Source organism: Nonomuraea guangzhouensis (assembly GCF_019396345.1).
In the GTDB taxonomy this organism is placed as follows: Bacteria; Actinomycetota; Actinomycetes; order Streptosporangiales; family Streptosporangiaceae; genus Nonomuraea; species Nonomuraea guangzhouensis.
Genome location: NZ_JAHKRM010000006.1, coordinates 281995 through 453716, shown reverse-complemented (window position 1 = coordinate 453716; position 171722 = coordinate 281995). Strand labels below are relative to the sequence as shown.

The 171722-nt window shown below is 69.0% G+C and carries 191 protein-coding genes, 3 tRNA genes and 1 pseudogene (1 of these 195 running past the window's edge); 93 read left to right on the top strand and 102 right to left on the bottom strand.

The genetic code is table 11. The annotated features are described in order from the left end of the window. From KME78_RS15190 to KME78_RS15180, 3 genes are all read left to right on the top strand, one after another. A partial coding sequence (locus tag KME78_RS15190) for a hypothetical protein (protein ID WP_219529503.1) occupies positions 1-435 on the top strand: 435 nt, incomplete at its 5' end. Between the two features lie 271 nt (positions 436-706). Continuing rightward, positions 707-1132 carry a hypothetical protein gene (locus KME78_RS15185; RefSeq protein WP_219529502.1) on the top strand — a complete coding sequence of 142 codons (426 nt, stop codon included), beginning with the start codon at positions 707-709 and terminating at the stop codon, positions 1130-1132. 319 nt (positions 1133-1451) lie between these two features. After that, positions 1452-2090, top strand: coding sequence for a maleylpyruvate isomerase N-terminal domain-containing protein (locus tag KME78_RS15180; RefSeq protein ID WP_219529501.1), 639 nt, complete (start codon positions 1452-1454; stop codon positions 2088-2090). A 356-nt stretch (positions 2091-2446) separates the two neighbouring features. On the opposite strand, the gene KME78_RS15175 is transcribed toward KME78_RS15180, so the two are convergent. Then, positions 2447-2803, bottom strand: a complete 357-nt coding sequence (locus KME78_RS15175) for a nuclear transport factor 2 family protein (RefSeq protein WP_219529500.1) — start codon at positions 2801-2803, stop codon at positions 2447-2449. Positions 2804-3058: 255 nt separating this feature from the next. Here KME78_RS15175 and KME78_RS15170 point away from each other — a divergent pair, with 255 nt between their 5' ends. Beyond that, a complete protein-coding gene (locus tag KME78_RS15170) occupies positions 3059-4138 on the top strand; it encodes a hypothetical protein (RefSeq protein WP_246651050.1) in 1080 nt (359 codons plus the stop codon). After that, a complete protein-coding gene (locus KME78_RS15165) occupies positions 4116-4958 on the top strand; it encodes a hypothetical protein (RefSeq protein WP_219529499.1) in 843 nt (280 codons plus the stop codon). The genes KME78_RS15170 and KME78_RS15165 overlap by 23 nt, the downstream gene beginning before the upstream one ends. A 394-nt stretch (positions 4959-5352) precedes the next feature. Here the strand turns inward: KME78_RS15165 and KME78_RS15160 are convergent, their stop codons facing one another. Beyond that, positions 5353-6342: a LacI family DNA-binding transcriptional regulator gene (locus KME78_RS15160; RefSeq protein WP_308126954.1), complete on the bottom strand. Its 990-nt coding sequence runs from the start codon at positions 6340-6342 to the stop codon at positions 5353-5355. Positions 6343-6510: 168 nt separating this feature from the next. On the opposite strand from KME78_RS15160, the gene KME78_RS15155 reads away from it, so the two are divergent. The 7 genes from KME78_RS15155 to KME78_RS15125 are packed head-to-tail and all read left to right on the top strand — an operon-like array spanning position 6511 to position 13340. Next, positions 6511-7809, top strand: coding sequence for an ABC transporter substrate-binding protein (locus KME78_RS15155; RefSeq protein ID WP_246651049.1), 1299 nt, complete (start codon positions 6511-6513; stop codon positions 7807-7809). Further along, a complete protein-coding gene (locus KME78_RS15150; RefSeq protein WP_219529497.1) occupies positions 7806-8687 on the top strand; it encodes a carbohydrate ABC transporter permease in 882 nt (293 codons plus the stop codon). Before KME78_RS15155 ends, KME78_RS15150 begins: the two co-directional genes overlap by 4 nt. Continuing rightward, positions 8687-9544, top strand: a complete 858-nt coding sequence (locus KME78_RS15145) for a carbohydrate ABC transporter permease (RefSeq protein ID WP_219529496.1) — start codon at positions 8687-8689, stop codon at positions 9542-9544. The genes KME78_RS15150 and KME78_RS15145 overlap by 1 nt, the downstream gene beginning before the upstream one ends. 25 nt (positions 9545-9569) lie before the next feature. Further along, a complete protein-coding gene (locus tag KME78_RS15140) occupies positions 9570-11525 on the top strand; it encodes a beta-galactosidase (RefSeq protein ID WP_219529495.1) in 1956 nt (651 codons plus the stop codon). A 44-nt stretch (positions 11526-11569) separates the two neighbouring features. Further along, the gene (locus KME78_RS15135; protein WP_219529494.1) at positions 11570-11935 is read left to right on the top strand and encodes a hypothetical protein; all 366 of its coding nucleotides are present in this window, start codon (positions 11570-11572) and stop codon (positions 11933-11935) included. Between the two features lie 41 nt (positions 11936-11976). After that, positions 11977-12735, top strand: a complete 759-nt coding sequence (locus tag KME78_RS15130) for a MerR family transcriptional regulator (RefSeq protein WP_219529493.1) — start codon at positions 11977-11979, stop codon at positions 12733-12735. Further along, positions 12732-13340, top strand: coding sequence for a hypothetical protein (locus tag KME78_RS15125; RefSeq protein WP_219529492.1), 609 nt, complete (start codon positions 12732-12734; stop codon positions 13338-13340). The genes KME78_RS15130 and KME78_RS15125 overlap by 4 nt, the downstream gene beginning before the upstream one ends. A 10-nt stretch (positions 13341-13350) precedes the next feature. Here the strand turns inward: KME78_RS15125 and KME78_RS15120 are convergent, their stop codons facing one another. From KME78_RS15120 to KME78_RS15110, 3 genes are read right to left on the bottom strand one after another with little or no spacing between them, the layout of a single operon-like run. Then, entirely contained in the window at positions 13351-14295 is a 945-nt protein-coding gene (locus tag KME78_RS15120; RefSeq protein ID WP_308126953.1) for a DNA polymerase domain-containing protein, read from the bottom strand. Further along, positions 14282-14980 carry a response regulator gene (locus KME78_RS15115; RefSeq protein ID WP_219529491.1) on the bottom strand — a complete coding sequence of 233 codons (699 nt, stop codon included), beginning with the start codon at positions 14978-14980 and terminating at the stop codon, positions 14282-14284. Before KME78_RS15115 ends, KME78_RS15120 begins: the two co-directional genes overlap by 14 nt. A 57-nt stretch (positions 14981-15037) precedes the next feature. Beyond that, positions 15038-16171 carry a sensor histidine kinase gene (locus KME78_RS15110; RefSeq protein WP_308126952.1) on the bottom strand — a complete coding sequence of 378 codons (1134 nt, stop codon included), beginning with the start codon at positions 16169-16171 and terminating at the stop codon, positions 15038-15040. Between the two features lie 119 nt (positions 16172-16290). On the opposite strand from KME78_RS15110, the gene KME78_RS15105 reads away from it, so the two are divergent. From KME78_RS15105 to KME78_RS15095, 3 genes are read left to right on the top strand one after another with little or no spacing between them, the layout of a single operon-like run. After that, a complete protein-coding gene (locus KME78_RS15105) occupies positions 16291-17355 on the top strand; it encodes a DUF418 domain-containing protein (protein WP_219529490.1) in 1065 nt (354 codons plus the stop codon). A 28-nt stretch (positions 17356-17383) separates the two neighbouring features. After that, positions 17384-17701, top strand: a complete 318-nt coding sequence (locus KME78_RS15100; protein ID WP_219529489.1) for a PadR family transcriptional regulator — start codon at positions 17384-17386, stop codon at positions 17699-17701. Continuing rightward, the gene (locus KME78_RS15095; RefSeq protein ID WP_219529488.1) at positions 17698-18438 is read left to right on the top strand and encodes an HD domain-containing protein; all 741 of its coding nucleotides are present in this window, start codon (positions 17698-17700) and stop codon (positions 18436-18438) included. Before KME78_RS15100 ends, KME78_RS15095 begins: the two co-directional genes overlap by 4 nt. Before the next feature lie 2 nt (positions 18439-18440). Here KME78_RS15095 and KME78_RS15090 read toward each other — a convergent pair whose 3' ends face one another. The 4 genes from KME78_RS15090 to KME78_RS15075 all read right to left on the bottom strand — a co-directional run bounded on the left by KME78_RS15090 (position 18441) and on the right by KME78_RS15075 (position 22804). Next, complete coding sequence (locus KME78_RS15090; RefSeq protein WP_219529487.1) at positions 18441-19277, bottom strand: SDR family oxidoreductase; 837 nt, start codon at positions 19275-19277, stop codon at positions 18441-18443. A 121-nt stretch (positions 19278-19398) separates the two neighbouring features. Continuing rightward, positions 19399-20628 carry a hypothetical protein gene (locus KME78_RS15085; RefSeq protein WP_219529486.1) on the bottom strand — a complete coding sequence of 410 codons (1230 nt, stop codon included), beginning with the start codon at positions 20626-20628 and terminating at the stop codon, positions 19399-19401. Between the two features lie 50 nt (positions 20629-20678). Next, entirely contained in the window at positions 20679-22124 is a 1446-nt protein-coding gene (locus KME78_RS15080; RefSeq protein ID WP_219529485.1) for a sensor histidine kinase, read from the bottom strand. Then, positions 22121-22804, bottom strand: coding sequence for a response regulator transcription factor (locus KME78_RS15075; protein WP_219529484.1), 684 nt, complete (start codon positions 22802-22804; stop codon positions 22121-22123). Before KME78_RS15075 ends, KME78_RS15080 begins: the two co-directional genes overlap by 4 nt. Before the next feature lie 73 nt (positions 22805-22877). On the opposite strand from KME78_RS15075, the gene KME78_RS15070 reads away from it, so the two are divergent. Continuing rightward, entirely contained in the window at positions 22878-23432 is a 555-nt protein-coding gene (locus KME78_RS15070) for a GNAT family N-acetyltransferase (protein WP_219529483.1), read from the top strand. A 2-nt stretch (positions 23433-23434) separates the two neighbouring features. Here KME78_RS15070 and KME78_RS15065 read toward each other — a convergent pair whose 3' ends face one another. Both KME78_RS15065 and KME78_RS15060 read right to left on the bottom strand, forming a co-directional pair. Continuing rightward, entirely contained in the window at positions 23435-24046 is a 612-nt protein-coding gene (locus tag KME78_RS15065; RefSeq protein WP_308126951.1) for a GNAT family N-acetyltransferase, read from the bottom strand. Between the two features lie 138 nt (positions 24047-24184). Continuing rightward, a complete protein-coding gene (locus KME78_RS15060; protein WP_219529482.1) occupies positions 24185-24418 on the bottom strand; it encodes a hypothetical protein in 234 nt (77 codons plus the stop codon). A 180-nt stretch (positions 24419-24598) separates the two neighbouring features. Here KME78_RS15060 and KME78_RS15055 point away from each other — a divergent pair, with 180 nt between their 5' ends. Next, positions 24599-24835 carry a hypothetical protein gene (locus tag KME78_RS15055; RefSeq protein ID WP_219529481.1) on the top strand — a complete coding sequence of 79 codons (237 nt, stop codon included), beginning with the start codon at positions 24599-24601 and terminating at the stop codon, positions 24833-24835. Between the two features lie 21 nt (positions 24836-24856). On the opposite strand, the gene KME78_RS15050 is transcribed toward KME78_RS15055, so the two are convergent. The 9 genes from KME78_RS15050 to KME78_RS15015 form a co-directional block, all read right to left on the bottom strand. Further along, on the bottom strand, positions 24857-27952 hold the full coding sequence (locus KME78_RS15050) for an AfsR/SARP family transcriptional regulator (protein WP_219529480.1): 3096 nt from the start codon (positions 27950-27952) through the stop codon (positions 24857-24859). Between the two features lie 68 nt (positions 27953-28020). Beyond that, on the bottom strand, positions 28021-28788 hold the full coding sequence (locus KME78_RS15045; protein ID WP_219529479.1) for a class I SAM-dependent methyltransferase: 768 nt from the start codon (positions 28786-28788) through the stop codon (positions 28021-28023). Between the two features lie 59 nt (positions 28789-28847). Beyond that, positions 28848-28982 carry a hypothetical protein gene (locus KME78_RS66140; protein ID WP_281428726.1) on the bottom strand — a complete coding sequence of 45 codons (135 nt, stop codon included), beginning with the start codon at positions 28980-28982 and terminating at the stop codon, positions 28848-28850. Between the two features lie 24 nt (positions 28983-29006). After that, positions 29007-29294: a YciI family protein gene (locus KME78_RS15040; RefSeq protein WP_219529478.1), complete on the bottom strand. Its 288-nt coding sequence runs from the start codon at positions 29292-29294 to the stop codon at positions 29007-29009. A gap of 78 nt (positions 29295-29372) precedes the next feature. Continuing rightward, positions 29373-29759, bottom strand: coding sequence for a VOC family protein (locus tag KME78_RS15035; RefSeq protein WP_219529477.1), 387 nt, complete (start codon positions 29757-29759; stop codon positions 29373-29375). A gap of 125 nt (positions 29760-29884) precedes the next feature. Then, the gene (locus KME78_RS15030) at positions 29885-30208 is read right to left on the bottom strand and encodes a hypothetical protein (RefSeq protein WP_219529476.1); all 324 of its coding nucleotides are present in this window, start codon (positions 30206-30208) and stop codon (positions 29885-29887) included. A gap of 170 nt (positions 30209-30378) precedes the next feature. Next, entirely contained in the window at positions 30379-30705 is a 327-nt protein-coding gene (locus KME78_RS15025; protein WP_219529475.1) for a hypothetical protein, read from the bottom strand. Between the two features lie 94 nt (positions 30706-30799). Continuing rightward, entirely contained in the window at positions 30800-31912 is a 1113-nt protein-coding gene (locus KME78_RS15020) for a CU044_5270 family protein (protein ID WP_219529474.1), read from the bottom strand. Next, positions 31912-32424, bottom strand: a complete 513-nt coding sequence (locus KME78_RS15015) for an RNA polymerase sigma factor (protein ID WP_219529473.1) — start codon at positions 32422-32424, stop codon at positions 31912-31914. The genes KME78_RS15020 and KME78_RS15015 overlap by 1 nt, the downstream gene beginning before the upstream one ends. Positions 32425-32613: 189 nt before the next feature. Between KME78_RS15015 and KME78_RS15010 the strand changes: the two genes are divergently transcribed. Beyond that, complete coding sequence (locus tag KME78_RS15010) at positions 32614-33087, top strand: carboxymuconolactone decarboxylase family protein (RefSeq protein WP_219529471.1); 474 nt, start codon at positions 32614-32616, stop codon at positions 33085-33087. Positions 33088-33184: 97 nt separating this feature from the next. Here the strand turns inward: KME78_RS15010 and KME78_RS15005 are convergent, their stop codons facing one another. The 3 genes from KME78_RS15005 to KME78_RS14995 form a co-directional block, all read right to left on the bottom strand. Beyond that, on the bottom strand, positions 33185-33847 hold the full coding sequence (locus KME78_RS15005; protein ID WP_219529469.1) for a phosphotransferase: 663 nt from the start codon (positions 33845-33847) through the stop codon (positions 33185-33187). A 65-nt stretch (positions 33848-33912) separates the two neighbouring features. Beyond that, positions 33913-34377 carry an SRPBCC family protein gene (locus KME78_RS15000; protein WP_219529468.1) on the bottom strand — a complete coding sequence of 155 codons (465 nt, stop codon included), beginning with the start codon at positions 34375-34377 and terminating at the stop codon, positions 33913-33915. After that, entirely contained in the window at positions 34374-34904 is a 531-nt protein-coding gene (locus KME78_RS14995; RefSeq protein WP_219529466.1) for an RNA polymerase sigma factor, read from the bottom strand. The genes KME78_RS15000 and KME78_RS14995 overlap by 4 nt, the downstream gene beginning before the upstream one ends. Before the next feature lie 228 nt (positions 34905-35132). On the opposite strand from KME78_RS14995, the gene KME78_RS14990 reads away from it, so the two are divergent. The 3 genes from KME78_RS14990 to KME78_RS14980 are packed head-to-tail and all read left to right on the top strand — an operon-like array spanning position 35133 to position 37108. Then, positions 35133-36140, top strand: coding sequence for an alpha/beta fold hydrolase (locus tag KME78_RS14990; protein WP_219529465.1), 1008 nt, complete (start codon positions 35133-35135; stop codon positions 36138-36140). 25 nt (positions 36141-36165) lie between these two features. Next, the gene (locus KME78_RS14985) at positions 36166-36627 is read left to right on the top strand and encodes an NUDIX hydrolase (RefSeq protein WP_219529464.1); all 462 of its coding nucleotides are present in this window, start codon (positions 36166-36168) and stop codon (positions 36625-36627) included. A gap of 55 nt (positions 36628-36682) precedes the next feature. Continuing rightward, positions 36683-37108 (top strand): bleomycin resistance protein, encoded by a 426-nt coding sequence (locus KME78_RS14980; RefSeq protein ID WP_219529463.1) that lies wholly within the window; start codon positions 36683-36685, stop codon positions 37106-37108. Positions 37109-37138: 30 nt separating this feature from the next. Here the strand turns inward: KME78_RS14980 and KME78_RS14975 are convergent, their stop codons facing one another. The 3 genes from KME78_RS14975 to KME78_RS14965 all read right to left on the bottom strand — a co-directional run bounded on the left by KME78_RS14975 (position 37139) and on the right by KME78_RS14965 (position 40215). Beyond that, positions 37139-37987: an aminoglycoside phosphotransferase family protein gene (locus tag KME78_RS14975; RefSeq protein WP_308126960.1), complete on the bottom strand. Its 849-nt coding sequence runs from the start codon at positions 37985-37987 to the stop codon at positions 37139-37141. A 377-nt stretch (positions 37988-38364) separates the two neighbouring features. Next, on the bottom strand, positions 38365-39291 hold the full coding sequence (locus KME78_RS14970; protein WP_219529460.1) for an aminoglycoside phosphotransferase family protein: 927 nt from the start codon (positions 39289-39291) through the stop codon (positions 38365-38367). 384 nt (positions 39292-39675) lie between these two features. Next, positions 39676-40215 (bottom strand): TetR/AcrR family transcriptional regulator, encoded by a 540-nt coding sequence (locus KME78_RS14965; protein ID WP_219529459.1) that lies wholly within the window; start codon positions 40213-40215, stop codon positions 39676-39678. Between the two features lie 128 nt (positions 40216-40343). Here KME78_RS14965 and KME78_RS14960 point away from each other — a divergent pair, with 128 nt between their 5' ends. The 3 genes from KME78_RS14960 to KME78_RS14950 are packed head-to-tail and all read left to right on the top strand — an operon-like array spanning position 40344 to position 42575. Beyond that, a complete protein-coding gene (locus KME78_RS14960) occupies positions 40344-40562 on the top strand; it encodes an SDR family oxidoreductase (RefSeq protein WP_219529458.1) in 219 nt (72 codons plus the stop codon). Further along, on the top strand, positions 40559-41077 hold the full coding sequence (locus KME78_RS14955) for an SDR family NAD(P)-dependent oxidoreductase (RefSeq protein WP_219529457.1): 519 nt from the start codon (positions 40559-40561) through the stop codon (positions 41075-41077). Before KME78_RS14960 ends, KME78_RS14955 begins: the two co-directional genes overlap by 4 nt. A 49-nt stretch (positions 41078-41126) precedes the next feature. Further along, positions 41127-42575 (top strand): aldehyde dehydrogenase, encoded by a 1449-nt coding sequence (locus KME78_RS14950; RefSeq protein WP_219529456.1) that lies wholly within the window; start codon positions 41127-41129, stop codon positions 42573-42575. On the opposite strand, the gene KME78_RS14945 is transcribed toward KME78_RS14950, so the two are convergent. Then, the gene (locus tag KME78_RS14945; protein ID WP_219529455.1) at positions 42559-43176 is read right to left on the bottom strand and encodes a GNAT family N-acetyltransferase; all 618 of its coding nucleotides are present in this window, start codon (positions 43174-43176) and stop codon (positions 42559-42561) included. The genes KME78_RS14950 and KME78_RS14945 overlap by 17 nt on opposite strands. A 451-nt stretch (positions 43177-43627) precedes the next feature. Next, on the bottom strand, positions 43628-44443 hold the full coding sequence (locus KME78_RS14940; protein ID WP_219529454.1) for a class I SAM-dependent methyltransferase: 816 nt from the start codon (positions 44441-44443) through the stop codon (positions 43628-43630). A 286-nt stretch (positions 44444-44729) separates the two neighbouring features. On the opposite strand from KME78_RS14940, the gene KME78_RS14935 reads away from it, so the two are divergent. Next, positions 44730-45221: a DUF2975 domain-containing protein gene (locus KME78_RS14935; RefSeq protein WP_219529453.1), complete on the top strand. Its 492-nt coding sequence runs from the start codon at positions 44730-44732 to the stop codon at positions 45219-45221. Continuing rightward, entirely contained in the window at positions 45221-45442 is a 222-nt protein-coding gene (locus KME78_RS14930; protein WP_219529452.1) for a helix-turn-helix domain-containing protein, read from the top strand. Before KME78_RS14935 ends, KME78_RS14930 begins: the two co-directional genes overlap by 1 nt. Before the next feature lie 109 nt (positions 45443-45551). On the opposite strand, the gene KME78_RS14925 is transcribed toward KME78_RS14930, so the two are convergent. Then, complete coding sequence (locus tag KME78_RS14925; protein WP_219529451.1) at positions 45552-46541, bottom strand: ArsR/SmtB family transcription factor; 990 nt, start codon at positions 46539-46541, stop codon at positions 45552-45554. Between the two features lie 121 nt (positions 46542-46662). Between KME78_RS14925 and KME78_RS14920 the strand changes: the two genes are divergently transcribed. Next, positions 46663-47517 (top strand): isocitrate lyase/PEP mutase family protein, encoded by an 855-nt coding sequence (locus tag KME78_RS14920; RefSeq protein ID WP_308126950.1) that lies wholly within the window; start codon positions 46663-46665, stop codon positions 47515-47517. A 303-nt stretch (positions 47518-47820) separates the two neighbouring features. Here the strand turns inward: KME78_RS14920 and KME78_RS14915 are convergent, their stop codons facing one another. Further along, positions 47821-48063, bottom strand: a complete 243-nt coding sequence (locus tag KME78_RS14915; protein WP_219529449.1) for a hypothetical protein — start codon at positions 48061-48063, stop codon at positions 47821-47823. Positions 48064-48342: 279 nt separating this feature from the next. Between KME78_RS14915 and KME78_RS68425 the strand changes: the two are divergent. From KME78_RS68425 to KME78_RS14905, 3 genes and pseudogenes are all read left to right on the top strand, one after another. After that, positions 48343-48514, top strand: a pseudogene (locus tag KME78_RS68425) (IS256 family transposase); the annotation flags it as partial. Between the two features lie 5 nt (positions 48515-48519). Then, a complete protein-coding gene (locus KME78_RS14910; RefSeq protein ID WP_219529448.1) occupies positions 48520-48792 on the top strand; it encodes a G-protein coupled receptor in 273 nt (90 codons plus the stop codon). 370 nt (positions 48793-49162) lie between these two features. Beyond that, on the top strand, positions 49163-50248 hold the full coding sequence (locus tag KME78_RS14905) for a WD40 repeat domain-containing protein (RefSeq protein WP_219529447.1): 1086 nt from the start codon (positions 49163-49165) through the stop codon (positions 50246-50248). 186 nt (positions 50249-50434) lie between these two features. Here the strand turns inward: KME78_RS14905 and KME78_RS14900 are convergent, their stop codons facing one another. Beyond that, positions 50435-50920 (bottom strand): HAD domain-containing protein, encoded by a 486-nt coding sequence (locus KME78_RS14900; RefSeq protein ID WP_219529446.1) that lies wholly within the window; start codon positions 50918-50920, stop codon positions 50435-50437. Between the two features lie 125 nt (positions 50921-51045). Here KME78_RS14900 and KME78_RS14895 point away from each other — a divergent pair, with 125 nt between their 5' ends. After that, a complete protein-coding gene (locus tag KME78_RS14895) occupies positions 51046-52011 on the top strand; it encodes a hypothetical protein (protein WP_219529445.1) in 966 nt (321 codons plus the stop codon). 468 nt (positions 52012-52479) lie between these two features. Continuing rightward, entirely contained in the window at positions 52480-53106 is a 627-nt protein-coding gene (locus KME78_RS14890) for a hypothetical protein (protein ID WP_219529444.1), read from the top strand. A gap of 374 nt (positions 53107-53480) precedes the next feature. On the opposite strand, the gene KME78_RS14885 is transcribed toward KME78_RS14890, so the two are convergent. Next, a complete protein-coding gene (locus tag KME78_RS14885; RefSeq protein ID WP_219529443.1) occupies positions 53481-54044 on the bottom strand; it encodes a DUF4303 domain-containing protein in 564 nt (187 codons plus the stop codon). 466 nt (positions 54045-54510) lie between these two features. Here KME78_RS14885 and KME78_RS14880 point away from each other — a divergent pair, with 466 nt between their 5' ends. Both KME78_RS14880 and KME78_RS14875 read left to right on the top strand, forming a co-directional pair. Then, the gene (locus tag KME78_RS14880) at positions 54511-55161 is read left to right on the top strand and encodes a hypothetical protein (RefSeq protein WP_219529442.1); all 651 of its coding nucleotides are present in this window, start codon (positions 54511-54513) and stop codon (positions 55159-55161) included. Positions 55162-55826: 665 nt separating this feature from the next. Then, entirely contained in the window at positions 55827-56390 is a 564-nt protein-coding gene (locus tag KME78_RS14875; protein ID WP_219529441.1) for a DinB family protein, read from the top strand. Positions 56391-56765: 375 nt separating this feature from the next. Here KME78_RS14875 and KME78_RS14870 read toward each other — a convergent pair whose 3' ends face one another. Further along, positions 56766-57134 carry an Mth938-like domain-containing protein gene (locus KME78_RS14870; RefSeq protein ID WP_219529440.1) on the bottom strand — a complete coding sequence of 123 codons (369 nt, stop codon included), beginning with the start codon at positions 57132-57134 and terminating at the stop codon, positions 56766-56768. A 718-nt stretch (positions 57135-57852) separates the two neighbouring features. Between KME78_RS14870 and KME78_RS14865 the strand changes: the two genes are divergently transcribed. From KME78_RS14865 to KME78_RS14855, 3 genes are all read left to right on the top strand, one after another. Continuing rightward, on the top strand, positions 57853-58233 hold the full coding sequence (locus KME78_RS14865) for a type II toxin-antitoxin system RelE/ParE family toxin (RefSeq protein ID WP_219529439.1): 381 nt from the start codon (positions 57853-57855) through the stop codon (positions 58231-58233). Continuing rightward, on the top strand, positions 58230-58562 hold the full coding sequence (locus tag KME78_RS14860) for a helix-turn-helix domain-containing protein (protein ID WP_219529438.1): 333 nt from the start codon (positions 58230-58232) through the stop codon (positions 58560-58562). Before KME78_RS14865 ends, KME78_RS14860 begins: the two co-directional genes overlap by 4 nt. Positions 58563-58913: 351 nt before the next feature. Next, complete coding sequence (locus KME78_RS14855; protein ID WP_219529437.1) at positions 58914-59465, top strand: SMI1/KNR4 family protein; 552 nt, start codon at positions 58914-58916, stop codon at positions 59463-59465. Positions 59466-59612: 147 nt separating this feature from the next. Here the strand turns inward: KME78_RS14855 and KME78_RS14850 are convergent, their stop codons facing one another. Then, a complete protein-coding gene (locus tag KME78_RS14850; protein WP_308126949.1) occupies positions 59613-60218 on the bottom strand; it encodes a helix-turn-helix domain-containing protein in 606 nt (201 codons plus the stop codon). Positions 60219-60279: 61 nt separating this feature from the next. Here KME78_RS14850 and KME78_RS14845 point away from each other — a divergent pair, with 61 nt between their 5' ends. Then, entirely contained in the window at positions 60280-60807 is a 528-nt protein-coding gene (locus KME78_RS14845) for an SRPBCC family protein (protein ID WP_219529435.1), read from the top strand. A 31-nt stretch (positions 60808-60838) separates the two neighbouring features. On the opposite strand, the gene KME78_RS14840 is transcribed toward KME78_RS14845, so the two are convergent. Next, positions 60839-61129, bottom strand: coding sequence for a hypothetical protein (locus KME78_RS14840; RefSeq protein ID WP_219529434.1), 291 nt, complete (start codon positions 61127-61129; stop codon positions 60839-60841). A 113-nt stretch (positions 61130-61242) separates the two neighbouring features. On the opposite strand from KME78_RS14840, the gene KME78_RS67940 reads away from it, so the two are divergent. Beyond that, positions 61243-61794 (top strand): tetratricopeptide repeat protein, encoded by a 552-nt coding sequence (locus tag KME78_RS67940; protein WP_372454911.1) that lies wholly within the window; start codon positions 61243-61245, stop codon positions 61792-61794. Here the strand turns inward: KME78_RS67940 and KME78_RS14830 are convergent. Together KME78_RS14830 and KME78_RS14825 are read right to left on the bottom strand one after the other, a co-directional pair. Continuing rightward, positions 61702-61998, bottom strand: a complete 297-nt coding sequence (locus KME78_RS14830) for a putative quinol monooxygenase (protein ID WP_219529432.1) — start codon at positions 61996-61998, stop codon at positions 61702-61704. The two genes, KME78_RS67940 and KME78_RS14830, sit on opposite strands and share 93 nt — an antisense overlap. Positions 61999-62030: 32 nt before the next feature. Next, a complete protein-coding gene (locus KME78_RS14825; protein WP_246651047.1) occupies positions 62031-62837 on the bottom strand; it encodes an aldo/keto reductase in 807 nt (268 codons plus the stop codon). Here KME78_RS14825 and KME78_RS14820 point away from each other — a divergent pair. Beyond that, positions 62756-63331 (top strand): MmyB family transcriptional regulator, encoded by a 576-nt coding sequence (locus KME78_RS14820; protein WP_219529431.1) that lies wholly within the window; start codon positions 62756-62758, stop codon positions 63329-63331. The genes KME78_RS14825 and KME78_RS14820 overlap by 82 nt on opposite strands. Here the strand turns inward: KME78_RS14820 and KME78_RS14815 are convergent. Together KME78_RS14815 and KME78_RS14810 are read right to left on the bottom strand one after the other, a co-directional pair. Then, positions 63328-64098, bottom strand: coding sequence for an alpha/beta fold hydrolase (locus tag KME78_RS14815; RefSeq protein ID WP_219529430.1), 771 nt, complete (start codon positions 64096-64098; stop codon positions 63328-63330). The two genes, KME78_RS14820 and KME78_RS14815, sit on opposite strands and share 4 nt — an antisense overlap. A gap of 25 nt (positions 64099-64123) precedes the next feature. Then, positions 64124-64687 (bottom strand): permease, encoded by a 564-nt coding sequence (locus KME78_RS14810; RefSeq protein WP_219529429.1) that lies wholly within the window; start codon positions 64685-64687, stop codon positions 64124-64126. 211 nt (positions 64688-64898) lie between these two features. Here KME78_RS14810 and KME78_RS14805 point away from each other — a divergent pair, with 211 nt between their 5' ends. After that, positions 64899-67604 (top strand): helix-turn-helix transcriptional regulator, encoded by a 2706-nt coding sequence (locus KME78_RS14805; protein WP_246651045.1) that lies wholly within the window; start codon positions 64899-64901, stop codon positions 67602-67604. A gap of 105 nt (positions 67605-67709) precedes the next feature. Here the strand turns inward: KME78_RS14805 and KME78_RS64280 are convergent, their stop codons facing one another. Both KME78_RS64280 and KME78_RS14800 read right to left on the bottom strand, forming a co-directional pair. Next, on the bottom strand, positions 67710-67820 hold the full coding sequence (locus KME78_RS64280; RefSeq protein WP_308126959.1) for a tyrosine-type recombinase/integrase: 111 nt from the start codon (positions 67818-67820) through the stop codon (positions 67710-67712). Then, the gene (locus KME78_RS14800; protein WP_246651140.1) at positions 67784-68065 is read right to left on the bottom strand and encodes a hypothetical protein; all 282 of its coding nucleotides are present in this window, start codon (positions 68063-68065) and stop codon (positions 67784-67786) included. The genes KME78_RS64280 and KME78_RS14800 overlap by 37 nt, the downstream gene beginning before the upstream one ends. Positions 68066-68455: 390 nt before the next feature. Here KME78_RS14800 and KME78_RS14795 point away from each other — a divergent pair, with 390 nt between their 5' ends. After that, positions 68456-68668: a hypothetical protein gene (locus KME78_RS14795; protein WP_219529428.1), complete on the top strand. Its 213-nt coding sequence runs from the start codon at positions 68456-68458 to the stop codon at positions 68666-68668. Next, positions 68661-69110, top strand: coding sequence for a type II toxin-antitoxin system VapC family toxin (locus KME78_RS14790; protein ID WP_219529427.1), 450 nt, complete (start codon positions 68661-68663; stop codon positions 69108-69110). Before KME78_RS14795 ends, KME78_RS14790 begins: the two co-directional genes overlap by 8 nt. A 198-nt stretch (positions 69111-69308) precedes the next feature. Here KME78_RS14790 and KME78_RS14785 read toward each other — a convergent pair whose 3' ends face one another. The 3 genes from KME78_RS14785 to KME78_RS14775 form a co-directional block, all read right to left on the bottom strand. Beyond that, a complete protein-coding gene (locus KME78_RS14785) occupies positions 69309-69677 on the bottom strand; it encodes a DUF5615 family PIN-like protein (protein WP_219529426.1) in 369 nt (122 codons plus the stop codon). Then, entirely contained in the window at positions 69674-69904 is a 231-nt protein-coding gene (locus KME78_RS14780) for a DUF433 domain-containing protein (protein ID WP_219529425.1), read from the bottom strand. Before KME78_RS14780 ends, KME78_RS14785 begins: the two co-directional genes overlap by 4 nt. 129 nt (positions 69905-70033) lie before the next feature. Further along, positions 70034-70107, bottom strand: a tRNA-Gly gene (locus KME78_RS14775). 98 nt (positions 70108-70205) lie between these two features. Here KME78_RS14775 and dcd point away from each other — a divergent pair. The 3 genes from dcd to KME78_RS14760 all read left to right on the top strand — a co-directional run bounded on the left by dcd (position 70206) and on the right by KME78_RS14760 (position 73123). Next, complete coding sequence (gene dcd / locus KME78_RS14770; RefSeq protein ID WP_219529424.1) at positions 70206-70781, top strand: dCTP deaminase; 576 nt, start codon at positions 70206-70208, stop codon at positions 70779-70781. A 714-nt stretch (positions 70782-71495) separates the two neighbouring features. Beyond that, on the top strand, positions 71496-72113 hold the full coding sequence (locus tag KME78_RS14765; protein ID WP_132627671.1) for a DUF47 domain-containing protein: 618 nt from the start codon (positions 71496-71498) through the stop codon (positions 72111-72113). 5 nt (positions 72114-72118) lie between these two features. Continuing rightward, positions 72119-73123, top strand: coding sequence for an inorganic phosphate transporter (locus KME78_RS14760; protein ID WP_219529423.1), 1005 nt, complete (start codon positions 72119-72121; stop codon positions 73121-73123). On the opposite strand, the gene mshD is transcribed toward KME78_RS14760, so the two are convergent. Next, positions 73056-74021 carry a mycothiol synthase gene (gene mshD / locus KME78_RS14755; RefSeq protein WP_308126948.1) on the bottom strand — a complete coding sequence of 322 codons (966 nt, stop codon included), beginning with the start codon at positions 74019-74021 and terminating at the stop codon, positions 73056-73058. The genes KME78_RS14760 and mshD overlap by 68 nt on opposite strands. A gap of 108 nt (positions 74022-74129) precedes the next feature. Here mshD and KME78_RS14750 point away from each other — a divergent pair, with 108 nt between their 5' ends. Both KME78_RS14750 and KME78_RS14745 read left to right on the top strand, forming a co-directional pair. Then, positions 74130-75914, top strand: a complete 1785-nt coding sequence (locus KME78_RS14750; RefSeq protein WP_219529421.1) for a bifunctional metallophosphatase/5'-nucleotidase — start codon at positions 74130-74132, stop codon at positions 75912-75914. 220 nt (positions 75915-76134) lie between these two features. Beyond that, a complete protein-coding gene (locus KME78_RS14745; protein WP_219529420.1) occupies positions 76135-77115 on the top strand; it encodes a 2-hydroxyacid dehydrogenase in 981 nt (326 codons plus the stop codon). Here KME78_RS14745 and KME78_RS14740 read toward each other — a convergent pair. Continuing rightward, complete coding sequence (locus tag KME78_RS14740) at positions 77072-78418, bottom strand: sensor histidine kinase (protein ID WP_219529419.1); 1347 nt, start codon at positions 78416-78418, stop codon at positions 77072-77074. The genes KME78_RS14745 and KME78_RS14740 overlap by 44 nt on opposite strands. Before the next feature lie 241 nt (positions 78419-78659). Between KME78_RS14740 and KME78_RS14735 the strand changes: the two genes are divergently transcribed. Beyond that, entirely contained in the window at positions 78660-79649 is a 990-nt protein-coding gene (locus KME78_RS14735; protein ID WP_219529418.1) for an NAD-dependent epimerase/dehydratase family protein, read from the top strand. Positions 79650-79814: 165 nt separating this feature from the next. After that, positions 79815-81212, top strand: coding sequence for a purine-cytosine permease family protein (locus KME78_RS14730; protein ID WP_246651043.1), 1398 nt, complete (start codon positions 79815-79817; stop codon positions 81210-81212). On the opposite strand, the gene KME78_RS14725 is transcribed toward KME78_RS14730, so the two are convergent. Continuing rightward, positions 81209-82978: an alkyl/aryl-sulfatase gene (locus KME78_RS14725; RefSeq protein ID WP_219529416.1), complete on the bottom strand. Its 1770-nt coding sequence runs from the start codon at positions 82976-82978 to the stop codon at positions 81209-81211. The two genes, KME78_RS14730 and KME78_RS14725, sit on opposite strands and share 4 nt — an antisense overlap. A gap of 99 nt (positions 82979-83077) precedes the next feature. Between KME78_RS14725 and KME78_RS14720 the strand changes: the two genes are divergently transcribed. From KME78_RS14720 to KME78_RS14710, 3 genes are read left to right on the top strand one after another with little or no spacing between them, the layout of a single operon-like run. After that, positions 83078-83707: an HAD family hydrolase gene (locus KME78_RS14720; RefSeq protein ID WP_219529415.1), complete on the top strand. Its 630-nt coding sequence runs from the start codon at positions 83078-83080 to the stop codon at positions 83705-83707. After that, on the top strand, positions 83704-84177 hold the full coding sequence (locus tag KME78_RS14715; RefSeq protein WP_219529414.1) for a GNAT family N-acetyltransferase: 474 nt from the start codon (positions 83704-83706) through the stop codon (positions 84175-84177). The genes KME78_RS14720 and KME78_RS14715 overlap by 4 nt, the downstream gene beginning before the upstream one ends. An 18-nt stretch (positions 84178-84195) precedes the next feature. After that, the gene (locus tag KME78_RS14710; protein WP_219529413.1) at positions 84196-85134 is read left to right on the top strand and encodes a ribose-phosphate diphosphokinase; all 939 of its coding nucleotides are present in this window, start codon (positions 84196-84198) and stop codon (positions 85132-85134) included. Positions 85135-85152: 18 nt separating this feature from the next. Here KME78_RS14710 and KME78_RS14705 read toward each other — a convergent pair whose 3' ends face one another. Continuing rightward, positions 85153-85971 carry an SDR family oxidoreductase gene (locus tag KME78_RS14705; protein ID WP_219529412.1) on the bottom strand — a complete coding sequence of 273 codons (819 nt, stop codon included), beginning with the start codon at positions 85969-85971 and terminating at the stop codon, positions 85153-85155. A 14-nt stretch (positions 85972-85985) separates the two neighbouring features. Here KME78_RS14705 and KME78_RS14700 point away from each other — a divergent pair, with 14 nt between their 5' ends. After that, a complete protein-coding gene (locus KME78_RS14700) occupies positions 85986-86756 on the top strand; it encodes an SDR family NAD(P)-dependent oxidoreductase (RefSeq protein WP_219529411.1) in 771 nt (256 codons plus the stop codon). Here the strand turns inward: KME78_RS14700 and KME78_RS14695 are convergent. Then, the gene (locus KME78_RS14695; RefSeq protein WP_246651042.1) at positions 86753-87511 is read right to left on the bottom strand and encodes an SDR family oxidoreductase; all 759 of its coding nucleotides are present in this window, start codon (positions 87509-87511) and stop codon (positions 86753-86755) included. The two genes, KME78_RS14700 and KME78_RS14695, sit on opposite strands and share 4 nt — an antisense overlap. 10 nt (positions 87512-87521) lie before the next feature. Between KME78_RS14695 and KME78_RS14690 the strand changes: the two genes are divergently transcribed. Further along, entirely contained in the window at positions 87522-88250 is a 729-nt protein-coding gene (locus KME78_RS14690; RefSeq protein WP_246651041.1) for a nucleotidyltransferase domain-containing protein, read from the top strand. Positions 88251-88278: 28 nt separating this feature from the next. After that, complete coding sequence (locus tag KME78_RS14685; RefSeq protein WP_308126947.1) at positions 88279-88968, top strand: maleylpyruvate isomerase N-terminal domain-containing protein; 690 nt, start codon at positions 88279-88281, stop codon at positions 88966-88968. Positions 88969-88984: 16 nt separating this feature from the next. Here the strand turns inward: KME78_RS14685 and KME78_RS14680 are convergent, their stop codons facing one another. Beyond that, positions 88985-89557: a TetR/AcrR family transcriptional regulator gene (locus KME78_RS14680; RefSeq protein WP_219529410.1), complete on the bottom strand. Its 573-nt coding sequence runs from the start codon at positions 89555-89557 to the stop codon at positions 88985-88987. Positions 89558-89617: 60 nt separating this feature from the next. On the opposite strand from KME78_RS14680, the gene KME78_RS14675 reads away from it, so the two are divergent. Both KME78_RS14675 and KME78_RS14670 read left to right on the top strand, forming a co-directional pair. Then, the gene (locus tag KME78_RS14675) at positions 89618-90793 is read left to right on the top strand and encodes an FAD-dependent monooxygenase (protein WP_219529409.1); all 1176 of its coding nucleotides are present in this window, start codon (positions 89618-89620) and stop codon (positions 90791-90793) included. Between the two features lie 59 nt (positions 90794-90852). Next, positions 90853-91677 carry an NAD(P)H-binding protein gene (locus KME78_RS14670; protein ID WP_219529408.1) on the top strand — a complete coding sequence of 275 codons (825 nt, stop codon included), beginning with the start codon at positions 90853-90855 and terminating at the stop codon, positions 91675-91677. Positions 91678-91726: 49 nt separating this feature from the next. Here KME78_RS14670 and KME78_RS14665 read toward each other — a convergent pair whose 3' ends face one another. The 6 genes from KME78_RS14665 to KME78_RS14640 form a co-directional block, all read right to left on the bottom strand. Beyond that, positions 91727-92731 (bottom strand): ABC transporter ATP-binding protein, encoded by a 1005-nt coding sequence (locus KME78_RS14665; RefSeq protein ID WP_219529407.1) that lies wholly within the window; start codon positions 92729-92731, stop codon positions 91727-91729. Next, on the bottom strand, positions 92728-93702 hold the full coding sequence (locus KME78_RS14660; RefSeq protein WP_219529406.1) for an ABC transporter ATP-binding protein: 975 nt from the start codon (positions 93700-93702) through the stop codon (positions 92728-92730). The genes KME78_RS14665 and KME78_RS14660 overlap by 4 nt, the downstream gene beginning before the upstream one ends. Then, positions 93699-94583 carry an ABC transporter permease gene (locus KME78_RS14655; RefSeq protein WP_219529405.1) on the bottom strand — a complete coding sequence of 295 codons (885 nt, stop codon included), beginning with the start codon at positions 94581-94583 and terminating at the stop codon, positions 93699-93701. The genes KME78_RS14660 and KME78_RS14655 overlap by 4 nt, the downstream gene beginning before the upstream one ends. Next, positions 94580-95632, bottom strand: a complete 1053-nt coding sequence (locus KME78_RS14650) for an ABC transporter permease (RefSeq protein WP_219529404.1) — start codon at positions 95630-95632, stop codon at positions 94580-94582. Before KME78_RS14650 ends, KME78_RS14655 begins: the two co-directional genes overlap by 4 nt. Next, a complete protein-coding gene (locus tag KME78_RS14645) occupies positions 95629-97440 on the bottom strand; it encodes an ABC transporter substrate-binding protein (RefSeq protein WP_219529403.1) in 1812 nt (603 codons plus the stop codon). Before KME78_RS14645 ends, KME78_RS14650 begins: the two co-directional genes overlap by 4 nt. A 118-nt stretch (positions 97441-97558) precedes the next feature. After that, positions 97559-99187, bottom strand: coding sequence for an ABC-F family ATP-binding cassette domain-containing protein (locus KME78_RS14640; RefSeq protein WP_219529402.1), 1629 nt, complete (start codon positions 99185-99187; stop codon positions 97559-97561). Between the two features lie 28 nt (positions 99188-99215). On the opposite strand from KME78_RS14640, the gene KME78_RS14635 reads away from it, so the two are divergent. Both KME78_RS14635 and KME78_RS14630 read left to right on the top strand, forming a co-directional pair. Continuing rightward, on the top strand, positions 99216-99557 hold the full coding sequence (locus tag KME78_RS14635) for a ribosomal maturation YjgA family protein (RefSeq protein ID WP_246651125.1): 342 nt from the start codon (positions 99216-99218) through the stop codon (positions 99555-99557). A gap of 122 nt (positions 99558-99679) precedes the next feature. Continuing rightward, positions 99680-101209, top strand: coding sequence for an amino acid permease (locus tag KME78_RS14630; protein ID WP_219529400.1), 1530 nt, complete (start codon positions 99680-99682; stop codon positions 101207-101209). Here the strand turns inward: KME78_RS14630 and lipB are convergent. The 4 genes from lipB to KME78_RS14610 are packed head-to-tail and all read right to left on the bottom strand — an operon-like array spanning position 101206 to position 103525. Continuing rightward, positions 101206-101841, bottom strand: coding sequence for a lipoyl(octanoyl) transferase LipB (gene lipB, locus KME78_RS14625; RefSeq protein ID WP_219529399.1), 636 nt, complete (start codon positions 101839-101841; stop codon positions 101206-101208). The genes KME78_RS14630 and lipB overlap by 4 nt on opposite strands. A gap of 20 nt (positions 101842-101861) precedes the next feature. Continuing rightward, the gene (locus tag KME78_RS14620; protein WP_219529398.1) at positions 101862-102044 is read right to left on the bottom strand and encodes a PspC domain-containing protein; all 183 of its coding nucleotides are present in this window, start codon (positions 102042-102044) and stop codon (positions 101862-101864) included. A 60-nt stretch (positions 102045-102104) separates the two neighbouring features. Then, positions 102105-102611, bottom strand: a complete 507-nt coding sequence (locus KME78_RS14615; RefSeq protein ID WP_219529397.1) for an HAD domain-containing protein — start codon at positions 102609-102611, stop codon at positions 102105-102107. After that, positions 102608-103525, bottom strand: a complete 918-nt coding sequence (locus KME78_RS14610) for an AraC family transcriptional regulator (RefSeq protein WP_219529396.1) — start codon at positions 103523-103525, stop codon at positions 102608-102610. The genes KME78_RS14615 and KME78_RS14610 overlap by 4 nt, the downstream gene beginning before the upstream one ends. A 74-nt stretch (positions 103526-103599) precedes the next feature. Between KME78_RS14610 and KME78_RS14605 the strand changes: the two genes are divergently transcribed. Then, entirely contained in the window at positions 103600-104412 is an 813-nt protein-coding gene (locus KME78_RS14605) for an NmrA family NAD(P)-binding protein (protein ID WP_219529395.1), read from the top strand. A 48-nt stretch (positions 104413-104460) separates the two neighbouring features. On the opposite strand, the gene KME78_RS14600 is transcribed toward KME78_RS14605, so the two are convergent. Genes KME78_RS14600 through KME78_RS14575 form a run of 6 tightly spaced genes read right to left on the bottom strand, consistent with a single transcriptional unit; the run spans position 104461 to position 110654 of the window. Beyond that, a complete protein-coding gene (locus tag KME78_RS14600; protein WP_219529394.1) occupies positions 104461-105222 on the bottom strand; it encodes an ABC transporter ATP-binding protein in 762 nt (253 codons plus the stop codon). Beyond that, on the bottom strand, positions 105222-106163 hold the full coding sequence (locus KME78_RS14595) for an ABC transporter ATP-binding protein (protein WP_219529393.1): 942 nt from the start codon (positions 106161-106163) through the stop codon (positions 105222-105224). Before KME78_RS14595 ends, KME78_RS14600 begins: the two co-directional genes overlap by 1 nt. Beyond that, positions 106163-107002 carry an ABC transporter permease gene (locus KME78_RS14590; protein ID WP_219529392.1) on the bottom strand — a complete coding sequence of 280 codons (840 nt, stop codon included), beginning with the start codon at positions 107000-107002 and terminating at the stop codon, positions 106163-106165. The genes KME78_RS14595 and KME78_RS14590 overlap by 1 nt, the downstream gene beginning before the upstream one ends. Continuing rightward, entirely contained in the window at positions 106999-107913 is a 915-nt protein-coding gene (locus KME78_RS14585) for an ABC transporter permease (protein WP_219529391.1), read from the bottom strand. Before KME78_RS14585 ends, KME78_RS14590 begins: the two co-directional genes overlap by 4 nt. Before the next feature lie 3 nt (positions 107914-107916). After that, on the bottom strand, positions 107917-109524 hold the full coding sequence (locus KME78_RS14580) for an ABC transporter substrate-binding protein (protein WP_219529390.1): 1608 nt from the start codon (positions 109522-109524) through the stop codon (positions 107917-107919). Next, positions 109521-110654 carry a C45 family autoproteolytic acyltransferase/hydrolase gene (locus KME78_RS14575; RefSeq protein WP_246651040.1) on the bottom strand — a complete coding sequence of 378 codons (1134 nt, stop codon included), beginning with the start codon at positions 110652-110654 and terminating at the stop codon, positions 109521-109523. Before KME78_RS14575 ends, KME78_RS14580 begins: the two co-directional genes overlap by 4 nt. Positions 110655-110769: 115 nt before the next feature. On the opposite strand from KME78_RS14575, the gene KME78_RS14570 reads away from it, so the two are divergent. Continuing rightward, positions 110770-111651 (top strand): MurR/RpiR family transcriptional regulator, encoded by an 882-nt coding sequence (locus tag KME78_RS14570; RefSeq protein ID WP_219529388.1) that lies wholly within the window; start codon positions 110770-110772, stop codon positions 111649-111651. Between the two features lie 41 nt (positions 111652-111692). Next, a complete protein-coding gene (locus tag KME78_RS14565) occupies positions 111693-112523 on the top strand; it encodes an undecaprenyl-diphosphate phosphatase (RefSeq protein ID WP_219529387.1) in 831 nt (276 codons plus the stop codon). Here the strand turns inward: KME78_RS14565 and KME78_RS14560 are convergent. Further along, positions 112492-113655, bottom strand: coding sequence for an MFS transporter (locus tag KME78_RS14560; RefSeq protein WP_219529386.1), 1164 nt, complete (start codon positions 113653-113655; stop codon positions 112492-112494). The genes KME78_RS14565 and KME78_RS14560 overlap by 32 nt on opposite strands. A gap of 83 nt (positions 113656-113738) precedes the next feature. Here KME78_RS14560 and KME78_RS14555 point away from each other — a divergent pair, with 83 nt between their 5' ends. From KME78_RS14555 to KME78_RS14545, 3 genes are read left to right on the top strand one after another with little or no spacing between them, the layout of a single operon-like run. After that, positions 113739-114056, top strand: coding sequence for an ArsR/SmtB family transcription factor (locus tag KME78_RS14555; protein WP_219529385.1), 318 nt, complete (start codon positions 113739-113741; stop codon positions 114054-114056). Beyond that, positions 114043-116487, top strand: coding sequence for an ATP-dependent helicase HrpB (hrpB, locus tag KME78_RS14550; protein WP_219529384.1), 2445 nt, complete (start codon positions 114043-114045; stop codon positions 116485-116487). Before KME78_RS14555 ends, hrpB begins: the two co-directional genes overlap by 14 nt. 39 nt (positions 116488-116526) lie before the next feature. Further along, the gene (locus KME78_RS14545; protein ID WP_219529383.1) at positions 116527-117231 is read left to right on the top strand and encodes a hypothetical protein; all 705 of its coding nucleotides are present in this window, start codon (positions 116527-116529) and stop codon (positions 117229-117231) included. Positions 117232-117307: 76 nt separating this feature from the next. Here the strand turns inward: KME78_RS14545 and KME78_RS14540 are convergent, their stop codons facing one another. Then, positions 117308-118483 carry a threonine synthase gene (locus KME78_RS14540; RefSeq protein WP_219529382.1) on the bottom strand — a complete coding sequence of 392 codons (1176 nt, stop codon included), beginning with the start codon at positions 118481-118483 and terminating at the stop codon, positions 117308-117310. A gap of 58 nt (positions 118484-118541) precedes the next feature. Here KME78_RS14540 and KME78_RS14535 point away from each other — a divergent pair, with 58 nt between their 5' ends. From KME78_RS14535 to KME78_RS14525, 3 genes are read left to right on the top strand one after another with little or no spacing between them, the layout of a single operon-like run. Beyond that, positions 118542-119372, top strand: coding sequence for an SPFH domain-containing protein (locus tag KME78_RS14535; protein ID WP_219529381.1), 831 nt, complete (start codon positions 118542-118544; stop codon positions 119370-119372). Then, on the top strand, positions 119365-119526 hold the full coding sequence (locus KME78_RS14530; RefSeq protein WP_219529380.1) for a type II toxin-antitoxin system antitoxin: 162 nt from the start codon (positions 119365-119367) through the stop codon (positions 119524-119526). The genes KME78_RS14535 and KME78_RS14530 overlap by 8 nt, the downstream gene beginning before the upstream one ends. Positions 119527-119545: 19 nt before the next feature. Continuing rightward, complete coding sequence (locus tag KME78_RS14525) at positions 119546-120988, top strand: amidase (protein ID WP_219529379.1); 1443 nt, start codon at positions 119546-119548, stop codon at positions 120986-120988. Positions 120989-121001: 13 nt separating this feature from the next. Here KME78_RS14525 and KME78_RS14520 read toward each other — a convergent pair whose 3' ends face one another. Continuing rightward, entirely contained in the window at positions 121002-121964 is a 963-nt protein-coding gene (locus KME78_RS14520) for a LysR family transcriptional regulator (protein ID WP_219529378.1), read from the bottom strand. A gap of 70 nt (positions 121965-122034) precedes the next feature. Between KME78_RS14520 and KME78_RS14515 the strand changes: the two genes are divergently transcribed. Continuing rightward, positions 122035-123351, top strand: coding sequence for an FAD-binding oxidoreductase (locus tag KME78_RS14515; RefSeq protein ID WP_219529377.1), 1317 nt, complete (start codon positions 122035-122037; stop codon positions 123349-123351). A gap of 3 nt (positions 123352-123354) precedes the next feature. On the opposite strand, the gene KME78_RS14510 is transcribed toward KME78_RS14515, so the two are convergent. The 4 genes from KME78_RS14510 to deoC are packed head-to-tail and all read right to left on the bottom strand — an operon-like array spanning position 123355 to position 126742. Beyond that, complete coding sequence (locus tag KME78_RS14510) at positions 123355-124200, bottom strand: aldehyde dehydrogenase family protein (protein WP_219529376.1); 846 nt, start codon at positions 124198-124200, stop codon at positions 123355-123357. Further along, positions 124193-124387, bottom strand: a complete 195-nt coding sequence (locus tag KME78_RS14505; protein WP_219529375.1) for a hypothetical protein — start codon at positions 124385-124387, stop codon at positions 124193-124195. The genes KME78_RS14510 and KME78_RS14505 overlap by 8 nt, the downstream gene beginning before the upstream one ends. Continuing rightward, complete coding sequence (locus tag KME78_RS14500) at positions 124380-125813, bottom strand: aldehyde dehydrogenase family protein (protein WP_219529374.1); 1434 nt, start codon at positions 125811-125813, stop codon at positions 124380-124382. The genes KME78_RS14505 and KME78_RS14500 overlap by 8 nt, the downstream gene beginning before the upstream one ends. Then, positions 125813-126742: a deoxyribose-phosphate aldolase gene (gene deoC / locus KME78_RS14495; RefSeq protein ID WP_219529373.1), complete on the bottom strand. Its 930-nt coding sequence runs from the start codon at positions 126740-126742 to the stop codon at positions 125813-125815. The genes KME78_RS14500 and deoC overlap by 1 nt, the downstream gene beginning before the upstream one ends. A gap of 189 nt (positions 126743-126931) precedes the next feature. On the opposite strand from deoC, the gene KME78_RS14490 reads away from it, so the two are divergent. Both KME78_RS14490 and KME78_RS66135 read left to right on the top strand, forming a co-directional pair. Next, positions 126932-127078: a hypothetical protein gene (locus tag KME78_RS14490; RefSeq protein ID WP_214640428.1), complete on the top strand. Its 147-nt coding sequence runs from the start codon at positions 126932-126934 to the stop codon at positions 127076-127078. A gap of 101 nt (positions 127079-127179) precedes the next feature. After that, positions 127180-130035 (top strand): ATP-binding protein, encoded by a 2856-nt coding sequence (locus tag KME78_RS66135; protein ID WP_281428723.1) that lies wholly within the window; start codon positions 127180-127182, stop codon positions 130033-130035. Here the strand turns inward: KME78_RS66135 and KME78_RS67935 are convergent. Next, positions 130032-132293 carry an ATP-binding cassette domain-containing protein gene (locus KME78_RS67935; RefSeq protein ID WP_417629450.1) on the bottom strand — a complete coding sequence of 754 codons (2262 nt, stop codon included), beginning with the start codon at positions 132291-132293 and terminating at the stop codon, positions 130032-130034. The two genes, KME78_RS66135 and KME78_RS67935, sit on opposite strands and share 4 nt — an antisense overlap. A 73-nt stretch (positions 132294-132366) precedes the next feature. Here KME78_RS67935 and KME78_RS14475 point away from each other — a divergent pair, with 73 nt between their 5' ends. Continuing rightward, positions 132367-133143, top strand: a complete 777-nt coding sequence (locus KME78_RS14475; protein WP_219529370.1) for a TetR/AcrR family transcriptional regulator — start codon at positions 132367-132369, stop codon at positions 133141-133143. Here the strand turns inward: KME78_RS14475 and KME78_RS14470 are convergent, their stop codons facing one another. From KME78_RS14470 to KME78_RS14420, 11 genes are all read right to left on the bottom strand, one after another. Next, the gene (locus tag KME78_RS14470) at positions 133144-133710 is read right to left on the bottom strand and encodes a TMEM165/GDT1 family protein (protein WP_219529369.1); all 567 of its coding nucleotides are present in this window, start codon (positions 133708-133710) and stop codon (positions 133144-133146) included. 223 nt (positions 133711-133933) lie between these two features. Further along, positions 133934-134971 (bottom strand): UDP-N-acetylmuramate dehydrogenase, encoded by a 1038-nt coding sequence (locus tag KME78_RS14465; RefSeq protein ID WP_219529368.1) that lies wholly within the window; start codon positions 134969-134971, stop codon positions 133934-133936. A gap of 11 nt (positions 134972-134982) precedes the next feature. Beyond that, a complete protein-coding gene (locus KME78_RS14460) occupies positions 134983-136248 on the bottom strand; it encodes a hypothetical protein (protein WP_219529367.1) in 1266 nt (421 codons plus the stop codon). An 83-nt stretch (positions 136249-136331) separates the two neighbouring features. Continuing rightward, positions 136332-136760, bottom strand: a complete 429-nt coding sequence (locus tag KME78_RS14455) for a MaoC family dehydratase (RefSeq protein WP_219529366.1) — start codon at positions 136758-136760, stop codon at positions 136332-136334. Between the two features lies 1 nt (position 136761). Next, positions 136762-137211: a MaoC family dehydratase N-terminal domain-containing protein gene (locus KME78_RS14450; protein WP_219529365.1), complete on the bottom strand. Its 450-nt coding sequence runs from the start codon at positions 137209-137211 to the stop codon at positions 136762-136764. 186 nt (positions 137212-137397) lie between these two features. Then, on the bottom strand, positions 137398-137562 hold the full coding sequence (gene rpmG, locus KME78_RS14445) for a 50S ribosomal protein L33 (RefSeq protein WP_019632658.1): 165 nt from the start codon (positions 137560-137562) through the stop codon (positions 137398-137400). A gap of 70 nt (positions 137563-137632) precedes the next feature. Further along, positions 137633-137706, bottom strand: a tRNA-Met gene (locus KME78_RS14440). Between the two features lie 157 nt (positions 137707-137863). After that, entirely contained in the window at positions 137864-138253 is a 390-nt protein-coding gene (locus tag KME78_RS14435) for a hypothetical protein (RefSeq protein ID WP_219529364.1), read from the bottom strand. Between the two features lie 96 nt (positions 138254-138349). Further along, positions 138350-138721 carry a hypothetical protein gene (locus tag KME78_RS14430; protein ID WP_219529363.1) on the bottom strand — a complete coding sequence of 124 codons (372 nt, stop codon included), beginning with the start codon at positions 138719-138721 and terminating at the stop codon, positions 138350-138352. A 466-nt stretch (positions 138722-139187) separates the two neighbouring features. Next, positions 139188-139260: transfer RNA gene (locus KME78_RS14425), tRNA-Thr, on the bottom strand. 68 nt (positions 139261-139328) lie between these two features. Further along, the gene (locus tag KME78_RS14420) at positions 139329-139532 is read right to left on the bottom strand and encodes a transposase (RefSeq protein ID WP_219529362.1); all 204 of its coding nucleotides are present in this window, start codon (positions 139530-139532) and stop codon (positions 139329-139331) included. Between the two features lie 145 nt (positions 139533-139677). Between KME78_RS14420 and KME78_RS14415 the strand changes: the two genes are divergently transcribed. Then, positions 139678-142920, top strand: coding sequence for an ATP-binding protein (locus KME78_RS14415; protein WP_219529361.1), 3243 nt, complete (start codon positions 139678-139680; stop codon positions 142918-142920). On the opposite strand, the gene KME78_RS14410 is transcribed toward KME78_RS14415, so the two are convergent. Beyond that, positions 142905-143606 (bottom strand): hemerythrin domain-containing protein, encoded by a 702-nt coding sequence (locus KME78_RS14410; protein WP_219529360.1) that lies wholly within the window; start codon positions 143604-143606, stop codon positions 142905-142907. The genes KME78_RS14415 and KME78_RS14410 overlap by 16 nt on opposite strands. A gap of 115 nt (positions 143607-143721) precedes the next feature. Between KME78_RS14410 and KME78_RS14405 the strand changes: the two genes are divergently transcribed. Next, entirely contained in the window at positions 143722-144669 is a 948-nt protein-coding gene (locus KME78_RS14405) for a pyridoxamine 5'-phosphate oxidase family protein (protein ID WP_219529359.1), read from the top strand. A 4-nt stretch (positions 144670-144673) separates the two neighbouring features. Here KME78_RS14405 and KME78_RS67155 read toward each other — a convergent pair whose 3' ends face one another. The 3 genes from KME78_RS67155 to KME78_RS14390 form a co-directional block, all read right to left on the bottom strand. Next, positions 144674-145516, bottom strand: coding sequence for a GNAT family N-acetyltransferase (locus KME78_RS67155; protein WP_219529358.1), 843 nt, complete (start codon positions 145514-145516; stop codon positions 144674-144676). A 50-nt stretch (positions 145517-145566) separates the two neighbouring features. Beyond that, positions 145567-146073: a C40 family peptidase gene (locus KME78_RS14395; protein WP_308126946.1), complete on the bottom strand. Its 507-nt coding sequence runs from the start codon at positions 146071-146073 to the stop codon at positions 145567-145569. 108 nt (positions 146074-146181) lie between these two features. Further along, a complete protein-coding gene (locus KME78_RS14390; protein WP_219529356.1) occupies positions 146182-147183 on the bottom strand; it encodes a lysozyme in 1002 nt (333 codons plus the stop codon). A 249-nt stretch (positions 147184-147432) separates the two neighbouring features. On the opposite strand from KME78_RS14390, the gene KME78_RS14385 reads away from it, so the two are divergent. Together KME78_RS14385 and KME78_RS14380 are read left to right on the top strand one after the other, a co-directional pair. Continuing rightward, positions 147433-148377, top strand: coding sequence for an ATP-binding cassette domain-containing protein (locus KME78_RS14385; protein WP_219529355.1), 945 nt, complete (start codon positions 147433-147435; stop codon positions 148375-148377). Then, a complete protein-coding gene (locus KME78_RS14380; RefSeq protein ID WP_219529354.1) occupies positions 148358-149101 on the top strand; it encodes an ABC transporter permease in 744 nt (247 codons plus the stop codon). The genes KME78_RS14385 and KME78_RS14380 overlap by 20 nt, the downstream gene beginning before the upstream one ends. Here KME78_RS14380 and KME78_RS14375 read toward each other — a convergent pair. Then, positions 149098-149280 (bottom strand): hypothetical protein, encoded by a 183-nt coding sequence (locus tag KME78_RS14375; RefSeq protein WP_219529353.1) that lies wholly within the window; start codon positions 149278-149280, stop codon positions 149098-149100. The two genes, KME78_RS14380 and KME78_RS14375, sit on opposite strands and share 4 nt — an antisense overlap. Positions 149281-149613: 333 nt before the next feature. Beyond that, positions 149614-150204: a calcium:cation antiporter family protein gene (locus KME78_RS14370; RefSeq protein WP_219529352.1), complete on the bottom strand. Its 591-nt coding sequence runs from the start codon at positions 150202-150204 to the stop codon at positions 149614-149616. Between the two features lie 73 nt (positions 150205-150277). On the opposite strand from KME78_RS14370, the gene KME78_RS14365 reads away from it, so the two are divergent. The 11 genes from KME78_RS14365 to KME78_RS14315 all read left to right on the top strand — a co-directional run bounded on the left by KME78_RS14365 (position 150278) and on the right by KME78_RS14315 (position 159787). Next, positions 150278-150784, top strand: coding sequence for an NUDIX hydrolase (locus tag KME78_RS14365; RefSeq protein ID WP_219529351.1), 507 nt, complete (start codon positions 150278-150280; stop codon positions 150782-150784). Between the two features lie 39 nt (positions 150785-150823). Further along, complete coding sequence (locus KME78_RS14360) at positions 150824-151174, top strand: PadR family transcriptional regulator (protein ID WP_219529350.1); 351 nt, start codon at positions 150824-150826, stop codon at positions 151172-151174. Next, the gene (locus tag KME78_RS14355; protein ID WP_219529349.1) at positions 151171-152055 is read left to right on the top strand and encodes a hypothetical protein; all 885 of its coding nucleotides are present in this window, start codon (positions 151171-151173) and stop codon (positions 152053-152055) included. Before KME78_RS14360 ends, KME78_RS14355 begins: the two co-directional genes overlap by 4 nt. A 34-nt stretch (positions 152056-152089) precedes the next feature. Then, entirely contained in the window at positions 152090-152992 is a 903-nt protein-coding gene (locus KME78_RS14350; protein ID WP_219529348.1) for a hypothetical protein, read from the top strand. A gap of 6 nt (positions 152993-152998) precedes the next feature. Then, on the top strand, positions 152999-154717 hold the full coding sequence (locus KME78_RS14345) for a peptidoglycan-binding protein (RefSeq protein WP_308126945.1): 1719 nt from the start codon (positions 152999-153001) through the stop codon (positions 154715-154717). Beyond that, a complete protein-coding gene (locus tag KME78_RS14340; protein ID WP_219529347.1) occupies positions 154710-155387 on the top strand; it encodes an ABC transporter ATP-binding protein in 678 nt (225 codons plus the stop codon). The genes KME78_RS14345 and KME78_RS14340 overlap by 8 nt, the downstream gene beginning before the upstream one ends. Further along, positions 155387-156565 (top strand): ABC transporter permease, encoded by a 1179-nt coding sequence (locus KME78_RS14335; RefSeq protein WP_219529346.1) that lies wholly within the window; start codon positions 155387-155389, stop codon positions 156563-156565. Before KME78_RS14340 ends, KME78_RS14335 begins: the two co-directional genes overlap by 1 nt. A 10-nt stretch (positions 156566-156575) precedes the next feature. Next, complete coding sequence (locus tag KME78_RS14330; protein WP_219529345.1) at positions 156576-156974, top strand: GNAT family N-acetyltransferase; 399 nt, start codon at positions 156576-156578, stop codon at positions 156972-156974. Positions 156975-157091: 117 nt separating this feature from the next. Further along, the gene (locus KME78_RS14325; protein ID WP_219529344.1) at positions 157092-157484 is read left to right on the top strand and encodes a VOC family protein; all 393 of its coding nucleotides are present in this window, start codon (positions 157092-157094) and stop codon (positions 157482-157484) included. A gap of 72 nt (positions 157485-157556) precedes the next feature. Continuing rightward, positions 157557-159269: a GMC oxidoreductase gene (locus KME78_RS14320; RefSeq protein ID WP_219529343.1), complete on the top strand. Its 1713-nt coding sequence runs from the start codon at positions 157557-157559 to the stop codon at positions 159267-159269. A gap of 74 nt (positions 159270-159343) precedes the next feature. Next, entirely contained in the window at positions 159344-159787 is a 444-nt protein-coding gene (locus tag KME78_RS14315) for a YbaB/EbfC family nucleoid-associated protein (RefSeq protein ID WP_219529342.1), read from the top strand. Positions 159788-159820: 33 nt separating this feature from the next. Here the strand turns inward: KME78_RS14315 and KME78_RS14310 are convergent, their stop codons facing one another. Next, a complete protein-coding gene (locus tag KME78_RS14310) occupies positions 159821-160390 on the bottom strand; it encodes a hypothetical protein (protein WP_219529341.1) in 570 nt (189 codons plus the stop codon). 64 nt (positions 160391-160454) lie between these two features. Beyond that, the gene (locus KME78_RS14305; protein ID WP_219529340.1) at positions 160455-160796 is read right to left on the bottom strand and encodes a hypothetical protein; all 342 of its coding nucleotides are present in this window, start codon (positions 160794-160796) and stop codon (positions 160455-160457) included. Between the two features lie 158 nt (positions 160797-160954). Here KME78_RS14305 and KME78_RS14300 point away from each other — a divergent pair, with 158 nt between their 5' ends. After that, positions 160955-161461, top strand: a complete 507-nt coding sequence (locus KME78_RS14300; RefSeq protein ID WP_219529339.1) for a hypothetical protein — start codon at positions 160955-160957, stop codon at positions 161459-161461. Then, positions 161458-163728: a bifunctional polysaccharide deacetylase/glycosyltransferase family 2 protein gene (locus KME78_RS14295; RefSeq protein WP_308126944.1), complete on the top strand. Its 2271-nt coding sequence runs from the start codon at positions 161458-161460 to the stop codon at positions 163726-163728. Before KME78_RS14300 ends, KME78_RS14295 begins: the two co-directional genes overlap by 4 nt. On the opposite strand, the gene KME78_RS14290 is transcribed toward KME78_RS14295, so the two are convergent. After that, positions 163694-164527: a hypothetical protein gene (locus KME78_RS14290; RefSeq protein ID WP_219529338.1), complete on the bottom strand. Its 834-nt coding sequence runs from the start codon at positions 164525-164527 to the stop codon at positions 163694-163696. The genes KME78_RS14295 and KME78_RS14290 overlap by 35 nt on opposite strands. Positions 164528-164607: 80 nt before the next feature. Between KME78_RS14290 and KME78_RS14285 the strand changes: the two genes are divergently transcribed. Continuing rightward, positions 164608-165213 carry a VC0807 family protein gene (locus KME78_RS14285; protein WP_219529337.1) on the top strand — a complete coding sequence of 202 codons (606 nt, stop codon included), beginning with the start codon at positions 164608-164610 and terminating at the stop codon, positions 165211-165213. Between the two features lie 20 nt (positions 165214-165233). Here the strand turns inward: KME78_RS14285 and argG are convergent, their stop codons facing one another. Then, positions 165234-166682, bottom strand: a complete 1449-nt coding sequence (gene argG / locus KME78_RS14280) for an argininosuccinate synthase (protein WP_219529336.1) — start codon at positions 166680-166682, stop codon at positions 165234-165236. 15 nt (positions 166683-166697) lie between these two features. On the opposite strand from argG, the gene KME78_RS14275 reads away from it, so the two are divergent. Further along, positions 166698-167066, top strand: coding sequence for a hypothetical protein (locus KME78_RS14275; RefSeq protein ID WP_219529335.1), 369 nt, complete (start codon positions 166698-166700; stop codon positions 167064-167066). Between the two features lie 148 nt (positions 167067-167214). Here KME78_RS14275 and KME78_RS14270 read toward each other — a convergent pair whose 3' ends face one another. Next, positions 167215-167676 carry a VOC family protein gene (locus KME78_RS14270; RefSeq protein WP_219529334.1) on the bottom strand — a complete coding sequence of 154 codons (462 nt, stop codon included), beginning with the start codon at positions 167674-167676 and terminating at the stop codon, positions 167215-167217. Further along, complete coding sequence (locus tag KME78_RS14265) at positions 167673-168248, bottom strand: DinB family protein (protein WP_219529333.1); 576 nt, start codon at positions 168246-168248, stop codon at positions 167673-167675. The genes KME78_RS14270 and KME78_RS14265 overlap by 4 nt, the downstream gene beginning before the upstream one ends. 62 nt (positions 168249-168310) lie before the next feature. On the opposite strand from KME78_RS14265, the gene KME78_RS14260 reads away from it, so the two are divergent. Continuing rightward, positions 168311-169300, top strand: coding sequence for a helix-turn-helix transcriptional regulator (locus tag KME78_RS14260; protein ID WP_219529332.1), 990 nt, complete (start codon positions 168311-168313; stop codon positions 169298-169300). 11 nt (positions 169301-169311) lie between these two features. On the opposite strand, the gene KME78_RS14255 is transcribed toward KME78_RS14260, so the two are convergent. The 5 genes in view from KME78_RS14255 to sigJ are tightly spaced (at most 56 nt apart) and all read right to left on the bottom strand, a layout consistent with a single transcriptional unit that may run on beyond the window. After that, positions 169312-169764: a pyridoxamine 5'-phosphate oxidase family protein gene (locus KME78_RS14255; protein WP_219529331.1), complete on the bottom strand. Its 453-nt coding sequence runs from the start codon at positions 169762-169764 to the stop codon at positions 169312-169314. Next, complete coding sequence (locus tag KME78_RS14250; protein WP_219529330.1) at positions 169761-170171, bottom strand: hypothetical protein; 411 nt, start codon at positions 170169-170171, stop codon at positions 169761-169763. Before KME78_RS14250 ends, KME78_RS14255 begins: the two co-directional genes overlap by 4 nt. A 5-nt stretch (positions 170172-170176) precedes the next feature. Next, entirely contained in the window at positions 170177-170641 is a 465-nt protein-coding gene (locus tag KME78_RS14245) for a helix-turn-helix transcriptional regulator (RefSeq protein ID WP_219529329.1), read from the bottom strand. A 28-nt stretch (positions 170642-170669) separates the two neighbouring features. Further along, a complete protein-coding gene (locus KME78_RS14240) occupies positions 170670-171080 on the bottom strand; it encodes a VOC family protein (protein ID WP_219529328.1) in 411 nt (136 codons plus the stop codon). Positions 171081-171136: 56 nt separating this feature from the next. Next, positions 171137-171722: the 3' portion of an RNA polymerase sigma factor SigJ gene (gene sigJ / locus KME78_RS14235; RefSeq protein ID WP_219529327.1), read on the bottom strand. 338 nt of this gene lie beyond the right edge of the window; 586 of the gene's 924 nt are visible here — the last part of the coding sequence; its start codon lies off the right edge, out of view; its stop codon occupies positions 171137-171139.

Below are 171722 nucleotides of genomic sequence, written 5' to 3'. Positions count from 1 at the left end.
ATGGTCGAGGGGCTCTGGAAGGCCAGGCAGATGCCGTTCCGTGACGGGCTGTACCGGCCGGACGACACTGGCTTGGAGTTGCATGTTGACGGTCCGGGGGCGTACCACCCCGATGCTGGGCAGCCGATTCCCTTCCGTATCGGAGGACCGTTCGATGTGGCCCAGGCCATTGAGGAGCACGGCATCAACGAAGTCGACACAAATTTCGAGAGCCCGCTACCGGACGGAGCAGGATGGATGTCCGGTGGGGGCGGCGGGATGGGGAACATCGGCTACCTCGCCCGTCTCAACGCCGACCGCTCGTTGCAGTGGGTTGCCGTGATGTTCCACTCCAACCCGTTCGTCGGAGTGCACTACCAGGGCATGAATGCCGTCTTCACCAACGATTGGAGGAATCGGCTGGTGCTCGACCTTATGAACCCTGCTCTTGGCTGACCCCGCCCGTGCCCAAGATGGTAGGTCTACCTTTCACGATGATCGGCCGGAGAGACTTGGACACCCTCCCGTCGCCCCGGGCCACAACTCGACCGGACTTCGGAACTACTCGTCTAGTGCTGATCACCTGGCATCGAAGGCGTCTTGGATCTTTCAGCTCGGGCACGGGATTGCACCACTCGACGGAACGCAATCTGAGCAAAAACGCCAACGGGAACGCTGCATCCTGCGTCCTCTCACAGACAGGTTCGGCCGATAGCCTGAGGAAGACATGACGCACTGGATGACATTCTGGAAGCTGATCGACGTGGGCCTGCGCGATCCTGACGAACTCGCCCGCCGGATTGACGGCATGTCCGAGCACGATCTCGTGGAGTTCTATTGGACCTACGAGGAGTGCGCAGCCGACCTGAAGGACGAGGAGTTCCTCAGGTACGTGTCGCCGCCCCGCACCGAGGATTACGTCGATGACCTCGCCCAGTGGATCGTCGCTCAGGGGCTGGACTACTACGAAGACATCATGCTGCAGCCAACGAAGATGCCTCCTGAGCTTCCCTCCGGCGCCACCGTTCCACCGTGGACCGGCCTCGTGAGCCGCGTCTACCGTCAGCGCTATGACACGCCGGTCCGTTTCCGGGAAGACCCTCCACCCGGACAGTCCTTCGACGATCATCCATCCTTCCACTCGGCTCCGTGACGATGGCGTCTCGCAGTGCGGTGTAATTCTTCAGTCCAATGAACCCGATTCGTCCTGTTAGAAGCCTCATGGCGAGATCGTGGAAGTCCATTTGGTCCCGCTCCGCCTAGCCGACTCGGCGAAGCGTGCCTGGAAGGCGGTCCGAGCGGAGCGAGGTCCTTCAGAGGGCGGGCGTCAGCCCGCCTGGGAGGACGTCCGGAGCGAAGCGGAAGCCCATTTTGGGCGGGTGGGCGTCAAACGGCCAACCGCCGAATCGGGCAACGGGCGGCCGGCACCGGGCGGCCTAGGGTCCACGGAGGCCGTTGTTACGCTCCTTCGCATGCACAGACCAGACAGCGCCATCGACGGAGAGGACGTACGTCGGGTCGTCGCTCTGGCCATCGACGCGCTTAGGGGCGCGGATCCCCAGGCGTGGGAGGCCAAGGCGGGAACGCTCGAGTGGACGTGTTGGGAGACGCTCGAGCATCTGGCCGATGACCTGTTCACTTATGCCGCGAGGTTCGGGCTCGCGAAGCCACCGATGTCCGCGCTGTTGCCGTTCCGGACGAGCAGTGACCGAAGCGGTGGGCCGGAGAGCGTCATCTTCGTCGACCGGGACTCGGGCCCTGAGGGCCTGCTGACCATCCTGGAGGCTTGCGGTGGCCTGCTCGCGTCCGTCCTACGCACGGCCCCCTCGACCACCGTCGCCTACCACGTCTTCGGGCCCTCGGATCCAGAGGGCTTCGCCGCAATGGCCGTCGTTGAGGCCCTCGTGCACATGCATGACATCGCTCAAGGGCTGAATGTGGAGTGGTCGCCGCCACGGGAGCTGTGCGAACAGGTCCTGAAGCGGCTCTTTCCCCATGTCGCCATCGATTCTGACGCCTGGGAGACCCTGCTGTGGGCGACCGGACGCACCGCTCTCCCTGATCGTCCACGACTCACCGAGTGGCGTTGGTACGGTACGCGGGGCACATGAACAGCTCGACGAGCGCGGCGGACCGCCCTGACTGGCCAGGGCCGAAGCGTGCTCATGTCGTAGGACCGAGTAGCTGGAGGCCGTTGGCGGGGTGGCTGCGGTAGTGGTCGGTGGCGGCTGTGACGTGCTCCAGGTGGGCGAGCACGTCGATCGGGGATGATGGCACGCGAACGCGGCCCCTGTTCTTGATCGACTGGCTTGGACAACCGACGATCACCGGGGTCGCGTTTGTGGTCTGCGCGCTCGGTGCCGCTCAGCCCGACATTCCGCTCCTATTCACGCGCGTCTCATCAGCAGGAGAACGCTGCAGCCCTGCGCCGGAAGTGCTCCAGTCGGAGGCTGAGACCTGAGCCTGTTCAGCGCTGGGTGTTCTCGTAGTAGGCACGGACTCGGGTGGCGAGGTGGTGTTCGTCCAGTTCGACGACGTCTAGGACGCGGTTGCCGTTGTCGCGCTGGTAGAGGAGGGCGTATCCGCTGGGATTGGTCAGGAGTGCTATCTCGATCAAGCTGAGGTTGGGGGCGAGTTCCAGACCGCGGGCAAAGTGACGGCGCAGTTCCTCCTTGCCGTGCAGACAGCCGTCCGGTCGTCCCCAGCGGGTGACCACGGTGGATGCGCTGAAGTCCACGTCGTCGGTGTAGCAGGCCATGATCGCGTCGAGGTCGTGGCTGTTCCACGCGGTGAGCCAGTGGTCGGCGTGAATGCGGGCGTTCATAACACCAAGCGTGGCGAAGGTGCTCAGCAGAGCGCGCGGTCGGGCCTCGCCGGCACGGCCCCCGAGTGCTGTCCAAACTGACCGGTAAGCGCTGCTGGCAGCACTCTTCTCAGGCAACAACTCCCCGCGCAGGCAACCAGGGCTTCAGGGGCGCCACGCCAGCAACCATCTCCGGCTGATGTTCGGGAAATCCCAGCCTTCCGCTTTCAACGGAGTTAGGATTTTTCCCGAACGCCGAGGGACTGGAGAGCACCAATGGAGGCGAGACCACAGCCTCAGAACGAGGTTGAAGTTCTGCGAGCCGGAATGGCTGTGCTACGCGACCGGCTGCCGGCCGGGTGGGACATCCAGCCGCTGAGCCGCGGACTGCCCGATGCTCGCTTCGACGCTCTCTGGAAGGTGACAGCACCGGACGGAACCTCGGTCGTGCTGGTAGTGGAAGCCAAGCGCGTGGTGGAGAGGCGTGACACCGCTACGCTGCTCCAGCAGTTGAATGCCGCAACGGACGAGCATCCAGGCAGCCGTGGGGTTGTCGTCTCTCGGTACCTGTCGCCGCCCGTGCGTAAGCGGCTATCGGAGGCTGGCCTGTCCTACATAGACGCGACAGGGAACATCACCCTGAACGTCTCTCAACCCGGTCTATACGTTGCAGATCGAGGGGCCGACCATGATCCGTGGCGCGGCCCTGGAAGACCGCGCGGAACGTTGAAGGGCGCTCCTGCGGCGAAGATCGTGCGTGCGCTGTTGGACCACGAAAGATCATGGGCGATCCGTGAGCTGATCGGCGTCGCTGACGTATCTACTGGGTCGACCTACCGGGTGATCGAGTTTCTCGAGAGCGAGAACCTAGCAACACGGACCAGCTCGGGTGCAGTCGTAGTTCCCGACTGGGTCGCGCTACTGAGGCGTTGGAGCGAGGACTACGGGTTCGTACGAAGCAGTCGCGTCACACGGTGGATAGCACCGAGAGGCCTACCTAACCTCATGCGTCGGGCGGCTGATAATCCCACCCAGTACGCCATGACCGGGACTTTGGCCGCAGCCAACTGGGCCCCCTATGCTCCAGCCCGCTCCGCCATGATCTACACGACGGACGCTGAGCACACCGCCCAACTCTGGGATCTTCGCCCTGCCGACGCCGGAGCGAATGTGATGTTGGCCGAGCCGGAAAGCGACGTCGTCTTCATCCGTACCCTTAGCGACGCTTCCGGTCTCACGATCGCAGCACCACCCCAAGTCGCCGTCGATTTGATGACAGGCCCTGGACGCAGCCCCTCTGAAGCCGAAGAACTCATTGAATGGATGGCGCGACATGAATCCTCCTGGCGTAAGTAGTAGCGACATCCTCGTCCGATCTCGGTCCGCGCTTCTCGATGCATTGGCCGCGTTGGATGCCCATCGCGACGCTGTGATCGTGATCGGAGCACAGGCCGTCTACCTGCGCACTGCAGGAAGTCCTGTCGCACTCGCCGAGACGACGAAGGACAGCGATCTCGCACTCGACCCGAGGGTCCTGGAGGATGATCCGCTTCTGGAGCAATCCATGGGCCGCGCGGGGTTCTATCGTGACCCCGCTGGCGGACAACCCGGAGCGTGGCTGAACCTCGTAGGCATTCCCGTCGATCTGATGGTGCCCGAGGCTCTTGCAGGAGTTGGTACGAGGAACACGCGGGGCGCCCGCATCCCACCGCATGATCGCCGTGCCACCCGGCGCGCTCGAGGTCTCGAAGCCGCTGTCATCGACAACACGATCATGGACGTGACTGCCCTTGACCCAGCCGATGCCCGCGTATATCGAGTCAGAGTCGCCGGGCCCGCAGCCTTGCTGGTGGCCAAGCTCCACAAGATCGCCGAACGGGTTTCGGTGCCCCACCGGCTGAATGACAAGGACGCACACGACATGTACCGCGTCCTTATCGACGCCGACACCGCTGAACTGGCCACCACGTTCAGGCTCCTTGTTCGTGACCCAATCAGCCGCGACGTCACCGAGCAGGCGGTGGAACATCTGGCGACGCTGTTCGCGGCAGGACCAGACGCGCTTGGCTCAACGATGGCCGGACGCGCGGAAGAGGGCATTGGCGAGCCCGAGACGGTTAGTTTGGCAACGTCTCTGCTGGCTGCTGATCTCGTGCAGGCCTTGGAACGTATCTGAGCTCTCCGACAACTTCGCAGAGGGCTCGACCTCAACTTCCAGGCCTGGCCCTCTGCGATGACGAGGCCTGATTCCACCTAAGGGACTGAGCTACTCACCTGCCAGCACTATGCCCACGGGGCAGGAAACGCCGGTGCCGCCGATGCCGCAGTACCCATTGGGCACTTTGTACAGATATTGCGGGTACTCCGTTCCGACCGGCCAACCCGGCGAAGCGTGCTTGGAAGGGGGTCCGAGCGGAGCGAGGTCCTTCAGGGGGCGGGCGTCAGCCCGCCTGGGATGACGTCCGGAGCGAAGCGGAGGTCCTTTGTGGGCGGGTGGGCATCAAACGGCCAACCACCGAATCGGGTAACGGGTGGGGAGAAGAACGTCCGGAGCGAAGCGAAGGCCCTTTTTAGGCCGAGTCGCGGACGATCAAGCTGGTAGGCAGGGCGATCGAGTCGACTCGTTCCGCCCCGTCGATGAGCGCCAGCAGCAGCCGTACCGTCTCCCGAGCCACATCCCCCAGCGGCTGCCGCACCGTGGTCAGCGGCGGATGGGTGGAGATCGCCACCGACGAGTCGTCGAAGCCGCCCACCGCCACGTCCTCCGGCACCCGCCGCCCCGCCGCCCGCAGCGTGTGCAGGGCGCCCGAAGCCATCACGTCCGAGGCCGCGAAGACCGCGTCCAGGTCGGGTACGCGTTCCAGCAGCCGGGCCATGGCCGTCTCGCCGCTGGCGTGGGTCCAGTCGCCGTGTTCGATCAGTTTCTTGGATGCCTTCCGGCCGAGGACGTCGGCGAAGCCTTCGAGGCGTTGGATGCCGCCCGGCGTGTCCATCGGGCCGGTGATCATGGCGATCTTCTTGCGGCCGCGGGAGACCAGGTATTCGGCCATCTGGCGGGCGCCGCCCCGTTCGTCGCAGGCCGCGTACGGAATCACCGTCTCCCTGCCGATGACGGCGCCGCAGGAGACCACCGGGATGCCGGCGCCGTGGAGGGTGTCGACCATGGGGTCGCCGGCGTGGGTGGACAGGAGGAAGACACCGTCGGCGTGGCCGCCGCGTACGTAGCGGAGCACCTGTTCGCGCTCCCTGTCGTCACCCGCGATCATCATGACCAGCGAGAGGTCGCGTTCGCCGAGGCGGCGGATCGCGTTGCGGATGGTGGTGGTGTAGTTGGGGTCCTCGAAGGGGGGTTCGGACAGGACCATGACCACCGATCCGGCGCGCTGTCTGACCAGGTTGCGGGCGTTGCGGTTGACGACGTAACCGGTTTCGGCGATGGCGCGTTCGATGGCGATCCGGGCCGCGGGGCTCACATAACGGTCGCCGTTCAGGACCCGCGAGACGGTGCCGCGCGAGATCCCGGCCGCCGCGGCCACGTCATGGATGGTCGGCCTTTTCACGGGTTCAGCATCTCACGACCCGCAGGACCCGAAGCCCAAACACTGTGAACGTGCACACACCTTTTAGCCCGTTTAACGACCCCGTAACGAGGGGTTGACAGCGCAGAGTGCTCAGCCACACGCTGTGAACGTTCACAGACTTCCCCCAAAGTCGAGGTACCCATGCAGATGAACAGGCTTGCCGCCGTAGCCGCAGCCGTCACCCTCGTGGCCGGCTGTTCCAGTGGTGGCGCGCAGCAGAGCGCCGCCCCGTCGAGCTCGAGCCCCGCCGCGCAGAAGGTCGCCCTGACCTACTGGAACTGGGTGCCCGGCATGGACAAGATCGTCGCGGTCTGGAACACGGCGCATCCCGACATCCAGGTCACCTCCAGCACCCAGGCGGGCGGCGACGACTCGGCCACCAAGTTCCTCACCGCCGCCAAGGCCGGGAACCCGCCGGACCTCGTCCAGGCGGAGTATCAGGCCCTGCCGTCGTTCGTGGCCGCCGAGGCGGTGGCGGACATCAAGCCGGCGGCGGATCCGGTAAAAGCGCAGTTCAGCGAGGGTATCTGGGGGCTGGTCACGCTCGGCACCGACGCGGTCTACGGCATCCCGCAGGACAGCGGCCCGATGCTGCTCTACTACCGGGCCGACCTGTTCAAGAAGTACGGCATAGCCGTACCGAAGACCTGGCAGGAGTACGCCGACGCGGCCAGGACCGTGCACGCGAAGGACTCCAAGGTGTACCTCGGCACGTTCTCCAGCAAGGACCCGGGCTCCTTCGCGGGCCTCGCCCAGCAGGCGGGCGGGCAGTGGTGGTCGATCAGCGGCGAGGCGTGGAAGGTCGCCATCAACGACGAGCCCACCAAGAAGCTCGCCGACTACTGGGGCGGCCTGGTCAAGGAGGGCGTCATCGACAGCATGCCCTACTTCACCCCCGAGTGGAACAAGGCCCTGAACGACGGCAAGCTGCTGACCTGGCCGTCGGCCATCTGGGCGCCCGGCCCGCTGTCGACCAACGCGCCCAAGGCCAAGGGCAAGTGGGCGATCGCGCAGCTGCCGCAGTGGAACGCCGGCGAGAGCTTCAGCGGCTTCTGGGGCGGCTCGGCCGTCTCCGTGTCGGCGGGCTCCAAGAACAAGGAGGCCGCGGCCAAGTTCGCCACCTGGCTCAACAGCGACCCTGAGGCGCTCGCCCTGCTGGTGAAGGAGGGCTCCATCTACCCCGCCGCGACCAAGGGCGCCGACCTGCTCTCCGAGCCGCCCGCGTACTTCTCGAACGTGCCCGACTTCTGGAAGCAGGCGGCCGGGTTCGGCGCGGGCGCGCGCGGCTTCACCTTCGGCCCGAACGTCAACGTGGCCTACAACGCCTTCAAGGACGCCTTCGACAAGGCCGCGCTGAACAAGACCTCCTTCAGCGACGCCCTCCAGAGCGTCCAGGACGGCACGGTCGCGGACATGACGAAGTCCGGCTTCAAGCTCGCCCAATGACAAAACGGAAGAGCTTGGCCCCGTACCTGTTCCTGACCCCGGCCGTGACGCTGTTCGCCCTGTTCCTGGCCCTGCCGATCGGCTACACCGTCTATCTCAGCCTGCGCCGGACCAAGGTGTCGGGGCTCGGGCTCGGCAAGGGGTCGAAGCGGGAGATCTTCGTGGGGCTCGACAACTACGTCGCCGCCATCGGCGACGGCGAGTTGTGGGCCGGCTGGCTGCGGGTGGTCGGCTACGCCGCGCTGGTCCTGGTCGTGATGCTGGGGCTCGCGCTGGTGTTCGCGCTGATGCTGGACGCCGCGCGGGTACGGCTGGCCCGCTTCTCCCGGATCGCGATCTTCCTGCCGTACGCGGTGCCGGGCGTGGCCGCCAGCCTGATGTGGGGTTTCCTCTATCTGCCGAGCGTCAGCCCGATCAGTGAGCTGTTCGGGGTGGCGCCGCTGAGTCAGAGCGCGATCGTGTACTCGATGGCCAACGTGGCGGTGTGGGGCGGCACGGGCTTCAACATGCTGGTGCTCTACACGAACCTGCGGGCCATCCCCCAGGAGCTGTATCAGGCGGCCCGCATCGACGGCGCGTCGGAGCTGCAGATCGCGTTGCGGATCAAGATCCCGATCCTGGCTCCGGCGATCATCCTGGTCACCGTCTTCTCGATCATCGCCACGATCCAGGTGTTCACCGAGCCGACCACGCTCCGGCCGCTCACCAACACCATCAGCTCGACCTGGAGTCCCTTGATGAAGATCTACCGGGACGCCTTCGTGACCGGTGACCTGTACTCGGCGGCGGCGACGGCCGTGGTGATCGCCGGGATCTCGCTGGTGCTGTCGTTCGGGTTCCTGCGCGTGGTGAAGAACCGCGCGTTCGGGGAGGCGTGATGGCCCGCGCCCGCGCCCGCGCCGCGTACGCGCCGCTCGGCCTGGCCCCGACCGGGATCCTGCTGATCGGCTCGGTGTACTGCCTGTTCCCGGTGAGCTGGGTGGTGATCGCCGCCACCAAGACGTCCGGCGAGCTGTTCTCGACCTCGGCCTTCTCGCCCGGCACCGGGTTCTTCCAGAACCTCGCCGATCTCGCCGCCTATCGCGACGGGGTGTACTGGCTGTGGATGCTCAACACCCTGCTGTACGCGGGCGGCGGGGCGCTGCTGTCGACCGCCGTGTCCGCGGTGTCGGGCTACACGCTGGCCAAGTACCGCTTCGCCGGCCGGAACCTTATCTTCAACATCCTCATCGGCGGCATCCTGGTGCCCGCGGTGGTGCTGGCGATCCCGCAGTATCTGCTGTTCGCGAAGGTCGGGCTGGCGGACACGTACTGGTCGGTTCTGCTGCCGCAGATCCTGCATCCGTACAGCATCTATCTCGCCCGCGTGTACGCCGGCGCGGCCATCCCCGACTCGCTGCTCGAAGCCGGGCGCATCGACGGGGCCTCGCACTGGACGCTGCTGACCCGGGTGGCGCTGCCGCTGATGGGGCCGGGGATGGTGACCATCTTCCTGTTTCAGTTCGTGGCCATCTGGAACAACTTCCTGCTGCCGTTCATCATGCTCGGCGACGACGGCAAGTTCCCGCTGACGGTCGGGCTCTACACGATGCTGGCCGCCGGGGCGAACCACCCGAGCCTTTACAACCTCATCCTCATCGGGACGTTCCTGGCGTTGATTCCGCTGATCGCGCTCTTTCTCACGATGCAGCGGTTCTGGCGCACCGACCTCAGCAGCGGCGCCGTCAAAGCCTGACAAATTATCAAATAGGGGGACTTATATGCCTGAGGGCATCGCGTTCGGCGGGGACTACAACCCCGAGCAGTGGCCGCTGGAGGTACAGGAAGAGGACGTGCGGCTGATGCGGCAGGCCGGGGTGAACCTGGTCAGCCTGGGCATCTTCGCGTGGGTGCTGATGGAGCCCGCCGAGGGGGTGTACGAGTTCGGCTGGCTCGACACCATCATCGACCGCCTGCACAACGCGGACATCTCGGTGAACCTGGGCACCCCGACCACGGTGCCGCCCGCCTGGTTCGCCAGAAAGTATCCCGACGCCTCCCCCGTGACCCGCGAGGGCCTGCGCGTCGGCGCGGGCGCGCGCGAGACCGCCTGCTCCAGCCACCCGGCGTTCCGCGCGGCCAGCGCGCGGCTGGCCGAACGGCTGGTGGCCCGCTACGGCGAGCATCCCGCCGTGGTGATGTGGCATGTGCACAACGAGTACGGGGCGCCGCTCGGCGAGTGCTACTGCGAGTCGAGCGTCTCCGCCTGGCGCGACTGGCTCCGGCACCGGTACGAGAGCCTCGACGCGCTCAACACCTCCTGGGGCACCGCCTTCTGGGGCCAGCACTACGGCGAATGGGACGAGATCGACGCGCCCCGGTGGAGTCATACCGTGGTCAACCCGGCGCAGCGCCTCGACTACGCCCGTTTCGCCAACGAGGAGCACCTGTCGCACTACCGGCTGCAGCGCGACATCCTGCGCCAGAGCGGCAAACCGGTCACCACCAACTTCGCGGGCACGGTCAACTGCAAGTCGATGGACCTGTGGCGCTGGGCCCCCGAGCTGGACGTCATCGCCAACGACCACTACCTGAACGGCGAGCAGCCCGACAACCACATCCAGCTCGCCATGTCGGCCGACCTGAGCCGCTCCCTGGCCGGCGGCGGGCCGTGGCTGCTCATGGAGCACTCGACGAGCGCGATCAGCTGGCAGCCGCGCGGCATCGCCAAGCGTCCCGGCGAGATGCGCCGCAACAGCCTCGCCCACGTGGCCAGGGGCTCGGACTCGGTGCTGTTCTTCCAGTGGCGGGCCTCGCGGTACGGCGCCGAGAAGTGGCACTCGGCGATGATCCCGCACGCGGGGACCGACTCGCAGATCTGGCGCGACGTCGTCTCGCTCGGCGCCGACGTGCGCCGGCTGGCCCCGGTCAAGGACGGGCGCGTCACGAGCGAGGTGGCGGTGGTCTGGGACTGGGAGTCGTACTGGGCGCTGGAGCTGGAGTGGCGCCCCTCGGGCGATCTGCGCTTCCGCGAGCGGGTGGACGCCTTCTACGAGGCCCTCTGGCGGGAGCACGTCACGGTGGACTTCGTCCACCCTTCCGCCGATATTTCGGGATACAGGCTGGTTGTCGTGCCGAGCTCGTACCTGCTCGCCGAAGGCTCAGCCAAGAACTTGCAGAGGTACGTCGAGTCGGGCGGCCACCTGCTCGTGTCGTATTTTTCCGGCATCGTTGATGAGAACGACACCGTCCACGCGGGCGCCTACCCCGGCGCGCTGCGCGAGGTGCTCGGGCTGTCGGTCGAGGAGTTCCACCCGCTGCGCGAGTTGGAGACCGTGACGCTCACCGGCGGGGCCACCGGCCGGATCTGGTCCGAGCGGGTCCGCCTCGAACGCGCGGTGGCCATGCGGCACTTCACCGACGGCCCCGACGCCGGCCATCCCGCCGTGACCGCCAACGCGTTCGGCGGCGGCACCGCGAGCTACCTGGCCGCCGCGCTCGGCGGCGACGACCTGCGCGCCCTGCTCGGCGAGGTGCTCGACCGCGCGGGCGTCTCCCGGCCGCGCGACCTGCCCGACACCCTGGAGCTCGTACGGCGGGGCGCCTTCACCTTCCTCATCAACCACGGCGACGCGCCCGTCACGGTGACCGGCATGACGACGGGCACGGACCTGCTCACCGGCGCCCCCTTCACGGGCGAGGTCCCCGCGGGCGGGGTGGCCGTGGTCCCAGGTTGATCAAAGGCGGCCCCGTCAGCGTTGATCACCATTAGAGTCCTGCCGTGATCGCCCCCTCTCCCCCTGCTGACCGGACGACCTCGCCGAGCGGTACCTCCGTCGTGTTGACCTCCGTCCTCGCCGTCGTCATCTGGCTGGCGGGCTTCATCGCCTGGATGGGCGTGTCGATCCTCGGTGAGAAGGCGTGCGCGCTGAACTCGTACCAGATCGAGGACTGCGACGCGGTCAGCACGTGGGGCACGGTCACCCTGTCGACCTGGCTGCTCGCGCCGATCGGCTGCGCGGTGCTGCTGGCCCTGCTCTCGGCCGTCCCGGAGCGGCACGCGGGGGCTCGCCTGGCGGCCCTGTACGCCGTGCCGCTCGTGCCGCTGCTGGTAATCGTGGAAGCGGCACTTGCCTACGCTCTGTGATGGATTGACCTTGACGTAAGGTCAACGTGTGTAATGAGGGCATGCGGATCGGCGAGCTTGCCGCGCTGGTCGGGGTGTCCACCCGGACCGTGCGCCACTACCATCACCTGGGCCTGATGCCCGAGCCGGCGCGGCTGGCCAACGGCTACCGTGAGTATCGGCTGCGCGATGCGGTGGCCCTCGCCCGCATCCGGCAGTTGGCCGAGCTGGGCCTGTCACTCGACGAGCTCCGCGACGTCCTGGCCGACGACGAGGGGCGCGAGCTGCGCGAGGTGCTCCAGGAGCTCGACGCCGACCTGGCCAGGCAGCAGGCGGCCATCGACGCCAAGCGGGACCGGCTGGCCGCGCTCCTGGAGGCGGCCGACCTCCACTCCGGCTCGCTGATGTCACCCGAGCTGGCGGAGGTGCTGCGCGAGCTGCCCGCGGCGGGTTCGCCGTTCGCCGAGCTCGATCGCGAGCTGCTGACCGTGGTGAACACCGTGGCCGACCCGGCCGCCCAGACGCGGATGCTCGACCTGATGCGCCCGCTCGCCGAGCCCGGCGCGCTCGCGCGGGGGCACGCCCTCTACCGGCGGCTCGACGAGCTCGCTCACGCGGATCCCGGCGACCCCCGCCTCGCCGAGCTCGCCACCGACCTCGCCGAGCACCTGCCGGACGAGATGGCGCGGCAGATGATCGCGCACCTGCCGGACGGCTCCGCCGGGGACGGCGGGTGGGTGGAGGCGATGTTCTCCGAGTTCACCCCCGCCCAGTCCGAGGTGTTCCGGCTGCTCATGATCGTGCTCAAGGAGAGGTTGTGATGGTGGGCAAGGGGCTTCGGTTACTCCGGATCGAGCTGCTGAGCGTGGTCAGCCTCCTCCTGTGGATCGCGCGGCGACGCCACGGCGTGCCGGCCGGCGCCACCGCCGTGCCGTACGCGAGAGAGCAGGCGCCGATCCTGCTCGTCTTCCTGTTCGTGATGACCGTGGAGACGGTCGGCATCGACTTGCTCCTGCGGGCGATCGACTGTCCGGAGTGGCTGCGCGCGGTGGTGCTGATCGGCGACGTGTACGGCATCCTCTACTGCCTGGCGCTCGGCGCGGCCTGCGTCACCCGGCCGCACGTCGTGACGCCCGGCGAGCTGCGCGTCCGCTTCGGCGTGTACTTCTACCTGCGCGTTCCCCGCGAGCTCATCTCTTCGGTACGGCTGTCGCGCACCTACAACGAGAGCAGGATGGTCTCCGTGGCGGACGGGCGGCTCAGTGTGGCGGTCTCCTCCCAGACCAACGTGATCGTCCAGCTGGCCGAGCCGATCGCCGTGGTACGCCCGCTCGGCGGCCGGGCCGAGGCCACCACGATCCGCTTCTTCGCCGACGACCCGGACGCCGTCCTGCGCGCACTCAGGCAGGCCGCCCCGGCCCGCTGATCACTCGGGGTCACTCGCCTCTCCTGGCCTTCGCCCGCCGCTTGCCCTCGTGCATCGCCTGGACGCGGGCGATCGGGATCGTGTGCCCCTCCTCGACCAGGTCGGCGGGCAGCGCCTGCGGCTCGGGCATGAGCTCCGCCCACGGGTCGGCGTCGCCGAGCAGCCGCGCCGCGGTGTGGATGGTGAAGTCGGACGGCGTGACCCGGTCGAGGTCCTCCCAGGCCAGGGGGAACGAGACCGGCGCGCCCGGCCGGATGCGCGGGCTGTAGGCGGCCACCACCGTCGCGCCGCCCGCGCGGGTGGAGTCGAGGAACACCTTGCCCTCACGGTCCTCCCGGATGAACGCCGTGGTGGCGAGCGCCGGGTCGACGCGTTCGGCGCGGGCGGCCAGGGCGCGGGTGGCCGCGGCCAGGTCGTCCATCGCGGTCCCCGCCACCACGGGCACGAACACGTGCAGCCCCTTCGCCCCGCTGGTCTTCACCGCCCCGGCCAGCCCCGCGTCGTCGAGGGCCTGGCGTACCAGCCAAGCCGCCCCTACGGCCAGCGGGAACGCGTCGTCGACGGGCGGATCGAGGTCGAGCACGAGATGGGTGGGATGCTCACCGCGGAACAGCGCCGGGTGGTATTCGACCGCCCGCTGGTTGGCGAACCACAGCAGGGTCCTGCGGTCGTCGCACAGCGCGTAGGACACCTGCCGGTGCGACGCCTCGGCCCAGACGGAGACCGTACGGATCCAGTCGGGGGCGTACTTGGGCACGTTCTTCTGCATGAACGGCGCCTGGCCTGGCCGTACGCGGATCACCGACAGCGCGCGGTCCCGCAGGACGGGGATGATGCGGTCGCGGACGGCGTCCAGGTAGTCGACCAGATCTCGTTTCGTCGCGTTCGATCCGTCGAACAGCGGCTGGTCGAGATTGGTCAGCGACACTCCGTCACGCGTTTCATCGCTGGTCACCCGGTTCACGATGCCGAGGTGCGGGCGCGGGGTCAACATCCACGATGCGGTTCTCCCAGGCCCAGGCGACGATTTCGACCCGGTTGCGCATGCCTAGTTTGGCAAGGATGCCGGATATGTGGCCTTTGACGGTGCTGAGCGAGATGAACAGCTCGGCGGCGATCTCCTGGTTGGTGCGGCCGCGGGCGACGGCCCGGACGACCTCGGCCTCCCGTTCGGACAGCGGCTGGGCGGATCCGCGGGCGGGCGGTGCACCGGTGGCCGTGAGGTGGCGGAGGAGCCGCAGGGTGATCGACGGCGAGATCAAGGCGTCCCCGGCGTTCGCGGCGCGGACGGCCTCGACGAGCAGGGTGGGGCCGGCGTCTTTCAGGACGAAGCCGACCGCCCCGCCGCGCAGCGCGCCGTAGACGTACTCGTCGAGGTCGAAGGTGGTGACCACGATGACCCGCAGCGGGTCGGGGACGCCGGGGCCGGCCAGGGCGTGGGTGACCTCGATGCCGTTGAGGCGGGGCATCTGGATGTCCACCAGGCACACGTCCGGCCGCAGGCTCCGGGCCAGGGCGACCGCCTCGGCGCCGTCCGCGGCCTCGGCCACCACGGTGATGTCGGGCTGGTCCTCCAGGATGAGCCGCAGGCAGCCGCGGATCATCGCCTGGTCGTCGGCCAGCAGGACCCTGATGGTCATCGGCGTCTCCGCGCGGGCACGGGCAGGGTGGTCATCGGCGTCTCCGCGCGGGGACGGTCATGGGCGCTTCCGCACGGAGACCGGCAAGGTGGCGCGTACGGACCAGCCGGTCCCGTGGCGCGGGCCGGCGGACAGCCGGCCGCCGAGGGCCTCGACGCGTTCGCGCATCCCGACCAGGCCGTAGCCGCCGCGGTGGGAGTGGCGGGCCGGGCCCGGCGGGGCGTCGTCGGCGACCTCGACGGTGACGGCGTCCCGCTCGCGGGCGACGCTGACCGTCACCGAGCGGGCGTGCGGGGCGTGGCGGGAGATGTTGGTCAGCGACTCCTGCACGACCCGGTAGACGGTGCTGGACACCTCGGGCGGCCACCCCGATCCGTCCTCGGGCAGGCTCAGATGTACTGCGGGGCCGTGGCCGCCGAAGCGTTCGACCAGTTCGCTGAGTTGTTCGGGGCCGGGCGTGGCGGGGGCCGCGTCGTCGGCGTCGCGCAGCAGGCCGACGACGCGGCGCGTCGCGGCCAGCGCGTCGGAGCCGGCGGCCTCGATGCTCGCGAGGGAGTCTTCCGTCTTCTCCGGGTGCTTGCGGGTGACGAGCTGGGCGGCCTGGGCCTGGAGTACGACGGAGGTGATGTGGTGGGCGACGACGTCGTGGAGTTCCCTGGCCAGCACCAGGCGCTCGTTGCGGCGTACTCGCTCGGCGATGGTTCTCCGGCGGGCGGCGAGCAGCCGCGGGCCCAGCCCAAGCGCGAGGGCGGCGAGCCATCCCGCGCCGTTCAGCACCACGACGGGCGGAACGCCGGTGGAAGGGGTGCGGGTGGCGAGCAGGCCGCCCGCGACCACCGCGAATCCACCGGCCGCGACCGCGCAGGCCGAGGCGGCAGGGAGCGCTCTGATCGCGGAGCCGACGAGCACGGACAGCGCCAGGGCCATGGCCAGGCCGGGCTCGCTGGGGAGATGGACGAAGCGGGTGGCGAGAATGGCGGCCGCCGCGACGGCCAGGCCCGCCACCGCCGCCCATACCCGGTGGCGCCGGCGTACCAGTGCCGTCACGCACACCACCGCTCCGGCGACGCAGTCGAACTGCCAGTAGCCGTCACCCCAGCTGTTCGCGACCCGGTACGCCTGGAAGGCGAGCGCCGCCGCGAACACGGCGCCGAGCCCGGCGTCGGCCGCGATCTCGGCCCGCACATTCACACGGTTCAGGCTAGGAGATGTGCACCGCGCACCGAACCGGCCGAAAGTACCGTCGTGCATGGTGTAACCCTGCTTTCGCCCGATGCCCGGCATCGGGCCGGGCTCGCAGGATGAGCCTCATGCGACATCAAGATCCCTATTCGCCGCCGGAAACCGCCCGTGTCTCCTCCAGGCGACCGCGTATCGCCGCGCTCGACGTAGTACGCGGGTTCGCGCTCTGCGGAATCCTGGTGGCCAACGTCCAGCCGATAGCCCACGTCGGCAGCGCCGCCGTGGACCGTGCCCCGATGCCTGGAGAGGAATGGATGGGGCTGCTGGTCGATCAGCGCTTCTTCCCGATCTTCTCCCTGCTGTTCGGCGTCGGGTTCTCGCTGCTGCTGAACTCCGCCACCGACCGCGCCGCTCACCCGCGGCTGCTCCTGCTGCGCCGGCTCCTGGTGCTGCTCGCGATGGGTCTGGTGCACCACTTCCTGCTCTGGGAGGGCGACATCCTGGCCATCTACGCCGTCGTCGGCCTGGTGGTGCTGCTGCCCTCGACCTGGCTGCCGCGGTGGGCCGTGGCCGGCCTCGCCGCCGCGCTCCTCGTGGCGCCATTGGTCGTCGGCTTCGGCTTTCTCGGGCTGGTCCCGGGGCTGTTCCTGCTGGGCTCGGCGCTGACCCGGTACGGGGTGATCGCCCGGATCGAGCGGTTCACCCGCGGCCCTGCCGTGCTGGGCCTGGTCCTCGCGGTGGGGGCCGCGCCCGCCCTGTGGTGGCAGACTCACTCCGCCGGCGGATCGGGCTTCAGCGGCTCATTCGCCTTGGCCGGGCTGCTGATCGCGGGGGTGTACGTGTGCGCCCTGCTGGTCCTGCTCAGGACGCCGGTCCGACCGGCGCTGCAGGCGGTCTTCGTACCGCTGGGGCGGATGGCGCTGACCAACTACCTGACCGCCACGATCCTCGTCCTGGCGATCAGCCGCGTCCTCGGCGGCCAGTCGGACGACTGGGCTTTCACGACGGTGCTGCTGATCGCCGGTGCCGTCCTCGCCGTGCAGTGGCTGTGGTCCACCCTCTGGCTGCGCCGGTATCAGCAGGGTCCTCTTGAGTGGCTCTGGCGCTGGGCCACCTGGGCCCGCCGCCCACCTCTGCGCCGCGACATCGCTGTCACCTCCGAGAGACATGGCGGGCCATCTCTATCTAGCTAGATTAAGCGGCATGGCAGGCAGTCCGCGAATGACGCCGCAGACCATCTCGGTCTTGCGGGAGCTGCTGAATGACCCCTTGGCCGAGCACTACGGGCTGGGGTTGTGTAAAGCCACCGGGATCGCTGGTGGCACCCTTTATCCCATTCTGATCAGGCTGGAAGAGTACGGCTGGGTGGAGAGCCGCTGGGATGACCCGGCCGCCCACCAGGGTCGCCCGCCGCGCCGGCACTACAGAATCACCGAAGACGGTCTCGAAAGCGGCCGTGAGGCCATCGCTCGGGCGGGCGAAAAGCGCAGGCGGGCCGCCGGAAGCCGGCGTCCCGGGATCGCCGGAGGCACGGCATGAGCATCCTGGAAGACGCCTTGCCCGATTACCTGACAGCGGATCAGGCGCGGCTGGTCGAGCGTGCGTACACGGTGGCCGCCTATTGGCACCGCGACCAGACACGGAGGAGCGGGGAGCCGTACATCACCCACCCGCTCGCGGTCGCCGCCATCCTGGCCGGGCTCGGCGCTGACCACGAGTTGCTCTGCGCGGCGCTCCTTCACGACGTCCTGGAAGACACCGCGTGTCCCGAGACGGAGCTGGCGGCGGAGTTCGGCGAGACGATCGTGCGTCTGGTGACGGACCTGCGGCCGCTCGATGACCCGGCGTTGCTGGCTGAAGGTCGGGCGGCCGGCACCGACGAGCGGGTGCTGACCTTGAAGCTGGCCGATCGCCTGCACAACCAGCGGACGATGCGATTCCTCCCGCCGGAGAAACAACTTCGGAAAGCGCGTGAGACCCTCGACGTCTTCGTGCCGATCGCCGGCTGGCTGGGCATGAACGAGATCGCCCGCGAACTCGAAGGTCTCGCACAGGCGAGGCTCGACGTGTCGGGTGACGCCGGAACGCAGGCGTTTCTCCGGGTGATCACCGCGGGGGCGATCATCCTTCCGCATGCTGTCCGGGCTCGCTGGATCGCGGAGTGGCTCGGAGAGCTCCACGCCCTGCCCGACCGGCGCGCCCGCAGGCGCTTCACCGCGGAGTTGCTCATCGGCATGCCACGGCTGGCGGTCATGCTGCGCCGGCGAAGGCCCTAGGGTCAGCGGAAGTCGGCAGCGTGCTCTCGTGCCCACTGCGCGAACGGTACGGCGGGTCGCCTGAGCACCTGTTCCACCGTTCCGGTCGCCGGTGATCCTCCGTTCGCCGCCGCCTTGATGAACTCGAGGATCGCGTCGACGATGTACGGCTTCTCGAACTGACCGAAACGGTCACGTGCCGCTGATTCCGACAACTCCTCGATCTGGAGGTTCTTGTCGATCGCCGCGCCGATCAACTCGACCTGACGCCGCTGGGACAGCAGCTCGGAACCGGTCAGCAAGGCGCCGGCTTCTTCACCGGCCTCCCCCACCAGGGCCGCGACCGCGACGGCGGCGATGTCGCGTTCATGGATGGGGGCCATCACCGCCTCGGGATGGACCAGCCGGACGATGCCTTCGGTGCGGATCGAGTGGGCCCAGTTCAGCGCGTTGTTCGCCAGAACCAACGGGCGGATCGGCGTCCAGGGCAGACCCGAACCATCCAGTGCCCGCTCGACCGACCGATGCTCTTCGGCTATCGCGTTTCCCGCCGCGTACGGCAGCAAGACGCTTCCCGAGGACAGCAGCACGATGCGTTCGAGATCAGCCTCCCGAGCGGCACCGATGAAAGCACCGGTGCCTCCGACGGGCGCGTACAGGAACACCTTCCGGACCCCGTCCAACGCGGCCTTCAGCGTGTCGGGCCGGGTGAGGTCCGCGACGACAACGGACACCTCTGCGGGCAGGTCCGCCGACGCCAGGTCGCGCACCGACGCGCGCACCGATTCCCCGGCGGCCAGCAGTTGATCGACGACATGGCGCCCGACGCTGCCGCGGGCTCCGATCACCAAGGTGGACACAGCGCTCCTCTGCGTTTGCAGCAACTAGCCTGAGCGCGCCCTGGGAGCCACAGCCGTGACACACGAAGCGTTCCGACGCGGCACCTCGTGCGCCGTCACGATAACATCGTCCGCCCGTGACTCAGCAGTCCGCGGGTCCCTCCGAGGTGAGCGCGGCCAGTGAGCAGACCTTCGTGACCGGGTAGTACTCGCCCATGACGGCCGCGGCGGAGGCGGGATCGCCGTCCTCCGGCACGTTCTGCACGGCCTCGGCGAAGCCGGCGTCCACCACCATGTTGCGGAGGATGATCCGATGCGTCGCCGCGGGCCGGGCGGTCGAGAACGGCAGGAACGTCACCCCGGGCACCTGCTCGATCGCCTGCCGCTGCGACTCCGCGCCGACCACGTAGCTGTAGCGGCCGTCGGAGTCGAGCCCGGTGTGGTCGTCGGCGCGGCATCCGTAGTCGGACGTGCCGTCGGGCAGCGGGTTCACCACGACCTGGTACGGGGGCAGGGTCAGGTTCGTACACATCGACCAGTAGCGCACGTCCTTGCCGGCGGCCGGCCAGGGGGCCGGGTGCGAGCCCTGGGCGTTGTGCGGGGCCTTGCCGCGGATGACGACGACCTGGCGGCCGACGGGTGGGGTGACGTCGGCGTAGAGGTAGGCGGAGTCTCCGTTCGGGAAGCCGCCGGTCGGACGGTCGGCGAGGTCCGCGCGGGCGAACGCGGGCGCGGCCGCGGCCATGCTTTTCGCCGGTGGTGCGACAGAGCTGGTCGTGGGCTGCGGATCGTCGCAGGTGGGCACGGGCTGCGTGACGCCGTCGCGCTCGAAGGTGACGGCGGGGAGTCGCACCTGGCTGAAGTCCCCGTCGGCGGGGAGGTAGACGCGGTAGACGATGTTCCCCTTGGCCCCTTCCGGGGTGCCGGACGGGGCCAGCGGCAGCGTGTTGACCTGCCCAGGAGCCGCGTCGGCTGCCACCGTGAGCGTGAAGTGGCCGCCGGGGGACGCCTGCTGTTGCCAGGGGTTGACGTTGCCCGTGTCCGGCTGGATGCGGTGGTCGGTGAGCGACGAGGGGACGCCGTTCGTCTCGAACAGGCCGCCGCCCTCCTTGTACACCTGGATCGAGGCGTACCGGCTGTCGGGGTACTGACCGGCCAGCGTGATCCGTAACCCCTCCTGCACGGTGAACGGCAGCACCCAGTACGTGGCGGCGGAGTCGGGGTAGAAGACGTTGCGCGTGTCGGCGGAGACCTTGACCTCCCATGCGCAGTCGGGTGTCACCGGCGGGGTGGCTGCCGCGGCGTGCTGCGGAGACGTGACGAGGAGGGTGGCGGCGGCCATGAGGGCGGCACCCAGTCTTGGCGTGATCATGCGAGACATGGTGACAACGCTTCTTGGCAGATCTCTGGCAGGCGGGCGGGCTATTCCAGCCAGGACCGCGCGGCTCCCGGCGCTTGCCGGCCGGTCAGGGGAAGACGTACTTCGGCGCGCGTTCCCGGACCGTCAAGGGAGGCGCTCAGCGTTGCGGTGCCGCCGTGGAGCGTCGCCTGCTGCCGCACCAGCGTGAGGCCGAGCCCGGAGCCCGGGCTGTCGGCGCGGCGGCGGAAACGGGCGAACATCGCATCGCGGTCCTGCGGCACCACCCCCGAGCCCGCGTCCTGAACGGCGAGGACGACCTCCTCCCCCACGTCCAGGGTCACGCTGATCGCCGACCGGCCGGACCCGTCGGCGCCGTGGATGGCGGCGTTGTCGAGCAGGTTGTCGGCGACCATGCGCAGCCCCTCCGCCCAGCCGCGTACGCGCACGCCGTCCGCCAGACAGGCCTTGATCGTGGCGTGCGGGTGACGGTGCCGCGCGTCCTTGACCGCGTCGTTGACGATCTCGCTCAGGTCGGTGTCCGCGAAGGCGTCGGGGGCGAGCAGTTCGCCGCGCGCGAGCCGGCGGAGCATCGTGATGAGGCGCTGGATGCGGCCGTGTTCGGCGGCTAGGTCGGCGATGATCTCGGTACGGTCCGCGGGGCCCAGCTCGGGGTGGTCCAGGAGGGTGAGGTTGGTGCCCATGCTGGTGAGCGGGGTGCGGAGCTCGTGCGCGGCGGTGGCCGCGAAGGCGCGGGCGGTCTCCAGGGCCTCGCCGGTACGGGTCACGGCCGCGTCGCGCCGGTCCAGGAGATCGTTCAGGAGGCGGGCCAGCTCGTCGATCTCGGCGACACCTGCCGTGGTCGCCAGGCGTGGCTCCGTATCGAGCGGCCCCGTACGAGCCGGCGGGTCGATCGTGAGTGGCGGCCGTTGCCGGCTGCCGATCGTACGTGCCTGGCTGCCCAGCAGCGACAGCGGACGTACCGCGAACCTGCCCAGCAGCAACCCGGCCACCGCGCCCACCCCGGCCGCGACCAGCGTGACGGACACCAGCCGCTTGCCGAGCAACGCGATCTGGTCGCTGAGGCGCTCCGCCGGCTCGAAGAGGATCAGCCGCGCGGTCCCCCGCCGCCCCACGTCGGCGGCCACGAACCGCCAGCTCCGCTCCCCCTCGACATGGTCGGCAGGCCCGGCGCCGACCGGCAGGGTACCCGGAACCTTCCCGATGACCAGCAGTTTCTCCCCCTTCTCCACGACGCAGACCCCGCCCGCGCTGGCGGCCGTGACCAGCCGCTGCTGAAGGAGGTCGGGCGGGATGGCGGGCAGCACGCGGGTCCGCCACGCGAACGTCGCCGCCATCGGGGTCAGCGCCCGCAGCCGCGCCGTGAGCTGGTCGTCTCGCTCAGCGCGCAGGTCCTGCGAGACCAGTCCGAGCAAGACCAGCCCCGCCAGCGCGACCAGCAGCGGAACGGCGACAGCGAGGCAGAGCGCGAACCGGGTGGACAGCTTCACGGCCGCGCTTCCCGCAGCACGAACCCCACCCCGCGCACCGTGTGCAGCATGCGCGGCTCGCCATCCGCTTCCAGCTTGCGCCGTAGGTACCCGACGAACGTGTCCACCGCGTTGCCGGTCACCTCGAAGTCATAGCCCCAGACGCGCTCCAGCAGCACCGACCGGGACAGCACGATGCCCGCGTTCCGCGCCAGCACCTCCAGCAGGTCGAACTCCCGCCGCGTCACCTCCACCGCACGCCCGCGCATCGTGACCCGGCGCGCCTCAGGCTCGATGACCAGCGCTCCGACGCGCACCACCGCCCCCGGGGCAGATCCGGCACGGCGTAACAGAGCGCGCAGGCGGAGCACCAGCTCACCCAGATCGAACGGCTTGACGACATAGTCGTCGGCGCCCACCGCCAGCCCGGCCTTACGGTCGGCCACCTCATCCATGGCCGACAACATCAACACCGGCACCTGCGACCCAGCCCCACGCAACCGGCTGCACACCTCAATGCCCGACATTTCCGGCATAGACACGTCGAGGATGATCGCATCGGGCCGGTCATCCACCCGCTCCAGCGCCTGCCGCCCCGTTTCGGCGGTATCCACGGCGAAGCCCTCCAGCCGCAGGCCACGTCGGAGCGAGCGCAGGATGGCCTGATCGTCGTCCACCGCCAGGATCCGGTACGCGGTCATCGCCGCAGTCTATTCGGCACCCGCCATTCCGCCCCGGGAGCCGGGAAATCAACTCTGGTGACATGATGCGGGAATGGACCACCCGCTCGTCGTTCCCGAACTCCCGGCCGGCGAGAAATTCCTGCTTCGCCCATGGCGGCTGGATGATGTCGCGGTGGTGCGCGAGGCTTCCGAAGACGCCTACATCCCTCTGATCACCGGAGTGCCGCCGAATTACTCGGACGCGGAGGGCTCCGCCTTCATCCGGCGCCAGTGGAGCAAGGCCGCCGACGGAGTCGGCTACTCCTTCGCGATCGCGAACGCCGGCGACGACCGAGCCGTGGGCCAGATCGGGTTGTGGCCGGGCGCTCTTGGCCGGGCGTCGCTGGGTTACTGGGTCGCGAAGTCGGCCCGGGGCCAGGGGGTCGCGGGCACGGCCTTGCGGGCGATCTCGTCCTGGGGCCTGGAACGGCTGAGGATTCCCCGGCTGCAGTTACATGTGGAGCCGTGGAACGCGCCGTCGTGGAGGGCCGCCGAGCGGGCGGGGTTCGTTCGCGAGGGGCTCTTGCGTAGTTGGCAGGAGGTGGGGGGTGAGCGTCGGGACATGTATCTGTATTCGAAGCTCATCAGCGACAGAGGCTCATTCTGACTTCAACGGACAGGCTGGCTTGGATGTGGCGCGCTCGGAACCATGCCGGCCATGCTGTTGGTGATGACCCACCGCTCGTGGTCCCGCCAGGCGCCATCGATGAACAGCAAGTCGGGCGCGTAACCCTCGGAGCGGAACCCGTGGCGCTGAACCAGTTTCAGAGAAGCGTGGTTGTCGGGCTGGATCTGGGCTTCCAGCCGGTGAAGGCGCAAGTGCTCGAACGCGTAGCGCAGCACCAGGCCGAGTCCCTCCGACATGTACCCTCGGCCGGCGGCGGGGGCGAAGGCCGCATAGCCCAGTGCGGCGGACTGGAACCGCCCCCGGATGATGCTGTTGATGTTGATGTTGCCCGCGGCGGCACCGGTGTCACGCATACAGACCAGTAGGCCTTCAGCGGACAGAGGATCCTCGAACTTCCCGAGGAAGTCGCGGAACTCCTGCGGTGTGCTGGGCAAGGACATATACGGATGGTGCAGGTCGGCGCTGGCACGCACCAACTCGATGAACTCGTCTTGATCGTCGATGGTGAGGCGGCGCAAGGTCACGCGGGAGGAATCTCCCCCGAGCCGGGTCAGAGCCTGCTCGGGGTCTTCGACGCTACCGTTCTGATTCACGGCCCAAAGGGTAGCTGAACAGAGAATTCGCGGCAGCCTGGCGAGACCGCCCCTCTTCCTCTCCCTGCCCCCGATGGAAAGACACGATCAGAGAGAGAAAGAGGGATTGCGAACACCCCGTGGTTACACGACCGCCCCCTAGTAGGTCATGAGAGCCCAGCGGTTGGGGTTGTAAATCCGGCCGCAGAAGTAGCCCGATGGCGCGGTCTTGAGGTCGATCGAGCACTTCCTGGCCCCTGCGGAAGTGTAGGGATAGGTCAAGACGATCTTCGGCCATGCGTTGGCCGGGCCCGACGCGAGGACGATGCCCGCGGTTGCCGTCGCCAGCGTGATCGCCAGCCCCTTGGCGATGCGCCGTGTTCCGATCTTCATCCTGTGTGTACCTCCGTTTGTTTCCGCCGCATCGGCCGAAATGGGCCCCGGCCGGCGGGCGGATTCGGAGGATGCTACGAGACCGCCCTTCCGTTCCTCTTCCGTTCCGGTTCCGGCTCCGCACTGATGGGCGAGCGAAGGAGAAGAGATACGGAAGCCCTGGCTGCGACACTTTTCTCCATGAAGAACAAGATCATGAGTGCGGTGGTCGCAGCGGCCGCCCTGACGATGACCGCGACGCTCGGCACCGCGCCCTCCGCGAGCGCGGACGTGGTGACGACCAAGGCCGGCCACATCAAGAGTGTCCACAAGACCTACGCGCAGTGTCAGAAGGCGGGCTTCAAGTATTCCGGGGACCAGGAATACTGGGAATGCGAATGGGACAGCCCGTTCTGGGCGCTCTGGGTCCTGAAGTAACCCGCAGTCGCCTGTAGGTCCTTACAGCGCGTCCACCAGCAGCGGCGCAAGCTTCTCCGCACATGGTGCGTGTCCGATCTGCCGGCACAGTCGCAAGGCCTGGTCGGCCTTGCGCGCCGCCGCCTCGCGGTTGCCGCGCCGCTGTTCCAGCCCGGCCAGTTCCGTCAGGGCGGCCAGCTCCGGCAGCCGGTACTCGCTCTCGGACGCGATGGCATAGCCCCGCAGCGCGTGGCGGAGGGCGCCGTCGTGGTCGCCCCGGGCGTCGTGCAGCCGGGCACGGGCGAGCAGCCCGTACGCCCGATGCCACGGCAGGCCACCTGCGTTGATGAGCTCTTCGGCCAGGTCGAGACTGTCAGAGGCCTCTGTCGTCAGGCCGAGGCGGATTCCTGCATCGGCAAGGGCGACCAGCGCCGCCGCCTCCACCAGCCGGTCGCCCTGGCTGTGGCATACGTCGAGCGCGCGCAGCGCCTCGTCCCGCGACTGCGCCCACCGGCCGTTCTCCCAGTGCAGCCGGCTGATCCAGATCTGCGACGTGGCCGCGCCGTGGCCGCCTATCGAGACGATCAGGGCGACCGACTGCCGAAGGCAGGTCTCCGCTTCGCCGTACCAGCCCTGGTCGAGGAGTACGGCACCCAGCTCCCGCAGGCTGGCTCCTTCGGCGTGGGACAGATTGTGGCGCCGGCTCAACGTGAGCGCCTGCCTGCAGTGTTCCTCGGCCAGGATGAGCCGGCCCAGCTGGTGGTACTGGTTGCCGAGCGCGTTGAGGGCCAGGATGTGCCCGGGCACCGAGCCGAGCTCGCCGAAGAGCTGCGTGGCTCGTACGTTGTCGGCCATGGCTTCGGTGAGGCGGCCGGTCCACGCGTGCGCGAAGCTCAGCCCCATCCGGGCCGCCGCCTCGCCCTTGCGCTCGCCGCTGTCGCGGGCGATGCGGACGGCCTGTTCCAGGTGCCCGACGGCCTCCTCACGGCGGCCGATCCGAAAGAGGCCTTCGCCCATGCCGGTGTGCAGCATGGCGGTCACGGCCGGCACATCGTGGGCGGAGGCGGCCGCCAGCAGGGTCGGCGCGATCTCCATCCACTCACCGATGCGCCCGGTACGGGCACAGATGGCGCGAACCATGTCGGCCAGACGCCAGACCCCCGGGCCGGGCTCGCGCTCGATCGCGTGCGTCAGCGCGGCCATCAGATTGATGACGTCGGCCGCCTCGGGAACATGGGCGTCCGTGTGCGGCTGGGGACCGGGGAGCAGGAACTCGCCGGGCGCGCACTGGGCGGCGATGGTGGCGCCCAGTTCCAGGTAGTGGTCGAACAGGCGGTGCCATGCCGACTCACATTCGGGGTCGCGCCCGGCCTCCGCCACGGCGTAGAGCCGGACGAGGTCATGGAAGCGGTAGCGATCGGTGAGGTGATGTTCGAGCAGGTGTGCCGCGGCCAGGCTCTTGAGCGAGGCACGCGCCGTGTCCGGAGACAGGCCGGTGACCGCCGCCGCGGCCGCCACGGTGACATCCGGGCCGGGCACGAGTCCGAGCAGACGGAAGACCCGCTGCTCGACGGGGGCGAGCACGCGGTAGGAGGCGGAGAAGGCGATGGTGATGGCGTTGTGCTCGGTACCGTCCACGGTCAGTCCTGCCAGCAGACTGCCGGCGGCCAGCTCCGCCGCGACCGCCGTGGTGCCGCCCTCGGGCCGGGTGGCGGCGTTCGCGGCGGCGATGCGCAGCGCGAGCGGCAGCCCGCCGCACACACGGACCAGCTCACCGCGCGCGTCCGACTCGGCCGGGTCGTCCGCCGGCCCGAGTACGCCGTCCAGCAGCGCCCGGCCGTCCTCGTCGATGAGCGGGCCGAGCGAGTGCTGCCTGACACCCGCGTACGCCACCAGTTCGCCGAGCCGGTGCCTGCTGGTCACGAGCGTCACGCCGGTCGGGGGCAGGAGCTGCTCGATCTGGGCCGCCGAGCGGGCGTTGTCCAGGACCAGCAGGAACGAGTGCCCCGCCAGCAGCGAGCGGTAGACACCGAGCTGGGTCTCGAACCCGCCCGGCACCCGTTCGGGATCGACGCCGAGCGAGACCAGCAGCCGGGTCAGCGCGGCTGTCGTGGTCAGCGGCTCGTGGTCCGGATCATAACCGCGAAGGTCGATGTAGAGCTGGCCGTCGAGAAAGCGCTCCTTGGCCCGGTGTGCCCAGTGCAACGCGAGGGCCGTCTTGCCCATGCCCGCGGTGCCGCTCAGCACGCACACACCGTCGCCGCCGCCCAGGCACTCATCCAGCCACGCCAGCTCCGCCTCGCGAGCGGCGAACCCGGGCACGTCCCTGGGTAACTCGGCCGGCCGCGCGACAAGGGGTGCCAACGGTCCGCGCTGCGGCGGCTGTGCCCGCGGGAGGTCCGTTTCATCCTCCAAGAGCCGCTGGTGCAACTCGCGCAGGGGCCGGCCGGGCTCAATGCCCAGTTCGTCGACCAGCCGCTGTCTCGCGTCCCGGTACACGGCCAGCGCTTCGGCGCGACGTTCGCACCGGTGCAGTGCCAGCATGAGCTGTCCCAGTAGCTGCTCGCGCAGTGGGTGTTCGACCACCGCGGCGTGAAGTTCGCCGAGAATCTCGGCGTGCCGCCCGGACGCCAGCTCCGCGTCGTACAACTCCTCCAGGGCGCAGATCCGCCGGTCCTCGAGGCCCGGGCGTTCCTGGTCGATGAGCGTGGCGCTGGTCCCCGCCAGCGCGGGCCCGCACCACAGTCCCGCCCCTGCACGCAGCCGCGCCACGGCGTCGGCGGGCCGCCCCTCCTCGGCGTCGGCGCGCGCGGCTGTTCTGTAGCGCTCGAACAGCCGCAGGTCGACCTCGTCCGCGCCGGTGTGGATGCGGTAGCCGGCGCCGACGCGGCTGATGCGCTCCTTGCCGACCAGCGCCCGCAGCTCGTGTACGTACACCTGCAAGCGCGCGACAGCCGTGCGCGGCGCCCGCTCGCCCCAGACCAGAGCGACGAGCCGGTCGTCCGACACCGTGTGGTCCGCGTTGAGCAGGAGCGCGGCCAGCACGGTCCGCTGCTTCGGCGAGCCCAGCGCGATCGGCCCGTCAGGCCCGTGGACCGACACCGGTCCGAGAAGCGTGAACCGTGCTTCCGACTCCATGTGTCCCCTTCACGTCCCTCCGTTACTTCGACCGATGCTAGCGAGGGAAGATCGCGCTGATGGGCGGCTTAGGAAGACGGAAGGAGGCGACTGGGCAGTTCGGCTTCGATGAGGAAGCGGTGATCGCGAGCAGTGAAAGCACCCTCGGAACAGATGCGCTCATGGAGAGCACGTAACGACCGGTCATAGCGGTCGCGATCGAAGTCGCGAACTTGCCAAGGAACGGCACGTAACTGGAAGACGACCGCACCGATGTCGTGAAAGACGTACTCGACCATCTCCTCGCGCGCGTCCAGCACGTGCAGCCCGCAGTGGCGGAGGCGGTCGACCGCGACGGCCAATGTCCAGCTCTCCGGATCGGTCGGGGGCGGAGCACCCAGGGCGACGTTCAGGTCCAAGCCATTACGGCTGCCGACTTGCTGCGTGAGCAGCCGGCCATGAGGAACGAGAACTCGGGCGACTTCGGCCGCGTTCAGCGCACCGTGCCTGTTGAGCACGAGGTCGAAGGTGGCCTCGCGTACGGGAATGTGCTCGGCGCTCCCGCCCAGCACCGGCACCCTCAACGGCCTCAGCCGCTCGCGGGCTATGGCGATGTTGGGTCGCCATGCCTCCATGGCGACCGTGGCACGCGGAAGTGGAGACAAGGAGGCCAGGACCTCACCACCGCCGGTATCCAGGTCAAGCACGCGCTGCGCCGTTGGAAGCAGCGACAGGGCCCGCTCGGTGTACGCCCACGACGGATCTCCACCGCTCACTCGGCCGCGCAGCCAGCTGAAGTCCCAGCCACGGACGGATGCCTGGATGGCTTGCTCGACGAGCACGTCATAGCTCAGCACCTGGTCACGGTAATGAGGGTTGGGGCCCGTGGGCCACTCGATTATTCAGCGGCAGGAAATCAAGCCTCGGCTGCGAAGAGCCCAACGCCGTACCAGGCCACCGGTTCGACCTCGTCAGCCCGGAACAGCTCCGACAGATCCTCGACGGTGTCCGCCAGGGTCTTGGCGTTCAGCGCCATCACCGACACGATCATCAGGGAACGAGGCCACGATCTCCTCTAACCCTTGAGACTCTCCAGGCCGGTTGCGACCAGCAAGGGCGTGAACTCCACGACGCTGTGTGTGGCGACGCCCCTGAGGACATATGGATCGGTGGCGAGAATGGAGTCGAGCTCTTCGGCGGGCATCTCCGAGGCGAAATAGACGCCGCCGGTCAAGGGAACCCGGCGCCCGGCAACGAGAAACAGCCGCCGTGAAATGAGATCGTTCAGCCAGTCGCCGTGGGCCGGCCGCCACTGATCCACTTCATCCAGTGCTGCTGTGTAGGTCACTGTGACAACGAACATGTCCAAATTGTGGCAGCTGAGAGACAAGCGATACGCCACCACTCCGGCCCCCGCCCGCCTGGTCCACCAGCGGGAGGCTCAGGGCCAGGTCTTGGCCTCGGACTCGAACACCTCGCGGTCACTCTCCACAGGCAGCACGCACATGAGATGCCCGCCGGGGACGCGCAGAGTGCGGCATTCCTGCCACCGCGCCACCTCACTCGCGCCCAGGGCGAGCAGGCGCCGGGTCTCCGCCTCGACGTCGTCGGTCTCGATGTCCACGTGGAAGCGGGGCGCGTCGTCGACCGACTGCACGGCCACGAGCGGGCCGGGCTCGGGCAAGGCGCCGTGCAGGGTGATGAACTGCTCCTCGGAAGGCAACGTGCGAGCCGTGGCCCCCAGCGCCGCGGCCCAGAAGGCGGCCGCCGCCTCGGCCTCCTGCGTGGGGGTGTCGATCAGGAGGGCGTAGACACGACTGCGATGCATGGTGATCATGCTAATCGGAGGCGCGATGCGGCACGACACGCCGTGGACGACCGACCCCGACCACGAGCTGAGATCAGCCGCCTCTGGCGATCGTGAGGACTGCGTCGGATCGCAATGGAACCGGATCAGAGGCCGGCGGTGATGGAGTAAATCCACCAGTAGGCGAGTAGCACCAGCAAAAGCAGACTGGCAACAAAGATCCCCAACGTGATTCCGAGGAATCTGCCGCCTGGACCCCGAAACCTCAAGAAGGATCCAACCAGCGCTCCGAGTACGGGCAGCCCGACCAGGATGACCACCGGAACGAAAAGCTGCCGCAGGCCGAACTCGCTTACCTCGATCACGACGCGGCGAACCGGCATGATCATAAATGCCACGCTCAGCAAAGTGAGAGCGGAGGCGAGGGGCTTATAGATCTGCCCGTTGGCAACTGAAGGATCGGTGGTCATAGTAACCGGATGCTGGCACCGCTGTAGTCCAGCGTCAAGATCAGTGATTTGGTCGGCGATCGCAGGCACTGTGTCAGTGATTCTGGTGGGCAAAGTCGCAATGAGGGCGGTGCGGCCGCGCGCCCGCCATCGCCCTCACCAATCTGCCCACGCAGCATCGGGGCTACGCGTCACCAGGGATCGCGACGACGTTGTTCCATCTGCACATCGTGAGCCGATCGCGGCGGCAGGTCGGGGGGCTCCGGGTCGGACAGGGCCAAGCGGTCGAAGAGAATGGAGCCCACCACGAGAATGGTCACCACGGCGACGAGCACATACGGCAGTGACTCAGGTACGGCGATCACCACCGTCAGAGCGACCAACCCCAGGACCAGCACCGCCACAAAGGCAAGGCCGAGCCTCCACAGTCTTTCCTTCACACATCCTCCAGGTAAGAGCACCGCGACTCCGCCCAAGCCGTTGAGCGCTTCCTTGAAGTATTCGTCGGGAACCGCCACGGCGGATGAGGTGGCGCCGTGAGATCCCGCGCGCGAGCCAGGCGCGTCCAGGAAAGCCTGCTCGCGAGTGCCACCTTCGGAAACCGGCAACGCTTCAGTACGTGCCTTCGCATCCAGGGCGGCAGCCCGGTGGCACCACAGGGCGCGTATCGGTCCAGCCCGCCATTTTGATGATCCTGACATCAACCGCTGTGCCCTCGGGCAGGCCGGGCATGGGACCTACTCCCTGGACGGCAAGCGGCTCTCCGCTCTCCTTGTCGATGACAAGCTGGGTCTGGACAACACCCTGCGGGGTGGGAAGCTGCAGGACCACCCCTTGACGGCCGATCACGTCAGTTACCCGTTCCGTCACGCTTACGCCTGGCAGTGCGGCCAGCATCCGGTAACCCGCCGCACGCGTCCCAGGAGTGGCCGGGGTCTCCGTGACAAGCTTGATGCCCACTTCCATCAGCCACTGCTCCCGGCTCAGATCGGAGTTGGGCGAGTAGCCCGCCAGCAGCCGAGTTCGCAACGCGGTGGCCTCCTTCGGCAGGTCAAGGAGATCCTTGAGCGTCAGGTCGTGGCCGTTCGCGAGCTTCAGCGCTTGGTCGAGCGACCGGCTCGCATAGAAGCGGTTGTTGGAGTCGCAACCGCGCCCTGGGCATAGCTTGTGCGATCCGGCCCGTTTCCACGCCCGCGTCGCCGCCGAGCCGTAGGGTCTGGTCGACACGGTTTCGTACCAGGTGTACCGGTGGCCGTCACGTCCGATGACCAACACGTCGTCGCCACGTATCTCGACCATGGAGACCTCGGCGTCTTTGGTCCGCATGAGTACCTGGGTTTTCAACCACCAGTAGCGGCCCGTGGCCGGCTGCTGGGCGGCGAGCCTGTCGGCTGCCGCATCGAGCACCTGCCTAGGGGAGGTCACGGCTGCCTGCTCACTCGGCCGGGGCATCGCGACCATCACGACCGTGATCACGAGGACGACGGCCACCGCGGCCAGCACCGTACCTATCAGGCCGTGGGTGATTCGCTGGGCGCCGACCGGTCGGCGAACGCGTCCCGCCCTTCTCGAACGCAAGACTCTCGAAGGCAAGGTTCTCGAACGCAAGGCGCCACCGGAGTTCGACGCCGCGCTCATGACACGGGCTCGTACAGCGGCGATCTGCTCAGGCGAGGCAGGTGGGACAGCCGGCATCACCTCTTCGATGAACTGGAACTCCCTCATCACACCTCCACCCCCAGCGTGTTGCGCAGCTTCGTCCTGGCCCTGCTCAGCCGCGATGCGACCGTCCCCTCAGCGACTCCCAGCGCGGCCGCCACCTCGGGATAGCTCAGCGCTCCGTAGGCCACGAGCAGGACCGCGTCACGTTCGCCAGGCGAGAGTTTCGCCAGCGCCTGGGCGAGCCGGTCCACCGCCACCCCGGCTGCGAGCCGATCCACCACGCGCTCGTCGTGCCCCACGTCGTCAGGCGGAGGCCCGGACCTGGCCAGCGCGCGGTACCGGCGCAGCTCCGCGCGCCGGTGCCGGTTGATGAGATTTGTCGCGATGCCGTACAACCACGGCCGCATACCACCCAGCGAGGCATCGAACAGTTCGCGCTGCTGGAACGCGATAAGGAAGGTATCGGCCGCGAGGTCCTCCGCCATGTCCAGGCCGATCCGGCTGGCGATATAGCGGCGGATCTCCTCGTAATGAGCATCGAACACCGCTTCGAACGTGTCAGGGGCAAGGATCACTCAACGGCTCCCGGATCAGGCCAACATCTCTTCTTGCCCGATGCCGCCCCATCCTTCCCAAACAATCTCGTGAACGATGCTCGCCCGCTGTGCGGGAAGGGAGACGCACGTCACATTCGTTCCTGTCACGTCTCGCCGAGCTGTTCCGTCTGAGACGTGTAACCACCGGGAAACGGCAGAGGAGCCACCATGGATGCACGTCTGAACGTCTTCGGCAACGCGACCGCAGGCAAGTTCCTGAAGCACATCATCTCGGCGGACAAGGTCCTCTCGGGCTCGACCCTGCCCGCCGCGACGCAGGAACTGGTGAAGATCCGCGCCAGTCAGATCAACGGCTGCGGCTTCTGCACCGACATGCACACCAAGGACGCCGCGCACGCCGGCGAGACCTCGGTACGCCTCAACCTGGTCGCGGCCTGGCGGGAGGCCACGGTGTTCACCGACGCCGAGCGCGCCGCCCTGGAGTTGGCGGAGCAGGGCACCCGCATCGCCGACGCGGCCGGCGGCGTCACGGACGAGGCCTGGGCGAACGCCGCCAAGCACTACGACGAGGACCAGCTCGCCGCCCTGGTGTCCCTCATCGCCCTCATCAACGCCTTCAACCGAGTGAACGTCATCATCCAGCAGCCCGCCGGCGACTACCAGCCCGGCCAGTTCGGATAACGAGGAGCACTCGGCCGAGACCGCCAGTACCGTCTCGCACCGCCCCTGGGCACCGCTCACCGGCGCCTGGGGCGTTCTGGTACGGACACGCGGATCGTCACGTGGCCGATGGCGGATGCAGGGATCTGACCAGCGCCACGGCTTCCTGGAGAAGTCGTTTTTCGCTCTGACTCAGAGTTGGGTTGGCGCTACGTATTTCCAAAGCTCTTGTGAGGTCGATTGATTGCTCGACGTGACTGAGCAGGGATACCAGGATGGTGCGAGCCACGAGTGCTTCCATCCGCAGGCTTACTGCGACCTCCGCCAGGATCAGCGCGGATATCCCCCAGTCCAGTGCCGGGGCACCCTCCGTAGTGTTGCACCAGTCGATCACCATTGGCTCAGTGGCGGTCAGTATCACGTTGTCCGGGTGCAGGTCGAGGTGGAGAACGCGATCCGCTGGATCGGTCGAGATTCGCGCTGGGAGAGCGTGGAGACGATGCAGCAGTCGCGCAAGGATCGCGCCCGCTTCTTGTGGAGTGATCGTCCCTTGTTGGAGCGCCTCAACCATGGTCTGGCCGTGCAACCGTTCCATAGTCAATTCGCTGCCGGCGTTGGGGGCGACGCGCGGGACCGGATAGCCCTTATTGAAGAGGTACGACATCACCGAAGCCTCGGCCGACGCATCTCGGCCGTCCCGATACCGGCGAAGGACCCATGCCTCATTGATCGCGAACACGTCCGCGGTGCGGCCAGAACCGATGAGGGGCCCGGTTTGCATAGGAGGAGCATAGGACGTCGACCACACTGGAGTGGCGAGCGAAGCGGCGCAACGGGCAAGCCCGATCAGCTCGTCCCCAGTCGGTCGCGCAGCCTGCGGAGGACCATCGGAGCGTAGGCGCGGCCGACCGGGGTCAGGACCGGGCGCAGCAACCGGACACCAGGGAACCGGAAGCCACCAAGGAAGGCGAATCTGGTCCGGTCTCCCACGCGGACGGCCGCCATGCCACCCAGCAGGAACCTGCTCTGCATCACGCACCAGCCCGGCCTCAGCACTATGTCGAACTGCGCGCGCAGCCCGCCGTACCCCCGCGCCCGGGCGCGCAGCCGCTCCCCGTCGGCCGCCGTCAGCCGCAGGGAGCGCACGTCCGGCAACAGGACGGGCAGCTCCCGCTCCAAGTCGGCGGCTACCGCCCACACGGTTTCGAAGGGGGCGTCGACGAGCCCGTCCGCGAACACGGCGCTGGGCTGGGCGGCGGCGAGGACCCGCAGCCGCGCGACGTCGTCGATCTCGGCGATGGGCCAGGTCATCGATCCCACTCCTTCCTGAAGCTGCGCCGGGCGCGGAACAGTCTGGACTTGACGGTGCCCGGCGGTACGGCGAGCAGTTCGCCGACGGCCCGCTCGTCGAGGCCCTCCAGCTCGCGCAGGGTCAGCACGGCACGGTGCTCAGGCGAGAGCCGGTCCAACACGTCACGGATGTCGGCGGACAGCTGCGGATCGCCGGGCGCGGGCATGTCCTTGAGCTCGGCGGGCCGTGCCCGACCGGCCTTACGGGCGATCCGTACGGCTTCGCGAACCGTGATGGCCCGTGCCCAGCCGAACAGCGCGTCCGGTTCCCTGAGCTGCTTCAGGCTGGTGAAGATGACGATGAGTGCCTCCTGGGTGGCGTCGGGGCCGTCTTCGAGGGCGATCGGACCCGCGAGCCGCCCCACGTACGGGCTGAGGAGGGCCAGCAATTCCTGCATGGCCAGCGCGTCATCGCGCTGCGCGGCCCGCACGAGCGCGCGGGTACGCGCAGCCGGCCCGGACTGGTGACTGGTCTCGGGCGCGGGCATGCGCACCATTACAGCCTGGGTGGGCATGGCACGGGTCTTCCAGGGTCCAGGTTCAACGCGACCTCCACGACGGCGTTACGGGTGTCCGGCTGGAGGAGGGGGCGAGGGCGCGGAAGGTTCCGGTGACATGGAACACATCTGCCCGGGGGAACCTCCGCGCGTCGGCCCGCCTCTCGATGGATGGATGCGGGCGGCCAAGCCTGCCTGCGCGAGAAGAGAGGTGCCGTCATGGAGCTGCGAACTGAGCGGCCGATGCCGCAGATGGCCGGGACTGCCGGGGTTCGGCACCGGTGGGTGGAGGTTCGCGGCGTGCGGCTGCATGTCGCCGAGTTCGGGGACGAGTCCGGCGGCGGTGACCCCGTGCTCCTGCTGCACGGCTTCCCGCAGCACTGGTTCGCGTGGCGCAAACTCGTACCGCTGCTCCCCGGCCACCGGCTGATCTGCGTGGACCTGCGGGGCTTCGGCTGGTCGCAGCAGACCAGGCGCGGCTACGACATCGAAGGACTGGGCCGTGACGTGCTGGCCCTGCTGGACGAACTGGGCCTCGACCGGGTTGTCCTGGTCGCGCACGACTGGGGCGCGCAGGTCGGCTTCCGGCTGTGCTTGCGCGCCCCTGAGCGGGTCGGCGCGTACCTGGCGCTGAACATGGTCCATCCATGGCCGCGGCACCTGTCCGTGCTGCGGAACCTGTGGCGGATGTGGTTCACCGCGGTGGTCGAGTATCCGGTGCTGGGCCGGTGGATACTGCGGCGCCGGCCGGGGTTCGCGCGGTTCCTGCTGAGGTACGGCGTCGCGGATCCGTCGTCGTGGCGTACCGTCGACCTCGACGAGTTCGCCGCCGCGACCGCCGTGTCGGCGCACGCGGGACAGTCGATGTTCTGGCAGTACGTGCTGCGCGACATTCCGGCCCTGCTCCTCGGCACGCACCGCCGCCTCCGGCTGGCCGTGCCCACGGTGATCCTGGGCGGCGCGCAGGACCCGGTGATACCGCCGGACCTGCTGCCGGGCGGCGAGCGGTACGCCGACGACCTCACGGTCCGAGTGGTCCCGTCGGCGGGTCACCTTCTGCACGAGGAGTGCCCGGAGGTGGTGGCCGAGTCGTTGCGCGCACTACAGGCCCGAGTCGGCCGGCCGACTCGGCGTGAACACCGACCGGTCGCACTGGGCAGGCGGCGCCTCCGCCCTCCAGCCGCACATGGCCGGTATACGGCGGACCGCAGTGACGGAACTCGTTAACCGAACCCGACTTATGATCTAGCTCATGCCGATCCCCCGAGCCGCTGCCATTGTCGTTGACGGCGACCGAGTCTTGATCATCAAGCGGTTCCTGCGGCATAGCCCCGGCGTGGGCTGCGTCATGTGTGAGGCCGCCGAGTGGCAAGGTCCTCAATGTCCCGGACATGACTACGCCGTCCTGCCCGGCGGGCATGTCGAAGCTGGTGAATCAGCAGAGGTCGCGGCGCTCCGTGAGCTGCGAGAAGAGACCACCCTGACGGGAGAGATCGATCGGTTGCTGTGGACGAGCGCGCATAACGGACGTCCCGCCTTCTATTTTCTGGTCACTGGGGTGAGCGGCGTCCCTGTGCTCTCAGGTGAAGAGGCCGCGGCACATGGGCCGGACAACAGCTTCGAGCTCCGATGGGTAACCGCAGGCGAGTTCGAGCAGGTGAACCTGTACCCGGCCGATGTACGATCTCCGCTCACCAGCCTCCTGATGGGTTGACTTCCTCCATTCCCGAACGGCGGGAACGCCAACTTCCCTCGAGAGGAGTGATGAAATGTCGCGACTCGTTCCTGAACTGATCTGCTCCGACATCCACGCCAGCCTGGCCTTCTACCGCCTGCTGGGCTTCACGATCCGCTACGAACGTCCCCAGGAACGATTTGCTTACCTGGAACGCGGCGGTGGAGCGGACCTGATGCTGGAGCAGCCGTGGAGCCAGGACCGTCTCTACCCGCGCGCGGAACTGGACCATCCCTACGGCCGTGGGATCAACCTCACCGTCGAAGTGGATGACGTGGACCAGATTCACACCACGCTGCTCGCCGCCGGCTACGAGATGTGGCTGCCGTTGGAAGATCGCTGGTACGACCGCGCCGTCGACGCCGTGGGCGTGCGGCAGTTCGCGGTGCAGGACCCGGACGGCTACCTACTGCGCATCTCTCAGCAGCTGGGAACCCGCCCTCGCGTGCCGCGGCTTTGACACGGGCGCGCCAATCAGGATCGTTCAAGCTCAAGCGGGCGATTCGTCGGCCTGGATGCGTTCCAGGGTGCATCGTCCCATCCGGCTCATGACCGGGTTGGTTTCGAGGTAGTACCAGACGAGCCCCATCGCCTGCACGAACGCCCACGCCTTGCCTCGCTCCCATTCGAGGTCGTCGCACTCGAGGTCCAGGCGGAGGACCTGCCGCGGCCCGGCCTCGAGCAGATGCCAGGCACTCACGAGATCCAGCGCAGGGTCGGCCGGTCCGAAGCCGCCGACGTCGAGAATCCCGGCCAGCCGCCCAGCGGACACAAGCACGTTGCCGGGGATGAGATCACTGTGGGTCATCATGTCGGCGTCTTCGCGCGGCAGACTTCGAAGATGTTTCCACATCTGGCGAAGACGCCGAACGTCCAGGAGCTGTTCGCTGTGCTGGAAACAGGTCTCCATCCATGCGTCGTGGGATTGAAGGTCGCCTCCCCGGCCGTTGCCGGCGAACGTACGGCCACGCGTGTCGATGGTGCGCAGGTCATTGATGAGATCGGCCAGGTCGTGGGCGAACGCGACAGATTCGCCCGGGTCCTCATCGGTGGCCACGACGCCGGGCAGCCAGGTCTGCACCGACCACGGAAGTGGGTATCCCGCGCCGGGTTCGCCGAGCGCGACCGGCTCGGGCGTGCTGAACCGCGTACGACCCGCCAGCTCGCGGGCTGCTTCCGCTTCGGACTCCAGCCAGCGCCGCGTCACGTCGAGGTGCCCGGCCTGCAGAGGGAACCGAGCCGCGAAGCGGTCGCCGATGCGAAAGATGGCGTTGACCGTCCCATGGGAAGCGATGCCTGTGATGGGAAGGCTCCGCCACTCAGGGAACTGCTCATCCACCAAGGTGCGTACGGTCTCCGGTGACACTGCCAGCTGGTTGTCGTGCATCTTCACGCCGGAAGCGTTCCGCGTCTCAGTCTTCTCCTGCAACGTGTTTTCGGTTCTGGCCGCCGTGGGTTTGCCACTGACGACCAGCTGCTCTCACTCGTGGCACATCGCTCGGACGGCCTCTCTCAGGTACGCGCTGATCCCAGGCACCGGCGCAACGTCGGCGTGTGGATAGCGGCCGCCGTACAACTCCCCAAAGACAATGCCTCCCTGGCCGCCTGCTCCAGCTCGCCGCGCAGCAGTTGCCATTGGCGGCGACGGCAGCGCTCGACGCAACCGGGATCTTGGGGAAAGGCACATGACGCAGGGCTGGCAAGCTGTCCCCGTCTTCATTCTCGCCGACGCAGCAGTGCCATAGCGATGGCGACCTGGGCAGGTTCGAGCGTGGCCTTGCCGTCCTCGATGTCCCACAGTGCGTTCTGCAGCACGCGGCCGAGACTCCAGCCGACTGCCCGCCTCCGGTCGAGACCGAGGACCTCGGTCAGCAGGTCGAAGCGGCGCAGCACCGCGCGCGCCACATCACCGCTGGCCGCCACCTCCTCCCACCGGTTGTCCAGTGCCGGTAGCAGCTCGAACCCCGGATCGCCGGCCAGCGGTTCAGGGTCGATGGCCAGCCAGGGTTCGCGTTCCCCGGCCAGGACGTTGTCGTAGTGCAGATCCCAATGCAACAGGCGATCGCCAGACTCGCCGGCCAACTCGGCCACAGCGGACGCGCAGGTGCGCACCAGCCGCTGCTCGCCCGGGTCACGCAGCGCCGACACGGCCTGCGAGACCTGCTCGAGCATGGCCACGGCGATGTCAGACAACCGTCGCAGATCCCTTGGGGCAGGAACCGAGGTCAAGCGGGCCATCAGCTCGGCCAGGATCTGCATGGCCGCATCAGCGTCGGCCACCGCCGACAGCGGCCGGGCCGCGTCCAGGCGTTCCAGCAACTGCGTGCCGCTTTGCTGGTCATAGTCGAGCAGGCGCACAATGCCGTCGCCTTGCCACGCCCGCAGCCCGGCGGCGGTGCCGGCGGTCTCCTCCCGGAGCTGCTGAAGCTTGAGGACGGCGGGTGTCCGGTCGGACTGAAGTACGGGCAGGACCAGCGAGGCCATGCCGTACGCGGCCGGACCGTCCGGCCGCAGCCGCCAGCGGTCCAGGAACTCGCCGCCGAGGCGCGGCAAATCGGCGAGCCAAGCGCGCGCCTCGGCACCGTTCGCGCCATAAGACGCGGCAAACAGGTCGGGAACGCCGATGGAGGTCGACGTGTTCATGAAAGGCATCTCCTTCGTGGGGCCAGGGTCGATCTGCGACGAACGAAGGAGATAAAGGAGGCGCCCGATCACCGGGCAGGCGTCAAAGCATGCACCTACCTTACCCGGACCCGATCACATCTGATCGTTGATGACCCCGGCCAACTACTCTCTCGGGAGGAACTACCCCCAGCCCAAAAGGGCAGGGATTGGCGGCCTGCGCACGCCCCAAGAAGGAGCTGTTCTCGTGCCGAGCGACCTCGTGGAATTGGCGCTACGAGAATTTCGTGTGGTCGCGGAGCGATGTGACGTGTCCGTACATTCCTCCAGGAATGATGACGGCATTCCTTTTCGGCGGCCCTTCGCTCATTCATGAAAGCTATCGCGCTCGGCGACCAAGTGCCTTTATCCGGTGCCGTGAAGGAACGAGGTCACCACGAGGTCGGCGGCCGGACCTGGTTCGATGTCGATGAATACGTGGGCCATGTTGTCGACCATGCTGCCCAGCAGTGCCATCGCCCACCCGGGGGGCAGGTCCCGCCGGATCAACCCCTCGTCAGCCGCCCGCCGGAGAAACGCCTCCAGCCGCCCACGCTGCGCCTCGGCCCGCTGTTCGGCCTCAGGGTCTTCCTTCATCATCCGCCGAATATCCAACGGCCAGCGCCGACTGACCGGGATGATCAACTCGACGTATCCGTGCAGCGCGATCGCGACCGGCGCTTCCGTCAGGCGTGCCGCGTCCAGGACCGCCTCGGAGGCGTCGAGCTTCGCCTTGTAGACAGCGGACAGAAGCGCTTCCCTGTTCGCGAACCGGCGATAGACCGTGCGCCGGTCGACTCCGGCCTCCGTGGCGATCGCGGCCATGGTCGTCGCCGGGTCTTGGGCGAGCAGCCGTGCCCCCGTCTGCAGGACTGCGTCCAGGTTGCGGGCTGCGTCGGCTCTCATGGCGGCGAGCACCTTCCGTTGTTCCAGGATGCTACGGAGAAGGCGGAAGTCGGCCGCCCACCTTCTGTAGAGACACACTAGCATGACGCTTGTTGCGCTAACTGTCACACTGACGTAGCGTTTATGACGTGAGGAAGACATGGTTCATCGCCGGTGCCGCCGGAGGTCTCGGACGGCACCTGGCCGGCACCGCCTTGGCGGCCGGGCATGACGTCCTGGCCGCCGACATCGACGCCGACGGACTCTCCGAGCTGAAGGCAACCGCGCTCACCGGCGATTCCGCTGGACGCCTGCTCACCACAGAGCTCGACCTGACCGACGGCCCCACCGTCGATCGGGCGGTATGACAATTCGTCCGCGCCGCTCTGGACACTTCATCCAGATTTCCACGATCGGGGGACGGCGGGCGCAGCCTGGGCTGGCCGCGTACCAGACAACGGCCTGGGCGGTCGGTGGCTTCTTTGAGATCCTCGCCCGCGAGCTCGCTCCGATCGGGATCCACGCGACCGTCCTGGAGCCGGGAGGTATCCGGACAGCGAGGGCGCAGCGGCCGCTTCCGGCCAAGGGCTGGCAGGTGGAGTACGAGCCGACCGTCGGGCGCTTCGCCCGGACGTACCAGCGCAACCCGGACGTGCAGCGCGGTGACCCGGCGAAGATCGCCGAAGCCGTCCTGCGCCTGACCGCCGAGCCCAACCCGCCGGCCCGGCTGCTGCTCGGCTCGGACGCGGTGTGGCTGGCACCGCGGATCGCGGCGGCACGAGCGACCGAGGACGCCGCCTGGCGCGACCTGAGCCTGTCCACGGACCACGACGGGCTGCCCGACTTCACCAGCACAGAGGTCGCCCGCATGGTCCGCCCATGACCGGGCTACAGCCCCCACCCGACAGAACAGAGAGAAGGAAGACAGCATCATGATCGTGCGCGACAAGCTCTACATCGGCGGTCTCTGGACCGACCCGAGCGACACCACCCCGCTCGACATCCGTTCCCCCCACGACCAGTCGCTCGTCGGCCGGTCCGTCCAGGCCCAGCCGGCCGACGTCGACCGCGCGGTCGCGGCGGCACGGACGGCCTTCGATGAGGGACCCTGGCGGCAGACGACCCCGGAGCAGCGCCAGGACCTGATCGTAGGTCTCACCAAGCTGCGCGAGGCGCGTGCCGAGGAAGTCGCGAGGCTGATCACCAGCGAGCGCGGCAATCCGCTGTGGTTCAACCGGGCGGGCCAGGGCGGCCTGACGCGGCAGGCGCTCGGCTACCTCAAGGCCGCCCGCGAGTTCGGCTGGGAGGAGACGCTCGACTCCTCCGTCCCTGACGCCGCCTTCCGCAGCGTCGTACGCCGCGAGGCCATCGGAGTCGTGGCCGCCGTCATACCGTGGAACTCGCCGTTCTCGGCGGCGCTGGCGAAGATGATCCCGGCGCTGCTCGCGGGCAACACCGTGGTCCTGAAGGCCGCACCGGAGAACTCCCTGAGCATGATGCTGCTGGCCGACCTCTTCGACGAGTCGGGGCTGCCTGAGGGCGTGGTCAGCATCCTGCCGGCCGACAGGGGGACCAGCGAGTACCTGGTCGAGCATCCCGGCGTCGACAAAGTGGCCTTCACCGGTTCGACCGGCGCGGGCCGCTCCATCGCGGCCGTCGCGGGCCGGCAGCTCAAGCGGGTCAGCCTGGAGCTGGGCGGCAAGTCCGCGGCGATCATTCTGCCCGACGCGGACCTGAACGAGGCTGTGCCCGCGTTGCGATTCTCCTCGCTGGCGAACAACGGAGAGGCGTGCATCGCACAGACCCGGGTGCTGGCGCCGCGGAGCCGGTACGACGAGGTGGTGACCGCCCTCAAGGACCTCCTCGACGGGCTGAAAGTCGGCGATCCGTCCGAGGAGGACACCTTCATCGGTCCGCTGGTCCGCGCCGAACAGCAGGAGCGCGTACGGTCCTACATCCGGCTCGGCATCGAGGAAGGCGCCCGGCTGGTCACCGGAGGACCCGAATCGCCGGCCGGGCTGGAGCAGGGCAACTACGTCAAGCCGACCCTGTTCGCCGACGTCGACAACAGCATGCGGATCGCGCGCGAGGAGATCTTCGGTCCCGTCCTGGTGGTGATCCCCTTCGAGGACGAGGACGACGCCGTACGTATCGCCAACGACTCCGAGTACGGCCTCAGCGGCGGCGTGTGGACGGCGAACGTAGAGCACGGCCTGGAGATCGCCCGCCGGATCCGGACCGGCACCTTCACCGTCAACAGCGCGCCCATCGGCTTCGACGGCCCGTTCGGCGGCTACAAGACGAGCGGCACCGGGCGCGAGTACGGGGCCGTCGGCCTGACCGAGTACGTCGAGCACAAGACGATCACGGTCCCGGCCTGACGGCCTTCTCCGCAGCCGACCCGATACGGGCGACCACTGTGTCCCAGTTCCGATCGGTAGTGGAAAGATTGCCGGCAAGGATTCGGACGGCGTCAGGATCCCATGCGTACTCGACGACAGGTAGTTCGAACCCTGTGGGGAAGCGTTCCATGAACTCTTTGGTGGAACGGCCGTCGAGACGCCGGTAGAAGGTGATCGCGGCGGTGTTGTCGCGCAGCACCTCCAGATAGACCGTCTTGCCAGGGTGTCGCTCGGCGGCCCAGCCAAAGGAGTGGTACACGAGTTGGCGGCCGATGCCGGACTGCTTTCGCTCGGGCTGGACATGCAGGTTGTCGAGCAAGATGCGTTCATCGGCTCCGACGGCGAGATAGGCGAAACCCAGGAGGGCGTCGCCATCGACGGCAACGAGCAGGCAGCGGGTGTGATCCGGTTCCGAGGCGACGGTGGCGAGCCGGGTGCTCCACATGACGTTGCGCTCCTTGAGCAGCGACTCATTCAAGTAGCTGGGGGGCATGATCTCGGCATAGGCCGTCAGCCAGCTACGGGTGTGAAGCTCTGCGATCTGCTCGGCGTCGTCTTTGGTACCGGATCTGATGTGCATGGCATAGAGGTTCGCATAGTCGCTGATAGAGCCATCAATCGCCGGGAGCGCCGCTTTGAGAGCCGAGCGGTCGATCGGAGTGCACCCGCGTTGTCGGCTTGGGAATCGCAAGGATGGCGGCGCGTGAGGGCGCTGATCTGGGCGTCGGGCCGGTCGTAAGTGACCGTGATCGACCCCGACCACGGCGGAACATAGGCCGCCCCTGTGGCGATCGGGCGATTGGTGTACTGGCTCCTGTGGGCAGATCACCAGCGCTCATGGCAGAACCGCAGGGCAACGCACCCGTCGGGCGGAGGCGATGAGGGCATAGCCGGAGAGAGCGCCCCTTGATCAGAGACTCATGTTGATCGACGATGGCAAAGAGGATCCTGTATGGGGACGGCGGCGCGACCAGAGGCCGGCGGATGGTGCCACCCAGCCTTGCCCAGACGCATCAGAGCCCGTCAGCGCGTTAGAACCGGAACCGCACGATGCGGGTGGACCGTTTCATGCCCGGCAGCAGGTTCAAGAGGCGGTACATGCGGCGCACGTTCGCGGGCGCCTTGGCCATCAGCACCGGTGAGTCGTTCATCGGCGCCTCGTCGACGTATTCGAGCCGCGGGTGCCAATCGGCCAGCGCGGCCGGGTTGTTGAAGCCGCAGTGGAACTGGGCGTCGTATTTGCGCAGCGTGGGGTCCCATTTGGAGGTTCGCCACGCCCAGACCGGCACCGTGTCGAACTGTATTTGGCCGGTGGGGAAAGCGTCGACGACGCTGGTCAGCAGCTGCCGGACTGCGGTCTCGGTCAGGTAGGGCACCAGTCCCTCGGCGATCATCAGCACCGGCCGGCCACGCGGGATGCGTTCCAGCCAGGTCAGGTCGGTGACGCTGGAGTCGATCAGGGTGTAGTGCTCGCGCGGCGGAAGGAAATGTCGCCGCAGTTCGATGACGGACGGGTAGTCCAGGTCGTACCAGTCGACGGTGGCGGGCGGGTCGATCCGGTACACCCGGGCGTCGAGGCCGCAGCCCAGGTGCAACACCACCGCGTCGGCGTGGTCGGCGAGGAAGCTCCGGGCCCAGTCATCGTGGGCCTTGGTACGCACCACGGCGACGAGGCCTAACTGGCTGGTGCCGAATCTGCGTTTGTCGTAGTCGGGGTCGAGGCGGCGCATCGCCTGTTCGGCGTATTCGTCGCCGAGGATCGGGTCCGGCAGTCGGTTGTCCAGCGCTTTGGCCCTGAGAACGGGGCTGAGGGTCTTCTGCACTCCGACGAGTTCAGTGTCCTTCACGGCAGCGACATCACTTTCATTTCACGAATTTCATGAAATTTGATCATCATTTTAGGCCGGTGAGGCCCCACGAGGAAGGGAGCTTCGGTGACGCGAGCGGAACGGCCACCCGTCCTGAGCGCGAAGCGCCTATTGGAGAAGGCCTTGCTTGTGGAGCCCGTTCGCGCGAACGCCACGCCATGGGAGGGGGCGACGGCGTCCCGCGCCGACCGGCCTCCACCCCAGCCCTTGCTTCACTTATCGACATTCGATAGATTTCCATCGCAACTCGATGGAAGGGTAGGCCATGGGAAAGCTGACAGTGCGTGCGTTGCGCGCCGTGCTCGTGGTGGTGTTCGCCGGCACCGTGTTCGTACAGGCATCGATGGTGTGGGTGTTGGTCAGCGGGAACGATCCAGAGGACGGGTCGCTCCCGCTGACCCCGCTGCGCCTGATCACGATCCTGGGCATGCTGTCGGTCCAGGTCGCCCTGGTCAGCGTATGGCGGCTGGTGACGATGGTGCGACGCGGAACCGTGTTCTCCCACGCCGCCTTCCGGTACGTGGACGCCGTGATCGGCGCGATCGTGGCGGCAGCCCTCCTGTGGTTCGCGGTCACGGCCATCAATGCGCCGGGCCAGCGGGACGACCCGGGCGTCACCGTCATCATGGCCGGGATCGGCCTGGGCATCCTGGGGGTCGCGCTCATCGTGCTCGTGCTGCGGATGCTGCTCGCCCAGGCCGTCGCGCGCGACGTCGAAGCGACGCAGATGCAGGCCGAGCTGGACGAGATGATCTGATGCCGATCGTCGTCGACATCGACGTGATGCTGGCCAAGCGGAAGATGTCCGTGGGAGACCTCGCGGAACGCATAGGGATCACGCCCGCCAACCTGGCCGTACTCAAGAACGGCCGCGCCAAGGCGGTGCGCTTCACGACGCTCAATGCGCTCTGCGAGGTGCTCCAGTGCCAGCCGGGCGACCTGCTGCGCTGGGAAGTCGAGGACGCCGCGGGCGGATGACGTACCCGAGACTGGCGTGAAAACGCCTGGCACCACCGGCCTGACATGGCACGTCGGCCGCATGGACGTGGATCGCCGATCGCCCGCGGCACCGTCGCCGAGCAGGCTTTCACGTCTGTGCGGTGAGCAGGGCATCGGCGAGGCCGGTACGGGCGTAGAGCACCGAACGGCCCGCTCGGTGGGTGCTGGTCAGACCGGCGGCCCGCAGTGCGGTGAGGTGCTGGGACACCCCCGCTGCGGAAAGGCCCGAGCGTTGGGCGAGTTCGGTGGTTGAGGCGGGCGCGTCCAGCTCGGTCAGGATCAACGCCCGGGTTCGGCCGATCACGGCGGCGAGGGCTTCCATGCGCGCATGTGTACGGCGCTCCCACAAGGTGCCGATTCCGCGTGCCGGGTAGGCCAGCTGAGGTGGTTCGGACACGACGGACCGGGTCAGCACCCGCGGCCAGGCGAAGACCGACGGTACCAGGAGCAGCCCGGCTCCGGTCTCGATCCTGGTGATGGCGCAGTGCCGCTGTACCAGGTGGAGGCTGCCGTTGGCCCAACGCACCGTGTGGTGCAGCTCGTCCAGCGCCTGCGCCGTACCTTGCTCGGCCACCTGGCGACCCCGGTGGAAGACGTCCGCCTCCAGCACCGAGCGGATCCTGGCCCAGTAGGGCGCTATCGCCAGCCCCCAGTAGGCCTCGATCTCCGCGACGATCCGAGGCAGGCAGGTCCGAGGGGTTCGGTGAAGACTCCGCAGCCGGGGAGACAATCGGCCTTCGCGCTCGGCGGCCAGTTGATCGAGGTCCCGGCGCACCTGCTCGGGGTCGGTGGCCTCGATGGCGGCCAACTCGTCGGAAAGGCCGGGAGATGAGGTCGCCAGTGCCGGGTTGAGAAAGTCGGGGAGGTGGCCGATGGGCGGGATCATGTCGGCCAGCCAGCCGCGATCGAGGCCCGCGGCTGCGAGCCGAGGGCGTACCTGGTCGGCCCACCAGCGGTGCGGGTGCGGCACCACAGCGGCGGAAAGCGCTCTGAAACTGGTGACGACTTCCCACATGGGCGAGACGGCGAACCGGGTCTCGGCCAGATCGTTCACCGAAAAGGTCAGCCGCGCCTTCACGCTACCTCCACTACTTCCACGATTCGGTCCGAGCTTAATCAGTGGACCCTCGGCCTTCTGCCCAGCAGCATCCCGGGAGCAGGTACCGAGAAGCAGAACAACCCGAAAGGCGGTCATTCACGTGTCTGTTGACCTCTCCCCCTCCATCGATGCCGCGACTCAGCGGAAGGCCCGGCTGTTCCGTACCCTGAGCACCGAGTCCGTGCTGGTGCTGCCCAACGCGTGGGACGCCGCCAGTGCGACCGTCATCGCCGCGGCCGGCGCCGCGGCGATTGCCACGACCAGCGGTGGCGTCTCGTGGTCGCTGGGCCGCGGGGACGGGCAGCGGCTCAGCCGCGGCGAGATGGTGGAAGCCGCCAGGCGCATCGTGAACTCCGTCGACTTGCCGGTGACGGTCGACGTGGAGGGAGGGTACGGACCGGCACCGGCGGATGTCGCCGCGACCGTGCGGGCGGTGGTCGATGCCGGCGCGGTGGGCGTCAATCTGGAGGACTCCACGGCCGTCGGCGGTCCTCTGTTCGACGTCGCCGAGCAGCGCGCCAGGCTGCGCGCCGCCAGGGACGCCGCAGCCGGGGCGGGCCTGCCGGAACTGTTCATCAACGCCCGCACCGACGTCTTCTTGTTCGGGATCGGTGCACCGGATGGCCGACTGGACGAGGTGCTGGCGCGCACGGCGGCCTACGCCGAGGCGGGAGCCGACGGCATCTTCGTTCCCGGCCTGCTCGATCTGGACGTGCTGAACACTCTCTGTGCCGAGTCGCCGCTGCCGGTCAACGCGATGGCCATCGCCGGTGGACCGAGCGTCACCGAGCTCGCGCAGGCCGGGGTACGCAGAATCAGCCTGGGCACCGGGCTGGCCCAGGCCGCCTACACCGCGACTCGGAGAGCCGCTGCGGAACTGCTCGGCACGGGAGGTCTTACGGCGCTGGACGGCTCACTGGGCTTCAGCGAACTCGACGTCCTGTTCCGTCGTTGATCGAAGCGATCCCACGAAGACCTCCCTGCAAGATCGAAGCCCAGATGCCGAATCCACCGGTCTGTTTGGGCTTTCGTCATTGGAGCGGGTGACGGGAATCGAACCTGCCTTTTACTGATCTTCCCACTCTGAGCTGGGAAAACGGGGGCCCTGGTCAGGTATGGCCGCGCGACCGTGCGTGACCCTTATCGACCTTGACTTGCCGTCCGTTCTGGCACGACGATCACCCCACGAACTGCGCGCGTACCCCTCCCGCCCTACCTCAGCCAGTGACAGACCGGCACAGCCCACTCGCCTTAGCGATCATCCCGGAGCTGCTTCCTGCTTATGTGTTTCCTTCGCTGCCCTCTGCAGGCTGCGGCGGGCGCCTATCAACCCGAGAAAGAACCCCGGGAATATCACCCACGAGTTCAGCGCAGCGCTGGAAGCATCCGAAAGAGGCATGCCCTGGATAAAGACCTTTTCGCCAAGGACGCCGAGGAAAGCGCCACCGGTCGAGGCCGCGAGTGTCGCCAGAAAAATCCGCGTTCTTCGGGGGGCGAACATAATGTGATCGTATACAAGCGGGGACGCGCTCGCAGCGGCCCGCCGACGAGTCGGCGCGTTGTCTGATGCGGCCCAGCGGCCGCATGGCGATGCCCCCGCTGCGCCTGCGCTGCGATCGGATGTCCTAGGTACCCGGACGGCGAGTGCAAGTTAGTTCGGCTGCGTCCACGGGGAGTGGTGTACGAGTTTGGCCTGGTGGCGGGTGTGGCACCGTGAAATGGGGACGGCCATCGCGTGATCCTTCGAGTGCGCAGTTCAAGATCGAAGGAGAACAAGGCGATGGCCGCAGACAACAGTGTGACGCCCGGTGAGTGGCTGGGGGGCAGATGACCCGGAGATGTTGCGATCCATGGTCAAGACCATGGCCGAAGCGTTGATGTCGGCCGAGGCCGACCCCCTGTGCCGGGCTGGCTACGGCCGGCGCAGCAGCGAGCGGACCAACTCGCGAAGTCATCGATGGACGCAGTCTGCAAGATCAGGCATGCTGGTTTCCCCTATACGGAGGATCAGATGGCGAGCGGGTTAGCCGAGATTCTGTACTTGCTGGTGACATGGGTCGTTCCGGCGGTGCTGGTGTTCTTCTTTCTTTATTGGGCGATCCGCCTGGCGATCAGACATGAGCAGCGGCGGGTGCCGAGTCCCCAAGAGATCCTGACTCAGAAGCGACGGGAACGCATGGCGGCGGAGCGTGCCGAGCACTATCGCACCAGGCGGCGCCGGTCCGAATGAGCAAGCGCCCGAAGGCCTCTTGGCCCAGAGGGTTATTTCAGAAGCTGACGAAGATCCACAATCTGGATTCACATCCTGAGCTGGGCCTTCATAAGTGGAGCGGGTGACGGGAATCGAACCCGTGCTGTCAGCTTGGGAATTGCAGGGATCTTGGCTCGTAGAGGCGTTGAGCTGCGGCTGAGGACGGTCATGAGTGACCGTGGTTGACCCCTCGCCACCGCCTTTGATGGCACGACGATCAAGCTGGTGAAGTGCTCTCCTCGCTGAGGCTCGACAACGACAGCGCAGAGTCGTTCATCCTGCGAAGGATCCCCTGTCACAACCGGGTATTTTGCTGATCATTGTCGGGCTCCGCGCCTAAGATCCGTCCATGCCTGCACTCCGACCCGTCCTGACCAGCCAGGTGCCCTCCGAAAGCGCCGTCCTGGATTTCGACCTCGTCGTCATGGCTGAACGCCCTTTGGTGGTGTGCACGCACGATGTCAGCCGACGCGCCTGCACGTGGGATCCGACGACCGATGAGTGGACCGAGTACCAACTCGATAATCCGTGGCTTGATGAAGGAGACTCGGACATTGATTACACCGATCTCACCGCGCTCGGAGCCGCGGTGGTCAACGGCCGGATCGTGGTCGGCGGCGGCGGTGACCACCAGGGTTTCGCGCAATGGGACCTGGAAACCGGCGCGGTACTAGACGGTGCCGAACCCACAAGCGTGAGCTCGGCTCGCGCGGTGACACTCAGCGGACAGACCCTCTTCGTTCTCGGCTTTGCCGCCCCGGGCATGGAGGTGCAGAGCCCGGCGAAGAACGGCAAGCCCGAGACCGACGACCTCGACGCGCACGAGCCCGGGAACGATGACGGCGAAGAAGGTCTCTTCTGGCTGACCGACGAACTGGAATGCGCAGGGGGCATCGCAGCCGGAACACTGTGGGGACGGTCGGTCATCGCGGCCAACGGCGTGCAGGGCGGCATCACCGTGTGGGACTTCGACGAAGACGAACCCATCGTCGAACTCGACGTGCCCGACGACATCGATGACGGCTTTAACCATTTCGCGCTGGCCACCAGTCAAGACCAGGCGTTCCTGGTCGCGGCCGGAGAACGGGTCATTGCGGTGTGCGATGTGAGCGACGCCGACGACCCGGTCTGGGCCGAGCCGATCACCGTGCCGGGAGGCAATGTCGAGTGCCTCGATGCCGGTGTCGTGGACGGTCGCGTGGTCGCGGCGACCGGCGGCGAGGACGGCACGCTCTGCCTGTGGGACATCGCGGATCGGCGCCTGCTGGCAGAGCCGAACACCGCGCACCGGAGGGAGGAACGCGACGCCCCCAGCGAGGTGTTCGCCGTCCGGTTCACCGAACTGAATGCCCACCCCGCCGTCATCACCGCCGGCCGAGACCACACCGTCCGTCTCTGGGACCTTCCGGAGATCAAAAGCAACGAGTCCCGCTAGGTGTTCACGCCAAGTCCGCCCGAGGTGAGGCCTACTTCCGGGAGCCCAATCTGATCGTGGCCCAAGCCGCTACTCGGGACCACATGCAGGCCCCTGTCGAGGGTCTGTCCGATGAGGAGCTGGAGCAGTTGGTAGCCGAACGAGGGCTGTGGGAGTAATTGTTAAATCCTATGGATTGTGGGTGATTCACAGAGCTCGAAGCCATTGATCGAGGGCTGCGAAATCTTCGTCGGCGAGTCCCCGGAATGACTCCACGTGGTGGAGGAGTGCCCGGCCGCCATGGTGCGTGGAGACCCAGTCCCGATCGGCGTCGGTGATCTCGTCGTCGACCCAGGCGAACGCGCGTCCGGCCGCCCAGTTCACCAGGGTCCGGGTCTTCCAGTGAAGCCCGAACCATTGGTTCTCACGTTCATCCCCGTCGGATGGGTCCGGCCAGTTCACGACTGGCAGGCACGGCAGCCCGATTCGGGGTGCTATCTCGGCGTTCGCCTCGTCTTCCCAGGTGGTGGCCCAGACGAGTTCGCAGGGCAGCGCCGCCAGCCGACGCCCCACTTCGGAGGTGAGCCGCGCCAAGTGTGAGTCGGGTGTGGTAGCCAACGGTTCGCGTTGCGGGGCCTCACCGAATGGGAGAAGCGGCCCGTCGACATCGAGGAAGAGCAGCGGGCGTTCCATGTGGCTGGTCATGCTGTGGTGAACTTCCCCCATCTCTATAAGAGCGCGATAGATCACGTTGTCAAGACAGCGCGATCCTAACGTGGACGCCTTCGCAGACCACGACCTTTCTCTATGCTGCCATCGTGATCAACGCTCTCCTGTTACGTGGTGTGCTATCCGTGAGCCTGCTTCTGTCCATGCTCGCCACCACTCCCGCATCCGCTCAGCAACGCATCGGCGTCGACATCGACGTGCCCAACGCTGGCGTCGTATTACATGAGCAGGACGGTGATCCGTGGAGGATGACGGCCTTCAGCAAGGAGGTGTCGTCATCACGCCGTGCCGCCTATCTCCGCTCATCCGATGGGAATACCTTCGTGGCGAAGAAAGGGTATGGCGAGCTGCAACCGGCGCCGAAAGGTGGAAACGTCGCGGGCGTGCCCTACTCCTCTCCCGGGACATACAACTCCGTTGTGATCTTCGATAGCGAGGGCAGGTCCAAGCGCATTCGTACGGTACGGAAACCGCTGAACGCCACCAGCCCCATTTGGGCACGTGATGGTCGCAGACTCGTCCTCAGCATCCAAAAAGACGAGATCGAAACGGTCGGCTTCGTCATCGTTGACCCCGTCGCCGGCACCTCGAAGGCCGTAACCGTCCGCAGCGTCCACGAACATGCGACTTTCCAGTGGACTCCGGACGGCAAATATCTGGTCGCCGGCATCTCGGACCTGTACGCAGGCGTCCGTGTGTACCGGCAGGACGGGCGCACGCTCCGCACGCTACGCAAGATCGGCATCATGCACGGCACGGATTCGTTCTCGCCCTCGGGCAGGCGAATCCTCACGCTGTGCGTGTATACCGAGAACCACTTCTGCCTGTGGGACTTCAAAACGGGCAAGCTCGTTAAGCGCGTCAACGAGGGCGGGCCGGCGATCGGATGGTGGGACGATCAGCACCTGTCCGTCGAGGCTAGTGACAACGATGGCTCCCGGGTAGTAGTGATTGACCTGAACGGCAAGATCACCCGTGTCCTGGCGAGCTTTACGGCGAAAGCCAAGCGGGAATGGGTCGACCTGGTCTACACGCCCAGCCAATCGACGGCATGACCCTGTGCAGAAGGACTTGAGCTGACAAGCTCCGCAGGCTCGTGGCGTCTATGTCTTCCCATTCTCTGGGCGCGAACTCCGGCCGTCGACTGACTTCTGAAGATCGGCCGTCGTACATCGAAGGGCAGTGCCGAGTTCCTTGCCCTCACGCGAGCATTCGATTTCGCCCAACCGGATGGTCTGCTGAGCCTGGCAATAGTGATCGGCCAGGCAAGCTGTCAGCTTGGAAAGTCTTTCATGATCACAGCGTCTGACCAGGGAAACGCGGACCTGGGACGATGCCGGTCGAGTGACCGTGAGTCCCCGCGACTGCCCGCTGATCGCCGTCCGAACGGGCACGCAGCGGGCACGGCCTGGCCGGCCCGCGCGCACTCCGCTCGCTCTGCTCGAGCATCTACCTCATCCACCTACCGCCTCGTGATCACAAAGGGTTGGACAGCGCCTCTGCGCGGACAAGAAGATCTCGGCATGGGAACCGACATCCACGGATTCATCGAGTGCCGTACATGGACTCCCGGACTCGATGTCGGCGAGACCGCTTGGGTTGCTGCTATCTCGCTGAAGATGTTGGTGGGCAGAGACTACGAAGCCTTCGAGTGCCTCTTCGGGATTCGCCGCTCAGGCCACTGGCGACCGATAGCGGCCGATCGCGGGCTCCCCCAGGATGCGTCGGAGATCGCCAAAGCGGGTTTGGCGGAATGGGGAGAAGCTGCCTTCGGTGTCACGTGGTTGAACTGGGATGAGGTCACCGCGATCGACTGGGATGAACCCGCGCTTCACCCGACCAACGTGGCCCAGTACCGGCAGCTTCCCGATCAGAGCCTAGAGCTCGTTTACCGCTCGGTATGGAGCCGCAGATTTGCTCGGGTAAGTGGTGTGGATACCTTGACGGTCGACCCTTATCAGGTTGCCGTGCTGTGGGATGAAGGCACCGAATGGAAGGACAGAGACACTGTCTTCCGTGTTGAGCGTGCCACGCGCCGCCTCGCCGTCCCGCCCGACAGCCTCTGGCACGGGGTATGGACAGTCATGCGTACGCTCGCGCACATTCACGGAGACGATGCTGTCCGCTTGGTGGCCTGGTTCGAGCAGTAGGCGATCCGGCATGCCGGACAGTGCTTTTCGTGCTTGGAGCGGGTGACGGGAATCGAACCCGCGCTGTCAGCTTGGGACTCTTTCAAGATCATGCGGACTGAGCTGGAGAAGCGCTGACCTGGGCAGACATGGGTTGAGTGCCGCTGAGTCCCCGTGACTCCCTGCTGATCGCCGTCCGAACGGGCACGCACCTTCTGATCGGTAGGTCCCCCACGCGTCTCTGACGCCGTTCAAATCAGCTCGCGCTAGAGGTCCTTCACGTACAAGGGCTGCTCTTTTGCGGGCGCTCTGTTTTACAGGATCGGCAAGAGACCTGTCTTGGAGAGCTGGGTAATCGCGACTGAACTGAGGGACGCTGAGCTGGCTGGGGGGGCTCAAGTCTCCTCGAGTTGCCGCAGGTACTCGGCCAGCTCAGGGACTGTCGGCAGCAGCTGCGGGTCGACGCTCTTCCGGATCAGACCGGCCTCCTCATCCCCGCGTTGCCCTTCGAGGATGACGACGACGAACCCAGGCGGAAGCGACCCGTGGATGTCGCCCCGGCGCGCTGTCGTGGTGATCGCTTTGCAGACGTTGGCCATCGCGGTGTCGTGCGCCGCCTCGAGCGCGTTCATCGCCGCATCCCGTTCGGTCTCGGTGGCAGCGGGTGCCAGATACTCCTCAGTGAGACTGAGATACCACGGCGACATCGCATCGCTCGTCGCGTCCAGGACGTCCCACCGCCACTCCGGCGGGGTGAACCGTGTCGAGTACTCATAGTCCTCGTGCACCGCTGCCTCGATGTTGGCGGCTAGGGCGGGCGGGAGGATCTTGACGCCGTCCATATAGAAGAGATGGAAGGCCGCGCCGTACAGTCGCTCGCCTGGACACGCCGCTGCGAGGTCACTCAGGATGCGGCATCCGCTGTCATGCCATGCCTTCTCGAAGGCGCCCCAGTCCATCGCCGCATGCTAGCGCCGATCTTTCAGCCTCGGCTGTCTAGATGCCGAGGGCTTACCGTTGCCGATGGTGATGAATGGGCACACCGCGCCCTGAGAACCTCATAAGGCGAGAGGCTTGGGGAGCGTCTCCCGACCAGCACAAGAACCCTCCGAAGCCGACCCTCCGAAGGGGGCGGCGAGCCGGTCTCTCCTAGAGCGGGTGACGGGAATCGAACCCGCGCTGTCAGCTTGGGAACTGCATCAATCACGGCCTGATGAGGCGCTGAGCTGGGCAGAAAGCCGGTCCTGAGTGACCGTGATCGATCCCTCGTCACCCCTGTCAATGGCCCGCTAATGGCCCGGCGATCAGCCCGCGACCTGGTGTTTCTCGTGCGACGCGCGCATCCTGCCCAGCTGATCATCCCGTCTGCCGTCGACCTGCCCGAAGGGTAAGCGTGCCAGGCCTCGGGGAAGACATGATGGTGCCGTGGGATTCGGGACATACGCCAGACGCGTTCGCGATCGTGATCTTCCTTACGGAGGACGCTTCCGCGCGCTGAGGTGCGCAGTCAGCCGCTACCACCCGATCGGCTTCAATGCGACCTGCTCATACCTGGCCACGGCAGGAAACCTTCGACGCGATGAGTTGGCTCTGATCCGAGCGCTGGACATGCTGGAACTCAGCCGGAATGCTTGGCTGGCGGAGATCGACGCCTTCGCCGACCGGCGCCGCCTCGAAAAGTCAAGGCATCGCCGTAGTCCGTTGGCGTCCGAAGTGCGATACCTGCATGGATGGAGATGGCCCGGGCCGGAAGGCCATCGGGTGATGTTTCGAGAGATCGGGATCCTGTGGGGCCGGCATGTGCCCGTCCCATTCCCTGACGTACCGACCTCGGTGAGGGACGACCTCGTCGAACTGAACGCCACTCTCGCCGACTGCGTATCGACCTACCTACGCAACAACGGCACGACCGGCTCAGGCCACAAAGCCACTCTCCTCAGGTGCCTGCGCAAACTCCGATGGCATCTGCATCACCTGGGCTACCCCTCCTCCTTCCACGACGCCTATGACTACCACCGCCGCCTGCTCAAGGTGACGGAACTGGTAGTCAACGATGCGTACCCGTTCTCCGTTTAGACGCAGGACACAGGTTAGGCTTCAGGAGGAAGATCAACGCATGGTGACCGCTTCTTATGAGCACGATCATTCACAGGGTCGTACGGCTCCCGTTGCGTAGAACGTCGGTTCCGAAGGCTGAGTTGATCTGCCTTCGTTCGTGGCCGTTGTTGTCACAGGGGTCACGTCCACGGACGTGACCCCTGCCAGTCGAGGAGCCGCGCGTCCCCGCGAGTCCCCGCTGATCGCTCTGCGAACGGGCACGAGTGGAAGACACGGCTCAATGCAGGTCAGGAATGCCGTTCGGTCTTCGATGAACGCCGCGGACAGACGGGGGACCGCAACGGGCGTCGACCTCAGGTGGTTTCAGGGTGAGAAGTGGCCCCACCTACGGGCGAGCGTCGGCCCCAGTTAGCAATCTTGACTGCCTTGATCAAGGACGAGATTTGGCCTCACCTATCGTGTTCCAGGGTCGCTGGTCTCGGGATCATCTGTCTTCGCCATCTTCGAACATGCAGGTCGGAGGCTCTGGCATGGCGCTCGCTCGGGGTACTCGCGGCGGCGCGGCCCGAAGGCGCATCATCCCCCAGCATCATCTCCCGGTGCGGTACGTTCTCGCGGCCCACGGCCGGCGACGGCGTCCGCGAGGCTCGCAGCTAGATCTCCGTGGCCGGTAGTGTGCGGAAATGACAAGAAGCGAGCGGCTCGCGGAGCAGTTGGACTGGTACTGGCGCAAGAACCTGCGGCCGCGGCTGGACGGTCTTGCCGATGAGGAGTACTTCTGGGAGCCGGTGCGCGACTGCTGGAGCATCCGCCCACGTGGCACGTCGGCCGCACCGATGTCGGCAGGTTCAGGGGAGTGGACGATGGACTCCGCGTCCCCTGACCCGGTGCCGGCGCCGGTGACCACGATTGCCTGGCGGCTGGCGCACATCATCGTCTCGTGCCTGGGCTATCGGGTCGGATGGCACTTCGGCGGCCAGGACATCGACTCCCAGACATTCGCCTACGCGGGGACCGCTGACGAGGCGCTGAAACAGCTCGATGAGATGTACGGGAGATGGAACGCGGGGGTCCGCGAACTCTCGGACGCCGACCTGGAGAATCCGCCCGCGGTGGGTCCCGAGCGGCTTCCCATGGAGGTCATCGTCCAGCACGTCAACAAGGAGCTGATCCATCACGGCGCCGAGATTTCTCTGCTGCGCGACCTCTACCTCTGGCAGGACGGAGCCGTACCGCGCCGAATATGACTTTTCGGTAATCGGCGATCGAGCTTCGGACATGCAGGTAGAAGGCCCCGGAGCACATCAAGCGTCAAAACTCAGCGGAACGTACTTCTCCGATCACAGGATGGGGCCACCGTCCACGCGTAGGTGGGGCCACTTGTCGCCCGTAGAACCACTCAGGAGTAGAAGCCGCGCCCATGCTTCCCGTGGGCGTGGTGAAGACGTCTGAACGAGTCTCGCGGAGATAGTCGTAGCGCTCCCTGAACCTGTCGATGGCTTCGTGGAGCGTGCTGCCGGAGTGATCTCGAATCACCATCAGGGCCTGGATGATGCGCGCTTCGAGGATCTGATCATCAATGGCGTCCCATGGATCACTCACCGACGAATGCCCGCACGCCATCAACAGGTGGAGTGGAACAGGCCTCCAACAGGAACGGACTCAGCCAGCCTGTTGTAACGGTGGACAGCCACGGTGGTCTCCTCGACATACACCTCGATACCCTGGGCCTTCAAGAGATCCAGGGTCTCAGGGCAGGTCTCCAAGACCAGGTGCATACCTCGGGAAAGAACGATCACTTCACTGCCTCTGTCGAGGAGCTCCTGAACGTCCGAGGGTTGGATACCGGGCTTGTGCCTCGTGCCGGTCTCGCTCCAGTCCCAGGGCCTTCCGCCACCGGGATAAAGCTTGAAGTCCTTGCCCTCACCCAAGCCGTCGACCACCATCCTCCCCCATGAGATATGCGTGATCAACGGTGATCGAGACTCCATGAGGCGACAGTAACTCCCGCCATGTCACTCACGTAACCCCTGCCTGATCGTCCCGTCGTCGTCCCACCGGGCAGGGAAGCGGGCCAAGGGTCAGGGGTGAAGGTGGAGCTCCCCACTGGGTTCTGGTTCATTTCTTGTGATCGGTTGCGGGGCGCGATCGTGTTCAGGTGGTGGACAGTACTCGACGACAGGCCACCCGGATTCGGCTCGGGGCAACGAGGTAGCCACCCCAGATGGCCAAGCGGTCGGGGAGTTCGAGGGGCGGCAGCCCCTCGACTTGGGGTTTGGGGCGGGAGCCCCAATAGACACAGTCTGAGCTTGATCGGCGCGAAGCGCCCCCCACGGCGAAGGCGACGCAGTTGGCGGGGTGTGGGAGCCGCGCCCGCACCGAACACTGTCTGAGCTCTTGAGCGCGAAGCGCCTATTGGAGAAGGCCTTGCTTGTGGAGCGGGTGACGGGAATCGGCTTGGGAATTGCAGAGATCTTGCCTCGTAGGGACGTTGACCTGGGTCTGAGGCCGGTCGTGAGGGACCATGGTTGACCCCTCGTTACCACCCTTAATGGCACACTAATGGCACGGCGATCAGCCCGCGACCCTGGTGTTTCCCGCGCGACGCGCGCACGCCGTCCGCCTGATCATCCCGTCCACCGTCGACCCGCCCGAAGGAGAAGCAGGATGCTGATATGGAGAATATGACTAGATGGTTATAATAGCTGCATGAGCTGGGAGGTCAGCCTTCATCCGGAGGTCGAGGCATGGTATCTGACCATATGCGCAACCGATCCGGAGACTGCAGACCTGATCAAGGACGCGATCGATCAGCTCGCGGAGGAAGGCCCAACGGCGCGCCGTCCTCTGGTCGACCGGGTACAGGGCAGCCAGTACCACAACATGAAGGAACTACGTCCGCCCTCATCGGGGACGAGTGAGATCCGGATGCTGTTCTGCTTCGATCCGGCACGGGAAGCGATCTTTCTGGTGGCCGGCGATAAGGCCGGCAACTGGAACCGCTGGTATCGGGAGGCGATACCACTGGCTGATGAACGATTTGCCCAGCACTTGATCACGCTCAAGCAAGAAGAGCAGGAGGAGCGATGAGCACTCGGTACAGCAAGTGGTCGGATGTCAAGGCCAAGGCGGCAGCCCTCGACCCGCGAGACGAGACGGAACGCGCTGCTGGGGAAGCCGTCGCGCGTGAACGCCGCGAAGCGTATGTCCGCGGATTCCAGCTCGCCGAGATCCGTCAGGCCGCCGGTGTCACTCAGGCTGAACTCGCCGACATCTTGGGAGTCAGCCAAGCTCGCATCTCCAAGATTGAACATGGCGAGGTATCCGGCATCGACGTCGTGCGAGAGTACATCGCTGCACTCGGGGGCCATTTGGATCTCGTAGCAACGCTCGGCGACCGAACCTGGAAAGTCGCCTGAGAAAGGTGCGCCGGTCCGCAGCCAAGTAGTTCAGAGCTTCGACCATGCCAGCTCTGAACTGAGCCTTCGTTGTGGAGCGGGTGACGGGAATCGAACCCGCGCTGTCAGCTTGGGAATTGCAGGGATCTTGCCCTGCTGAGCTGCAAAACGGAGGTGCAGGTCGAGACTGGTCGAGTGACCCTGAGTCTCCGTGATTCACCGCTGATCGCCGCTCGTTCTGGCACGGATCTGGCACGCGGTCGATGCCTCTGTGTTGTGGCATTATCGGTCGAAGCTGACAGCATGCAGCCTTATGGACGTAGAAGACTTCTGGCGCTTCCTCCAGCGGTCCCCGCACGCGGAGTGCAGATCATGACCGAAGATGAGATCTTGGAAGCGATACGGTCAGACCTTGGGCCTGATGTACTACCGGTGGCCTCGACCGAGGCGGTCGCTGAGGCTGAAGAGGCCATCGGTTACCCGCTTCCTTCGCTGCTACGGCGGTTGTATCTGGAGGTGGGGAACGGAGGTTTCGGTCCTCGCGGCGGCATCATCGGTGTACGGGGGTATGACTTCTGGAAAAGCGACATCTTCGCGGACATAACTGAATCGGCTTTGGCGTTTCGAACCGAGTCCTACGGACGATGCGCGGGCATGATCCAGTTGTTGGACTGGGGGTGTGCAATCGCGTCACTGCTGGATTGCCGCGATCCCGAGGGCACGATGTGGGGATGGAACCCCAATCTGTGTTGCTTGGATCACGCGCTCTTCCCTCAGGACATCACCTTCGCGTCGTGGCTCGCGGAGTCGATTGCCCGCGACTTCGCCGAACCGTTCTATGACGGTTACTTCGAGGTCTCACCGCAAGATGAGGCAGAGATCGCGGTGAGCACCATCGGAGAAAAGGAGGAACCGTGCATGTGATCCCCGCCTATATGGGTGAAGGGCAGGAAGGCCGGCACCGGCATCTGGGAGCGCCATCACATGTCCGGGTGTGTCGGACGTTGGAAACCAGCGCATGCAACGAGCTGCCTCCACGGTGCCGCTAGCACATCAGCATGCGGGACGCAGTCAGGTGGCGGGCCGGGCGTAGCGCGGGTCCTGGTTGCCGGAGTAGACCACGGTCATGGTGAGTCGGAGCGTCTCAGCGGTCGGGTTTCGGTACAGATGGGCTCGGTCGCCTCGGATGCGTATGGACCCGCCTTCCGCGACGTGGAACGTGGCCCCGCCGACTTCCACCACCAGTTCTCCCTGATGCAGGTGGATCAACTCGCGAGTGCCGACGGGATGGGCATGCGAGCTGATCTCGTCGTTCGGCGCGATGACGAAGTCCCATAGCTCGACAAAAGGCGCTTGCCCATCGTTGATGAGCAGCCTCGCCTCGCTGGCGCGTCCAGCTCGCCGAACGTCGATGTCAGCGGCGGGCGTCACGCGGCCGAGGTCTTCCGGCGGCTCGACGAGCTGTCCGATGGTGATCCCGAGTGTGGAGCAGATACGGGCGACCGTCGCGATAGAAGGATTGGTCTGACCCGTTTCGATCTGCTGGAGCATGCCGCGGCTGACACCGCTGCGAGAGGCGAGGTCTTCCAAGCGCCATCCGCGCTCTCTTCTTCCCGCCCGCAGATTCGCCGCCAACGTCGCACTGACCGCCTCTGCTGGATCTGTTGACAACTCCACGCCTCCATGTCCAAGATTTTATATCCGTAATCCAGGATAATGTACCCGAGGAGAGTTGAACATGGCGAGTCAGAACCTAGCCACCCACCAGGATGTCCAGTTCTGCCTAGACGGGATCGGCGTAACCCGGCCCGACTGGAAGACGCTTATCGTCGCCGCAACAACCGACAGCCCAGCCGACCCGCACGACGTCTGGACGCTCTGGAGCGACCTGAGCAACTGGCCGTCCTGGTCGCCGTTGCACCAGGCCACCGAGTGGACCGGAGCGCCCGGATTCGCAGTGGGTGCGACCTTCGACCAGACCCTTCGCCTCGGTTTTCCCGCCGGGACCACCACCGACCATGTCACCGTCGGCATCGCCGAGCCCGCCCGTCGCGCCTCCTGGACTGGTGACGCCAACGGTGTACGGTCCTGCCATTTGTGGACCTTCACCGCGCGAACTGGAGGAGGAACCCGAATCGGCAACACCGAGGTCTTCAACGGCACAGTCATCGGACTGACCAAGCCGATGCTCGCCTCACGATGGCGCCGCCAGTTCCAGGAAGCTGTCGACGCACTCGCAAGCATCGCGGTGCCAGGCCGTCGTTGAAGGCGTCGCCAGCACACCGGGTAGGTCCGTCTCAGCCCGCGTCCACGTCGGTCCCGAGATCGCCGCCGCGCAGCGCCCAGAACAGCTCGCTGTCGGACTCGCCGGTGACCCGCACCACCTCGCCGTCGGCGTCGACGATCTCGAAGGCGCGCCGAGTCGGCGGCCCAGCCGTGCGCGCGGCCGAACCACGAGATGCCGCCGCCCCGCGACGAACCCTGCGACCGTACGGCAGGGCTGCTGCCGGCCGGCCCGGTAAGACCGTCGCCCACGCGGCGTTGACCCGGCTGCTCGGCCACCAGCTGGCCACGGCGTCGGCCGCCATGCACGTGCTCTACCCCGACAGCGCTTACCACGACAACGCTCTCGTTCTGTACGGCAAGGCGCTGCGGGCCGCCCTATCCGCGAGGACCGAACCGACTGACCGACCTCGGCTGGGTGCATCGGGTGCAGGGCAGCCATGACGTCGCCCGTGAGCACTTCGATCGAGCTCTGGCCGCATGCCGTACGTCCGAAGACCTGCGAGGTCAAGCGCGGACACTGGTCGGCTTGGGCGGGGTTTATCCGGACGGCGGCGACCACGAGCAGGCCGTGGAGGCGAGCCTGCGCGCCTTTGAGCTCTTCCGTGATCTCGGCGACCGGTTCGGCGAGGCCGTGACGCTGGACTACCTCGGCATCGCCCACGAGCGACTCGGCCAGTACGCGCGCGGCCGACCTGCATCGCCAGGCGCTGGAACTGTCACGGGCAATCGGCAACCAAGGCGCTCAACAGCCCGGCCGGGATCGCCGCGACCCTGGGCGACCCCGGCCAGGCCATCCGACTGCACAACCGGAGCGAGGAAGATCGGGCCCGCCAGGCCATCGCGCTACTCCAATCAACATCGGAGACCTCCCACATCAACTAGTGGGGGCGGTCACCAGCCTGCGCAGAGTCATCGGCTCGGCCAGGACCAGCTCCAGAACCTGCTTGGCGTGACGGAAATGCGGTGAGCTGTAATGCTCCGCGAGGGCCTGGGGGCCGGTCCATTCCTCGATTGCCACCATGCTGGCGGGGCGGTTGGGGTCGGTGTAGATGCAATAGGCCAGGCAGCCGGGTTCGTCCAGGGACGGTTCGATCATCGCCTCCAGAGCGGTGCGGAGCCGATCTTCCTGCCCCGGCGCGGCCAGGCATTCGGTGAGATGAATGAGGGACATGTCCTTCGCTCTCCTTGCGTGATGGCAGGCCGTTACGGCCGGGCGGCGCCGGTACCGGCGCCTGACGCGGTGATCGCGGCGGCGACCTCCTCGAGGTCTGCCGGGGTCAGGCGCACGGCGCCCGCTCCGATCCATCCGCCGACCTGCTCCGGCTTGCGGGCGCCGACGATGGCACCGGTAACGCCGGGCCAGGCCAGTGCCCAGGCGATGGCGACCTCGGCCAAGGTGCTGCCATGGCGTTCGGCGATGGGGCGCAGCGCGTCGGCGAGCTGGAGGTTGGCGGCTAGACCGGTGGTGAAGTCGTCGTGGGCCGCGCGCCAGTCGTCGGCGGGCAGGTTCGCCACTCGTTCGGCGGAGAAGGCGCCGGTGAGAAGCCCCGACTGGAGCGGTGAGTAGACGATCACACCGGTGCCGTGGGCGCGGGCCCAGGCGATCTCCGCGGCAGCGGAGCGGTTGATCGCGGAGAACGGTGGTTGGATGACATCGACGTGGGCGATCCGTTCGGCGGCCTCAAGCAGGTCGGGTGTGTGATTGGACAGCCCGATCGCCCGGACCTTTCCTCGGCCTTCAAATTGGCCATGACCTGCCAGTACTCCTCCAGCGGCGTGGCATTGGGTGACACTGCTCCAAACCCGCCACCGGCGTACTCCAGAGACTCGCCGGTGGGGCCACAGCCTGCACTTTTCCGCGGAAGTTCCTGGACGCGGTCGTCCGCGCTCTGCGGCTGGACGCCGCCGAACGCGGCCATCTGCACCGCTTGGCCCGACCGGACCCTGCCACCGCACCCGACGCCGCCGACCGTCGGCCTCCGCGCTCAGGCATCTACCGCCTGCTGTCATCGATCCACGACGTGCCCGCCTACCTGGTCGACCGCAACACCACCGTGCTGGCCTGGAACCCGTTGGCCGCCGCGCTGATCATCGACTTCGGGGCGCTGCCACCCGAGCGGCGCAACCTGGCCCGGCTGAACTTCCTGGACGAGGGCGTGCGCCGGCTCTACGCCGATTGGCCGGCACGGGCCCGCGATCTGGTCGGCTTCCTGCGGCTGGACGCCGGTCACCGACCCGCCGACCCGTCCACTGCGGCCCTGATCGAAGAGCTGTCCGCCGCCAGCGCGGAGTTCCGTCAGCTGTGGGCGGAGCACCAGGTGAAGGACAAACGACACGGGCGCTACCTGTACCGGCATCCTCTGGTCGGCGAGCTCGAGCTGGCCTACGAGACCCTGCGCCTGCCGGACGACTCCGGACTAGCCCTGGTGGTACACACCGCCGACGAAGGGTCGGCCTCCCACACCGCGCTCCAGCTCCTGGCCACCTGGACCGGCCGGCGTTAGAAAACGTTCTTCAGGAAGGGCAGCAGGGCCTCTGCTGTCCGCTCGGGGAACTCCGACATCGGGTAGTGGCCGGCGTCGTCGATCACCACGGCCTGCCCGCGCAGCAGCGACGCCTGCGTCCGCGCCTCCGCCGCCGGGTCGGGGAAGTCGGGATCCTTGGCTCCCATGAGGACCAGCGCCGGGCAGCGGACCTGCGCGATGACCTGTTCGGCTTCCGGAGCGCGGTTGAGCAGCATGCGCCGCATCGCCTCGCGCCGCTGCGGGTCGCGCAGCATGGCCACCAGTTTGGCGCGGTGTTCGGCCAGGTCGGCGGGCTTGGCGGTCGGATGGGCCGTGGTGTAGTAGACGCTCCACAGCCGCGGGGACGAGGCGATCAGCCTGATGAGCGCACGGACGGCGAGGTTGAGCGGGATGGCCCGGATGAATCCGTCGATGGGCACGATCCCGGCGACCCGCTCGGGGGCGTCGGCGGCCGCGCGGATGATGCCACCTCCGGCGTAGGAGTTGCCGAGCAGGACGACGGCGGGCGCGTCCAGGTGCTCCAGGAGGGCCACGATGTCGGCCCCTACCGCGGACTGGGAGTAGTCGTCCCAGCCCGCCGACGACTCCCCGTGGCCTCGCAGGTCCATCGTCACCACCCGGTATCCCGCCGCCACCAGCACCGGGCGCAGCGACCGGTAGGCGTCCCGGGTGTCGCCCAGACCGGGTACGCACACGAGGAGCGGCCCTTCGCCGGCGGAGTCATAGGCCAGGCGGCCCCCTGGCACGTCGATGAACAATTCGATGCCCTGCCTAGCTGAGGATGTCAACGGCCAGGCCCAGGACGAGCAGCAGGGCCATGACACCGCCGGAGACGATCGCGCGCCAGGTGATCGAGGCGCGTTGCCGTACTGAACGGAAGTAGAAGATGGCGCCGGCCACCAGGAGAACGGCCTCGATGACGGCGGTGGCCCACGGGGTCTGCCACAGGCCGAGGCCAAGCAGCGGCAGGTCGCCGGCGTTGCCGGGCAGCAGGGGCAGGTCGGCGCGGTGGACGAGCAGGTCGAGCACCCAATGGCTGAAGACCATCAGGCCGAGCACAGTCCCGGCCCGGCGGCCCCACCGCCATGCGCCGAAGCCGCCGTACAGGGCCGACAGCAGCAACGAGCCCAGCAGGGAGTGAGTGTATTGCGCATTGATCAGCGCCTCGCCGTACGTTCCCGGGGCGACGGCCTGGAAGGACTCGATTCCGCCCGCCAGGTAAAGGACGACGAAGACGACGTCGAGGAACTGCGTGGCGAGCATGAGCGACCACAGCGGGACGCGCGGCTGGGCTGCCTTGACCGCCGCGGCCAGGCCGAAGTGTCCGATGAACATTCAGTGTCCTTCCTTGCTGCCGGGATCGGGGGTGCGAGTGGCCCAGTGGTCGAGCCAGCCGCACAGGGCGACGAACAGCAGCAGAAAGATCAATAAGGACATGCGTTTCTCCTTACGTCGCCGTCGGGGATCATGTACGACGGTACGGAGGGAGGGCGTACGTCCGGCATCGGACGATTGACTGGTAATCCCGCGATGACGGTAGATTCCGATGGTGCTGCTGGGGCGAAAGCGGGAACAGGCGCAGATCGAGGCTCTGATCGCGGAGGCCAAGGACGGCCGGAGCGCGAGCCTGGTCATCCGGGGCGAGCCCGGGATCGGCAAGTCCGCGCTCCTCGGCCACGCCGATCAACTGGCGGAGGGACTGCAGCGGCTGCACGGCACCGGCATCGAGACCGAGGCCGAGCTGCCCTTCGCGGCACTCCACCTGCTGCTGCGCCCGACCCTCGACCGCATCGGCGCTCTGCCGGCGCCGCAGACCAGGGCGCTGGAGGGCGCGTTCGGCCTCGCCACCGCCCCGCCGGACCGGTTCCTCATCGGCCTGGCCGCCCTGTCGCTGCTCACCGAACTGGCCGAGGACGGCCCGCTGCTCGTCCTGGTCGACGACGCCCAATGGATGGACAGATCCTCGGCCGAGGCACTGCTGTTTACGGCCAGACGGCTTCACTCGGAGGGGATCGCCCTGCTGTTCGCGGCTAGGGACACCTTCCACGCGCCCGGGGTGCCCGAGTTGCGGCTCAACGGTCTCGACCGGCAGGCCGCCTCCGACCTGCTGCGCGAGCACACGCCAGGGCTCGGCCCGGCCGTACGGGAAAGGATCCTCGCCACAAGCGGCGGGAACCCCCTCGCGCTGATCGAGTTGCCACGGGTGCCCGACGCGCTGCCGGACGTCCAGGAGCCACTGCCGCTGCCGCGCCGCATCCAGGAGGCGTACGAGGCGCGGATCGCCGTACTGCCGCCGGACACTCAGACGATGTTGCTGGTCGCGGCCCTCGACGACGCCGGCGATCTCGACGTCGTCGTCCGCGCCGCGGGGAAGCTGGGAGTAGGCGCCGGCGCCCTCGGCCCGGCCGAGCGCGCCGGGTTCCTGTCCACCGCGGGCGGGCGCCTGTCCTTCGGCCACCCACTGATGCGTACGGCGGCGGCACGGCGGGCGGCCTACGGCGAACGCGTGACCGTGCACCACGCACTGGCCGGGGCACTCAACGACGACCAGGACGCCGACCGCCGCGCCTGGCACCTGGCGGCCGCCGTGACCGGACGCGACGAGCCCATCGCCGCCGCGCTCGAACAGGCGGCCGACCGTGCTCGCGAACGCGCGGGCCACGCCGCGGCCGCCGCCGCACTGGAGCGCGCCGCCCGGCTCACCCCCACGTTGGCCGAACGTGCCCGACGGCTGGCCCTGGCCGCAGAGGCCGCCGCCGAGGCCGGAGCCCTGGAACACGCTCAAATCCTGGCCGACCAGGTGCGGCGACTCGGTGACGACCCGCTCACCCTCGCCAGGCTGGCAGGACTGCGCGGCCGGATCGCCTTCGACCGGGGCAATGTGCACGACGCGCACCGGATCCTCCTCGACGGCGCCGCCTCCATCGCCGACGTGGACCGGAAGGAGGCGGCGCTCATCCTGCTCGACGCGGTCCGCAACGCCTGGTACCTCAGCGATCCCGCGGCCGTCGCCGAGGCCGCGGCGCGGCTCGCCGAGCTGCCGCTGACGCCGGAGGACGGGATGGACGGGTTCGTCCGGGCGGCCCGCGCGATGGCCGACTTCCTGGCCGGCGACCTGGACCGGGCGCTCCCACCGTTCCGCGAACTCATCGCCGTGGCCGTGGCGGTCCCCACCGGCATGACGGCGCTGAGGATCAGCGTCTGCTCGCTGGCCGGAATCTCGGGCGACTTCGACAACGGGCTCGCCATCGCACAGTCGGTGATCGAGGAATGCCGGGCCGAGGGCATGGCCGGGCTGCTGTCGCTGGGCCAGGTGGTGCTGGCGATCCACCAGATGTACCTCGGCCGGTTCCGCGACGCCATCGCGACCGCCACCGAAGGGCGCCAGCTTGCCACCGACATCGGGCAGACGCACCGCATCGCGCACTTCGAGAGCGCCATGGCCATGGTTGCCGCCGTCCAGGGCCGCGAACAGGACTGCCGTGAGCTGGCCGAACGTACGATCGCGCACCACGAAGCCCACCCGGTGGCGACGATCGTCGGCTGGGCCGAGTGGGCGCTCGGCCTGCTGGACCTCGGCCAGGGCCGCTTCGAGGCCGCGCTCGAACGCTTCGAGGCCGCCGCCCTGGGACCGCTCCGGCACCAGATCATGCCCATCTACTTCGCGCCCGACCAGATCGAGGCCGCCGTACGGCTCGGCCTGCCCGACCGCGCCGCGGAACCGCTCACCCGCTTCGAGTCCTGGGCCACGGCCGCCCGCCACCCGTGGGCCGACGCCGTACTGCACCGCTGCCGTGCCCTCCTCGCCCACGACGAGGAGGAGGCGCAACAGCATTGGGAACAGGCCGCACGCTCACACGCCGAGGCGAATCGGCCCTACGAGCGGGCCCGCACCGACCTGCTGCACGGCGAGTGGCTGCGCCGCGCCCGCAGAAGAAACGAATCTCGCACCCGGCTGCGCGCCGCCCTGGAGACTTTCGACCGCGTCGACGCCGCTCCCTGGGCCGAGCGCGCCCGCGCCGAGCTGCGCGCGGCCGGGGAGACAGTCGCGCCGGGCGCCCCCGACCTGATCGCTCTGCTCTCTCCCCAGGAACTCCAGGTGGTACGGCTTGCCGCCACGGGCGCAACCAACAGGAAGATCGCCGCCCAGCTGTTTCTCAGCCCCAGGACCGTCAGCCACCATTTGTACCGCGCCTTCCCCAAGCTCGGCGTCACCACCCGCACCGAACTCGCCCGCCTCGACCTGGTCTGAGCCTGCCCTTCAGCTGCGCCACGAACACAGAAGCTGTAGGTGACTTGCTCGACGCGGCGCTTTGCCGATGAAGGTCTGGCCCTTCGGCGCTCAGCGGTCGGCGCCTCAACAGATGGTCGTGGTGATCGACTTGTGCCCCATCCGCCGCTGGATGACAGCCATCGGGATGTTGTCGGAGATCAGCCAGGCGACGCGGGCATGGCGGAGATCGTGGATACGGGAGCGCTTGCTGAGCCCGCGGCTTCGGCAGGATCGCGTCCGTGACCATCGGGGACAGGCGATGGTCCGCCTTGACTGCTTGGTCTTGGGCGGCCCAGCCTGAAGGTGTTGTCCGCCTGGCGCTTCCACGCTCGCCGCACGCGCAAGGTCGGCACCGGCTTGGCGAACGGCTCGATGTCACGCACCTGAAGGGCGGCGAGCTCGGCGTAACGCATGCCCGTCCCGACGAGCACCGTGAGCATGTCGCGGACGTCAGGCTTGGCACAAGCGCGCAGGAGAGTGAACTCCTGCTCGGTAGGAAGACCATCTCGTCATCCCCTTCGCCGTCGTCCAGGCGGGGCCCCAAGATGCGCCCAAACGATCAGAAGCCTCAACCCGCGATCAAGGGATCGCCAGGTCAGAGCCGGCACGGGAATCGAACCCGCGCTGTCCGCTTGAGAACTCTTTCAAGATTACACAGGGCTGAGCTGGAGAAATACTGACCTGGGCGCATGCCGGTCAAGTGACCGTGGATCCCCTGAGCCTCCGTAGATCGCTCTGAGAACGGGCACACAACGGGCACGGCCACCGGGTCTGCCTACCCCTGCACAAATGGCCAGGGAGACGAACCTGGCGGGGCGTAGACTCCGAGCATGAGCGCGATGCGTGAAGAGTTGCATGCTCTAGTCGATCGGCTTCCGGATGACCGTGTCCAGCCGGTTCTCGCACTTGTCCGCGAGAACCTCGAGACGGCTGGTCGGCGTGAGCGAGCGCTGGCCATTATGGAGCGGGTTCAGGAGCGGATGCGCGGTGTGACGGGAGTCGACGAGGAACTGGACCGTCTCCGGGAAGGCGCACGTGGCTGACGCGTACGTCGTGGACACTGGTGTGTTCCTACGGTGGTTCGTCGATCAACCTGGCCACGAGCACGCCCGCCAGATCCGGGACGACTTCCTGCACGGCCGGGTAAGACTGGAGACGGCGGACTTCGCGCGGATTGAGGTTGCCGGAGTGCTGCGCAAGAAGGGTCTGCTCGCGGGTCGGCTGTCCGCAGATGAATTCATTGCGGCCGTTCGGATCATTGACGAGCTCGGTGTCCGGGTTCATCCCGTGGACGCCGACCGGTTGGAGGGGGCCACCGCCCTGGCGGTGCGGTTGACGTTGGGCATGTATGACGCTGTCTTCGCACAGCTTGCTCTCGATCAAGAGATTCCGCTGCTGACCACCGACGCAAAACTCCACCGGGCGCTTGATGGCGTCGTCGATACCGAACTTCTTAAGACGCAAGCCCTCAGTGATCACCGCTGAGCGATGGGACTGAACACTGTTACACGAACACCGGAGCGGGTGACGGGAATCGAACCCGCGCTGTCAGCTTGGGAATTGCAGGGATCTTGCCTCGTAGGTGCAATGACCTGCGGCTGAGGCCGGTCGTGAGTGACCGTGGTTGACCCCTCGTTACCGCCCTTAATGGCACGCTAGTGGCACGACGGCCGAGTTCTCTGTTTAACGGAGCGGGAGCGCTCGCACTCTGATGCCCGCAGGGGCGAAGGCCACGATCGCACCCGTCGACAGGTGAGGTTCGAGGACATCAAGGTGGTTAAGGATGATATTCACCAGCTCTGGCGGTCGAAGCTCAAGGATCTCTCGTACGAGCATGATCGAGGGTTCAGTCGTACGGGCCTGAGCCAAAAGCGCGCCGAAGTCCGTATCCGCCGAAACGATGACCCGGTTGTTCGCCATGGCAAGAGCCATGATCGTGGAATCCGGCGCACTCGTCGCTTGGAGGTCGCGCACGTGCACCGCATCGTGACCGGCCTTCGATAGCGGTTCAGCGACACGCGGTGAAAGGTTCTCATCGATCAGGAAGTTCACGCCGGCTCTCGGAGGCGGTAGAAGTGGACGTTCGTGGCAGCCGCTGCGTACTCCAGCCCCTGCTTGATGTCCTCGCGTTCGAGGTCGGGGTAGTCCGACAAGATCTCATCGAAGGTCCACCCGGCCGCGACGAGCCGAACCACCGTCTCTACGGTGATGCGCAGCCCCCGGATGGTCGGTTTGCCTTCGAGCTTGTCGGGCTCGACAGTGATCCGATCGAAGTTCATTATGTCTCCCCTCCATCTCGATACTGCCAGCTCGCACCTGCGCTAGCGACCGCGATACCGCAGCGACATGAAGAGAGATGAGGAAGGTCGAAGCAACCGGCCAGCGCCAGGCCCTGGCTGAGCTTTCTGTGGAGCGGGTGACGGGAATCGAACCCGCGCTGTCAGCTTGGGAAGCTGATGTTCTGCCATTGAACTACACCCGCATCGGCCGCAACCGCGACCACCACTCTAGCGGAAACTCGGCCCACATCAGCCAGCCGTGCCCCCAAGTTTCACGCCGGCACGCGGTAGGTTGCTCTGCGTGCTGCTATCTGACCGCGACATCCTGGCCGAGATCGACTCGGGGCGGCTTGCCCTCGATCCGTTCGATCGGGACATGATTCAACCGTCCAGCATCGACGTCCGGCTCGATCGGTTCTTCCGGGTGTTCGAGAATCATCGGTATCCGCACATCGATCCGGCCATAGAGCAGCCGGATCTGACGCGGATGGTGGAGCCCGAGGGGGATGATCCGTTCATTCTGCATCCCGGGGAGTTCGTACTGGCCTCGTCGTACGAGGTGATCAGCTTGCCTGATCATCTGGCGTCGCGGTTGGAGGGGAAGAGTTCGCTGGGGCGGCTTGGGCTGTTGACTCACTCGACTGCCGGGTTCATCGATCCGGGGTTCAGTGGGCATGTGACGTTGGAGCTGTCCAATGTGGCCACGTTGCCGATCAAGCTGTGGCCGGGGATGAAGATCGGGCAGTTGTGTGTGTTCCGGTTGAGTTCTCCGGCTGAGCATCCGTATGGGTCGCCGAAGTACGGGTCGCGGTATCAGGGGCAGCGGGGGCCGACGCCGTCTCGATCTTTTCGGAACTTTCACCGGACCAAGATCTGACGCCGCCCATGGTTGAGGGCTCGGCTGGACTGGGCGGTCCGGTCTTGTGAAGGCGGTTGCTCACGCTTGTTGCCGGTGAAAGGTCGAGGCGCGAGGCGCGATCTTGTCCGCGTTCGCTTCCCGTAATGCGCCTCCTGGTGATGCGCTGCTGGACGACGGTGTCTCGAGGACGGCCGTCCAAAAGCTGTTTCCCACAAGACGCCCTCCAGAAGCTCCCGGGGGATGCCTGGGGACAGCTGGCGGGCCTGGGGGGCGCTACTGACGGGGCTGGAGCAGCATCGGACGGGTTGGGGAGCTGCCTCAGACGGGTTTGGAGCCGCTCCCGACGCTAGAGGCACCCGCAAGGAGCGCTCTGCGGGCACCCACCACGGACCCGCCCAGAGAAGCCCTGAAGTAGGCCCAACCCACACGCAGCCCCCACCCAACCCCGTCCAAAGAACCCACCCCACCCCCCAAGACACGCCCAACACACACCCCCGGTCTAGCGGTGGTCCGGAAATGTCACCAAGATGGACTGGACAAGCCACGACCGAAACCCCCGGTCAAGCATCCCCCCACCTCGCCGCGGGAAAAAGGGCGATCAAACTACCGGCAGGCCCGGTGTCGCAGACCAAACGGAGGGTAGCCACTAGGAGAAGGGGACATGAAGTTCGCATTTCACCTGGTAACCCGTACTCTCTACCACGGACCATCCCCGCACATCTGGAGAACGACGTGCGCCTGCGTCTCACGCCACGTGAGGACAGCTACTACGACCTGTTCGCCGACTCCGCGAACAACCTGGTCACCGCATCCCGCCTTCTGGTCGAGATCATCAGCGACGGATCGGACAGGGAAACCCTGGCCGAAAAGATGCGCGCTTGCGAGCACGCCGGTGACGAACGCACCCATGCGATCATGAACCGGCTCAATGAGAGCTTCATCACCCCGTTCGACCGCGAGGACATCTACCGCCTCGCCTCGAACCTCGACGACGTGATGGACGCCATGGAAGCGGCGTCCGACCTCATCGTTCTGTACCAGATCGACCACCTCCCCAAGGACGTCGTCCGCCAGGTGGAAGTCCTGGAGCGGGCCGCGGAGCTGACCGCCGAGGCCATGCCGCGGCTGCGGTCGATGAAGAACCTCAACGAGTACTGGATCGAGGTCAACCGGCTGGAGAACCAGGGCGACCAGGTCTACAGAAGGCTGCTGGCCAAGCTGTTCAGCGGCGAGTACGACGCGCTCACGGTCATGAAGATGAAGGAGGTCGTCGACGCGCTGGAGGAGGCGGCCGACGCCTTCGAGCACGTCGCCAACACGGTCGAGTCGATCGCGGTCAAGGAAAGCTAAGCTCTGTGGACCTTTCGCTCGCCCTCGTCATCGGCGTGGTCGTCATCGCACTGGCCTTCGACTACACCAACGGGTTCCACGACGCGGCGAACGCCATCGCGACCTCGGTCTCGACCCGCGCGCTCACTCCCAGGGCCGCGCTGTTCATGGCCGCCGCGATGAACTTCATCGGCGCCCACCTCGGCACCCAGGTCGCCGCGACCGTCGGCAAGGGCATCATCGACGCGCCGGACGGCTCGCACGGCCTGGTCATCGTGGCCTCGGCGCTCATCGGCGCCATCTGCTGGAACCTGATCACCTGGTACTTCGGCCTGCCCTCTTCCTCCAGCCACGCCCTCATCGGCGGTCTGGTCGGCGCGGCACTCGCGTCGGCCAGCTCTGTGCACTGGGACGGCGTGCTGGAAAAAGTGGTTGTCCCGATGGTGCTGTCACCGCTGCTCGGGTTCACGCTGGCCGGCGCGATCATGATCGCGATATATTGGATCTTCCGCAACAGCCAGCCCGGCAAGACCAACCGCGGCTTCCGCTACGCGCAGACCGTCTCGGCCGCGGCGATGGCGCTCGGCCACGGTCTGCAGGACGCGCAGAAGACGATGGGCGTCATCTTCCTGGCCCTCGTCGTCGGCGGGTACATCAGTCCGGGGTCGGAGATCCCGCAGTGGGTCATCCTCGCGTCGGCGGGGGCGATTTCGCTTGGTACGTACTCCGGCGGCTGGCGCATCATGCGTACGCTGGGCCGCCGGATCATCGCGCTCGACCCGCCACAGGGCTTCGCCGCCGAGTCCGCGGCGGCAGTGGTCCTGTACACGGCGGCGATCGGGTTCGGGGCGCCCATCTCCACGACGCACACGATCACCTCGGCGATCATGGGTGTCGGCGCCACCAAGCGGCTCTCGGCCGTGCGCTGGGGCGTCGCGGGCAACATCGTGACCGGGTGGATCCTTACGATTCCGGCTGCGGCTCTGGTGGCTGCGGTGTCCTATTTCGCCCTGCACTGGGTGGTTGAGTAGCGGCATACATCACGTCGACGTCCCAGCGGTCGAAGCCCAGGGACTCGTACAGGCGGATCGCCGCCGTGTTGGCCTCGTCCACGTAGAGCATCGCCTGGGCGAGGCCGCGCGCGCGTAGATGGTCCAGGCCCGCCAATGTGAGCGCCTTGCCCAGGCCGGTGCCCTGCTGTGAGGGGTCGACGCCGACGACGTACACCTCGCCGATCGGCTCGTGGCCGTGCTCGGACGAGCCGTGGATCTTGGTCCAGTGGAAGCCGGCGAGCCGCTCGCCGCGGAAGGCCAGGAAGAAGCCCTCCGGGTCGAACCAGGGCTCCTGCTCGCGCTGGCGCAGGTCGTTCGCCGTCCAGGCGCCCTGTTCGGGGTGGTGGGCGAAGGCCGCGGCGTTGACCTTGAGCCACGCCTCCTCATCCTGACCTGGTACGAAGGCACGCAGCCGTACCCCATCGGGCAGGTCGAAAGAAGGCAGCGGCGTGGACAGCGACCGCCGCATCTGCCAGAGCGAGCGCACGCGCTCGAACCCCGCCGACGCCGCCAGCGCGCCCGCGCCCTCATGGTCGCCGTGCGCCCACAGGCGCAGGCGGCCGCCCGACATCTCGAGTACGGCCCGCAGCAGCCGTGTGCCGTGCCCCTGCCGGCGGTGGGCGGGGTGGATGGCCAGTTCGCCGCTGGGGCCCTCGACCTCGTCAGTGGGGTCTATGTGGGCATAGCCCACCAACGTCTCGTCGTCGTACATCAGCAGCGATCGGGCCTGCGGATCGCCGCCGTAGCGCAGGTGGAGCATGACATGCTCGTTGAGCGGGCGGACGCCGTCGGCCTTCGTCGCCGCTTCCACCACGCCGAGCACCTGGGTGATTTCGCGGTCATCAAGTCGTTGTCTGGTCTCCACGTGCGCAGTCACAGCACGAACTCTAGGCGTACGGCTGGCAAATACCGCCATGTGGTCGGCCGATGAATCGTTACCTTTGCGACATTGGCTGCATGGCTTCCGGCCGTAACGTCTTAGGCCATGACCCCACGTTCCCTCCTCCGGCTCGTCCTGGCCGGAGCCGTCGCCGCGGGCGGGTTCGCCGCGGCGACCGCCCCCGCGGACGCGAGCAAGGCGCCGAAGACCGTTCCGGTCCGGCTGCTCGCGCTCAACGACTTCCACGGCAACCTCGAACCCCCGACCGGCTCCTCCGGCCGGATGGTCGACGAGACGGGCGCCACCGTCGAGGCGGGCGGCGCCGCGTACGTCGCCACGCACATGAAGGCCCTCACCGACAAGAACACGATCGCGGTGGCCCAGGGCGACCTGATCGGCGCCAGCCCGCTGATCTCGGCGGCCTACCATGACGAGCCGTCCGTCGAGTTCATGGGCAAGCTCGGGCTCAAGGTGGCCGCGGTCGGCAACCACGAGTTCGACGAGGGTTACACGGAGCTGCGCCGGATCATGAAGGGCGGCTGCCACCCGGTGGACGGGTGCTCGCCCGCCGGTCCGTGGAAGGGCGCCCAGTACGACTACGTAGGTGCGAACGTCCTGTTCAAGAACCCGAACGAGAAGACCGACGCGCTCGCGGCACTGGGCGCGCAGCAGGCGCAGGCCAAGAAGCTGATGAGCGACTGGGGCGTGCCCGCCCTGCCGCCGGTCAGCATCAAGTGGATGAACGGCGTGCCGATCGGCTTCATCGGCCTGGTCACCCAGACCACCCCGAACATCGTCACGGCCGAGGGCATCAAGGACCTCAAGTTCGTGGACGAGGTCAAGGCCGCGAACCTGGCGTCCAAGCTGCTCAAGCTGGTGGGCGTCAAGGCCCAGGTCGTGCTGGTGCACGAGGGCGACCAGGTGACCGCGGGCCAGTCGCCGGACGCGTGCAGCGCCGTCCCCGGCGCGGGCAACCGCATCGCCACGCAGGTCGACCCCGAGATCGACGTGATTCTCAGCGGCCACTCGCACCAGGCGTACCTGTGCAAGGTCAAGGACCCGGCCGGCCAGGACCGCGTGTACTCCCAGGGCGGCTCGTTCGGCCGCGTCATCACGCAGGTCGACCTCAACGTGAACGTCAGGACGCGGGACATCGACCGCGCCTCGGTGGTTGCGGACAACCACATCGTGACCCGCACAGTCACCCCAGATCCCGAAATTTCGGCGTTCGTGAAGACTTGGAAGGATCGGGTGGCCCCGGTCGCCAACAAGGCCGTCGGCCGGATCACCGCGGACATCCCCAACACCGCCGCTCCCAGCGGCGAGTCCCCGCTCGGCGACCTCATCGCCGACGGCCAGCTGGCCGCCACCAAGACGGGCGGCAACGCGCAGATCGCCCTGATGAACCCGGGTGGCGTCCGAGCCTCGCTCACGTACGCCGGCTCCTCGGCTGGTGAGGGCGACGGCGTGGTCACCTATGGCGAGGCGTTCACCGTGCAGCCGTTCAACAACCTGATGCAGGTCGTGACGCTGACCGGCGCGCAGCTCAAGACGGTCCTGGAGCAGCAGTTCACCGGTGGGCCGAACGCCCAGCCGTTCACCAAGATCCTCCAGCCGTCGGCGAACTTCACCTACACCTACAGCAGCGGTGCGGCGTGGGGTGCCAAGGTCTCGAACATGAAGATCGACGGCGTCGCGGTGACGGACACGCAGACGATCCGGGTCGCGGCGAACAACTTCCTGGTCGGCGGCGGTGACGCCTTCCTGGGCTTCAAGGACGGTACGGACCTCTGGAGCGGGCCGCTGGACATCGACGCCTTCGTCGACCAGCTGGGCCGCGACAACCCGATCGCTCCGCCCGCGACGAACCGCATCACCGTCACTCCCTAGCGAAACAATCTGAAGGGCTCGCTTCCGGTTTCCGAAGCGGGCCCTTCACTGCTTTCGCCTCGCGCCCGCCTCCAGGTCTCGGAGCCGCCCGCGACCAGCCCCACCTCACGGATAGGCCGAGATCTCGCGGAGCAGCAGGTCGAAACAGGGCGCGCCGTGCACCGCCCCACGGCCGCCCGACCGACCCTCTATCGTGGGCCGTCCTGAGGGAGGAGAGTCGATGATCTACGTGACCCGCGCCTTGACCGACGCCGCCATGGAGCTCGTACGCTCGCTCGGCCATCCCGTGGTGGCCGGCGAGGAGGATCCGCCCGACCGGGCCACGCTCCTGAGCCGGGCCGCGGGCGCGGAGGCGGTCGTGTGCACGCTCACCGAGCGCATCGACGCGGAGTTCCTCGACGCGGCGGGCCCGGCGCTGCGGATCGTCGCCAACACCGCGGTCGGCTACGACAACATTGACGTGGCGGCGGCCACCGAGCGCGGGATCCAGGTCACCAACACCCCGGGTGTGCTCGACGGCGCCACCGCCGACCTGACGATGGCGCTGATCCTGGCCGCCGCGCGCCGTGTGCTCGACGGCGATCGGCTGCTGCGGGACCGTACACCATGGATCTGGGGGCCGCGCATGCTGCTCGGCCTGGACCTCAGCGCCGGGACGACGCTCGGCGTCGTCGGCTACGGCCGCATCGGGCGGGCCGTCGCCCGCCGCGCCCGCGCCTTCGACATGGAGATCCTGGCCACGCCCACCTCCTCGCCGCTGCCGGACGAGGAGCGGCGGGGCGTCGAGTTCGTCGAGCTGCCCGAGCTGCTGGAACGTGCCGATGTGGTCACTCTGCACTGCCCGCTCACCCCGGCCACCCGTCATCTCATCGACGCCGATGCCCTGCGCCGCATGAAGCGCACCGCGATCCTGGTCAACACCGCTCGTGGCGGCATCGTGGACGAGGAGGCACTGGTGGCGGCGCTGCGGTCGGGGACGATCGGGGCGGCGGCCCTCGACGTGTTCGAGGGCGAGCCGGCGGTGAACCCGGCGCTGGTCGAGCTCGGCAACACCGTGCTGACCCCGCACATCGGCAGCGCGGGCACGGCGACCCGCGAGCGCATGTGCGGTCTGTCGGTGTCGAACGTGGCGGCCGTCCTGGACGGGCGCGAACCGCTCACACCGGTGAATAGCCTTCCACGTACAGCGGAAGGCGGGTGACGAACTGGGCGCCGGGGAAGTGGTCGCTGATCGTCAGGCTCCCCTGGTGCGCCAGGGCGATCTCCCGCGACAGGGCCAGGCCGAGGCCGCTGCCGTCCTTGTCCTTGACCCGGGCTTCGGGCAGGCGGGTGAAGCGCTCGAAGACGCAGTCCCGGTACTCCGGCGCGATGCCCGGCCCGTCGTCCGTGACCTTGATGACGACGGTCTTGTCCCATTCGTCCACTGCCACCTGAAGGTCGATCCTGGCGCTCGCGTGCCGGGTGGCGTTGTCGAGCAGGTTGGTCAGCAGCCGGTCAAGCTGGATGGGAGAGCCGAAGACGGGTGCCGTGCCCGGCGCGTCGGTCACGATGCTGACGGCGCCTCCCGCGCGGCGCCGCTCCTGTTCCTCCGCCAGGCGGCAGGCGTCGACGACGTGCCGGTCGGTGACCGCGCCCGCGTCCAGCCGGGCCAGCATCAGGAGCTCGTCGATGATGTCGGTCAGGCGATCGGCGGACATCAGGGCCCTGGCGCCCGTCGACGGCCAGTCCGTGTCGTCCGGGTAGGCGGTGGCGACCTCCAACTGGGTACGCAGCGCGGTGATGGGGCTGCGGAGCTCGTGTGAGGCGTCGGCCACGAAGCGGCGTTGCGTCTCGACGGAACGTTCCAGGCGTTCGAGGGTGTGGTTGGTGGTCGCGGCCAGCTGGGTGATCTCGTCCCCGTTGTCGGGTACGGGAACCCGGCGGCTCAGGTCGTGCCCGGTGATCTCGGCCAGTTCGGCCCGGATGCGCTCGACCGGGCTCAGCGCCTGGCCGACCACGGTCCAGGTGATGCTCCCGACGATGACCAGCACCAGGGGGATGCCGAGGAAGATCACGGCATAGAGCCACCCCAGCGCCCGGTCGACATCGGCCAGCGACGCCGCGCCGTACACCGTCACCAGGCCGTACGGCGTCTGCGACTCCATGGCCATGACCAGGTACTTGGCATCGGACTCTATGACCTCGGGGTCGCCGCTGAGCCGGGCTTCGGTGGTGTAGATCGTTTCCGGCTTGGCCAGCTTGAGGTGGGTGATGGGGGGCTTGCCCCGCAGGTTGTGGCTGGCCGCCAGGACGGTTCCCTCGCGGGAGACCACCTGAAGGAGGTGGACGCGGGGTGAGGTGGGCAGCATGCTGCGCAGCTGGGTCGTCCGGGCGTCACTCGCGACCCGCCGTACGTCCAGCTCCACCCGGTTCTGCACAGCGCCGCGGAGGCTGCCGGGCAGCGTGGCAAGGGTGATGACGGCCGTCGAGGTGAGCACCACCGCCGCGATCAGACTCGCCAGCACCGTAAGACGCGCCCGGATTGAGCGAGGAAAGATCTGTTTCACCTGCTTAAAGGCTCCCTATGTCACTATGTGTAATCTCCTACCCATTCGTGACGTTTAAACCGGTATTGGGCCCTACCTGCTGATATATCTACTTTAGCGGCGCTAAGGAGTTGCGGAGAGTGACAGGGTTCGCTTTCGGCGATTCCGCTGTCAGCGTGCATGGCTACCGGGCGGCCGCGGGGGGCGGCAGGGTGTGGGCATGAAGCTGCTGGTGCTGGGCGGGACGGAGTTCGTGGGGCGCGCCTTCGTCGACGAGGCGGTCGCCTCCGGCTGGGACGTGACCGTGTTCAACCGGGGCACGCATGCCCCGCAACCCGGGGTGACGGCGCTGCGGGGCGACCGGGCGGAGCCGGGCGGGCTGGCCGCGCTCGGCACCGGTGAGTGGGACGTCGTGGTCGACACCTGGTCGTGGGCGCCGTCCGCCGTACGCGACGCGGCGGCGCTGCTGGCCGGGCGGGCGGGACACTACGTCTACGTGTCCAGCCGGTCCGTCTACACCTATCCGACGGCGGCCGGTGCCGGGGAGGACGCTCCGGTGGTGGCGGCGTCCGCCGATGACGGCGCCGAGGTGGGTTACGCGCAGTTGAAGGCCGGTGGCGAGCTGGCCGCGGTGGCGGCGTTCGGGGAGCGGGCGCTGCTCGCTCGGGCCGGGCTGATTCTGGGGCCCTACGAGAACATCGGGCGGCTGCCGTGGTGGTTGAGCAGGATCGCGCGGGGTGGGCCGGTGCTCGCGCCGGGGCCCGCCGGGCTGCCCCTGCAGTACGTGGACGTACGCGACCTGGCCCAATGGTGTCTTGAGGCGGCCGGCAACGGGCTCGGCGGGGCGTACAACGTGGTGAGCCCCTCGGGGTTCATCACCATGGAGGAGTTGCTGGAGACCTGCGTCCGCGTGACCGGGTCCGGGGCCGAGCTGCGGTGGGTGGAGCCGGAGGCGATCCTGGCGGCCGGTGTGCAGCCGTGGACCGATCTGCCGGTCTGGCTGCAGGGCGACGACTACGAGACCTTGCACCGGGGTGACGTGTCGAAGGCGGTGGCGGCGGGGCTGCGGTTCCGGCCGGTGGCGGATACGGTGGCCGACACGTGGCACTGGCTGCGGGGCATCGGCGGCCAGGCGCCCATGCGTACCGACCGGCCGCCCGTCGGCCTGGACCCGAAGGTGGAGGCCACCCTTCTGGAGCAGGCCGGCTGATCCGGCTTCCGCTCCGGGCAAGCGAGCTCGCCTGATCCGGAATCCGCTCGGGGACAAGCGAGCTCGCCTGATCCGAATCCGCTCTGAGGTAAGCGAGCTCGCCTGATAATGAATCCGCTCTGGGGCAGGCGAGGTCGCCGGGTGTAACGTCCGATCATGGACACGATGACCGTTGAGCAGAACGGCATCAACGCCGTTCCGGCCGCCGAGCGGCATGGCAAGCCTTCGGACCTGTTCTGGCCGTGGGCCGGCTCCAACCTCTCCCTCTTCGGCGTCGCCTTCGGTGTCTACATCGTCGGGCTGGGCCTGGGGGTCTTCCCGGCGATCATCACCGGGGCGCTCGGCTACGCGCTGTCGTTCGGGCTGGTCGGGCTGGTCGCGATCGCGGGCACCCGGTCGGGGGTGCCGACGATGACGCTCGGCCGCGCCCCCTTCGGCTACCAGGGCAACAAGCTGCCGGCCGTCCTGTCCTACATCTCGAACGTCGGCTGGGAGATCGTGCTCGTCACGCTGTCGGCGCAGGGCGGCGCGGCGATCCTGAACCGGGTGGCGCCCGGCATTCCCGGCACGACCGCCGTGGCGGTCTGCTTCGCGGTCGCCGCGCTGGTCGTGATCGTGGTCGGGGTGTACGGCCACGCGTTGATCATGGCGGTGCAGCGGTACCTGACGTACGCCTTCGTCGTACTGACCGTCGTGTACATGATCCTGATGGCCCCGAGGCTCGGCACCACGCTGGACACCACCGCCGGGCCCGGCGCCTGGGTCGGCGCGGTCATCTTCGCGATGACGCTGCTCGGCCTGGGCTGGGTCAACTGCGGCGCCGACTACTCGCGCTACCTGCCCGCCGACTCCAAGCCGTCGTCGGTGGCCCTGTGGACGGCGGTGGGCGGGGCGGTGCCGCCCATGGTGCTGCTCGCCTTCGGCGTGCTGCTGGCCGGCGGTGACGCCAAGCTGGCCGAGGCCGCGGGCGCGGATCCAGTCGGGGCGCTGGCGAGCGCCCTGCCGACCTGGTTCCTGCTGCCGTACCTGCTGACCGCCATCGGTGGGTTCCTGGCCGGGGCGATCATGGACATCTACTCGTCGGGGCTGTCCATGCTGGCGCTGGGGGTGCCGATCAAGCGGCACTACGCGGTGCTCGTCGACGGCGCGCTGATGGTGCTCGGCGGCTACTACCTGCTGTTCGTCTCGGCCAGCTTCCTGGCGACCTTCCAGGCGTTCCTGGCGATCATCGGGGTGGTGATGGCCGCCTGGGTGGCCGTCTTCCTCGTCGACATGTGGCGGTGGCGCGCCGGCGGCCGGTCCTACGACGAGCGGCTGCTGCGCCCCGGCGCGCCCGCCCTGAACTGGCCCGGGGTGATCTCGCTGGTCCTGGCGTCGATCGTGGGCATCGGGCTCATCACCTCCCTGGACCCGAACATCGCCCGCGTGGTGGGCTTCCTGATGAGCGACCAGCTGAAGGCGGGCACGTTCGGGGCGGCCAACATCGGCGTGGTGGTCGCGCTGGTGCTGGCCGGGATCCTCTACTACGTGATCTCGACTCTGGCGCCCCGCCAGAAAAGCTAGGCGGTGACGATGGCGAAGTCGGGCATCGGGTGGTCGAGCACGGCCACCAGCCGCCGCAGGACCCCGATGTCGCCCTCCCGCTCGACCCGTTCGACCCCCCGGCCGGCCAGCAGGGCGAGCAGCTGTGCTTTGGTCAGCCGCAACGTCAGGTCGACCGGCCCGTCAGGCGGGTCGGCCCGCTGGATGAGCGCGCCGTTCGACAGCGTGGTCCGATACCGCTCGCCCAGATCGGTCAGGTGCCAGTCGATGGACAGGCTCTCGTTCCAGGCCCGCGGCCCGTCGACGCGGATGGCGATCGAGTCGAGGATCTGGTCCACCCCGAGCGCGTCGACCAGACCGGGCGCGGCCCGCTCCGTGGCGGCCGGCACGACGCCCTCGCTCAGCTCCAGCGCCCCCGTCAGGTAGAGGTTGCGCCAGGTGCCGTTCTCCGCGGCGTGCCCGAGCCGGGTGTACACCTCGGCGAGCAGGTCACGGGCCTCCTTGTTGCCCTCGTCGGCGAAGACCGCGTGGTTGAGCAGTTGCGCGGCGAAGCGCAGGTCGTGCTCCTTGAGGTAGCCCCTGGCGAGGGCGACGACGGCTTGCCCGCCGCCGAGGCACTCCACGTAGCGGATCGCGCTCTCCCTCGGCGGGTGCTCCCACAGATGCGCGGGATTGCCGTCGAACCAGCCCAGATAGCGCTGGTAGATGGCCTTGACGTTGTGGCCGACCGGGCCGTGGTAGCCGTGCGTGTGCCAGACCTGCTCGAGCCCGGGCGGCACCCGCATGGCCTCGGCGATCTCCGCCCCGGTCAGGCCCTTGTTCATCAGCCGCAGGGTCTGGTCGTGCAGGTAGGTGTACAGGTCGCGCTGCTGCGACAGGTATCCGGCGATCTCCGGCCCGCCCCAGATGGGCCAGTGGTGCGAGGCGAAGGCGACGTCGAACTCCCCCGCGAACATCGTGATGATCTCGTCGAACTGCCGGGCCAGGTCCTTGGCGTCCCGCAGCGGCAGGAGGTTGTGCTGGTTGCGGGTGGCGTTCTCGCCCAGGCAGAGAGCCTGGTGGCCGGGCAGGTACAGGGCCAGCTCCGGTGGCGACTCGGCGAGCTGGAAGATGATGCGTACCCCGTCGACCGTCTCCTCCTGCCCGGTGCGTTCGACGTGGACCGTGGGAGTGATGAGGGAGATCGTCCCTGACTCGCCCAGGCCCGTGCCGATCTGGCCGTCCGGTGAGCGTTCGAGGGCCTGGCCGTACAGGTAGACGGACCGGCGGACCGTGGCGGACCAGGCGTGGAGGTGGTCGCGAGCCACGCTCCGCAGGAACCCCGCGGGTGCCAGGACCGGCACGCCGCCGCCCGTGACGCCGCGTACGCCGCCGAAGTGGTCGACATGCGGATGCGTGTAGATCACGCCGGTCACCGGCCGGGCGCCGCGATGGGCTCGGTAGAGGCGCAGCGCCGCGGCCGCGCACTCGGTGGAGATGAGCGGATCGATGATGATGACGCCGGTGTCGCCCTCGACGATCGACATGTTCGACAGATCGAACCCGCGTACCTGGTACAGGCCGTCCGTCACCTCGTACAGTCCCTGCCGGGCGGACAGTCGTGCCTGCCGCCACAGGCTGGGATGGGCGCTGCCGGGACACTCCTGTTCCAGGAAGGCGTTGGAGTCACCGTCCCAGATGACCTTGCTGTCGGCGGCGCTGACCACCGCCGGGCTGAACTTCGCGATGAAGCCGCGGTCCGCCGCCGCCTCGAAGTCACCGCGATCGTGGAGTGGAAGGTCCGCCATGCCCGGGGCCATTCCCGGATACCGGTCAACGCATATCCTCGATAATGGGCAATCCCGACAAAGACCGCAGTCGCTACAGGGGGTTTCGTGGAAGCGTGCGTGTTCGATCTCGACGGGGTGCTCGTCGACTCCGAGCCGGTCTGGGAGGAGGTACGACGGGCGTTCGTCGCCGATCACGGGGGCACCTGGCAGGAGGACACCCAGTCCAGGCTCATGGGCATGAGCACCCAGGAGTGGGCCGCCTACCTGCACGAACTCGGCGTTACCCTGCCGCCCGACGAGATCGCCCGCGGCGTGGTGGACCAGATGGCCGAGCGCTACCGTCACGGCGTACCGCTGATGAAGGGGGCGCCCGAGGCGGTGCGGCGCCTGGCGGACGAGCTCCCGCTGGGTCTGGCCAGCTCCTCGCCGCGTGCGCTGATCGAGGTGGTGCTGGACGCGGCCGGGTTCCGTGATCGCTTCGCCGTCACCGTCTCCACCGAGGAGGTGCCGCGCGGGAAGCCCGCCCCCGACGGCTACCTGGCGGCGACCGCCCAGCTGGGTGTCGATCCGCGCGCGTGTGTGGCCGTGGAGGATTCGAGCAACGGCCTGCGCTCGGCGCACGCGGCCGGGATGCGGGTGATCGCCGTCCCCCATCCCCGCTATCCGCCCGCCCCCGACGCGCTGGCCCTCGCCTGGCGGGTCGTGCCCGACCTCGACTCGCTCACCGTGGCGGCGATCGAGCGATGATCCGGCTCAGAACTCCCGCCGACCTCGACGCGTGCGTGAAGGCCCTGGCCGAGGTGCAGGCCGCCGACCGCTACCCGGTGGACTGGCCCGACGATCCGCACGGCTGGCTCACGCCCGGCGACCTGCTCCGCGCCTGGATCGCCCTGGACGAGGCGGGGGCCGTCGTCGGCCATGTCGGGCTCGCCCAGGTCGAGCCGCGGGTGGCCGAACTGCTCGGCACGCCCGTCCGCGCGTCCGTGACCCGCCTGTTCGTCACGCCCTCCGCCCGGCGCGGCGGGCTCGCCGCCCGCCTGCTCGACACCGCCCTGGCCGCCGAGGGCGGGCGTCTCACACTGGAGGTCTCCGACGAGGGCACGGCGGCCATCGCGGCCTACGAGAGGTACGGCTGGCTGCGCGTCGCCACGTCCCGGGCCCGATGGCGCAACTCGGCCGGTGAGCCTGCCCTGGTGCACCACTACCTGAGCCCGTGAAGCTATCCTTTGGAAATCGTGCGAGACATCACGGTATTCAGCGGCAGCGCCCACCCTGACCTGGCTGAGGAGATCTGCGCCCACCTGGGCACCCCGCTCCATCCGGTCAAGGTCAACCGGTTCGCCAACGACGTGCTGGAAGTCCAGCTCCAGGCCAACTGCAGGGAACGCGACGTCTTCATCATCCAGCCGCTCGTGCCACCCGTACAGGAGAACCTGGTCGAGCTGCTGCTCATGCTCGACGCCGCCCGCGGGGCGTCCGCCGCCAGGACGACGGTCGTGATGCCGCATTATGCCTTCGCCCGAAGTGACAAGAAGGACGCGCCGCGCATCTCCATAGGGGCCCGGCTGGTGGCGGACCTGATGGTGACGGCGGGCGCCGGGCGGGTGCTGGCGATGACGCTGCACTCGCCGCAGGTGCACGGCTTCTTCAGCGTGCCGGTCGACCACCTGCACGCGCTGCGCGAGCTGGCCGCCCATTTCCGCCGGTACGACCTGTCCAACACCGTCGTCGTCTCCCCCGACCTGGGCAACGCCAAGGAGGCCGCGCACTTCGCCCGGCTGCTCGGTGCCGACGTGGCGATGGGCGCCAAGCAGCGCTTCAGCGACGACCGGGTGGTGATCAGCTCGGTGATCGGCGAGGTCGAGGGCAAGGACGTGATCATCCTGGACGACGAGATCGCCAAGGGGACGACCGTCATCGAGCTGCTCGACCGGCTGCGCGAGCGTGGCGTCAACTCCGTACGCATCGCGTGCACACACGGGCTGTTCGCCGCCGGCTCGATCGAGCGGCTGAGCGCGCTGCCCGAGGTCGAGGAGATCGTCTGCACCAACACCGTGCCCGGGCCCAAGCCCACGGACAAGCTCACGGTCCTGTCCATCGCCCCGGCGCTGGCCGAGGCGATGCGGCGGATCCACGACGGCGAGTCGGTGAGCGCGCTCTTCAGCCCTCCGTGACGACTCTTTCGTGAGACATCAGTGGAGCCGGACGCGCTGCCCGGTGACGGTCCGCGCCTGGTGCGAGACGAGAAAGGTGATCACGTCGGCCACCTCCTCCGGCCGCCCGACGTGCCGCAGCGGGCTGTTGGCCACCACCGCCCGCTCGACCTCGGCGTTCACCCAGCCCGTGTCGGTGGCCGCCGGGTAGACCATGTTGGCCGTGACGCCGTAGCGGCCGAGCTCGTGGGCGGCCGACATGGTGAAGTTCTCCTGGGCCGCCTTCGCCGCGCCGTACGAGACCTCCGTCGGGAAGCCGTCGGGGCCGCCGGAGGTGAGGCCGATGATCCGGCCCCAGTCCGCTCGGCGCTCGATGTGGCGCCGGGCGAACTCGGCGATCAGCAGCGTCGCGGCGCGTACGTCCACGGCGAACTGCCGGTCGTAGCTCTCCGCGTCCACCGGCCGCAGCGGCCGCCCGAACGCGTCGTGCCCGTCAGGCGTGAACGTGTCGCCCAATGAGCCGCTGCTGGCATTGTTGACCAGGATCTCCACCGGCCCCAGCGCCCGCTCGGCCAGGTCGAACAGCGTTCGCGGCGTCTCGGGGCCGGCCAGGTCGGCCTCGGCGGCCTCCGCCGTGCCGCCCGCCTCGCGGATGCGCCGTACGACGTCGTCGGCTCCCGCGCCCCGCGACCTGTTGTACTCGTCCGGATAGGCCGGATGGTCCACCGGCGCCAGCCGCTTGTACGTCAGGAACACCGCGACCCCCTGCGCGGCCAGCGCGACCGCGGTGGCCGCGCCGATGCCCTGGTTGGCCCCGGTCACCAGAGCCACCCTGCCTCGCAATCGCGGATCGATCACGGCATGCTCCTCAGATGGTCGATACGAAACTCGCGGGTCAGATCGTGCTCGTCACCGGGTCGAGCGGCGGAATAGGCGCGGCGATCGCGCGGGCCTTCGCGGCCGAGGGGGCGCGGGTGGCGGTGCACTACTTCAGCGAGAGATCCGCTCCCCCGGGCGTCACCTGGGAGCACGTCACCCCGGCCGCGGACGTCGCCGAGGCGCTGGCCGCCGAGCTCGGGGACGCGGTGGCCTTACCCGCCGACCTCCGTGAGCCGGATGCGGCGCGGCACCTGCTCGACGAGGTCGAGCGGCGGCTGGGACCGGTCGACGTGCTGGTGAACAACGCCGCGCACTGCGAGGCCCCGGACTCCTTCGGCGCCCTCACCGCCGATGGCCTGCGCCGCCACTACGAGGTCAACGCGATCGCCCCCGCCCTGCTCATCTCCGAACTGGCCAGGCGGGACGGCCGCCGCCCATGCGTGGTGAACGTCTCCACGGACGCCGCCCGCGCCTTCCCCGGCCAGATCGGGTACGGGACGTCCAAGGCGGCGTTGGAGGCCCTCACCCGGGCCGCCGCGCTCGACCTCGGCGCCGCCGGGATCCGCGTCAACGCGGTGGCTCCCGGCCCCGTGCAGACCGGTTGGATGGACGCCGAGACGTACGCGCGGGCCGGCCAGATCGTGCCGCTGGGCCGCGTGGGCGAGCCGGCCGACATCGCCGACGCCGTCGTGTTCCTCGCCTCGCACCAGGCACGCTGGATCACCGGTCAGGTCCTCCAGGTGGCGGGCGGCCACGCGCTCTAGGCGAAGCCGCCGTTGCTCATCAGCAGCTGACCGTTGACCCACTGCCCCTGGGGTGAGCAGAGGAAGTCGACGAGGTGGGCGGTGTCCTGGGGCGTGCCGAGGCGGTTGTACGGGGTCTGGCGGGTGAGGCTCTCCCGTACGTCGTCCGACATCCAGCCGGTGTCCACCGGGCCGGGGTTGATGACGTTGGCGCTGACGCCGAGGTGGGCCAGCTCGCGGGCGGCGGCCAGGATGATGCGGTCCAGGGCGGCCTTGCTCGCGCCGTAGGGCAGGTTGCCGACGGTGTGGTCGCTGGTGAGGCCGATGATCCGGCCGGAGCCGCTGGTGCCCGCGAAGCGGCGGCCGTACTCGCGGACCAGCAGCCAGGTGGCGCGCGCATTGACGGCGAAGTGCCGGTCGAAGCTCGCGACGGTGGTGTCCAGCAGGCTGGAGTCGACCGACTCGCAGTGGCACATCACCAGGGCGGTGACGTTGCCCAGCCGGCGCTCGGCCTCGTCGAAGATCCGTGCGGGGGTGTCGACGTCCGCCAGGTCCGCCTCGATCGCCGCGCCGCGCCCGGCCAGGGACTTGCCGATCGCGTCGGCCGCCTCGGGCTCGGCGCCCCAGGCCATGCGTTCGTCGTACGGCGTCCAGTAGGTGTAGGCGATGTCCCAACCCGAGGCCGCCAACTGGCGGGCGATCCCCGCGCCGATGCCGACGGTGCGGCCCACGCCCGTGACCAGGGCTACTTTTCCGTTGGATCTCGTGTCGACCATAGTGGCCATCATGCACGGGCCAACCGATCTCCTGCTAACACGTTTCCTCGACGGCGTCAGACCGGCCGTACCCCTGGTCGCCTTGTGGGCGCACGGGTCGCTCGCGGCGGGCGACTACCAGCCGGGCAAGAGCGATCTCGATCTCATCGCGGTGGTCGAGACGGACGTCACCGAGGAGCAGCGGCAGCGGCTCGAAAAGATGCACGAGCAGCTCGATCTGCCGCTCGTCGAGCATCTGCACTGCTCCTACATGCCCAGGCACCGGCTGGACGACTTCGCGACCGACCATGTGACCTGGGCGCACCAGGAGCTGTACGAGCGGCCGGTCACCCCGGTGACCCGCCGTGAGCTGCACGCGGGCGCTCTTGAGCTGTACGGCGAGCCGCCCGCGGGACTGCTGCCGCCGGTGTCGGACCAGGAGCTGAGCGAGTTCATCCGGACCGATCTGCGGAACTTCTGGCTGGCCAAGACGCGCGGGCGCAAGCGGTGGCTGCAGGACGTCTGGGTGGATCTCGGGATGATCACCGTCGCCAGGGCCGCGGTCACGTTGCGGGACGGACGGCTGATCTCCAAACGGGAGGCCCTGGACGTGCTGGCCGAGATGGGCGCGCCCATGAACGTGGTGGCGGACATCCGAGCCCGCAGGTACGACCTGCCGCGACCGTTCCTGAACCGATACAGGCGGGGGACGCTGGCCCGGGTCTTCATCAGGGCGGCGATCAAGCGCACCCTGCACTGACGCCAAGGCGCCCGCTCACCCTGATTCTGTGGGGGATAGTGTGGGCCGGGTCATCACCGGAACCGGGGAAGGGCGGCACATGGGGGAGATCAGAGAGTCCTATCTGGTCGCCGCGGAGTCCGCGGTGGCGCTGCTGCGCGAGCCCGCCGTGGCCGCCGCGTGGAGCAAGCCGAGCGCGCTCAACGAGTTCAGCGTCGCGGGGCTGGCCGCGCACCTGGCCCACCAGCTCGTCCGCATCGACAGCCTGCTCGACGACGGCGGAGTGCCCGGTGAGCCGGTCCCGCTGATCGAGCATTTCTCCAGGTCCCCGTGGGTGCAGGCGGGCCTCGACCATGAGAGCAACGTGGGCATCAGGCAGGCCGGTGAGGCGGCCGCCGCCGACGGCCCGGCGGCGTTGGCCGCCAAGGCCGAGAAGCTGTTCGAGCGGCAGCGGGCCGAGCTGCCCGCGCAGCCTCGCGACAAGGTGGTGCACCTGCCGTGGTCGGGCTGGTCGCTGCGGTTCGACGACTTCCTGCTCACCCGGCTGGTCGAGCTGGTCGTGCACTCCGACGACCTGGCCGCCAGCGTGGGCGTGGAGACTCCCAAGCTGCCGGCCTCGGTCATCGATCCGGTCGTCGAGCTGCTGGCGCGGCTGGCCGTACACCGTCATGGCGCGACGGCGGTGATCCGCACGCTGAGCCGGGCCGAGCGGGCGCCCGCCACGATCAGCGCCTTCTGACCCGAACTGACCCGAGTCACCCCGAGTTCTGGACCATGCGCAGGGCCGCGACCACCTCGCGGCCCGACAGCGCGCTGTCCGGGTCGACCAGCCACTGCGACAGGAACCCCGTCAGCATGGCCTGGTAGAACGTGCCGACCAGCCGCGCCCGCTCCGGGTCGGCCGCCGGGTCGATGCCCTCGAACAACTCCGCGAGCCCCAGACGTCCCTCCTGGATGCCGGCCGCGAGCTGCTGCCGGATGTCCGGCGTGTGATCGATCTGGCCCAGCAGCTCGAACTGGGTGACCCAGAGCGGCCGCAGCCGGTCGAATGACTCGATCACCCGGTCCCACGCCGCCTCGAAGCGTTCGAGGGGCGTCGCGTCGGGCTTGATGTCGGCGGTCAGCGTCGCCGCCAGGTCATCGCCCCACTCGCGCATCACCTCGAACAGCACCTCGTTCATCAGCGCTTCCTTCGATCTGAAGTGATAGCCGATGCCCGCCAGGCTCACGCCCGAGGCGGTGGCGATGTCGCGCGCCGTCGTGCGCGAGTAGCCCTTCTCGATCAGGCAACGCTTCGCTCCGGCCAGCAGATCTTCCCGGTTTCCCATGCCCAAAGTCTAACACAACCGTCCTAGACAAGCGTCTGAGACGTGTGTACCGTTCAGGGCATGACAAACATCCTGATCTCCGGCGCGAGCATCGCCGGCACCGCGACGGCTTACTGGCTGCGGCGGCACGGCTTCACCCCGACCGTGGTGGAGCGGGCGCCCGCACTCCGCGAGGGCGGCTACAAGGTCGACATCCGCGGCGTGGCACTCGACGTGATCGAGCGGATGGGCCTGCTCGACGCGGTCCGCGCCAGGAGCACCGACATGCGGATCGCCACGCACTACGACGGCAAGGGCCGGCGGATCGCGGAGATGGACGCCGACCTGTTCGGCGGGCGCGCGGGCACCGACGCCGAGATCATGCGCGGCGACCTCAACGAGCTCCTGTACGACCTGACCCGCGACGACGTCGAGTACATCTTCGACGACTCGATCACCGGCATCTCCGAGGACGGGACGGTGACCTTCGAGCGGTCCGCACCGCGCCGGTTCGACCTGGTCGTCGGGGCCGACGGAGTCCACTCCAACACCCGCCGGCTGGCCTTCGGCGAGGAGTCGGCGTTCGTCCGCGACCTCGGCTACTACATCTCGATCTGTACGGTCCCCAACCGCCTGGGCCTCGACCGCGAGGAGGCGGTCCACGCCGCCCCCGGCCGCACCGCGAACGTCTACAGCACGCGGCAGGACACCAACGCCAAGGCGCTGTTCATGTGGTCGTCACAGCCGCTCGCCTATGACCATCGCGATCTCGCCCAGCAGAAAGAACTGCTGGCCCAGGCCATGGCCGGGGTCGAGTGGGAGGTGCCCGAGCTGCTCGAAGCCGTACGCGGGTCGAGCGACTTCTACTTCGACTCCGTCAGCCAGATCCACATGGACCGCTGGTCGAAGGGCCGGGTCGTGCTGGTCGGCGACGCCGCCTACTGCGCCTCGCCGGCCTCGGGCCAGGGCACCAGCCTGGCCCTGGTGGGGGCGTACGTGCTGGCCGGTGAGCTGGCCTCCGGCGGCGGCGCCGACGGCTACGAGCGGGAGCTGCGGGCGTTCGTGGACGCCAACCAGAAGCTGGGCCCGGCCAACGTCAAGGGCATGGTGCTGCCGTCGCGCGCGGCCATCTGGTTCCAGACCAGGATGATCAGGCTGCTCCCCCACCTGCCCGGCCGCGACAAGATGATCGACCGCGTCGCCGGACCCATGGCCCGCGCCGCGACGGCCATCACACTGAAGGCCTATATGGAATAAAGCGTTCCGTTCTGCTAAGATAAGAACTGAACGTTCCGTTCCAAGCAAGGGAGCCTGTCATGACGATCCTCGTCACCGGTGCCACCGGAACCGTCGGCCGCCTCATCGTCGACGAGCTCGCCCGGAACGGGCACCAGGTGCGTGCCCTGACCCGCGACCCGGCCAAGGCCGACCTGCCCGAGGGCGTGGAGGTCGTCGCCGGGGACCTGGCCGAGCCGGGCAGCCTCACGGCCGCCTTCGAGGGCGTCGAGGCCGTTCATCTCATCAACTTCGCGGGCGACGACTACGCGCCGCTGAAGACCGGCGAGCAGCTCGTGGAGCTGGCCGTCAAGTCGGGCGTGCGCAAGGTGACCGTGCTGGGCGGGCGCGCCGACGGCCCGCTGGAGCAGGCCCTGGCCGCCAGTGAGCTGGAATGGACGCTGCTGGAGCCGGTCGAGTTCATGTCCAACACGCTGCAGTGGTGGGCCTGGACGATCAAGGCCGAAGGGGTCATCAGGGAGCCGTTCGGCAGCCGGCTCAGCTCTCTGGTGCACGAGCGCGACATCGCCGCCGTGGCGGCCACCGTGCTGACGGGCGACGGCCACGCGGGTAAGACGTACACGCTGACCGGGCCGCAGGCCATCACCACCACGGAGAAGGTGCGCATCCTCAGCGAGGCCGTCGGCCAGGAGATTCGCTTCGTCGAGCTCTCCGAGGACGAGGCCCGCGCCAAGTGGCGCGCCGACGGCATGGGGGCGGAGACGATCGAGTTCCTCATCGGCGCGCTCGGCGACACCCCCGAGGTCGGCTACACGGTGGCCCCGACCGTCGAGCAGGTCACCGGCCGGGCACCGCGTTCCTTCGCCCAGTGGGCCGCCGAGCACGCCACGGCATTCAAGCGCTGAGCTCCAAGCAGCTCAAGCGCTGAGCTCAGGCGCTGGTCAAGCGCTGAGCTCAGGCGCTGAGCTCCGCGTAGTGGCAGGCCGCCTGTGCCGCCGCGGTGGCCGGCAGGATGTCGAGCAGCTCCGACCGGCACTTGGCGTCCACTCCCGTCTCGGCCGCCTTGCCGGAGGCGAGCACCTGGCAGCGGGCGTGGAACCGGCAGCCGCCCGGGATCCGCGTGGGGTCCGGTGGCTCACCGGTCAGCACGATCCGCTCGGGCGACTCCGGCAGCACCGACATCAGGGCCTGCGTGTACGGGTGCCGGGGAGCGGTCAGCACCTGCTCGACCGGGCCCGACTCGACGATCCGGCCGAGGTACATCACCGCGACCCGGTCGGCGATGTTCCAGGCCAGCCCGAGGTCGTGGGTGACGACCAGCGCCGACAGCCCCAGATCGGCGCGGAGCTTGAGCAGCAGCGCCAAGATCTCGCCCCGCACCGAGGCGTCGAGCGAGGCCACCGGCTCGTCGGCGACCAGCACCTTGGGGCTCAGGGCCAGCGCCCCGGCGATGACCACACGCTGACGCTGGCCACCCGACAGCTCGTGCGGATAGCGCTGGAAGAACCGCTCGGGCGGCCGCAGCCCGGCCCTGGACAGCGCCTCGGCCACGATCTCCCGCTCGCCGGGCAGACCGTGGATGCGCGGGCCCTCGGCGACCGCCTCGTAGACGGTGTGCCGCGGGTTCAGCGAGCCCATCGGGTCCTGCAGGACGAGCTGGACGATCTTCCGGTACGCCTTGAGCGCCTTGGAGTGGTAGTCCAGCGCCTTCCCGTCGTACACGACCGAGCCCGAGGTAGGACGTTCCAGGCCCATCAGCGTGCGCGCCAGCGTGGTCTTGCCGCAGCCGGACTCGCCGACGAGCGCCACGATCTCGCCCGCGCCGATCGACAGGTTCACCCCGTCGACCGCCCGGGCCCGCCGCCCGCGCGACGGGAACTCCACGTGCAGGTCACGGGCTTCCAGCAGAGTCTGGTGCACCGTGTCAGCGGTGTCCGAGGACGTCTCCGTCTCGATCATGAGGCCTCCTCCTTCGCCCGTACGTGCACGCAGGCGGCGGTACGGCTGTCGCCCGCGGGCCACAGCTCGACATCCAGGCTCGCGCACTCCTCCAGCGCCACCGGGCAGCGCGGGTGGAACGAGCAGCCGGTGGGCAGGTCCATCGGGTCCGGCGGATCGCCGCCGAGGCCCTTGGGCGCCAGCCGCGACACCGGGTCGCCGACCGTGGGGAAGGCCGCCGCCAGCGCCCCCGTGTAGGGGTGCTTGGCCTCGTGGAACACCTCGCGCGACGGGCCGTGCTCCACGACGCGGCCCGCGTACATGACCGCGAGCTGGTCGCAGACGTCGGCGAGCACCGAGAGGTCGTGCGAGATCATGACCAGCGAGATGTTCTGCTCGGCGATCAGTTCCTTGATCAAGGTCAGCACCTGGGCCTGGACCATCACGTCGAGCGCGGTCGTCGGCTCGTCGGCGATGATCAGCCGCGGCTTGCAGGCCAGCGCCATCGCGATCATCACGCGCTGCCGCTGGCCGCCGGAGAGCTCGTGCGGGTAGCTGCGGGCCCGCCAGGTGGGCAGGCCGACCTGTTCGAGCAGCTCGGCCACGCGCTTGCCGGCCTGGTCGGGCTTGGCCAGGTTGTGCACCAGCAGCGGCTCGGCGATCTGGTCGCCGATCCTGCGCACCGGGTTGAGACCGTGCTGGGCGCCCTGGAAGACGATCGACGCCTCGGCCCAGCGGACCGCGCGCATCCGGCCCCACTTCATGGTGAGGATGTCCTCGCCGTCGAGCAGGATCCGGCCGCCGACGCGGGCGTCGCGCGGGAGCAGCCGCAGCAGCGCCATGGCCAGCGTCGACTTGCCGGATCCCGACTCACCCGCTACCCCGAGCGCCGCCCCCGAGTCCAGCTTCAGAGAAACTCCCCGTACGGCCGGCACCTCGCCCGAGGCGATCCGGTACGTCACCGAGAGGTCGTCGAGTTCGAGCAGGGTCATGCGCCCGCCTTCCTGAGCCGCGGGTTGAGCACGGCCTCCAGTGCGCGTCCCACCAGCGTGAACGCCATGACGACGGCGAGGATGCACAGGCCGGGGATGAGGATGTACCACCACGCGCCTTGGGTGGCGGCGCCGAAGTCGTAGGACGCGCGCAGCATCGTGCCCCAGGAGGTCTTGTTCGAGCTGACACCGAGGAAGGCCAGCGTGGACTCGGTGACGATCGCGCTGGCGACCTCCAGCGTGGTGCTGGCGAGCAGCAGCGGCGCCACGTTCGGCAGCACGTGCCGCGTGGTGATGTGCCAGTGCCCGCCGCCGAGCGCCTTCGACCGCTCGATGTACGGCCTGGCCTCCACGGACAGCGTCTGAGACCTGATCAGCCGGGCGGTGGACGGCCAGGTGGTGATGCCGATGGCCACGATGATCGTGGCCGTGCTGCCGCCCAGGATGGCCGCCAGCACCAGCGCCGTGATCAGCGAGGGCAGCACCAGGAACCAGTCGGTGACCCGCATGAGCGCGGCCCCGATCCAGCCGCGGAAGTGCCCGGCGGCGATGCCCACGACCATGCCGATCACGATGCTCAGCAGGGCGGCGAGGAAGCCGATGAGCAGCGAGGTGCGGGAGCCCCACCAGACCATCAGCAGGATGGACCGGCCGGACTCGTCGGTGCCGAACGGCTCCGCGAGGCTGGGCGCCGCCCACTTGGCGGCCGTGCCGCTCACCACGCTGGTCACGCCGTCATCGATGAACAGCGGCGCGACCAGGGCCAGCAGGACCGCGATGACCAGCACCACCAGCCCGGCCATCCCGGCCCGCTCCTGACGGAAGCTCCCCCAGAAGCGGCCGAGTGCCAGCCGTCTACGGGACGCGGCGACGGAGGTCATGCCGACCTCACCCTCGGGTCGATGATGTGGTAGACCACGTCGGCCAGCGTGTTCATGAGGATCACCGACACGGTGATCAGCATGAACGTGCCCTGCATGAGTGTGAAGTCAGGCACCCTGATCGCCTCGTAGAACAGCTGCCCGAGCCCGGGCCAGCTGTAGATGGTCTCGACGGTGACCGCGCCGCCGACCACGAAGCCGATGCGCATGAACACCAGGGTCACCGTGGGCAGCAGCGCGTTGGGGACCGCGTGGCGCCGCCGTACCTCCTCGTCGCGCAGGCCCTTGGCGCGGGCCACGTTCACGTAGTCCTGGCCCACCTCCTCCAGCAGCGACGACCGCATGACCAGCAGGTATTGGGCGTAGACCACGGCCACCAGGGTCAGGCACGGCAGCACCATGTGCATGCCCACGTCGAGCACGTAGGCGAAGCCGTCGGGCGCGTCCACGCTCTCGATGCCCCGGGTCGGGAAGAGGCCGGGAATCGGCCCGATCCCGACGCCGAACACCATGAGCAGGAGCAGCCCCAGCCAGAACGTCGGCATGGACCACAGCACCAGCGAGACGCCCGTGGAGATCTGGTCGAAGCGGCTGCCGCGCCGCCATCCGGCCCGCTGGCCCTGCCAGATCCCGAGGCTGACCGCGATGACCAGGCCGCCGCCCGCGAGCAGCAGCGTCGCGGGGAACCGCTCGCCGATGAGGTCGAGGACCGGCCGCTTGTACTCGTAGGAGGTGCCCAGGTCGAGGTGGAGCGTCTTGCCGACGAAGTCGAAGAACTGGTCGATCAGTGACTTGTCCAGGCCGAGCCGGTGTCGTTCCAGGGCGAGCTGCGTCGGGGTCATGTTGCGGCCCTGCGCGAGGTTACGCACGGGGTCGCCGGGCAGCAGCCGGAACACGAAGAACGTGCCGATGATCACCATGGCGATGCTGAACAACGCCCCGCCGACCTTCGACAGCGCGTACTTCAGCGTGCCGCGGTAGGCGGGGCGGTCGTCACCAGAGCCCGCCGCCTGGACGGCGGGCTCTGCCGCTTCGAGCGGAGTTGTCATTCGCGCTCGTCGGCGACGCTCTTACGCCGCCGGGTCAGGAAGAACGCGGCGAGGCCGATGACCACGACACCGCCGACCACGCCGGCGATGAGGCCGGTGTTGGAGCCGCCGCCGGCCGCGGACCCCGCCGTGGCGGTGGCCTTGACGTCCATGGCGTAGAACGGGTAGCCGCTGCTGCCGCCGTAGATCAGTCCCTTGTCCTCGGGGACCGGGGTGACACTGGTGATCCGGTCCTTGCGGTAGCCCTCGAGGTCGTTCGGGTAGTAGATCGCGATCACCGGAGCGTCGGTGTAGAGACGCTCCTGCATCTTCTTGATGATCTCGACGCGCTTGGCCCGGTCGAGCTCCTTGAGCTGCTCCTGGTAGAGCTTCTCGTAGGTCGGGTCGCAGTAGAACGACTCGGTGCCACCGCCCTCGCCCGCCGCGGTGGGCCGGCGGCTGCACAGGTGCGTGGCCAGGACCTCCTCGGGGTCGGGGTTGACCGACCAGCCGCTGATCGCGATGTCGTACAGACCGGTGACGCCCGTCTGCTCGCTGAACTTGCTGGAGTCGAGCTTCACCGTGGTCAGCGTGACGCCGATCTCCTTGAAGAAGCCCGTCAGGTATTCGGCGAGCTTGTCCTCGATCGGGGTGTCGGTGTGGATGCTGAAGCGGAACTCCAGCTTCTTCTTGCCGTCGGGCATCGTACGGACGCCGTCGGCGCCCTTCTTGTAGCCGGCGTCATCGAGGATCTTGTTGGCCTTGGCGACGTCGTAGGTGACCTTCTGGTCGCCCGTGGCCTCCCAGAAGAACTCCTTGTACAGCGGCGGGATGATCGAGCCGTCGGCCGGCTTGGCCAGGCCGCTCTGCACCTCGTCGGCCAGCTTCTGCTTGTCGATCGCGTAGTGCAGCGCGGTGCGCACCTTCGGGTCCTTCAGCGCGGGGTGACCGTCGCCGACAGGCTTGTTGTCCGTGGTGGTGGCGCCGGGGTTGACCTCCAGGTACGCGGCGCGGCGGCCCTGGGTGTTCCACTGCTCGATGTTGGGGTCGCCCTTGATCGACTCGAAGTCCGGCGGCGTCATGCGGCCGATCAGGTCGATGTCACCCTTCTTCAGGCCCGCGATGGCGGCCTGCGGGTTGTCATAGAAGATGAACTGCAGTTCGTCGATCTTGGGCTTGCCCCGCCAGTAGTCGGGGTTGGCCTTGAGCTTGACGTACTGGTCCTTCTTCTGCTCGACCGCGATGTACGGTCCGCTGCCCACGGCCGGGTAGACGTCGGCCTCGTACTTGGCGATGTCGGTGACCTTCTCCCAGACATGCTTGGGCATGATCGGGATCGGGTTCTCCAGCATGGACGCCTGCGGCGCCTTGGTCTTGATGACCAGGTCCTGGCCGTTGGCGGTGACGCTCTCGAAGTTCTCGACGGCCGGACCGTTGGCGGTCTTCGCGGCGTCGTCGGTCATGACCTTGTTGAACGTCCAGGCCGCGTCCTCGGCGGTGACAGGCTGGCCGTCGGACCACTTGGTGCTGCGGATCTTGAACGTCCACGTGAGCCCGTCGGGCGAGGTCGTCCACGACTCGGCCAGGTCCGGGCTGGGCTGCAGCGTCTTGGGGTCGGGCGTGGTCAGGAAGCTGTACATCTCCCGCTGGATCGCCGACGAGACGAGCCTGACCGCCAGGAAGGGGTTCATCGAGTCCACCGACTGCGTGGCACCGATGCGAACGATCTTCTTCCCCGCTGCCGGCTCAGCAGCTTGGGCCGCCTGGCCCTGACCTGCAACTAATACCGCTACGCCCAGCAGAGCCAGGCGTGCGAACCATTTCCTCATTGTGCCTCACCTTCAGGCGGGGGTTTCCTGTGTAGACGAAGGCACACCATACGAACACCGCGTGTCAACGAGTGACGGAAAATTGTTTCACCTTCGTTTCCTTGAGCGGTGTAAATTTTCAGCGGCGCTCAAGGACCGTCCCGTCGCTCACGCTCAGGCGGCGATCCACGTGTACGGCGTCGAGCATCCGCCGATCGTGGGTGACCAGCAGCAGCGTGCCAGGGTAGCTCGACAGGGCCGACTCCAGTTGCTCGATCGCGGGCAGGTCGAGATGGTTCGTCGGTTCGTCCAGCACCAGCAGATTAACGCCTCTGGCCTGCAACAAGGCGAGCGCCGCGCGGGTACGCTCGCCGGGTGACAGCGTGTCGGCGGGCCGCAGCACGTGCGCGGCCCGCAGCCCGAACTTCGCCAGCAGCGTCCGCACCTCGGCGGGCGGCAGCTCCGGCGTCTGCGCGGCGAAGGCGTCAAGCAGCGGCTCCTCGCCCTCGAACAGCCCTCTGACCTGGTCCACCTCGCCGACCACCACGCCAGGACCGAGCGTGGCGTGCCCCTCGTCGAGCGGGGTGCGCCCGAGCAGCGCGGCCAGCAGTGTCGTCTTGCCCGCGCCGTTGGACCCGGTGATCGCCACCCGCTCGGCCCAGCCGATCTCCAGATCGACCGGCCCGAGCGTGAACGCGCCCCTCCTGACCACCGCGCCGCGCAGCGTGGCCACCACCGCTCCGGAACGAGGCGCGGCGGCGATCTCCATCCGCAGCTCCCACTCCTTACGCGGCTCCTCGACCACCTCGAGGCGCTCGATGAGCTTCTCCGACTGGCGGGCCTTGGCGGCCTGCTTCTCGGTCGTCTCGATGCGGGTGTTGCGGCCGATCTTGTCGTTGTCGGGTGCCTTGCGCCGGGCGTTCCTGACGCCCTTCTCCATCCAGGCCCGTTGTGTCCTGGCCCGGGACTCCAGCTGGGCGCGGGTGTCGGCGTACTCCTCGTACCGCTCGCGGGCGTGCCGCCTGGCCACCTCGCGCTCGTCCAGGTAGGCCTGGTAGCCGCCCCCGTACAAGTGGATCTGCTGCTGGGCCAGATCGAGCTCCAGCACCTTGGTGACGGTCCTGGCCAGGAACTCGCGGTCGTGGCTGACCACCACCGTGCCGGCCCGCAGGCCGTGGACGAAGCCCTCCAGCCGGTCGAGCCCGTCAAGGTCGAGGTCGTTGGTCGGCTCGTCGAGCAGGAACAGGTCATAGCGGCTGAGCAGCAGCGAGGCCAGCCCCGCTCGGGCCGCCTGGCCGCCGGACAGCGAGGTCATGGGCTGCTCCAGGTCCACCGGCAGCCCGATCTCCGCCGCCCGCTCGTCCAGATCGGCGCCGCCGAGCGCGAGCCAGCGCTCCAGCGCGACGCTGTAGTCGTCGTCGGCGCCCGGCCGCTCATCGACCAGGCCCTGGGTGGCCTCGTCGAGCTCCCGCTGGGCCCGCTCGACGCCGGTGCGCCTGGCCAGGAACCGCGCGACCGTCTCACCGGGGCGGCGCTCCGGCTCCTGCGGCAGATGGCCGACCGTGGCCGTCGCCGGGCTGAGCCGGATCGAACCCTCCTCGGCCCGGTCGAGCCCGGCCAGCAGGCGCAGCAGCGTGGACTTGCCCGCCCCGTTGGCCCCCACGAGCCCGATGACGTCACCGGGGGCCACCACCAGGTCGAGGCCCGAGAACAGGACCCGCTCGCCGTGCCCCGCCGCGAGGTCCTTCACCACCATCGTCGCGCTCATGTAGATCGATGCTACTAACGTGAGCGAAATGCCTCGCTGGCCCGTACTCGCCGCCGCCGTCGTCACCGTCGTGGCCGGGCTGGGGGTGCGACTGCTGTGGGACGGCCCGTTCGCCAAATACGCGGGCGACGCGCTCTACACGGTCCTGATCTACCTGCTCATCGTGCTCGTCCTGCCGCGCGTCCGGCCGGTGTGGGCGGCGCTGGGGGCGGCCGGGCTGAGCTGGGCGATCGAGTTCGCCCAGCTCTGGGAGATCCCGCCGCTGCTCCGGCCGCTGCTGGGCAGCACCTTCAACCCGCCCGACCTGTTCTGGTACGCCGTGGGGGCCACGGTCGCGGGTGCGGTGCACCTGTGGTGCCGATTTAGGTAAAGAACGGTCCTTACCAGGACGAAACTCGGCTGTAACGCCTTGCCTGTGAGCTGGAAATGGTCTAGACCTAGACCAAATACCCAGAGAGTCCCCTCCTTCACATACCCCCCAGGGAGACCTCAATGACCACAGAAGAGGATTCCAAGCGCCTCGCCGAGCTCGGTTACAAGCAAGAGCTGGCGAGGACCTGGAGCGGTTTCTCCAACTTCGCCATCTCCTTCTCCATCATCTCGATCCTCGCCGGCTGCTTCACCACGTTCGGCCAGGCCTGGAACAACGGCGGCCCCATCGCCATCTCCTGGGGCTGGCCGCTGATCTCCATCTTCATCCTGATCATCGGTCTCTGTATGTCGGAGCTGGTCTCCGCGTACCCGACCGCCGGCGGCATCTACTGGTGGGCCGCCACCATGGGCAAGCCGATCCACGGCTGGTTCACCGGCTGGCTCAACCTGATCGGCCTCATCGCGGTCACCGCGTCGGTCGACTACGGCTGCGCCACGTTCCTGAACATCACCATCAACCGGCTCACCGGCGGCGGCTGGGAGGCCTCGCTGGGGAACGCGTTCCTGCTGTTCGTGATCGTTCTGGTGCTGCACGCGCTGATCAACATCTACAGCCACCGGCTCATCTCGCTGCTGCAGAACATCTCGGTCTGGTGGCACGTGGCGGGTGCCGCGATCGTGGTGGCGATCCTGATCTTCGCCCCGTCCCACCACCAGACGGTCGGCTTCGTCTTCACCGACACCATCAACAACTCCGGCTTCGGCAGCGGCGAGGGCGGCATACCGTTCTGGTTCTACGTGCTGCCGCTGGGCTTCCTGCTCACGCAGTACACGATCACCGGCTTCGACGCCTGCGCGCACGTGTCGGAGGAGACGCAGGGCGCCTCCACGGCGGCGGCCCGCGGACTCTGGCAGTCGATCTTCTACTCGGCGATCGGCGGCTGGATCCTGCTGCTGGCGTTCCTGTTCGCCGCGACGAACGTGGACGAGATCAACAAGCAGGGCGGCTTCGTGGGCGCCATCTTCGAGACCGCGCTCTCCTCACCGCTGGCCACCGCGATCTTCGCGATCTCCACGATCGGCCAGTTCTTCTGCGGGATGAGCTGCGTGACCTCGATGTCGCGGATGACCTACGCGTTCTCGCGAGACGGTGCCGTGCCTGGCTGGCGGCTGTGGTCCAAGGTCGACCGCAACCGCACGCCGGTCAACGCGATCCTCGCGGGCTGCGTGGTGGCCGCGCTGATCACGCTGCCCGCGCTCTGGGCGCCGCCGGGCTCGACCACTCCGGTGGCCTTCCTCGCCGTCGTGTCGATCGCGGTCATCGGGCTCTACCTGGCGTTCCTCATCCCGATCTGGCTGCGGCTGCGGATGGGCGACAAGTTCCGGCCGGGCCCGTGGACGCTTGGCCGGAAATATCGGGTCATGTGCTGGATCGCCTGTGTTGAGATCGTGATCATCTCGATCTACTTCATCATGCCGATCAAGCCCTCGGCGATCCCGGGCAACGAGAACTTCACCTGGACGGACGTGAACTACGCGCCGGTCCTGGTCGGTGTCGTACTGATCGGCATCGCCCTGTGGTGGACGCTGTCGGCCAAGCACTGGTTCACCGGGCCACGCAGGACGGTCGACGAACTGCCGATGCCTTAGGACGCCTCGAAAGCCGTGGCCACGGCCGAGCGGACGGTGTCCATCGACGTGGCCTCGAGCTCTCTCTTGAGTGAGGTCATGTCCACGTCGGGCATGCCGCAGGCGACGGCCCAGTGCCACGGCTCCAGGTCGCCGTCGACGTTGAGCGCGAAGCCGTGGCTGGTGACGCCACGGCTCTGCCTCATGCCGATGGACACGACCTTGCGCCCCGTCTCGGACGTCCAGACGCCGGTCAGCAACTCGGACCCGGGCGGGGTGTCGCGGCGCTCCGCGGGCAGGCCCAGCACGCCCAGCGCCTCGACCAGCCGGAGCTCCACCTCCCGCACATAGTCGACGATGCCCTCGTCCTCGCCCAGCTTGACGATGAGGTAGCCGACGAGCTGGCCGGGGCCGTGGTAGGTGAGCTGGCCCCCGCGGCCGGTCTCGACCACGGGGATGCCACGCGACGGGTCGGGCAGGTGAGTCACCGGCGTGCGGCGGCCGATCGTGTAGACCGATGGGTGACTCAGCAGCCAGAGCGTGTCCGGCCGCTCGTCCCGTTGGCGCTCACCGACGAGGTCGGTCATGCGCTCCATCGCCTTGTCGTAATCGACGAGCTCATCCTGGACGAGTGTCAGCGGCCTTGCCCTCATGCGTTCCAGGATAGGTCGCCCTAGTAGCGCTTCGGCTCCTCGGGGACCAGGATCCACATCGCCACGTAGACCACCCAGAGCGGGCCGGGGATGAGCGACAGCAGCAGCCAGAGGATCCGGACGAGGGTGGGCGGCAGGCCCATCTTGTCGGCGAGACCGCCGCAGACGCCGGCCAGGATTCTGTGCTCTCGTGAGCGGTACATCGTGTTCCTCCGTTGGTTGCACCTACCTGAGAAACGGACCGTCAGGCAGGAGATATCCCACTAGGAACCCCGAGAAAACCCTGAGAGGGTCAGCCACTCGTGCGCCTGGGCGAGATGTCGGCTGGTCAGGCCCTCTCTCGGGTCGACATGAATGAGCAGGAAATCATCGAGACCCTGAGTGCCCCTGAGGTACTCCTCGTCCTCCAGCCACACCTGGTCGTCGAACCAGACGAACGGCCTGCGCTCGACATAGGCCGCCACATGCGGCGTCTTGAACATCTCGCCGTACGAGCCGCCCTGGTCCGGCCCCATGGGTATGACGGGCAGCTCCGGCAGGCCGATCCGGGGCCCGATCCACTCGTTGGCGTGCTGTTCCCAGGTCGTCGCCCAGACCAGCTCGGCACCGGTGACCAGGGCCAGCTCCAGCAGCCTGGTGCCGTGCCTGGGGTTGAGGTGCACGGTGTAGACCTCTTCGCCGACCTTGCACTCGTACCGGCGGAAGTCGGGTGTGGGCCGCCTGAACGGGTTGAGCACACCGTCGACGTCGAGCAGCAGCAGCGGTCTCATCGGCCGGCCGCCCGATGCTCCTGCGGGCTGACGCCGCGCACCCGCTTGAAGGCCGCGCTGAGCGCGAACGGGCTGCCATAGCCGACCTGCCTGGCCACCGAGCCGATCGTCATGTCGGGCTCGCGCAGCAGGTCGGCGGCCAGAGCCAGCCGCCAGCCGGTCAGGAACGCCATAGGCGGCTCGCCGACCAGCTCGGTGAAGCGCCTGGCCAGCGAGGCCCGCGAGACGCCCACCTGCGCGGCCAGCGAGGCGACCGTCCATGGGTGGGCCGGGTTGTTCTGCAGCATCCGCATGGCCCGGCCGACCACCGGATCGCTCTGCGCCTGATACCAGGCCGGCGCCTCGTGGGTGGCGAACCAGGACCGCAGCACGGAGATGAGCAGCAGGTCGAGCAGCCGGTCGAGGACCGCGCCCTGCCCCGGCTGATCCTTGACGATCTCGGTGGCCAGCAGCGGGAGGAGCGGGTCGCCCTGCTGGACCAGCAGCGTGGGCAGCACATCCAGCAGCCGCCTGCTCACCTCCCCCTCCATGTGGTAGGTGCAGGTGATCGCCACGGTGCCGCCGTCCGTGGCGTTGCCCCAGGTGCGTACGCCCAGGTCCAGGTCCTGGTACAGGGTCTCCCCGTCGATCGTGGCGCAGCGCTGGCCGGGGTGGATGACGACCTGCGGCGGCGTGGCGGGGTCGTCGGCCACCGTGTACGGCTTGGGCCCGCGCACGATCGCCACCTCCCCGGGGCGCAGCCTGGTGAGGTCACCGTCGTCGGGCACCACCCACGCCTCCCCGCGCACCATCACCATCACCGTGAGCGGCGCCTCGTCCTGGATCCGCAACGACCAGGGCGGATCGAGGATGGAGCGGAGCATGAAGGCGCCCCTCGCCCGCGGACCGTCGAGCAGGGCGGCAAGCTGGTCCATGGCTTAGACGATCGCATATGGGATTGCGCTTCTCAACCATGGAGAGTCTCAGCCTTCGGCGGCTTACTTGAGCCATGACAACTTTGGTGCTGGGCGGCACGGGCAAGACCGGCCGCCGCGTGGCTCACCGGCTCACCGTTCTCGACCATCCGTGGCGGATCGGCTCGCGCTCCGCGAGACCGCCCTTCGACTGGACCGACCGGTCGACGTGGGCGGCGGTGTTGGACGGCGTCGACTCGGTGTACCTGACCTACTACCCGGACCTCGCCTTCCCCGGGGCTCTCGACGACATCCAGGCGTTCGTTTCGCTCGCCGTGTCGAGCGGCGTCGGACGGCTGGTCCTGCTCTCCGGCCGGGGCGAGCCGATGGCCGAGGCGAGCGAGCGGGTCGTCCAGATGTCAGGGGCCGACTGGACGATCGTGCGGTGCAGCTGGTTCATGCAGAACTTCAGCGAGGGCTACCTGCTCGACGCGGTGCTCGCGGGAGTGATCGCGCTGCCGATCGCGGACGTGCCCGAGCCGTTCGTGGACGTGGACGACATCGCGGACGTCGTGGTGGCGGCGCTGACCCAGGAGGGCCACACCGGCAAGCTGTACGAGCTGACCGGTCCTAGGCTGCTCACGTTCGCGGATGTGGCGGCCGAGCTGTCCAAGGCCGCGGGCCGGGACATCACGTACGTGCCGGTGACGGCCGAGGAGTTCGCGGCGGGGGCGCGCGAGCAGGGTGTGCCCGAGGACGAGATCGAGGGGCTGAACGGGCTGTTCGCCGAGGTCCTCGACGGCCGCAACGCGCACCTGGCCAACGGCGTACGCCAGGCGCTCGGCCGGCCTGCGCGGGACTTCTCCGACTACGCCGCCGCGAACGCATCGGCCTGGGCCGCGCGCTAACCACTCCCCGCCGTACTTCGGCTGGGGTCCTTCTGGGGAGTGGGGCAGCTAGCGCACCACCTTGGCAGGGTCCCAGTCCGGGCCGGGCACGGAGGCCAGCAGCAGGCGCGTGTAGGGGTGCTCGGGCTCGGACAGCACCCGCTCGACCGGGCCCCGCTCCACGACCACCCCCCGGTGCAGCACCAGCGTCTCGTCGCACAGATGCCGGACGACGGCCAGGTCATGGCTGACGAACAGCAGGGCCACACCCGAGTCGCGGCGTACCCGGGCCAGCAGCTCCAGGATCTGGGCCTGGATGGAGACGTCGAGCGCGGCCACGGCCTCGTCGAGCACCAGGACCGACGGCTCCACCGCGAGGGCCCTGGCGATCGCGAGGCGCTGCCGCTGGCCGCCGCTGAGCTGGTGCGGGCGCGCGCCGGCCTCGCGGCTGCCGAGGCCCACCTGGTCGAGGAGTTCGGTGGCGCGGCCGGGTGGCTTGCCGTGCAGGCGGAGCGAGGTGTGCAGGCATTCGGTCGCGGTCAGCCGGGGGTCCAGGGACAGATAGGGATCCTGGAAGACCATCTGGATCTCGCGGGCCCTGCGCAGCCTGGCCGCCCTGCCGCGCTCCTTCGGGCCGCGGGCGCGCCCGGCCACGGTGATCGTGCCGGAGTCGGGGGTGACCAGGCCGACCAGCATGCGGGCGATCGTCGTCTTGCCTGAGCCGGACTCGCCGACCAGGCCGAGCGAGCCACCCGGCGGCAGCTCGAAGGAGACCTCGTCGGCGGCCACGGTGCTCTGGAAGGACTTGGAGAGCTTCTGTACGACCAGCATCAGGCCTCCACGAGGCGGCAGGCGGCCGAGCCGCCCGCGACGGTCAGGGGCTGCGGCTGCCAGGTGTCGCACTCGACGCTCGCGTGCGGACAGCGCGCCGCGAACGGGCAACCGGTGAACGCGTCGTCGAGCGACGGCGGCCGGCCGGGAATGGGGCGGATCGGGCGCGGGTCGGCCAGCTCGGGCGTGCAGGCGAGCAGCCCGGCCGTGTACGGATGCCGCGGGTCCGCGAACAGCTCCTTGGCCGGCCGGGACTCCACCACCGTCCCCGCGTACAGCACGTGCACCCGGTCACAGTAGGCGGCGGCCAGGTGCAGGTCGTGCGTGATGAACAGCATGCCGAGCTCGCGTTCGGCCTGGACGCGGCGGAGCAGGGCGAGCGTCTCGGCCTGGGTGGTGACGTCGAGCGCGCTGGTCGCCTCGTCGGCCAGGAGCAGCGCCGGATCGGCGGCCAGCGCGGCGGCGATGACCACGCGCTGGAGCATGCCGCCGGACAGCTCGTGCGGATATTGCCGTACGCACAGCTCGGGGTCGCGCATGCCGACGGCGGCCAGCAGCTCCAGTGCCCGCGCCCGCGCCTCGGCCTTGGGCCGGCCCAGGGTGTGGACCATGCGTTCGGTGAGGAAGTCGCCGATCCGGCGTACCGGATTGAGTGACGAGCGCGGATCCTGGTAGATCATCGACACCTGTGAGGCACGCAGGTCCCTGAGCGCGGCGGGGGTCATCGAGAGCACGTCGGCACCCGAGACCAGCACCCGTCCCGACACCGTCGCCCCCTGCGGCAGCAGGCGCAGCACCGCGCGGGCGATCGTGGACTTGCCCGAGCCGGACTCGCCGACCAGGCCGACGACCTCGCCCTTGCCGACGCTCAGCGACACGTCGCGCAGGATCGGCCGCCGGCCGCCCGCCTCGATCGTGAGGTCCTCCACGGAGAGCAGCATCAGGTTCCCCTCACGCCCATGCGGTCGGCGAGCCGTACGCCGATGACGTTGAACGACACGACCACCAGGGCGATGGCCGCACCGGGCACCAGCACGGGCAGGAAGGCGCCCTGGACGATCGCCGGCTGCCCCTCCTTGACCATGAGGCCCCAGTCGGACGACGGCGGCTGCGCGCCGAACCCCAGGAAGCTCAGCGTGGCCAGGCTCATCAGCCCCTCGCCGAACAGCACCACGAGGTAGCCGACGATCGAGCGGGCCATGTTCGGCACCAGGTGGCGCACGCAGATGGCCGGCCCGCCCATGCCCTGCACCCGATAGGCGTCGATGTACGGCTTGCCGCACTCGGCCAGCGCGACGCTCCTGGTGTACTTGGCGATCGTCGGCGCGTAGGCCAGGCCCAGCGCGATGACCGCGGTGGTCATGCCGTTGCCGAAGACCGCCACGATCAGCACCACGAACAGCAGCCCGGGGAAGGCGTACATCACGTCGGTCACCCTGGACACCACGGCGTCGACCCAGCCCCGGTGCCAGGCCGCCAGCGTGCCCAGGGCGACGCCGAGGGCCGAGGCGATGGCCAGCAGCGCCAGCGGCCCGACCAGCGAGGTCCTGGCGCCGTACAGGATCCGGGTGAACAGGTCGCGGCCCGACTGGTCGGCGCCGAGCAGGTGCTCGGGCGAGACCGGCGCGAGCGAGGCGCCGAAGTCGACCGCGTCCGGCTCGTACGGCGTGACCAGCGGCGCGCACACCGCGGCGACCACGACCAGGGCGAGGAAGACGGTGGCGAGCAGATAGCCGAGCGGCCGGACCGGCCTAGGGGAAAGCGTGGCAACGGCGGTCATGCCCGGCTCCTAGCTCGGGGGTCGATCAGCGGCTGGACCAGCTCCACCAGCGTGGTCACCAGGATGTAGGCGGTGACCATGAGCAGCAGCACCGCCTGCGTCACGGGGAAGTCGTGCGTGTTGATCGCGTTGACCAGCAGCGAGCCGATGCCGCTGAGGCCGAACGCGGTCTCCACGGTCACCGTGCCGGCCAGCATGCCGGCCGTCACCAGCCCGCACATGGTCACGATCGGGCCGAGCGCGCCGCGGAACACGTGCCTGACCACGATCAGCCGCTCGGCCAGCCCGGAGGCGCGGGCGACGGTCACGTGGTCGAGCTCGCGCTGCTCGACCATGGCCTGCCTGGTGACCCGGCTGATGATCGCGAGCGCGCCCAGCGCCAGCGTCACGGCGGGCAGGGTCAGGTGCCAGAGCGAGCCGCCGCCCATGACCGGGAACCAGCCGAGCCGGACGCCGAACAGCGAGATCAGCACGGTGGCCACCACGAACGGCGGCACGGAAGTGGCGAACGTCGTGCCCGCCACCACCGCCGCGTCGGTCCGCCCGCCGCGCACGGCCGCCAGCACGCCCAGCGCGATGCCGAACACCACGAACAGCACGGCCGCGTAGGCGACCAGCCCGAGCGTGCTCGGCAGCCGCGCCGCCAGCAGGTCGCCCACCTGGTCGTTGTACTGGGTCGACCGCCCCAGGTCACCGGTCACGGCGTCGCCGAGCCAGCGCCCGAACTGCACGAGGAACGGGTCGTCCAGGTGATACTGCGCGCGGACGGCCGCCAGATATTCGGGCGTCAGGTTCTCCTTGCCGCCCGCCAGGAACGTCACCGGGTCACCGGGCGCCGCGTACGACGCCCCGAAGATGACGAACGAGGTGACCAGCAGCGTCGCGACCAGGCCTGCCAGCTTGCGGATCACGGGTCAGCCCTTGGCCCCGAGGTCGACGGCCCACGGGTAGCCCATGTAGACCTGGGATGCGGGCGGCCCGGTCACCTTGCTGCCGAGCACGACCGCGGACGGCACCTCGACCAGCGAGATCCACACCATGTCGGCGGTGAACCGCTGCTGCAGCTCGATGACGTCCTTGGCGCGCTGGGCGTCGTCGGTGTCGGCCAGCGCCTTCGCGACGAGCGCGTCGTACTCGGGCGAGCTGAAGCCGACCCAGTTGTTGGCCGAGCCCGTCAGCCCGTTGTCGTAGAAGCCGATCGGGTCGGACTTGGTGATGTACCAGTCGTCGGGCACCAGGTCGACCTGGGCGCGCAGCGACTTGTCGGTGTAGAAGCTGCCGAACTCCGACGGCGGCACGGTCTTGATCTGCGCGCTGAGCCCGATCTTCTTGGCCGCGTCGACCACCGCGTTGGCGATCACCGTACGGGCCTCGTCGCCGTTGGTGGCCACCACGATCGGCTCCTTGGGCGTGCCGGCCTCCTGGACGAGCTTCTTGGCCTCGTCGAGCGACGGCGTCTCGGGCGCGCCGGACAGCTGGTCATAGGCGGTCTGGAACGCCTTCTTCTCGTACGACCAGGCGCCCGCGCCCACCGGCACCTTCCACGGCCTGGCCAGCCCGGCGAACCCGGACTTGGCGATGCCCGCCCGGTCCACCGCCAGCGACAGCGCCCGGCGGATCTTCGGGTCCTTCAGCAAGCCGCGGTCGGTCGGCAGCAGCACGAACACCCGCGTGGTGGGCCCGTAGGCGACGCTGACCGCCTGGTTGCCCTGCATCGCGACGGCAGGGCCGGTCTCGGAGAGGTAGGCGCCGTCGGCCGCGCCGGTCGTCAGGCTGTTGACCAGCGCGGTGTCGGCGGCCCATTTGAAGGTCACCGTCTTGGTGAGCGGCTTGATGTCCTTGTTCCAGTAGGCGGCATAGCGCTCGATGGACAGCTCGGTGCCCGACTTCCAGTCCTTCACCTGGTAGGGCCCGCTACAGGCGTCCTCGTGGCCCGGCGTGCCGTACTCCTTGCCGAGCTTGTCGACGATCTCCTTGTTCAGGACGATGCCGCCGCCGCCCGCCATGGCCTGGACGAACAGCGCGTTGGGCTTCTTGAACGCGATCGTGACCTTGCCCTCGCCGGACTTGGTGATCGAGTCGACGTCCTCGAACTCGTCGGACTCGTCCATGCCCTCGCCCGCGTGCCGCTTCAGGCTCCACACGACGTCGTCGGCGGTGACCGGCGTGCCGTCGTGGAAGGTGGCGTCCTTGCGCAGGGTCAGCACCATGGTCTTGGGGTCGGGCTGCTCGACCTTCTCGGCCAGCCACGGCTTGACCGTCATGTCGGGCTGCGTCTGCATGAGCCGCTCGCAGACGTTGGCCATGACCGTGCGGTTGCTGGTGTTGCCGTCGATGTCCATGTCCAGCGTGCCGGGCTCCTCGTCGAGCAGCCAGGTGGCCGTGTCGAGGGCGCCGGTCGCCTTGGCCGTCTGATTGACCAGGGTGAGCTTGGCCGGGTCGGGCGCCTTGGTGGTGGCGGCCGGGCCGCCGCACGCGGCGGTGAGCCCGATCAGCCCGACCAGGGCGAGTGTCTTCTTCACAACGTCTCTTCTCCGTGCGGTCCGTCATAGAGGTTCCAGGGCACGCGCTCGTACTCGTGGTCGCAGGGCGTGCCGGCCGCGATCAGATAGTCGCCCGTGGTGAGGTCGACGCAGCTCGACAGCAGGGTGGCCCACCGCTTCACGGGGGGCTGGGTCTCGTCTGGGTGGGTGCAGAGCGACTCGGGGTAGCCGAGGTGGTCGGACATGGCGTGCCTGATCAGCTTGCGCGCCTGATCACTGCCGGAGGCGTGGCGTACGGCCCGCAGCCCGCCCTCCGCGCGCGGCACCCGGAACAGCGAGTCGGCCGAGCCGGGACGGTAGGTGGCGGCGAGCTGGGGCGGCATGAACGCCTGGTAGTGGTTGCCGTGCACGAGCAGCCCGTCGGTGGGATACATCCAGCCGACCGGGCCCGGCGTGGTCTCCAGGTCGATCGCGAAGCCGTCGCGATGGGTGATCAGCGCGTTGCTGGCGATGTGGGCCCGCGACTTGGTCAGTGCTTCCAGCGCCGCGTTGAGATCGGCGCTGTCGAGGACCCGGCGCCTGATCAGCGTCTGCGGCACGCCGATCGCGTCGTCGAAGCGCCCGCCGAGCCCGTTGGCGTTGAGTGCGATGCCCGCCGAGTTGGCCCCCTGCCGCCCGACCTGACCCGCCTCGACGTGCATGATCACCGTGGGTTTCCCCGGCTGGACCACCCTGAGCACCATGAGCGTGTCGGAGACACCGTCGCGCCAGTCCCAGTTCTGGCCCGCGTAGACGTGGCCGTCGCCGGACGCCTGCTCCAGCAGGGCGAAGGAGGTGCACCCGTCGGGCTCCATGGAGTTGAACGTGGTGTCGTAGATGATCTCCCCGCGGGCGTTCAGCGCGACGACGTCGAGGAAGTCGAGGCCGGCGCCCTCGGCGACGCCCTCCATCTCCTCGACCAGGTCGGGCGCGAACGCCTTGCTCGGCTCCACCCAGCGCGCCGCCCGCTGCGTCACCTGCTCCCAGGTCAGGCCGCTGGAGTGGCCGAACGCCTCGGTGTAGTAGGCCAGCGCGCGGTGGATCCGTGGGCGGGCCTGCTCGCCGTACTGGCGGCCGCGTTCTCGCGGACCACCGGCGATCTCGACGACGGGCAGGGAAGTGAGGCTCAATGGTTCTCCTTGGACCGGCCGATTGCCTGTAACGTTCATTTCAACGAGGCAACGAGTCTGTAGCGGTCGTTTCCAAGCAAGAGTAATGAGCGCTACACGGGAGTCAAGAGTCGTAATGGAAAATTCACACAGCCCGATCGAGCAGCTCAGGAGCGTGGTCAAGCAGCTCTGGGACGAGCTGTCGCCCGCCGAGCGAGCCGTGTGCCAGTTTCTGGTCTCCGCCGCGCCCGAGCAGATCCTCTTCTCCAGCGCGCAGGAGCTGGGCACGGCGTCCGGCACGAGCAACGCCACCGTGATCCGCACCATGCAGCGGCTCGGGTTCGGCGGGCTGCCGGGGCTCAAGCGGGCGCTGGCCGGCGAGTTCACCTCGGCGGTCGCGCCCGACGTACGCCTGCGGCAGCGCATCAGCCATGTGGGCCACGACCTGTCGGCGATCTGGACCAGGGTCTTCGACGAGGCCCGCGAACGCCTCGACCACTGCCACCGGCTCTATGACGCCGAGGCGTTCCAGCGCGCGATCGAGGTGATGGCCCACGCGAGCTCGGTGCTCGTCTACGGCGTGGGCGCCTCCGAGCCGGCGGCCCGCTACTTCGCGCTCAAGCTGGGCCGCCGCGGCCACCGCGCCCGCGCGGTCTCGGCCACCGGCTTCGCGCTGGCCGACGACCTGCTCTCGCTCGGGCACGGCGAGGCCGTCGTCATCTTCCAGCCCGGCCGCAAGCTCAGGGAGCTCACGGTCCTGATCGACCGGGCGCACGCGGTGGGCGCCGGCGTGATCCTCATTTCTGATGAATTGGGCGGCACTTTCGCCGACCGGGTCGACGCCGTGCTGGCGGCCCCCCACACCCCCACCGGCATCAGCGCCGAGCCGCTGACCGGCATCATCGTGGCCGACGCGCTGCTGCTGGCGCTCGACTCGGTCGACGAGACCCGTTCAGTCGAGCACTCCCACCAGTTGACCGCCCTACGCGAGCAACTGCTCGGCCCGCGGATCCGCTAGCCTCGCCTGGTCACTTACGCGGGCGCAGGAAAGGTGAAGTCGTGATCGGCTGGCTCGAAGCAGTGGTGCTGGGGCTCCTACAGGGCCTCACGGAGTTCCTGCCGATCTCTTCCAGCGCCCATATCCGGGTGGTCTCCGCGTTCTTCGGCTGGCCGGATCCCGGCGCCGCGTTCACGGCGGTGATCCAGCTCGGCACCGAGACCGCCGTGCTGATCTACTTCAGGAAAGAGATCTGGGAGATCATCTCCACCTGGACCCGCGCCCTGTGGACACCTGACCTGCGCAGCCACTACGCGGCCCGCATGGGCTGGTACGTGATCGTCGGCTCCCTGCCCATCGGCGTCCTGGGCATCGTGTTCAAGGACCAGATCGAGACGGTCTTCCGCGACCTGCGCCTGGTGGGCACCACCCTGATCGTCTTCGCGATCATCCTCTGGTTCGCCGACCACACCGCCCGCAACAAGCTCACGCTGGAGAAGCACCTGAGCTTCACGCACGCCATCGTGTACGGCTTCGCGCAGGCGCTGGCGCTGATCCCCGGCGTCTCCCGCTCCGGTGGCACGATCACGGCGGGTCTGCTGCTCGACTACCGGCGCGAGGACGCCGCCAAATACTCCTTCCTGCTGGCCATCCCCGCGGTCCTGTCGTCAGGCCTGCTGGAGGTCGCCCAGATCGGCGGGACCACGGCCCCGGCTTGGGGCCCGACCATCCTGGCGACGATCATCTCGTTCTTCGTCGGCTACGCCGCGGTGGCCTGGTTCCTGAAATACATCGGCAGCCACCGCTTCACCGCCTTCGTCATCTATCGCATCCTGCTGGGCCTGTTCGTCATCCTCGCGGTCACGATCGGCTGGATTCCCGCTCAGGGCTGACGGGCGCGCTCTCGGCCGACTCGGGCCTATAGGTCACCAGCGTGAACAGCAGTGCCACCAGCCCAAGGCCGGTGGCCAGCACCACCACGCCCGTCCGGCCGTACCCGTCGAGTGCCAGGCCCCCGGCGATGCCCGCCACGAACAGCCCGACATACTGCGCCGACGACAGCAGCCCGAGACCGATCGGCACGTTGTGCGGCACGGCCGCGACGGTCCTGTACTGCTGCGCCGGCCCGACCAGCCAGCCGAGCGCGCCCCAGCAGAACGCCCACACCAGGGCGACGGGCAGGGCGAGGTTCGCGACCGGGATGAGTGCCATGAACACCGTCGAGGCGGCGATGCCGATCAGCACCATCCGCCGCGGCCCGTACGCGTCGGTGAACCGCCCGCCGAGCTGGTTGCCCACGATCCCGCCGATCCCCCACGCCCACAGCACGGCGGGCAGCGGCAGGTCGAACAGCGAGCCGATGTAGGTGTAGGCGGCGAACGCGGCGGCGAACATCAGCAGCTGCGTCGTCAGCACCGCCACCACGCGCCGGTCGGCCAGCGGGGCGAACCGATCTGCCAGCCGTCGGGTCGTCTCGATCATGACGTCGGGCACCACGGCGGCCACCCCGGCGAACCCGACCACGCCGAGCACGACCACCAGCCAGATCGTGGCCCGCCAGCTCGACGCGGCGCCGAGCCAGGTGCCCAGCGGCACGCCGATCGCCGACGAGACGGTCAGGCCGCCCATCACCAGCGCGAGCGCGCGGCCACGGCGTTCCGGCGAGGTCAGCGCGGTGGCGACGCCGGAGGCGGTCGGTGTGAACATCGCCGCACCGGCCGCGGCGACCACGCGGGTGGCCATCACCAGCGGGTACGTGGGCGCCAGCGCGGTCAACGTGTTGCCCAGCACGAACACGCCCAGCGCGATCAGCAGCACCCGCCGGCGCGACAGCCGGGCGGTCAGGGCGGCGAGCGGCGGCGACAGCAACGCGTAGGCCAACGCGAACACGGTCATCAACTGACCGGCCGCCGACGGCGAGATGTTCAGGTCACGGGAGATGGGCGACAGCAGCCCGGCGGTGACGAACATGCCGGTGCCGACGGCGAAGTTCCCGAGCGCGAGGGGGTAGAGCCGACTGCTCACTGGAGCTCCTTTAGTTGGATGTCCATCAAACTGACGTATAGTTGGATTGTTGTCAAACAATAAGACGGAGGTAAGGTCTGACCATGCGCCTGCTTCCACATCCGGCCACCGAGGACATCCAACTCACCGAGGTGTTGCGCGCGCTGTCCGATCCCGTACGCATGGAGATCGTCATCCGGCTCGCCCTGCGCGGAGAGATGACGTGCACCAGCGCGGGCGACGACCTAGGCGTCCACAAGTCGACCGCCTCGCACCACTACCGGGCGCTGCGCGAGGCCGGGGTGATCATGTCGAAGCAGGAGGGGCGGCTGAAGTACATCAGCCTGCGGCGCACCGACCTTGACGCCCGCTTCCCCGGCCTGCTCGACTCGATCCTGTCGGCGGCCCATGTCCCGGTCTGACGGGCTGCCCATCCGGCAGGTCCTGCCCGAGCTGCTCGGGGTGCTCGATCGTGTCGGCTCGGCAGTCCTGACCTCCCCGCCCGGCACGGGCAAGACCACCGTCGTGCCGCTCGCGCTGACGGAGGCCGGGCTACGCGTGCTGGTGGCGGAGCCGCGACGACTGGCCGTACGAGCCGCCGCCAAGCGGATGGGCGTCAGCTACACCATCCGCGGCGAACGGCACACCGGCGCGAACCCCATGGTGGAGGTCGTCACCACCGGCGTACTCCTCCAGCGGCTCCAGCGCGACCAGGAGCTGCCCGGCGTGGACGTGGTGATGCTCGACGAATGCCACGAACGCCACCTCGACGCCGACACCGCCCTGGCCTTCCTGCTCGACGTACGGGACACGCTCCGCCCCGACCTACGCGTCCTGGCCGCCTCGGCCACCCCGGACGCCGCCCCATGGTCCCGCCTCCTCGGCGACGCCCCGATCGTGCGTGCCTCGGGCGCGACCCACCCCGTGGAGATCGTGTGGACCCCGCCGGCACGCCCGACCGCCCCGCCACACGGCCTCCGTGTCGACCCCGCCCTGCTCTCTCACGTCGCCCAGGTCGTACGGCAGGCGCTGGCGGAACGGGACGGCGACATCCTGTGCTTCCTTCCCGGCACGGGCGAGATCGCGAAAGTGGCGGCGATGCTCGGTGACGTCGAGGTGCTTCAGGTACACGGCCAGGCACCGGCCCGGGTCCAGGACGCCGTGCTGTCGCCCGGGTCGGCCCGCCGGGTGGTGCTGGCCACGTCGGTGGCGGAGTCGAGCCTGACCGTGCCAGGGGTGCGCGTGGTGGTGGACTCCGGCCTGGCCAGGGAACCGCGCACCGACCACGCCCGGGGGCTCGGCTCGCTGACCACCGTACGAGTGTCGAAGGCCTCGGCCAACCAACGCGCCGGACGGGCGGGACGGGAGGCCCCCGGCACGGTGTACCGCTGCTGGACAGCCGCGGAACACGAGCGCCTCGCCGACCATGCCCGGCCGGAGATCGCGCTGGCGGACCTCACGGGGTTCGCCCTCCAGGCCGCCTGCTGGGGCACCCCGGACGCCTCCGGCCTCGCCCTCCTGGACCCGCCCCCACCCGCCGCGATGACCGCCGCCACCCGCACCCTCCACACCCTGGGCGCTCTAGAACCAGCCCTCAACACCCCCATGCCCTCGTACGCGATGGACGACGAGACCGATCGGGTGACGTGGCGGGTGACCGAGCGGGGTCGGCGGATGGCGCTCGTCGGCGTACACCCGCGCCTGGCCAGAGCGCTCCTCGACCTCGGACCGCGCGCCGCCGAGGTGGTGGCGCTCCTGTCCGACCAGCTCCCCCGCGAGGCGGGTGACGACCTCGTGGAGATCTGGCGCTCGGCCCGCCACGGCCGCGACGGCTTCACCGCCCGCTGGCGCCAGGAGGTCCGCCGCCTCACCAGAAGCACCCCACAGGCTCGAGCAGCCGAGCGGGACATGACCGACGACGCGACAGCCGGGCTGGCGGTCGCGTTGGCGTTCCCCGAGCGGGTGGCGCGGCGGCGTGGCGGCGGCTACCTGATGGCGTCCGGCACCCAGGCCCAACTGGCCGAGGGGTCGCGGCTCGGCGAGGCGAAGTGGCTGGCCGTGGCGGTGGCGGACCGTCCCACCGGGTCGGCGTCGGCCCGGATCCGCCAGGCCGTGGTGATCGACGAGGAGACCGCCCGTCAGGCACTCCCGGTCACCACCGAGGAGGAGATCGCGTGGCGGACCCCGCCGGGCGAGCGCCGCGGCGACGTGTCCGCCCGCGCGATCGAGCGGCTCGGCGCGATCGAGCTCTCCTCCGCCCCGCTCAAGAACGCCGACGTACGCGCGGCCATCCTGTACGGCCTGCGCACCGAAGACGTGCTGACCTGGACCAAGGAGGCCACCGCGCTCAGGGACCGCCTCGCGTTCTGCCATCGCGAGCTCGGCGACCCATGGCCCCCGATGGACGACCTGACCGCCCTGGCCGACCGCTGGCTGGAGCCGGAACTCTCCCGCGCCCGCCGCCGCGCCGACCTGGAGCGCATCGACGTGGCCACCGCCCTGAAGCGGCTGATCCCGTGGAACCGCCGGCTGGACGAGGTGGCGCCCGAGCGCATCGCGGTGCCGAGCGGCTCCCGCGTCCGCGTGGACTATTCGGGCGGGCAGCCGGTGCTGGCGGTCAAGCTGCAGGAGCTGTTCGGCTGGACGGAGACGCCGAGGATCGCCGGCGTGCCGCTGCTCGTACACCTGCTCTCCCCCGCCGGCCGCCCGGTGGCGGTCACCGCGGACCTTGCGTCGTTCTGGCGCGACGGCTACCGTGCGGTCCGCGCGGAGCTACGCGGACGCTACCCCAGACACCCTTGGCCGGAGGACCCGCTGACCGCGCTCCCCACCCGCCGCACGAACCCGAGATGACCCGCACGGCCGGGCGAGCCGGGTGAGATGGAGCGCGACATGACCGATGACCTGCTGCTTGAGGCGGCGCGCAACAACGCCGAGTGGTGTGACGCGGTATGCCGCTCGCACGGATCACCCGGCACATTCGGCGCACTGAGCTGGACCAATCCCGGCGTCGCCCCGCCCTACTATCCCGACGCCATCTCCCTCTCCCCGGACGCGACGTGGGCCGACCTGCTGGACGGGGTCGAGGGCAAGGAAAGTGCCTCCGTAAAGGACAGCTTCGCCGCGATCCGGCCGCCCGGCTGGGAGCTGCTGTTCGAGGCCGAGTGGATCCACCGCCCCGCCCCGGCGAAGACCGGCGAGGCCATCGCCACCGCGGCGACCGGTGACGTCATCGACTGGGAGGCGGTCCGCGACCCCGGCACGCTCCGTGACTGGGAGCGCGCCTGCTTCCCCGGGCAGGACATCGACCTGTTCCGGCCGTCGTTGCTGCGCGAAGGCGAGGTCGCCGTGCTGGCGGGCCGGATCGGCGGCGACATCGTGTGCGGGGCCGCGCTCAACGCGAGCGGCGGTGTCGTGGGGGTGTCGAACGTGTTCGCCTCCGGCTGCGACCTGGACGCCGCCTGGTCGGGCGCGGTGGCGCTGGCGGCCGAGCTGTTCCCCGGCCGCCCCCTGGTCGGCTACGAGACCGACCCGGCCCCCGCCGCCCGGCACGGCTTCACCCCGATCGGCCCACTCCGCGTGTGGTTGAAGGCATGATCCCGCACGCGCCGACCCGGCCCGGCGACGCCCCGGCGGATCGCGGAGCACGCCACCGGCAGCACCACGCCCGACCTCACAGCACGTCGTCCACCGTCGGGTTCGTCAGCACCTCGACCGACTCCATCCCCACCCCCATCCCCTTGAACCCGCTGGACGTGGCGATGCAGACCACCGGCCCGTCGAAGTCCCGCCCCAGCTTGCGATAGGCCGCCAGCCCCGCGGCCCCCGACACCTCCTGCCACAGCCCCTGAGCCGCGAGCGTCCGCTGCGCCGCCCGCATCTCGTCGTCGGTGACCAGCAGCGCCTCGCCGCCGCTGTCACGCACCGCCCGTACGCCCCGATGCCCGCCCACCGAGCAGCCGATGCTGTACGCCTCGGTGTGCTGGAGCGGGACGATAGCGGCCGGCGCGCCCGTGTCGACAGCCCGGGCGATGGGACCGCCCGCGATGGCCTCGCAGGAGAACATGCGCGGCGTCGTGCCCGCCAGCCCCAGCCGGCGCAGCTCGGTGAATCCCTTCCACACGCCATAGAGCAGCTCCGCGTAGCCCGTCGGCGCGAACACCGCCGCGGGCACCCCGCCGAGCTGCAGGAACAGCTCGTACGCGATCGTCTTGTAGCCTTCGGGCCCGAACGGGTGCCCGGTGTGGGTGACGGTCAGGTTGCTGACCGGGTGGTAGCCGAGCCGGTCCACGATCTCGCGCATCAGCGGCCAGCGCGCCTCGACGGGCACGGCCAGCACCTTGGCCCCGTACGCCCGGACGAACGAGTGGACGGCGGGCGGCGCGTCGGCCGAGGCGAGCACGATCGCGGGCAGACCGGCGCGGGCGGCGTACGCGGCGGCCGAGGCGCCGTGGTTGCCCGACGAGGCCACCACCACGCCCGGCGCCCCCGCACCCAGTGCCGCGCTGACCGTGATCCGGTTGAGCCGGTCCTTGTGCGACCAGGTGGGGTTGCGGGACTCGTCCTTGACGTACACGCCTTCCAGCGGGATCAGCGGCGTGCCGCCCTCGCCCAGCGTGGGCGCGTGCAGCGGCGGCAGCAGCGGCGACCAGCGCGCGAGGTCGGGGCCCGGCTCCTGCTCGAACAGGGACGCGCTGACCCGGGCGTAGTCGTAGTCGACCTCGACCGGATAGGCCAATGACGCGGTGCTCGTCTTGGGGCAGCCGCGGGTCAGCGGCGGCCACAGCGGATACGTGATCGAGGGATCGCCCAGAGAGCGCTGGCCGGTGGCCAGAGATGGTCCGTTCACGCGGCCCAAGCGTAGACGCGCTATCATCGTGATATCACTTCGATAGCAAGGAGTCGGGATGGAACGACGTGCTTTCCGCTTGAACGGTTTCCTGGTCATGCTCGTCCTGCTGGTGCTCGCCGCCGTGTCGGCCGTGGTCTCGGTGGAAGTCATGGGTATTGGGTGGATCGTCCTCTTCGTGCTGACTGCCAGCGGGTTCATCGTGGTCAACCCGAACGAGGCGAAGGTGGTGCAGTTCTTAGGCCGCTACATCGGCACGGTCGAGGACGCGGGCTTCCAGTGGGTGCTGCCGTTCAGCACCAGGACCACGGTCACGCTCAGGGTCCGCAACTTCGAGACGGCCAGGCTCAAGGTCAACGACGCCGACGGCAACCCGGTCGAGATCGCCGCGGTGGTCGTCTACAAGGTGACCGACGCGGCCAAGGCCAAGTTCTCGGTGGACGACTACGAGAACTACGTCGCGATCCAGTCGGAGGCCGCGGTGCGCCACCTGGCCACCACGCACCCCTACGACTCGCACGACCCCGGCCGCACCAGTCTGCGCGACGGCACGGAGGTGGCCACCGAGCTCACCGCCGAGCTGCGCGACCGCACCGAGCTGGCCGGGATCGAGGTGCTGGAGGCGCGCATCACGCACCTCGCCTACGCCCCCGAGATCGCCCAGGCCATGCTGGTCCGCCAGCAGGCCGGGCAGGTCGTCGCCGCGCGCGCCCGGATCGTCGAGGGCGCTGTGGGCATGGTTCAGCTCGCGCTCGATAGGCTGGCCGCCGAGCAGGTGGTCGAGCTGGACGAGGAGCGCAAGGCGCAGATGGTCTCCAACCTCCTGGTCGTCCTCTGCGGCGACCGGGCGATCCAGCCGGTGGTGAACACCGGCAGCCTGTATGCCTGAGCGTAAGAAGCTCCTGCTGCGCCTCGACCCGGCCGTCTACGACGCGCTCGCCAAGTGGGCGGCCGACGATCTCCGCAGCGTCAACGCGCAGATCGAGTTCGCGTTGCGGCTCGCGCTGAAGCAGGCGAGCCGGGAGCCTCGCAAGGAAGAGTGAAAACCCGCACACTTTAGGCATGTTGTGGGCAGGCAGGTCCGCCATCGAGATCGCGGCAGCCGTACGTCAAGGCGAGGTGACGGCCGCGGCCGTCGTCGAGGAGCATCTGCACGCGATCGCCGAGCGCGATCCGGGAGTCGGGGCGTTCCGCCGGGTCAGGGAGCGGGCCGTGGACGAGGCGCGGGCCCTGCAGCAGCGCCGCGACCTCGCGGAGCTGCCGCTCGCCGGCGTGCCCGTGGCGGTGAAGGACAATCTGGAGGTCGCGGGCGAGGCCACGCGCGGCGGATCCGCCGCGACGGCGGACACGCCCGCGCCCAAGGACCACGAGACGGTCGGCCGGCTGCGCGCGGCCGGCGCGGTGGTCGTCGGCCTGACGAACCTGCCCGAGCTGGGCCTGGTCGCCTTCGGTGACAGCGCCTACGGCATCGTACGCAACCCCTGGAACCTCGCCCGTACGGCCGGCGGCTCGTCATCGGGCAGCGCCGCGGCGGTGGCGGCCGGGATGGTGCCGGTGGCGCTGGGCAACGACGGGATGGGCTCGCTGCGCATCCCTGGCGCGTGCTGCGGGGTGTTCGCCATCAAGCCGGGCACGGGCCTCGTACCTCCGCCGGCGGACGACTGGGGCGGCCTCACCGAGAACGGCCCGCTGGCCAGGAACGTGCCGGACCTGGCGCTGACGCTCTCCATCCTGGCCGCCGACCCGGGCCTGGCCGAGGCGTGGCGCGGCGGCACGCGGGTGGAGCCCCGGCCGTCCCTGCTCCGCTCGGTCTGGGCCGACGACGACGAGGTGTGGGCCGCCCAGCCGCCTCCCCACAGCCCGGAGCCCTTCGACCTGCGGGTGGCGTACGCCCCTCAGCCGCTGCCGGTCGGCCTGCCGATGGACCGGGAGTTCCAGGCAGCGGTGCGCGCGGCGGCCGAGACGCTGCGGATCGCCGGGCACACGGTCGTCGAGCACGACCGCCGCCTGCCGGCCACACTGGGCCCCGCCACGATCGCCACCTGGCTGACCCGCGCCTCGCGCGCGGCCGCCGACCTCGACCGGAGCCGCCTGGAACGCCGCACCCGCGTGCTCGCCCGCGCGGGCCGGGTGCTGCACACGCTCAGGCTGGACGGCGAGCGGCGCCGGGCCCGCTGGCACGGCTACGGTGCCGACCAGTGGTTCGGCGACGCCGACGTGCTGATCACGCCGACGCTGGCCGCGATCCCGCCGAAGGCCGACCGCTGGGGCGATCGCGGCTTCCCGCGCAACCTGCTGGCCAACATCAGGTACGCGCCCGCCACGGGCGCCTGGAACATGTGCGGCTGGCCCGCGATCACCGTCCCCATCGCCACGCACTCCAGCGGCCTGCCGATCGGCGTCCAGCTCATCGCCCCACCCGGCGGCGAACCACACCTGCTCGGCCTGGCCGCCCAGCTGTCGGCCGCCCACCCACCGGTCCGCCCACGGGGCTACTCGAACTGACGGTGCCGGGCGCTCACCCGAAGTCGGGCAGTCGGCGGCGAGCGTGGGCGATGAACGCCCGCGCCGCGGGGCCCGACGACCCCGTGGACCGCCAGACCAGCGCCATCTGACCGCGCAGGCCCGGCTCGGCGATCTCCAGTACGTGCAGCTCCTCCTGTGCGGCGGCGACCGCGGACTCGGGCAGCACGGCCACGCCGAGTCCCTTGGCGGCGAGCTGCCCCAGCACGTACGGCTCGCTGGCCTCGAAGGCGACGTGTGCCGTGAACCCTGCGGCGGCGCACGCCTCGTCGAGAGCGGCCCGCAGGCCGGTGCCGCGCGGCAGGCAGATCAGCGCCCGATCCGCCAGCTCCCGCAGCGTGATGGTGGGCGTCCCCGCCGAGTCGTGAGCGACCCCGACGGCGGGTGTCCCCGCCGAGGCGTCAGCGAGCCCGCCGGCGGGCTTCCCCGCCAGGTCGTGAGTGAGCCCGACAGCCGCCACCAGCGCCTGGTCGATCACCACCTGCGCGTCGAGCCCCGCCGGCACGCTCGATCCGATGCCGAGCAGCCCGAGGTCCATCCGTCCCGCCCGCAGCGCCTCGATCAGGCTCTCGGGGTCGGTCTCCCGGAGCGAGATCTCCACGGCCGGATGCCGCTCGTGGAAGTCGGCCAGCAGCCCGGGCAGGTCGAGCACGGAGGGCGCGGAGACGGCGCCCATCACGACGTGCCCACGCAGCAGCCCGGTCATCTCGTCGACGACCAGCCGGGTGGCGGCGACCGCCGCGAGCGCGGCCCGCGCGTAGGGCAGCACGGCCTCCCCGACCTCGGTGAGGCGCACCTGGCGCGCGGAGCGGTCGAACAGCGGCTGGCCCAGCTCCCGCTCCAGCTGCCGGATCTGCGCGCTCACCCCGGGCTGGGCCACATGGAGCCGGGCCGCGGCCCGGGTAAAGCCGGACTCCTCGGTCACGGCCACGAAGTATTCAAGCTGCCGAAGCTCCATAAGCAAACATGCTAGCAGGAAGACAATCCATCTCTTTGACTTCTGGATGAGAGGAAAACAGGCTGGACCCATGGACATGGTGAAGGGCCCGGTGTTCCGTCCGGGTGATGAGGGATATGACGGCGAACGCTCCGGTTTCCAGGCGCTCGCCCACCACCGGCCGGACGTGATCGTCGGCGTGACGGACGCCGCCGACGTGCGCGCGGCCGTGGCCCACGCGGCGGCGCACGGGCTGCCCGTGGCCGTGCAGGCCACCGGGCACGGCATGCCGATCGCGGCCGAGGGCGGCCTGCTCATCAGCACGCGCAGGATGACCGGCGTGCGGATCGACCCCGAGACGGCGACGGCTCGGATCGAGGCCGGGGTGCGCTGGGAACTGGTCATCGAGGAGGCGGCCCGCCACGGGCTGGCCCCGCTGTCCGGCTCGGCCCCGTCCGTCGGCGCCGTGTCGTACACGCTCGGCGGCGGGCTGGGGCTCATGGCGCGCCGCTACGGGTACGCCGTCGACCAGGTACGCGCCGTCGAAGTGGTCACCGCCGACGGCGAGCTCAGGGAGGTGACGGCCGCGACGGAGCCGGACCTGTTCTGGGCGCTGCTCGGCGGGCGGGGCAACTTCGGGGTGGTCACGGCGCTGGAGATCGGGCTGGTTCCGGTGACCACCCTGTACGGCGGCGGGCTGTTCTTCGATCTCGCCACCGGCGCGGTGCAGCGCTGGGCCGAGTGGACACAGGGGCTGCCCGAGGAGATGACCTCGTCCGTCGCGGTGATCCCGTTCCCCGACGCCCCGCAAGTGCCCGAGGTGTTCCGCGGACGCCGCGTCGCCCACGTGCGGATCGCGTACACGGGCGGCCCGCGGGAGGGCGAGCGCCTGCTGGAGCCGCTGCGCGCGATCGGCCCCCGGCTCGTGGACTCGGTGAAGGAGCTGCCCTACACCGAGTCGGGCAGCATCCACAACGACCCGGCCGAGCCGATGGCCTACTACGCCACCCACTCGCTGCTGCGCGAGCTCCCCCCACAGGCTGTGGACGCACTGCTGGAGACCGAGCAGGCGATCCTGGAGATCAGGCACCTGGGTGGCGCGCTGGCCAAGCCGGGCCTCGGGCCGGTGGTCAACCGCGACGCCGAATATCAGGTCGGCGTCCTGTCCCGGCTCGCACCGGGCGGCGACCCCGGCGAGGCGCGCCCGCTCCACCAGCAGGTGCGCGAGGCGCTGTCGCCGTGGGCCACCGGAGGCCGCAGCCTGAACTTCCTGTACGGCGAGAACACCGCGCCCGACCAGGTGCGCCTGGCCTACGACCCGGACGACTACCGGCGGCTCGCGGCGCTGAAGGCCGTGTGGGATGCCGGCAACCTGTTCCGGCTCAACGCCAACATCCCACCGGCCTGACGGTCAGACTCCCAGCGGGTGCCAGACCGTCTTGGTCTCCAGGAACCGCGTCATTCGGGTGAGAACCGGCGCCGCCCGCCAGTCCTCGTCCGACGGGCGCAGGACCCGCTTGAGGTTCTCCGCCGCCGCCTGCTCGCAGCTCAGGGCCAGATCGGCGTCGGACACGCCGGTCAGGTCCAGGCCGTTGACGTCCATGTGGGCCGCCAGCCAGGGCGCGAGCTCCCGCTGGTGACCCGTGAGGACGTTGACGACGCCGCCCGGCAGGTCCGAGGTGGCCAGCACCTCCGCCAGCGTGATCGACGGCAGCGGCGCCTTCTCGGAGGCGATCACCACGCAGGTGTTGCCCGTGACGATCACCGGCGCGACCACCGAGATCAGCCCCACCAGCGGGTCCTCGGGCGCGACGACCGCGACGACCCCCGAGGGCTCCGGCGAGGAGAGGTTGAAGTACGGGCCGGCGACCGGGTTGGCCGTGCCGTGCACGGAGGCGATCTTGTCGGACCAGCCCGCGTACCAGACCAGCCGGTCGACCGCGGCGTCCACGGCCTCCAGCGCCGCCTTCTTGCCGCCGCCCAGCTCGTCGGCGAACTGCGCGCGGCGGCCCTCCAGCATCTCGGCGATCCGGTAGAGGATCTGGCCCCGGTTGTAGGCCGTGGCGCCCGACCAGCCGGGGAACGCCTTGCGTGCCGCCACCACGGCGTCACGCGCGTCCTTGCGCGAGGCCCGCGACGCGTTGGCGAGGAAGTCGCCCTTGGGCGAGGTCACGGCGTAGGACCTCCCGCTCTCGGAGCGCGGGAACGCCCCGCCGATGTACAGCTTGTAGGTCTTGCGAACGGCCAACCTACTCATCGCCGCGCCCCCTCCACATGGTCTCCTCCGACAGCTGGACCGGCGCGAAGACCTGACCGCACCGGCTCACGCCGCACCGGTGGGCGTACCAGCCGGTGCGTACGGGCCGGCCCGCGCGGGCGAAGGCGTGGCCCCGGGTGGCCTGCTTCCGCCGTTTACCCCGGCGGGAACGGCGGTGCTCACACATCAAGGTAGGCCTCCAACCCGAGGAGGCCGCCTTCGCGGCCGTACCCGGACTCCTTGTAGCCGCCGAACGGCGCGGTCGGGTCGAACCGGTTGAACGTGTTGGCCCAGACCACGCCGGCCCTGAGCTTGTCGGCCATCCACAGGATGCGCGACCCCTTCTCCGTCCACACCCCCGCCGACAGCCCGTACGGCGTGTTGTTCGCCTTCTCCACGGCCTCGGCCGGGGTGCGGAACGTCAGCACCGACAGCACCGGCCCGAAGATCTCCTCACGGGCGATCCGGTGCGACTGCGCCACCCCGGTGAACAGCGTCGGCGGGAACCAGAAACCCCGCTCCGGCAGCTCGCAGGCGGGCGACCAGCGTTCGGCGCCCTCCTGCTCGCCGGCCTCACTCAGCGAGCGGATCCTCGCGAGCTGCTCGGCCGAGTTGATCGCGCCGATGTCGGTGTTCTTGTCCAGCGGGTCGCCCAGGCGCAGCGTGCCGAGGCGCCGCTTGAGCGCCGACAGCAGCTCGTCCTGGATCGACTCCTGCACCAGCAGCCGGGACCCCGCGCAGCACACGTGGCCCTGGTTGAAGAAGATCCCGTTGACGATCCCCTCGACGGCCTGGTCCAGCGCGGCGTCGTCGAACACGATGTTCGCCGCCTTGCCGCCCAGCTCCAGCGTCAGCTTCTTGCCGGTGCCCGCCACCGTCCTGGCGATGATCCGGCCCACCTCGGTGGAGCCGGTGAAGGCCACCTTGTTCACGTCGGGGTGGGCGACCACGGCGGCGCCGGTCTCGCCCGCGCCGGTGACGATGTTGACCACACCGGGCGGCAGGTCGGCCTGCTGGCAGATCTCCGCGAACAGCAGCGCCGTCAACGGCGTCGTCTCGGCCGGCTTCAACACCACCGTGTTGCCGCAGGCCAGCGCCGGCGCGATCTTCCAGGCCAGCATGAGCAGCGGGAAGTTCCACGGGATGACCTGCCCGGCGACGCCGAGCGGCCGGGGATCGGCGCCGAACCCGGCGTACTCCAGCTTGTCGGCCCAGCCGGCGTAGTAGAAGAAGTGCGCGGCGACCAGCGGCAGGTCCACGTCGCGCGACTCACGGATGGGCTTGCCGTTGTCCAGCGTCTCCAGCACCGCCAGCTCGCGGGCCCGCTCCTGGATGATCCGGGCGATCCGGAACAGGTACTTGGCCCGCTCCGAGCCCGGCATCGCGCTCCAGACCCCGAACGCCTTGCGCGCGGACTGGACGGCCCGGTCGACGTCGTCGGAGGAGGCCGTGGCGACCTCCGCCAGCTTCTCCTCCGTCGCCGGGTTGACCGTCTTGAACGACGGCCCGCCGCCGTCGACGAACTCGCCGTTGATGAACAGCCCGTACGACGGCTTCACCTCGACGACGTCGCGCGACTCGGGCGCCGGTGCGTACTCGAACATCGCCATCATCAGTCCAGGGTGAAGTAGTCGGGGCCCGCGTAACGGCCGGTGGCCAGCTTCTGACGCTGCATCAGCAGGTCGTTCAACAGCGACGACGCGCCCAGCCGGAACCAGTCGGGCGACAGCCAGTCCTCGCCCGCCGTCTCGTTGACCAGCACCAGATTCTTGATCGCGTCCTTGGTGGTGCGGATCCCGCCCGCCGGCTTCACGCCCACCTGCCGGCCCGTCTCCTCCCGGAAGTCACGCACCGCCTCCAGCATGATCAGCGTCACCGGAAGCGTCGCCGCCGGTGCCACCTTCCCGGTGGAGGTCTTGATGAAGTCGGCGCCCGCCAGCATGGCCAGCCAGGAGGCCCGCCGCACGTTGTCGTAGGTGGACAGCTCACCCGTCTCCAGGATCACCTTCAGGTGCGCGGCGCCACACGCCGCCTTCACCGCGACGATCTCCTCGTACACCTTGAGATAGTCACCCGACAGGAACGCGCCCCGATCGATCACCATGTCGATCTCGTCGGCGCCCGCCTCGACCGCCAGCGCGGTGTCGGACACCTTGACCTCCAGCGAGGAACGCCCGCTCGGGAACGCGGTCGCCACCGAGGCGACCTTCACCCCCGAACCGCGCAGCGACCCGGCGGCCACGGCCACCAGGTCGGGATAGACGCAGACGGCCGCCACCCGGGGCGCTCCCTCGCCGGGATGCATCGCCTTGGTGCACATCGCACGGACCTTGCCGTGCGTGTCCGCGCCTTCAAGCGTGGTGAGGTCGACCATCGAGATGGCCAGGTCGATCGCCATGGCCTTGGCGCTGGTCTTGATGGAGCGGGTGCCGAGCATCGCCGCTCGCTGGTCCGCGCCCACCCGATCGACGCCGGGCAGGCCGTGCAGGAATGCTCGCAGCGTCGCGCCGGACGAGCCGACGTCGGCGAGCGAGGTAGTCACAGTTGACACCTCCACAGGATCGCCGACCGGACGGGCTACCTCCAAACCGGATCTATAAGGCGGTTCCCACGCATCTCCTAGGTACCTCACAGCCGGGAGATTCCCGGAGATAGGGCATCCGCCCGATGTGCCGGTGGGGGCCTTAGCCCGAACCTTAAGAGTGTCAGCAAGACACAAGAAGGAGTCACCGTGAGTCCCGAGATCGAATACCAGATCATGAAGAGCCACGTGAACGAGCTGCGCCAGGCGGCCGCCCGGCACCGTCAGGTACGCGAGGCTCAGGAGGGCAACAAGTCCGAGCGTCGCTCGGTCTTCGGCAAGCGCCGCTCCTCATGACCACCCCACAAGCGCCCGGCCGCAACCTCCCTCGCGGCCGGGCCACTATTCCTCCATAAATGCGTCGAAAGCGGCTGTTGGGGCATGACATGCTGGATGACATGCTGGGACGTTCGGTAAGTCCCGTCTTCGTGGGGCGGGAAGAGGAGCTCACAGTCCTCTCTCAAGCCTTCGACGAGGCCCGGAAGGGCGCCGCGACGGCCGTGCTGGTCGGCGGCGAGGCGGGAGTCGGCAAGACCCGGCTGGTGCAGCGCTTCACCGAGCAGGCGGCGCGCAACGGCGCCCATGTGCTGTACGGCGGGTGCGTCGAGCTCTCCACGGAGGGCTTGGCCTACGCGCCGTTCACGGCTGCCCTCAGACAGCTCGTCAGAGAGCAGGGCACCTCTCAGATCGCCGCGCTGCTGCCGGGCGGCGCCGAGCGCGACCTGGCGCGGCTGCTCCCCGAGTTCGGCGAGCCCAGCGGCGACGGCGAGACCGACACCGGCCGGGCCCGCCTGTTCGAGCAGTTCCTGACGCTCCTCGAACGGCTGGCGAGCCACCGGCCGACGATCCTGCTCATCGAGGACATCCACTGGGCCGACAGGTCCAGCCGCGACCTGATCGCCTTCCTCAGCCGCAACCTCAGCGCGGCCCAGATACTGATCGTCATGACCTACCGCTCCGACGACCTGCACCGGCAGCATCCGCTCCGGCCGGTCCTCGCCGAGCTGGGCCGGGTCAGCGGCGTGCTCAGGCTCGACCTGCCCCGCCTGTCGCAGGACGAGGTCGCCCTGCAGATGGCCGGCATCCTCGGCAGCGCCCCCGAATACCCCAAGGTGCAGAAGATCTACGAGCGCAGTGAGGGCATCCCGCTGTTCGTGGAGGCCCTGCTGGACTGCGGCGAGGACAGCACGTTCCCCGAGTCGATGCAGGACCTGATCCTCGGCTCGGTCGAGCGGCTGCCCGAGGAGACCCAGCGCGTGCTGCGCATCGCCGCCGCGGGCGGCATCAGGGTCGGCCACGCCCTGCTCGCCGCCGCCAGCGGCCTGTCCGACCTGGAGCTGGAGGCCGCACTGCGCCCGGCCATCGCCGGGAACGTGCTGCAGATCGCCGACAACCGCGCCTACGTCTTCCGCCACGCGCTGATCCGCGAGGCCGTGCACGAGGAGCTGCTGCCCGGCGAGCACCAGCGGCTGCACGCGCGCTACGCCGAGGAGATCTCTCGCGACCGCAAGCTCGTCCCGCCGGGCCGGGCCGCGGTGGAGCTGGCCCACCACTGGTACGGCGCCCGGAACGACCTGTGGGCGCTCATCTCCGCGTGGGAGGCCGCGCAGAAGTCGTTCTTCGCCTTCGCGTACACCGAGGCGATCCCGCTGCTCGAACGCGTGCTCATGCTGTGGGACCGGGTGCCGGACGCGGCCGAGCGCATCGGCGCGGACCACACAGCGGTGCTCGAACGGGCCAGCGAGGCCGCCCACGCGGGCGGCGAGCTCGACCGGGGCGTCAAGTTCGTCAAGGCGGCCCTGGCGGAGCTCGACGAGACCCAGGAGCCCGCGCGGGTCGCCACGCTGATCGTGCGCTGGGCCAACCTCAAGATCTACAAGGGCAAGGTGGGCGTCCTGGAGGACTTCCGCCACGCCCTGCGCCTGGTGCCCGAGCCGAACCTGGCCCGCGCCGAGATCGTCATGCCCATGGGCCAGCACCTGATGCTCCGCGGCGACGTCGAGGAAGGCACCCAGCTCATCGAGGAGGGTCTGCGCCTGGCCAGGGAGCTCGGCGACAAGTGCCTCGAAGGCGACCTGCTGCTGAACCTGGCCCTTGGCCACTCGATCGCCGGTGACACCGAGTCGACGCTGGCCACCAACCAGCGCGCCCTGGAGCTGGGCCGCGAGAAGGGCTCGGGGCGGCTGATCACGCGGGCGATCGGCAACAACATCGACGCGCTGAGCGATCTCGGCCGCTCGGAGGAGGCACTCGCGCTGTGCGACGAGGGCTGGGGGCTGGCCAAGCAGTACGGCCGGATGCGGCTCAACGGGCTGTTCATCCTCAACAACAGGGCCGAGACGCTGGAGGCCATCGGCCGGTGGGACGAGGCCATGGCGACCATCGAACAGGCGCTCAGCTTCGGCCCGGTGCTGCGTACCCGCCACCACCTGCTCCGCATACGCGCCGACATCGCGCTGGCCAGAGGCGAGCTCACGGTCGTCGAAGGCATCCTGTCGGAGCTCGGCGTGCTCAAGGAGCGGCCCGAGGTCTTCCTGCAGGACATCACCAACAACACCCGCCTGCGCATCGGCTGGCACCTGTTCAGGGGCGAGCCGCAGGCCGCGCTGGCCGCGACGGAACAGGTCCTGTCCCGGCCGTCCCAATCTCCCAAGGCCATGCTGGGCTGGCGGCTGCTGGCCCTGCTCAGCCTGGTCTGTGACGCCATGGAGGCCGCCGAGCCGGCCCGGGTCCGCGCGGTGCGCGAGACGGCCGCCGAGGTGGCGGCGAGCCTCAAGGTCAGCGGGCCGGTGGCGGAGGCGTACCGGCTGTCGTACTCGGGCGACTTCGACGCGGCGGCGACCGCCTGGGAGCGGCTCAAGCGCCCGCACAACCAGGCCAAGGCCCTCGTACGCGCGGCCACGGCCGCGGCGCGCTCCGGCGACCGGGAGGGCGCGGCGACCCGGCTCACCGTGGCCGCGCCCCTGGCCGCCGCGCTGGGGGCGAGGCCGCTGATGGACGAGATCGAGGCGCTCTCCCGGCGCGTCGGCGTCGTCCACCAGCAGGCGGCCAACCCCGAGCTGCTCACGCCGCGTGAGACGGAGGTGCTCCGGCTGGTGGCGCTCGGGCGTACCAACCGGGACATCGCCGCCGAGCTGTTCATCTCGGCCAAGACCGTCAGCGTGCACGTCTCCAACATCCTGGCCAAGCTGGGCGTGACCACCCGTGGTGAGGCCGCCGCGGCCGCGCATCGCCTCTCGCTGCTGGCCCGCTAGGACGTCAGGTCTCGTCTGAGGAACTCGGCGGTGTGGGAGCCGGTCGCCGCCAGCAGGTCGCGGGGGGTGCCCTCGAAGAGCACCCGGCCGCCCTGGCCGCCGCCCTCGGGGCCGAGATCGATGACCCAGTCGGCGTTCTTGACCACGTCCAGGTCGTGCTCGATGACGATGACCGAGTTCCCGGCGTCGACGAGCCGGTCCATGATGTCGAGCAGCCGTTTCACGTCTGACATGTGCAGGCCGGTGGTCGGCTCGTCCAGGACGTAGACGGTGCCGCTCTTGTGCAGCTCGGTGGCCAGTTTGAGGCGCTGGCACTCGCCGCCCGACAGCGTGCTGAGCGGCTGGCCGAGCGTGAGGTAGTCGAGCCCGACGTCGTTGACGGCCCGCAGCACCTTCCCGAGCTTCGGCTGCGGGAAGAACTCCAGGGCCTCGGCCGCCGTCATCTCCAGCACGTCGCTGATCGACTTCCCGTCGAGCTTGTGCTCCAGCACCTCTGGCCGGAAGCGCCGCCCCTGGCAGACCTCACAGGTCGACTTCAGCCCGTCCATGAACGCCAGGTCGGTGTAGACGATGCCGAGCCCCTGGCAGTCGGGGCAGGCGCCCTTGGAGTTGGCGCTGAACAGCGACGCGCTCACCGAAGCGGCCCGCGCGAACAGCCGCCGGATCTCGTCCAGCAGCCCGGTGTAGGTGGCGGGGTTGGAGCGGCGCGAGGCGCTGACGGCCGACTGGTCGATGACCACCGCCTCGGGGTGCCGGCTCAGGAACACGTCGTTGACCAGCGTGCTCTTGCCGGACCCTGCCACACCCGTCACGACGGTGAGCACGCCGGTGGGGATGTCGACGGTGACGTCCTTCAGGTTGTGGGTGCGCGCGCCGGCGATCGTCATCGCGCCCGTGGGCGCCCGGTAGACGGTCTTCAGGGGCAGCCGCCGCTTCATGTGCCGGCCGGTCAGGGTGCCCGCCTCGGGCAGCTCCGCCGGGGTGCCCTGGTACACCACCTGCCCGCCGTGCACCCCGGCTCCGGGGCCGATGTCCACGACGTGGTCGGCGATCCTGATCACCTCGGGGTCGTGCTCGACGACGACGACCGTGTTGCCCTTGTCACGCAGCTTGCGCAGCAGCGTGTTGAGCCGTTCGACGTCGCGGGCGTGCAGGCCGACGCTCGGCTCGTCGAAGACGTACATCATGTCCGTGAGGCTGCTGCTGAGGTGCCGCACCATCTTGACGCGCTGCGACTCGCCGCCCGAGAGTGTGGCGGTCTCGCGGTCGAGGCTGAGGTAGCCGAGGCCGATCGTGACGAGGTCGCGCACCCGGTCGAGCAGGCTCGCCACCACCGGAGCGCCCCGCGGGTCGGTGAACCCGGCGAGCACCTCGACGAGCTCGGTGGCCTCCATCGCGGCGAGCCGGGCGATGTTGAAGCCGTCGATCTCGCAGCCGAGCACCTCCTGGTTGAGCCGGGCGCCCGCGCACAGGGGGCAGGTGGCCGTCGTCACGTACTCCTGGAAGAGCCGGCGGTTGGCCTCGGACATCTCGGCGACGTCCTTCTTGATGTAGAGCCGGGTGAACCGCTCGACCACGCCCTCGTAGCTGGAGTTGACCGTGCCGCCCTGCCACTCCAGCGCCACCTTGGCCCGGGCGCCGTGCAGCAGCGTGGCCCATTCGCGCTCGTCGTAGTCGGCCAGCCTCTTGTCGTTGTCGAACAGGCCGGAGTTGGCGTAGATCTTCCAGTACCAGGTGCCGACGGCGAAGTGCGGGTGCAGCAGGGCCCCTTCGTTCAGCGACCGGGACCTGTCCAGGAAGACGTCGAGGTCGAGCGCGACCGTCCGGCCCAGGCCCTCGCACTCGGGGCACATGCCCTGCGGATCGTTGAACGAGAAGACGTTGGAGTAGCCGACGAACGGCTTGCCGACCCGCGAGAACAGCAGCCGCAGCAGCGAGTAGATGTCGCTGATCGTGCCGACGGTCGAACGCGAGCCGCCCCCGAGCCGCTTCTGGTCGACCACGATCGCGGCGGACAGGTTCTCGATCACGTCGACGTCCGGCTGACCGTACTTCGGCAGCCTGGTGCGGGCGAAGCTGGTGAAGGTCTCGTTGAGCTGACGCTGCGCCTCCGCGGCGAGGGTGTCGAACACGATGGACGACTTCCCGGACCCGGACACGCCGGTGAAGACGGTGATCTGCCGTTTGGGGATGCTCAGGGAGATGTCGCGGAGGTTGTTCTCCCGCGCGCCGATGATCTGGATACAGGACGCCTGCAACGCCACTCCTCGATCTCGATAAACTCCGTACGACGTACATAGTACAACGTACGGAGTTATGCACGGTGAGAAGATGGATTCCGTGCCGCCCACGACCGCCCGGACCAGTGCCGGAGATCCCGTACGCACCATGGAGCTGCTCTGGAGGCAGCCGGGAGCGCGGCCGGCGCAGCGCGGCCCACGTCAGGGCCGCACGGTCGACGAGGTCGTCGCGGCCGCGATCACCGTCGCCGACGAGGAGGGACTCGACGCCACGACGATGCGGCGGGTCGCCCAGGCGCTCGGCATCGGCGCCATGTCGCTCTACACGTACGTGCCGGGCAAGGCCGAGCTGCTCGACCTCATGCTCGACACGGTGTTCGGCCGGATGCCCCGCCCCGACCTGTCACAGCTGCCGTGGCGGGCGCGGCTGGAGGCGGTGGCGGGCGACAACCTCACGCTGTACGAACGGCATCCATGGGTGCTCGCCGTGTCCACGACGCGCCCGCCGCTCGGCCCGGGGGTGCTGGCCAAGTACGAGCACGAGCTGCGGGCCTTCGAGGGGCTCGGCCTGGACGACGTCGAGATGGACGACGCCCTGACCTACCTGCTCGGCTTCGTGCACGCCTCCGCCCGCTCGGCCGCCGACGCGCGGAGCTCCCAGGACGAGGCGATGACCGACGAGCAGTGGTGGGCGGCCAGTTCTCCGCTGCTCGCCCGCGTCTTCGACGCGGCCGCCTACCCGACGGCCAGCCGGGTCGGCGCGGCTGCCGGGGCCGTGCACCAAGCCCCCTACAGCGCCGGGCACGCCTATGATTTCGGGCTCCAGCGCGTCCTGGACGGGCTTCAGGTCCTCATCGAGCGGCGCTGATCAGAGGATCGCGTCCACCAGCAGGGCGACGCCGAAGATGGCGAACGCGGCGGCGGCGCCATACTTGATCGCCTTCTCCGGCAGGTGCTTGCCCAGCAGGCGGCCCACCACGATCGCGAGGGCGTCGGCGGCGACCATGCCCACCGTGGACCCGATCCAGGTGCCCAGCCAGCCGTGCTGCGTCGCCAGTGTGATCGTGGCCAGCATGGTCTTGTCGCCGAGCTCGCTCAGGAAGAACGCCACCGTCACCGCGACCACGGCGTTCCTGGTCGTACGCCGGGCCTTGCCCGACTCCTCCTCCGTCAGCTCGTCACCGCGCAGCGTCCACAGCGCGAAGCCGAGGAAGGCGAGGCCGGCCACGACGGAGATGGCGGTGGTGGGCAGCGAGTCGCCGATCAGCCCGCCCACCGCGACGCTGACGAGGTGCACGGCGGTCGTGGCGATCGTGATGCCGGCCAGCACCGGCCAGGTTCTGAAACGGGTGGCGAACGTCATCGCCATGAGCTGGCTCTTGTCACCCAGTTCGGCCACGAAAATGACGACGAGGCTGATCCAGAACGCTTCCAACGGTCCTCTTCCGCGCCACCGAGCCGGAAGCAGGCACCCCAGGGGATTTCGGGCACGACTTCGGCCCGGCAGCGTCTTGCTCCATAGCTACCAGGCCGAAGGTCTCGTCCGCCCGTTCAGGCCCGCGTGACCGGGCGCGCAAGCGCGCCAGTATGTCGATCACGCGATTGGGACTACTCCCCTTCGGTAATTCCGCTTTACCCTAACAGCGGTCCCCGAGGACCTATTCCGTCAGGGAGCAGCCGACCAGCACCGGTTCGTTGACGAGCGTGACTCCGTACTTCTCCAGCACCCCGTCACGCACCTCCCTGGCCAGCAGCAGCAGGTCGGCCGTGGTGCCCGCGCCGGTGGGGTTGGTCAGGGCCAGCGTGTGCTTGGTGGAGATGCGCACCGGGCCGCGTTCGTAGCCTTTGGGGTAGCCCGCCTGCTCGATCAGCCAGGCGGCGGGCACCTTGACCGAACCGTCCGGCATGTCCCAGCGCGGGTGGCCGGGCGCCCGCGCCACCAGCTCCTCGGCCTCGGCGGGCGACAGGATCGGGTTGGTGAAGAACGACCCGGCGCTGCGGGTGTCGGGATCGGCCGGATCGAGCACCATGCCCTTGCCGCGCCGCAGCTCCAGCACCGCCCGGCGGGCCCGGTCGAGCGGCACCCGGTCGCCCGGCTCGACGCCGAGCCGCCCGGCCAGCTCCTGGTAGGCCACGGGGCCCGACAGGTCGGAGACGTCGAGCGCGTACGTCACGCCGAGCACCACGTGCCGGGCCAGATCCCGCTTGAACGCGCTGTCGCGATAGGAGAAGCCGCACTGCCGCGCCTCCAGGTCGACCACCTGCCGCGTCTTGCGGTCGTAGGCCCGTACGCACCTGATGGTCTGGGCCACCTCCTGGCCGTAGGCGCCGACGTTCTGGATCGGGGTCGAGCCGACGAGCCCCGGGATGCCGGACATGCACTCGATGCCGGACCAGCCCTCGGCGACCGCGCGGGTGACCAGCGCGTCCCAGTCCTCGCCTGCCTCGACCGTGACCAGCACCTCGTCGCCGTCACGGGAGACGGCCACGCCCTGGGTGACGACCCGGATGACCAGCCCGTCGAACCCTTCGTCGGCCACCACGAGATTGCTCCCGCCGCCGAGCACCAGGGTGGGCCGGCCCAGCCTGTCGGCCTCGGCGATCAGCGAGACGAGGTGCTCCGCCGTACTGGCCTCGACGAATTCGCGGGCGGGGCCGCCCAGCCCCAGGGTGGTGTACGGCGCGAGGTTCTCCATGGGTGACAAGCTTATGAGGCCCTCAGCATGCGCAGCACCTTGTCGTGGTTTCGCCGGGTTTCGCGGTCCCGATACTCGGGGGGCACATCGTGGTGGCGCAACCGCCGTACCGGTAGGCGGTCGGAGGGCGCGACCAGCTCGCCCTTCAGGGCCAGCGAGAGCTCCAGATCGGCGTACCCCCCGTAGCGGGCGTCCTCGGGCAGCGCGCCGATCGCGGCCGACCGGCGTACCGCCATCAGGTCGCCGCGCAGCGCGCGGACAGGGCCCGGTCCCGCTTCACGCCATTCCGTACCGTCCGGCGATGGCTCCGCGCCGCGCCACCCCGCGGCCACCGCGCCGTCCGCGACCGCCGCGACGAGCGGTGTGAGCGCGTCGCCCGCCAGCGCGATCGAGGTCTCCATCAGCACGTGCACCTCGGACGTGTCGAGGCGCAGCAGCTTGGCGTGGCAGGCGCCCCACGTCGCCGAGCCGCCGCGCCAGTGCGGGGTCTCGGCCACCCGCCACTCGGTGATCCGGTCCGGATGACGCAGGGCCAGCTTGTGCAGCACCTCGCCGGCACCGTCCACGTTGCCCAGGTCGAGGGCCAGGACAGGGGCGTCGGTGTACTCGAGCACCGACTCGACGGACGCCCAGACGTCCTCCGGCCAGCCGTCGACGATCAGGCAGATGGACGCCGTGACCTCGGCGGTCGCCACCCGCTGCCGCTCGGCCGTCACGCCCGCGTCGTCGAGCCGGTTGGCGGCCAGGGTTCCGTCCCAGATGCGCTGGGCGTGCAGCATGTCGTCGCCGGGGTCGCCGCGCTGCTCGGGGTCACCGGAGAAGCCCATCTCGGCGGCGGGATTGCCACGGGCACCGGCGCCGCGCGGCTGGGCACCCGCCGTACCGACGCCGGTCGCTGGCCTGGTGTCGCGGCCGGTCGGCGCGCCCGGGCGGTCGGTCGGCGCGTTCGGGTCGCGGGCGGTCGCCGCGTTCGGATCACGGGCGGTCGCCGCGTTCGGGTCGTAGCGGGTCGTCGCGTGCGTGTCATGACCGGCCGCCGCGTTCGGGCCATAGCCGGCCGTCTCGTGAATGCCATGGCCGGTGGTCGCGTGCGTGTCATGAGCGGCCGCCTCGCCGCCCGTCGTGTCGCGGCCCGTGCCTACGCCGCCCGCCACTGTGTCCGCCGGGGCCGCGGCTCTGACCGGACCGAGGTGGCCGGGCGGCTTGTCGGTCACCGCGGAGACCGGGATCGATTCGACCGTGGGCCAGATCCTGACGTGGTGCGGAGCTGTGTTCATAAGGTCCCGCGTACCCGAGAGCCGCCCCGCATATCATCACGCCAGGCTCACCGCCACCCGGCCCACCGCGCTGGAAACAGCCCTCAGGCGAGTTGGACCACCGCGCGTGCCTTGGACAGCACCCGGGCGTCGCCCGCCTTGGCCGTCAGCGCGACGACCACCCGCCTGTCCCCAAGCTTCTCCTCAACGACCCCACTGACCGTGATCGTCGCGCCCTCGTCGTCGTCAGGCACGACCACCATCGAGGAGAACCGCACCCCGAAGTCGACCACCGCGCCGGGATCGCCGACCCAGTCGGTGACGAACCGCCCGCCCTGCGCCATCGTGTACATGCCGTGCGCGATGACATCAGGCAGCCCGACCGCCTTGGCGAACCGCTCGTTCCAGTGGATCTGGTTGAAGTCGCCCGACGCGCCCGCGTACATCACCAGGTTGAGCCTGCGGACCCCGTAGTCGGCGGCCGGGATCTCGTGCCCGACCTCGATCTCGTCGTACTTCACCGTGGCTGTCATCTCAGGCCGCCCCTCCGCGCTCGACGATCGTGTTGTACGTGGTGCAGACCGGCTCGCCGTCGACCGTGGTGATGTCGCTTCGTACGGTCAGCAGCTCGTTGCGCCCGGCACTGCGGATGTCGGTGATCGTGGAGCTGGTGACCAGCTCGTCGCCGGCGTAGATGGGGCGGACGTACTCGAAACGCTGCTCGCCGTGGACGACCATGGCGAGGTTGAGGCCGAGGTCGGGGTCGGCCAGCGCCTCACCGCCGCTCTGCAGGCTGAACACGATGGGGAAGGTCGGCGGTGCCACCACATCGGGATGCCCGGCGGCCTGGGCGGCGTCCCGGTCGCGGTAGATCGGATTGCCGTCGCCGATCGCGGCGGCGAACTCCCTGATCTTCACCCGGCTGACCTCGTAGGAGGCCTTGGACGTGTACGTCCGGCCCACGAAGTCGCGGTTCAAGGCCATCTGTGCTCCTCGCATGTCCGTTAGGCAGACGCTAACAGAACAAGGTTCGGCTGTCGCCGTGATGACCGCGATTTTGCAACAGCAGGCAGCAGATAGACACGACAAACCGGCGCCCTGAGGCAGGACGCCGGTTGTGCGTTATGTGGCCAGGAGATTGCCCCCGGCGAGACCGCGCTCGGAAAAGAGCTAGCGGGTCTCGCGGTGCGCGCGGTGGCAGCGGCAGTTGGGGCAGTATTTCTTCAGCTCAAGCCGATCCGGGTCATTGCGCCGGTTCTTCCGCGTGATGTAGTTGCGGTGCTTGCACTCCTGGCAGGCCAGCGTGATCTTCGGCCTAACGTCGGTGGCAGCCACGTGGGAGTGCCTTTCTACGTTTGGGACTGGGACATGCCCAAGCCCAGGTCGGCGACCTGGGGAGGGGCAGTAGCGGAGGCCGGACTTGAACCGGCGACACAACGATTATGAGCCGTTTGCTCTGCCTGACTGAGCTACTCCGCCTTTGAGCCGGACGAACGACCCCGGCCCGTAGAGGATACCTGACCTGGGGAGCACATACGTACTCGGCCAGCTCTACCGGGCTGGCCAGCCAGTAAGCCTAGCAGCCAGTGTATGGCGGGCAAAATCGACTCAGACGGGGTGCGGTCGATCTTCGGCGCTACTCGATCGCGGTGACCGTGATGGCGTTGCTCAACGCCGACTTGTTGCCCGCGGCGTCCACCGCCCGCATCGTGAGGGTGACCGGTCCGGGAGCGTGGGCGTAGGCGGAGGCCCTGGAACTGTTCGGGAACTCGGGGCGGATGAACGGGACGATGTCGCTCTCGAATACGCCGTCGAGATAGAGCTCGTACGTGATCGCGGCCTTCGGCGTGACATTGTCCGTCGAGAGCGAGTAGCTGAAAGCCACCTCGAGGAACTGGTACTCGAAGGCCGTCAGAATGGTCGGGGCGCTGGGCGGGGTGGTGTCCGTGGTGGCGGCGGCCGGCCCGGCGATAACCGAGGCGGCGAGCGAGGCGCCTAAGAACAGGACGATTGCGCGACGAGACATTGGCTGATTCCCATCTGCCGATGAACAACGACGACACGTGCGACTCTTCGCTCCCTTTACACGTTCCGGGATGGCGGATGGTTCAGCACGCGATGGTCAGCGCGGCGGCGGTCCCATGTAGTGGATCGCCTTCTGGTCGGCGGTGGGCGTGATCTCGCGCGCCCAGTCGAACGCCGCGTTCTGATCATCCGCAGGGATGTCCGCAGTGAAATACGCCGGTGCGCCGTCGAGAGCGCCACTGGGCCGGACCGCCCAGCCGCCTGACTCCCTGGCCAGCACCCACTCGGCAGCGGTGCCGAGCGCCGGTTCGGGCGTTGGGCGGAGGACTTGGGCAATGGCCTGCGGGAGCGCTCGCCGTCGAGATGCGTACATGGTCAGCCGGCTGCGTTGGACTCCGGAGGAGGCGTAACCGACCGTCAGCGTCTTCGGTGTCTCCGACGGGACCTTGCGGTCTTGCCGCTCGTCCATGGTCACCCATCTGCCGCCGGTGTCACGCGTCTGAACCCGCAGGGAGATCCGGTGCCGGACGGGCGGAGCCTCGCACCAGCCAAAAGTGCGGCGATCAGACGTGCGGCCGGCTGGATTCTCACGCAGACCTCCAGCTGTCGACGCCTACGACCGTCACAGAGAGTAGTCAAAGAATCACGATTACGTATTGGAGTTGGCGAGAACTGCCGGAGAGCTCTTCGAGCGGGGGCCGGTCCCGGGCGTGGCTCGGCCTTCACTCTCCGCTTGCCGCGTTGGACGAGATACTGGCTCCGTCCGGTGACGGGCGATCGGCACCGTATGAAGGCCGCGGAGAGGTCATCGAATTCCCTATCCGACAGGTGGGCCAAGAGGCCCTCATCGCGAATCCATCGCGAAATCCCTGGATAATCAGAAACGCCCGGCCCCAAGTAATCTTGGTCCGGGCGTTTTTCCTTGTCAGCGTGCGAGCCCCCAAACGGAATCGAACCGTTGACCTTCTCCTTACCATGGAGACGCTCTGCCGACTGAGCTATAGGGGCCTGTCCGGCGCTGCGGACAGGTGTAACCATACACGGCACTCAGCGATGATGCGAACTCGTCAGCCCCATCAACCGACGGCCTCGTAACCCCGCTGGAACGGCAGCTCGACGACCTCACAGAGATCGGCCAGATCGACGTGGCGGGCCACCTCCGCGACCGACACGCAGTCGGCGACGGGAACCCCGTCCCGGCGCACCCGGAGCACCTGCCGGCCCTCACGCTCGGCGAGAACGACCTCGTAGCCGTCTGTCCCGACCCATCGCCTGTCCATAGCGGCACACAGTAGCTCCTGGGTCTCTCAATTTCCGGTACGCGACAGGCGTTACACGCCATACCGAGTCGGTAGCGAGTCGGCATGAACCACATCGGACGCCCCTTGTCATAAGATCAGGCGACTTCACGAGAGTGGTAGTGCTGTGGACATCCGAGTGCTGGGCCCGCTGGAGATCGTCGGCGACGACGGGCAGCCGTGTCAGATCACCTCGCTGAAGCTGCGGGCGCTGGTGAGCACGCTGGTGCTGGCGGAGGGGCGGCCGGTGGCCCCGGCCACGCTGATCGACCGGCTGTGGGGCGAGGAGCCGCCGGCCGAGGCACAGGCGTCGCTGCACTCGTACGTATCCAACCTGCGCCGCCTGCTGGAGCCGGGACGCCAGGCAAGGACGCAGAGCCGGTTGCTGACGTTCGGGCCGGTGGGCTACACGCTGGCGATCGATCCGGAGCAGGTGGACACGACGCGTTTCCTGCGTCTGGTCAGGCGGGCCGAGCAGGCGGCCGAGCCCGCCGAGGCAGAGCGGCTGGCGGACGAGGCGCTGGCGCTGTGGCGCGGGGAGCCGTACCAGGACCTGGACGATCAGGCGAACGTGACCGCCATCCGGGCGCGGCTCACCGAGGCCCGGGAGCGGGCCCGCGAGCTGCGGGTGAGCGCGGTCATCCAGCAGGACCGCCACGGCGAGTTGCTGGGCGAGCTGGAGGCCCTGACGTACGAGCACCCGCTGCGCGAACGGCTGTGGGCGCTGCGGGCGCTGGCGCTCTACCGGAGCGGTCGCCAGGGGGAGGCCCTGGAGACGCTGCGCACGGCGCGCCGGATCCTGGCCGAGGAGCTCGGCATCGACCCGGGCGAGGAGTTGCGCGAGCTGGAACGCGACATCCTCGGCCAATCCCCCGCGCTGCTCCCCGACCGGCCGCCGCCGATCGAAGCGCAGGTGGCCGAGCGGGGGATCACGGGTCGGCGGGCGGAGCTGACCGCGCTGGACGGCCTGCTGGAAGCGGCGGCGGCGGGCCGGCCGGGGTTCTCGCTGATCACCGGGGAGCCGGGGATCGGCAAGACCCGGCTGGCTGAGGAACTGGTGAGCCGGGCCGGTGCCAGGGGTTTCACGGTCGCGGTAGGGCGGTGCGCGGCGACGGAGGGCGCGCCGGCGTTCTGGCCTTGGGTGACGGTGCTGGAGCGGCTGGCCGACGCACTGCCGCCGCTGCCCGCCGACGTGCGCGCGAACCTGCCCGGGGTCGGCTCCGCGACCGGGACCGACCCCGAGGGCGCGAGGTTCCGCACCTATGAGGCCGCGGCACGGGCACTGACCGCGGGCGAGCGGCCGGTGCTGGTGGTGCTGGACGACCTGCACTGGGCGGACCGGTCCTCGCTGCGGCTGCTGAGCTACCTGGCGGAGTACGCGCTGAACGGCAGGCTGGCCGTGGTGGGCACGGCACGCGACTGGCCCCCGCCAGAGGGCGCGCTGGCCGAGGTGTTCGAGGCACTGTCGCGCCGGCAGGCGGTACGGCTGCCGCTGTCCGGTCTGTCGGCGTCCGACCTGGCCGAGCTGACCCCGGCGGGCACGGATGTGCGGGCGCTCAGGGACCGCACGAACGGCAACCCGTTCCTCGTCACGGAGCTGATGCGATACCTGGCAGCCGGATCACCGGGCCGCGGCACGCTGCCGCTGGGCGCGCGGGATGTCGTGCTCGGCCGGGTGAACCGGCTTCCCGCGCCGTCCGCCGAGCTGTTGCGGGCGGCGGCGGTGGCCGGCCGGGAGTTCGACGTGGCGATCGTGGCCGAGGCCGCCGGGCTCGACCTGGATGCGACGCTGGACCGGCTGGAGCCGGCCATGGCCGCCGGCCTGGTCGCGGAGGGGCGGCCCGGCCGGTTCCTGTTCGTGCACGCGCTGGTGCAGGAGGCGCTCACCGAGGTGGTGCCGGTGCTGCGCCGGGCCCGGCTGCACGCCGCCGTGGCCACCGCGATCGAGTCACGTACCGGCGGTTCGGCCTCCGACCGGCTGGCCGCCGCCGCCCACCACTGGTTCCAGGCGATCCCCGCGGGCCACACGGCGCGTGCCTGGCGGGCGGCGTGGCGGGCGGCCGAGGAGGCCAAACGGCTGCGCGCGTACGACGTGGCCGTCGAGCTGCTGGAGCGGGCCGAGCGGGTGGCCGAGGACGACCCCGAGCTGGACCAGGCCGAGCGGATGGACCTGCTGTTCGCGCTGGCCGAGGCCAGGTTCGGGGCGGGCGACTCGCTGGGTCAGGAGACCGAGCTGACCCGGATCCGCCGCCTGGCCAAGCAGGAGGGCGACCGGCGGCGCTGGATCGAGGCCGCGACCGGGTACGGCGGCCGCATCCTGCAACCCTGGAAGGTCTACGGCGGCTACGACGCCGACCTGGTGGCGGACCTGATGGAGCTGGCCGCCGACGAGGGGCTGGAGCCGTTGGCCCGGGCCCGGGTGCTGGCCTGCCTGGCGCTCCAGACGTACTACCAGCCGGGCCGGGACCCGGTGGATCGGGATCGGTGGAGCGCCGAGGCGGCGCGGCTGGCGCGTCAGGAGAACGACGCGACGCTGCTCGGCCGGGTGCTGTTCGCCCGCTACTACGCGTTGCTCGACCCCGACTCGGTGCACCAGCGGCTGGCGGCGAGCGAGGAGATGGCCCGCGCCGGGCTGGAGGCGGGCGACGACGAGCTGCGCACGATCGGGCTCACCTGCCAGGGCGGCACGCTGCTGGAGCTGTGCCGGGTGCGTGCGGCGCTGGACGTGCTGGCCGAGGCCGAGCGGCTGATCGGCCGTACGCACATGCCGTACCTGCGCATCATGCTGAACTGGCTGCGGGTCGGCGTCCTCGCCAACCGCGGCGACCTGGAGGCGGCCGAGTCGCTGCTCGCGGCCACCGTCGCCGAGCATCGGACCACCTCGATGTGGGGGCTGGAGTCGAGCATGGCGGGCGCCACGTACCAGGTCGCGCTCATGCGCCTGCGCCACGGGGCGGGGGACGCGATGCAGCCCCCACAGGACGTCTCGCACGATCAGCTCGCTCAGTTCAACCTGGACGGGTACGCCCACTACCTGGTGGTCAGCGGCCGGCTGGTGGAGGCGCGGCAGACGCTCGGGCCGTGGGAGCGGCAACCGCCGATCCCACGCACCTTCGTCTTCCTGTTCTGGCTGGCCGTCCGCTGCGAGATCTGGTCGGCGCTGGGTGACCGGAAGGCCTGCGCCGACCTGTACGAGGAGGCGTCGCCGTACGCCGACCGCATGGGGATGTCCGGGCTGAGCATGCCGTTGTGGCCGATCAGCCGGTCACTGGCGCAACTGGCCGAGGCCCTGGGCGACACCGAGATGGCGCGGCGGCACGCCGAGCGCGCCGAGAGTGTGGAGCGGGAGCTGGGTCACCCCCACAGGTAGGCCATGCGCCGCTGGTAGCGGCCCCTGGCCAGAGTGCTGAGCAGCAGCAGCGGCCTGGGCGAGGTCCTGCGCAGGTGGGCCTCGACGTCGGCCGGCAGCTCGGCGGTGATCCAGCCGAGCAGCGTGATCAGGTTGCGGAGGCCGTACTGCTTCGTGATCGCCTTGTGGGTCGCCGCGTCCTCCTCGGGCGTGATGTGGGCCATCATCAGCGGGATCCCGTCGGTCTCCTCATGCGCCAGGTGCGCCCCGAGGGTGTCGGCCAGCACGCGCAGGGCGGTCATGAGCCGCTCGCGCCCCTGCTCGGACGGCCGGGCGTCGAACGCCCGGAAGAGTTCGGTGCTCTCGCTGATCCAGTGGTCGCAGGCCTCGTGCTCGGCCTCCATCGCGTCGATGGTGCCGAGCGCCTGCGGCACCCGCTCCCGCAGCCGCGGCCAGACCGTCTCGTCCTCGGAGGTGTGGTGGTGGTGCAGCACGAACAGCACCCACGTGTGGTGCTCGCGCAGGGCGGTGACGCGCCGCCGGTCGTCGAGAGGGACCCGGCCGATCGCGGTGAGCAGATGGCCGAGGTCGCGGCGGAACCCGTAGTGCGCCAGGTACATGTTGGTCATGTCGAGCGGCCCCGGCGCGACGGCGGCCTGACCGGGCAGCATGATCTGCGGGACGTTCGGGTGCGCGGCGGTTCGCATGGTCGTACTCCTTCTGTTCTGGAGAGGTGCCGTCATGGTGGCCGCTCGGTCTTGGGCGGTTCTGGAAGATCGGCTCCAAGAGCGGCTCAAGGCCCCGTCATTACCGTGCGCGGTCATGACACTCACGCTCCCCACCACGACGTTCCAGAGCTCCTTGGTGTGCGCCTACACCTCGCTCACCCGCGACGAGCGACCCATCACCTGGCCCGTCACCCCGTACACCGGCCCCCGCGGCACGATCGACGTCAGCACCGGCCTGACCTATCCCGACAAGGCCGAGCGGGCGCGCCGCGATCCGCGCGTCGCCCTGCTGTTCGAGGGCGACGCGGTGGTGCTGGTGCAGGGCCGCGCCACCGTCCGCGACGCCGACCTGCAGGCCAGCACCGACCGGTACGTCCGCGACTCCCTGATCAAGCTTCCGGACGGCTTCTCGGGACTGCCGTGGTTCGTGATCAAGCGCTTGACCTGGTACTTCGCGCGGATCTACGTCGAGGTGACCCCCGAGCGGATCACCTGGTGGCCCGGCGGTGACCTGACCGGCGATCCACTGTCCTGGACCTGCCCGCCCGGCACCACGGCCCCCGCCTCCGACCCGGCCCCGTCGGGCCCCCGCCTGCCCAGCCGCTCCGCGCCGCCCGCCGAGTGGCGCCCGTACGCCCGCCGGGCCCGCGACCTGGGCCGGCCGATCGTGTCGATGGTGGCGGACGGCCTGCCCGTGACCGTGCCCGCGCGTGCCTTCTCCCCCACCGCGACCGGGTACGAGCTGGACCTGCCCGCCGGTGTGGCCGCCGTGCCCGGCCCGGTCTGCCTGACCTTCCACCGGCACGATCCCGGCATGCGGTGGCAGGAGAACCTCGTCCTGCTCGGCACCGCCACCGCCCACGGCGACGACCGGCTCACCGTCGCGATCGACCGCGCGCTGCCCGACTGGAGCCTGCCCGAGGACCGCCGCGTGCGGACCCGTTCCTTCCTCGGCCACGGCAGACAGCTACGGCGCCGGCTTCAGGCCGAGGCCGCCCGCCGCGCCCAGCCGGTGCCGAAGATCCGCCGCCCGGCTCGCTGATGCGTCACCCGGATCGTTCGTAGCGGGCCCGGCGGGCGATCACCTCGAACCCGAGGTTCTGGAAGAGGGCGGCCGAGGCCGGGTTGTTGACGTTGACGTCCAGGAAGGCCTCCGTCGCCCCGGAAGTGCGCATGCGGTCGAGCGCGGCGGCCGCCAGTGCCCGGGCGAGGCCGCGCCGCCGCCACCCGGGCGAGGCGCCGACCTGGATCAGGAACCCCTCCGCGCACGCCACGAATCCGACGGCTCCGCCCGCTCCACGCGCCACCAGTGAACACTCAGGCAGGAACTCGTCATCGACCAGCCAGTCCACCCACTCCTCCCGCGACCAGCCGGGGAAGCCGGGACGGTCGGCGAAGGACGCGGAGTAGGCCTCGTAGAAGGACCCTTCGGTGCCCGGCGACCATTCCTCGATCTCCAGCTCCGGCGGGAAGGGGACGGCCGGAAACGGAAGGGCCAGATCGCGGCGGTAGACGTCCTCGGCGAACGTCTGCCGGAACCCGCGCGCCAGGAAGAGCGCATGGGCCTGCAGGGTCAGCGACTCGGTCTCCAGCCGGACCGGGCCCTCGATCAGCCGGTCGAGCAGGCCGGATCCCAGGCCGCGTCCCCGATGGGCCGGATCGACCAGGCCGGTCGCCGCCGACACCTCGCCCACGAGGCGCACGGCGCCGCAGGCGACCAGGCGGCCCTCGGCGAACGCGCCCACCGCCGCCCCCGTGGCGTACCTGCGTTCCAGGAAGGACGGGGACGCGGTCGTCTGGAGCCCACCGTCGTTCGCCACGCACCGCTGGGCGAGATCGGCGACCGCCGGCAGATCCGCGGCGGACAGCGCGGCCCACTCGATGGTCACTGCCGGCTCCTCTCAGGCATAGGTGATCTTGTACTACGGGAGGGGATCGCTCAATAGCGGTAGAAGCCCGCGAAGTCCTTTTTCCGGGAGATGTCGTCGACGCGTACCGAGGCTCCGGTTTCGGGGGCGTTCATCATCTTTCCATGGCCCAGATAGATGCCTACGTGGTGCGTCTTAACGGTGTTTTTCGTGATTTTTCCGAAGAAAACGAGGTCGCCCGGGACGGCGGAGCCGACCCGGCGCATCCGGCGTACGTGGGCGTCGGTGGTGCCGGGGCCGAGCACGTCGAGGCCGAAGGCCCGGGCGTACACCCACCTGGTGAAACCCGAGCAGTCGAGCCCCCGCGTCGTGGCCGCCGGGCAGGGCCGGGTCTTTCCCCGGTAGCCCTGGCACGTGCCCTTCGACGGCCCAGGGTCCGAGCCGTGGCCGCCTCCCCAGGAGTAGACGACGCCCCGCTGCTCGATCTCGTACGCGATCCTGACGATCACCGAAGGGACGGGGTACCGCAGGAGTGGCATCGACGCGGTGGCGGTCACCAGGACAAGCGCGATCGCCACCCAACGCCATCGCGATCCCGCTGACTCCCGCGAAGCTCCCACTGACTCCCGAAAACTAGGCATCGGGATTTATTCTGCTTTATCAGGAGGCCAGGTAGGCGGCCCGGTTTATCGGGCCGTGAGGACCAGCTTCACCGAGCCGACCGTGAAGCGCATGCCCACCTTCCCCTTGGTCTTGGGGTTCGTGGTGAAGGTCAGCGTGGTCTTCTGGCCCCGCCGGAGCTCGGCGACGTCGCAGCGGACCGCCGTACCGCTGAAGTCGCAGCCCGAGGCCGCGACCACCCGCTGGCCGCCGTACGCGCGCCCGGTCAGCTTGACGTGCGTGACCGTGACAGGTCCGGTGTTGGCCACGGTGACCGTGTACGACTTCCTGCTCTTGGCCATGCCGGAGACCGTCACCTCGGCGGCCGGGTTGGCCAGCTCTTCCAGCTCGGCCTCTGAGCCGTTGAAGGAGTTCTGGCCACCGGCCAGCGTGCCCTTCTCAGCCGACTGCCAGAACGTGTGGCGCTCCCAGCCCTTGGGCAGCTCACCGGGGTCGCCGCCCCAGCGGGCCAGCCAGAGCGGGTTGGCGCCGAACTTGCCGGAGTCGCCGGTGCACGTCTGCCACCAGGCCCGGGTCGTGTAGATGATCGCCCGGCGGCCGGTCTGCTCCCGGTACTTCGCGGTGAACGACTTGACCCAGGCGACCATGTCCTTCTGCGACAGGCCGTAGCAGCCGTCCTTGCCGTTCTTGTCCTTGTACGGGTTCTCCTCCAGGTCGACCACCCCGGGCAGGGTCCGACCGTCGATCTTCCAGTCGCCGCCGTTCTGCACGAAGAACTCGGCCTGGGCGGCGCCGTCGGACTCGTGCGGCTGCGCGAAATGGTAGGCCCCGCGGAACAGCCCGGCCTCCGCCGCGCCCGCGTACTGCGTGTCGAAGGAGGGGTTGCGATAGTCGGTCCCCTCGGTGGCGTGCACGAACGCGAACTTCCCGCCGCCGGACGCGACGCTCGGCCAGTCGATCTCGCCGGTCCAGTTACTGACGTCCACCCCGGCGATCCCGTCGGCGGCCCACGCGGTGCCGGTCATGCCGGCCGTGGCGACCGCCGCCAATAACAACAGACGCTTCACGCGGAAGATCATCTCGGAGCGCCAGACGGGCTCGCAAGAAATCTCATATATCGATATAAAACCGCATTTCAGAGGCCAGAAAATCGTTATCCACAGCCTGTGTGCGGAAGGGCGTCTCCGCAGGTCACAGCCGTATATGAACGTCACATTCGCGTTTGCCAAACCGGCTTTATCTGGCTCAAGCTGATGCTGATCCTCAATCGAGCCCCCGACCTGGGGTTTCTTCGCCATGCCCGGAGGAGAACGACCATGATCCACGCCCGGGGACTGACCCGAGTGTTCAAGCTGAAGAAAGAGTCCGTCGAAGCCGTACGCGGGATCGATCTCGACGTGGAGGCCGGCCAGCTGGTCGCCTTCCTCGGCCCGAACGGCGCCGGCAAGTCGACCACCCTCCGCATGCTGACCACCCTGCTGCCACCCACCTCCGGCACCGCCATCGTGGCGGGCCGGGACATCGCCCGCGACCCGGCCGGCGTGCGCGCCCGCATCGGGTACGTCGGCCAGAAGAACAGCGCCGGCGAGAACTTCCGCGCCCGCGACGAGCTCGTCACCCAGGGCCGCTGCTACGGCCTGACCCCGGCGGAGGCGGGCAGGCGCGCCGACGAGCTGCTCGACCTGCTCGACCTGCGGCCTCTGGCCCAGCGCAAGCCCGGCACGCTGTCGGGCGGCCAGCGCCGCCGCCTCGACATCGCGCTCGGCCTCGTCCACCGCCCGGGGCTGCTCTTCCTGGACGAGCCGTCCACCGGACTCGACCCCAAGAGCCGCGCCGACGTCTGGTCGCACATCCTGCGGCTGCGCGAGGCGTACGGCACGACGCTCTTCCTGACCACCCACTACCTCGAAGAGGCCGACAGCATGGCCGAACGCGTGGTGATCATCGACAACGGCGAGATCATCGCGGACGGCACCGCCGAGCGGCTCAAGAACGACCTGGCCGGCGACCGCATCACGATCACCACGGCGACCGAGCAGGAAGCGGTCACTGCCGCCCAGCTGACTGACGAGGCGGAGGTCCAGGGCACGACCGTGCGGCTGCGCGTCGCGAACGCGGCCGCGGCCCTGCCCGAATACCTGCGCACGCTGGAGGCGGCCGGCGTCAAGGTCGTGACCGCCGAGACCGCCCGCCCGACCCTCGACGACGTGTTCCTCACCCTTACCGGGAGAAGCCTCACCGATGACGACCTTCCTGCGTGACACCGCGACCGTCCTCACCCGCGAAGCCACCCCCGCCCTGCGCGAGCCCGCCGGGCTGCTGTTCTCGATGGGGCAGCCGCTGCTGTTCCTGTTCCTGTTCGGCTCGCTGCTCGACGGGGCGGTCGGCTCGTCGTGGCAGTGGTTCGTGCCCGGGATCCTGGTCATGATGTGCCTGTCGGGGCCCATGGCCGCGGGCTATCTGCTGCTGGTCGAATTGCTCGGCGGTTCGATGGAGCGCCTCCTGGTGACCCCGCTGAACCGGACGGCCATGCTGGTCGGCCGGACGCTGAAGGAGATGGCGGTCCTGCTCTGCCAGGCCGTACTGATCATCCTGCTGGCGATCCCGCTGGGCTTCCGGCTGTATCCGGCCGGGGTGCTGGCCGGGCTCGCGATGCTCATCCTGCTGGGTGTCGGGCTCGGCGCGCTGTCGTTCGTCCTCGCGATCAAGTCGGTGCCCAGCGGCACCCTGTTCTACATGGTCACCCAGGTGGTGATGTTCCCGGTCCTGCTGCTGTCCGGGGTGCTGCTGCCCGTGGAGTCGGGGCCCGAGTGGCTGCGGGTGGTCGGCCGGATCAACCCGATCTCGTACGTCGTCGACGCCCAGCGCGCCCTCTTCTCGGGCGACCTCACCGACCCGTCCATCCTGTACGGCACGGCGGCCACCTGCCTCATCGCCGCGTTCGGCCTCTGGCTGGGCAACCGGGCGATGAGACGCGGCCTCTAGGGACTGACCGCCAGGAACAGGAACGCGGCGAACAGCACCAGATGCACGCCGCTCTGCAGCAGCGTCGCCCGCCCCGGCACCACGGTGAGCGTCGTGACGATGAAGGTCAGTCCCAGCAGCACCAGGTGCGTGGCGCCGAGGCCGAGCACCAGCGGCCCTTCCAGCCAGATGGAGGCCACCGCGGAGCCCAGGGCGAGGTTGAGGGTTTGAACCGTTGTCGGCGGTCGCTATGCGAACCTGCGGTTGCCCGAAGAACTGTGGTGGGTTTCTCTGGGCTAATCGGCTGCGACTGAAGGTAATCGGACGGTAATGTTCAGTGACAGCCGGGTGCCTGACTGGCGCTCGGTCCCCGCCCTCGTTGGTGTCCGCACCGACGGGAAAGCGTCCGGCGGGGCGGTGGCCCAAGAGCCGCACTCCCTCCAGGAATGCGGAGTCAGGCCCCGACAACGCGGCTCTCCACCACGGTCCGCCCGGCTCGCCGGACGGACGCGGTATCGGCTTCCACCGGATCGCTACCCGGCCACGTCGGGAAGCGACGAGGCTACGCCGTTATCCGTTTTACTCAGGTAAACACAGAGAACCGAAGACGCTGATCTGGATCTGGTCGCGCTTGGCCGCGTGGACGGCGGCGACGGCCGCGGCGTGTGCTCCTCGGTGGTGGCGGCCGCACCCTCGGTGGTGGCGGCCGCACCCTCGGTGGTGGCGGCCGTCCCCTCGGCGTTGAAGACCGCCACCCTGCGCCGGAGCGCGCCACTGAGCAATGACAGCCCGACGATCCCGTTACAGGTGATCATGACCGCGGCGAACACCGTGTCCCGGGCGAGCGACGCCGAATGCTCGCCACCTGAGATCATCAGACTGACGATCAGCGCCACCTCGATCACCGTCACGGCCACGGCCAGCACCAGCGACCCGAACGGCTCGCCCACCCGGTGCGCGATGACCTCGGCGTGGTGCACGGCGGCCAGCACGGCGCCGGCGAGCAGGACGGCCAGGATGACCGCCAGAACGAACGGGAGCTCACTCCCCCATGACAGCGCCAGAGCGAGGAGCGCCAGCAGGGGGACCGCGACCATCCACCATCGCGCTAGGTAACGGAGCATATACAGAATGCTGCCCAATCTTCCGGAGTTACTACCGATCATGCCCTGTCATCCCTTTTGGGGGAAATAGACCATGGATCAGGTGATCGCGACGCAGACCGCACCATGGATCCCCATGCCGCACCGGCTGGAGGTCGTCCTGTCCTCCCGGCTGCCACCCACCGGAGAGATCACCACGGCCTTCGCCGTCGTCCGGGACGACGCCGACAGGATGCTGCTGACCTGCGTCGATCGGGAGGGACGCGGCTGGGACATGCCCGGCGGGCACCTCGAACCCGGCGAGTCCCCCGTGGACGCCGCCGTCCGCGAACTGGCCGAGGAGACCGGGCTGGTGCTGGCGGCGGAGGAGCTGTCCGTTTTCGCGTGGCTGCGGATCGAGCTGACAAGGCCGGTGCCCGAGGGGTACCGCTACGGGGCGCTGACGCATCTGGTGATGTTCCAGGCACGCCTCGACTCCCCGGGGCCCGCCGTACGGCCCCCGGCGGGGTCGGAGAGCACGAGCGCCGCCTGGCTTCCGGCCGAGGAGGTGGAACGGCTCTGCGCCGGGCAGAGCTGGCTGATCGCGTACCGGACGCTCTAATCGTTGCAGACGCTTCGTTTAACGGAATAATCTCATCTCATGCCCAGGGGAACCTCAGAAGTCAGCGAGCCGATGTACTTCGTGCTCACCGCGCTGCGCGGCGGCCCGTTGCACGGACACGCGATCAGCAAGTCGATCAAGGAGCTGTCCGGTGGCCGGGTGCAACCCTCGGTCGGCACGCTCTACGGCATCCTGGAGCGGCTCAACGAGCGGGGCGTGATCGCCGTGGACCGCGAGGAGACGGTCAACGGTCGCAACAGGCGCTACTTCCGGATCACCGATGAGGGCCAGTCGCTGGTGGAGGCCGAGGCCCGGCGCATGCAGGAGGCCGCGTCCCTCGTCCTGCGGCCGACCACGTTCGCGCCCCTCGGTGCGCGCCCGGGCGCATGACGACGCTCGAACGGCGCTATCGCAGGCTGCTGCTGGCCTACCCGAGGCAGTACCGCGTGGCGCACGGCGACGAGCTGCTCGACGTCCTGCTCGACTCCGCCGCTCCTGGGCAGTCCTCCCCGGTGCTCAAGGAGGCGTGGGGGCTGCTCCGGGGCGGCGTGCGCACCCGCATCACCAACCAGGCGACGGGCAGCGCGTGGGCGGACGGCCTGCATCTCGGGATCACGGCGGTGTCGGCGGCGAACCTTGCCGCGTTACTGCCATATACGGGTTCGCTGCCGCTGTGGACGCTGCTGTCGGTGCTCGCGCTGCTGTCGGTCATGCGCGGATGGGTGTGGCCGGCGCTGGCGCTCACCTTCGCCACCGGGGTCAAGGCGTTCGCGATCGCGGGCGGTTGGACGATCCTGGACCTCACCCTGCTGCCGGTGTACCCGTCGGCGCTCACCGATCGCCCCCTGTTCGAGACCAGCAGCCCGGTCGTGGTGGCTGTGGGCTACGGGGTCGCGCTCGCCGGGCTGGCGGTGCTGATCTGGCGGCGGCATCGGCCGCGGGTCCGGTCATGGTGGTGGTTCGCGGCGGCGCTGGCGGCCGCGTGGGCGGGCCCTTCGTGGCTGTCGGAGGACACGTGGTTCCCGATCAGCCTGAGCAAGATGGCCGTCGAGGTGCTGGCGCTGGGGCTGGCCGTGGCGGGGGCGTACCTGGCGCGGGACCCGCGCTGGGCGCTGGCCGCGGGCATCTACCTGCTGGTCACGTCGGGCGACCTGGGCCTGCACGCGGACCAGCTGACCAGGCAGCACCTCGCCTACTGGGGCGTCCTGGTCGTGCTGACCCTGGCGACCGCGTTCGCGCCCTATCGGCAGCGCAAGCACTGCCTGGATTGACCACACTCTGTTGAACGGAGTATGGTCTCCTGCCATGCCCAAGAGATCCCCTCTTGCTCCTGTCGTGGCACTGGCCGCACTTGTCGCACTCGGCGGGTGCGGGGGCGCCACCGAGAACGCGCCGCAACCATCCCAAGCCGCAGCGGCCAAGGACAAGAAGCATCAGCTCGAATCGGTCAAAGCCGACTGCATGAAGCAGAAGGGCTTCAAGTACGTCGCCTACGTCCAGCCGCCGAAGCAGGACAGCGAGGACGACAAAGCCCGCAACGCCGGCGACTACCAAGCGATGCGGAAATATCGCGAAAAATACGGGTTCGGGGTTTTCGCGATGCACGTCTACCCCAAGGAGATGGGAAACCCGGCCGTCAAGCCCGACAACCCGCAGATCGACCCCAACTGGAAGATCCAGTCCTCGCTGTCCAAGGCCCAGGCGACGGCCTACCGGAAGGCGGCGGACGGCTGCATGATCGAGGCGGCCAAGAAGATTCTCGGCAAGACGTTGAAGTCGATGGACGACTACTTCAACCAGCAGAACCGGGCTTCCGAGCAGGCACTCGCCAGGACGGTCAACAGTGACCCCAAGCTGATCGAGCTGGCCTCCGCCATGGCCGGCTGCCTCAAGGGCAAGGGCTACCCGATCGGCAAGACCACGCCCATGGCCATGTCCCAGCAGGGGCAGGAAGTGTTCCTCACGCAGGAGGACAAGCTGGGCAGGGAGCAGCGCGACGACGTGCCCGACGTCGCGCCGCCGCTCAAGGAGGGCGAAGTCAAGATGACTTACGCCCCCACGCTCACCCCGGCGGAGGCCACGCCCTACTTGACCAAGGAGATCAAGGCGGCCCTGGACGACCTGGAGTGCGGCAAGGCCTTCTACCCGGCGTACCTGCCCAAGGCGGCAGTCGCCCAGCAGCAGGTCGACGAAGAATTCGGTATGTGAGGCACGGTGAAGTCGCCCCGCAAGCTGCTCGCCTTCGTCATCGCGGGTGTCGTGGTCATCGCCGCCGCCGGCTGGGTCGTGAGCACCCGCCTGCGATCCCCGGCCGACGAGGCCGCCCGCCGTACCGCGCCGAAGGCGTCCCTCGTCACCGCCGCCGTCGAGCGCCGCAAGCTGGTCAGCACGATCGTCGTCAGCGGCACGCTCGCCTACGGCTCGCCGGTGCCCCTCACCCTCGCCGGGGTGGTCGGCGGCACCTCTGAGCTGCAGCGGGTCACCCGGGCGCCGCGCCAGGGCCGGCTGACGGAAGGAGCGGTGTTCATGGAGGTGAACGGGCGCCCGGTGTTCGCGCTGCGCGGCTCCGTGCCGATGCACCGCACGATCGGGCCGGGCACCGAGGGCAAGGACGTCAAGCAGCTCCAGAAGGCGCTGCGCCGACTCGGGTTCGGCGGTCCCGCCTCGGGGGTCTTCGACCGGGCCACGATCGCCGCCGTCACCCGGATGTACAAGAAGAAGGGGTACGAGGCCCAGCAGCCCACACTGGCCGACCGGCAGGCCTACGACACGTTGCGCAAGGCCGTACAGACCGCGCAGGAGACCCTCGCCACCGAGAAGCAGACGCTCGACCAGGGGCGTGACGTGCTGCCGCTGAAGGTCAAACTGGCCAACGCCAAGGCGGACCTGAAGTCGGCGCGGGCCGCGCTGAAGGAGGCGGAGGGGCAGCGGCTCACCCCGGAGGACGACACCAAGCTGGCGACGGCCGACACGGCCGTACGCGCGGCCGAGGAGAAGCTGCTCGAAGCCGAGCAGGCGCTGGCCGCGGCCAGGTCCCAGCCGACCACCACCCCGACGGCTACCCCTGCGCCTCAGACGACGACGGCGGACACGAGCCTGCTGGAGCTGCGGGTGGACAACGCCAGGGCCGAGCTGGAGCAGGCGCGCGAGGCGTACGGACGCATCATGGAGGAGGCCCGGCAGGCCCGCGACAAGCGGCTGGAGGAGCTGCGCAAGACCGTGCGCACGGCGAACGACGGGCTGGTCACGGCCAAGCAGGCGCTGCGCCAGGCCCGGCAGCTCTCCCCCACCAAGCTCAAGGTCGCCGACGCGAGCAAGGACGTGAGCGCGGCCAGGTCGCTGCTGGCCGAGTTCAGCAGGACCTACGGCACGGCGATCCCCCCGGGTGAGGTCGTGTTCCTGCCGAAGCTGCCCGCCCGGGTGCAGAAGACCGGGGTGAAGGCGGGCCAGGCCGTCGAGAACGAGGTCGCGACGGTGACCAGCTCGACGTTCATGGTGACGGGGACGGTCGAGGCCGCGGAGTCCGACCTGCTCCGTCCGGGCATGAGCGCGGCCATCGAGCTCGACTCGGGCAAGACGTACCCGGCGACGCTCACTGCGGTCGGCGAGAAGGCCACGGTGCCCGGCCAGGAGAAGGCCGCCGAGAACACCCAACCGGTCCTGCTCACGCCGAGCTCGATGAAGGGGCTCAAGGGCCTGTCGGGCACCGCGGTCACGGCCAAGGTGACGGTCGGGGCGACCGAGGAGCCGGTGCTGGTGGTGCCGGTGGCCGCGGTCGTCACGGGGGCCGACGGCAAGGCGCGCGTGCAGGTGGAGTACGCCACGGACAAGACCAAGGAGGTCGAGGTCCGTACCGGCCTGACCGCCGACGGAAACGTCGAGGTCAGCGGCACGCTCCATGAAGGCGACCGGGTGGTGGTCGGCGATGCCTGAGCAGGTCATCGAGCTGACCGCCGTACGCAGGGAGTATCCCGCCGAGCCGCCGGTCCGCGCGCTCGACGACGTCTCGCTCGGGGTGGCGCGCGGCGACTACCTGGCGATCGTCGGCCCGTCGGGCTCCGGCAAGTCCACCCTGCTCAACGTCCTGGGCCTGCTGGATCGGCCCAGCTCGGGCAGCTACCGCCTGGACGGCATCGAGACCACCGCCCTGCGTGACGGCGCCAGGACCAGGCTGCGCGGCGACCGCATCGGCTTCGTCTTCCAGTCCTTCCACCTGCTCGCCCACCGCAGCGTCGTGGAGAACGTGATGCTCGCGGAGATCTACGGCGGGCACCCGCGCAAGGGCAGGCGCGAGCGAGCGCTGGCGGCGCTGGACCGGGTCGGGCTCGGCCACCGGGTGAACTTCCTGCCCGACCGCCTGTCCGGCGGCGAACGCCAGCGCGCGGCCATGGCCAGGGCCCTGATGGGCGGGCCGTCCCTGCTGCTGTGCGACGAGCCCACCGGCAACCTCGACAGCCGCAACACCGAGGCGGTGCTCGACCTGTTCGACGAGCTGCGCGAGCAGGGGCTGACGATCGTGGTCATCACGCACGAGCGGGAGGTCAGCACGCGGGCCGGCCGCCGGGTCAGGATCACCGACGGCGTGCTGGTGGAGGAGGCGTGATGCACGTACGAGACCTGGCCGGCGAGGCGGTCGCGGGCATGCTCGCCAGGCCGGTGCGCTCCGCGCTCACCACGCTCGGCACCGTGCTGGGCATCACCACACTGGTCATCACGCTCGGCGTGGCCGCCACCGCGGGCAACCAGATCGTCGGGCGCTTCGACGAGCTGGTCGCCACGGCCATCACGGTCGAGGTGCCCGAGAGCACGAACGTGCCGCTGGTCGCCTGGGACTCGCTCGATCGGCTGACCAGGCTGCGCGGCGTGGTCTCCGCGGCGGCGGTGGCCGAGAGCAAGGACAGCTCCAACCTGTCCGTACGCTCCAACGACCTCGTCGACCCGACCAGCGTCACCACGCAGACCCTGACCGTGCTGGCCGCCACCACCGGCCTGCCCGAGGCCGCCAGGGGCCGGATCGTGCGGGGCAGGTTCTACGACGCCGGTCACATCCGGCGCGCGGACCGGGTGGCCGTGCTCGGCGACCAGGCGGCCAAACTGCTCGGCATCACCCGCCTCGACCGGGCTCCGGCGATCTTCATCGGCAAGCACGCGTACACCGTCATCGGCATCCTGGGCGACCTGCGCCGCGAACGGAACCTGAGCACCGCCGTCATGGTGCCGCCCACGGTGGGCAAGCAGTTCGGGCTACGTGACGTGACCAGGGTGCTGGTCAACACCAGTCTGGGCGCCGCCGACCTGATCGCCGGGCAGGCGCCGGACGCGCTCTCCCCCGGCAACGGCGACATGCTCCAGGTGGTCGCCCCGCCCAGCCCCACCCGGGCGCGCGACCAGGCGCAGGACGACGTCAACGCGCTCTTCCTGATCCTCGGACTGGTCTCGCTCGTGGTGGGCGCGGTCGGCATCGCCAACGTCACGCTCGTCACCGTGATGGAACGCGTCGCCGAGATCGGCCTGCGCCGCTCGCTGGGCGCGGCCCGCCGGCACATCGCCGCCCAGTTCCTGCTGGAGTCGACGCTGATCGGGCTGGCCGGCGGGGTGATCGGCGCGAGCGTCGGCGTGGTCGCCGTCGTCGCCGTCTCGGCCGCCAAGCAGTGGACGCCCCTGCTCGACGTACGGCTGGCGATCGGGGCTCCCATCGCCGGAGCCGTGGTGGGCCTGCTGGCCGGCCTGTACCCGGCGCTGCGCGCGGCCAGAATGGAGCCGGTGGACGCGCTCAGGTAGCTTTTCGATCATGACGCCGCCACCTGGCATCACGCTCACCGTGTGCCCGCCCCTCACCGACCACGACCTCAACGACCTCTTCGCGGCCTCCTGGCCCGGACACGACGACACCTCGTTCGCCCGCACGCTCGCCCGCAGCCTCTGCTGGATCGCCGCCCATCGGGGAGACCGGCTGGTCGGCTTCGTGAACGTGGCCACGGACGGCGGCGTCCACGCCTTCATCCTGGACACCACCGTGCATCCCGATGAGCGCAGAGCGGGGCTCGGGGTGGACCTGGTCCGCGCGGCCGCTGATGAGGCGAAGTCCCGTGGCGCCGACTGGCTGCACGTGGACTACGAGCCCCATCTCGAAGGCTTTTACGCCCAGTGCGGCTTCCGCCCCACGCCGGCGGGGTTGATGGAGCTCTGACGATGCTAGGGTCCGGTTGGGCACTGTGATCGGTCGGCGATTTCTGGAGGTGCGGGGGCTGAGATTCGGGAGCCGTTCCGCATGACCACCAGTGTCCTCACCAAGCATGGGATTCAGATGACCTCCATCATCCGACACATCACTGTTGACTGCGCGGAGCCGTACGAACCGTACGAGCTCGCGGAGTTCTGGAGCAACGTACTCGGGCAGCCGATCGACCCGACAGACGAGCCGGGCGACGACGAGGTGGCCCTAGCGGTGCCCGCCGGTCAGCCGACCCTGCTGTTCGTCCGCGTACCGGAGAAGAAGTCGGTCAAGAACCGGCTGCACCTCGACCTCGAACCGGATCAGTCACGAGACCGGGAGGTCGAGCGGCTGTCCGCGCTCGGCGCGACCGTCGTCGACGACCGCCGCAAGCCGAACGGCCGGGGCTGGGTGGTCATGGCGGACCCGGCCGGAAACGAGTTCTGCGTCGAGATCAGCGCGGCCGAACGGGCAAGCGGAGAATAGTCCGGATCCGGGGCGGATCGCCGGATCCGCCCCGAGGATTGCGGGAAGGACGTTCGCGGGGTCTACTTGTCCATGGCCCTTCCCGAACTGGTTCCCTCCGGTCAGCCGGTGGACGTCCAGAAGACGAGCTTCTCGCTCGACGTTCTCGGCCGCTTCATCTGCAGCACCTGGCAAGAGGCGACGGGCAGCGGCGGGCCGCCGTTCTCGGCGGTGGTGATCGGCGGCGGCATGTACGGGGCCTACTGCGCGACCAAGATCTACCGGCGGCACCCGGGCAAGCGGGTGCTGCTGCTGGACGCCGGTCCCTTCCTGGTCTCCGAGCACGTACAGAACCTGGGCCCTATCGGGCTCAACGTCCCCGCTCCCATCTCGCCCAACGCCGATCCCCGCGTGCCGAGGGAGTTGGTGTGGGGGCTGCCGTGGCGGGGCAACGTCGACTTTCCCGGGCTGGCGTACTGCACCGGCGGCAAGTCCCTGTACTGGGGCGGCTGGTGCCCGCGGCTCACGGCGAGTGATCTGGGGCGCTGGCCGGCGTCGACGGCCGCGTACCTGGAGGGCAACTACCTGGAGGTGGAGAGCGAGATCGGCGTCGTGCCCGCCACCGATTTCATCGCGGGAGAGCTTTGCACGACGCTGTCCGAGGCGTTCGCGAGCGCCGCCTCGGTGACGCCGGGGTTCGAGACCGGCATCGGCGATCGTGGCGTCGAGGTCGCGCCGCTCGCCGTACAGGGAGACTCGCCGGTGTCCGGGCTCTTCAGCTTCGACAAGTACAGCAGCCTGCCGATGCTGATGGACGCGGTCCGGGAGGACGTGGCCGCCTCCGGGGGACGCGACGCGGATCGCCGGCTGTTCGTGGTGCCCCTGGCGCACGTCATCAGGGCGCACACGGCGGACGGCGCGGTGACCAGGATCGACGTCGACGCCGCCGGGCAGCCGGAATCCCTTCAGGTCTCCCCCGACTGTGCCGTGATCCTGGCCGCGAGTGCGGTGGAGACCACCCGGCTCGCTCTGTGCTCGTTCCCCACCCCGCTCATGGGCCGCAATCTGATGGCGCACGTACGCAGCGACTTCACCGTCAGGATCCGCCGGACGGCCCTGCCGCCGGTGCCGGACCACGTCCAGACGGGCGCGCTGCTCCTGCGCGGGCTGGCGCCCGCCGGCCGCTTCCACATCCAGGTCACCGCGTCGACGAGCCAGGGCGGATCCGACGAACTCCTGTTCCGCATGCTCCCCGACATCGACCTGCTCGATCGGCAGCTGGCCAACACCGATCCCGAGTGGATCACCGTCACCCTGCGCTGCATCGGCGAGATGCAAGGGGACCGGACGACCGTGATACCGGATCCGGACAAGAGCTGGATCAATCTCAGTCCGCACGAAGTCGACGAGTACGGCATCCCGCGCGCCTACCTGCACATCACGCTCGATCCACGGGACGAGCAGGTCTGGCAGGCCATGGACACCGCGGCGCTCGCCATCGCCCGGGCGGTGGCCGGCTCACCGGACCAGATCCAGTACCTGTACGACAACGCGTGGCACGCGGCGCCGTTCCCCCTCGACCGGCCGTTCCCCGAATGGCACCGCGGCCTCGGTACGACCTACCACGAGTCCGGCACGCTGTGGATGGGCGACGATCCGGCCACCTCGGTGACCGACCCGATCGGGCGCTTCCACCACGTACGGAACGCCTACGCCTGCGACCAGTCGCTGTTCCCGACGGTCGGGTCGGTCAACCCGGTCCTCACGGGACTGACCCTCGCCCGGCAACTGGCCGAACGGATTTAACACGCGGTGTCTTGTTAAAACCCCGCGGCGGGTCGATATGGTGATGCCTGGGCATTCAAGTGGAGGTAGGGCACGTGGCGGCACATGGCTTCGGCGATTTCGCGAACATGAATGTCGACGCGTTACTGCGGGATTCACAGAAGCGGGTGGCGCGTTTCACGGAGGCACAGAAAAGGGCCGCCGACGCGGTCGGCCGGGCCACCACCGCCGGCGACCATATCGCGGTCGAGTGCACCGCCTCCGGGGTGAGCAGACTCGATATCGACCCCCGGGCCAAGCGCATGAGCGTCGAGGAGATGTCCGCGGCGATCCTCCAGGCGATTCACGAGGCCGACGCCGACCTCAAGCGTCAACTCTCGGAGATCCTGGCGGATTCGTTCGACGGGGACGTCCTGAACCCGACCGGCGACCCGGAAGCCGCAAGTGCGCAGGTCGAGGAGGCGCAGAAAGCGTTCGACCGGATGATGACCGACACGATGGGCGAACTGGACCGCATGCGCAAGGAGTTCGGCTACTGACCGGGGACCCGCGTGGCGGTGTCGCCGCACCCGTTACTTCAGGCCGTCTGTCAGGGTCTTGTCGTACCCCCAGGCGGCCCCGCACGCCGTCAGCAGCATGAAGAACTCCCACAGAACCTTTTTGAACAACACCATGATCCGCTGCTCCATCGAGAGGGCCAGCGATTGCGCCTTCCATTGGCCGTAGAACCACCCTCCTCCGCCGAGTGTCCCGGAGAGCGCGAGCGCCGCCGTGAACGTGGCACTCGTGAAATTGAGGTAGATCCACGCGGTCCAGAGGTTGGCCAGCACTCTGAGGATCAACGCGAGACGATGCGCGGAGTTGGCGGCGGTCTGCGAGCCCGTGTCGTACTCGTCGACCTTCTCCCCGAAAGCGGCTCGATCCATCGCCTGCCAACTGGCCGCCGACACATTATCGTGCTGATCCCGCATGGACGCGCCGGAGGCGGACACGCTGCTGCTGATGGCACTCCAGCCATCCGCTGCCTTGTGCAGCAACTGCGGATCCGCCGGGATCGTGAGGGCGTACTTGAGCACGTACTTCTGCAGCGACGGCAACAAGACGGCGGCGAACGTCCATTCAGCGAGTGCCGTCAGCTGCATCCACCGCAGATCGCCGCCGTCGCCGGGCTCGTACGGACTGGGCGTGCCACCCGGAATGGGGAGTTTAAATGCGTCGGACATTTTCTATGTTCTCCACTTCCGCGGTGTCCACGTTTCCGGATGCCGTATACAGCTCGTCTCTATGACCGTGCAATGATTGGGCCATGTCGCCCAGCTTCCACTCGGCGGCGGCGACTATTTTGTCGTGCTCCTGGGTCAACGGAAACCCAATCACACCCAACGCACCCCAGCCGAGCCGCATATTCGGCGGAAAGCCGCCGGCCTCTTCCAGATGCGACACGGGAGACGTCCCGGTGGTGTCGTCGACAAGCGCGTCGCCGAGCCTCTTGATCGCCACCCGGTCGTATATCCGAGCCGACTCGTCCGAAGGCAACGCCATCACCATCCGTCCCCGATAGACCACAAAGAGTCACTTCTCGCAAGATCGTATTAGCCGGAAGTTACGCATACCGGCTTCTGCGCCTTTTGCTCAGCACTGCGCGCGGCCGGTTGATCACGGCCAATTACCCCACAAGTCACATCTGGTCACTACCATTTCCCGATGTGTCCCCTGAGCAACACCAGACGACAGCCGTCTTCGTCGACCAGAGCGGTCGCCGGCGACGGCTGATCATGATCGGCTCGATCGCGTCGGGCGTGCTGGCCATCGCGCTGCTCGCGGTCGTCATCGGCGGCTTGTTCTCCACCACGACGCTGTCGGTGAACGGATGGCCGGGCGATCGCCCAGGAGGGATGGGCAGCACGGCTTCGCCCGATCCTTCGGCGACGCCTCGGATGAGCATGACCAGGCGGCCCACCCCGTCGGCGACCCGTACGTCGGCCCGCCCCACCCCACGCGCCACCAGGTCCACCGTACGGTCGGTGGCGCCCGAGACCGACCGGACCCCGCCACAGCAGCCGTCGCCCAGTGTGAAACCGAGCACGCGGCCGACCACCGAACCGGCGACCGAGCCCACCGCCGATCCCACCTCGAGTGCCGATCTGCCGCCCGGCCAGAACAAGACGCCGCCGGGGCTCGACCCGGACCGGACGAAGGGGCCGAAGAAGTGAGCGGCCTCGCCGATCCGCAGGACAAGCGGGTCTGGCCACACGCGCCCGTTTCGGCCTGGCAGGATCCCGCCGCAGTCCAGGGGGAGAGCCGGCACCCCGTCGCGGCGCCCACGCCGCCGCCCGGCAAGCGGGCCGATCCCAGAGGCCACTGGTTCCTGCTGGCCATCGGCATGCTGCTGGCGGCCTTCGCGCTCGTACTCAACGGGTACGTGACCAACGTCGTCGGCGAGACACGCACCGTCCCACCCACCGCCGACCACCCTTCCCGGCAGCTCGCGGAGATCCGGCGCGGCGGACCCGTGCTCAACCTCACCGGTGGCGAGGCCTCCAGCGCTCGCCTGCCGGACAGGACGATCGCCCTCACCTTCGACGACGGCCCGGATCCGGCCTGGACCCCGGCGGTGCTCGACGCCCTGAAGAAGTACGGCGCCAAGGCGACGTTCTTCACCGTCGGCTCGAAGGTCGCCGAACACCCCGAACTGGCGCGGCGGATCGTCGCGGAAGGCCATGAGCTGGGCAACCATACCTACGCGCACGCGGACCTGGCGGCGGTTCCCGGCTGGCGGCTCAGGCTGGAGCTGTCACTGACGCAGAAGGCGCTGGCGGGAGCGACAGGACTGCACACCACGCTGGTGCGCCCGCCGTACTCGTCGACACCCGCGGCGATCACCGGCCCGCAGTGGGAGAGCATGAAGACGCTGGCGGGCGAGGGGTACCTCGTCACGCTCACGGATCTCGACACCAAGGACTGGAGCCGCCCCGGCACCCGGAAGATCGTGACCTCGTCGCTCCCGGCCGGGGGCCGAGGCGCGATCGTCATGATGCACGACTCGGGTGGCGACAGGAAGCAGACCGTCGAGGCCGTCGATCTGGTCCTGAAGGAGCTCACGGGCAAGGGCTACCGGGCGGTCACGGTGACCAAGGCCCTCGGCATGCCGTCGGCGCAACAGCCGGCCGGCGGCGTGGAGCGGTTCGTCGGCTCCGCCCTGAACGTGGCCCAGCGGGCATCCGGCTGGTTCACCGGCGCGCTGTCGTGGGTGCTGGTCGCCGCGGGCGCGCTCACTCTGGCGCGGCTCGTCTTCTTCGCCGTGCTCGCGTGGGTGCATGCTCGCCGTACCCGAGGTGGACGGCGGCGAAGGGGACGCGCGCCCGCCTGGCCCGCGCCTCCGCCGGTGACGGTGATCGTGCCCGCCTACAACGAGGAGGCCGGGATTCAGGCGACGGTACGCTCGCTGGCCGACACCGCCTATCCAGGTCCGGTGGAGATCCTCGTCATCGACGACGGCTCGACCGACTCGACCGCCGAACTGGCCGCGGGGCTGGGGTTCGCCAACGTACGGGTGATCCGCCAGCCCAACGGGGGCAAGCCCGCCGCGCTCAACACCGGCATCGCGCAGGCCGGTCACGAGTTGCTCATCATGGTGGACGGCGACACGGTCTTCGAACCCGCCACCATCGGCCGGCTCGTACGCCAGCTCTCCGACCCCACGGTCGGCGCGGTGAGCGGCAACACCAAGGTCGGCAACCGGCGGGGCATGATCGGACGCTGGCAGCACATCGAGTACGTCATCGGGTTCAACCTCGACAGGCGCGCCTTCGAACAGCTCGACTGCATGGCGACCGTACCCGGCGCGATCGGGGCGTTCCGCCGCTCGGCGCTGGTGGCCCTGGGCGGCGTCAGCACCGACACCCTGGCGGAGGACACCGACCTCACGATGGCGCTGTGCCGGGCCGGCTGGCGGGTGGTCTACGAGGAGAAGGCGCTGGCCTGGACCGAGGCGCCGACCTCGCTCGGCCAGCTGTGGAAGCAGCGCTACCGCTGGTGCTACGGCACCATGCAGGCGATGTGGAAGCATCGGCGCGCCGTGCTCGACAAGGATCCGTTCGGTCGCCGCTGCCTCGGCTACCTGGCGCTGTTCCAGGTGCTGCTGCCGCTGCTCGCACCCGTCGTCGACCTCATGGCGATCTACAGCACCGCCGTGGGCGATCCGCTGCCGGTGGTCGCGGTGTGGGCCGGGTTCGTCGCGGTGCAGGCGCTGACCGGTTGGTACGCGCTACGCCTGGACGGTGAGCGGGCCTCGGCGCTGTGGGTGCTGCCGCTGCAGCAGTTCGTCTACCGTCAGCTCCTGTATCTCGTGGTGATCCAGTCGTTGGCGACCGCGGTGCTGGGCGTACGGCTGCGCTGGCACACCGTACGCCGGGAGGGCACGTTCGGCACGCCTCCTGCTCTGGTCAGTCCTCCTCCAGCACCTGGCGCACGTACGTGACGGCCGGGGCGCCGTAGACCCGCTGCACCTCGCCGACCGCGGCGAACAGCCGGGGCAGCGCCCACCCGGCCGGCCGCAGCGGCTCCGGCAGCCGCGGCGCGCGCAGGGTGTCGACCAGGGCCGTGCTGAGCAGCCGGCTGAACGTACTCAGCGCCGCCGCGTCCGCCCGAAGCCCGTCCGGGGCCGTGCGGACCGCCGTCTCAAGGGCCTCGGCATGCTGGGTGTACGTGTCGCTCAGCGCCCCGAGATCCCAGGCGTCGTACGCGGCGTGGGCGGCGTCCGCCTCCGCCATCGCGAGGGTGGCCCGATGCAGCCGGACGCCTTCCGGCGGGGTGAGCAGGTCACCGAGGTGGGCGGCGCGGTCGGTGAGCGCGATGAGCACGCCCTGCTGGAGCAGACCGTAGCCAGTGAGCAGCGCGGCCCGGCGCAGCGCGTCACGGTAGGCGCGCTCGCTCTCCGGCACCTGGTACAGCAGCGCGTGGAAGTGCCCCGTCCACGGTGGGGGCTCGTTCGAGGCGCCACGCCGGATCTGCGCGAAGCCGGCGGCCATGGCGCCGGCCAGCCGGTAGTGCGCGCCACCGCCGCGCCGCTCGCTGACCAGTTGGCCGTCGCGCCGCATCCGGGCGACAAGGGCGCGCGCCGCCGCCTCGGTCAGGCCGAGATCTCCCAACAGGCGGGTCAGCGCGGTGCCGGACAGCTCCGGCCGCCCGGAGACACCGAAGAGGAACGGGACGAGCGCGACTGAGCGCCCACGCGAAGGTCGTGTGAGCGACCAGTCCGATGATACATTTCTGGTCACGGTCGTGAGTTTATTCGACATACCAGGAGGGTCTGATGGCACGGTTCCGGACAATAGCGCTGAACTGGGGACCGACGATCGTGTTAAACGTCGTCCTGCCCTTCCTGACGTACACGATGCTGACCGACCGCGGGGTGTCGACCATCGCCGCGCTCACGATCTCCGGGGTCTGGCCGGCCGTCGAGGTGCTCGGCATTTTCCTGATCAAGCGTCGCGTCGACGACTTCGGCGTGCTCGCGCTGCTCGTGGTCGGGCTCGGCGTGCTGAGTGCGCTGGTGTTCCGCAGCGAGGAAATGGTGCTGGTCAAGGACTCGGCGGCCACCGGTCTGTTCGGCCTGGTGCTGCTCGGGTCGCTGCTGATGCCCCGCCCGTTGATGTTCTACTTCGGCCGGAAGTTCGGCACCGACGGCACCGAGGAGGGGCTGGCCAAGTGGAACGACCTCTGGCAGTACGCCGGCTTCCGCCGGACGCAGCGCGTCCTCACCCTCGTGTGGGGCGTGGTGTACCTCGCCGAGGCGGTCGCACGGGTCGTCCTGTCGTACGTGCTGTCCACCTCGACGATGGTCCTGATCTCCACGGTGCTGCCCATCGCGGTCACGGCCGCGCTCGTGACCTGGACCATCATGTACGCACGCCGCAGCCGGGCCGCCGCCGAACGCCGCAACCCGGCGGCGTTCTCCACCTGAGATCGCCTGAGATCAGCCGGTCAGTCGGTGCCGAGCTCCATCGCGGCGCGGTCGAGCATCTCGTCCTCGTCGGAGACCTCACCGCGGGAGGCGATGGCCTCGGCGCCACCCTCCGGCATCGCGCCGATCAGCTCGGTCGAGGCCGCCGCGGGGATGCCGATGAGCGCGTGGTGGGTGGTGCCGACCATGCCGAGGCTTGCGTACTGCTCAAGCTTGGCGCGTGAGTCGGCGATGTCCAGGTTGCGCATGGTGAGCTGGCCGATCCGGTCCACCGGGCCGAACGCCGAGTCCTCGGTGCGCTCCATCGACAGCTTGTCCGGGTGGTAGCTGAAGGCCGGGCCGGAGGTGTCCAGGATCGAGTAGTCCTCACCGCGCCGCAGCCGCAGCGTCACCTCGCCGATGATCGCCGTGCCGACCCAGCGCTGCAGCGACTCCCGGATCATCAGCGCCTGCGGGTCGAGCCAGCGGCCCTCGTACATCAACCGGCCGAGCCGCCGTCCCTCGTTGTAGTAGTTGGCCAGGGTGTCCTCGTTGTGGATCGCGTTGACCAGCCGCTCGTAGGCCGCGTGCAGCAACGCCATCCCGGGCGCCTCGTAGATGCCGCGGCTCTTGGCCTCGATCACCCGGTTCTCGATCTGGTCCGACATGCCTATGCCGTGCCGTCCACCGATCGCGTTGGCCTCCATCACCAGGTCGACCGGGGTGGCGAACTCCTTGCCGTTGATCGTCACCGGCCGGCCCTGGTCGAAGCCGATGGTCACGTCCTCGGCGTCGATCTCGACGTCGGGATCCCAGAACCGCACGCCCATGATCGGGTCCACGGTCTCGATGCCGTTGTCGAGGTGCTCCAGGGTCTTGGCCTCGTGGGTGGCGCCCCAGATGTTGGCGTCGGTCGAGTAGGCCTTCTCGGTGCTGTCACGGTAGGGCAGGCCGTGGGCCAGCAGCCACTCCGACATCTCCTTGCGGCCGCCGAGCTCGGACACGAAGTCCGCGTCGAGCCAGGGCTTGTAGATGCGCAGGTGCGGGTTCGCGAGCAGGCCGTAGCGGTAGAACCGCTCGATGTCGTTGCCCTTGAACGTCGAGCCGTCGCCCCAGATCTGCACGTCGTCCTCGAGCATCGCCCGCACCAGCAGCGTCCCCGTGACGGCCCGACCCAGCGGCGTGGTGTTGAAGTAGGGGCGCCCGGCCGAACGGATGTGGAACGCACCGCAGGCGAGCGCGGCCAAGCCCTCCTCGACCAGCGCCGCCCGGCAGTCGACCAGGCGCGCGATCTCGGCCCCGTACGCCACCGCACGACCGGGCACCGAGGCGATGTCGGGCTCGTCGTACTGGCCGATGTCGGCGGTGTAGGTGCAGGGGACGGCGCCCTTGTCGCGCATCCACGCGACAGCGACCGAGGTGTCGAGACCGCCAGAGAAAGCGATGCCGACACGCTCGCCGGTGGGCAGGGAGGTGAGAACCTTGGACATGAGAGAGAGTATGCATTGAAACGCATGCTCATGCAAAGCCCGCCCGCCCACGAATTCGGCCGGACCTTCGAGAGGACGGTGCGAGGGAGGAGAATGGACACCATGGGAGACGAACAGATCCCGACCATCGGCAGTTGTTACACGTGCAAGCGCACCTTCCGCTTCACCCCGGCAACCGTCACAACGGCCATGATCGACCCCGAGACCGGTCTTCTTCCCGGCATGACCGTGTTGGGCACCCTCCGCGAACCGACAGCGGAGGCCGTGGCCAGATCGGTCAAGCAACCCATCTGCCCTGACTGCGTGAAGAAGGCCACTGAATTCGCGAACCCGCCGGCTCTCCACTTCGACACATGGCCACGACGCAACCCCGACCGTGACTGACAATGCGCCGACCACATTCTCTAGAGGCGTAGCTCCGGCGGGAAGCCTGTCCACCGCAGGTCGGTGGGCAGGTGGCCCATGTCGTTGAAGAACAGGACGGAGGAGGGGCGGTCCTGCGCGTACCGTCCGCGACTACATCTGAGCCAGGTCAGTCCAGGCAGAACTCGTTGCCCTCGGGGTCGGTCATCACGATGTTGCCCCCGCTCATCGGAGGTTCGGGCTCGTAACGACGTACCCGCGTCGCGCCCAGCGCGACGAGCCGGTCGCACTCGGCCTCCAGCGCCGCCATCCGCTCCGCTCCCTGCAGTCCGGGGGCCGCGCGGACGTCGAGGTGGACGCGGTTCTTGGCCACCTTGTCCTCCGGCACCTGCTGGAAGAACAGCCGGGGGCCCACCCCGTCCGGGTCCTCGATGGCCGATCTCGTGTTGCGCTGGTCCTCCGGTACGCCGATCCGCGCGAGGAAGTCGTCCCACGCGGCCAGCGGGTCGGCGCCCTCGGGCAGGTCGACGCCGGGCGGGGCGGGGTGGACGTAGCCCAGTACGTCGCGCCAGAAGGACGACAGCGCTCTCGGGTCGTGGGCGTCGAAGGTGACCTGGATGTGGCGGCTCACAGAGTTGCTCCGTTCGTGTGCAGGTAGAGGTCGCGCAGCAGGCAGACCTCGGACAGGTGGTGGATCAGCTCGCGGTGGATGTGCAGCACCAGATCGGCCGTGGACGCCTCAGGGTAGGGTTCCTTCGCGCCGACCGGGACCTGGAGCCCGGCCTCGCCCAGGCCGCGTACCCCGGCCAGCCAGCGGTCGAGCTGGACCTCGAGCTGGTCGAGCGCGGTGGCCGCGCGGCCAGCGTACTCCCAGGTGTCGTACGACGTCGCCGGCGCGCCGAAGTGCGCCGCGTTGCGCATGGCGAGCACGCCGACGATGACATGACCGAGTCGCCAGGCGATCGTGGTGAAGGGCGCGGGGACCGGCTGCGGGAAGGCGTAGTCCAGCGTGAAGTCCCCGGCACCGGCCTGTACGGGCGCCGTCGAGCTGCCACGCGGCCGCACGCTCCAGGCATCCGGCACCGGCGACCAGAAGTACTCCTCGTCGGTGAGGCCGTCGAGCCGGGCTCGGACCTGGTGGTTCCAATGGAAGTCCCACTGCTCGCGCAGCGTGTGGTTCCAGTCGAGTTCGTCTGCGTCCATGGAGCCACCCTGACACCCCTGGCGGACAGGATCGGTCCGCTATCTCTGGCAGGGTGTGGGACATGGACGTGGCGAGCGGTGAAGATCGGGGAACGACGGAGCGAGTGCTCACCCTGCTCGGGCTGCTGCAGCAGCGCCAGGTCTGGACCGGCCCCGAGCTCGCCGAACGGCTCGGGGTCACGCCGCGCACGGTACGGCGTGATGTCGAGCGGCTGCGCACACTCGGCTATCTGGTGCATGCCAGCCAGGGTGTCGGCGGCGGCTACCAGCTCGGCCCGGGGCAGGACCTGCCGCCGCTGCTGCTCGACGACGAGGAGGCGATCGCCACCGCCGTCTCGCTGCTCGCCGGCGCGGGTGGCGCGGTGGCCGGCGCCGGCGACGCCGCGCTCCGGGCGCTGACCAAGCTCGACCAGGTGCTGCCCAGCCGGTTGCGGCACGAGGTGCGCGCGCTCTCCGGCTCGGTGGAGTCCTTCGGCGGCGGCCGTACGCCGGTCGACTCCGAGATGCTCATGACGCTGGCCAGAGCCTGCCGCGACGAGGTCGAGGCCGGCTTCGGCTATCCGTCCGGAAGCGAGGTGCGACGGCGGCGGATCGAGCCCTACCGCCTGGTCGCCTCCGACCGGCGCTGGTACCTGTTCGCCTACGACCTCGATCGCGACGACTGGCGCAGCTTCCGCGTCGACCGGATGACTGACGTGTCCGCCCGGACCTGGCACTTCCGCCCGCGCGCGGCGCCCGACGCGGCGACGTACGTACAGGAGAGTGTGGCGAGCCGGGTCTACCGGCACCAGGCGCGGTTCCTCGTGCACGCGCCCGCCGACACGGTGCGGGCGCAGATTCCGGCGTCGGCGGCGGTCGTACGGCCGCGCGGCGACGAGCTCTGCGAAGTGCTCAGTGGCGCCGGCAGCCTCGACTTCGTGCTCATGCACATGGTCCTGCTGGGGCACGACTTCGAAGTGCTCGACCCTCCGGAGCTCGGGGAGCGCTGTCGGGCGCTGGCGGAGAGGCTGCTGTCGGCCGGTGCGGCGATCTCACCCATGAACGATCCGTGAGCCAGCGGCGGTCAGCCGAGCCAGCGGCCATCGCGCATGAGGTCGCGGCCCCGCAACTCGTTCGCCTCCCGCCAGGCCTGGATGCGCCGTGGCCGGATCAGGAAGTACTGGTAGGGGTCGTCGAGTTCGCGCGGGTCGAAACCGGTCTTGGCCGCGAACGCGTCGCCCGTCTCCGGGGCGAGGTCGGCGAGGTTCACCGGCTCGGCGGTGCCGTCGACGACCACGACGTCGCGCGTCGGCCCGAGGCCGAGTCGTACCCGGCCGTCCGCCAGCAGGTTGCGGCCGGTGACCGAGGCGCTCGGCGTCGAGATGAGGAACGCGGTCCCGTCCCAGAGGTAGGAGAGCGGGATGAGGTGGACGCCCGCGGCGCCCGGCGTCGCGACCCAGAGATCGACGTCGGTCTCCAGTCTCGCGCGAGTGTCCCGCAGCCGCTCCTCGAGCTCACGCGGCGGTGCGCCGGTCATGCCGCGGCCTCCCACGCGAAGCCGTCCGGGTCGATGAAGGACCCGGCATCGCTGCCGAGCGTGATCCGGTGCGATCCGGTGCCGTCCATGGGGACGCCGACGTCCTTGGCGAGGGCACGGCGCCCGTACAGCGCCAGCTTGACCGGACTCGGCTCGGTGGCGCCCAGCAGGAGCACCATCTCGTCGAACTGCTGGGAGGCAGGCCCGGCGTCGAGAGCGGCGCCGATGAAGGCGTTGACGGTGGCCGGCTGGGACACCGTGAGCGACAGCACGAACCCACGGAAGCCGGTCGCCGGCCCCTCCGAGGCCCGCAGGCGCACATGAGCGCCCAGACCGAAGGCGGTGTAGAAGCGGCCGGCGGCCTCGGTGTCGGCCACTTCGAGAGTGAGGGATGCGATGGAAGTCATGACCGTCACGCTAGTTGCGGCTCGATGACCGGCGCTTCTCGATTCCTGACCGGTCGCGTCACCTGTTTCGCCACGCACGACGGCATCCCCGCCGCGGCGCCCGCCGCCTGGCGTTGGTAGGCGCTGGGCGGCATGCCGACCAGCTCGGTGAAGCGGGTGCTGAACGTGCCCAGCGACGAGCAGCCGACCGCGAAACAGACCTCGGTGACGCTGAGGTCGCCACGACGCAGCAGCGCCATCGCGCGCTCGATGCGCCGCGTCATCAGATAGGAGTACGGAGACTCGCCGTACGCGAGCCGGAACTGCCGGCTGAGATGCCCGGCCGATATGTGCACGCCGCGGGCCAGCGCCTCGACGTCCAGCGGTTGCGCGTACTCCCGATCGATCCGATCGCGGACGCGGCGCAGCCGGGCGAGATCGTTCAGGCGCTGTGCCGCGGTGAGCGCGCGCCCCCATGCGGGATGGCACATGAGAGAACTCCTTTCCTCGAAGTACGGCTCAGCGGAGTTCCTGGATGCGGACCAGGTTGCCCGCGGGATCGCGGAAGGCGCAGTCGCGGACGCCGTACGGCTGCTCCGTCGGCTCCTGGACGACCTCGGCGTCGCCAGCCTGCAGCTGCTCGAAGGTGCCGTCGAGGTCCCGGGTGGCCAGCAGGATCCAGCCGTAGGTGCCCTTGGCCATCATCTCGGCGATGGTGCGGCGCTCGTCCTCGGTGATGCCGGGGTCGGCGGCCGGCGGTGCCAGGAGGATGGACGTGCCGGGCTGGCCGACGGGGCCAACCGTGATCCAGCGCATCGTGCCCTGCCCGACGTCGCTGCGTACCTCGAAGCCGAGGGTGTCGCGGTAGAAGGCCAGGGCGGCGTCCGGGTCGTCATGCGGGAGGACGCTTGTGTGAATGGTGAGGTCCATAGCCATCCACACTAGCTACGGCTCGATGACCTGCGCTTCTCCGATCCTGCTCGTCTCTAGTGCTGTGGCCCCGCGGTCCACGGCCGGAGCTTCTCGGGGTTGCGGATCGTCCAGATGTGCTTGATCCGGTCGCCTGCGACGTCGAACGCCATCACCATCACGGTGACGCCGTCCCGCTGACCGATCAGGCCGGGCTGGCCGTTGACCGTACGCTCCAGGATCGCCATGTCGCTCGCCAAACTGGCGATGTCGATGGCGTAGCGCGCGATGTGCTCGCTGCCTTGGATGGGCCGGAGTACGGCGCTGACCAGGCCGCCGCCGTCGGCGATCGCCGTGGCGTCCGGGTCGAGCAGGCTGATGAGGGCGGCGATGTCCTTGGCCTGCCAGGCCTGCTTGAAGTCCCGGACGATGCCGGCCTGCCGCACCGCCGGAGTCGCGGGAGCCTGCTGCGACGTACGAATGCGACGGCGGGCCGACGAGGCCAGCTGACGGCAGGCCGCAGGCGTACGGCCGACGATCTCCGCCACTTCGGCGAATGAGTGACAGAAGACGTCGTGCAGGATGAACGCGACGCGTTCGGCCGGGGTCATCGATTCGAGCACGACGAGGAAGGCCATGTTGATCGACTCGTCGAGAGTGACC

Bases quoted from the DNA above. Each gene is read 5' to 3' on its own strand.
- KME78_RS15185 (WP_219529502.1), top strand. From the start codon at position 707: ATGACGCACTGGATGACATTCTGGAAGCTGATCGACGTGGGCCTGCGC.
- KME78_RS15180 (WP_219529501.1), top strand. From the start codon at position 1,452: ATGCACAGACCAGACAGCGCCATCGACGGAGAGGACGTACGTCGGGTC.
- KME78_RS15175 (WP_219529500.1), bottom strand. From the start codon at position 2,803: ATGAACGCCCGCATTCACGCCGACCACTGGCTCACCGCGTGGAACAGC.
- KME78_RS15170 (WP_246651050.1), top strand. From the start codon at position 3,059: ATGGAGGCGAGACCACAGCCTCAGAACGAGGTTGAAGTTCTGCGAGCC.
- KME78_RS15165 (WP_219529499.1), top strand. From the start codon at position 4,116: ATGAATCCTCCTGGCGTAAGTAGTAGCGACATCCTCGTCCGATCTCGG.
- KME78_RS15155 (WP_246651049.1), top strand. From the start codon at position 6,511: ATGAACAGGCTTGCCGCCGTAGCCGCAGCCGTCACCCTCGTGGCCGGC.
- KME78_RS15150 (WP_219529497.1), top strand. From the start codon at position 7,806: ATGACAAAACGGAAGAGCTTGGCCCCGTACCTGTTCCTGACCCCGGCC.
- KME78_RS15145 (WP_219529496.1), top strand. From the start codon at position 8,687: ATGGCCCGCGCCCGCGCCCGCGCCGCGTACGCGCCGCTCGGCCTGGCC.
- KME78_RS15140 (WP_219529495.1), top strand. From the start codon at position 9,570: ATGCCTGAGGGCATCGCGTTCGGCGGGGACTACAACCCCGAGCAGTGG.
- KME78_RS15130 (WP_219529493.1), top strand. From the start codon at position 11,977: ATGCGGATCGGCGAGCTTGCCGCGCTGGTCGGGGTGTCCACCCGGACC.
- KME78_RS15115 (WP_219529491.1), bottom strand. From the start codon at position 14,980: ATGACCATCAGGGTCCTGCTGGCCGACGACCAGGCGATGATCCGCGGC.
- KME78_RS15105 (WP_219529490.1), top strand. From the start codon at position 16,291: ATGCGACATCAAGATCCCTATTCGCCGCCGGAAACCGCCCGTGTCTCC.
- KME78_RS15100 (WP_219529489.1), top strand. From the start codon at position 17,384: ATGACGCCGCAGACCATCTCGGTCTTGCGGGAGCTGCTGAATGACCCC.
- KME78_RS15095 (WP_219529488.1), top strand. From the start codon at position 17,698: ATGAGCATCCTGGAAGACGCCTTGCCCGATTACCTGACAGCGGATCAG.
- KME78_RS15085 (WP_219529486.1), bottom strand. From the start codon at position 20,628: ATGATCACGCCAAGACTGGGTGCCGCCCTCATGGCCGCCGCCACCCTC.
- KME78_RS15075 (WP_219529484.1), bottom strand. From the start codon at position 22,804: ATGACCGCGTACCGGATCCTGGCGGTGGACGACGATCAGGCCATCCTG.
- KME78_RS15070 (WP_219529483.1), top strand. From the start codon at position 22,878: ATGGACCACCCGCTCGTCGTTCCCGAACTCCCGGCCGGCGAGAAATTC.
- KME78_RS15060 (WP_219529482.1), bottom strand. From the start codon at position 24,418: ATGAAGATCGGAACACGGCGCATCGCCAAGGGGCTGGCGATCACGCTG.
- KME78_RS15055 (WP_219529481.1), top strand. From the start codon at position 24,599: ATGAAGAACAAGATCATGAGTGCGGTGGTCGCAGCGGCCGCCCTGACG.
- KME78_RS15050 (WP_219529480.1), bottom strand. From the start codon at position 27,952: ATGGAGTCGGAAGCACGGTTCACGCTTCTCGGACCGGTGTCGGTCCAC.
- KME78_RS66140 (WP_281428726.1), bottom strand. From the start codon at position 28,982: ATGATCGTGTCGGTGATGGCGCTGAACGCCAAGACCCTGGCGGACACC.
- KME78_RS15040 (WP_219529478.1), bottom strand. From the start codon at position 29,294: ATGTTCGTTGTCACAGTGACCTACACAGCAGCACTGGATGAAGTGGAT.
- KME78_RS15035 (WP_219529477.1), bottom strand. From the start codon at position 29,759: ATGCATCGCAGTCGTGTCTACGCCCTCCTGATCGACACCCCCACGCAG.
- KME78_RS15030 (WP_219529476.1), bottom strand. From the start codon at position 30,208: ATGACCACCGATCCTTCAGTTGCCAACGGGCAGATCTATAAGCCCCTC.
- KME78_RS15020 (WP_219529474.1), bottom strand. From the start codon at position 31,912: ATGAGGGAGTTCCAGTTCATCGAAGAGGTGATGCCGGCTGTCCCACCT.
- KME78_RS15010 (WP_219529471.1), top strand. From the start codon at position 32,614: ATGGATGCACGTCTGAACGTCTTCGGCAACGCGACCGCAGGCAAGTTC.
- KME78_RS15005 (WP_219529469.1), bottom strand. From the start codon at position 33,847: ATGCAAACCGGGCCCCTCATCGGTTCTGGCCGCACCGCGGACGTGTTC.
- KME78_RS15000 (WP_219529468.1), bottom strand. From the start codon at position 34,377: ATGACCTGGCCCATCGCCGAGATCGACGACGTCGCGCGGCTGCGGGTC.
- KME78_RS14995 (WP_219529466.1), bottom strand. From the start codon at position 34,904: ATGCCCGCGCCCGAGACCAGTCACCAGTCCGGGCCGGCTGCGCGTACC.
- KME78_RS14990 (WP_219529465.1), top strand. From the start codon at position 35,133: ATGGAGCTGCGAACTGAGCGGCCGATGCCGCAGATGGCCGGGACTGCC.
- KME78_RS14985 (WP_219529464.1), top strand. From the start codon at position 36,166: ATGCCGATCCCCCGAGCCGCTGCCATTGTCGTTGACGGCGACCGAGTC.
- KME78_RS14980 (WP_219529463.1), top strand. From the start codon at position 36,683: ATGTCGCGACTCGTTCCTGAACTGATCTGCTCCGACATCCACGCCAGC.
- KME78_RS14970 (WP_219529460.1), bottom strand. From the start codon at position 39,291: ATGAACACGTCGACCTCCATCGGCGTTCCCGACCTGTTTGCCGCGTCT.
- KME78_RS14965 (WP_219529459.1), bottom strand. From the start codon at position 40,215: ATGAGAGCCGACGCAGCCCGCAACCTGGACGCAGTCCTGCAGACGGGG.
- KME78_RS14955 (WP_219529457.1), top strand. From the start codon at position 40,559: ATGACAATTCGTCCGCGCCGCTCTGGACACTTCATCCAGATTTCCACG.
- KME78_RS14950 (WP_219529456.1), top strand. From the start codon at position 41,127: ATGATCGTGCGCGACAAGCTCTACATCGGCGGTCTCTGGACCGACCCG.
- KME78_RS14945 (WP_219529455.1), bottom strand. From the start codon at position 43,176: ATGCACATCAGATCCGGTACCAAAGACGACGCCGAGCAGATCGCAGAG.
- KME78_RS14935 (WP_219529453.1), top strand. From the start codon at position 44,730: ATGGGAAAGCTGACAGTGCGTGCGTTGCGCGCCGTGCTCGTGGTGGTG.
- KME78_RS14930 (WP_219529452.1), top strand. From the start codon at position 45,221: ATGCCGATCGTCGTCGACATCGACGTGATGCTGGCCAAGCGGAAGATG.
- KME78_RS14915 (WP_219529449.1), bottom strand. From the start codon at position 48,063: ATGTTCGCCCCCCGAAGAACGCGGATTTTTCTGGCGACACTCGCGGCC.
- KME78_RS14910 (WP_219529448.1), top strand. From the start codon at position 48,520: ATGGACGCAGTCTGCAAGATCAGGCATGCTGGTTTCCCCTATACGGAG.
- KME78_RS14905 (WP_219529447.1), top strand. From the start codon at position 49,163: ATGCCTGCACTCCGACCCGTCCTGACCAGCCAGGTGCCCTCCGAAAGC.
- KME78_RS14900 (WP_219529446.1), bottom strand. From the start codon at position 50,920: ATGGAACGCCCGCTGCTCTTCCTCGATGTCGACGGGCCGCTTCTCCCA.
- KME78_RS14890 (WP_219529444.1), top strand. From the start codon at position 52,480: ATGGGAACCGACATCCACGGATTCATCGAGTGCCGTACATGGACTCCC.
- KME78_RS14885 (WP_219529443.1), bottom strand. From the start codon at position 54,044: ATGGACTGGGGCGCCTTCGAGAAGGCATGGCATGACAGCGGATGCCGC.
- KME78_RS14875 (WP_219529441.1), top strand. From the start codon at position 55,827: ATGACAAGAAGCGAGCGGCTCGCGGAGCAGTTGGACTGGTACTGGCGC.
- KME78_RS14870 (WP_219529440.1), bottom strand. From the start codon at position 57,134: ATGGAGTCTCGATCACCGTTGATCACGCATATCTCATGGGGGAGGATG.
- KME78_RS14865 (WP_219529439.1), top strand. From the start codon at position 57,853: ATGAGCTGGGAGGTCAGCCTTCATCCGGAGGTCGAGGCATGGTATCTG.
- KME78_RS14860 (WP_219529438.1), top strand. From the start codon at position 58,230: ATGAGCACTCGGTACAGCAAGTGGTCGGATGTCAAGGCCAAGGCGGCA.
- KME78_RS14855 (WP_219529437.1), top strand. From the start codon at position 58,914: ATGACCGAAGATGAGATCTTGGAAGCGATACGGTCAGACCTTGGGCCT.
- KME78_RS14845 (WP_219529435.1), top strand. From the start codon at position 60,280: ATGGCGAGTCAGAACCTAGCCACCCACCAGGATGTCCAGTTCTGCCTA.
- KME78_RS14840 (WP_219529434.1), bottom strand. From the start codon at position 61,129: ATGGCGGCCGACGCCGTGGCCAGCTGGTGGCCGAGCAGCCGGGTCAAC.
- KME78_RS14830 (WP_219529432.1), bottom strand. From the start codon at position 61,998: ATGTCCCTCATTCATCTCACCGAATGCCTGGCCGCGCCGGGGCAGGAA.
- KME78_RS14825 (WP_246651047.1), bottom strand. From the start codon at position 62,837: ATGACAGCAGGCGGTAGATGCCTGAGCGCGGAGGCCGACGGTCGGCGG.
- KME78_RS14810 (WP_219529429.1), bottom strand. From the start codon at position 64,687: ATGTTCATCGGACACTTCGGCCTGGCCGCGGCGGTCAAGGCAGCCCAG.
- KME78_RS14805 (WP_246651045.1), top strand. From the start codon at position 64,899: ATGGTGCTGCTGGGGCGAAAGCGGGAACAGGCGCAGATCGAGGCTCTG.
- KME78_RS14800 (WP_246651140.1), bottom strand. From the start codon at position 68,065: ATGCTCACGGTGCTCGTCGGGACGGGCATGCGTTACGCCGAGCTCGCC.
- KME78_RS14795 (WP_219529428.1), top strand. From the start codon at position 68,456: ATGAGCGCGATGCGTGAAGAGTTGCATGCTCTAGTCGATCGGCTTCCG.
- KME78_RS14780 (WP_219529425.1), bottom strand. From the start codon at position 69,904: ATGAACTTCGATCGGATCACTGTCGAGCCCGACAAGCTCGAAGGCAAA.
- KME78_RS14750 (WP_219529421.1), top strand. From the start codon at position 74,130: ATGACCCCACGTTCCCTCCTCCGGCTCGTCCTGGCCGGAGCCGTCGCC.
- KME78_RS14745 (WP_219529420.1), top strand. From the start codon at position 76,135: ATGATCTACGTGACCCGCGCCTTGACCGACGCCGCCATGGAGCTCGTA.
- KME78_RS14735 (WP_219529418.1), top strand. From the start codon at position 78,660: ATGAAGCTGCTGGTGCTGGGCGGGACGGAGTTCGTGGGGCGCGCCTTC.
- KME78_RS14730 (WP_246651043.1), top strand. From the start codon at position 79,815: ATGACCGTTGAGCAGAACGGCATCAACGCCGTTCCGGCCGCCGAGCGG.
- KME78_RS14725 (WP_219529416.1), bottom strand. From the start codon at position 82,978: ATGGCGGACCTTCCACTCCACGATCGCGGTGACTTCGAGGCGGCGGCG.
- KME78_RS14715 (WP_219529414.1), top strand. From the start codon at position 83,704: ATGATCCGGCTCAGAACTCCCGCCGACCTCGACGCGTGCGTGAAGGCC.
- KME78_RS14700 (WP_219529411.1), top strand. From the start codon at position 85,986: ATGGTCGATACGAAACTCGCGGGTCAGATCGTGCTCGTCACCGGGTCG.
- KME78_RS14695 (WP_246651042.1), bottom strand. From the start codon at position 87,511: ATGGTCGACACGAGATCCAACGGAAAAGTAGCCCTGGTCACGGGCGTG.
- KME78_RS14690 (WP_246651041.1), top strand. From the start codon at position 87,522: ATGCACGGGCCAACCGATCTCCTGCTAACACGTTTCCTCGACGGCGTC.
- KME78_RS14680 (WP_219529410.1), bottom strand. From the start codon at position 89,557: ATGGGAAACCGGGAAGATCTGCTGGCCGGAGCGAAGCGTTGCCTGATC.
- KME78_RS14675 (WP_219529409.1), top strand. From the start codon at position 89,618: ATGACAAACATCCTGATCTCCGGCGCGAGCATCGCCGGCACCGCGACG.
- KME78_RS14670 (WP_219529408.1), top strand. From the start codon at position 90,853: ATGACGATCCTCGTCACCGGTGCCACCGGAACCGTCGGCCGCCTCATC.
- KME78_RS14665 (WP_219529407.1), bottom strand. From the start codon at position 92,731: ATGATCGAGACGGAGACGTCCTCGGACACCGCTGACACGGTGCACCAG.
- KME78_RS14660 (WP_219529406.1), bottom strand. From the start codon at position 93,702: ATGACCCTGCTCGAACTCGACGACCTCTCGGTGACGTACCGGATCGCC.
- KME78_RS14655 (WP_219529405.1), bottom strand. From the start codon at position 94,583: ATGACCTCCGTCGCCGCGTCCCGTAGACGGCTGGCACTCGGCCGCTTC.
- KME78_RS14650 (WP_219529404.1), bottom strand. From the start codon at position 95,632: ATGACAACTCCGCTCGAAGCGGCAGAGCCCGCCGTCCAGGCGGCGGGC.
- KME78_RS14645 (WP_219529403.1), bottom strand. From the start codon at position 97,440: ATGAGGAAATGGTTCGCACGCCTGGCTCTGCTGGGCGTAGCGGTATTA.
- KME78_RS14640 (WP_219529402.1), bottom strand. From the start codon at position 99,187: ATGAGCGCGACGATGGTGGTGAAGGACCTCGCGGCGGGGCACGGCGAG.
- KME78_RS14635 (WP_246651125.1), top strand. From the start codon at position 99,216: ATGCCTCGCTGGCCCGTACTCGCCGCCGCCGTCGTCACCGTCGTGGCC.
- KME78_RS14630 (WP_219529400.1), top strand. From the start codon at position 99,680: ATGACCACAGAAGAGGATTCCAAGCGCCTCGCCGAGCTCGGTTACAAG.
- lipB (WP_219529399.1), bottom strand. From the start codon at position 101,841: ATGAGGGCAAGGCCGCTGACACTCGTCCAGGATGAGCTCGTCGATTAC.
- KME78_RS14620 (WP_219529398.1), bottom strand. From the start codon at position 102,044: ATGTACCGCTCACGAGAGCACAGAATCCTGGCCGGCGTCTGCGGCGGT.
- KME78_RS14615 (WP_219529397.1), bottom strand. From the start codon at position 102,611: ATGAGACCGCTGCTGCTGCTCGACGTCGACGGTGTGCTCAACCCGTTC.
- KME78_RS14610 (WP_219529396.1), bottom strand. From the start codon at position 103,525: ATGGACCAGCTTGCCGCCCTGCTCGACGGTCCGCGGGCGAGGGGCGCC.
- KME78_RS14605 (WP_219529395.1), top strand. From the start codon at position 103,600: ATGACAACTTTGGTGCTGGGCGGCACGGGCAAGACCGGCCGCCGCGTG.
- KME78_RS14600 (WP_219529394.1), bottom strand. From the start codon at position 105,222: ATGCTGGTCGTACAGAAGCTCTCCAAGTCCTTCCAGAGCACCGTGGCC.
- KME78_RS14595 (WP_219529393.1), bottom strand. From the start codon at position 106,163: ATGCTGCTCTCCGTGGAGGACCTCACGATCGAGGCGGGCGGCCGGCGG.
- KME78_RS14590 (WP_219529392.1), bottom strand. From the start codon at position 107,002: ATGACCGCCGTTGCCACGCTTTCCCCTAGGCCGGTCCGGCCGCTCGGC.
- KME78_RS14570 (WP_219529388.1), top strand. From the start codon at position 110,770: ATGGAAAATTCACACAGCCCGATCGAGCAGCTCAGGAGCGTGGTCAAG.
- KME78_RS14555 (WP_219529385.1), top strand. From the start codon at position 113,739: ATGCGCCTGCTTCCACATCCGGCCACCGAGGACATCCAACTCACCGAG.
- hrpB (WP_219529384.1), top strand. From the start codon at position 114,043: ATGTCCCGGTCTGACGGGCTGCCCATCCGGCAGGTCCTGCCCGAGCTG.
- KME78_RS14545 (WP_219529383.1), top strand. From the start codon at position 116,527: ATGACCGATGACCTGCTGCTTGAGGCGGCGCGCAACAACGCCGAGTGG.
- KME78_RS14535 (WP_219529381.1), top strand. From the start codon at position 118,542: ATGGAACGACGTGCTTTCCGCTTGAACGGTTTCCTGGTCATGCTCGTC.
- KME78_RS14530 (WP_219529380.1), top strand. From the start codon at position 119,365: ATGCCTGAGCGTAAGAAGCTCCTGCTGCGCCTCGACCCGGCCGTCTAC.
- KME78_RS14525 (WP_219529379.1), top strand. From the start codon at position 119,546: ATGTTGTGGGCAGGCAGGTCCGCCATCGAGATCGCGGCAGCCGTACGT.
- KME78_RS14520 (WP_219529378.1), bottom strand. From the start codon at position 121,964: ATGGAGCTTCGGCAGCTTGAATACTTCGTGGCCGTGACCGAGGAGTCC.
- KME78_RS14515 (WP_219529377.1), top strand. From the start codon at position 122,035: ATGGACATGGTGAAGGGCCCGGTGTTCCGTCCGGGTGATGAGGGATAT.
- KME78_RS14510 (WP_219529376.1), bottom strand. From the start codon at position 124,200: ATGAGTAGGTTGGCCGTTCGCAAGACCTACAAGCTGTACATCGGCGGG.
- KME78_RS14505 (WP_219529375.1), bottom strand. From the start codon at position 124,387: ATGTGTGAGCACCGCCGTTCCCGCCGGGGTAAACGGCGGAAGCAGGCC.
- KME78_RS14500 (WP_219529374.1), bottom strand. From the start codon at position 125,813: ATGATGGCGATGTTCGAGTACGCACCGGCGCCCGAGTCGCGCGACGTC.
- KME78_RS66135 (WP_281428723.1), top strand. From the start codon at position 127,180: ATGCTGGGACGTTCGGTAAGTCCCGTCTTCGTGGGGCGGGAAGAGGAG.
- KME78_RS14475 (WP_219529370.1), top strand. From the start codon at position 132,367: ATGGATTCCGTGCCGCCCACGACCGCCCGGACCAGTGCCGGAGATCCC.
- KME78_RS14465 (WP_219529368.1), bottom strand. From the start codon at position 134,971: ATGGAGAACCTCGCGCCGTACACCACCCTGGGGCTGGGCGGCCCCGCC.
- KME78_RS14460 (WP_219529367.1), bottom strand. From the start codon at position 136,248: ATGAACACAGCTCCGCACCACGTCAGGATCTGGCCCACGGTCGAATCG.
- KME78_RS14455 (WP_219529366.1), bottom strand. From the start codon at position 136,760: ATGACAGCCACGGTGAAGTACGACGAGATCGAGGTCGGGCACGAGATC.
- KME78_RS14450 (WP_219529365.1), bottom strand. From the start codon at position 137,211: ATGGCCTTGAACCGCGACTTCGTGGGCCGGACGTACACGTCCAAGGCC.
- KME78_RS14435 (WP_219529364.1), bottom strand. From the start codon at position 138,253: ATGTCTCGTCGCGCAATCGTCCTGTTCTTAGGCGCCTCGCTCGCCGCC.
- KME78_RS14430 (WP_219529363.1), bottom strand. From the start codon at position 138,721: ATGGACGAGCGGCAAGACCGCAAGGTCCCGTCGGAGACACCGAAGACG.
- KME78_RS14420 (WP_219529362.1), bottom strand. From the start codon at position 139,532: ATGGACAGGCGATGGGTCGGGACAGACGGCTACGAGGTCGTTCTCGCC.
- KME78_RS14410 (WP_219529360.1), bottom strand. From the start codon at position 143,606: ATGCGAACCGCCGCGCACCCGAACGTCCCGCAGATCATGCTGCCCGGT.
- KME78_RS14405 (WP_219529359.1), top strand. From the start codon at position 143,722: ATGACACTCACGCTCCCCACCACGACGTTCCAGAGCTCCTTGGTGTGC.
- KME78_RS14385 (WP_219529355.1), top strand. From the start codon at position 147,433: ATGATCCACGCCCGGGGACTGACCCGAGTGTTCAAGCTGAAGAAAGAG.
- KME78_RS14380 (WP_219529354.1), top strand. From the start codon at position 148,358: ATGACGACCTTCCTGCGTGACACCGCGACCGTCCTCACCCGCGAAGCC.
- KME78_RS14370 (WP_219529352.1), bottom strand. From the start codon at position 150,204: ATGCTCCGTTACCTAGCGCGATGGTGGATGGTCGCGGTCCCCCTGCTG.
- KME78_RS14365 (WP_219529351.1), top strand. From the start codon at position 150,278: ATGGATCAGGTGATCGCGACGCAGACCGCACCATGGATCCCCATGCCG.
- KME78_RS14360 (WP_219529350.1), top strand. From the start codon at position 150,824: ATGCCCAGGGGAACCTCAGAAGTCAGCGAGCCGATGTACTTCGTGCTC.
- KME78_RS14355 (WP_219529349.1), top strand. From the start codon at position 151,171: ATGACGACGCTCGAACGGCGCTATCGCAGGCTGCTGCTGGCCTACCCG.
- KME78_RS14350 (WP_219529348.1), top strand. From the start codon at position 152,090: ATGCCCAAGAGATCCCCTCTTGCTCCTGTCGTGGCACTGGCCGCACTT.
- KME78_RS14340 (WP_219529347.1), top strand. From the start codon at position 154,710: ATGCCTGAGCAGGTCATCGAGCTGACCGCCGTACGCAGGGAGTATCCC.
- KME78_RS14335 (WP_219529346.1), top strand. From the start codon at position 155,387: ATGCACGTACGAGACCTGGCCGGCGAGGCGGTCGCGGGCATGCTCGCC.
- KME78_RS14330 (WP_219529345.1), top strand. From the start codon at position 156,576: ATGACGCCGCCACCTGGCATCACGCTCACCGTGTGCCCGCCCCTCACC.
- KME78_RS14325 (WP_219529344.1), top strand. From the start codon at position 157,092: ATGACCTCCATCATCCGACACATCACTGTTGACTGCGCGGAGCCGTAC.
- KME78_RS14320 (WP_219529343.1), top strand. From the start codon at position 157,557: ATGGCCCTTCCCGAACTGGTTCCCTCCGGTCAGCCGGTGGACGTCCAG.
- KME78_RS14310 (WP_219529341.1), bottom strand. From the start codon at position 160,390: ATGCAGCTGACGGCACTCGCTGAATGGACGTTCGCCGCCGTCTTGTTG.
- KME78_RS14305 (WP_219529340.1), bottom strand. From the start codon at position 160,796: ATGGTGATGGCGTTGCCTTCGGACGAGTCGGCTCGGATATACGACCGG.
- argG (WP_219529336.1), bottom strand. From the start codon at position 166,682: ATGTCCAAGGTTCTCACCTCCCTGCCCACCGGCGAGCGTGTCGGCATC.
- KME78_RS14265 (WP_219529333.1), bottom strand. From the start codon at position 168,248: ATGGACGCAGACGAACTCGACTGGAACCACACGCTGCGCGAGCAGTGG.
- KME78_RS14260 (WP_219529332.1), top strand. From the start codon at position 168,311: ATGGACGTGGCGAGCGGTGAAGATCGGGGAACGACGGAGCGAGTGCTC.
- KME78_RS14255 (WP_219529331.1), bottom strand. From the start codon at position 169,764: ATGACCGGCGCACCGCCGCGTGAGCTCGAGGAGCGGCTGCGGGACACT.
- KME78_RS14250 (WP_219529330.1), bottom strand. From the start codon at position 170,171: ATGACTTCCATCGCATCCCTCACTCTCGAAGTGGCCGACACCGAGGCC.
- KME78_RS14245 (WP_219529329.1), bottom strand. From the start codon at position 170,641: ATGTGCCATCCCGCATGGGGGCGCGCGCTCACCGCGGCACAGCGCCTG.
- KME78_RS14240 (WP_219529328.1), bottom strand. From the start codon at position 171,080: ATGGACCTCACCATTCACACAAGCGTCCTCCCGCATGACGACCCGGAC.